This is a genomic window from Sphaerisporangium sp. NPDC004334, from assembly GCF_053602655.1.
The window spans coordinates 1-230,686 of sequence record NZ_JBSGDZ010000003.1 but is presented as its reverse complement, the minus strand read 5'-3'; the positions used below and the strand labels follow the sequence as shown (position 1 = coordinate 230,686).

General features: G+C 72.2%; 198 protein-coding genes and 1 pseudogene (1 of these 199 cut by a window edge). 70 read left to right on the top strand and 129 right to left on the bottom strand.

Going from position 1 to position 230,686, the window contains the following annotated elements; all coding sequences use genetic code 11:
- The 4 genes from ACWEN6_RS04645 to ACWEN6_RS04630 all read right to left on the bottom strand — a co-directional run.
- Window positions 1-610 carry the 5' portion of a response regulator gene (locus ACWEN6_RS04645; protein WP_452568958.1) on the bottom strand. It extends 110 nt beyond the left edge of the window, so 610 of the gene's 720 nt are visible here — the first part of the coding sequence; the start codon lies at window positions 608-610; its stop codon lies off the left edge, out of view.
- Window positions 607-1,854 (bottom strand): sensor histidine kinase, encoded by a 1,248-nt coding sequence (locus ACWEN6_RS04640; protein ID WP_452568957.1) that lies wholly within the window; start codon window positions 1,852-1,854, stop codon window positions 607-609. The genes ACWEN6_RS04645 and ACWEN6_RS04640 overlap by 4 nt, the downstream gene beginning before the upstream one ends.
- A 149-nt stretch (window positions 1,855-2,003) precedes the next feature.
- Window positions 2,004-2,216, bottom strand: coding sequence for a hypothetical protein (locus ACWEN6_RS04635; protein ID WP_452568956.1), 213 nt, complete (start codon window positions 2,214-2,216; stop codon window positions 2,004-2,006).
- A gap of 101 nt (window positions 2,217-2,317) precedes the next feature.
- Window positions 2,318-3,127: an alpha/beta hydrolase gene (locus ACWEN6_RS04630; RefSeq protein WP_452568955.1), complete on the bottom strand. Its 810-nt coding sequence runs from the start codon at window positions 3,125-3,127 to the stop codon at window positions 2,318-2,320.
- A gap of 96 nt (window positions 3,128-3,223) precedes the next feature.
- Here ACWEN6_RS04630 and ACWEN6_RS04625 point away from each other — a divergent pair, with 96 nt between their 5' ends.
- The gene (locus ACWEN6_RS04625; protein ID WP_354837015.1) at window positions 3,224-3,823 is read left to right on the top strand and encodes a TetR/AcrR family transcriptional regulator; all 600 of its coding nucleotides are present in this window, start codon (window positions 3,224-3,226) and stop codon (window positions 3,821-3,823) included.
- Window positions 3,824-3,887: 64 nt separating this feature from the next.
- Here ACWEN6_RS04625 and ACWEN6_RS04620 read toward each other — a convergent pair whose 3' ends face one another.
- The 5 genes from ACWEN6_RS04620 to ACWEN6_RS04600 form a co-directional block, all read right to left on the bottom strand.
- The gene (locus ACWEN6_RS04620; RefSeq protein ID WP_452568954.1) at window positions 3,888-4,871 is read right to left on the bottom strand and encodes a cation diffusion facilitator family transporter; all 984 of its coding nucleotides are present in this window, start codon (window positions 4,869-4,871) and stop codon (window positions 3,888-3,890) included.
- Window positions 4,872-4,938: 67 nt separating this feature from the next.
- The gene (locus ACWEN6_RS04615) at window positions 4,939-6,060 is read right to left on the bottom strand and encodes an SIS domain-containing protein (RefSeq protein WP_452568953.1); all 1,122 of its coding nucleotides are present in this window, start codon (window positions 6,058-6,060) and stop codon (window positions 4,939-4,941) included.
- Window positions 6,057-6,230, bottom strand: a complete 174-nt coding sequence (locus tag ACWEN6_RS04610) for a Trm112 family protein (RefSeq protein ID WP_452568952.1) — start codon at window positions 6,228-6,230, stop codon at window positions 6,057-6,059. The genes ACWEN6_RS04615 and ACWEN6_RS04610 overlap by 4 nt, the downstream gene beginning before the upstream one ends.
- The gene (locus ACWEN6_RS04605; protein ID WP_452568951.1) at window positions 6,227-7,600 is read right to left on the bottom strand and encodes a phosphomannomutase/phosphoglucomutase; all 1,374 of its coding nucleotides are present in this window, start codon (window positions 7,598-7,600) and stop codon (window positions 6,227-6,229) included. The genes ACWEN6_RS04610 and ACWEN6_RS04605 overlap by 4 nt, the downstream gene beginning before the upstream one ends.
- A gap of 181 nt (window positions 7,601-7,781) precedes the next feature.
- On the bottom strand, window positions 7,782-8,150 hold the full coding sequence (locus tag ACWEN6_RS04600; RefSeq protein ID WP_354837025.1) for a DUF3499 domain-containing protein: 369 nt from the start codon (window positions 8,148-8,150) through the stop codon (window positions 7,782-7,784).
- Window positions 8,151-8,440: 290 nt separating this feature from the next.
- On the opposite strand from ACWEN6_RS04600, the gene ACWEN6_RS04595 reads away from it, so the two are divergent.
- Window positions 8,441-8,836, top strand: coding sequence for a metallopeptidase family protein (locus tag ACWEN6_RS04595; protein WP_354837601.1), 396 nt, complete (start codon window positions 8,441-8,443; stop codon window positions 8,834-8,836).
- A 196-nt stretch (window positions 8,837-9,032) separates the two neighbouring features.
- Here the strand turns inward: ACWEN6_RS04595 and ACWEN6_RS04590 are convergent, their stop codons facing one another.
- The 4 genes from ACWEN6_RS04590 to ACWEN6_RS04575 all read right to left on the bottom strand — a co-directional run bounded on the left by ACWEN6_RS04590 (window position 9,033) and on the right by ACWEN6_RS04575 (window position 17,124).
- Window positions 9,033-10,502: a DUF5719 family protein gene (locus tag ACWEN6_RS04590; protein ID WP_452568950.1), complete on the bottom strand. Its 1,470-nt coding sequence runs from the start codon at window positions 10,500-10,502 to the stop codon at window positions 9,033-9,035.
- On the bottom strand, window positions 10,499-13,573 hold the full coding sequence (locus tag ACWEN6_RS04585) for a glycosyltransferase family 2 protein (RefSeq protein ID WP_452568949.1): 3,075 nt from the start codon (window positions 13,571-13,573) through the stop codon (window positions 10,499-10,501). Before ACWEN6_RS04585 ends, ACWEN6_RS04590 begins: the two co-directional genes overlap by 4 nt.
- Before the next feature lie 282 nt (window positions 13,574-13,855).
- Entirely contained in the window at window positions 13,856-14,098 is a 243-nt protein-coding gene (locus ACWEN6_RS04580) for a WhiB family transcriptional regulator (protein WP_184889896.1), read from the bottom strand.
- A gap of 278 nt (window positions 14,099-14,376) precedes the next feature.
- Window positions 14,377-17,124, bottom strand: a complete 2,748-nt coding sequence (locus tag ACWEN6_RS04575) for a hypothetical protein (protein ID WP_452568948.1) — start codon at window positions 17,122-17,124, stop codon at window positions 14,377-14,379.
- 266 nt (window positions 17,125-17,390) lie between these two features.
- Here ACWEN6_RS04575 and cofD point away from each other — a divergent pair, with 266 nt between their 5' ends.
- Window positions 17,391-18,317 carry a 2-phospho-L-lactate transferase gene (gene cofD, locus ACWEN6_RS04570; protein ID WP_452568947.1) on the top strand — a complete coding sequence of 309 codons (927 nt, stop codon included), beginning with the start codon at window positions 17,391-17,393 and terminating at the stop codon, window positions 18,315-18,317.
- On the top strand, window positions 18,314-19,579 hold the full coding sequence (locus tag ACWEN6_RS04565) for a coenzyme F420-0:L-glutamate ligase (RefSeq protein WP_452568946.1): 1,266 nt from the start codon (window positions 18,314-18,316) through the stop codon (window positions 19,577-19,579). The genes cofD and ACWEN6_RS04565 overlap by 4 nt, the downstream gene beginning before the upstream one ends.
- A 31-nt stretch (window positions 19,580-19,610) precedes the next feature.
- On the opposite strand, the gene ACWEN6_RS04560 is transcribed toward ACWEN6_RS04565, so the two are convergent.
- Together ACWEN6_RS04560 and ACWEN6_RS04555 are read right to left on the bottom strand one after the other, a co-directional pair.
- Window positions 19,611-21,299, bottom strand: a complete 1,689-nt coding sequence (locus ACWEN6_RS04560; protein ID WP_452568945.1) for a substrate-binding and VWA domain-containing protein — start codon at window positions 21,297-21,299, stop codon at window positions 19,611-19,613.
- 223 nt (window positions 21,300-21,522) lie between these two features.
- Window positions 21,523-22,296 carry a helix-turn-helix domain-containing protein gene (locus ACWEN6_RS04555; protein WP_452568944.1) on the bottom strand — a complete coding sequence of 258 codons (774 nt, stop codon included), beginning with the start codon at window positions 22,294-22,296 and terminating at the stop codon, window positions 21,523-21,525.
- Between the two features lie 87 nt (window positions 22,297-22,383).
- Here ACWEN6_RS04555 and ACWEN6_RS04550 point away from each other — a divergent pair, with 87 nt between their 5' ends.
- Window positions 22,384-22,800, top strand: a complete 417-nt coding sequence (locus ACWEN6_RS04550) for a nuclear transport factor 2 family protein (RefSeq protein WP_452568943.1) — start codon at window positions 22,384-22,386, stop codon at window positions 22,798-22,800.
- 125 nt (window positions 22,801-22,925) lie between these two features.
- Here ACWEN6_RS04550 and ACWEN6_RS04545 read toward each other — a convergent pair whose 3' ends face one another.
- Window positions 22,926-25,610, bottom strand: coding sequence for a bifunctional FO biosynthesis protein CofGH (locus ACWEN6_RS04545; protein WP_452568942.1), 2,685 nt, complete (start codon window positions 25,608-25,610; stop codon window positions 22,926-22,928).
- 205 nt (window positions 25,611-25,815) lie between these two features.
- On the opposite strand from ACWEN6_RS04545, the gene ACWEN6_RS04540 reads away from it, so the two are divergent.
- Window positions 25,816-25,956, top strand: a complete 141-nt coding sequence (locus ACWEN6_RS04540) for a hypothetical protein (protein ID WP_452568941.1) — start codon at window positions 25,816-25,818, stop codon at window positions 25,954-25,956.
- A gap of 197 nt (window positions 25,957-26,153) precedes the next feature.
- Here ACWEN6_RS04540 and ACWEN6_RS04535 read toward each other — a convergent pair whose 3' ends face one another.
- The 5 genes from ACWEN6_RS04535 to ACWEN6_RS04515 all read right to left on the bottom strand — a co-directional run bounded on the left by ACWEN6_RS04535 (window position 26,154) and on the right by ACWEN6_RS04515 (window position 31,554).
- Window positions 26,154-27,077, bottom strand: coding sequence for a DNA-3-methyladenine glycosylase family protein (locus ACWEN6_RS04535; protein ID WP_452568940.1), 924 nt, complete (start codon window positions 27,075-27,077; stop codon window positions 26,154-26,156).
- 148 nt (window positions 27,078-27,225) lie between these two features.
- Window positions 27,226-28,329, bottom strand: coding sequence for a sugar phosphate nucleotidyltransferase (locus tag ACWEN6_RS04530; RefSeq protein WP_452568939.1), 1,104 nt, complete (start codon window positions 28,327-28,329; stop codon window positions 27,226-27,228).
- Between the two features lie 15 nt (window positions 28,330-28,344).
- Window positions 28,345-29,472, bottom strand: coding sequence for a glycosyltransferase family 4 protein (locus tag ACWEN6_RS04525; protein WP_452568938.1), 1,128 nt, complete (start codon window positions 29,470-29,472; stop codon window positions 28,345-28,347).
- Between the two features lie 226 nt (window positions 29,473-29,698).
- The gene (locus tag ACWEN6_RS04520; protein WP_452568937.1) at window positions 29,699-30,643 is read right to left on the bottom strand and encodes a lysylphosphatidylglycerol synthase domain-containing protein; all 945 of its coding nucleotides are present in this window, start codon (window positions 30,641-30,643) and stop codon (window positions 29,699-29,701) included.
- A 50-nt stretch (window positions 30,644-30,693) separates the two neighbouring features.
- Entirely contained in the window at window positions 30,694-31,554 is an 861-nt protein-coding gene (locus ACWEN6_RS04515) for a methyltransferase domain-containing protein (RefSeq protein WP_452568936.1), read from the bottom strand.
- A gap of 120 nt (window positions 31,555-31,674) precedes the next feature.
- Here ACWEN6_RS04515 and ACWEN6_RS04510 point away from each other — a divergent pair, with 120 nt between their 5' ends.
- Window positions 31,675-32,619, top strand: a complete 945-nt coding sequence (locus ACWEN6_RS04510; protein WP_452568935.1) for a lysylphosphatidylglycerol synthase transmembrane domain-containing protein — start codon at window positions 31,675-31,677, stop codon at window positions 32,617-32,619.
- Here ACWEN6_RS04510 and ACWEN6_RS04505 read toward each other — a convergent pair.
- The 5 genes from ACWEN6_RS04505 to ACWEN6_RS04485 all read right to left on the bottom strand — a co-directional run bounded on the left by ACWEN6_RS04505 (window position 32,574) and on the right by ACWEN6_RS04485 (window position 38,989).
- Window positions 32,574-33,704, bottom strand: a complete 1,131-nt coding sequence (locus ACWEN6_RS04505; protein WP_452568934.1) for a glycosyltransferase family 4 protein — start codon at window positions 33,702-33,704, stop codon at window positions 32,574-32,576. The genes ACWEN6_RS04510 and ACWEN6_RS04505 overlap by 46 nt on opposite strands.
- Window position 33,705: 1 nt before the next feature.
- Window positions 33,706-34,635, bottom strand: coding sequence for a glycosyltransferase family 2 protein (locus ACWEN6_RS04500; RefSeq protein ID WP_354925663.1), 930 nt, complete (start codon window positions 34,633-34,635; stop codon window positions 33,706-33,708).
- Window positions 34,636-34,833: 198 nt separating this feature from the next.
- Entirely contained in the window at window positions 34,834-35,754 is a 921-nt protein-coding gene (locus ACWEN6_RS04495; protein ID WP_452568933.1) for a permease-like cell division protein FtsX, read from the bottom strand.
- A gap of 54 nt (window positions 35,755-35,808) precedes the next feature.
- Window positions 35,809-36,711, bottom strand: coding sequence for a permease-like cell division protein FtsX (locus ACWEN6_RS04490; protein ID WP_452568932.1), 903 nt, complete (start codon window positions 36,709-36,711; stop codon window positions 35,809-35,811).
- A gap of 67 nt (window positions 36,712-36,778) precedes the next feature.
- Window positions 36,779-38,989, bottom strand: coding sequence for a hypothetical protein (locus ACWEN6_RS04485; RefSeq protein ID WP_452568931.1), 2,211 nt, complete (start codon window positions 38,987-38,989; stop codon window positions 36,779-36,781).
- Between the two features lie 212 nt (window positions 38,990-39,201).
- Here ACWEN6_RS04485 and ACWEN6_RS04480 point away from each other — a divergent pair, with 212 nt between their 5' ends.
- The 5 genes from ACWEN6_RS04480 (at window position 39,202) to ACWEN6_RS04460 (ending at window position 47,387) form a co-directional block, all read left to right on the top strand.
- On the top strand, window positions 39,202-40,932 hold the full coding sequence (locus tag ACWEN6_RS04480) for an ArnT family glycosyltransferase (protein ID WP_452568930.1): 1,731 nt from the start codon (window positions 39,202-39,204) through the stop codon (window positions 40,930-40,932).
- Between the two features lie 284 nt (window positions 40,933-41,216).
- Window positions 41,217-42,971: an LCP family protein gene (locus ACWEN6_RS04475; RefSeq protein WP_452568929.1), complete on the top strand. Its 1,755-nt coding sequence runs from the start codon at window positions 41,217-41,219 to the stop codon at window positions 42,969-42,971.
- A gap of 371 nt (window positions 42,972-43,342) precedes the next feature.
- Window positions 43,343-45,280 (top strand): acyltransferase family protein, encoded by a 1,938-nt coding sequence (locus ACWEN6_RS04470; protein WP_452568928.1) that lies wholly within the window; start codon window positions 43,343-43,345, stop codon window positions 45,278-45,280.
- Window positions 45,281-45,360: 80 nt separating this feature from the next.
- Window positions 45,361-46,479 carry a glycosyltransferase gene (locus ACWEN6_RS04465; RefSeq protein ID WP_452568927.1) on the top strand — a complete coding sequence of 373 codons (1,119 nt, stop codon included), beginning with the start codon at window positions 45,361-45,363 and terminating at the stop codon, window positions 46,477-46,479.
- A 116-nt stretch (window positions 46,480-46,595) separates the two neighbouring features.
- Window positions 46,596-47,387, top strand: a complete 792-nt coding sequence (locus ACWEN6_RS04460) for an acetoacetate decarboxylase family protein (protein ID WP_452568926.1) — start codon at window positions 46,596-46,598, stop codon at window positions 47,385-47,387.
- 123 nt (window positions 47,388-47,510) lie between these two features.
- Here the strand turns inward: ACWEN6_RS04460 and ACWEN6_RS04455 are convergent, their stop codons facing one another.
- Genes ACWEN6_RS04455 through ACWEN6_RS04445 form a run of 3 tightly spaced genes read right to left on the bottom strand, consistent with a single transcriptional unit; the run spans window position 47,511 to window position 49,547 of the window.
- The gene (locus ACWEN6_RS04455; RefSeq protein ID WP_452568925.1) at window positions 47,511-48,080 is read right to left on the bottom strand and encodes a TetR/AcrR family transcriptional regulator; all 570 of its coding nucleotides are present in this window, start codon (window positions 48,078-48,080) and stop codon (window positions 47,511-47,513) included.
- Window positions 48,073-48,909 (bottom strand): alpha/beta fold hydrolase, encoded by an 837-nt coding sequence (locus ACWEN6_RS04450; RefSeq protein WP_452568924.1) that lies wholly within the window; start codon window positions 48,907-48,909, stop codon window positions 48,073-48,075. The genes ACWEN6_RS04455 and ACWEN6_RS04450 overlap by 8 nt, the downstream gene beginning before the upstream one ends.
- A gap of 11 nt (window positions 48,910-48,920) precedes the next feature.
- Entirely contained in the window at window positions 48,921-49,547 is a 627-nt protein-coding gene (locus ACWEN6_RS04445) for a TetR/AcrR family transcriptional regulator (protein WP_452568923.1), read from the bottom strand.
- A gap of 407 nt (window positions 49,548-49,954) precedes the next feature.
- On the opposite strand from ACWEN6_RS04445, the gene ACWEN6_RS04440 reads away from it, so the two are divergent.
- Together ACWEN6_RS04440 and ACWEN6_RS04435 are read left to right on the top strand one after the other, a co-directional pair.
- Window positions 49,955-50,197, top strand: coding sequence for a hypothetical protein (locus tag ACWEN6_RS04440; RefSeq protein WP_452568922.1), 243 nt, complete (start codon window positions 49,955-49,957; stop codon window positions 50,195-50,197).
- A gap of 286 nt (window positions 50,198-50,483) precedes the next feature.
- Window positions 50,484-51,068, top strand: coding sequence for a DUF1707 SHOCT-like domain-containing protein (locus tag ACWEN6_RS04435; protein ID WP_452568921.1), 585 nt, complete (start codon window positions 50,484-50,486; stop codon window positions 51,066-51,068).
- A gap of 106 nt (window positions 51,069-51,174) precedes the next feature.
- Here the strand turns inward: ACWEN6_RS04435 and ACWEN6_RS04430 are convergent, their stop codons facing one another.
- Window positions 51,175-51,792: an alpha/beta hydrolase gene (locus tag ACWEN6_RS04430; protein WP_452568920.1), complete on the bottom strand. Its 618-nt coding sequence runs from the start codon at window positions 51,790-51,792 to the stop codon at window positions 51,175-51,177.
- Window positions 51,793-52,928: 1,136 nt separating this feature from the next.
- Between ACWEN6_RS04430 and ACWEN6_RS04425 the strand changes: the two genes are divergently transcribed.
- The 3 genes from ACWEN6_RS04425 to ACWEN6_RS04415 are packed head-to-tail and all read left to right on the top strand — an operon-like array spanning window position 52,929 to window position 56,256.
- Window positions 52,929-53,120, top strand: coding sequence for a DUF6229 family protein (locus tag ACWEN6_RS04425; RefSeq protein WP_380825631.1), 192 nt, complete (start codon window positions 52,929-52,931; stop codon window positions 53,118-53,120).
- A gap of 54 nt (window positions 53,121-53,174) precedes the next feature.
- The gene (locus tag ACWEN6_RS04420; protein WP_380825633.1) at window positions 53,175-53,360 is read left to right on the top strand and encodes a DUF6229 family protein; all 186 of its coding nucleotides are present in this window, start codon (window positions 53,175-53,177) and stop codon (window positions 53,358-53,360) included.
- A gap of 19 nt (window positions 53,361-53,379) precedes the next feature.
- Window positions 53,380-56,256: a type 2 lanthipeptide synthetase LanM family protein gene (locus tag ACWEN6_RS04415; RefSeq protein WP_452568919.1), complete on the top strand. Its 2,877-nt coding sequence runs from the start codon at window positions 53,380-53,382 to the stop codon at window positions 56,254-56,256.
- Window positions 56,257-56,271: 15 nt separating this feature from the next.
- Here the strand turns inward: ACWEN6_RS04415 and ACWEN6_RS04410 are convergent, their stop codons facing one another.
- Window positions 56,272-56,829, bottom strand: coding sequence for an alpha/beta hydrolase (locus ACWEN6_RS04410; protein ID WP_452568918.1), 558 nt, complete (start codon window positions 56,827-56,829; stop codon window positions 56,272-56,274).
- On the opposite strand from ACWEN6_RS04410, the gene ACWEN6_RS04405 reads away from it, so the two are divergent.
- Together ACWEN6_RS04405 and ACWEN6_RS04400 are read left to right on the top strand one after the other, a co-directional pair.
- The gene (locus ACWEN6_RS04405) at window positions 56,753-58,723 is read left to right on the top strand and encodes a DUF998 domain-containing protein (protein ID WP_452568917.1); all 1,971 of its coding nucleotides are present in this window, start codon (window positions 56,753-56,755) and stop codon (window positions 58,721-58,723) included. The genes ACWEN6_RS04410 and ACWEN6_RS04405 overlap by 77 nt on opposite strands.
- A gap of 63 nt (window positions 58,724-58,786) precedes the next feature.
- Window positions 58,787-59,578 carry a hypothetical protein gene (locus ACWEN6_RS04400; protein WP_452568916.1) on the top strand — a complete coding sequence of 264 codons (792 nt, stop codon included), beginning with the start codon at window positions 58,787-58,789 and terminating at the stop codon, window positions 59,576-59,578.
- A gap of 98 nt (window positions 59,579-59,676) precedes the next feature.
- Here the strand turns inward: ACWEN6_RS04400 and ACWEN6_RS04395 are convergent, their stop codons facing one another.
- From ACWEN6_RS04395 to ACWEN6_RS04360, 8 genes are all read right to left on the bottom strand, one after another.
- Window positions 59,677-59,952, bottom strand: a complete 276-nt coding sequence (locus tag ACWEN6_RS04395; protein ID WP_452568915.1) for a type II toxin-antitoxin system RelE family toxin — start codon at window positions 59,950-59,952, stop codon at window positions 59,677-59,679.
- On the bottom strand, window positions 59,953-60,240 hold the full coding sequence (locus ACWEN6_RS04390) for a type II toxin-antitoxin system Phd/YefM family antitoxin (protein WP_452568914.1): 288 nt from the start codon (window positions 60,238-60,240) through the stop codon (window positions 59,953-59,955).
- A 75-nt stretch (window positions 60,241-60,315) separates the two neighbouring features.
- Window positions 60,316-61,212 (bottom strand): glycosyltransferase family 2 protein, encoded by an 897-nt coding sequence (locus ACWEN6_RS04385; protein WP_452568913.1) that lies wholly within the window; start codon window positions 61,210-61,212, stop codon window positions 60,316-60,318.
- A 213-nt stretch (window positions 61,213-61,425) separates the two neighbouring features.
- Window positions 61,426-62,205 (bottom strand): CDP-alcohol phosphatidyltransferase family protein, encoded by a 780-nt coding sequence (locus ACWEN6_RS04380; RefSeq protein ID WP_452568912.1) that lies wholly within the window; start codon window positions 62,203-62,205, stop codon window positions 61,426-61,428.
- Window positions 62,183-63,241, bottom strand: coding sequence for an iron-containing alcohol dehydrogenase family protein (locus tag ACWEN6_RS04375; RefSeq protein ID WP_452568911.1), 1,059 nt, complete (start codon window positions 63,239-63,241; stop codon window positions 62,183-62,185). The genes ACWEN6_RS04380 and ACWEN6_RS04375 overlap by 23 nt, the downstream gene beginning before the upstream one ends.
- Window positions 63,242-63,392: 151 nt before the next feature.
- Window positions 63,393-64,127, bottom strand: a complete 735-nt coding sequence (locus tag ACWEN6_RS04370; protein WP_354925734.1) for a phosphocholine cytidylyltransferase family protein — start codon at window positions 64,125-64,127, stop codon at window positions 63,393-63,395.
- 280 nt (window positions 64,128-64,407) lie between these two features.
- The gene (locus ACWEN6_RS04365) at window positions 64,408-65,016 is read right to left on the bottom strand and encodes a DUF5941 domain-containing protein (protein WP_452568910.1); all 609 of its coding nucleotides are present in this window, start codon (window positions 65,014-65,016) and stop codon (window positions 64,408-64,410) included.
- A gap of 17 nt (window positions 65,017-65,033) precedes the next feature.
- A complete protein-coding gene (locus tag ACWEN6_RS04360; RefSeq protein WP_452568909.1) occupies window positions 65,034-66,983 on the bottom strand; it encodes a CDP-alcohol phosphatidyltransferase family protein in 1,950 nt (649 codons plus the stop codon).
- Between the two features lie 310 nt (window positions 66,984-67,293).
- On the opposite strand from ACWEN6_RS04360, the gene ACWEN6_RS04355 reads away from it, so the two are divergent.
- Window positions 67,294-68,679 (top strand): SDR family oxidoreductase, encoded by a 1,386-nt coding sequence (locus tag ACWEN6_RS04355; protein WP_452568908.1) that lies wholly within the window; start codon window positions 67,294-67,296, stop codon window positions 68,677-68,679.
- Window positions 68,680-68,727: 48 nt separating this feature from the next.
- On the opposite strand, the gene ACWEN6_RS04350 is transcribed toward ACWEN6_RS04355, so the two are convergent.
- Complete coding sequence (locus tag ACWEN6_RS04350) at window positions 68,728-69,759, bottom strand: glycosyltransferase family 2 protein (protein ID WP_452569084.1); 1,032 nt, start codon at window positions 69,757-69,759, stop codon at window positions 68,728-68,730.
- Window positions 69,760-69,859: 100 nt separating this feature from the next.
- Between ACWEN6_RS04350 and ACWEN6_RS04345 the strand changes: the two genes are divergently transcribed.
- The 3 genes from ACWEN6_RS04345 to ACWEN6_RS04335 all read left to right on the top strand — a co-directional run bounded on the left by ACWEN6_RS04345 (window position 69,860) and on the right by ACWEN6_RS04335 (window position 75,605).
- Window positions 69,860-71,353, top strand: a complete 1,494-nt coding sequence (locus ACWEN6_RS04345; protein WP_452568907.1) for an LCP family protein — start codon at window positions 69,860-69,862, stop codon at window positions 71,351-71,353.
- Window positions 71,354-71,824: 471 nt separating this feature from the next.
- Entirely contained in the window at window positions 71,825-73,282 is a 1,458-nt protein-coding gene (locus ACWEN6_RS04340; protein ID WP_452568906.1) for a hypothetical protein, read from the top strand.
- A gap of 142 nt (window positions 73,283-73,424) precedes the next feature.
- Complete coding sequence (locus tag ACWEN6_RS04335; RefSeq protein ID WP_452568905.1) at window positions 73,425-75,605, top strand: DEAD/DEAH box helicase; 2,181 nt, start codon at window positions 73,425-73,427, stop codon at window positions 75,603-75,605.
- Here the strand turns inward: ACWEN6_RS04335 and ACWEN6_RS04330 are convergent.
- From ACWEN6_RS04330 to ACWEN6_RS04320, 3 genes are all read right to left on the bottom strand, one after another.
- Window positions 75,586-76,416, bottom strand: a complete 831-nt coding sequence (locus ACWEN6_RS04330) for a phosphoribosylaminoimidazolesuccinocarboxamide synthase (protein ID WP_452568904.1) — start codon at window positions 76,414-76,416, stop codon at window positions 75,586-75,588. The genes ACWEN6_RS04335 and ACWEN6_RS04330 overlap by 20 nt on opposite strands.
- A gap of 40 nt (window positions 76,417-76,456) precedes the next feature.
- Window positions 76,457-77,113 carry a hypothetical protein gene (locus ACWEN6_RS04325; RefSeq protein WP_452568903.1) on the bottom strand — a complete coding sequence of 219 codons (657 nt, stop codon included), beginning with the start codon at window positions 77,111-77,113 and terminating at the stop codon, window positions 76,457-76,459.
- Window positions 77,114-77,307: 194 nt separating this feature from the next.
- Window positions 77,308-77,463: a hypothetical protein gene (locus tag ACWEN6_RS04320; protein WP_452568902.1), complete on the bottom strand. Its 156-nt coding sequence runs from the start codon at window positions 77,461-77,463 to the stop codon at window positions 77,308-77,310.
- 404 nt (window positions 77,464-77,867) lie between these two features.
- On the opposite strand from ACWEN6_RS04320, the gene ACWEN6_RS04315 reads away from it, so the two are divergent.
- Window positions 77,868-78,380, top strand: a complete 513-nt coding sequence (locus tag ACWEN6_RS04315) for a hypothetical protein (protein ID WP_452568901.1) — start codon at window positions 77,868-77,870, stop codon at window positions 78,378-78,380.
- Between the two features lie 27 nt (window positions 78,381-78,407).
- On the opposite strand, the gene ACWEN6_RS04310 is transcribed toward ACWEN6_RS04315, so the two are convergent.
- Window positions 78,408-78,863, bottom strand: a complete 456-nt coding sequence (locus ACWEN6_RS04310; protein WP_452568900.1) for an MFS transporter — start codon at window positions 78,861-78,863, stop codon at window positions 78,408-78,410.
- A 370-nt stretch (window positions 78,864-79,233) separates the two neighbouring features.
- On the opposite strand from ACWEN6_RS04310, the gene ACWEN6_RS04305 reads away from it, so the two are divergent.
- The 8 genes from ACWEN6_RS04305 (at window position 79,234) to ACWEN6_RS04270 (ending at window position 96,536) form a co-directional block, all read left to right on the top strand.
- Window positions 79,234-85,818, top strand: coding sequence for an amino acid adenylation domain-containing protein (locus ACWEN6_RS04305; RefSeq protein ID WP_452568899.1), 6,585 nt, complete (start codon window positions 79,234-79,236; stop codon window positions 85,816-85,818).
- A complete protein-coding gene (locus ACWEN6_RS04300; protein ID WP_452568898.1) occupies window positions 85,815-91,655 on the top strand; it encodes an MFS transporter in 5,841 nt (1,946 codons plus the stop codon). Before ACWEN6_RS04305 ends, ACWEN6_RS04300 begins: the two co-directional genes overlap by 4 nt.
- Window position 91,656: 1 nt before the next feature.
- Entirely contained in the window at window positions 91,657-91,842 is a 186-nt protein-coding gene (locus ACWEN6_RS04295) for an MbtH family protein (protein WP_452568897.1), read from the top strand.
- Between the two features lie 91 nt (window positions 91,843-91,933).
- Window positions 91,934-93,322: a condensation domain-containing protein gene (locus ACWEN6_RS04290; RefSeq protein ID WP_452568896.1), complete on the top strand. Its 1,389-nt coding sequence runs from the start codon at window positions 91,934-91,936 to the stop codon at window positions 93,320-93,322.
- Window positions 93,323-93,516: 194 nt separating this feature from the next.
- A complete protein-coding gene (locus tag ACWEN6_RS04285) occupies window positions 93,517-94,128 on the top strand; it encodes a hypothetical protein (RefSeq protein ID WP_452568895.1) in 612 nt (203 codons plus the stop codon).
- Window positions 94,129-94,320: 192 nt separating this feature from the next.
- Complete coding sequence (locus ACWEN6_RS04280; RefSeq protein ID WP_452568894.1) at window positions 94,321-94,674, top strand: nitroreductase/quinone reductase family protein; 354 nt, start codon at window positions 94,321-94,323, stop codon at window positions 94,672-94,674.
- A gap of 642 nt (window positions 94,675-95,316) precedes the next feature.
- Window positions 95,317-95,976, top strand: a complete 660-nt coding sequence (locus ACWEN6_RS04275; RefSeq protein ID WP_452568893.1) for a TRADD-N-associated membrane domain-containing protein — start codon at window positions 95,317-95,319, stop codon at window positions 95,974-95,976.
- 251 nt (window positions 95,977-96,227) lie between these two features.
- Complete coding sequence (locus tag ACWEN6_RS04270) at window positions 96,228-96,536, top strand: MiAMP1 family antimicrobial peptide (protein WP_452568892.1); 309 nt, start codon at window positions 96,228-96,230, stop codon at window positions 96,534-96,536.
- Between the two features lie 62 nt (window positions 96,537-96,598).
- On the opposite strand, the gene ACWEN6_RS04265 is transcribed toward ACWEN6_RS04270, so the two are convergent.
- The 5 genes from ACWEN6_RS04265 to ACWEN6_RS04245 all read right to left on the bottom strand — a co-directional run bounded on the left by ACWEN6_RS04265 (window position 96,599) and on the right by ACWEN6_RS04245 (window position 102,150).
- Window positions 96,599-98,731 (bottom strand): trypsin-like peptidase domain-containing protein, encoded by a 2,133-nt coding sequence (locus ACWEN6_RS04265; protein ID WP_452568891.1) that lies wholly within the window; start codon window positions 98,729-98,731, stop codon window positions 96,599-96,601.
- Between the two features lie 58 nt (window positions 98,732-98,789).
- On the bottom strand, window positions 98,790-99,107 hold the full coding sequence (locus ACWEN6_RS04260) for a hypothetical protein (protein ID WP_452568890.1): 318 nt from the start codon (window positions 99,105-99,107) through the stop codon (window positions 98,790-98,792).
- Between the two features lie 31 nt (window positions 99,108-99,138).
- A complete protein-coding gene (locus ACWEN6_RS04255; protein WP_452568889.1) occupies window positions 99,139-100,242 on the bottom strand; it encodes a zinc metalloprotease in 1,104 nt (367 codons plus the stop codon).
- A gap of 186 nt (window positions 100,243-100,428) precedes the next feature.
- Window positions 100,429-101,739: a YcaO-like family protein gene (locus ACWEN6_RS04250; protein ID WP_452568888.1), complete on the bottom strand. Its 1,311-nt coding sequence runs from the start codon at window positions 101,737-101,739 to the stop codon at window positions 100,429-100,431.
- Window positions 101,740-101,793: 54 nt separating this feature from the next.
- On the bottom strand, window positions 101,794-102,150 hold the full coding sequence (locus ACWEN6_RS04245) for a hypothetical protein (protein ID WP_452568887.1): 357 nt from the start codon (window positions 102,148-102,150) through the stop codon (window positions 101,794-101,796).
- Between the two features lie 57 nt (window positions 102,151-102,207).
- Between ACWEN6_RS04245 and ACWEN6_RS04240 the strand changes: the two genes are divergently transcribed.
- On the top strand, window positions 102,208-103,602 hold the full coding sequence (locus ACWEN6_RS04240) for an oxidoreductase (RefSeq protein WP_452568886.1): 1,395 nt from the start codon (window positions 102,208-102,210) through the stop codon (window positions 103,600-103,602).
- A gap of 118 nt (window positions 103,603-103,720) precedes the next feature.
- Window positions 103,721-106,606, top strand: a complete 2,886-nt coding sequence (locus tag ACWEN6_RS04235) for a peroxidase family protein (RefSeq protein ID WP_452568885.1) — start codon at window positions 103,721-103,723, stop codon at window positions 106,604-106,606.
- Between the two features lie 117 nt (window positions 106,607-106,723).
- Here the strand turns inward: ACWEN6_RS04235 and ACWEN6_RS04230 are convergent, their stop codons facing one another.
- Window positions 106,724-107,698: a hypothetical protein gene (locus ACWEN6_RS04230; protein WP_452568884.1), complete on the bottom strand. Its 975-nt coding sequence runs from the start codon at window positions 107,696-107,698 to the stop codon at window positions 106,724-106,726.
- Window positions 107,699-107,810: 112 nt separating this feature from the next.
- On the opposite strand from ACWEN6_RS04230, the gene ACWEN6_RS04225 reads away from it, so the two are divergent.
- Window positions 107,811-108,362 carry an AAA family ATPase gene (locus ACWEN6_RS04225; RefSeq protein ID WP_452568883.1) on the top strand — a complete coding sequence of 184 codons (552 nt, stop codon included), beginning with the start codon at window positions 107,811-107,813 and terminating at the stop codon, window positions 108,360-108,362.
- A 162-nt stretch (window positions 108,363-108,524) separates the two neighbouring features.
- On the opposite strand, the gene cphA is transcribed toward ACWEN6_RS04225, so the two are convergent.
- The 3 genes from cphA to ACWEN6_RS04210 are packed head-to-tail and all read right to left on the bottom strand — an operon-like array spanning window position 108,525 to window position 112,511.
- Window positions 108,525-111,251 carry a cyanophycin synthetase gene (gene cphA, locus ACWEN6_RS04220; RefSeq protein WP_452568882.1) on the bottom strand — a complete coding sequence of 909 codons (2,727 nt, stop codon included), beginning with the start codon at window positions 111,249-111,251 and terminating at the stop codon, window positions 108,525-108,527.
- Between the two features lie 44 nt (window positions 111,252-111,295).
- Complete coding sequence (locus tag ACWEN6_RS04215) at window positions 111,296-112,123, bottom strand: cyanophycinase (protein ID WP_452568881.1); 828 nt, start codon at window positions 112,121-112,123, stop codon at window positions 111,296-111,298.
- 40 nt (window positions 112,124-112,163) lie between these two features.
- On the bottom strand, window positions 112,164-112,511 hold the full coding sequence (locus ACWEN6_RS04210) for a hypothetical protein (protein WP_452569089.1): 348 nt from the start codon (window positions 112,509-112,511) through the stop codon (window positions 112,164-112,166).
- 103 nt (window positions 112,512-112,614) lie between these two features.
- Between ACWEN6_RS04210 and ACWEN6_RS04205 the strand changes: the two genes are divergently transcribed.
- Window positions 112,615-113,115, top strand: a complete 501-nt coding sequence (locus ACWEN6_RS04205; RefSeq protein WP_452568880.1) for a hypothetical protein — start codon at window positions 112,615-112,617, stop codon at window positions 113,113-113,115.
- 94 nt (window positions 113,116-113,209) lie between these two features.
- Here the strand turns inward: ACWEN6_RS04205 and ACWEN6_RS04200 are convergent, their stop codons facing one another.
- The 5 genes from ACWEN6_RS04200 to ACWEN6_RS04180 all read right to left on the bottom strand — a co-directional run bounded on the left by ACWEN6_RS04200 (window position 113,210) and on the right by ACWEN6_RS04180 (window position 117,758).
- Window positions 113,210-113,737 carry a hypothetical protein gene (locus ACWEN6_RS04200; protein WP_452568879.1) on the bottom strand — a complete coding sequence of 176 codons (528 nt, stop codon included), beginning with the start codon at window positions 113,735-113,737 and terminating at the stop codon, window positions 113,210-113,212.
- 150 nt (window positions 113,738-113,887) lie between these two features.
- Window positions 113,888-114,241, bottom strand: coding sequence for a hypothetical protein (locus ACWEN6_RS04195; protein WP_452568878.1), 354 nt, complete (start codon window positions 114,239-114,241; stop codon window positions 113,888-113,890).
- Window positions 114,242-114,566: 325 nt separating this feature from the next.
- Window positions 114,567-116,159 carry a glycoside hydrolase family 44 protein gene (locus ACWEN6_RS04190; RefSeq protein WP_452568877.1) on the bottom strand — a complete coding sequence of 531 codons (1,593 nt, stop codon included), beginning with the start codon at window positions 116,157-116,159 and terminating at the stop codon, window positions 114,567-114,569.
- Window positions 116,160-116,543: 384 nt separating this feature from the next.
- Window positions 116,544-117,113 carry a TetR/AcrR family transcriptional regulator gene (locus tag ACWEN6_RS04185; protein ID WP_452568876.1) on the bottom strand — a complete coding sequence of 190 codons (570 nt, stop codon included), beginning with the start codon at window positions 117,111-117,113 and terminating at the stop codon, window positions 116,544-116,546.
- A gap of 429 nt (window positions 117,114-117,542) precedes the next feature.
- Window positions 117,543-117,758, bottom strand: a complete 216-nt coding sequence (locus ACWEN6_RS04180; RefSeq protein WP_452568875.1) for a hypothetical protein — start codon at window positions 117,756-117,758, stop codon at window positions 117,543-117,545.
- A 14-nt stretch (window positions 117,759-117,772) separates the two neighbouring features.
- Here ACWEN6_RS04180 and ACWEN6_RS04175 point away from each other — a divergent pair, with 14 nt between their 5' ends.
- Window positions 117,773-118,603 (top strand): alpha/beta fold hydrolase, encoded by an 831-nt coding sequence (locus ACWEN6_RS04175; RefSeq protein WP_452568874.1) that lies wholly within the window; start codon window positions 117,773-117,775, stop codon window positions 118,601-118,603.
- On the opposite strand, the gene ACWEN6_RS04170 is transcribed toward ACWEN6_RS04175, so the two are convergent.
- Complete coding sequence (locus ACWEN6_RS04170; protein ID WP_452568873.1) at window positions 118,596-119,759, bottom strand: acyl-CoA dehydrogenase family protein; 1,164 nt, start codon at window positions 119,757-119,759, stop codon at window positions 118,596-118,598. The two genes, ACWEN6_RS04175 and ACWEN6_RS04170, sit on opposite strands and share 8 nt — an antisense overlap.
- A gap of 175 nt (window positions 119,760-119,934) precedes the next feature.
- Between ACWEN6_RS04170 and ACWEN6_RS04165 the strand changes: the two genes are divergently transcribed.
- Entirely contained in the window at window positions 119,935-121,254 is a 1,320-nt protein-coding gene (locus tag ACWEN6_RS04165) for a UDP-glucose dehydrogenase family protein (protein WP_452568872.1), read from the top strand.
- Between the two features lie 246 nt (window positions 121,255-121,500).
- Here ACWEN6_RS04165 and purE read toward each other — a convergent pair whose 3' ends face one another.
- The 3 genes from purE to ACWEN6_RS04150 all read right to left on the bottom strand — a co-directional run bounded on the left by purE (window position 121,501) and on the right by ACWEN6_RS04150 (window position 124,225).
- Complete coding sequence (purE, locus tag ACWEN6_RS04160) at window positions 121,501-122,028, bottom strand: 5-(carboxyamino)imidazole ribonucleotide mutase (RefSeq protein ID WP_452568871.1); 528 nt, start codon at window positions 122,026-122,028, stop codon at window positions 121,501-121,503.
- Window positions 122,028-123,197 carry a 5-(carboxyamino)imidazole ribonucleotide synthase gene (locus tag ACWEN6_RS04155; RefSeq protein WP_452568870.1) on the bottom strand — a complete coding sequence of 390 codons (1,170 nt, stop codon included), beginning with the start codon at window positions 123,195-123,197 and terminating at the stop codon, window positions 122,028-122,030. Before ACWEN6_RS04155 ends, purE begins: the two co-directional genes overlap by 1 nt.
- An 80-nt stretch (window positions 123,198-123,277) precedes the next feature.
- Window positions 123,278-124,225 carry a hypothetical protein gene (locus tag ACWEN6_RS04150; RefSeq protein ID WP_452568869.1) on the bottom strand — a complete coding sequence of 316 codons (948 nt, stop codon included), beginning with the start codon at window positions 124,223-124,225 and terminating at the stop codon, window positions 123,278-123,280.
- Window positions 124,226-124,415: 190 nt separating this feature from the next.
- On the opposite strand from ACWEN6_RS04150, the gene ACWEN6_RS04145 reads away from it, so the two are divergent.
- Window positions 124,416-125,012, top strand: coding sequence for a GtrA family protein (locus ACWEN6_RS04145; protein ID WP_452568868.1), 597 nt, complete (start codon window positions 124,416-124,418; stop codon window positions 125,010-125,012).
- On the opposite strand, the gene ACWEN6_RS04140 is transcribed toward ACWEN6_RS04145, so the two are convergent.
- The 9 genes from ACWEN6_RS04140 to ACWEN6_RS04100 all read right to left on the bottom strand — a co-directional run bounded on the left by ACWEN6_RS04140 (window position 124,996) and on the right by ACWEN6_RS04100 (window position 133,053).
- Window positions 124,996-126,267: an ATP-binding protein gene (locus tag ACWEN6_RS04140; RefSeq protein WP_354837195.1), complete on the bottom strand. Its 1,272-nt coding sequence runs from the start codon at window positions 126,265-126,267 to the stop codon at window positions 124,996-124,998. The two genes, ACWEN6_RS04145 and ACWEN6_RS04140, sit on opposite strands and share 17 nt — an antisense overlap.
- A gap of 11 nt (window positions 126,268-126,278) precedes the next feature.
- On the bottom strand, window positions 126,279-126,947 hold the full coding sequence (locus ACWEN6_RS04135; protein WP_030451323.1) for a response regulator transcription factor: 669 nt from the start codon (window positions 126,945-126,947) through the stop codon (window positions 126,279-126,281).
- A gap of 281 nt (window positions 126,948-127,228) precedes the next feature.
- Entirely contained in the window at window positions 127,229-127,726 is a 498-nt protein-coding gene (gene bfr, locus ACWEN6_RS04130) for a bacterioferritin (RefSeq protein ID WP_452568867.1), read from the bottom strand.
- 15 nt (window positions 127,727-127,741) lie between these two features.
- On the bottom strand, window positions 127,742-127,921 hold the full coding sequence (locus tag ACWEN6_RS04125; protein WP_452568866.1) for a (2Fe-2S)-binding protein: 180 nt from the start codon (window positions 127,919-127,921) through the stop codon (window positions 127,742-127,744).
- A 150-nt stretch (window positions 127,922-128,071) separates the two neighbouring features.
- Window positions 128,072-128,695: an MBL fold metallo-hydrolase gene (locus ACWEN6_RS04120; protein ID WP_354837203.1), complete on the bottom strand. Its 624-nt coding sequence runs from the start codon at window positions 128,693-128,695 to the stop codon at window positions 128,072-128,074.
- A gap of 40 nt (window positions 128,696-128,735) precedes the next feature.
- Complete coding sequence (locus ACWEN6_RS04115) at window positions 128,736-129,821, bottom strand: S-(hydroxymethyl)mycothiol dehydrogenase (protein WP_452568865.1); 1,086 nt, start codon at window positions 129,819-129,821, stop codon at window positions 128,736-128,738.
- An 86-nt stretch (window positions 129,822-129,907) separates the two neighbouring features.
- Window positions 129,908-130,915 carry an adenylate/guanylate cyclase domain-containing protein gene (locus ACWEN6_RS04110; RefSeq protein WP_452568864.1) on the bottom strand — a complete coding sequence of 336 codons (1,008 nt, stop codon included), beginning with the start codon at window positions 130,913-130,915 and terminating at the stop codon, window positions 129,908-129,910.
- A gap of 33 nt (window positions 130,916-130,948) precedes the next feature.
- Window positions 130,949-131,461: a PH domain-containing protein gene (locus ACWEN6_RS04105; RefSeq protein WP_452568863.1), complete on the bottom strand. Its 513-nt coding sequence runs from the start codon at window positions 131,459-131,461 to the stop codon at window positions 130,949-130,951.
- Between the two features lie 77 nt (window positions 131,462-131,538).
- A complete protein-coding gene (locus ACWEN6_RS04100; protein ID WP_452568862.1) occupies window positions 131,539-133,053 on the bottom strand; it encodes a serine hydrolase domain-containing protein in 1,515 nt (504 codons plus the stop codon).
- A 108-nt stretch (window positions 133,054-133,161) separates the two neighbouring features.
- On the opposite strand from ACWEN6_RS04100, the gene ACWEN6_RS04095 reads away from it, so the two are divergent.
- Both ACWEN6_RS04095 and ACWEN6_RS04090 read left to right on the top strand, forming a co-directional pair.
- Complete coding sequence (locus ACWEN6_RS04095; protein ID WP_452568861.1) at window positions 133,162-134,310, top strand: sensor histidine kinase; 1,149 nt, start codon at window positions 133,162-133,164, stop codon at window positions 134,308-134,310.
- Window positions 134,301-134,957 carry a response regulator transcription factor gene (locus ACWEN6_RS04090; RefSeq protein ID WP_354837215.1) on the top strand — a complete coding sequence of 219 codons (657 nt, stop codon included), beginning with the start codon at window positions 134,301-134,303 and terminating at the stop codon, window positions 134,955-134,957. Before ACWEN6_RS04095 ends, ACWEN6_RS04090 begins: the two co-directional genes overlap by 10 nt.
- A 74-nt stretch (window positions 134,958-135,031) precedes the next feature.
- On the opposite strand, the gene ACWEN6_RS04085 is transcribed toward ACWEN6_RS04090, so the two are convergent.
- The gene (locus tag ACWEN6_RS04085) at window positions 135,032-135,856 is read right to left on the bottom strand and encodes a biotin--[acetyl-CoA-carboxylase] ligase (RefSeq protein WP_452568860.1); all 825 of its coding nucleotides are present in this window, start codon (window positions 135,854-135,856) and stop codon (window positions 135,032-135,034) included.
- 213 nt (window positions 135,857-136,069) lie between these two features.
- Here ACWEN6_RS04085 and ACWEN6_RS04080 point away from each other — a divergent pair, with 213 nt between their 5' ends.
- The 3 genes from ACWEN6_RS04080 to ACWEN6_RS04070 all read left to right on the top strand — a co-directional run bounded on the left by ACWEN6_RS04080 (window position 136,070) and on the right by ACWEN6_RS04070 (window position 140,059).
- Entirely contained in the window at window positions 136,070-138,286 is a 2,217-nt protein-coding gene (locus ACWEN6_RS04080) for an FdhF/YdeP family oxidoreductase (protein ID WP_452568859.1), read from the top strand.
- 50 nt (window positions 138,287-138,336) lie between these two features.
- Window positions 138,337-139,266, top strand: a complete 930-nt coding sequence (gene fdhD, locus ACWEN6_RS04075) for a formate dehydrogenase accessory sulfurtransferase FdhD (protein ID WP_452569083.1) — start codon at window positions 138,337-138,339, stop codon at window positions 139,264-139,266.
- A gap of 208 nt (window positions 139,267-139,474) precedes the next feature.
- Entirely contained in the window at window positions 139,475-140,059 is a 585-nt protein-coding gene (locus tag ACWEN6_RS04070; RefSeq protein ID WP_452568858.1) for an NYN domain-containing protein, read from the top strand.
- Window positions 140,060-140,228: 169 nt separating this feature from the next.
- Here the strand turns inward: ACWEN6_RS04070 and ACWEN6_RS04065 are convergent, their stop codons facing one another.
- The 3 genes from ACWEN6_RS04065 to ACWEN6_RS04055 all read right to left on the bottom strand — a co-directional run bounded on the left by ACWEN6_RS04065 (window position 140,229) and on the right by ACWEN6_RS04055 (window position 145,421).
- Window positions 140,229-142,922: a phosphoenolpyruvate carboxylase gene (locus tag ACWEN6_RS04065; protein WP_452568857.1), complete on the bottom strand. Its 2,694-nt coding sequence runs from the start codon at window positions 142,920-142,922 to the stop codon at window positions 140,229-140,231.
- Window positions 142,923-143,046: 124 nt separating this feature from the next.
- Window positions 143,047-144,603 carry a hypothetical protein gene (locus ACWEN6_RS04060; protein WP_452568856.1) on the bottom strand — a complete coding sequence of 519 codons (1,557 nt, stop codon included), beginning with the start codon at window positions 144,601-144,603 and terminating at the stop codon, window positions 143,047-143,049.
- Window positions 144,579-145,421 carry an ABC transporter ATP-binding protein gene (locus ACWEN6_RS04055; protein ID WP_452568855.1) on the bottom strand — a complete coding sequence of 281 codons (843 nt, stop codon included), beginning with the start codon at window positions 145,419-145,421 and terminating at the stop codon, window positions 144,579-144,581. The genes ACWEN6_RS04060 and ACWEN6_RS04055 overlap by 25 nt, the downstream gene beginning before the upstream one ends.
- 94 nt (window positions 145,422-145,515) lie before the next feature.
- Between ACWEN6_RS04055 and ACWEN6_RS04050 the strand changes: the two genes are divergently transcribed.
- The 5 genes from ACWEN6_RS04050 to ACWEN6_RS04030 all read left to right on the top strand — a co-directional run bounded on the left by ACWEN6_RS04050 (window position 145,516) and on the right by ACWEN6_RS04030 (window position 151,059).
- Window positions 145,516-147,114, top strand: a complete 1,599-nt coding sequence (locus ACWEN6_RS04050) for an acyl-CoA carboxylase subunit beta (RefSeq protein ID WP_452568854.1) — start codon at window positions 145,516-145,518, stop codon at window positions 147,112-147,114.
- Between the two features lie 9 nt (window positions 147,115-147,123).
- On the top strand, window positions 147,124-147,327 hold the full coding sequence (locus tag ACWEN6_RS04045) for an acyl-CoA carboxylase subunit epsilon (RefSeq protein WP_354837231.1): 204 nt from the start codon (window positions 147,124-147,126) through the stop codon (window positions 147,325-147,327).
- A gap of 103 nt (window positions 147,328-147,430) precedes the next feature.
- Window positions 147,431-148,372, top strand: a complete 942-nt coding sequence (locus ACWEN6_RS04040) for an NYN domain-containing protein (RefSeq protein WP_354837233.1) — start codon at window positions 147,431-147,433, stop codon at window positions 148,370-148,372.
- Window positions 148,373-148,676: 304 nt separating this feature from the next.
- Window positions 148,677-150,467 carry a DNA-3-methyladenine glycosylase 2 family protein gene (locus ACWEN6_RS04035; protein ID WP_452568853.1) on the top strand — a complete coding sequence of 597 codons (1,791 nt, stop codon included), beginning with the start codon at window positions 148,677-148,679 and terminating at the stop codon, window positions 150,465-150,467.
- An 85-nt stretch (window positions 150,468-150,552) separates the two neighbouring features.
- Window positions 150,553-151,059, top strand: coding sequence for a methylated-DNA--[protein]-cysteine S-methyltransferase (locus tag ACWEN6_RS04030; RefSeq protein WP_452568852.1), 507 nt, complete (start codon window positions 150,553-150,555; stop codon window positions 151,057-151,059).
- 20 nt (window positions 151,060-151,079) lie between these two features.
- Here the strand turns inward: ACWEN6_RS04030 and ACWEN6_RS04025 are convergent, their stop codons facing one another.
- From ACWEN6_RS04025 to cutA, 14 genes are all read right to left on the bottom strand, one after another.
- On the bottom strand, window positions 151,080-151,730 hold the full coding sequence (locus ACWEN6_RS04025; RefSeq protein ID WP_452568851.1) for an MOSC domain-containing protein: 651 nt from the start codon (window positions 151,728-151,730) through the stop codon (window positions 151,080-151,082).
- Between the two features lie 264 nt (window positions 151,731-151,994).
- Window positions 151,995-153,143: a serine hydrolase domain-containing protein gene (locus tag ACWEN6_RS04020; protein ID WP_452568850.1), complete on the bottom strand. Its 1,149-nt coding sequence runs from the start codon at window positions 153,141-153,143 to the stop codon at window positions 151,995-151,997.
- Window positions 153,144-153,322: 179 nt separating this feature from the next.
- Entirely contained in the window at window positions 153,323-154,267 is a 945-nt protein-coding gene (locus ACWEN6_RS04015; protein ID WP_452568849.1) for a hypothetical protein, read from the bottom strand.
- The gene (locus ACWEN6_RS04010; protein WP_452568848.1) at window positions 154,264-155,019 is read right to left on the bottom strand and encodes a hypothetical protein; all 756 of its coding nucleotides are present in this window, start codon (window positions 155,017-155,019) and stop codon (window positions 154,264-154,266) included. The genes ACWEN6_RS04015 and ACWEN6_RS04010 overlap by 4 nt, the downstream gene beginning before the upstream one ends.
- Window positions 155,020-155,287: 268 nt before the next feature.
- Window positions 155,288-158,659, bottom strand: a complete 3,372-nt coding sequence (locus ACWEN6_RS04005; protein WP_452568847.1) for a BTAD domain-containing putative transcriptional regulator — start codon at window positions 158,657-158,659, stop codon at window positions 155,288-155,290.
- Between the two features lies 1 nt (window position 158,660).
- On the bottom strand, window positions 158,661-159,104 hold the full coding sequence (locus ACWEN6_RS04000; protein WP_452568846.1) for a pilus assembly protein TadG-related protein: 444 nt from the start codon (window positions 159,102-159,104) through the stop codon (window positions 158,661-158,663).
- Window positions 159,101-159,565, bottom strand: coding sequence for a TadE/TadG family type IV pilus assembly protein (locus tag ACWEN6_RS03995; protein WP_452568845.1), 465 nt, complete (start codon window positions 159,563-159,565; stop codon window positions 159,101-159,103). Before ACWEN6_RS03995 ends, ACWEN6_RS04000 begins: the two co-directional genes overlap by 4 nt.
- Entirely contained in the window at window positions 159,562-159,798 is a 237-nt protein-coding gene (locus ACWEN6_RS03990) for a hypothetical protein (RefSeq protein WP_452568844.1), read from the bottom strand. Before ACWEN6_RS03990 ends, ACWEN6_RS03995 begins: the two co-directional genes overlap by 4 nt.
- On the bottom strand, window positions 159,799-160,725 hold the full coding sequence (locus ACWEN6_RS03985; RefSeq protein WP_452568843.1) for a type II secretion system F family protein: 927 nt from the start codon (window positions 160,723-160,725) through the stop codon (window positions 159,799-159,801). It lies immediately after the preceding gene.
- A complete protein-coding gene (locus tag ACWEN6_RS03980; protein WP_452569082.1) occupies window positions 160,718-161,632 on the bottom strand; it encodes a type II secretion system F family protein in 915 nt (304 codons plus the stop codon). The genes ACWEN6_RS03985 and ACWEN6_RS03980 overlap by 8 nt, the downstream gene beginning before the upstream one ends.
- Complete coding sequence (locus tag ACWEN6_RS03975; protein WP_452568842.1) at window positions 161,632-162,939, bottom strand: CpaF family protein; 1,308 nt, start codon at window positions 162,937-162,939, stop codon at window positions 161,632-161,634. The genes ACWEN6_RS03980 and ACWEN6_RS03975 overlap by 1 nt, the downstream gene beginning before the upstream one ends.
- Before the next feature lie 94 nt (window positions 162,940-163,033).
- Complete coding sequence (locus ACWEN6_RS03970) at window positions 163,034-163,825, bottom strand: hypothetical protein (RefSeq protein ID WP_354837259.1); 792 nt, start codon at window positions 163,823-163,825, stop codon at window positions 163,034-163,036.
- A 1-nt stretch (window position 163,826) separates the two neighbouring features.
- On the bottom strand, window positions 163,827-164,528 hold the full coding sequence (locus ACWEN6_RS03965) for a hypothetical protein (RefSeq protein ID WP_354837261.1): 702 nt from the start codon (window positions 164,526-164,528) through the stop codon (window positions 163,827-163,829).
- 371 nt (window positions 164,529-164,899) lie between these two features.
- Complete coding sequence (cutA, locus tag ACWEN6_RS03960; RefSeq protein WP_452568841.1) at window positions 164,900-165,253, bottom strand: divalent-cation tolerance protein CutA; 354 nt, start codon at window positions 165,251-165,253, stop codon at window positions 164,900-164,902.
- Window positions 165,254-165,782: 529 nt separating this feature from the next.
- On the opposite strand from cutA, the gene ACWEN6_RS03955 reads away from it, so the two are divergent.
- Window positions 165,783-170,465 (top strand): FtsK/SpoIIIE domain-containing protein, encoded by a 4,683-nt coding sequence (locus tag ACWEN6_RS03955; protein ID WP_452568840.1) that lies wholly within the window; start codon window positions 165,783-165,785, stop codon window positions 170,463-170,465.
- Between the two features lie 60 nt (window positions 170,466-170,525).
- Here ACWEN6_RS03955 and ACWEN6_RS03950 read toward each other — a convergent pair whose 3' ends face one another.
- Window positions 170,526-170,990: a TadE family protein gene (locus ACWEN6_RS03950; protein ID WP_452568839.1), complete on the bottom strand. Its 465-nt coding sequence runs from the start codon at window positions 170,988-170,990 to the stop codon at window positions 170,526-170,528.
- A gap of 61 nt (window positions 170,991-171,051) precedes the next feature.
- The gene (locus ACWEN6_RS03945) at window positions 171,052-171,324 is read right to left on the bottom strand and encodes a WXG100 family type VII secretion target (RefSeq protein WP_354837269.1); all 273 of its coding nucleotides are present in this window, start codon (window positions 171,322-171,324) and stop codon (window positions 171,052-171,054) included.
- Between the two features lie 229 nt (window positions 171,325-171,553).
- Between ACWEN6_RS03945 and ACWEN6_RS03940 the strand changes: the two genes are divergently transcribed.
- From ACWEN6_RS03940 to ACWEN6_RS03930, 3 genes are all read left to right on the top strand, one after another.
- A complete protein-coding gene (locus ACWEN6_RS03940) occupies window positions 171,554-173,299 on the top strand; it encodes an acetyl/propionyl/methylcrotonyl-CoA carboxylase subunit alpha (protein ID WP_354923501.1) in 1,746 nt (581 codons plus the stop codon).
- Between the two features lie 282 nt (window positions 173,300-173,581).
- Window positions 173,582-174,979 carry a hypothetical protein gene (locus ACWEN6_RS03935; protein ID WP_452568838.1) on the top strand — a complete coding sequence of 466 codons (1,398 nt, stop codon included), beginning with the start codon at window positions 173,582-173,584 and terminating at the stop codon, window positions 174,977-174,979.
- Window positions 174,980-175,338: 359 nt separating this feature from the next.
- The gene (locus ACWEN6_RS03930) at window positions 175,339-176,571 is read left to right on the top strand and encodes a pentapeptide repeat-containing protein (RefSeq protein ID WP_452568837.1); all 1,233 of its coding nucleotides are present in this window, start codon (window positions 175,339-175,341) and stop codon (window positions 176,569-176,571) included.
- A gap of 179 nt (window positions 176,572-176,750) precedes the next feature.
- Here ACWEN6_RS03930 and ACWEN6_RS03925 read toward each other — a convergent pair whose 3' ends face one another.
- Complete coding sequence (locus ACWEN6_RS03925) at window positions 176,751-178,142, bottom strand: NAD(P)H-quinone dehydrogenase (RefSeq protein WP_354837277.1); 1,392 nt, start codon at window positions 178,140-178,142, stop codon at window positions 176,751-176,753.
- A gap of 219 nt (window positions 178,143-178,361) precedes the next feature.
- Here ACWEN6_RS03925 and ACWEN6_RS03920 point away from each other — a divergent pair, with 219 nt between their 5' ends.
- Window positions 178,362-178,814 (top strand): gamma-glutamylcyclotransferase, encoded by a 453-nt coding sequence (locus tag ACWEN6_RS03920; RefSeq protein WP_354837279.1) that lies wholly within the window; start codon window positions 178,362-178,364, stop codon window positions 178,812-178,814.
- An 8-nt stretch (window positions 178,815-178,822) separates the two neighbouring features.
- Here ACWEN6_RS03920 and kynU read toward each other — a convergent pair whose 3' ends face one another.
- The gene (kynU, locus tag ACWEN6_RS03915) at window positions 178,823-180,007 is read right to left on the bottom strand and encodes a kynureninase (protein ID WP_452568836.1); all 1,185 of its coding nucleotides are present in this window, start codon (window positions 180,005-180,007) and stop codon (window positions 178,823-178,825) included.
- A 111-nt stretch (window positions 180,008-180,118) separates the two neighbouring features.
- Complete coding sequence (locus tag ACWEN6_RS03910) at window positions 180,119-180,736, bottom strand: RDD family protein (protein ID WP_452568835.1); 618 nt, start codon at window positions 180,734-180,736, stop codon at window positions 180,119-180,121.
- Window positions 180,737-180,861: 125 nt separating this feature from the next.
- Between ACWEN6_RS03910 and ACWEN6_RS03905 the strand changes: the two genes are divergently transcribed.
- Window positions 180,862-181,563, top strand: a complete 702-nt coding sequence (locus ACWEN6_RS03905) for a sigma-70 family RNA polymerase sigma factor (RefSeq protein ID WP_452568834.1) — start codon at window positions 180,862-180,864, stop codon at window positions 181,561-181,563.
- A gap of 78 nt (window positions 181,564-181,641) precedes the next feature.
- Here the strand turns inward: ACWEN6_RS03905 and ACWEN6_RS03900 are convergent, their stop codons facing one another.
- Window positions 181,642-183,144 (bottom strand): PucR family transcriptional regulator, encoded by a 1,503-nt coding sequence (locus ACWEN6_RS03900; RefSeq protein ID WP_452568833.1) that lies wholly within the window; start codon window positions 183,142-183,144, stop codon window positions 181,642-181,644.
- A 93-nt stretch (window positions 183,145-183,237) separates the two neighbouring features.
- Between ACWEN6_RS03900 and ACWEN6_RS03895 the strand changes: the two genes are divergently transcribed.
- Genes ACWEN6_RS03895 through ACWEN6_RS03885 form a run of 3 tightly spaced genes read left to right on the top strand, consistent with a single transcriptional unit; the run spans window position 183,238 to window position 186,032 of the window.
- The gene (locus tag ACWEN6_RS03895; protein WP_452568832.1) at window positions 183,238-183,699 is read left to right on the top strand and encodes a nucleoside deaminase; all 462 of its coding nucleotides are present in this window, start codon (window positions 183,238-183,240) and stop codon (window positions 183,697-183,699) included.
- A gap of 3 nt (window positions 183,700-183,702) precedes the next feature.
- Complete coding sequence (locus ACWEN6_RS03890) at window positions 183,703-184,659, top strand: isopenicillin N synthase family dioxygenase (RefSeq protein ID WP_452568831.1); 957 nt, start codon at window positions 183,703-183,705, stop codon at window positions 184,657-184,659.
- The gene (locus ACWEN6_RS03885) at window positions 184,656-186,032 is read left to right on the top strand and encodes a purine-cytosine permease family protein (RefSeq protein ID WP_452568830.1); all 1,377 of its coding nucleotides are present in this window, start codon (window positions 184,656-184,658) and stop codon (window positions 186,030-186,032) included. Before ACWEN6_RS03890 ends, ACWEN6_RS03885 begins: the two co-directional genes overlap by 4 nt.
- 94 nt (window positions 186,033-186,126) lie before the next feature.
- Here ACWEN6_RS03885 and ACWEN6_RS03880 read toward each other — a convergent pair whose 3' ends face one another.
- Entirely contained in the window at window positions 186,127-187,422 is a 1,296-nt protein-coding gene (locus tag ACWEN6_RS03880) for a helix-turn-helix domain-containing protein (RefSeq protein ID WP_452568829.1), read from the bottom strand.
- A gap of 199 nt (window positions 187,423-187,621) precedes the next feature.
- Here ACWEN6_RS03880 and ACWEN6_RS03875 point away from each other — a divergent pair, with 199 nt between their 5' ends.
- The 5 genes from ACWEN6_RS03875 (at window position 187,622) to ACWEN6_RS03855 (ending at window position 191,736) form a co-directional block, all read left to right on the top strand.
- Complete coding sequence (locus ACWEN6_RS03875; protein ID WP_452568828.1) at window positions 187,622-187,834, top strand: DUF397 domain-containing protein; 213 nt, start codon at window positions 187,622-187,624, stop codon at window positions 187,832-187,834.
- A 72-nt stretch (window positions 187,835-187,906) separates the two neighbouring features.
- Entirely contained in the window at window positions 187,907-188,326 is a 420-nt protein-coding gene (locus ACWEN6_RS03870; protein ID WP_452568827.1) for a hypothetical protein, read from the top strand.
- A 140-nt stretch (window positions 188,327-188,466) separates the two neighbouring features.
- A complete protein-coding gene (gene lepB / locus ACWEN6_RS03865; RefSeq protein WP_452568826.1) occupies window positions 188,467-188,988 on the top strand; it encodes a signal peptidase I in 522 nt (173 codons plus the stop codon).
- A 107-nt stretch (window positions 188,989-189,095) separates the two neighbouring features.
- Window positions 189,096-189,899, top strand: a complete 804-nt coding sequence (locus tag ACWEN6_RS03860; RefSeq protein ID WP_354923541.1) for a purine-nucleoside phosphorylase — start codon at window positions 189,096-189,098, stop codon at window positions 189,897-189,899.
- Window positions 189,900-190,104: 205 nt separating this feature from the next.
- Complete coding sequence (locus ACWEN6_RS03855) at window positions 190,105-191,736, top strand: phospho-sugar mutase (protein WP_452568825.1); 1,632 nt, start codon at window positions 190,105-190,107, stop codon at window positions 191,734-191,736.
- Window positions 191,737-191,903: 167 nt separating this feature from the next.
- On the opposite strand, the gene ACWEN6_RS03850 is transcribed toward ACWEN6_RS03855, so the two are convergent.
- The 5 genes from ACWEN6_RS03850 to ACWEN6_RS03830 form a co-directional block, all read right to left on the bottom strand.
- On the bottom strand, window positions 191,904-192,524 hold the full coding sequence (locus ACWEN6_RS03850; protein ID WP_354837306.1) for a PH domain-containing protein: 621 nt from the start codon (window positions 192,522-192,524) through the stop codon (window positions 191,904-191,906).
- 65 nt (window positions 192,525-192,589) lie between these two features.
- Window positions 192,590-193,669 (bottom strand): adenosine deaminase, encoded by a 1,080-nt coding sequence (locus tag ACWEN6_RS03845; RefSeq protein WP_354837307.1) that lies wholly within the window; start codon window positions 193,667-193,669, stop codon window positions 192,590-192,592.
- Between the two features lie 37 nt (window positions 193,670-193,706).
- Window positions 193,707-194,060, bottom strand: a complete 354-nt coding sequence (locus ACWEN6_RS03840) for a cupin domain-containing protein (protein ID WP_452568824.1) — start codon at window positions 194,058-194,060, stop codon at window positions 193,707-193,709.
- 116 nt (window positions 194,061-194,176) lie between these two features.
- On the bottom strand, window positions 194,177-194,890 hold the full coding sequence (locus ACWEN6_RS03835) for an AMIN-like domain-containing (lipo)protein (protein WP_452568823.1): 714 nt from the start codon (window positions 194,888-194,890) through the stop codon (window positions 194,177-194,179).
- A 233-nt stretch (window positions 194,891-195,123) separates the two neighbouring features.
- Window positions 195,124-196,572: an MFS transporter gene (locus ACWEN6_RS03830; protein ID WP_452568822.1), complete on the bottom strand. Its 1,449-nt coding sequence runs from the start codon at window positions 196,570-196,572 to the stop codon at window positions 195,124-195,126.
- An 86-nt stretch (window positions 196,573-196,658) separates the two neighbouring features.
- Here ACWEN6_RS03830 and ACWEN6_RS03825 point away from each other — a divergent pair, with 86 nt between their 5' ends.
- A complete protein-coding gene (locus ACWEN6_RS03825) occupies window positions 196,659-197,042 on the top strand; it encodes a MarR family winged helix-turn-helix transcriptional regulator (protein WP_452568821.1) in 384 nt (127 codons plus the stop codon).
- A 109-nt stretch (window positions 197,043-197,151) separates the two neighbouring features.
- On the opposite strand, the gene ACWEN6_RS03820 is transcribed toward ACWEN6_RS03825, so the two are convergent.
- The 9 genes from ACWEN6_RS03820 to ACWEN6_RS03780 all read right to left on the bottom strand — a co-directional run bounded on the left by ACWEN6_RS03820 (window position 197,152) and on the right by ACWEN6_RS03780 (window position 207,478).
- Window positions 197,152-198,426, bottom strand: coding sequence for a thymidine phosphorylase (locus ACWEN6_RS03820; protein WP_452568820.1), 1,275 nt, complete (start codon window positions 198,424-198,426; stop codon window positions 197,152-197,154).
- 45 nt (window positions 198,427-198,471) lie between these two features.
- Window positions 198,472-198,891, bottom strand: a complete 420-nt coding sequence (locus tag ACWEN6_RS03815) for a cytidine deaminase (RefSeq protein ID WP_354837324.1) — start codon at window positions 198,889-198,891, stop codon at window positions 198,472-198,474.
- 118 nt (window positions 198,892-199,009) lie between these two features.
- The gene (locus tag ACWEN6_RS03810) at window positions 199,010-200,281 is read right to left on the bottom strand and encodes an ABC transporter permease (RefSeq protein WP_452568819.1); all 1,272 of its coding nucleotides are present in this window, start codon (window positions 200,279-200,281) and stop codon (window positions 199,010-199,012) included.
- Window positions 200,278-201,414: an ABC transporter permease gene (locus ACWEN6_RS03805; RefSeq protein WP_452568818.1), complete on the bottom strand. Its 1,137-nt coding sequence runs from the start codon at window positions 201,412-201,414 to the stop codon at window positions 200,278-200,280. The genes ACWEN6_RS03810 and ACWEN6_RS03805 overlap by 4 nt, the downstream gene beginning before the upstream one ends.
- Window positions 201,411-203,117: an ATP-binding cassette domain-containing protein gene (locus ACWEN6_RS03800; RefSeq protein WP_452568817.1), complete on the bottom strand. Its 1,707-nt coding sequence runs from the start codon at window positions 203,115-203,117 to the stop codon at window positions 201,411-201,413. The genes ACWEN6_RS03805 and ACWEN6_RS03800 overlap by 4 nt, the downstream gene beginning before the upstream one ends.
- Window positions 203,118-203,345: 228 nt before the next feature.
- Complete coding sequence (locus ACWEN6_RS03795) at window positions 203,346-204,419, bottom strand: BMP family lipoprotein (protein ID WP_452568816.1); 1,074 nt, start codon at window positions 204,417-204,419, stop codon at window positions 203,346-203,348.
- A gap of 224 nt (window positions 204,420-204,643) precedes the next feature.
- A complete protein-coding gene (locus ACWEN6_RS03790; RefSeq protein ID WP_354837334.1) occupies window positions 204,644-205,885 on the bottom strand; it encodes a M20 family metallopeptidase in 1,242 nt (413 codons plus the stop codon).
- Window positions 205,872-207,053, bottom strand: coding sequence for a glutamate--cysteine ligase (locus ACWEN6_RS03785; RefSeq protein ID WP_354837336.1), 1,182 nt, complete (start codon window positions 207,051-207,053; stop codon window positions 205,872-205,874). The genes ACWEN6_RS03790 and ACWEN6_RS03785 overlap by 14 nt, the downstream gene beginning before the upstream one ends.
- 215 nt (window positions 207,054-207,268) lie before the next feature.
- Window positions 207,269-207,478, bottom strand: coding sequence for an SCO4848 family membrane protein (locus ACWEN6_RS03780; protein WP_452568815.1), 210 nt, complete (start codon window positions 207,476-207,478; stop codon window positions 207,269-207,271).
- A gap of 111 nt (window positions 207,479-207,589) precedes the next feature.
- Here ACWEN6_RS03780 and ACWEN6_RS03775 point away from each other — a divergent pair, with 111 nt between their 5' ends.
- A complete protein-coding gene (locus ACWEN6_RS03775; RefSeq protein WP_452568814.1) occupies window positions 207,590-208,717 on the top strand; it encodes a D-alanyl-D-alanine carboxypeptidase family protein in 1,128 nt (375 codons plus the stop codon).
- Window positions 208,718-208,764: 47 nt separating this feature from the next.
- Here ACWEN6_RS03775 and ACWEN6_RS03770 read toward each other — a convergent pair whose 3' ends face one another.
- From ACWEN6_RS03770 to ACWEN6_RS03760, 3 genes are all read right to left on the bottom strand, one after another.
- Window positions 208,765-209,706: a YihY/virulence factor BrkB family protein gene (locus ACWEN6_RS03770; protein WP_380825807.1), complete on the bottom strand. Its 942-nt coding sequence runs from the start codon at window positions 209,704-209,706 to the stop codon at window positions 208,765-208,767.
- 73 nt (window positions 209,707-209,779) lie between these two features.
- On the bottom strand, window positions 209,780-210,784 hold the full coding sequence (gene trpS, locus ACWEN6_RS03765; protein WP_452568813.1) for a tryptophan--tRNA ligase: 1,005 nt from the start codon (window positions 210,782-210,784) through the stop codon (window positions 209,780-209,782).
- Between the two features lie 65 nt (window positions 210,785-210,849).
- Window positions 210,850-212,175 carry a hemolysin family protein gene (locus ACWEN6_RS03760; protein ID WP_452568812.1) on the bottom strand — a complete coding sequence of 442 codons (1,326 nt, stop codon included), beginning with the start codon at window positions 212,173-212,175 and terminating at the stop codon, window positions 210,850-210,852.
- Between the two features lie 147 nt (window positions 212,176-212,322).
- On the opposite strand from ACWEN6_RS03760, the gene galE reads away from it, so the two are divergent.
- Together galE and ACWEN6_RS03750 are read left to right on the top strand one after the other, a co-directional pair.
- A complete protein-coding gene (gene galE / locus ACWEN6_RS03755) occupies window positions 212,323-213,285 on the top strand; it encodes a UDP-glucose 4-epimerase GalE (RefSeq protein ID WP_354923579.1) in 963 nt (320 codons plus the stop codon).
- Window positions 213,286-213,398: 113 nt separating this feature from the next.
- On the top strand, window positions 213,399-213,530 hold the full coding sequence (locus ACWEN6_RS03750; RefSeq protein ID WP_354837350.1) for a hypothetical protein: 132 nt from the start codon (window positions 213,399-213,401) through the stop codon (window positions 213,528-213,530).
- Between the two features lie 71 nt (window positions 213,531-213,601).
- Here ACWEN6_RS03750 and ACWEN6_RS03745 read toward each other — a convergent pair whose 3' ends face one another.
- Window positions 213,602-214,456, bottom strand: a complete 855-nt coding sequence (locus tag ACWEN6_RS03745; protein WP_452568811.1) for a hypothetical protein — start codon at window positions 214,454-214,456, stop codon at window positions 213,602-213,604.
- A gap of 152 nt (window positions 214,457-214,608) precedes the next feature.
- Window positions 214,609-216,075, bottom strand: a complete 1,467-nt coding sequence (locus tag ACWEN6_RS03740) for an MDR family MFS transporter (RefSeq protein WP_452568810.1) — start codon at window positions 216,073-216,075, stop codon at window positions 214,609-214,611.
- A 122-nt stretch (window positions 216,076-216,197) separates the two neighbouring features.
- Between ACWEN6_RS03740 and ACWEN6_RS03735 the strand changes: the two genes are divergently transcribed.
- Entirely contained in the window at window positions 216,198-216,728 is a 531-nt protein-coding gene (locus ACWEN6_RS03735; RefSeq protein WP_452568809.1) for a PadR family transcriptional regulator, read from the top strand.
- Window positions 216,729-216,782: 54 nt separating this feature from the next.
- On the opposite strand, the gene ACWEN6_RS03730 is transcribed toward ACWEN6_RS03735, so the two are convergent.
- From ACWEN6_RS03730 to ACWEN6_RS03715, 4 genes are all read right to left on the bottom strand, one after another.
- Window positions 216,783-218,789, bottom strand: a complete 2,007-nt coding sequence (locus ACWEN6_RS03730) for a serine/threonine-protein kinase (RefSeq protein ID WP_452568808.1) — start codon at window positions 218,787-218,789, stop codon at window positions 216,783-216,785.
- Window positions 218,790-219,052: 263 nt separating this feature from the next.
- The gene (locus tag ACWEN6_RS03725) at window positions 219,053-220,270 is read right to left on the bottom strand and encodes an NADP-dependent isocitrate dehydrogenase (RefSeq protein WP_452568807.1); all 1,218 of its coding nucleotides are present in this window, start codon (window positions 220,268-220,270) and stop codon (window positions 219,053-219,055) included.
- Window positions 220,271-220,374: 104 nt separating this feature from the next.
- Complete coding sequence (locus ACWEN6_RS03720; RefSeq protein ID WP_452568806.1) at window positions 220,375-220,656, bottom strand: DUF3017 domain-containing protein; 282 nt, start codon at window positions 220,654-220,656, stop codon at window positions 220,375-220,377.
- Window positions 220,643-221,764, bottom strand: coding sequence for a citrate/2-methylcitrate synthase (locus ACWEN6_RS03715; RefSeq protein ID WP_452568805.1), 1,122 nt, complete (start codon window positions 221,762-221,764; stop codon window positions 220,643-220,645). Before ACWEN6_RS03715 ends, ACWEN6_RS03720 begins: the two co-directional genes overlap by 14 nt.
- A 182-nt stretch (window positions 221,765-221,946) precedes the next feature.
- Here ACWEN6_RS03715 and ACWEN6_RS03710 point away from each other — a divergent pair, with 182 nt between their 5' ends.
- The gene (locus ACWEN6_RS03710; protein ID WP_354837365.1) at window positions 221,947-222,597 is read left to right on the top strand and encodes an FHA domain-containing protein; all 651 of its coding nucleotides are present in this window, start codon (window positions 221,947-221,949) and stop codon (window positions 222,595-222,597) included.
- A gap of 39 nt (window positions 222,598-222,636) precedes the next feature.
- Here ACWEN6_RS03710 and ACWEN6_RS03705 read toward each other — a convergent pair whose 3' ends face one another.
- From ACWEN6_RS03705 to ACWEN6_RS03690, 4 genes are all read right to left on the bottom strand, one after another.
- The gene (locus tag ACWEN6_RS03705) at window positions 222,637-223,242 is read right to left on the bottom strand and encodes a response regulator transcription factor (protein WP_380825819.1); all 606 of its coding nucleotides are present in this window, start codon (window positions 223,240-223,242) and stop codon (window positions 222,637-222,639) included.
- Window positions 223,243-223,456: 214 nt separating this feature from the next.
- Window positions 223,457-224,593, bottom strand: a complete 1,137-nt coding sequence (locus tag ACWEN6_RS03700) for a sensor histidine kinase (RefSeq protein ID WP_452568804.1) — start codon at window positions 224,591-224,593, stop codon at window positions 223,457-223,459.
- A 138-nt stretch (window positions 224,594-224,731) separates the two neighbouring features.
- On the bottom strand, window positions 224,732-225,448 hold the full coding sequence (locus ACWEN6_RS03695) for an ABC transporter permease (RefSeq protein ID WP_452568803.1): 717 nt from the start codon (window positions 225,446-225,448) through the stop codon (window positions 224,732-224,734).
- Window positions 225,445-226,374 (bottom strand): ABC transporter ATP-binding protein, encoded by a 930-nt coding sequence (locus ACWEN6_RS03690; protein WP_452568802.1) that lies wholly within the window; start codon window positions 226,372-226,374, stop codon window positions 225,445-225,447. Before ACWEN6_RS03690 ends, ACWEN6_RS03695 begins: the two co-directional genes overlap by 4 nt.
- Window positions 226,375-226,555: 181 nt before the next feature.
- Here ACWEN6_RS03690 and ACWEN6_RS03685 point away from each other — a divergent pair, with 181 nt between their 5' ends.
- Window positions 226,556-227,134, top strand: a complete 579-nt coding sequence (locus tag ACWEN6_RS03685; RefSeq protein ID WP_452569081.1) for a Uma2 family endonuclease — start codon at window positions 226,556-226,558, stop codon at window positions 227,132-227,134.
- A gap of 127 nt (window positions 227,135-227,261) precedes the next feature.
- On the opposite strand, the gene ACWEN6_RS03680 is transcribed toward ACWEN6_RS03685, so the two are convergent.
- The 6 genes and pseudogenes from ACWEN6_RS03680 to ACWEN6_RS03655 all read right to left on the bottom strand — a co-directional run.
- Window positions 227,262-227,600, bottom strand: a complete 339-nt coding sequence (locus ACWEN6_RS03680; protein WP_452568801.1) for a hypothetical protein — start codon at window positions 227,598-227,600, stop codon at window positions 227,262-227,264.
- Window positions 227,601-227,804: 204 nt separating this feature from the next.
- Window positions 227,805-229,190 carry an NAD(P)/FAD-dependent oxidoreductase gene (locus ACWEN6_RS03675; RefSeq protein ID WP_452568800.1) on the bottom strand — a complete coding sequence of 462 codons (1,386 nt, stop codon included), beginning with the start codon at window positions 229,188-229,190 and terminating at the stop codon, window positions 227,805-227,807.
- 4 nt (window positions 229,191-229,194) lie between these two features.
- Complete coding sequence (locus tag ACWEN6_RS03670; protein WP_452568799.1) at window positions 229,195-229,347, bottom strand: hypothetical protein; 153 nt, start codon at window positions 229,345-229,347, stop codon at window positions 229,195-229,197.
- 231 nt (window positions 229,348-229,578) lie between these two features.
- Entirely contained in the window at window positions 229,579-229,779 is a 201-nt protein-coding gene (locus ACWEN6_RS03665) for a hypothetical protein (RefSeq protein ID WP_452568798.1), read from the bottom strand.
- Window positions 229,780-229,846: 67 nt separating this feature from the next.
- Window positions 229,847-230,191, bottom strand: a complete 345-nt coding sequence (locus tag ACWEN6_RS03660; protein ID WP_452569088.1) for a hypothetical protein — start codon at window positions 230,189-230,191, stop codon at window positions 229,847-229,849.
- A gap of 41 nt (window positions 230,192-230,232) precedes the next feature.
- Window positions 230,233-230,433, bottom strand: a pseudogene (locus ACWEN6_RS03655) (AfsR/SARP family transcriptional regulator); the annotation flags it as partial.
- Window positions 230,434-230,686: the final 253 nt, after the last annotated feature.

The window sequence follows — 230,686 nt, the reverse complement described above, 5'->3', positions numbered from 1 at the left end:
TGACCGTGCCGATGGTGAGGCACAGGTGCTCGGCGATCTCGGCGTTGGACATGCCCCTGCCGATGAGGGTGAGCACCTCGCGCTCGCGCCGGGTGACCTCGTCGAGGCCCCGCACGACCTGGGCGGGATGAGAGCCCTGCAGGAACTCGGTGATGAGCCGGCGGGTGACGGTGGGCGCGAGCAGCGCCTCACCGGAGGCGACGACCCGGATGGCGGCCAGCAGTTCGGCTGCCGTGGCGCTTTTGAGCATGAAGCCGCTCGCACCCGCCCGCAGCGACGCGTACACGTATTCGTCCAGGTCGAACGTGGTGAGGATCAGTACGAGCACGCCGGAGCAGGCGGGGTCGGCGCAGATACGCCGGGTCGCCTCGATGCCGTCCATGTCCGGCATGCGCACGTCCATCAGGACGACGTCGGGCCGGTGCCGGCGGGCCAGGCGCACGGCTTCGGCGCCCGTGCCCGCCTCGCCTACGGCGGCCAGCCCCGGTGCGGCGTCGATGAGGACCTTGAGGCTGTCGCGGATCAGGATCTGGTCCTCGGCCAGCAGGACCCGGACGGGCGGGGACGAGTCGTGCGATGCGGCGCCGATGCTCGTGTGGTGGATGCTCATGCCGCGGTGCCGTCCGGGGCGTAGGGCAGTCGAGCCGACACGCGAAAGCCTCCTTCGGGCCGGGGCCCCGCATCGAACGTGCCTCCGTACATCTTGGTCCGCTCCCGCATGCCGATCAGGCCGTGTCCGCCGTGCTGGTCGTGCTGGCCGTGTCCGCCGTGTCCGCCGTGGCCGCCGTGGCCCGCCCGCGGCGGCCGGCCGTGGCGGGGGCCGTCGTCGACGACTTCGATCACGGCCTCGCGCCCGTCGACGTCCACGGTGACCGCGCAGCGGGCCGGCCCCACGTGGGTGACGACGTTGGTCAGAGCCTGCTGCACGATCCGGTACACCGACACCGCGACGGCGGCAGGCAAGGCGGCCTCCTCCCGGACGGTCAGCTCCACCTCGACTCCGGCCGAGCGGGCGTGGGCGGCCAGCCCGGGCAGGTCCGCCATGCCGGGGGCGGGCACAGGGTCTTGCTGGGGATCGCCGTCGGAGCGCAGCAGGCCGAGCACCCGGTGGATCTCGGTGAGCGTGCTGCGACTGGTCTCCTCGATGACGGCCAGCGCGGCGCGGACCTCCTGCGGGCGGGCGTCGGCGACGTGGTTGGCGACGGTGGCCTTGACGGCGATCAGGCTCATGCTGTGGCCGATGATGTCGTGCAGTTCCCTGGCGATGCGCCTGCGCTCGTCGGTCACCGCGGCGTCGGCGAGATGGCGGACGAGGCGGGCGGTCGTGTCCCGCTTCCAGCGCACGACCGTTCCGAGGGCCCACGCGACGGTCAGGAGCACACCGATCGTACCGATCTCGATCGGCCAGGCCGCCGGCATCTCGCTGGGCGTCGCCGCGAGCGCAAGACCGGGGAACACCTGCACGTAGTAGACCAGGATCGCGGTCACCGCGGCGGACAGGCAGACCGCCAGGCCCGCAACCGACCAGACGATCGAGACGGTGGCGGCCACCAGGTACAGCACGAGCGCGGTCGGCACGAAGGTCAGCCAGATCGCGCCCGCCGCGACGGCGCCGGCCATGGTCACCCCTGTGCCCGCAGCGCACGCGACGGCGAGCATGGCCCGCGGCCGGCGCCGCCGGACGGCGATCGGAAAGCTCAGGACCGCCGCCACCGGCCAGGCCGACCACGCGGACCACGGTGACGACGGCCCCGGCGGATCGACGATGGCGTATCGGATGAGCAGCGCGACGACGACCGCCACCACCGCGTCGGTGAGGTCCCTTCCACCGCGCCGCCATCCAGCCCATTCCATGATGGGACGGTATCGCCTCATCTGATCATGTGGCATCCGCCCACGGCTGGAAATCCGCATCCGTTCGACGGGGGCCGAGCGAGTCCTCGGGAGAACGCCGGCCGGGTGGGGTCGCATCCAGCGCGCGAAGGAGAGGACCTCGGCCCGGATCAGGCGTGGTCGGCCGGAGCGGGGGCGGCCGGCTCGGAGGCGGAGGGGTCGACCGGGGAGCGGGGGGCCTCGTCCTTGGACTTCTCGGCCGCGCCAGTTCGGTCGCGATCGCGAGGGTGTACGTGCGCGGAGTACTTCTCGCGGGAGGGCGTCAGAGCGTCGACGATGTCGAACTGCTGGTCGGCGAACTCATCGCCAATGCCGTGAAGCACTCCAACTCAGGGGGCCGATCGGCGGGCATGGTGAAGCTGCGCGTGTACGACAACGGTCGAAGGGTGCCAGGGCCGCTGACAGTGGGTCCGGCTGGGCAGGGTCACATGGCCATGGCGTCGGTCAGGGTGGCGGCGAACTCGGCGGGATAGGACCAGTAGCCGAGGTGGTCCCCGGGGAAATCGATCACCTGCTGGTTCCATCGGGCCGCGAGCACGACGGCCGGCTGATAGGGGAAGTGGGCACGGGAGTCGCGGCCCCCCGCGAGGACGATGCGAGCGTGCTGCGCGTCAAGCGCGGCGAAGTCCGGGCGGTGGCTGGGAGCGTTGGGGACTTCTTGGGTCAGAACGGTGTGCGCGATTCCGGCCATGCGGCTGAGCAGCTCGGGGTCGAGATCGGCCGGCCGGCGAGCCTCGCCCATCCCGATACCGGTCATGAACTGTCGCATCGCCACGTCCGCGCCCTGGCTCTGATGGGTGGCGACGACATCCTCGAAGAAGGCCCGCCACCGCGGGGCGTCCGGCAGCACCTCCAGAAGGGGCGGTTCGTGCGCCACGAGCCTAACGACCCGCTGGGGATACCGGCTGATGAGAGCGAGTCCGATGACGGCTCCCGCGCTGGTGCCGAAAACGCGGGCCGGCCCCCCGGCGACGCCGTCGATCAGATGGCGCGCGTCTTCGACGTGCGTCTCGATCCACCCTGCCGGCTCCTCGTGGGCGGGGCTGCGGGAAAAGCCCCTGCGGTCGTAACTGATGACCATGTAGCGGTCGGCGAGCCGATCGGCCATGGCATCGAAGAGGCCGGCGTCGCCGTTGCTCCCGGGGATCAGCAAGAGCGCGGGACCTGAGCCACGGACCTCATAGTGGATGCGGGCGCCGGCTAGATCCAGGACGCCGTTCTCGTGCGTGGCCATCATGCCTCCGGTTCGGGTGCGCCAGATAAGATGCGGACTGCATCTAACGTACGCCGTTCCCGGTAAGATGCGCAACGCATCTAAAAGGAGTGTGAGATGAGCCGACGACGAGGAGAACGGCTGGAGCGGGCCATCCTCGATGCCACCTGGGAGCTGCTGACTCAGATGGGATACGCCAAACTGACGATGGAGGCCGTGGCCGCCAGAGCGGGCACCAGCCGGCCGGTGATCCACCGCCGTTGGCCCACCCGAGCGCAACTCGCGCTCGCGGCCCTCGACCACGCGGCACCCGTGGACACCGAGCCACCGGACACCGGCGGGCTGCGGACCGACCTGCTCGCCATGATGGAGCATGTCGCCCGGCTACTCGGCTCTGTGCACGGCGAGGTCCTGGCCGGCATGGCCGTCGAGACCGCCCGTGACCCGGAGGCCGCCCGCGCCCTACGCGCCCGGCTGGCCTCCAGGGCTCAAGGAGGGCAGGTCGCGACCATCGTCCGGCGTGCGATCGAGCGGAACGAGATCCCCGCCGTCCGTCTGCCTTCGCGCGTGGTCAAACTTCCGTTCGACCTCATTCGCAACGAGGTCGTGCTGTACGGTCTGCCACCGGGCGAGGACGCGATCACGGAAATCGTCGACTCCATCGTCATCCCCGCGATACTTCACGCCCCGGCGTCCGAGCGGGTCCAAGCCGGTTAGCCGGCTTCACGTTCGCGCCAAGGCGTGCGAAAGCGCGCGGTGGGACGGCGGGACAGGTCGCCGGTCAGGCGTGGTCCGCCTTGGCGGGGGAGGCCGGCTCGGAGGCGGAGGGGTCCAGGGGGGAGCGGGGGGCCTCGTCCTTGCGGTAGAGGTCGGGCTCCAGGTAGATCATCTTGGCGATCGGCACGGCCTCCCGGACGCGCCGCTCGGCCTCGTCGATGCCCTTGGCCACGTCGGCCGCCGTGTCGTCGTGCTCCACGGCGATCTTCGCGGCGACCAGCAGCTCCTCGGGACCCATGTGCAGGGTGCGCAGGTGGATGACCCGGCTGACCTCAGGGGCGCTCTCGAGCGCGTCGCAGATGCGATCTTCGATCTCGGGGGCCGCGCTCTCGCCGATGAGCAGCGACTTGGTCTCGACGGCCAGGATGACCGCGATGACCGCGAGCAGCAGGCCGATCATGAGCGTGCCCACGCCGTCCCACACGCCGTTGCCGGTGACCACGGCCATGGTCACGCCGAACAGCGCGAAGAGCAGGCCGAGCAGCGCGCCGAGGTCCTCCAGGAGCACGACGGGAAGCTCGGGGGCCTTGGCGCGGCGGATGAAGGTGAACCACGACTGCTCGCCCTTGAGCGGCAGCGACTCCTTGATCGCGGTGCGGAAGGAGAACCCCTCGGCGGCGATCGCGAAGATCAGCACGCCGAACGCCCAGATCGGCGACTCGACGTCATGCGGGTGGGCGATCTTCTCGAAGCCCTCGTACAGCGAGAACACCGCGCCGATCGTGAACAGCACCACCGCGACCACGAAGGCGTAGAAGTAGCGCTCACGCCCATAGCCGAACGGGTGCTTGCGGTTCTCGCGCTTCAGGGACCGCCGGTTGCCGAGCAGCAGCAGCGCCTGATTGCCGGAGTCGGCGACCGAGTGCACCGACTCGGCGAGCATCGACGACGACCCTGTGAACAGGAACGCCACGAACTTCGATGCCGCGATCGCCAGGTTCGCCCCCAGCGCCGCGATGATCGCCTTGGTACCGCCGCCCGCGCTCACCCGCAGTCTCCACCCATCCCGTCGAAACCGTGCACCTACCCGCCCGGTGAAGCGGTCATCGCAGATCTTATGGGGTAACTCGGGCTTTAAGTTCCGCGACGGTCGCCACCTGGGCCGGATCGACACCGTACCCCAGGGCCAGGTAAACAGTCCCGTAGTCGACCAGCCCCACCAGCGAGGCCAGCCTTTCCAGGGGATGGACGCCCTCGGCGGTGATCTCGGTGACCGGAACGCCCCTCTGCTCGGCCATGCGCACCGCCAGGGCGCGCTTCTTGCTCACCTGCGGATGCTCCTCCAGATCGCGCAGCACGACCAGCCGCAGAGCCAGGGACGCGCCGTCGCCGAAGATGTCACGCTCGGCGAGCGGGCCCTCGACCACCGCCACCTGGTCGTGGACGGCGCCGGGGATCTCCCCGTAGATCGCGGGATACTTGGCGTTCTTGGCGAGCTGCGACACCAGCCGGTGCGCGACCGCGCCGGTCACCGGCGAGGTGCCCCACACCATGGGGATGGTGCCGGCGATCTCCATCGCCAGGGTCTTGCCCGGGTTGATGAACGACTCGCTGGACGGGCGGCAGCGGTGGGCGATGTCCTCAAGGCGCGCGGCGGCGGCCTCCACCACCTCCGGACCGGCCTCGACCAGCCCGAGCTCCGCCGCGACGGCGACCAGCGGCATGGTCAGCGCCCACAGGCTCGCCCTGTCGGGCGGGAAAGTGCCGGCCACCGGGGCGAGCGGCACGTGCAGCCCGGACGCCTGCTCGGCGATCGCCGCCAGCGGCGAGCGCGAGCGGCTCACCGTCAGCAGGCGGCAGCCGCGGCGGACGGCCTCCAGCGCGAGCGTCCGGGTCTCCTCGGTGGCGCCGGAGGACGACACCGCGATGACCAGGTCGGCGGCGCCCACCCAGCCCGGCAGCCGGTAGGAGCCGACGGTCACGATGGGGATCGGCACCCCGCCCCCGCACACGGCGGCGAGCATGTCGCCCGCCAGGGCGGAGGAGCCCATGCCCGCCACGACGATCGCCCGGGGCCGGTCGCCGCGCGACAGCCGCGAGACGCCGGCCTCCAGCGCCGTGCGGTGCGAGGTGCGCACCTGCGCGCCGGAGGAGGCGATCGCCGGAAGCATGCCCGACGGGTCACCCTCGGTGAGGAACGCCGCGTCGTCCAGCCGCTCGGGCTCGAAGGAGCTCACGCCTTGCGCGCCTCGTCCACCAGGAGCACGGGGATGTCGTCGCGAACGGGATAGACCAGCCCGCAGCTCTCGGAGCTGCACGCCAGCTCGTCGCTCTCGGCGACGGCGTTCAGCGGCGATTTGCACGCGGGGCAGGCCAGGATGTCCAGCAGCCAGTCATCGATCTTCACGGTGCACTCCTCACGACGGCGAGGACCTCGTCCCGGACCGCCGCCATCAGCTTCTCGTCGGCCGCTTCGGCGTTCAACCGGAGAAGCGGCTCTGTGTTGGACGGACGAAGATTGAACCACCAGTCGGGCCCCGACACGGTCAGCCCGTCGAGCTCGTCCACCGACGCGCCGTCGCGGCCGGCGAACGCCGCGCGCACCCGGGCCGTCGCGGCGGCCTGGTCGGGGACGGTGCTGTTGATCTCGCCGGAGGCGGCGTAGCGGGAGTAGCGCTCGAGGAGCTCCGACAGCGGGCGCCGCTGCTCGCCGAGCGCGGCCAGCACGTGCAGCGCGGCCAGCATGCCGGAGTCGGCGAACCAGAAGTCGCGGAAGTAGTAGTGCGCGGAGTGCTCGCCGCCGAAGACCGCGCCGGTGCGGGCCATCTCGGCCTTGATGTAGGAGTGGCCGACGCGGGTGCGCACCGGGATGCCGCCGTGCTCGGCGATGATCTCGGGCACGGCCCTGGAGGTGATCAGGTTGTGGATCACCGTGGCGCCCGGGTGCCTGGCGAGCTCGCGGACCGCGACCAGGGCGGTGATCGCCGAGGGCGGCACCGACTCGCCGCGCTCGTCGACGACCCAGCACCGGTCGGCGTCGCCGTCGAAGGCCAGGCCGAGGTCCGCGCCCTTGTCCAGGACGGCCTTCTGCAGGTCGCGCAGGTTGTCGGGCTCGATCGGGTTGGCCTCGTGGTTGGGGAAGGTGCCGTCGAGCTCGAAGTACAGCGGGGTCAGCTCGACCGGCAGGCCGTCGAGCACCGCCGGGACGGTGTGCCCGCCCATGCCGTTGCCGGCGTCCACGACGACCTTCAGCGGCCGGACGCCCGACAGGTCGACCAACCCGCGCAGGTGGGCGGCGTACCCGGCCAGCAGGTCGCGCGAGGTGAGCTTCCCGGCGGCCGGGACGGAGGCGGCGCCGGCGCCGCGCCCGGCGGCGAGGATCTCGGCGGCGCGGTCGCGCACGGCGGTCAGGCCGGTGTCGGCGCCCACCGGGACGGCGCCCGCCCGGCAGAGCTTCATGCCGTTGTAGCGGGCGGGGTTGTGGCTGGCGGTGAACATCGCGCCGGGCAGGCCGAGGCTGCCGCTTGCGTAGTACAGCAGATCGGTGGAGCCGAGGCCGGCGTCGACCACGTCGGCGCCCCGGCCGGTGACCCCGCGGGCGAAGGCGGCCGACAGCGGGAGGGAGGAGGGGCGCATGTCGCGGGCGACGACCACGGCGGCGGCGCCGACGACCTCGGCGAAGGCCGCGCCCACGGCCTCGGCGGCCGCCTCGTCGAGCTCATCCGGCACGACGCCGCGGATGTCGTACGCCTTGAAGATCTTGGCGAGGTCGCCCACTGCCGCTCCGCACCTAGTCATGTCTTTTCGGTCGAGCCTACTGCGTCCCATGGTGGTCTTCGACGAACCTGAGAGCCCCGGAGCGACCCCGCAGGACCCGGGTGACCCGTGAGTGACGGGCGCGACACCGGTCGCGGTCCTGGCGTCCTCGTGGCGGCGCGGGAGGCCGCAGGGGGGAGCCTCAGCGCTCGAGGTTCTGCTGCTGCGCCGAGCGCAGCACCCTCAGGTGGCCACGTCGGCCCACCTCGACCCCCTGCCCGACCGGCTCGCCCGAGGACGGCGTGGGGCGCGCGGCCTCGCGCACGGCGTTGGCCAGGGCCTCCAGGTCGTCGGTGGTCGGCTGACCGGCCTCCGACGGCAGCCGGACGACCTCCCACCCGCGGGGGGCGGTCAGCCGCTCCGCGTGGTCCGCGCACAGGTCGTAGCAGTGTGGTTCGACGTACGTCGCCAGCGGGCCGAGCACGGCGGTCGAGTCGGCGTAGACGTACGTGAGTGTGAAGACGGCAGGCTGCCTGCAGGCGGTACGGGAACAGCTGCGGACGGGGCTCACGGAGGGACCGTATCCGGTCCGCGTTCACATTGCCACCACCCGGCAGCTCTTAACGAGCGTGTCGCCACATTTCGGACACTTACCCGCCGTTTACGGGCGTCATATCGCCACCTGGCATGTCCTTGAGAAACGGCACGCTCCGGTGCCCGTCCGGGGATGCGCCACCCGGACGCACAGGGAGTCGGCACGGGATCCGGGAGGCACGATCTAGGCTTGGCTATGTGAGTCCGGACCCTGGCGGCACGCCCCGCCCCAACGGCCCGCGGCGGCGCGATCGGCACGGCCGCGGCATGCGAGGTCCGCTCGCCCCGTCGCACGTGCCCATCGCGCGCTCCCGGAGCGAGCGCTTCGACGATTTCGTGCTGGACGCCGTCGACCGGCTCAAGCCGAAATGGGGCGGCCAGCTCTCGGCGGTCGAGTTCGCGGTGGAGGACGTGCCCCCCGCCGACGAGCTCGTCGACGGGCCGGGCCGGCTGTCCTCCGACCCCATCCCCTTCGGCCGGGCCGAGCCCGCCGTCGCCGGGTCCCCGGCGGTCGTGGTGGTCTACCGCCGCCCGCTGGAGGCCCGCGCCCGCGACCGCGACACGCTGGGCGCGCTCGTGCACGACGTGGTCGTCGAGCAGGTGGCCAGCCTCCTCGGCCTGTCCCCCGAGACCGTCGACCCCGGCTACGACGACCGCCACTGAGCACCGCCCCTGGGCGGCCGAGCGCCGTCCCGGCGGGTGCCCTTGTGCGCCGTCCACGAACACGCCCCAGGTCGGGCGCCGTAGAGCGGCGCCGGCATCGCCGTACCACGACCCGCCGTCCCGGCGCCGATCACACCCAATGCGAACGGGGGCAGAGCCCGACCCCCGGGATGGCTGCGGTCACCTCACCGGACGGCTAGTCGCCGGCGCCGGAGGGCGGGGCCGGGCGGTCGGGCAGGACCACGTCGGAGGACTCCTGGACCGGCGGGGCGATCACCCAGGTGCGCGCCAGGGCGAGAGGCTGGGCGGTGAGCAGCAACCCGTCGGGGGTGCGCTCGTCCAGCACCCTGCCCCCGTACACCGGCCCCGACTTCGGCTGCGGCGTCACCACGACGCTGAAGTCGCCGCCGCCCGGCGGGGCGAGCTTGATCTCCTTGGTGCGCGCGGCGGGGATCTCGACGTCCACCGGAGGGGGCGCGGCGCCGCGCTTGGGCAGCACCTGGACGCGCACCTCGGCCCGCGCGCCGGGCGCCGAGAGGATCAGGCGGGACGAGACGTCCTTGCCGCCCCGGTTGTCGGCCACCACGCTGCCGAACTCGATGGCCGGAGCCCCGGCCGTGAACGCGACGTCCGGTTTGCTCCCCGTGCCGGTGGCCATGACCCCGGCCACGATGGGGACGTCCGCGGTGAGCACCATCGCCGCCGGCTGGCCGCCGATGCCCGTGGACAGGTCGAGCGAGGCCGTGGACCCGGCGGGCACGTCCAGCGACTCGCGGTTCTTCATGGCGAAGAAGGCGTCGGCGGTCAGGGCTTTCACGTGCACGACGGTGTCGGTCTCCCCCGGGGCCGTGACGTACAGCTCGCGCCGGCCGCCGCCGCCCGGGATTCCCGGGACCACGACCGTCCTGGCCGGCGCGGCCGCGGCGGGAAGCCAGTCGGCGCCCTTGCCCTTGCCGAGCACCGCCCGCGCCGAGGCGGCCACCCGGCCGGTGATGGTGCGCACCTCGATGGCCATGACCAGCGGCGAGGGCGCGAGGTCGCGCAGGTGCACGGTGCGGTGCTCGCCCGGCTTGAGCACCAGGCTGTTGCCGCGGTCGCTCACGACCGGGCCCTCGCCGGCGTAGACCAGGACCTCGGCGATGGCGTCGGCGGCGTCGGCGTTGGCCAGGTAGAGCACCACGTCGGCGGCGGCGGGGCCGGGGCCGACGAACCACGCCCCCGCGCCGGGCTCGGCGCACCGCACCCCGGCCAGGCCGCGCGCCGTGCCCTTGAGCCGCCGGGTGGTCTGCGCGGCCTCCAGGCCGGCGGCCATCGCGCCGCTGCCGGAGACCTCCAGCGGGCCGGACTTGGCCGGCGCCTCGCGCTGCCACAGCACGCCGGGCCCTTCGAGCCGCGCGACGGAGGGGGCCTTGCCACCGGGCTCGGTGACCTCCGCGACCGTGGCCACCCCGTCGCCCTTGCCGCCCGGCGGGGTGATCGCGCTGACGCGCGCGCCGGCCGGGTCGGGGCAGACGGTGGAGACCGACTCCACGGCGACCCTGCCGGGCGGAGGGACGGGGACGGGCGCGACGCCCTGGCGGGTGACGAACGCCACGCCGAACAAGGCCCCGAGGGCTATCAGCACCAGCGCGAGGAACCCGAACCGGTTCTCGATCAGCGCCCTCACCGGACCAGCACCTCCTGGGGTTCGCGCTCGACCGCGGGCTCGGCGTACTCCTCGACGGTCTCGGCGCCGCGGGCGCCGGGCGAGGCCAGGATGAGGACCAGGACGACCAGGACGAGCTGCGCCCACAGCCACGCGTCGTGCCAGAAGGCTCCGTAGGCCACGGTGACGCGTCCACCGGCGGCGGGGGCCTCGAAGCCCTGCGCCCACCCGTCGACGGTGCGCGCCGCGAGCGAGGTGCCGCCGGCGGCGGCCGTCCACCCTCCGGCGGGCTCGGCCAGCACCAGGACGCGCTGCGCGGGCCCGGGCGGGACGGTGACCGTCATCCCGCCGCCGGGCGTGCCGGTGTACTCGACCGGGGTGCGCCGGCCGTCGGGCGCCAGCAGGTAGGCCCGCCCGAGCGGCTGGACCATCCGCCACAGCCCGCCGTCCGGCGAGAGGTTCATCCGCGCGAGCGCCGGGTCGGCGTCCAGGGAACGGCGGACCCCGGCGTCCACGGGACCGGGGACGACGACGAAGCGGACGCCGTAGGCGGCCAGCGCGACGGCGTCGTCCCCGCCGCGGCCGGAGATGACGCCCGCCAGGACGTCCGACAGCCGGCGGCGCGTGGTGGCGGGGACCGGGAGCTCGGTCTCGCCGATCAGCGGGGTGCGCCCGCGCAGGATGGTGAAGCTCAGCAGGCCGTCCGCGCCCGAGCGGAGCACGACCGTGCTCTCGCCCCGCGTCGAGGCCGCCGCGACGAAGTCGGTGATCACGCTGGGCACGCCGCGCCGCAGCGGCCCGCTCACGCCGTCCTTGACCCACAGGCCCGCCACCAGGACGGGTGAGACACAGGCCACCATGACCATGAGGACGGCGACCACGCGGCGCAGGCCGCCCGCCCGGTGCAACTCGATGACGCGGTGGCCGGTGAGCGCGGCGGCGACGATGAGACCGGTGGCGGCGAAGGCCAGCGGCACTCCCGGCCAGGCGGGGGCGCCGTCGACCGGGACGCGGGCCGCCACGGTGGCCACCAGGACGCCGAAGACGGTGACGCCCCAGCCGACGACCACCACCATCTGGTGGCGGCGGAACAGCAGGGCGGCCAGCGCGGCGGCGATCAGACCGCCGGTCACCCAGATCGGCGGCACCCCGGGGCCGCCCGGACTGAGCAGCAGCAGGGCCGCCGGCGGCAGCCGGGGGTCGACCAGGCCGGGCCGGTGCAGGCCCGCTTCGAGCAGGATGCGCCCGGGGTCGGCGGCGAGCTGCAGCAGCCACGGGAACAGCAGCACGACCGGCACGGCCATCGCGATGCCGAGCGAGAGGCCCACCCCGCGCCTCACCCCGCCGAACGAGACCGCGGCGAGGCCGCCGAGCACCGCGACCAGCACGTACACCAGCGGGGCGAACGCCGTGCCCACCGCGAGCAGCAGGCCGAGCGCCCACGCGGCCCGGCGCGCACTGCGGCGCTCGCCCGTGATGACCTTGGCGGCGAAGGCGGCGTAGGCGGGGAGCAGGACGAAGACCATCGCCGTGCCGAGCCGCCCGGCCGCGACGGCGCCGGTCGCCACCGGCAGCAGCGCGTAGGAGGCGGCCAGCCAGACCCGGGCCAGCGGATGGGAGATCATCGACCGGGTCGCGACGTACGCCGACAGGCCGGCGAGCGGAACGCAGCCGAGCAGCAGCACCGAGACCGCCAGCCACGTCTTGCCGAGGAAAAGCGTCGACAGGGCGGCCAGGACGGCGACGTACGGCGGGGCCCAGCCGTCGGAGCCGAGCCCCGCGGCGTGGTAGCCAGAGGTGTAGAACGCCCACAGGTCGGAGGCGCCGCCCACGACCGGCACGAGCGCGCCCCCGCCGAGCAGGCCGCCGTACAGCAGCGACCGCTCGGCGGCCACCGTGACGGCCACCAGGGCCAGGCACAGCAGCACGCCGGGGTTGCCGAAGAGGCGCTGCATCAGCCCGGCGTCGGTCAGCAGCTCTTCGCCGTCGTCCTCGCGGGACGACTCGGAGATCACCGCGTGGTGGCGGCCCGCGGAGTCGATCGGCCCCGACCCCGACAGGTAACCCTGCACCATGTCGGTCAGCCGGCGAAACGCCATGCCCGACGGCGTGAACAGCCGTTTGACCTTGGGGTATCCCTGTTTCCTGCCCTGCCTTCTGGCTTTGCGCGCCCTGAGCAGGCGGCGCGGGCCGCCGATGACGGAGGCGAACGCCGCCACCTCGTCCAGGGCGTTGGCCGGCTGCTTGGCCAGCAGCAGCAACAGGGTGCGGAACAGCGAGACGACGAGGTTGCGCGCCATCGACCACAGCATCGACCGGAACGGCAGGTTCGCCATGATCACGAACATGGCGTTGCGCCGGTCGAGCCTGCGCGGGTGGACGTCACTCACCGACATGCGCCGCCTGCGCCGCGTCGCCGCCTCGGCGTGCCAGGCGACCGCGTCGGTGACGCACAGCACGCGGTGGCCGGCGGCGGTGGCGCGCCAGCACAGGTCGAGGTCGTCGCGGAACATGGGCAGCGCGGCGTCGAGCCCGCCGAGCTGATCCCACACGTCGCGGCGGATGAGCATGCCTGCCGTGGACACCGCCAGCACCTCGTGCACACCGTCGTGCTGCCCCTGGTCGTACTCGCGCGGCTCCAGCCCGGTGTCGCGGCGGCCGGACCGGTCGACGGTCACGCCTATCTCGAGCAGGATGCGGCGGTCGAGCCAGTCGCGCAGCTTGGGGCCGAGGATGGTGGCCTTCTTGTCGGCCGCGGCGGCCCAGAGCAGGGCCTCCAGTGCCCGCCTGTCGGGCACGCAGTCGTCGTGCAGCAGCCAGATCCACTCTTCGCCGCCGGTGCGCGGCAGGCGTTCGAGGACCGCCGCGACCGCCTCGCCGAACCCGGTGGAGCGGGGCATGGTGAGGACGGCGTTCGGGCCGAACGCCTCGGTGAGCATCTTGGCGCCGCCGTCGCGGCTGCCGTTGTCCACGCCGACGACCCGGTCGAGGGGGCGCGTCTGGTGCAGAACCCCCTGCAGCGTCTCTTTCAACCAGCGTGCGCCGTCATGGGAGACGACGATCGCTGTGACCGATGGACGCGGCGGTTGCACGGAGAGGGTGTCCTTGGGGGCTCGTGTGGCTTTGCGCCGATCACGATACGGCACCTCGGGTACGCGGAGTCCGCCAGTCCGTCAATCCGGTCGGCGCCCGTCGCTTTCAGGCACACCAGCGCCGGCGCCACGGCGTCCGCCCCGCCGACCACGTCCCCTCGCCCGGTCGGCGGCTGTGGGCTCCCCTGCCCACGGCCGGCGGCCGTGACCGTGATCTCGCGGCGTCGCTCGTGACGTCGTCACCACCGGCGGCGCCGAAGGATCGGCGCCCGCCGGGCCGGCTCAGCCGGCCTCTCGCTTGATCCTGCGCCGTTCCCGCTCGGACAATCCCCCCCAGATGCCGAACCTCTCGTCATGCTGCAAGGCGTACTCGAGGCACTCGGCCCGCACTTCGCAGGACCGGCACACCTTCTTCGCCTCGCGCGTGGAACCGCCCTTCTCTGGAAAAAACGCCTCCGGATCCGTCTGCGCGCACAGGGCGCGCTCTTGCCATCCCAGCTCTTCCGCGCCGAGCATCTGTGCCATGACCAGATCGGTCACTGCACACCTCCTGCTGATAGCCCGCCCGCCCCGCAACGGAGCCCCCCTTTTGAACACCTTCCTCAATACCCAGCATGTGAAAGGCGTAACTACACAGTTGTAATTACACGCGTGTGCCGCGTGTGGCGTCAAGCGGCATGCCAGTATCCGGGGAAAGACCAGCTCACCCCGGTATGCGAGCATCGGTGGCATCCGCGAGCCGCGTCCGTGACGCCGATCCGGCGTGTGCGGCGGCCTTCCGCGATTCCCGATCTTCTATGCCCTCAGCGGTCGGGACCGTACCAGCGCGACCCCTGATCGGACCCTTGCCCTGTCTGATCTCTACCCTCGCTTTCCTCCGGCCTTGCCTGGGAGGACCTGTCGGGGGCGTAGATGGCGGTGGGGTCGATCGGCTCGTCGCGCCGGGCCGCCGCGGGGGACGGCGGCATCGGCGCGTTCAGCGGGTCGTTCTGAAAGGCCTTCGGGTCGAAGCGCACGGTCTTCTCCGCGGGCTCCTCCCAGGCGGCCTGGCTCGGCCGGCCGCCCTGGTAGGACGCCTGCTCGTGCTGCGGCCGGTCCTGGCCGGGCGAGTAGGGCTGGTCCTGGACCGGCCGGTACCCCTGCGCGTCGGCCGGCGGCTGCGTACCGTAACCCCCGGAGTCCGCCGGAGACGGCGCGCCATAGCCTCCGGAGTCCGCCGGAGACCGCGTGCCGTAGCTACCGGAGTCCGCAGGGGACTGCGAACCATAGCCTCCCGGGTCCGCAGGGGACTGCGGGTGACCGAAAGGACCGCCGTAGGTGGGGGTGTAGTCGGGTGAGCGCACCGGCTGCGTGCCGGTGTACTCCGAACCACTGCCCTGGCCGCCGCCGAGGTCGGACGACGACGTCCCCCCGGCGCCGCCCTGCGTCTGCTGGTAGCTCTGGGCCTGCTGGTAGGCCTGGGCGATCTGCTGCTGGCGCGGGTCGCCCGCCGCCTCGGCGTACAGCGGGGACGGCTCGGCCGCACGCCCGAAGTCGCCGGAGGAGTAGCCCCCGTAGGACTCCCCGCCCGCCCCGGCCTGCCCGTAGGAGTTCGGCTGCGTCGTCGCCTGCCCGTAGGAAGAGGAGGAGGACGACGAGGACGAGGACGACGCGTCGAGCGGAGCGGCCTGCGAGCCGGTCTGACCGTACGAGGGCGACTGGTCGAGCGGGCTCGACTGCGGACCCGTTTGACCGTACGACGACGGCTGGTCCAGCGGGCTCGGCTGACCGTACGAGGGCGACTGGTCGAGCGGACTGGACTGCGGACCCGTTTGACCATACGACGACGGCTGGTCCAGCGGGCTCGGCTGCGGGCTGGTCTGACCATACGACGGCTGGTCCAGCGGGCTCGGCTGCGGGCTGGTCTGACCGTACGACGGCTGGTCCAGCGGGCTCGACTGCGCACCGGTCTGACCATACGACGACGGCTGGTCCAGCGGGCTCGGCTGCGCACCGGTCTGACCGTACGACGGCTGGTCCAGCGGACTGGGCTGCGGACCCGTCTGACCATACGACGACGGCTGGTCCAGCGGGCTCGACTGCGCACCGGTCTGACCGTACGACGGCTGGTCCAGCGGACTGGGCTGCGGACCCGTCTGACCATACGACGACGGCTGGTCCGGCGAGCCGTTCTGGCCGTAGCCGCCCCCCGCGCTCTGCGACTGCTGGCCGTAGGTCGGAGACAGGTCGAAGGCGGGCGGGGTGTCGTTGGCGGGCAGGGCCTGGCGGGCGCCGGTGGTGAAGGCGTCCGGGGTGGTGAAGCTCCCGCTCGCCGCCGGCGGAGCGTAGGGAGAAGGCGTCTGCGCGTAGGGGTCGGCGGCCGGCGGGTTCTGCCCGGACGGCTGCTGCGGGTACGGGGAGGAGGGCGGCTGCCCGAAGGCCCCGCCGCCAGGCTGCTGCCCGAAGGCCCCGCCGCCAGGCTGCTCGTACGACGACCCCGGCGACTGCGGCTCGTAGGCTCCGGCGCCCGGCTTGTCGTAGGACCCGGAGGACTGCGGCTCGTACCCGCCGCCGGAGGTCCGCGGCTGCTCGTACGACGCGGACGGCGGCTCGTAGGACCCGGACGGCTGCGGCTCGTAGGACCCGGGCGACTGCGGCTCGTAGGCGCCCGGCGTCTGCGCGCGCTGCGCGTCCGGCTGCCCGTAGGGGTCGGCGGACGCCTGCGCCGGCGCGTACGGGTCGACCGGCTGGGAGGGCTGCACGGAGTACAGGCCGGGCGGAGGGGGCAGCGCCGGCTGGTAGGCGGCCTGGCCGTTGTACGGGCCGCCCTGCTGCCCGGCCCGCTCGGGATGACCCGGCTGGGAGCCCTGCTGCTGAGGACCGGCCTGCTGAGGCGCGGGCTGCTGCTGGGGATGGCCGGGCTGCTCGGCGCCCTGCCCCTGGGGCGGGCCCGCCTGCTCGCGGAACCCGTGCCCCGGCTGTCCCGGGTACCCGTGCTCGGGCTGCCCCTGGAACGCGGGCTGCGGCTGCTCGTGGAACCCGTGCAGGCCCTGCTCCTGGAACCCGTGCTGCGGCTGTCCCTGGAAGCCGTGCTGAGGCTGCTCCTGGAAGCCGTGCTGGGGGCCCGGCTGCCCGGGGTGTCCCTGGGGCACGAAGCCGGGGGCGCCGAACGCCTCCTGACGGGGCTTGGACGCCGCGGGGGCGGCCGATGGGAGCACCGACATCGCGTACACCAGCCCGACCACGGTCAGAGCGAGGGAGGGCAGGCCGGTCAACAGGTATTCGATCACTCCGAGACCGCCGCCCGCGCCGCCGATGAGCACGCCGATCAGGGCGATCGCCCCGAACACGGCGGACACCGCGAGCGCGATGACGGCGACGAGGTTGACCAGGCGGGCGCGGGGGGTGGGCGGCCCGAAGCGGGTGACCAGGACGACCGCGCCGAGCGCGAGGGCCACGTTGACCGGCGAGTCCAGTCTGAGCAGCGAGGAGGCCGCCCTGACGCCGAAGGGCAGGCCGGAGCCGAGGAACAGGCTCTCCACCCCGACCAGGACCTGTGCGCAGGCCGTCACAACCATGATCCAGGCCGCAGGCTCGCGGAGCCGCCCGGGCTCTACTTTGACCACAACTACCCCCCAATTGGGTCCATACGGCAACCGCAGTTTTGCACATCTCCGCACTTTGGGGGCACGAGACCCAAGAACCTCATTGATCACATAAGACCATCTTGTCCGGTTTTTTCGGCTCGCATCCGCTATGGAGCAGGGGTTTCGCGGCCCTCCCCCACCGCCGTCCGGCCCGGGCCGGACCAAGGAGACGGCAATGGAACACTTGACACATGCGCATCCTCTCCCTGGCCGGCGGCATCGGGGGCGCCCGCTTCCTCCGCGGGCTCCAGGCCGCCGCCCCCGAGGCGGAGATCACCGTCATCGGCAACACCGGTGACGACATCACGCTGTTCGGGCTCCGCGTCTGTCCCGACCTCGACACCGTCATGTACACCCTCGGCGGCGGCATCGACGAGGAGCAGGGCTGGGGCCGGGCCGACGAGCACCACGTCGTCAAAACCGAGCTGGCCGCCTACGGCATGGAGCCCCAGTGGTTCGGCCTCGGCGACCGCGACATCGCCACCCACATCGTCCGCACCCAGATGCTGAACGCCGGCTACCCGCTGTCGGCGGTCACCGAGGCGCTGTGCGACCGCTGGAAGCCCGGCGTGCGGCTGATCCCGATGACCGACGACCGCGCCGAGACCCACGTGATCGTCGAGGACGAGCAGGGCCGCCGCGCGATCCACTTCCAGGAGTGGTGGGTGCGCCTGCGCGCCTCGGTGCCCGCCCGGCAGATCGTCCTGGTCGGCGCGGAGGACGCCAAGCCCGCGCCCGGCGCGCTGGAGGCGATCGAGCGGGCCGACGTGGTGATCCTGCCCCCGTCCAACCCGGTGGTGAGCATCGGGACGATTCTGCAAATTCCCGGCATCCGCGAGGCCCTTTCGGCCAAGACCGTGGTCGGCGTCTCACCCATCATCGGCGGCGCCCCGGTGCGCGGCATGGCCGACGCGTGCCTGACCGCCATCGGCGTGGAGACCAGCGCCCAGGCCGTGCTGGAGCTCTACGGCTCGCGCCTGGTCTCCGGCTGGCTGGTGGCCGAGCAGGACGCCGGCGTCGCGCTGGAGGGGGTGCGCGTGGTCGCCAGGCCACTGCTCATGACCGACGTCGAGGCCACCGCCGGCATCGCCCGCGCCGCGCTGGAGCTGGCCGGATGATCAGCGTCCACGGGGTGCCCGGACTGCCCGAGGTGCGGCCCGGCGACGATCTCGCCGAGCTGATCGCGCGCGCGGTGCCCGATCTCGCCGACGGCGACATCCTCGTCGTCACCTCCAAGATCGTGAGCAAGGCCGAGGGCCGCGTCCGCGAGGCGGACGGCCGCGCCGAGGCGATCGCCCAGGAGACCGAGCGGGTGGTCGCCCGCCGCGGCGACACCGTCATCGCCCAGACCCGCCACGGCTTCGTCATGGCGGCGGCCGGGGTGGACGCCTCCAACACCGAGCCGGGCACCGTGCTGCTCCTGCCGCTGGACCCGGACGCCTCGGCCCGCCGCATCCGGTCCGGCCTGCCGGTGCGGGCCGGGGTGATCCTGTCGGACACCTTCGGCCGCCCCTGGCGCAACGGGCTCACCGACGTGGCGATCGGGGCGGCCGGCGTCCGTCCGCTCGACGACCTCCGCGGCCGCTCCGACGCCTACGGCAACCCGCTGTCGGCGACGGTGACGGCGCTGGTCGACGAGATCGCGGCGGCGGCCGAGCTGGTCAAGGGCAAGCTCGACGGGGTGCCGGTGGCCGTCGTGCGGGGGCTGTCCCACCTGGTGACCGACGAGGACGGCCCGGGGGTGCGCCCGCTGGTCCGCCCCGCCGACGAGGACATGTTCCGGTACGGCTCGGCCGACGTGCTGTTCGCGCGGCGCACGATCAGGGAGTTCTCCGCCGAGCCGGTGGACCCGGCCGCCGTCAGGCGGGCCGTGGCCGCCGCGGTCAGCGCGCCCGCCCCGCACCACACGACGCCCTGGCGGTTCGTGCTGCTGGAGTCGGCGGGCGCGCGCGAGAAGCTGCTGGACGCCATGCTCGCGGCCTGGGTGCGCGACCTGCGCGCCACCGGGTTCACCGAGGAGTCGATCGCCCGCCGCGTGCGGCGCGGGGACGTCCTGCGTCGGGCCCCGTACCTGGTGGTCCCCTGCCTGGTGATGGAGGGGTCCCACACCTATCCCGACGAGCGCCGCAACGCCGCCGAGCGCGAGATGTTCGTCGTCGCCACCGGCGCGGGCGTGCAGAACCTCCTGGTGCACCTCGCCGTCGAGGGCCTGGGGTCGGCGTGGGTCTCCTCGACGATGTTCTGCCGCGAGGTCGTGCGCGAGGTGCTGGACCTGCCCGGCACCTGGGATCCGATGGGCGCCGTCGCGGTCGGCCACGCGGCCGCGCCGCCGCGCGACCGCCCGCCGCGCGACCCCGCCGACTTCATCGTCACCCGCTGATTCCGGCCCTCCGGCGCCCACGGGCCGGGGCTCAGCGGGGCCGGCCGCAGGTCGGGTGGCACAGGCGGCGCGCCAGGGCGCTGAGGAAGACGTCGATGATCTCCCCCGGCTCGGAGGCCACGTGCAGTGATCCGTTGGTGATCGAGACGATCTCACCGAGCGCCGCGCGGTCCACGTCCTTGCCGAAGGCGATCACGATGATCTGGACCGGGTGGTCGGGGTCCCAGGCGTCGCGCAGCCCGCGGGCCAGTTCCTGCCGCGACATCCCGGCGCCGTCGTCCCTGCCCGCCGTGATGACCAGCAGCGAGTTGTTCATCGCCGGGTCGTACTTGGCGGTGACCTCCCGGAAGCCGGCGAGGATCGTGTCGTAGAGGGAGCTGTCGCGGTCGTCGTAGGGCTTGAGCGTCTGGGTGAGCCCGTCCAGCCGGGAGCGCCGGGTGAACTGGTCGTCATCGCCGTCGGGCTGGGTGATCGGACCGAGGCCCACCAGCGGGCGGTAGCCCTTGCGGCCGCCGAGCCCCTTGGCGAACTCCCACAGCCCCATGCGGGTGGACCCGGGGAAGAGCTGAAGGCCGAGGTGGGCGGCCTTGAGCGCCACGGAGTGCCGGGTGGCGCCCTTCTCCCCGGCGATCGGCTCGGCCATGTGCCGCCCGGCGTCGGCCAGCACCAGGATGTTGCTGGGCGGGGCCAGGCGGCTCCACGCGTCGAGGGCCTCGTCGATCACCGCCTGGGTGATGGACGGGCGCGGGCGCGGCCGCTCCGAGGGGATCTCCGGTCCCGCGCCGAGCGGCGGGTCCTGCCCGTCGGGGAGCCGGAAGCCGCCGCGCCGCGCCGCCGCCCCGACCTGCGGCGAGCGCAGCCAGTCGCCGAAGAGCCGCGCCCCGGCGGCGTCGGCCGGGTCGGGGCTGGTGACGACGTAGGGGTAGTCGAGCATGATCGTGCCCTCTTTGGGGTGCAGCGCGACGAGCGGGTCGCCGGAGGGCGCCCGGTCGTACAGCCACACCGACTGCTCGGGCACGACGACGACGGGCCGCTGCCAGAAGGAGCGGTCGTCGACGGCGGCGAGCATCGAGCGGTAGTCGGGCGCGGAGCCGGCCTGGGCCATGCGCACGAAGGCGGTCAGCTCCCTGGCCCCCTTGTCGCCGGTGCCGGCGATGTCCGTGGCCGCGGCGACGGTCGCGATGCCGGCGCCCGCGACCGACGGATCGGGGATGCGGACGACGTCCGGCTCGTCCTTGGTCGGTTCCAGCCGGCCGCGCGCCGTCGCCGGGAAGATCATCTCCCAGCTCATCTCGGTCTTCCCCGTCGCGAACCGCCGGGCGAGCGAGCGCCGGGTGGCGAAGACCAGCGGCGAGGTGGCGACGACGGTCTCGTCCGGCGCGATGCCCGGCGCGCCCTGCTTGCGCGCCAGCCGCACCCACGCCGAGGAGTCGGCGATCCACGCGTCCGGGCGCCCGGCGAGCACGCCCGCCTGGTCGCCGATCAGCGTGCGCAGGACGGGCGCGGGCGACTGCTCGGTGACCTGGACCAGGACGCAGCGCCCGTCCACCGCCGCCTTGCGCGCGTTGAAGCTCTCGGCCGCCTCCATGGCGACGGGGGCGATGTCCACCGCGGCGTCCACGCCGACCAGCACCGGATCGCGGCCGGAGCACGGGCCGCCGCTCCTGGTGAGGACCACCGCGACCGCGCCCGCGACCAGCGCGAGGACGAGCAGCGTCACGGGCAGGGCGCGACGCCGGCCGCGCGGGCGCGCGGGCTCGAGGATCGGGTCCGCGCGGTGCCGACCTGGCCGACCAGACGCCACGGTTCGCCTTTCTGGGTCGCGTGCGAGAGGACGAGTCGGACGATTCTCCCAACCGTCACCGTAGGGGGCGCAAGTACCCGCACAGCAGGAAAGAGAACTTGTTATAACTCTGTCTGATAACGCCCCACAGCCCAGGCGACTACCCGCCGGCGTCGGGGGCGGCGAAGTAGGCGGCGCTGTCGGCGTCCGTCGGGTAGTACGACTCGATCGCGATCTCGTCCAGGGTGATGTCCATCGGAGTGCCGAACGTGGTCGTCGTCGAGAACAGCCGCAGTTCGCGCCCGCCGAAGCGGAAGACCATCGGGACGGCGACCTCGGACTCGACCGGTCGGCTCCCGTCCCCCGGATAGGGAGCCAGGAGTTCCTCGTAGAGTGCGGTGACCTCGGGGTCGGGAGCCGTGGCGAGCTGCCGTGCGATCCGGATACGCAGCAGCGCACGCACCTGCGCCAGGTTGACGATGTGCGGAGCGAGCCCTCGCGGGTCCAGCCCGAGCCGCACCATGTTGATCGGCGGGACCAGCAGGTCGGGGGCGACGCCCGCGAGGAACGGGCCGATGGCGCGATTGCTCATCACGATGTCCCACCGGCGATCGATGGCCAGCGCCGGATACGGCTCATGTGCGCGCAGCACCCGTTCGATCGCGTCCCAGGCCGCCGACAGCGCCTCCTGCCCGATCGGCCGCTCGGCATAGCGGGGTGCGAAGCCGGCGGCCAGCAGCAGCCGGTTGCGCTCTCGCAACGGCACGTCGAGCTGCTCGGCCAGTCGCAGGATCATCTCGGCGCTCGGGCGGGACTTGCCGGTCTCCACCAGGCTGACGTGACGAGCCGACACCTCCGCGGCGAGCGCGAGATCCAGCTGGCTGAGCCGCCGGCGATGCCGCCACTGCCGCAGCAGTTCCCCCACCGTGTACATGGGCCACGATGCTACTCATCGACGAATAGAACACCATGAAATGCCATTTCATCGACAAATATCCCGAACGCGGAAAAACTGCTGGTCGTGACCACGCAGAACACGACCCACGACAACAAGAACATCGTCCAGCGAGCGCTGACCGCACTGGTCGCCACCGGCGACGTCGACGCGCTCGCGCCATTGCTGAGCGACGACTTCCTCCACCACCGTCCGGACGCGACCTCCAGGACGAAGCCGGAATGGCTGGCCGCCGTGGACGCCGCGCTCGTCCCGCTCGCCGGCATGCAGGTCGAGATCCTGCACCTGCTGGCCGACGGCGATCACGTCGTGATGCATTCGCGGCGCCGGCCGCCCGGTGCCGGGCCGGAGATCACGGTCGTCGACATCTGGCGGCTCGACGACGGTCTGATCACCGAGGCATGGGAGATCATCGAGCCGGCGTCCCAGGCGGCCGCCAACCTGACGTGGTGGGAGGGGCCTCAGCACCCCGGCCACCGGTGACGCGCGCTCTCACCCGGGCGTCCGGGCATCCGGGCATCCGGGCCGGGAGAGTGACGGCTCCCGCTCGGAGGCCCGGCTGCGTTTCGGACTCTCGGGGCTGACGTGACGGACGTTCGCGGGCGCCTCTACGGGGCAAGGAGGGGGATCGTGCGGCGGATGCTCTGGCAGACCCCGTCGCTGGCCTGGGCCGCGGCCACGCGTTCGGCCGAGGGGACGCCGTAGCCGGTGGTTCGCTGGCGCAGCGGGCGTCCGGTCGGCTCCACCATCGCGGCGATGTCACTGATCGTCTTGTAGGAGCCGTTCTCCGAGCCGGCCATCCTGCTGATCGTCTCCTCCATGAGCGTCCCGCCCAGGTCGTTCACGCCGCCCGACAGCACGGCCCGGCACAGGTCGTCCTGGAGCTTGACCCACGAGCACTGGATGTTGGCGATCGCGCCGTGCAGCAGGACGCGCGCCAGCGCGTGGACGGCGCGGTTCTCCCGGGCCGTCGGCCCCGGGCGTGCGATGCCGGCCAGGTAGATCGGGGCGCTGTGATGCACGAACGGCAGCAGCACGAACTCCGAGAAGCCGCCGGTCTCCTCCTGGATGCGGCGGATCAGCCGGATGTGCGCCACCCAGTGGGCCGGGGTGTCCACATGGCCGTACATCATCGTCGAGGTCGTCGGAATGCCCACGCGGTGCGCGGTGGTGATCACCTCGACCCACTCGCGGGTCGGGAGCTTGCCCTTGGTGAGCACCCAGCGCACGTCGTCGTCCAGGATCTCCGCCGCCGTGCCGGGCAGCGAGTCGACCCCGGCCTCCTTGGCGGCCACCAGCCAGTCGTGGATCGACAGATTGGTCCGGCTGGCGCCGTTGATGACCTCCATCGGGGAGAAGGCGTGGACGTGCAGGTCCGGGCACCGCTCCTTCACCGCCCTGGCGATGTCGAAGTAGGCCGTTCCGGGCAGGTCGGGGTGGATGCCGCCCTGCATGCACACCTCGGTCGCCCCCGCCTCCCACGCCTCGGCGGCCCGGTCGGCGACCTGGTCCAGGGACAGGGTGAAGGCGTCGGCGTCGGTGCGCCGCTGCGCGAACGCGCAGAAGCGGCAGCCGGTGTAGCAGACGTTGGTGAAGTTGATGTTGCGGTTGACGACGTAGGTCACCTCGTCGCCGGCGGCCTCTCTCCGCAGGCCGTCGGCCACCCGGCACAGCTCCGCGAGGTCGGCGCCGTCCGCGCCGAGCAGCGTGAGGGCCTCGGCGTCGGTGAGTCCCGCCGGGTCGGTCTCCGCGCGGCGCAGGGCCGCGCGCATCTCCCCGTCGACGGCCCCCGCGCGCGCCGGGGCCGCCCCGGCCTGGGCCACCCCGGACTCAGCCGTCGCGGCCTGGGCCGCTCCGTCCGCGACCGCTTCTGTCACGGCCATCCCGGCCGAGGCGGCAGGCACGTCGCCCGGCGCGGCGCCGGCCGGGAGCCGGTCGCGCAGGGCGTCCCAGTCGCCGTAGACGCGGGCGAAGTCGTCGCGCCGGTCCTGCGCCCGCCCGGAGGCGTCCACCTCCACGTGCAGGTCGGTGCGCCCGGAGGCGGCGAACCCGCCGTCGGGCTCCTGCCACGGCCTGCCCTCGGGGTTCACCGGCCGGGCCAGGCCGGTCTCGAGGTCGGCCAGGGCCGCGACGTGGCCGCGCAGGCGCGGGTCCAGCCAGGGCTCGCCGGCCAGCACGTACTCGGGGTAGATCGTCAGGCGCTCCTTGAGCGTGAACCCGGCGGCGGCGGTGCGGGCCGCGAGCTCCTCGATGTGCGGCCAGGGCCGCTCGGGGTTCACATGATCGGGGGTCAGCGGCGAGACCCCGCCCCAGTCGTCGATGCCGGCCCTGATCATCAGGTCGTACTCGTCGCCGATGAGGTTGGGCGGCGCCTGGACGCGCGTCCGCCCGCCGAGCACGAGCCGGGTGACCGCGATGGTCGCGGCCAGTTCGCTGAGGTCGGCGTCCGGCATGCCGCGCATCGCGGTGTCGGGCTTGGCGCGGAAGTTCTGGACGATGACCTCCTGGACGCCGCCGTACTCCCGGGCGACCCGCCGGATCGCGAAGATCGACTCCGCGCGGTCGGCGACGGTCTCGCCGATGCCGATCAGGATGCCGGTCGTGAACGGCACATTGGAGCGGCCGGCGTCCTCCAGCACGCGCATGCGGACCGCGGGGTCCTTGTCCGGGGAGCCGTAGTGGGCCTGGCCCTTCTCCTCGAACAGCCGGCGGGAGGTCGTCTCCAGCATCATGCCCATGGACGGGGCGACCGGCTTGAGCCGTTGCAGGTCGCGCCAGGTCAGGACGCCGGGGTTGAGGTGCGGCAGCAGCCCGGTCTCCTCCAGGACGCCGATCGCCATGGCGCGCACGTAGGACAGGGTGTCGTCGTAGCCGTGGGCGTCCAGCCACTCGCGGGCCTGGTGCCAGCGGTCCTCGGGCCGGTCGCCGAGGGTGAACAGCGCCTCCTTGCATCCCATGGCGGCGCCCTGCCGGGCGATCTCCAGCACCTCGTCCGGGGTGAGGAACGGGGCGGGCAGCTTGCCGGGGGCGGTGGCGAACGTGCAGTAGCCGCAGCGGTCCCTGCACAACCGCGTGAGCGGGATGAACACCTTGCGGCTGTAGGTGACGACCTGCTCCCTGCCCACGGAGGCCAGCCCGGCGTCCCGGACGCGGCCGGCGTGGTCGAGGAGGCGGTCGAGGTCGGCGCCCCTCGCATGCAGGAGGACCGTCGCCTCCGCCGGGTCGAGCGCCTTGCCGTCCCTGGCCCGGGCCAGCGCCCGCCGCATGGCTGCGTCTGTGGGATTCGCGTTCATGCATCGCACAGTACGAAACCCTCGCGTCCCGGCCCTTGGGCGGGGGTGCGCCACGCGCTGTCACCGATCAACCTCCGGAGTCGGCGCGTACGCTCATGCGTTAAGAGGCTCTTAACGGTACTGCCCAGAGAATCTCGATGGACGTGAAACTATGCACGCGCACATAATAGAAGGGCACCCAAGGGAACCTTCTCAAGGAGTCACGATGTCCTGGCTGATCCTCGTCCTCATCGCCGCCGCCGCCGTGCTCGCGCCGCTGTTCGGCACCGACACCCGTGACGGGCGCGACTGGGCCTCCAACTCCCCGACCATGACCGGCGACCGTTCCTCGTTACCCGCCCGCTGACCGGCCCGCCCCGGCCTCCTGACCAGCCCGCCCCGGCCTCCTGACAGACCCTCTCGGCTCGCTGACAGACCCTCTCGGCTCGCTGACCGGTCCGCCCGGCCACCGACCGGCCCGCCCGACGGCCGACCGACCTGTACGGCCCGCTGACCTGCCCGCTCGGCCCGCCCGCTCGGCCCGCTGACGGGCCCGCTCGGAGATCAGAAGGAGCGGTAGTCGCGGGCGGCCATCCGCGGTCCGCGCGCCGGCGGCCGGCGGCCGCCGAGTTCCAGCAGCCGCACGATGCGGTGGCGGTGCCCCCGGTAGGGCGACAGCAGTTCCAGCATCCCCGCGTCGTCGGTCTTGCGGCCGGTCAGCGACCAGCCGACCAGCGACGGAAGGTGGTAGTCGCCGACCGAGACGGCGTCGGGGTCCCCGTACGCCCGCTGACGGACCTCCGCCGAGGTCCACACCCCGACGCCCGGCAGCGCCCGCAGCAGCCGGTCGGCCTCGGCCTCCCCCGCCGCCTCCAGCTTGGCGGCGTGCAGGGCGGCGTTGACGATCGTCCTGGCCCGCACGGCCTCCGCCCCCGCCCGGTGCCAGTCCCAGGACGGGATCGTCCGCCACACCTCGGGCTCGGGGAACACCCGCATCATCGCCGGCGCCGGGCCCGGCGCGGGCTCGCCGTAGCGGGACAGCAGCCACCGCCACGCCCGCCACGCCTCGCGGCCGACGACCTTCTGCTCCAGCACGGCCGGCACGAGCGCCTCGAACACGCGCAGCGTGCGGCCCACCCGCAGGCCCGCGTGCCGCGAGGCCAGCTCGCGCACCAGCGCGTGCCCTTCGGGGCCGAGCGCCCCCATCAGGCGCGCGAAGTCGCCGACCCGGTCGTGCGCGCCGAGCAGATCCGGCAGGGTCTCCAGCATCCAGCCGGCGCCTGGCCCCCAGACGTGGGCGACCACCGTCCGCTCACGCGGCTCCACGGTGACGCGCAGCGTGCCGGGCCCCTCGGGGGTGCGGGAGGTGCGCCAGATGGCCCGGTCGGCGGTGAGCTGCCAGGCGGGGTCGCCGGAACCGCGCCGGTGCGGCGCCATGGCCGACTCGACGTCCACCGGAGCGTCCGGCCGCCACCTGCGTTCTCGCACAACGCCAGACTAGTTCTCGCCCGACGCCGCACTATTGGCGCGGCCGGAGCCCAGCCGCGCCCTCCCCGGGAGAGATCCCCCCACGCCAGACCTCGCAGGCGCCAGACCTCGTAAACGTCGAACCTCGTCGGCGTTGATCTCGCAGGGGTCAGACGTCGCTGGAGAAGCGGACGGCGCCCGGCGGCAGCCGCACGTCCGGCCACACGCGGGCCCCGGCCAGCAGTTCGTTGCCCGGCCCGACGACCGCGCCCTCGCCGATGACCGCGTTGCGCAGCACCGCCCCCGACGCCACCCGGGCCCGCGCGCCGACCACCGAGTCGACCACGACGGCCCCGGACTCGATCACCGAGTCGGCGTCCAGCACACTGCCGTGCACCGACGCGTCGGACTCCACGACGGCCCGCGGCCCGACGACCGTGCCGCCCTCGATCTTGGCGCTGGGCGAGACCTCGGCGCCGGGCAGCGCCATGAACTCCCCGCAGGGCGCGGGCAGCGCCGGAGAGGGCAGGCGGCCCAGCACCAGGTCGCAGGAGCCCTGGACGAACGCGGCGGGGGTGCCCACGTCCAGCCAGTAGGAGCGGTCGGCGTACCCGAGCACCAGCTCGCCGGCCGAGATCATGCCGGGGAACGTCTCGCGTTCGACGGAGACCACCTGCCCCGCCGGGATCCGGTCGATGACCGAGCGCTGGAAGACGTAGCACCCGGCGTTGATGCGGTTGGTCACCGGGTTCGGGGTCTTCTCCAGGAAGGCGGTCACCCGGCCCTGGTCGTCGGTCGGCACGCACCCGAACCGCGAGGGGTCGTCCACCTCGGTGAGGTGCAGCGTCACCGCCGCCCCGCGCGAGACGTGCAGCCCGACCTGCTCGGCGATGTCGTGCCCGGACAGGATGTCGCCGTTGAGCACGAGCACCGGCGCGTCCGGGCCGCAGGTGAGCGCCTCGGCGGCGTTGCGGATCGCCCCGCCGGTGCCGAGCGGGGTCTGTTCCGTCATGTACGAAAGCGACAGGCCGAAGGAGGAGCCGTCCCCGAACGCCTCGGCGAACATCGAGGCGCGGTAGGAGGTGGCGAACACGATGCGCCGGACGCCGAAGGACCGGGCACGCGCGAGTTGGTGGGCGAGGAAGGGCACGCCCGCGGTGGGAAGAAGCGGCTTGGGGGTGCTCAAGGTGAGAGGGCGAAGACGGGTGCCCTGCCCGCCTACGAGGAGAATGGCCTCCAGGTGCGCCGACTCCGGCGAGTAGCTGCTCGTCACACCGGTGAGGCTAGCTCACTGATCGACCGCTCGTTGAAAGCTCATCATATGCGCCTCGGCGGAGGCCTCCCACGTGAACTCCCGCGACCTGGCAAGACCCGCCTCGGCGAGCGAACGCCGGCGTTCCCCGGACGAAAGGAGCGCCCGCAGCGCGTCGCTGATGCTCCCGGCGTCCGGCTCGGTATAGGCGACGGCGTCCCCGCCGACCTCGGGCAGCGAGGTGCGGTGGGTGGTCAGCACCGGCGCCCCGCAGGCCATGGCCTCCAGCACCGGCAGCCCGAAGCCCTCTCCGCGGGAGGGGAAGGCCACCACGACCGCGCCGCCGAGGAAGCCCGGCAGGTCGGCGAAGGAAAGGTATCCCGGGCGAACGACCCGCACGGCCACCGGGAGCGCGCTGATCGCCTCGTCCACCTCGTCGCTCCACCCCGCCCCGCTCGCCAGGACCAGCGCGGGAGAGCCCGGCAGGTCGCTGACGGCCTGCCCGAAGCCCTTCACCAGGTTCGGGACGTTCTTGCGCGGCTCGAAGGCGCCGAGGAAGGCGACGTACGGGCGGCCGCGCAGGCCGAGCCGCCCCGACACCCGCTTGACCTCCTCCTCCGACGGCTGGTGGAACAGCGCCCGGTCGACCCCGTGGTAGGCGACGTCGATGCGCGTCGGATCGGCCGCGAGCACGCGCACCAGCTCGTCGCGGGTGGCCTTGGAGGGCACGATGACCCGCTGGGCGCTGCGGACGGCCGTGCGCGTCGCCGCGCGGAAGAAGGACGCCCTGACGTTGTCGTGCCGTCCGGGCTCGGTGAACCAGGTGACGTCATGCACGGTCGCGACGGTGGGCAGCCCGGAGTGCAGCGGGATGGAGTAGTACGGGGCGTGGATGACCTGCGCGCCGACCTGGCGGGCCAGCACGGGGATGCCCGTCTGCTCCCACACCAGCCGCGCGGCGCGGTTGGTGATCGCCGGAGGCCCGGCGAGGATGCGGGCGGAGGGGGCGATCTTGCCGTAACGCTCGGCGTCGGCCCGCTGGCAGACCACCGACAGGTCGGCGCCGGCCCGGTCGAGCGCGGCGACCAGCCCGTCGACGTAGCGGATCAGGGCGCCGCGGTCGGCCGGAACCGCCGCGGCGTCGACGAGCACTCGGGGCGTCAAGAGCGATCGCTCCCTTCCGATCTCGGTGCCGGTCATCGGCGGAGATCGCGTGCGGGCGAAGGTCCCCAGATCGGTGCGAACCGGCAGGGCCACCCGTGTGTCCCGCCGGTCACCGCCGGCCCCTCGCCCCCGATCCCCATCGGCATCACTCTATTGCGAGGGTCCCCGAATCCGTGAGAGATATGACAGGCATTTAGGGCGTCCGGCGGGCAACGAATGCGGAAAATCAGTCGTGTTCGGCGGTGACGGGAACGGATTCCGCGCGCCGGGCGGCCAAGCCCGCGAGGCCCGCCCACATCAGGTCGCCGAGCGAGACCAGCAGCCGCGAGCACAGGGCGGCGGCCAGCGCCGTCCCGCCGGGAAGGACGGGGGCGAGCGCCGCCACCATCGCCACCTCGCGCACCCCGGCCCCGGCGGGCGCGATGACCACGATGAACCCCAGGCACCAGGCCAGCGAGAACGCCCCGAGGGACAGCGCCAGAGCGCGCGGCCCGGCGGTGCCGAGCCCGGCCACGACCAGCCAGAGGTGGACGCCGTAGGCCGCCCAGCCCGCGAACGCCCAGCCGGCCGAGGCCAGCACGCCGCGGCGGCTGAGGGGGCGCTCCAGCGGGGGCCGACGCAGCAGCCGCAGGCCGAGGCCGAGCACGCCGTTGACGACGCGCGGGTGCAGCCCGGCGACCAGCACGGGCAGCAGCAGGAGCAGCCAGGCGTAGCGGGCGACCGAGTCTCCGGCGAAGGCGGGCAGGGTGAGCAGGGCCACGCCCAGGCCGCTGGCCAGGTAGATGGGGTAGGTCAGGAAGAAGGCGGTGGCGCTGCGCGAGCGCGGGACGCCGAGGTCCTTGCCCATCTCCATCTGCGCGAGCACCGGCCACAGCGAGCCGGGAATGTACTTGCCGAGCTGGCCGACGAAGAACACTTTGGCGGCGTCGGTGAGTGCGAGAGGCGACCCGAGGTCGGCCAGCAGGGCGCGCCACATGAGCATCCCCGCCGACAGGGCCGCGAGGACGGCCACCAGCGATGCGGCGAGCAGCGGCCACGACAGCCGGGAGAAGCCGTCGGCCACCTGTGACCAGCGCCCGGCGATGGCCCACGCCCCGAAGCCGAGGGCCACCAGCAGGAACAGCAGCCGGACCAGCTTCTTGCGCGCCGAGCGGGCGGGCGGAGCGGTCACGGCGTCCGGACCTGGCACGGAGTCCGGACCGGACATGGGGTCCGGAGCGGTCATGGGGTGCGGACCGGCTCGGGGGGCTGCGGGAGGGCGGGCCCCAGCGGCCGGCGCGGCGTCTTGGTGGCCACCCACAGATACGTGGGCACGACCGGCAGCAGCGCCCGCAGCGCCGGGCGCGGCGTCCGCGCCAGCGTGCCCTGGGCGGCCCGTCCCACAGAGCCGGGGAACAGCTCGGCGCCGGCGAACCGCTCGGGCGAGGCCAGCACCGGGAAGGAGTAGTCCCAGACGTGGAAGCCGGAGAGCATGCGGCGCAGCCCCGGCCGGGTGCGGAAGCGCTCGTAGTAGTGGTCGGCACGGCCGAAGGCGCGCACGTAGCGGTCGGCCAGCGACGGCGGCAGGTAGGACAGGAACGGCAGCTTGTAGTGCGGCTCCATCACGCCGAGCCGGTTGCCCAGCCCGAGGTAGAGCACGCCGTCGTCGGACAGCACGCGGTGCAGCTCGCGCACCACCGCGTCGGGGTCGACCACGTGCTCGTAGATGTGGTTGAGCACCAGCACGTCCATCGACCCGTCGGGGAACGGCAGCGCCGTGCCGTCGGCGCAGACGAACTCGACCCGCTCGCCGAACCGCCCGGCCGCCTTGCGCAGGCCCGGCACGTCGATGTCGATGCCGAACGCGTGCCGCGCGCCGGCCGAGGCGAGCTCGTCGGCGATGAACCCGGCCGAGCAGCCGATGTCGGCCACCGTCAGCCCGTCGAGCACGCCGGGGGCGCCGTCCCCGGAGGCGGGATCGCGGCCCAGGAAGTGCGCCAGCACGGCGATGATCTTGGCGGCCTTGCGGCGCCGCTTCGCCTCGTCCAGCATCGCCGCCTGGATCTGCGAATACTCCAGCTGCGCCACGCGTTCACTGCCCACGGCCACCAACCCTAGTGGCTGGCGACGGCGGGTTTCATATGGTCACGGGGCGGCCATGATCGCGCAAGACGGCGAAAGAGACGGCCACCGGCCGGTAACGAGGCGTCGTACGCTGGGCGAATGATGAGCCGACTGCGATCAAGTCCTCTGCTCCGGGCGGGGCTCGCGCTCGTCGCCCTCGGGTTCCTGGCCTACGGCCTGTCGCGCAACTGGAACGACACGGTGGCCGCGATGGCCCGGCTGTCGTGGTGGACGGTCGCGGGGTCCTTCGCCGCGGTCCTGGTGGGTCTGGGGTTCATGCTCGTCGCCTGGCAGGTCGTGCTCGCCGGGTTCGGCTCGCCCCTGCCGATGCGCGTCGCCGCCAAGGTGCTGTTCGTCGGGCAGCTCGGCAAGTACGTCCCCGGCTCGGTGTGGGCGTTCGCCGCGATGATGGAACTGGCCCGCGACCAGGGCTCGCCGCCGCGCCGCACCTTCGGCGCGACCGTGATCGGGCTGGTCGTCTCGCTCGGGTGCGCGCTCGGCCTCGCCGCGGTCACCCTGCCGCTGACCTCGCAGGACGTGGCCAGGCAGACGTGGTACCTGCTGCTGCTCATCCCGTTCATCGTGGCGGGGCTGCACCCCCGCGTGCTGACGTTCGCGCTGAACCTCGCCCTGCGCGTCGCCCGCAGGGAGCCCCTGGAACAGGTGCTCCCCGGCCGGGCGATGCTCGTGGCGGCCGCCTGGACGATGGCCGGATGGCTGTTCTACGGCCTGCACATCTGGCTGCTGCTGCGCGACATGGCCCCCGGCGGCCCGTCGCTGCTGGCCGTCGCCGCCGGGGCCTACGCGCTGGCCTGGGTGACCGGGCTGCTCACCGTGATCATCCCGGCGGGCATCGGCGTCCGCGAGGGGGCCATGGTGCTGGTGCTCGCGCCCGTGCTCGACGCCCCGCACGCGCTGGTCATCGCCGTGGTGTCCCGGCTGGCCTTCACCTTCGCCGACGTCGCCTGGGCCGGCATCGGATTCGTGGCGGCGCGCGGTCAGGCGCCCGCCGACAGCAAGGCGGCGGTGTACGCGGCCCAGTGAGGCTCGGGGTCGACGGCCTTGACGCCCTGGCGCAGCCGCTCGGGCTCGCCGTCCTGGTAGAAACGGTCGATCACCTCGGTCAGCGCGTCCACCGAGCCCGGCTCGGCCAGCAGGCCGTCCACCCCGTCGGTGACGTGGTCGGCGAGCGCGCCCACCCGGGTGGCGATGACCGGCAGCCCGTGCTCGTGGCCGAGCCAGGCGTTCTGGCTGGCCGTGGCCGACCGGTAGGGCAGCACCAGGGCGTCGGCCCCGGCGAACAACCCCGGCACGTCATCGGCCGCGACGTACCCCGGCCGCAGCTCGACCCGATCGCCCACGCCCAGCTCGGCGACCAGGGCGCGCGTCTCTTCCAGGCCGCCCCAGAACTCCCCCGCCACCGTCAGCGACACGCCCGGGACTCGGGCGAGGGCGCGCAGCAGCAGGTCCAGGCCCTTGTACGGGCGCACCATGCCGAAGAACAGCAGCCTGCGGCGCACCCCGCCGGACGCCGCCGCGAGGCTCTCGTCCCCGGACGCCGCGAGCATCTCGCCCCTGGGCGCCGCGAGGCTCTCGCCCTTGGAGGGCAGGTGCGGCGGCAGGCCGGCCACGCGCACCGGCGCGGGCGCCAGCCCGCGAGCCAGCCCCGCCTGCTCCTCGGAGTGCGCGAGCACGCGGTCGACCCGGCGCAGCAGCGCCTTGACCAGCGGCGCGTCGTACGGCTTGCGCTCGTGCGGCAGCACGTTGTGGCACAGCGCGACCACCTCGGTCGCGCGGCGCAGCCCTGCCAGGATGCCCAGATAAGGGGGCACCTGCACGGGGCTGAGCAGGGTCAGGACGGCCAGGTCGGCGCCGCGCAGCCGGCGCCCGCAGCGCAGCCACCCGTCGGGACGGCGCCAGTCGAGCTCGCGGCGGACGCCGGGGAACGGCTCCCCCTCCGGCGCGGAGATCGTCTGCTGCCCCGGGTATAGGAAGGACGGGTACTGGGCGCGCCAGGACTCGATCACGACCTCGTGCCCCAGCGCCGTCAGCCGGTGGGCGAGCTCGGTCGTGTGCTGCGCTCCGCCGCCCTTGTACGGGTAGGTGGGCCCGACGATCGCGACGCGCACGTCATTCGCCCCGAGATCGCACGATCAGGTCGGCGAGCAGCGCCAGCGACCCGATGATCAACCCCGAGAGGAACGTCATCACCGTGCTCGCCGGGAAGTAGAACGGGTGGCGGATCATGTCGACGACGCCCTTGCCCAGCGCGATGACCACCAGCCAGATCGCCGGCGGCATGAGCACCTTGAGCGGGTTGAAGTACATCACCATCCGCAGCACCTGCAGGATGTAGCGGTAGGCGTCGGAGATGAAGCTGAACTTCGACGTGCCCGCCCGCTTGCTGTACTCGATCGGCATGTAGTGCACGTCGTGCTGGTTGGACAGGAACGCCAGCGTGATCGTCGTCACGCAGGAGAACCCGGGGGGCAGCAGCCGCAGGTACGGCAGCGAGACCGACCGGCGGAAGGCCCGCAGGCCGGAGTTCAGGTCGGGGATCTCCTGCCCGGCCAGCCGCTCGGCGACCTTGCGGATGAACCACTTGGCCGGCACCCGCAGGATCTTGTGCGACCCCTGCTCGCTGGTGCGCGCTCCGACGACCTGGTCGATCGTCGGGTCCTTCTCGAGGATCTGCACCAGCTCGGGGATGCGCTCGTTCGGGTAGGTCATGTCGGCGTCGGTCCACACGACGATCTCGCCGCGCGCGTCCTGGGTGCCGATGCGCCGCACGGTGCCCGAGCCGCCGTTGCGGTGGAAGGCGACGATGTTCATGTGCGGGAACCGGGGCGCGGCCTCGCGCAGCCGGTCGAGCGTCCCGTCGGTGGAGTGGTCGTCCACCGCGACCAGCTCGTAGGTGTAACCGCTGGCGTCCATGGCGCCGGTGATGCGCTCGACCTCGGCGATGACGTGGTCCTGCTCGTTGTAACAGGGCAGAACGATCGTCACATACGGCTTGGCGTCCACGGCGGATCCAGTCTCAGGCGTCTCGGTCACACTCACGTCGGGCGAGGATACAGTGCCCGGCCGGCATCCGAGTGTCCCTCGACCCCATCTAGGACTCTTCCGTCCCCTTTTGTCGTTCTGCCCGCCGGGTCGGCTCGTACTCCCCGCCCCTGCCGTCACCGCAGGCCGCACGCGAGACCACAGCCTCACCCGCACGCCCGGCATGTCCTTCGGCGGCCTCGCGCACGCTGTGAGTCAGAGGACGGACTGGACGCCGGGCACGTTCTTCAGCGCCTGCCGTATGAGCTCGGCCGCGTCCGGCCGGGCGAGCTTCACGTGATAGGACTCCGGCATGTTCACCAGGAGCTTCGGAGGACCGGCCTTGTCCTCGGGGTCGTAGTGCTTCTGCAGCTCGAGCGCGTGCTCGCGATCCTCGAAGTAGATCTTCTCCACCCCGTCCACCTCCCGGATCCGGTCCAGGATGACCTCTCTCTGCCGTTCGGTGGGCGACGCGTACCTGAAGGGCGCGCACGCCTTGGGGGCGCCGGTGCCGCACAGGGTCACGGTCACGTTCGCCTTGCCCGTCCAGAAGTCCGTCGGCGCGCGATAGATCCTCCACACGCCCGCGATCCGGCCGCCCCGTTCCGCCACCTGGCCGAAGACATCGGGGCTGGTGAGCACCCCCTCGAAGGCGTCGCGGAACATCTCACGGGTCATCGTCGTCACCAGACCGTCGGTCCGGTAGACGACGCCGTGCTTCTTGCCCGCCTCCTGGAACTCGGCCTCGCCGCTGACGAACCGCACCGAGGCCACCCCCGGGACGGCTCGCAGCTCCGCCTCGATACGGCGGAGGTCTCTGGTGGCCTCCGCGCCGCCGGCCTGGCACTCCGCGATCTCGGGCTCGCACAGGAAGACAGAGAACCTGTCCTGCGCGGGCAGGGCGACATCGGGCGGCGGCAGCGGCTCGCGGGACTTCAGGTACAGGTATCGGCCGCCGCCCCCGACCAGCCCGAGCAGGACGACGACGGCCGCCACCACCGCCAGCGGTCTCCGGTGAGCCGACGCCCACCGCCTGCCCGCCGCCTCCCACACGCGTAATCGGGACTCGCGTTCGGAGTCTCCGTCCCCGAACGACAACTCCTCGCCGGTCTCGGACGGCTCGGCTCGCCACTCCATGTCGTCAACTCTTCCGATCGTGACGACCCGCCGTCAACCGCGGGCCGCGCGGGATCACCGCACGTCTTCGACGCCGGGCACGTTCTTCAGCGCCTGCCGCAGGCGCTGGGACGCGTCAGGCCCGGCGATCCTCACGCGGAAGGACTCCTGCATGTTCACCAGCAGCAAAGGAGGGTCGAAGGACCGGTCCTCGGGGTAGTAGTGCTTCTGCAGCCGCAGCGCGTGTCGCCTGTCCTCGAAGTAGACCTTCTCCACCCCGTCCACCTCGCGGATCCTGTCCACGATGGCCTGCCTCTGCCGCTCCGTCGGCGACTCGTAGTCGAGCGGCGCGCACTCCTTGGCCGCGCCGGTGCCGCACAGGATCACGGTCACGTTCGCCTTGCCCGTCCAGTATTCCGTCGGCGTCCGCCAGACGTCCGCCACGCCCGCCACCAGACGGCTCCGCGCCGCCACCTGGGCGAAGAGCTCGGGGCTGCGGAGCACGCCCTCGAAACCGTCGGCGAACATGTCACGAGTGATCGGCATCATCGAACCGTCCGGCTGGTAACCGCCCTCCTTCTTGACCCGCTCGAACTCGGCCTCGCCGCTGCGGAACCGCACCGAGGACACCCCTGGCACGGCCCGCAGATCGGCCTCGATACGGCCGACGTCCTTGGCGGCCTCCGCGCCGCCGTCCTGGCACTGTGTGATTCCGGCCCCGCACAGGACGACGACGAACCTGTCCTGCACGGGCAGGGCGACGTCCGGCGGCGGGAGCGGCTTGCGCGACTCCTGGTAGAGGTGCCGGCCGCCGGCGCCCAGCGCCCCGAGCAGGACGACGACCGCCGCGCCGGCCGCCAGCGGCACGCGATGCGCGGAGATCCATTTCCGCGCCGCCGACTCCCATGCCGATGATCGCGACTCCCGCCTGGGGTCGCCCCCGAACGACAGCTCCTCGCCGGCCTCGAGGGGCTCCACTCGCCAATCCATGGCGTCCACTTTCCCGATCGCGCCTCTCGGGCGTCAAACGACGAGCCGGAAACGGTCAGACCGCGCCGGCGATGACCATCCACACGTCGATCGAGAGGGACCAGGTGCCGTTCGGGGCGTCGATGAGGGAGCGCTCGTCCTGGCGGGTGCGCAGCCGCACCACCTGCGCGGGCGTCCCGTACCGGATCAGCTGCACCTTCTCGGCGGCCAGCAGCACCGGGACGCGCCCGGCCGCGCGCACGCGCCGGATCAGCCGGGTCACATCGGAGGCCGCCGCCACGTCGCCCGCCTTGTCCGCCCGGCCGTCGTCGGGGGCGGTCGCCGCCGGGGCCCCGGGAACCGGAGGCGTGGCGCCCCCGCCCTGCCTCTGGACCTGCGCGGCCGGCCGGTCGCACATGGCCCGGACGACCTGGGTGAACCGGTCACCGGTGACCCGCTCGATCATCAGGACCGACGCGTCGGGCGGCAGCGCCGCGCACAGCCCCCGCACCGCCGCCGCCTCGCCGCGCTCGACCGGGGTGAAGGCCGTGCCGATCGACGTGACCGTCCCCGGCGCCACCAGCAGCACGGCGCCCGCCGCGGTGAGCCACCGCATCGCCGTCGTCCCGTACCCGGCGCCGCGGATTTTCCCCCACGCCCAGCGCAGGCCCCACGCCGCGAGGACGACCAGGCCCGGGATCACCACCGGCACCAGCCGCCGTGACGCGAACGGATGGTCGGGAGTGATGGCGGGCCGCCACAACGTCGTCACGGTCGTCCAGCCGATGATCGCCAGCGGCAGCAGCCACGGCGACTCCCTGCCCCGCGCCATCCGCCGCACCAGCACGGCGGCGGCGAGGGTGGCCAGCATGACCACGGGCACGCCGACGTACCAGATCACCCAGTACAGCGACTGCTCCGAGTAGAGCCGGGCCGGATCGGGCCGCATCCCGTTCGCCTGCTGCGTCCACTTGATGAAGATGGAGTTCAGCGTGTCCTCGACCGTGGCGGGCACGCGCCGCACGGTCTGCACCCATGGGCGCACGGCGAACCCCGCCATCACCAGGACGACCAGCGCCGCCAGCGCCTCGGGCAGGCGGCGCGCCGGACGCCACGCGCGCACGGCCCTGCCCGCCGCCGGGATGACCCGCGGCCCGGCGACCGCGCCCGCCACGGTCAGCAGCAGCACGACCCCGCAGATCACCAGCAGCGGCCTGACCGAGTCCGACAGGTAGTTCAAATACGGCCGCGACAGGAAGAAGGCCGCCACCAGGCCCAGGCCCGCGCCCGCCAGCAGGCCGCCGAGCAGCGGCACGCCCATCCGCGCGTACGCCTCGCCCCGCCCGCGCCGCCCGCGCAGCCCGCGCAGCGCGATCAGCAGCCCCGCGTACACAAGGACGGGGAGCACGTCCCGCAGCCCGTCCACCCGCACCAGGACGGCGAGACCGAAGGACAGGCCGGCCGGCACGGCCGTCCCCCGCGACCGGCCGAGCGCGTCGGCGGCCAGCGCCATGCCACCGAAGATCAGGATCAGGGACGGGATCTCGCTGAACGTGGTGCGCGAGGTGTAGAGGATCGGCAGCGCGACGGCGAACGCCAGCGCCGCCACGGGCGCCCACCGCGCGCCCGCCAGCCGGGCGGCGACCCCGGCCACGGTCAGCACGGCCAGCGCGCCGAGCACCGGCGGCACCATCAGCAGCCCGGACAGCCCACCCAGCCACGCGCCGATGGAGTCGATCAGCGGCGCTCCCGGCATGAACTGCGGCACCACCGCGCCGCCATGGTCGTAGAAACCGATGCTTTCGAACCGCAGCGCCGGGTCGGGTCCGCCGAACGCCGCCGTGGGATAGGGCATGGGCAGCAAGCCGTGCCCGGCCAGCCAGGCGGTGTACTGGGCGTAGGTCGCCGGGTCCCTGCGGACGATCAGCTGCTCGGTGTGGAAGATCGCGTTGAACACCCCGGAGGCGACCGCGATCGCGACGACCGCCCACACATGCCCCGCCGAGGCGTCCCCCACCTCTCCCCCGCCTCGCGCGTTGCGGGTGTCGTGCGGCCGTCCGGCGAGGCCACCGGGCGGCTTCCCGGACCGGGTGCCGTACACGCACAGGGCCGCGGCGAGGGCGCCGCCGAGCAGCAGCGCGGGCAGGGGACGGAACCGGCCGGCCAGCAGCAGCGGCAGTCCGGCGAGCAGCCAGCCGGTCAGGGCGAGCGCGGGCATGGCCGTCACCGCCGCGAGCACCCGGCCCGCCGGCGGCCACCGTGAGCGATCGCGCCAGACCCCGTCCATGATCCCGGCGAGCCTAGCGGCCGCGCTGTCCCCCCGTGTCGCCACGCACCCCTCCCACCGGTACCTTCCCACCCCTGAGAACCCGCGACGCTCTCGGGCCGCACGCGGGGGCGCGGGCGGGTGGCCGGCCGGTAACGTAGCGGCGCGTACGCGGGCCTCGCGTGCGCGTTCGTGTCTTCCCGGGACGCCGGGACCCGTGGGCTGGGGGTGGAGTGGTCGCTTCGGAGCGGGGCTCCAGCGTGCGGAGCGGCGCGGGCGAACCCTCCGGGCCGTCCTCCGGCGGGCGGGTCCGTTCCTGGTGGCCGCCGTCGGGCGGGGGGTTCTCCTCGTGGTGGTCCTCGGAGCGGGCGGGCGGACGGCTGTGGGGCGGGCTGCGGGCGCACCGGTGGTTCCTCGGGGTGCTCGGGCTCGGCGTGGCGCTGCGCGTGGTGGCCATGCTCGGCTACCGGCCGGTGCTGTGGTTCCCCGACTCCTACACCTACGTGGTGACGGCGCTGCGTCCCCGTCCCGATCTGGTGCGGCCCGCCGGTTACTCGATGTTCCTGCGCCTGCTGGAGCCGTTCCACTCCTTCGGGTTCGTGGCGTTCGTCCAGCACCTGCTCGGGGCGGCCATCGGCGTGCTGGTCTACGCCGCGGTCCGTCGGGCCGGCGGGCGGGTCTGGGCGGCGACGCTCGCGGCGGCGCCGGTGCTGCTGGACGCCTACCAGGTCCAGCTCGAACACCTCCTGGTCTCCGACACGCTGTTCGCGTTCCTGCTGGTGGCGGCCATGTACGTGCTGCTGGGCAGGCCCACGTGGCGCGCCGTGTGCCTGGCGGGGGCGCTGCTGGGCGCGGCGACGCTGACGCGCACGGTGGGACTGCCGCTGCTCGCCGTCGTGGCGGTGTGGCTGCTGGTCCGCCGTCCCAGCCGGGAACCGCTGGTCCGCCGTCGCAGCCGGGAACCGCTGGTCCGCCTTCCCCGGAAGGAGACCTGCGGTGCCGACGCCGCCGGAGCGGTGTGGCCGCCGGTCGGGCGTCCCGGTGAGGAAGCGCCGGGTGCCGGACGCGCCGTCGGTGCCCGCGGGGTCCTGACGCGGGCATGGCGGCGGGCATGGCGGCGGGCGCGGCCGGCGGCGGTGCTGGTGCTCGTCGCGCTGGTGCCGATCGCGGGGTACGCGGCCTGGTTCTGGGCGACCTACCACCGGGTGGGCATCGTGGGCTCCAACGGCGTCTTCCTGTACGGGCGGACGATGTCGTTCGCCGACTGCTCGGTCATGCGCCCGCCCCGGGACCTCGCGGTGCTGTGCGACGACAGGCCGCCCTCGCGCCGCCCGCCATCGCAGGAGTACGTGTGGGCGCCGGACGCGCCGTTGGTGGCGTTGCCGGGCATCACCTTCACCGCCGAGACCGACCGGCTCGCCGGGCGGTTCGCGCTGCTCGCGTTGCGCAGCCAGCCGCTGGACTACGCCGCCTCGGTGCTCTCGGAGCTGGCCCGCTCGTTCACTCCGAACCGCCCGGTGTACCCCGATCAGGAGATCTACGACTACTACGAGTTTCCGGCGCGGACGCCTCCGCCGCCCGGGCGCTACCCGGCGACCTACGGGGCGAGCCTCGCCGTGCGCTATGAGCGGGGTCCGATCGGCACTCGCGTCGTCGAGCCCCTCGCTGGATGGACCCGTGCCTACCAGGACGTGGTGTGGCTGCCGGGCACGGCCTTGCTGGCCGTCCTGCTCCTGCCTCCGGGCGTGGCCGCGGGACGCGCGTGGCGGTCGCGGGCGCGCCGCCGCGCGGAGGGGCCTGGGCCGAGCCGGACGGCGTGGGCGCCGCCGTGGGTGATGGCGGTGTCGTTGCTGGTCGTTCCGGCGGCCACGGCGGAGTTCGACTACCGCTATGTGCTGCCCGCCGTGCCGCTGGCGTTCCTGTCCGCGGGGGTTCTGACGGCGAGACAGAGGGATCGGTCATGACGGTCGTGACCTGGTGATCCTGTGAACTTCCAGTAAACCCACCGTTTGCGTTATTCCAGGAAATATCCTCGTGTCGGTATGCTTGGCCGCCCGATCGACCCCCTCTGGAGTAACCGTGATCATGCGCCTGTTCCTCCGATCATGTCGCCCAGAGTCGGGCCGGTGACTAACCTCGTGACGAAATGAGCGAGCACCGACACGGCGCCACGGTCACCAACCATCGGAACGCGCCTCCCGCCTCCGGTCGCCGGTCCAGCCGCGGCCGAGCGATGGAGCAGCCTCCCGTGGACGTCCCTCCCCGCGAAGGGGGCCGCCGCCGCAGAGGCGTCCCTCCCGACGCCCCCGCCCCGGTACGGCCCGCGGGCCCCCACGGCCCGTACGAGAACCATCCCTCGGGCCCGCAGGACTTCCCCATGGTGGACGAGCAGCGCGGCCGCCGCCAGCGCGGCGTTCCCGGCGAGGGGCCTCCTCCGCCGCCGGACGAGCCCGGCCGCGGCCGGCGGCGCGGAGGCGGCGACGGCGGTCCCGGAGGCGGCGGCCCGCCTCCGCACGGCAGCGGCGGCAACGGGCGCATGCGCGTCCTGGCCTACGTCAGCATCGCGCTCACCAGCGTCATGGTGCTGCTGGCGCTCACCGGCTACACGCTGTACCGCAACGTGCTCGGCGAGGTCCGCACCGAGGACGTCAGCGGCGACCTCAACGCCAACCGCCCCGTGAACGCCACCGGGGCGCTCAACGTCCTGCTGGTCGGCTCCGACTCGCGGGCCGGCGACAACAAGAAGTACGGCCAGCACATGAGCGACCTGGGCGAGCGCACCGACACGATCATCCTCATGCACGTGTCGCCGAACCGCGACAAGGCGACGCTCATCAGCTTCCCGCGCGACTCCATGGTGCAGATCCCCGAGTGCAAGAACGCCCGCACCAAGGTGGCCATGCCGCCGCGTCTCGACATGATCAACTCCGCCTTCAACGAGGGCGGCATGGCCTGCACGATCAACACCATCGAGGCCAACACCAACATCCGCGTCGACCACTACCTGAAGGTCGACTTCACCGGCTTCAAGGCCATCGTCGACGCGCTCCAGGGCATCCAGATCTGCGTGCCGACGGCGGTGGACGACAAGCAGGCCAAGCTCCACCTGCAGGCCGGCAAGCAGATCGTCAAGGGCGAGACCGCGCTCGCCTACGTCCGCGCCCGCCACTCGCTCGGCGACGGGAGCGACATCAGCCGCATCAAGCGGCAGCAGATCTTCCTGTCCCAGGTCGTGAAGAAGGCCACCAGCGGCGACACCCTGACCAACCCCGGCAAGCTGCTGGCCCTGGTCAAGGCGGCCGCCCACTCGGTCGTCATGGACCCGCAGCTCGACGTCGACACGCTCATCCAGATCGCTCAGAGCGCGCGCAGCCTCACCGCCAAGGGTGTCAAGTTCGTCACGGTTCCCTGGCAGCCGTACACGGAGGACAAGAACCGCGTCCAGTGGAAGCAGCCGGACGCCGGGAAGATGTTCGAGTCCCTGCGCACCGACACCGAGGTCACCCCGTCGCCGGCGCCGAGTGCGTCGTCCACCGGACCCGCCAAGCCGGCGATCAAGCCGGGCCAGGTGCGCATCCAGGTCGTCAACGGCACCAACACCGCCGGCAAGGCCAAGGAGGTCGCCGAGGCGCTGGCGGCGCAGGGCTTCAAGGTCACGCAGGTCGGCGACGCGCGTAACGCCGACGGCACCGACCGGCCGAAGACCATGCTGCTCTACGCCAAGAACGCCGCCGACGGCGCCGACTACGCCGCCCCGGTGGCCGCGAAGCTGGTGCCCAAGGTCACCCCGGCCTCCGGCAAGGTGAAGGCCGGCCTGGTGCAGCCGTTCACCCCGTCGGTGACGCCCACCACCCCGCCGGCCGGCGCGACCGCGACGCCGGCGCCCGGCGCCCCGATCATCCAGCTCGTCATCGGGACCGACTTCAAGAACGTCAAGGTGCCGGTCACCATCCCCGACAGCGCCCGGGTCGTGGACTCCAAGACCGACGTCTGCAGCACCTGACCCGAAAGGCCGTCAGAGGCCGAACAGTCCTGGACAAGGCCCGGTTCCCCGGAGGAACCGGGCCTTGTCCATGCCGTGCCCATCTCATGCGGGTATGTCGTGCTTTCCCGCTGGACGCCGGTCAAGGTGCCGGGGCACCGGGAGGGCGTCGACGGGCGCTGGAACGGGCTGGGCATGACATGGCCGGACCTGAGTTGTCAGAGGTCACAGCAAGACCAAGTTCCGAGTCCGTCGCGACAATTGAAGATCGGCGCGTTAGGGTGGATCATCTGGCAGGCGTGCTCCCGCGATCGTTCCGCCACATCGGCCGAGGGCACCGGCCACAGTCAGAAGCTTCCTGGTCTCCCGACAGATAGCTGAGCGTTTCCCCCGTGAGTGACACCCGATCCTCCTTCCAGGTTCCGGCATCGCGCACCGACGGCGTCTCCACCGACGCCGGCGACGGCGCCCCGTCCCCCGAACGAGGGCAGGCGCCGGCAGATCCCGGTCTGAGCACCGGCGCGGGCATCGGTGCGGGCACCGGCGAGGAAGAGGCGCCCACCGCGCGTTGGCCCGTCCCCGACTACGCCGAGCCGCCGACGGGCGCCTGGGACCGGCACCGGCCCCCGACGGGCGATCGACGCCGCGAGCCCCGCTGGCCCGTCCCCGACAGCGCCATGACCGCCGGCGACGGCGCCGGCCGTGGCCGTCGCGGCGCCCACTCCGGCGGAACGCCCGCCGACGACGATCCCGAGACCTTCACCTTCGACCGCCCCTCCTGGGAGGACGACCCGGGCACTCACGGCGGCCCGGCGGACCCAGGGGCGAACGGCGGCTCGATGTTCTCCGGATCGCACGACGCGGTCACCTCTTCGGGGGCGCACGGCATCGGCATGGCCGCCTCTCCCGGGCCAGGAGCGCACAGCGGGGCCACCTCCTCGGGCGGCCACGCCCTCGGCTCGGTTCCCGGCGCGTACGGCCCAAACCCCGGCGTCCAAGGCTCGCTTCCCGGCGCGCACGGGGGTCCCGGCGCGCACGGGTCCATTGCAGGCGCGCACGGGTCGGTTACGGGTGCGCGAGACGCGCTCGGCGTGCCGGTGGAGGCGCCGGAGTCGGCACCGTCCCCGGACGGGTTCTCCTACTGGCAGCGTCCCGCGGCCCCGCAGCCGGACGGCGGTGCCACGCCGCCGGGCCGTCCCGGCCCGGGCTCGGCCATGCCCGCCTGGGAGCGGCGCCCCTCCGGCGAGGGCCCCGGCCAGGCGGTCGACGGCTGGGACGACCCCGAGGCGGAGGAGGCCCCGCCGCCCCGGCCCGCGAAGCGCCCCCGCGAGCCGTACCTGGACAACGTCAAGTTCCTGCTCATCGCGCTGGTACCGGCCGGGCACGCGCTGGTGCCGACGCTGTCGGCGCACTCCTCCCGGTCGGCCTACCTGTTCATCTACGTGTTCCACATGCCGCTGTTCGTGGTCATCAGCGGCTACCTGAGCCGGAACTTCTGGAACTCCAACGCCAAGACCAACAAGCTCGTCGACACCTTCCTCGTGCCGTACGTGATCGTGGAGGTCGGTTACGCCGTGCTCCGCTTCACGCTCGGGCACAAGTGGAGTCTGACGATCATCGACCCGGCCTGGCTCAACTGGTACCTGCTGGCCCTGCTGCTGTGGCGGCTGTCCACGCCGGTGTGGAAGCGCATGCGCTACCCGCTGCCGATCGCGGTCGCGGTCTACCTGCTCGCCGGCCTGTCCGACCTGCCGGGCGACTTCAGCATGGACCGCTTCTTCGGGCTGATGCCGTTCTTCGTGCTCGGCCTGTGGTTGCAGCCGCACCACTTCGACATGCTCAACCGCCTCTGGGTGAAGATCGTGTCGGTCGGGGTGCTCGTCGGCGCGGTCGGCGTGGCGATCGTCATCGCGCCGCACGTGCCGCTCGACCCGGTGTACTTCAAGGACAGCTACGCCGAACTGCACCTGTCGTGGTGGATGGGCATGGGCATGCGCGCGGGCCTGCTGGTCGCGGCGCTGGCCGTCTCGTTCGCGATCCTGGCGCTGGTGCCGCGCAAGAACACCTGGTTCTCCGACCTCGGCACCCGCACGCTCTACTGCTACCTGCTCCACGGCATTCCTGTCATGATCGCCAAGGAGATGGGCTGGCTGAGCTTCCCGTGGCTGCACGGCCCGCTCGGCGTCATGGCGATTCTGAGCAGCGCGTTCGCCCTGGCCATCGTCCTATGCCTGCCCGAGACGCGCACGGTGTTCAAGTGGCTGCTCGAACCGCGCCTCACCTGGCTCTACCGCAGGCCGTCCAACCGCCCCAAGGAAGCCACCACCTAGAGGCGGATGTTCAGCGGCATTTCCATTGTGATTCACGGTGCGCACCCGGACAGGAAGGGAACGGCGCTCAGCATCGACACATGAAGGTTTGTGTCGGCACGATCGTCCACCACCCGGAGGACGCGCGGATCATGCATCGGCAGATCCGGGCGCTGCTCGACGCCGGGCACGAGGTCACCTACGTCGCGCCGTTCACCCACTGCAACGTCACCCCGCCGCAGGAGATCCGGGCGATCGACGTGCCGCGCGCCGTCGGCCTGCACCGCGGACACGCGATGAACATGGCCCGCGGCGCGCTCCGCCGGGGCGTCAAGGACGCCGACCTGCTGCTCGTGCACGACCTGGAGCTGCTGTTCGCCCTGCCGCGGCGGCGCCCCACCACGGTCTGGGACGTGCACGAGGACATCGTGGGCGCGCTGGACACCAAGACCTACCTTCCCGCGTCCGCGCGCCGGATGCTGCCCGGCCTGCTGCGCCGCGTCGAGACCCGCGCCGAGCGCCGCCTGCACCTCATCCTGGCCGAGGCCGCCTACCGCGACCGGTTCGCCGGGGACCACCCGGTGGTCCCGAACACCACCTACGTCCCCGAGACCGCGCCGCCGCCGCCCGGCGCCAACCGGGTCGTGTACATCGGCCAGTTGTCGGAGGCCCGGGGCGCGCTGGAGATGATCGAGCTGGCGCGCAGGCTCCGGCCGCACGGCATCCGGCTCGACCTGATCGGCGCCGCCGACGCCGCGGTGCGCCCGTTCCTGCGCGACGCGCAGCGCGAGGGACTGCTCGACTGGTTCGGATACGTGCCGAACAACCACGCGCTGCGCATGGCACAGGGCGCCCTCGCCGGGCTGTCGCTGCTGCACGACGTGCCGAACTACCGGCAGTCACTGCCGACCAAGGTCATCGAGTACATGGCCCGCGGCCTGCCGGTGATCACCACACCGCTGCCGCTGGCCGCCTCGATCGTCGGCCGCGCCGACTGCGGCATGATCGTCCCCTACGGCGACGTCGACGCGGTCGCCCAGGCCGTCCTGCGGCTGCGCGACGACCCCGAGCGGCGGGTCGTGATGGGCGCCCACGGGTACGCCGAGGCCCGCGGCCACTACCACTGGCCCGACCAGGCCCGCGAGTTCGTCGCCCGCCTCGAGGAATGGGCCGCCACCCCCCTCCCCACCCGAACCCTCCCCCAAGCCGCCCTGGCCTGACCGACCGCCCAAGCAGCCCTGTCGCAACCGCCCAGCCCAACCGGCCTCGCCCACGGCCGCCCTCGCCTGACCGGTACGGCTGGCGTCCCGCGATCCTGATTGGTGTACTGGACGCTGTGACTAGCCATCTCATCAAGGGACGCCGGGTCACCATGCCGGTCGAGGTCCGGGACGCCACCGTCTGCGCCGCCGTCTACCTCGTGCGAGCCGACGCCGCCCGCGCGGTGCTCGCCTACGCCGATCAGGACGTCATCGAGGTGCTCCCCGGCAAGGCGCTGTGCGCGCTCGGCTTCATCCGCTACGCCGACGGCGACCTCGGGTCCTACAACGAGTTCGGCATGGGCTTCCTCGTCCGTCCCCCCGGCGCGGTCCGCCCGCCCGCGCGAGGCAGGATGTCCGGGATCAAGGACCTGCGCCGGAACGGCAGCGGGGCCTTCGTCCACTGGCTGCCGGTCGACCAGAGCTTCACCCTGGAGGCGGGCCGCTCCATCTGGGGCTTCCCCAAGGAACTGGCCGAGGTGGACCTGCGGCTGTCCTCCCCCTACAAACGGTGCGTCCTGCGCAAGGACGGCCGCCTGGTGCTCGACCTGCTGATCAAACCCGGCATGCCCGTCCCCGGCCCGCCCCCGCCAGGCGTCCCCATCCCAGGCTTGCCCCTGCCCGGCAGCGGTTCGGTCGACCTGGACGCCTACACCCGCCTGGACGGCGTGACCCGGCGCATCCCTTGGACGACCCGTCCCCGCGGCCTGCGCACCCGTCCCGGCGGAGCGCTGATCAGGCTCGGCAACCACCCCATCGCCAAGGAACTCAGCGAACTGGGCCTCCCCAAACGCGCCCTCCTGACCGCCACCGCCACCCACGTGAAGATGACCTTCCACCCCGCCCACCCCACGGCGCGTTCGTGCTGACCCGGTGCCGGATCCAACGATCAAGGCTGATGGCACCCCAATCGCCGAGTCGATCGACCTGAATCGTCTGGCGGCCTCAGCGACACGCCCAACCCATCATGATCTTTCGAGACACGGCCTGGCCTAGTTCGGCGCCGGCTTGGGCAGGCCGGCGGTGATCATGTTCAGGAGCAGGTCGTAGGTGTCGTCCAGGTCGACGGGGAGGCCGAAGCCGCCGGCGGTTTCCAGGACGGCGAAGCCGTGGGCGGCGGCGCGCAGGCATCGCGTCGCGTGGATGGCGTCGGCCCCCTCCAGCCCGTACGCGCGGAGCGCGCCGACCACGATGCCGACCAGCGCCCCGGCCGCCTTGGCCTGGTCGCCACCCTCAGGGGGCGCGGCCTGGCTCATCGCGGCGTACCGGCCGGGGTTGGCGACGGCGTAGTCCCGGTAGATGTGCATGAAGGCGCGCAACGCCTGGTCTCCGGACCGGCCGAGCAGCGCCTCGCGCAGGCGGTCCGCCAGCTCGTCCATGACGCGGGCGGACACCAGGTCGTTGAGCTCCGCCAGGTTGCGCACGTGCTTGTACAGGGACGGCGTGGCGACGCCCGCACGCCCGGCCACCGCCGCCAGGGTGACCGCGGCCGGGCCCTCCTCGTCGATGATCCGCAGTGCGATGTCGACGACCGCTTCCGGAGAAAGCCCTGCCCTAGCCACGGACGTCGTCCTTCAGGAAGCGCAGGATGGCCTCGGCGACCTCGGCGGGGAACTGCGCGTGCGGGTAGTGGCCGGCGCCGTCGATCATCGTGACGACGCCGCGTCCGGCCGGCATCCCGGCGACAATGCCGTCCGCCTCGGCCCGCGGGTCGGTCCAGTCGGGGTCGAGGGTGCCCATGACGACCAGCGCGGGTACGGCGAGCTTGGGCAGTTCGGCGCCGGCGTCGGTGGGCTTCGACATGCCCATCTTGCTCACCACGGCCATCCGTCCCGGCCGGCGCAGCGCGGTCGCCAGGTCGGACATGTACGCCTCGTAGTCGGCGGGCCGGGTGCCGGGGTAGGCGTGGTCGAGGTAGCGCCGCCAGAACTTCACGCTGCGCAGCGTTGCGGTGGCCATCAGCAGTGCCATGCCCTTGCGGTGCCGCCGGTCGCGCAGCAGGCCGCCGAAGTCCATCTTCTGCGCCCGGGTGAACGGGCCGATCTCGACGACCGCGCGGACCAGCTCGGGGTGCTGAGCTGCGGCGATGGTGGCCGCTCCGCCGGAGAAGGAGTGCCCGACGAGCACCGCCGGCCCGCCCAGGTGGCGGATCAGCGCGACCAGGTCGGCGGCGACGTCGGTGCGGGTGTAGGAGGGCCAGCCTGTGCTCGACTCCCCATGACCGCGCAGGTCCACCGCGGCGACCCGGTATCCGGCGGCGACCAGTCGGGGCGCCAGCAGCCGGTACGCCCGCCGGCCGTCCCCCATGCCGTGCGCCAGCACCACCAGCGCCCCCTCCCCCGACACCTCGTAGGCCAGCCGCCCGCCCTCGGTCTCCAGAAATTCCGTCATGGTCCCTCACTTCAAGCTTGGCTAATGTTGTTAGCCATAAAGCTAATCCTATTAGCCGAGGTCGTCAACTCCTCATTCGCTCCGTTGAAGATGCGGTCGAGGTGGTAGTCGATGACCCGCCACACCTCCGCGACGCCATAGCGGCCGTGAAGAACCTCCATGCCGAGCCCGGTCACGCCCGAGACCAGCAGGTCCGCCTCGTGACGCGGATCGAGGCCGGGCGGCGCCATCTCCGCACGCTGCGCCTTGGCGATGATCTCGGCGACGAGGCCCTCCACAGGGTGGGAGTCGCGCAGGAACACCGCGGCGAGCGCGGGATCGGTGAGGCTGCGCGCGTAGTAGGCCTCGTACACCCGCAGGACCATGCGCCGCGACTCGTCCAGCGGCAGGAACTCCGCCAGGATGGCCCGCAGCAGGTCGCGAGGCGCCGCTGCGGCGTCCGAGCCAGCCAGCCGGGCGGCGACCCGGCGCTCGTTGTCCTCATGCAGCAACTGCAGGGCGGCGACCAGCAGTTGGTGCTTGCTGCGGAAGCGATACTGGACGGCGCGCAGCGAGACACCCGCCTCCGCGGCGATCTCGCGCATACTGGCCGCGCGCAGCCCGCGCTCGGCGGCGATACGCCAGAGCGCCTCGGCCATCCTGCGGCGCACCTGCGAGTCGGCGCCCGAAGCGGCCCCCGAAGCGGCCCCCGAAACCGCGCCCGATTCGGCTCCGGAAACGGCCCCCGAATCAGCGCCGGGATCGGCTCGCGGATCGGCGGCGGCCCGGCCCTCTGGCGATCGAGGCCGGGGCGGGTTCTTCCGCCTCCGGTACGCCTTGGCCTGGCATGCCCGCGAGCAGTACGCGGGCGGACGGCCTCGCGTCGCCGTCGGCAGCGGCGCGCCGCACATCTGGCAGCCCGGCGATATTTTCATCACGCACACCTATCACGATCTTCTGGCTAATGTGTGACGAAAAGATTGATCAGCCAGCGTATTGAGCAGATCACCCCATGAAGCACTGGATACATTTGTACCGTAACTCACCGGATCATCGCGGAGGCGAAATGAATGAGGCCTGGTACCGGTTGTCAATGCTTCTCGTGCTCGCCGCGGGTGTGTGGGAGGGGCCGATCGCCATCGTCTTCCGCCTCTTCACCGACCGGGCGCCCACCCTGTTGACGGTGGCCGACTACCTGCCCACCCCGTGGTGCTATCTCGCCGCCGTCGGCGCGACGCTCACCGCTCTGACCCTGATCGCTTTCTTGGACACCAAGCACAAGAAGGTCATAGGCCGCGAATCCCGGTAGCCCCACCATGGTCCGGGGAAACCGGCGGGGCGGGCCGGCGGGACCTTCGTCCGCAGCCGAAGCCACCTCCCCCGATCCCCTTCTCGCGAGCCGCCCAGCCCGGCGCTTCCGGCGACCTCCTTGCCACCTCCTCGCCACAAGGCCGCCCGCCCTTGTCGATCGCCACGACGATCGCGGCCGCCGCGTCGTCGGCGTGGTGAAGGAGAGACCCCCCGTTTTGTCTCGTATCGACGCCGAACTCGCCTGACATCTCCGTATTTCACGGCAAGTTCCCTACAGTTGAGGCGTGAGCGGAGAGCTAGCACCGCAGTCGCCGCAAATGCGGATGTCCGACGCCGATCGCGAGCGGGTCGTCGAGAGACTGCAGGCCGCGGTGGGCGAAGGGCGGCTGACGGGCGAGGAGTTCGAGCAGCGCCTGAACGGCCTGCTCGCCGCGCGCACGTTCGGCGAGGTCGAACCGCTCCTGGCCGATCTGCCGGGGGCGCCGCTGACGATGCCGACGCGAGAGCGGGCCGAACTGCGCACCACGGCGGCATCCCTCAAACGGCACGGCCGATGGATGGTGGCCCGGCGGCTCCTGGTCACGGCCAAGGCGGGCTCGGTGAAACTCGACTTCACCGACGCCGTCATCTCCCATCCGGTCGTCGAGATCGACCTCGACGTGATCGCAGGCTCGACCACGCTGGTGCTTCCGCGCGGCGCCACGGTCGACATCGAGGACGTCGAGATGATGGCGGGCAGCGCCAAGGTGAGCAAGGTGTCCCCCTCACCGGTCCCCGGCGACGGCCTCCATTTCGTGGTCCGCGGCAAACAACGCTTCGGCGGCCTCGTCGTCCGCACCCAACGCCGCTTCGGCCCCTGGAAGTGGTGACCGCTCACCCGAGCGACCGGCTGCCGTAGGACATCGGCGCGCCACCACCCCGCGCAGGCACGAGACCGGCGCCCGGCCGATGACCGGACGCCGATCTTCGTACAGGTCACGCAGGCGAGGTGCCGGTCCGGCCGAGGTGGCGGGCGAAGAACCGGACCGCGCTGTCGGCCTCGAACCTGGGCAGCTCCGCATGCCTGCCGGGGTTGGCGTGCAGCGTCTTCTCCTTCGAGGCGAAGGCGTCGAACAGCGCCAGACCGGACTGGCGTGGGATGAGCTCGTCGTCCCACTGGAGGAGGAACTCCACGGGAATGGTGATCTGGCGCGCGGTGTCGGCCAGGGAATCGTGCCAGAAGAGACCGAAGACCGCGGCGGCGATCCTGGGCTCGACGGCCGTCAACGGCACTCCGATCGCGGTGCCCATGCTCACGCCGTAGTAGCCGACCGGCCCTTCGGCGCCGATCTCCGGCAGTTCCTGGAGGGCGTCCAGGATCGCCTGCCATTCGGGCACGGCGCGCTCCGCCAGGTGGGCGTTGTAGCGGGCGACGATCGGACCGGCCGGCTCGCCCGCCGCCGTCGCCCGCCGCATGGCGGCGATCTCACGCTCGTCGGCCGCCGTGCGCGGTCGGCCGCCGTGACCTGGGGCGTCGATGGCGACGACGGTGAAACCACCGTCGGCGACCAGGAGGCGCGCGCGGCCCACCATTCCCGGCGCCTTCTTGTGCATGCCGCCACCGTGGCCCAGCAGAACCAGAGGCGCGCGATCGGAGCCGGCAGCCGGTGACCAGAGCACGCCGGTGACCTCACCCACGGTGAAGTCGCGTTCGAGGACACCGTCCGACGATGTCTCCGCAGTGAAACGCACAGAATGCATTGGTGTTGCCTTTCGGGAGTGCCTTGTCGTTACGGCGCTCCCGGCGACACCTACGTCAGTCGCCGACCGTGACGGAGAGTGGGAGCACCCACACAGCTACAGCCTTCACGGGTCTCACCTCCTCACGCGACATCACGATCCCGCGCACCCTATCAACCATCCCGCCCATAACGCACCCCATGTCTCGTCCGGTGGATCGTCGCTCTCACCGCGCGATCGACGAGGGCCGCCTACCCGTGCCGACCGGTCGCGGCGGCCGGCCATCACTGAGCGGCGAAGCACATGGCCCTGAGCGGGGCGAAGGGCCGCCATAGACCTGGATGATCTCCGATGCGTGATCAGGCCACCTGCGAGAACAGCTCGGTCATGGGGATGAGCAGCGGTTAGGCTTACGAGCGTCTCGCGTCACTTCCCGCTGCTATGAGCGAACGGCCGCATAGCGCCCCACGTGGTGGATCATGTGCTGCGCGTGGAGGGAGGGTGCTCGGGCCGGGGCCGCGCGCCGCCGGAGGGCTGTATTCACAAATCGCGATAATTGTCGCCCGCAATATATGAAGAATCTCCGGTACATTGGTGGGAAATGTCGCCGGACGGCCCGTGGCCGCGGCTGTTCGCCGCCGTCTGCCGCGCTCCCGAACAGCGGAAACCTTCTCTCGCGGCCTCCCCTTCCGCATGAAAGCGGTTCGCTGGGTCGTCCCGCATATGATCGCCGTCGCCGAGGTGGTGGTCATGGCCCGTTGCGGGACGAAACCCCTGACCTGCGCTGTCGTCCCCTTGGTGGGCGTGGGCCGCTGGTGTGAGGGGTGGCCGGTCTGGCTCGCGCGTTACGGACATCCCGTCGGCGTCTGGGCAAGCTCCCTCACAGTTCAACGGCAGCTATCGCCAATTCTACTGAATGCCGACAAGTCTACATTTCGCCCGCTATGTATTGATTTTTTCGATCGGCTGACTAACGCTGATCGGGATGCCTGGTCATGGAGGGAGTAAGAATGCCTGTCACCCTGGAACGCTCTGAGGAAATCGTCGCCGCGTGGCGCAGCGGAGCCGACGTCGAGGGCTGGGACAACCCGGCCGGTCCGCTGTTCATCGGCGAGTACGCCGAGTCGGAGATCACGCTGACGGCCCTGGACACGCGGAGGCCGAGCTCCTGCACGGGCGCCCACACCGTTGCCTGCTGCTGATCGCACCCACCCGGTCAACGCGGATCGGGACGCACAGTCACGAAGGGAGTAGCAATGCCTCTCACACTGGATCGCTCTGAGGAGATCGTCTCCGCGTGGCGCAGCGGAGCCGACGTCGAGGGCTGGGACAACCCGGCCGGTCCGCTGTTCATCGGTGACTACGCCGAATCGGAGATCACGCTGACGGCCCTGGACACCCGGCTGGCGAGCTCGTGCACCTGCAGCCGCTTCTGCTGCTGATCAAGGAAGGATGATCCGAATGGCCGGGGACTTCGACCCATCGCTGGACTTTTTGACCGCACCGGCGCTGGCCGGGCTGTCCGCCACGCTGGGATCGATCCCCGGCCTCACGGAGGCAGAGGCCCGGCTGATAGGCCAGAGAACCGCCGAAGCGCTGGAGGAGACCGTCCGCCTCAAGGTCAACAGGGTCCTGCTGCTTGAACTCAACGCCGCCAGGATCAGCGGAAGGCTGACCGCCGAGACGCCGCAGCTGCGGTGGCAGGAGTGGAAGGCGACGGCCGCGACGCCCGAGTTCTGGCTGTCCCTGACCGGGCACTACCCCACGATGCTGTCCAGGCTCGGCACGATCATCGACAACAGGTGCGCCGCGGCCGTGGAACTGGCCCGCAGGTTCGCCACCGACCGCGCGGCGCTCACCGCACTGCCCGGCGGTCTCCGAGGCGAGCTGGCCGGAATCGACTTCGGGGCGGGAGACAGCCATCGCGGAGGGCACAGCGTCGCCGTCCTGCACGGCTCGCAGGGCAAGGTGGTCTACAAGCCCCGGTCCCTCGCCGTGGACGAGGCGCTGGCGCGGCTGATCGACCGCCTGGCACCCCAGCTGCCCGCCGGCAGCCGCATTCGGGTACCCGACGTGCTGACTCGCCAGGAGTACGGCTGGGCGGAGCACATCCAGCACCGCTACTGCGCCGACGAGACGGAGCTGCGGTCCTTCTACCGCGGCGTCGGGCACTGGCTGGCGCTGATGCGGCTGATCGGCGGCAGCGACCTGCACATGGAGAACCTCATCGCGGCCGGTCCCGCGCCCGTCGTCGTCGACTGCGAGACGCTGTTCACCCCGCACGTCCCGGCCAAACCGTCCGGATACGGCGACGCCGTCGACCAGGCGACCGACCTGCTCAGCGGATCGGTGCTGCGCACCGGACTCCTTCCCGGACGCGGCGTCTCGCTCGCCTGGCGCGGCGTCGACATGTCCGCCGTCGGAGGCCTGCCCGGCCAGCAGCCGTACACGCAGGTGCCGGTCGTCGTCGACGCGGGCACGGACATGGCGAGATTGGGGATGGAACGGGTCGAGCTGGGAGCGGTGAGCAACCACCCGAGCCCCGATCCGATCCTCGTCCACTACTGGGACCTGGTGCTGTCCGGATTCACCGAGCTGGTCGAGCACCTCGACATGCTGGATCGGCGGGACGAGCTCGCCGGACTGCTCACGGACTTCGCCGACCGTCCGATCCGGGTCGTGCTCCGCGCCACCGAGGCGTACGCCGAGCTGGCCCGCATGTTGTGGCACCCGGCCTCACTGCACGACGAGCCGACCGCGATGGGCAAGGCGGCGGGGTTGCTGGCCCAGCATGCCGAGAACCTGCCCGGCGCGCCATCGGACCCCGAGGTGATCGACGCCGAGGTGGCCGAGTTGCTGGTCGGCGACATCCCCTTCTTCGCCACGACCCCTGCTCGCGGCCGTCTGGACGGCCCTGGCGGAACCTCGTACGGAGACGAGCAGGACCTCATCGCGGACGCGCTGCGGCGCTGGCGCGACCGCGACGCGGCCCTGGACCGCGAGGTGATCCGGTCCGCTCTGGTCAGCGCCTACCTCAATGAAGGGTGGATGCCTGCCAACAAGCGCATGACCGTGCCACTCATCCGGCACCAGGACCTCGAGCGGCGCCGGCGCCGGATCGCGGCCGGGATCGCCCGCAGCATGCTCGACACGGCGGTCCGGGGCGACGACGGCACCGTCACCTGGACCGCGCCGGTGCTCACCTCCGACGGCTGGTTCGTACAGTCGCTGTCTCCCGACGTGTACGGCGGGGCGTACGGGGTCGCCATCACTCTGGCCGCCTACGTGAGTGAGACCGGGCAGGGCAGGGCCGACGAGGTGCCGGGGCTGGACGGGCTGCTCGCCGATCTCCTCCATACGATCAGGCTGGCCGAGGAGCGCGACGCGGAGGCACGCCGCACCGGGCCGCGGCGCCGCCCCGCCACCCCAGGCGGCTATGTCGGCATCGGCTCGCAAATCTGGAGCTGGCTGCTGCTGCGCAGGCTGGGCGCCGTCGGCTCGGAGGAGGCGGTCGCCCGGGCCGGCGCCCTGGCGGGGCAACTGCCCGAGGCGGTGGCCGCCGACGGGGTGTACGACCTGCTCACCGGCATGGCAGGCGCCATCGTGCCCTTGCTCCGCCTGTCGGAGCAGACCGGTGACCAGCAGTGGTCCACGCAGGCCGACCGCATCGGGGAGCGCCTGTTCTCACTGGCCCACATCGAGGACCGGGGAGCACGCTGGCCCAGCACCGCGTTCCCACAAGGGTTGGGCGGGGTCTCACACGGCGCCACCGGGATCGCCTGGGCGCTGGCCCGGCTCGGCGACAGCGCCACGGCCGGCGCTGCGGACTTCCGCGCCCTGGCGGACAGGGCCTTTCTGTACGAGGAGTCACTGTACGACCCGGCGGAGAAGGGCTGGCGTGACCTGCGCGAAGTGGACGACCTTCGCGTGACCTCCAGCGCATGGTGCCACGGAGCCGCCGGCATCGGCCTCGTCGCGGCCGACCGGCTGGCCCGCGACGATGACCCGCGCTGGGCGGACGTGCTGCGCCGGGCCGCCGCGTCGTCCTGGTCGAGGGGCATCGGCTGGAACCACACGCTCTGCCACGGAGACCTCGGCACCTGGGAAGTCGTGCGCCACGCGATCGATGTGGGTGTCGGGCCCGAAGAGCTGACTGCGGAGTACCTCGCCGCGTACATGATCGGCAGCATGGACGAGCACGGCCCGGTGAGTGGCCTTTCACGTGACGCCTTCAGCCCAGGTCTGATGCCGGGAGTGGGCGGCATGCTCTACCAACTACTACGTCTGCGCCCCGACACCTCCCTCCCCTCCGTCCTGCTCCCTGACCCGGAGAACTGACCGACCGTCGAAGCATCAGACCGGGAGTCCGAGGACGAGCTCGGCGACCTGCCTGGAGCGGGACAGGAACGGGTGGTGCCCGGCGTCGATCTCCAGTGCCCGACCGGCCCGCTCGGCCTGTGCGCGCTGCAGGGAGGGAGGGGTTCCGTTGTCCCGCGCGCACACCAGGTAAGTGGAGGGGATCTCCCGCCAGGCCGCCGCTCCAACGGGTTCCGCGGTCGCGGACACGGTCTGGCGTACGAGCCGGGCAAGCCCCTCCACGACGTCCTCTTCGGCACAGTCCTGCATGAACGTTCGCGCCGCGGGTGATGGCAGCTTGTCAACGATGGTTGACGGGCACCATCGTGTCAATGTACGTTGACAGCCAGATGAGGCGGACCGGCACCAGGGCGTCCGTCTCGATGGAGCGAATCGGAGGTGGGCCATGACAGTCCGACCGGAACCGAACGGCGCCGGGGCCGTCGATGGGGACGCGTCACCAGGTGGGGTGGTCGCGATGAGGCCGTCCGTCCTGCGGGTCCTGTTATGGGGCGGCGTGATCGCCGGGCCGCTGTTCGTCGCGGCGTTCGTCATCGAAGGAGCAACCAGGGCCGGCTACGACGCCCTGCGCCATCCCGTCAGCTCCCTGGCGCTCGGCGAGTACGGCTGGACGCAGGATCTCAACTTCATCGTGGCCGGGCTGCTGACCCTCGGATTCGCCGTCGCGCTATGGCGTGACCTCCGCGGCGGCGGGTCCGGCACCGCCGGGCAGGTGAGGCGGGGCGCCACCTGGGGGCCGATCCTGATCGGAGTCTGGGCGGTCCACCTGATCACCGTGGGGTTCTTCGTGACCGACCCGGTCAGCGGCTACCCGCGGGGAACTCCCGACCGGCTCACCCAGTACGCCACCACGCACGGCGCGATCCACGACCTGGCGGCGATTCCCGGCTTCCTCTGCCTGGGAGCGGCCTTCCTGGTGTTCGCCGTCCGGTTCGGCCGGCAACGGGCGTTCGGCCGGGCCGCCTACTCGGTGATCACCTTCGTCGTCTTCGTGACCGCCTTCATGCTCGCCAACGCGGCTTTCAGCCAGACCGAGGGCCTGGTGCGGTACGGAGGCCTGTTCCAGCGCATCGCCGTCGTCACCGGCTGGCTCTGGCTCACCCTTCTCGCCACCCACCGCATCTCCGGCAAGGTAGGGAATACCCTACGCGCACTGGGGTGGCCACGTGATCGCGGGCGCCGTACGGCCGTCCCTAGGGTCGAACGCATGAAATGGATCGGGAAGACGACGGCCGTCGGCCTGGCGGCGGCGATGGTACTGGCCGGCGCGTTGCCCGTGTTCGCCGCTCCGGACACGGAGCGGGGACAGGTGGTGTCGGTCACGCGGTTGGGGACCTTGTCCGCGCGGCAGGTGGCCGCCGCGTTGAAGGGTGACCAGGGCGGCGCCTGGGACACCCGGAAGGTCCGGTACGGAGTGGCGACCTACCGGCTGGTGTACCGGACGGTGGACGCCTCAGGGCGGCGGACCACCGCCAGCGGCCTGGTGGCGTTGCCGCGCAACGGCGAGCGCCGTCTGCGGGCGGTGTCGTTCACCCATGGCACCGAGTTGTTCAAGGGCGACGCCCCTTCGACCACGAAGGAGGTCTGGGGCCGGGCTCCGGCGCTGACGTACGCCTCCGCCGGGATGGCCGCCGTGGCCCCCGACTACCTGGGCCTCGGCAAGGGGCCGGGGCCGCACCCGTGGATGGACGTGCCCTCCGAGACGACCGCCTCCCTGGACATGCTGCGCGCGGCCCGCCGGTTCGCGTCGGAGTCGGGCAGGGAACTGCGACGCGAGGTGCTGGTCACGGGTTTCTCCCAGGGAGCCTCCGCGGCGCTCGGACTGGCCGGGGCGTTGCAGACCGGAACCGACCCCTGGTTCAGGCTGGGAGCGGTCGCGCCGGTCAGCGGCGCCTACGCGTTCAGGGACACCGAACTGCCCGCACTGCTGAAGGGCAGGACGGACGCGAAGGCGGGCGTGATCTACGCGGCGCTCACCTTCGTGGCGTTCAACCGGCTGCACCATCTGTACGACTCGCCGAGCGAGGTGTTCCGGGCGCCGTACGACCGTCGGATGGAAAAGCTGCTGGACGGCTCGCACACCGGCCTTGAGGTGGTCAAGGGCACGCCGAACACCATCGACGCGCTGCTGACGCGACGGGGCCGGGCCGCACTGGCGCACCCGACCGGCCGGCTGGCCGACGCCCTGCGGGTGGTGGACGGCGTGTGCGCGTGGAGGCCCAAGGCCCCGATCAGGCTGTACGTCGCGAAGGGCGACGAACAGGCGGTGAGCGCCAACAGCCCCCGCTGCCGGGCCATGCTGCGAGCCCACGGAGCCACTGCTCCGCTGGTCGATCTCGGAACGCCCGAGTACGGCGGCTCCCGGCACCTGGGCTCCCACCAGGCGGCCACCGCGGCGCTGGTCCGCTGGTTCGCCTCGATGTCCTGACAAGGCCCGTTTCTCCCCCGATCGGCTCGTAGGGTTGCCCCCAGGGTGATGGAGGAGCGTGTCATGCGGACGCTGGTATGGGTCGTCGCCGGAGCGGCGATCGTCGCGACCGTCGTCCGCTACGCGGTCTCCATCGCCATGGGGCAGGGGGAGGATGTGGTGAGCGAGACCGTGTTCACCGTGACCTGTCTCGCCGCGGGCGGATGGCTGGCCGGACGGCCCGCGACCCGGCGCATCGGGCTGGTCTTCGTCGCCGGCGGGGTACTGGGCTCCGCCGACCCGGCGATGTGGCTCTGGAGGCGGATCGGGCCGCCCTTTCCTGAGATCGGCAACGATGTCAGGTTCGACGCCTGGCTGACGTACTGGCTGTGGGTGCCTCAGGTCCTGATGGTCCCCCTGGTCGCCATGGCTCTCTATCCGGACGGCCGCGTGCGCCAGCGGTCCGCCATGGGGATCGCGGTCGCCGCGGTGGTCACGGCCTCGGTCGCGGGAGCGACCTACAACTGGCCGCGCAGCGACGGCGGCTCGCACGGCAATCCGCTGAGCCTGCCCCTGCGGGACGCCCGCCTGTTGCAGTGGGCCACGGTGGCACTCGTGGCCGTGGCCCTGGTGGCCGTGCTCGTCTCGCTCGCCGCTCGCCGGCCGGCCGCCGACCAGGCCACCCGCCGGCTCCTGCTGATCCCGTACGCCGTGGCCGCCGTGGCGCTGGTGCAGCTGTCGCTGCTGAGATTCCTGCCGGAGGTGGCGCACGACCTCAGGTGGACGCTCCTTCTGCTGGTCGTGGCCTCGACGGCCGGCCTCGCTCGTGCGACCGGCGCGCGACCAGAGCGGAGGGCGGCCGGCGCGCGAGGCTGAGACGCCGGTTTCCGGGACGAGTCCCAGGGGGGCCTGCCGGCGATGATGTACCACGTACGTGAGGTACGACCGCATCGAGCGGTTACCTGAGCGGGCGATCAAGGACGGTACGCGTCCCGGCGATGCTTGACGGTATAGATGGTGACCGCGCGCTTGTCCTCGTCACTGCGGTACACAACGCGATAAGTACCGCGTCGAGCGACATGCAGGCCTTCGTACGGTTCTTGAAGGGGCTTCCCCACGCGCCACGGCTCGCGTGCCATCGCACCATTGATCAGTTCCCAGGCGGCGGCCGCGACGACCTCAGGAAGACCCGATGTGAGCGCCCGTCGCGCCGGTGGGGTCAGGAGGATGGCGTACCGGTCCTGCTCCACTCACGCACTCGCCTTGCCCAGGCGAGCCGCCATGATCGCGGCCATCTCGTCTTCAGTGGTCAGATCACCACGGGCCTCGGCGGCTGAAGCCTCGACGACATCGGATCGCATCTCGGTGTCCGCGAGAATCTCCAACGTCTCCTGGAGGGATTCCCACTCGGCGACGGACAGGATCACCGCATGTGGACGGCCGTTCCGCGTGAGGGTGAAGTGGTCGTGTTCCCGCGCAGCCCGGTCCGCCAACTCGGTCAACCGGTCTTTGGCCTCGCTGATCGGTATGAGCTCCATAGAGTCATGGTATCTCGATAGCCGGAATACCGGCCAAGGACTCAGCTACCAGATCGCGCCGAGAGCCGGGAAGGGTCAGACGATGGGGGGGCGGCCGAGGCGGAGCATGCGCCAGGCGGTGCGCCAGGCCATGGGGCGGCGCTCGCCGGCCGGCTCGCGCAGGCCCTCCTTGAAACCGCGGAACCAGGACTTGATCGCCACCGAGGACCGCTCGCGCACGAGCGTCAGCAGCATCCAGTCGAGCAGGTAGAGGGCCGCGAGCGCCCACGGGAGATTGCGGCGGGCCAGCCAGACCCGGTTGCGGGCGTTCAGCCGGTAGAAGTCGGCGTGGCGGGTCGGCGGCACCTGCGGGTGGTACATGACGGCGTCGGCGTCGTACTCGATGCGGTAGCCCTCGCCCAGCAGGCGCCAGGCCAGGTCGGTCTCTTCGTGGGCGTAGAAGAACCGCCCCGGCAGGCCGCCGACCTGCAGGAAGGCCGAACGCCTGATCGCACAGGCCCCGCCGAGGAACGTGGTCACCGGCGAGGATCGCGCCGGGTCTCCGGCGCGCAGCCGGGGGACGTGGCGCCGCTGGCCGACGCCGCCGTCGGGGTCCATCACCCGGAAGGAGATGACCGCGAGGTCGGGCTCGGCGGCGAAGCGCTCGCGGACGTGCGCCGCCACCTTGTCGTCGGCGTACCAGCCGTCGTCGTCGAGGAACAGCACGACGTCGCCGGTGCACTCGCGCACGCCGTAGTTGCGTCCCTCGGGGATGCCGACGTTGTGCGGGATGCGCACGGTGCGGACCGTGGCCGAGCCGTTCGGGATCACGGCCAGCTCGGGCACGTCGGCGCCGTTGCCCACGACGATGACCTCGACGTCGCCGTCGGTCTGCGTGAGCGCGGACTCGACCGCGCGGTCGAGCTCGGCGACGCGGTTGCCCATGGTGAGAACGACACACGAGATCTTCAACGCGTCATCGCCTCGACGCATGGAGAACGCATTGGGTCATGTTCACCGAGTCTGTGTGAGCGGGCCATCTTGGGTGTCGACGGGTACTGCGAAATAAGCGTATCGGAACTGTCGGCGAACCCCCGCCAAACAGTGGCGGTGAGTCTGGTGACGGCTCTTGACAGAGATACGACGCCGATGGGCCGCCGCCGGTTCCGATGCTTTCGCATCTCGCGCGAGCGGCCCCGGCTCATCTCAGGCCAGCCGCCTCGACGCCAGGATGCTGACGAGGTGCAGGACGGTCTGCAGCACGGCGAACACGACGCAGGCCACGGTGAGCACCTGGGTGGCCGTGAGGCCGCCCACGACCGTTCCCCACACCGCGTCCAGCACCGCGGCGATCACGACGAGGATCGACAGCTCGACCGCCTGGATCACCCGGTGGAAGCGCAGCGCCGCGGCGACCTTGCGTGCCGCGCCGAGCCGCCGCGACTGGAAGTGCTCGGCCGCGGCCTCCGTGGTGGCCGAAAGCCCCGAGCGCGCCCGTGCGACGTCCACCAGGTCGGTCTCGGACTTGATCAGGATGGCGCCGAGGGCGGCGGCGAACCCGAGCACGGTGTACCAGTCGGGAAGCGTCTCGGAGGCGCGGAAGCCGAGCCCGATCAGCAGGGCCGCCTCGGCGAAGTAGTGGCCCACCCGGTCGAGGTAGACGCCGGTGATGGACGTGCGGTGCGTCCACCGGGCCAGCTCGCCGTCGGAGCAGTCGAGCAGCAGATAGACCTGGATGAGCACCGCGGCCGCGATCGCCGCCCACAGGCCCGGCAGCGCCAGGACGACCCCGGCGAGCAGCCCGGCGACGATCATGAGGCCGGTGACCTGGTTCGGCGAGATGGGCGTACGGGCCAGCGCCCAGGTCACGTAGATCGACAGCTTCCGCATGTAGAGCGCGCCGGCCCAGTGCTCGCCCGAGTTGCGGTCCATGGTGGTCTGCGGCTGCGCGACCGCGCGCAGCTCAATGACCGACGGCCCGGACATATTCCTCCACCCGGTCGCGCACCTCGGCCTCGGACAGGCGCAGGTGCTCAAGAATCGTGTACCGCCCGGGACGGGTCGACGGAGCCAGCATCACCGCGGCGGTGAACTGCTCGGCCGTCAGACCGACGTCGGAGGGGGTCACCGGCAGGCCGTGACGGCGCAGGCAGCCGGTGATCTGCGACAGCCGGTGCTCGTCCTCCCGCAGGAAGAAGCAGAAGGCCGCTCCGACCCCGGCGAGCTCGCCGTGGTTGGAGGTGCCTGGATAGAGCTGGTCCACGGCATGAAGGATCTCATGATCCCCACCGCTGCTGGGACGCGAGGACCCGGCGACGACCATCGACATGCCGGACAGGATCAGCGACTCGGCCAGGACCGTCAGGAACGCGTCGGACTCGACCGAGTCCACCCGTCCCAGCACGGCCTCGGCGCTGGTGCGCGCCATCGACACCGCCAGGCCGTCGATGGGCTCGCCGCGCTCGACGCTGCCGAGCTGCCAGTCGTCGATGGCCGACAGGTTGCTGATCACGTCGCCGACGCCCGACCGCACGAGCGCCGGAGGGGCGCCGTGGACGAAGTCGAGGTCGACGAGGATCGCCAGCGGCATCGGCACGCCGAACGACCCCTTGCCGCTCTCGTGCTCCAGCGAGGAGACCGGGGAACAGATGCCGTCATGGGAGAGGTTCGTGGCGACGGCGACCATGGGGATGCCGGCCAGCGACGCGGCGTACTTGGTCACGTCGATCGTCTTGCCGCCGCCGATGCCGACCACGGCCTCGTAGGCGCCCTTGCGCAGGTCGGCGCCCAGCGACACGGCGGAGTCCACCGACCCGTCGGGGACGCGGAAGACCTCGGCGTCGCACAGCGTCGGCGCGATCAGCCCGGAGATGTGGGCGCCCTGCCCGGCTCCGACGGCCACGGCGACCCGTCCGGAGGTGGCCACCCGGCTGTCGGCGAGCAGCGCGCCGAGCTCGGCGACCGCACCACGGCGGACCTCCACGGTCAGCGGGGCCATGAGCATGCGTGCTAGAAGCGGCATCGCGGCTCCCGCCCTCTCGCTGCCCCCGCCGACCTCGCCCCGGTCGGCCGGGCACCCGTCGGCCGGGCACCCGTCGGCCGGACACCCGGCGGCCAGGCGCCGGCCGTCGTCGTGCCGCGGACCGGCGGCCGGGTGACCGCCGGCGGCTCGGCTAGTAGGTGCACGCGATCTCCCTGGCCCGGGCGAGGTCGTCGTGGTTGTCCACTTCCACCCAGTCGACCTTGCCGATGGGCGCGACGGCGATCTTCTCGCCCCTGGCGACCATCTCGCCGTACCCGTCCTCGTAGTACAGCTGGGGGTCGCGCTCGAAGGTGGCCTTCAGCGCGTCGGCGAGGCGCTCGGCCGCCGCGGGCCGGATGAGCGTGGCGCCGATGTACTCGCCGAACGCCTCGGCGGGGTCCATCAGCTTGGTGATGCGCGCCAAGTGGCCGCCCTCGTCGAGGGTGACCTTCATCTCCTCGTCGGCCAGCCGCTTGACGTCGTCGACCGCGAGGAGGATGTCGCTGGTCGCGGGCGCGGACAGCAGCGTGCGCTCGACCGAGACGGGGTGGACGGTGTCGCCGTTCACCAGCAGCGCGCCCTCGGAGAAGTGGTCGCGCGCGCACCAGAGGGAGTAGGCGTTGTTCCACTCCTCGGCCTTGTCGTTGTGCACGAGGGTGAGCTTCACGTCATGCCGCCGCTCGAGCTCGGCCTTGCGGTCGTGGACCGCCTGGGCCGCGTAGCCGACGATCACCACGACATCGCGCAGGTCGACCGCCGCGAGATTCCGCAGGGCGATGTCGAGGATCGTGGTCTCTCCGTCGACCGGCACGAGCGCCTTGGGCAGCGTGTCGGTGTACGGCCGCAGGCGCCGCCCGGCCCCGGCGGCCAGTACCATTCCCAGCAACGTGCACTCCTCTATCAGGCCAGCATGTGTAGGCCAAAGGTTAGTTGCCTGGGGGTGGTGATCGTGTAATCCGGAGTTCACCTATTCCGTTACCCGACCAAACGTTGGCAATGCGGGTGCGATGCCCGCGGCTCCCGGCCAGCCTCCGCCCGCCGCCCTGGCCCGCCTCCGCCCACCGCCCTGGCCCACCTCCGCCCGCCGCTCCGGGTCCACCGACGCTCGCCGCCCCGGCCCACCGACGCTCGCCGCCCCGGCCCACCGCCGGCCGTCGCGCGACCGGTCAGTCCTGGCCGCCGAGGTCGGCCGCCTCGACACCCGACCGCGGCGCGGCCAGCCAGCAGGTGACGCTCTCCCAGCAGAACAGCGCCGACAGGTAGAGCGCCAGCAGCGCGAACACCGGCGTGACGACGCCGAGCAGGGCCCCGAGCGCCACCAGCAGCATGCGACCCTCCCAGCCCAGGCCCGCGGACGCCAGCCAGGGCGGCGGGTAGACGTGCTGGCGGCAGCGGTACACGACGTCGTAGTGGTGGAACAGCATCGCGCCGAGCAGCCCGAACGCCAGCACCCGCGGCACGCCCCACGCGAAGCCCACGCAGGCCACGAACCCGTACTCGGTCAGGCGCAGGATGGGCGGGACCAGCCAGTCGAGCCGCCCGTCGTGGGGGTGGGAACTGCCCGGCCCGGCGAGCATCAGCGCCACGGCGGGCGCGAAGACCGCTGGGCCGTCGGCGCCCGCGACGCCGAGGAGCAGCATCACCCCGGTCACGAACGCGCCGGCCAGCGCCGGCGGCAGCGGCGGGAGCTGGCCCGCGACGAGCAGGCCCATGCCGCGCGCGAGGACGCCGTCGTCCCGGTAGGTCACCACGGAGCTGCGCGGGACCCTGGTCATGTGCATCGTGGTCGTGCTCAAAGTGACCTCGCGATCCGGCCGGTCAGCGTGTACAGCGCCGCCACCCCGCCCCACGCGAGCAGCGCGAGGAAGGTGACGCGCGCGTTGAACAGGCCCGCGGTGACCGCGATGAGCACCATGCGCTCGCCGATCGGCAGCACGATGATCTTCTTGAGCCAGCGCGACGCGGTGTTCCGGTCGAGCCGCGCCGACAGCCGCACCACGAGCCCTCCCCCGCCACGGCGCACCGCCACCGGCCCCGTGCCGCCGGCCATGACCGCCGCGCCCGCCGCCGGCCCCCTGCGGCTCGCCGCCGGGGTGGACCGCGCCCCCGAGAGGTCGCCTCCGCCGTGGACCGGCAGGTCGGGCGAGCCCCCGAGCCCGGGACGCTCCCAGATGGGGTCGACGCCCGCGGCGTCCGCTCGCGCCCCCGCGTACGAGAAGTCGATCATGTGGCGGATGGCCTGGACCAGCATGGCCGCCACCGCCAGGGCCCAGACCCCCTGCGGCCCGGTGACGCCGCCATCGGCCCCGCCGGCGTACCCGACCGCGAGGCCGACGTACACGACGTACTCCTTGACCCGGTCGAACGTGGCGTCCAGCCAGGCGCCGAGCGGCGAGAAGGCGCGGGTGTAGCGGGCGAGCTGCCCGTCCACGCAGTCGAGGACGAACGACAGGAACAGCAGCACGGCGCCGGCGAGCTGGGCGCGCCGCTGCCCGGCCGAGAACGCCACGGCCGAGAGGCCCGCCAGGCCGACCGACAGGCCGGTCACCGCGTTCGGCGTGAGCCCCAGCCGCGCCGCCGCCCGGACGAGGTGGCCCGACCAGGAGCTCACCAGGAAGGTGGCGACGAAGCCGTCGTCGGACTTGACGGCGGCGGCCAGGCGGGCGCGGTCCTCGTCCACCTCGGCCAGCCGGACGATGGCGGCGTCGGCGTCCCTCTGCCCGCTCACTCTGGCGCAGTGCAGCCGCCCGAGGGGGACCGCCCGCACGGCCACGCCGACCCGGACGAGCCCCGCCAGCAGCAGGTCGGCGACCTCGGAGTCGTCGGCGCCGCCCAGACGGCGGTCGCGAGCCAGGTTGGCGAGCTCCTCGGCCACCTCGGCGAGGCTCGACAGGTCGGCCTCGCCCACGTGCAGCACTGCCCGGAACCGGGCGTTGGGCTCGGCCACGGTGTGGAAGGAGTTGCCCGCGGCGACCACCCGCCCCCGCTCCGCCCGGACCGGCGCGCGCGAGGACGGGGCCGCCGGGGACGGGACATCGCGCTCGGCCGCGACCAGCGCGCCGGTGCCGCGCGCCGGGTCGGCGAGCAGCAGGGCCAGCGCCTCGGTGTGCGCGACCAGGTCGCCGGGGAACACCGCGACCGGCCCGCCACCGGCCCGCGCGATGGCGGCCACCGCGCGCAGATCACCCACCAGGCCGGTGCTGCGGATCACGCGTCCCGCGTCCTCGATCACCGGGTCGCCCCCGGTGCCCATCACGGCCTCGACCACCGCCGTGTCGGCCTCGGACGCCTCCGCGCCCTTCCCCCCGTCGACCGTCCCGGAGATGCCGGAGATGCCGGCGATCCCGGTGGTCCCGGCGATCTCGGTGGTCCGCGAGGCCAGGGAGGTCCCGGAGGTGCCGGCGGTGCCGGAGGTCTCGAAGCGCTCGAACCGCTCGGACGCCCCGAACGGCCCGGCCGGCTCCGGTGTCGCCCCGGCGCCAGGGTCGTGTGCCGGCTCGCGCGCGGTCGCCGGCTCAGGCCGGAACACCGACACGACCTTGGTGACCTCAAGGGTGAGGAGCTGGTCGGCCAGGCGGTCGACCAGCGTGCCCTCGGCGCACGCCAGGCGGGCTCCGGGAGTGGTGGCCAGGACCACGGCGACGGCCGGCGGCGCCTTGACGGCGGGCGGCTCCCCCGGACGGTTCGCGGACGGACGCGCGCTCGGTGGCCGTACCGGGGGCGGGTACGCGGATTCAGGCAACCGGGGTCTCCTTCCGCGACCGGGGATCGTCCACCCCGCAACGTAACCGAGCCGTCACGGGGCTTGCAATCCCATCGGCGGGTTCCCTGGCGATCCGCAGGTCACCGGCGGCCGTCATATCCCCATGGACCCGGACGCCCGCCACGGAAGGTGACCAACCCCGACGATCAGTGAGGCACCCCGACAACCGGCCGCACGCACCACGGGGCGGCCCTTCTCCGAGGGGGCGCCCGAGGGCCGTGGCGGGGTGTGGGCGGTGGGTAGGGGTCAGTAGGGTCGGCGGAACAGGGATCGGAAGGGAAGTTCGACTTTGGCGGCACAGGAAGCTCGTCCGCGTACCGTCGGGGTGGTCCTCGCCGGCGGTGTCGGGCAGCGGGTCGGGCTCGGCATGCCCAAGCAACTCCTGCGGGTGGCCGGGCGGACGATCATCGAGCACACGCTCGCCGTCTTCGAGGCCGCGCCCGAGATCGACGAGATCGTCGTCCTGATGGCGCCCGGCCATGTCCCCGAAGTCGAGGAGATCGTCCGGCGCGGCGGCTTCGGCAAGGTGAGCAAGGTCGTGGAGGGTGGGGCGAGCCGCACCGAGTCCACCTGGCGGGCCCTGCGCGCGCTCGGCCCGCAGGAGTGCGACGTGCTCCTGCACGACGCGGTGCGCCCGCTGGTGGAGCCGCGCATCATCGCCGGCTGCGTCGAGGCGCTCAGGACCCACCGCGCGGTCACCGCCGCGATCCCGTCCTCGGACACGATGGTGGTCGCGGCCCCCGGCCCGCACGGGGAGGTCATCCAGGACGTCCCGGACCGTTCGCGGCTCCGGCGCGTCCAGACCCCGCAGGGCTTCCGGCTCTCGGTGATCAGGAGGGCGTACGAGCGCGCCCTGGCCGACCCGGAGTTCGCGAGCCGGCCCGCCACCGACGACTGCGGCGTGGTGCTCAGGTACCTCCCGGAGGTCCCCATCCGCATCGTGCCGGGCAGCGAGCACAACATGAAGGTCACCCACCGGGTGGACGTGCACATCGCCGAGAGGCTGTTCGAGCTCGCCGGGCGGGCGGCTCCGGCCGTCGCCGCGCCGCGCATCCGCCGCCGCGCCCTGGAGGGCGGCACGGTCGTGGTCTTCGACGGCGACGACGGTGACGGCGGGGTCGGGGCGCGGGTCGCGGAGCTGGCGGCCGGGTACGGCGCCGCCGTGCACCGCTTCTCGCGCGACCGGGACGGCGTCCGGGTGGAGGACCCCGCCTCGGTGTCCGACATCCTCGGCCGGGTCGCCAAGGAGAGCGGGCGCATCGACCACGTGGTCAACGTCTCGGGGGTGCCGCGCGCCGGGCGGCTGCGGGACCTCGCCGAGCCTGCGGTGGCGGAGGCCGTCCAGATCGGCCTGCTGGGTCCCGTCACCGTCGCCAGGGCGGCCTTCCCGCACCTGCGCGAGACCGGGGGGCAGGTGGTGCCGGCGGTCTTCCCGTCCGGCGTCCGGGGCGGTGCCGCCCGCGGCCTGCGCTCCACGGCCATGGCGGCCGCGGCCGAGCTGACCCGGGCGCTGGCACAGGAGTGGTCGGACTCCGGCGTGCGGGTCAACTGCGTGAGCCCCGAGCCGGCGGGGATGGGCGACGATCCGTCGCCGGACGCGGTCGCCGAGGTGACCCTCGACCTGCTCGTCTCGGGCCTGACCGGCCGGGTCGTCGACGTCCCCGGCACCCCCTGAGCGGGCCGGGTGCACGACATCCCGGCCGCTCCCTGAGGCGCCCCGGTCTTAGTGTGCCCTCGCCTCCTGTGGCGGCTTGCCGAGGCTGGGCGGGCTGGTGAGGAAGCCCCAGCCCCATGACAGGTGCATGGTGGCGTAGACCAGCGGCAGCCGGGCCAGCGCCGCGGAGGAGAGCCCCCGGCCGGTGGCCACCGAGCCGGCCACGATGGCCGCGACGTACGCGCCCGGCACCAGCAAAGTGGGCCAGTAGAAGGGCGAGACGAGCACCGCGAGCAGCATCGCCGCCACCGCGAACGGCGGGGCGAGGTAGCGCAAATTGATCGTGCCCTCGTGGGTGCGGGCCACGACCCGCCGCCAGCGCCCGTAGTGGAAGTACTGCTTGGCCAGGGCCTTCACACTGGGCCTCGGCCGGTAGGAGACGCGCATGCGGGGCTGGAACCACACCAGGCCGCCGGTCTCGCGGATGCGGTGGTTCATCTCCCAGTCTTGGGCGCGCTGGAAGTGCTCGTCGTAGCCGCCGACCCGCGCGAGCGCCTCGCGGCGGAAGACGCCGAGGTAGACGGTGTCGGCCGGACCCGCCTGCCCACCGGTGTGGAACCGCGCGTTGCCCACACCGATCTTGGACGTCATGGCGCGGGCCACGGCCTGCTCGAACGGCGTGACGCCCTCGGCGGCCATGATGCCGCCGACGTTGTCGGCGCCGGTGCTCTCGAGCGTCTCGACGGCCACCTGGAGGTAGTCGTCGGGGAGCATGGCGTGCCCGTCGACGCGGGCGATGATCCCGTTGCGGGACGCGCCGATGGCGGCGTTGAGCGCGTTCGGGGTGCGCCCGGTCGGGTTGGGCACGACCGTCACGCGGGGGTCCTCGGCCGCGAGAGCGTCGGCGACCTCCTGCGTGCGGTCATGGGACGGGCCGATGGCGAGGACGACCTCGATGGGACCGTCGTAACGTTGGGCGAGAACCTGCCGCACGGCCTCGCGCAGGTGCCGCTCTTCGTTGAGCACCGGCATGACGACCGAGATCGGCGGCCAGACTCGAGTGGTCTGGCCGGTTCGGGGCGAGTCGGGGAACTCCTTCATGGCGGCGCTCACGCTACTGTACGAGCGGGTGGGGACGGCAACCCATCGGGCGGCGCGAGCGTCCTCACCGGTGAGCGTTCGACGCGGAGGGGGCCACCAGGTGACCGACGACGACTCCGGCGTCCACGTCGGCGGCGACGCCTACGGCGGCGTCCGGCTGTCGCAGCGCCGCACGAAGCGGGCACGGGCCGGCGTGCGCGGCCTGATCGTCACCGGCGCCCTGTCGAGCATGGTGCTCCTCGGCTCGGGGGTGCTGTGGTTCCTGTCGACCTATGCCACCAGCCAGATCAAATCGGTGAACGCGGGCACGGCGGGCTCGGACGCGCGGGGCGCGATGAACATCCTGCTCGTCGGGGTCGACAAGCGCGACGACCTCACCCGCCGCCAGCAGAACCAGCTGCACCTCGGCAGGGAGGTCGGCCAGCGCACCGACACCATGATGGTGATCCACCTCTCGGAGGACCACTCGAAGGTCACCGTGGTGAGCCTCCCCCGCGACAGCTGGGTCGACATCCCCGGCAAGGGCTCCCATAAGATCAACTCGGCGTACTCGCTCGGCGGCGCGCCGCTCGCCGTCAAGACCGTCCGCCAGGCCACGGGGCTGACCATCAACCACTACGTCGAGGTCAACGTACTGGGGTTCATCAACGTCGTGGACGCCCTGGGCGGCGTCTCGGTGTGCACCCCGGTCGCCATCGACGACACCCACACGGGGTTCAAGCTGCAGCCCGGCACCTATCAGCTGGACGGGGTCAAGGCGCTGTTCTACGCGCGCACCCGCGCCACCGCCCGCTCCGACCTCGACCGCATCGACCGCCAGCAGCAGGTCATCTCCGCCCTGCTCCAGCGGGCGCTGAGCGGCGGCACGCTGGCCAACCCGGCGAGGCTCACCTCGCTGGTCTCCTCGACGCTGAAGCTCCTCACCGTCGACCAGCCCCTGGCCAAGGACCTTCTCGGGCTGGCCGACCAGCTCAAGGACGTCTCGACCGACGACGTGTCCTTCACGACGGTGCCGCTGGCGGATGTCGACTACAAGGCCCCCACGGGCGAGTCGGCGGTGCTGTGGGACAAGACGGCGGCCCGCGACCTGTTCGCCCGCATCAAGGCGGACGAACCCCTGGTCGCGCCCACCGCCTCCCCGAGCGCGAGCCCGTCGCCCTCGGCCTCTGTTTCGGCCTCCGCTTCGCCCTCTGCCGCCGCGCTCACCGTCCCGCCCGCGCGCATCGCGGTCCGGGTCGTCAACGGCACCGCCGTCACGGGTCTGGGCGCGCGCACCAAGAACGACCTGCTGAAGCAGGGGTTCCAGGTGCCCGCTCCTCCCGGGGACACCACGCCGCGCAACCACACCGGCACCCTGGTCCGCTACCCGGCCGGGCGGGAGGACTCCGCCCGCACCGTCGCCGCCGCGATCCCCGGCGCCGAGCTGCGCCAGGCGGACGTCCCGGGCATCGAGGTGGTCGTGGGCACCGAGTACTCCGGGACCAAGAAGGTCACCGTCAAGGAGCCGGTGGCGACGGTCACTCCGTCGGCCACGGCCACGGCCACGGCGACGCCGGTGGCGAAGACCGCGACCGAGAACATCTGCAAGAAGTGACGCCCGCCACCTACGGCGATGTCGCCCCTCGGATCGGTAAATCGCCTCACATCTCGCTATTTACGTTTCTTCACTAAGATTTCCCGCCATAACCGCATTTTGGGTTGACGGGGGGAGCAACGATCCATGTATGACCCGACGGGTGCGGGACCCGGCCAGCCTCCGAACACGCCCCCACCCGGGCCGCCGCCCTACGGCTCCCCGCCGGCCCGGCCCCCGCACGGCCCTCCACCTGCCCGTCCCCCGCACGACACCCCACCCGGTCAACCCCCGTACGGCTCACCGCCCGGTCAACCCCCGTACGACGCCCCGCCCGGGCACCCCCCGTACGACGCCCCGCCCGGGCACCCCCCCTACGGCTCCCCGCCCGGGCAGCCCCCGCAAGGCCGGCCTCCGTACGGCGCCCCGCCCGGCCGGCCTCCCTTCGGCTCCGCGCCCGGCCTGCCCCCGCACGGACGTCCCCCGCAGGGCATGCCTCCGTTTCCGCCTGGTCAGCCCCCGCACGGGTTCCAGCACGGGCAGCCCCCGTTCACGCCCGGACAGCCCTCGCACGGGGCCCAGCACGGGCAGCCCCCGTTCACCTCCGATCAGCCTCCGTCGCCGCCGTCCGGGGGGCAGGGGCGCAAGGTGCTGATCGGCGGCGCGATCGCGCTGGCCGTCCTGGCCGGGGCCGCCGGGGCGGGACTGGTCGCGCTGTCCGCCGCCGCCCCCGGCCGGGAACCGAAGGCCGGGCCGTCCGGCTCGGCCACGCCGTCCGCTCCGGACACCGCCGGCCGCCTCACGCAGGCGGTCGCGGCCCTGGAGCGGCTCCCGGGCATCCGCTACAAGGGCACGCTGGCCGGATCCTCCGCCACCGTGGGCCTGAACGTCATGGTGCTGCGGCACGGCACCGCGTACGGCACGCTCGACCTGGAGGACGCCAAGGTGAGCGTGCTGTCGGTGGACGGCTCCTCCTCCGGCAACACCTTCCTCAAGGGCGGGCGGGACTACTGGAGCGCCGCGCGCGGCGTCGCCGCGTCCGTGGCCGGGAGCTACGTCGGCAAGTGGGTCAAGGTCTCCCCGGGCAAGGGGCCGGTCACCGCCTTCGACGGCCTGACGCCCGCCCGGCTGGCGCGGATGATCGTCCCTCCGGGAAGCAGACCGGAGCCGGAGCCCGGCGCCGAGGACCGGGTGAACGGCGTCGCGGTGGAGAAGCTGCGCCTGCCGTTCGGCCACGTCTACCTGACGACGGCGCCGCCGTACCGCGTCGTCCGCATCGAGATGCCCGGAACGCCCGAGCGCGAGCCGGACACCGACGGAGGCACGGGCACCGACGGAGGCACCGGCACCGACGGAGGCACCGGCAGCGACGGGGGCGCGGACGGTGACGAGGGCACCGGCACCGAGACCGCCGGCCCCGACCTGACGCACGCCGTCTTCTCCCGGCCCCCCACCCCCGTCACGGCGGCTCCGGCCCGGGCGCGGCGCGCCCAGGGGCACCTGGACCTGACGGAGATGACCGCCGAGGACGTGGGCACCTCGCTCGCGGCGCTGAAAGTCCGGGTACGCGGGCTGCGCTCGTCGATCGACTCGCGGGTCAGCGTCGCGGTGAAGGGCACCGGCGGCCTGTCGCCCTGCGACTCCTCGGCCTGCACCGCGCACGCGCGGCTGACCAACCGCCTGGCCGGCCAGGACCCCGGCCACGGCGAGGACGCGAAGGTGGCCGTGGACGTCACCATCGGCTTCCGCCTGGACGGTTCGCCGGTCGGCTCGTGCACGCGCCGGCTGGTCATGCGGCCGAACAGCACCGGGCAGGTGTCGTGCCGCATCACCTACCATGCCCGCAGCGACCGGAGCCACTACATGGACGCGCGCATCACCGCGCTGCCGCGCACCGTGACCGCGGGCGGCGTCCGGGACATGCTGGAGGCCCTGAGCAAGGAAGGGTGAACCCGCGTTGACACCGGCCTGAGCGGCACGCCACGGTGATGGCCGTCGTGCGGCCACCACGGGAGGACGAGGCTTGGACAGCGTCGGGCACAGGGCAACGGAGACCAGGCCGTCCATGCCTGCGCCGGCCACACCCCAGGAGGTGAGGGACCTCCTCGCCGACGCCGAGCGCCTGCTCGCCGCCGCGCGGGCGCTGAGCGCCGACGAGGCCGCGGCGCGGGCCGAGGTCCAGCGGGCGCTGTCGTCGCTGCGCGCCCGCTCGGCGCGGTCCGACCTGGCCGCGATCCCGGTGGCGCGGCTCAAGGACGTCACGCAGGGCCGGCTGCGGCTCGGCACGCTCGAACAGGCCGGGTACACGACGGTGCTGGACGTCCTGGACGCCACCCCGTACGCGTTGCAGCTGCTCCCCGGAATCGGCGCGCGCACCGCGGCGCAGGTGCACGCCGCCGCCGCGCAGATCGCCAGGGCGGCCGAGGAGACGGTGGCCGTGCGCGTCGACGTGGACCGGCGCGACGACGCCGAGACCACGGCGCTGCTGGTCGCTCTGCACCGGCTGGTCGCCGCCGGTCCCGACCTGCCTCGGGCGGTCCGCGCGGCCAGGGCGGTCCAGGACGGGCTGGCCGCGCCCCTGCCGGCGGCGCGGCCCGCGCGCGGCCGGCTGCGGATGCTGGTCGCGGGCCGGGACGGCCGCCGGCAGGCGCGGGAGGCGGTCGCCGAGGTGGCCCGCCTGCTCTCCGAGGCCGACGCGTCCGGGGCGCGGTTGCTGCTCGCCCAGGCCTCGGTGGACCTGCTGCGCCCCCAGGCGTCCGACATCGAGGCGTGGGCCGACTTCGAGCTGCGCCCGCCGGAGTACTACAACCTGCTGGCCGAGATCGCCGCCCTGGAGCCCGACCGCGTGGCCGCCGAGGGCTTCCTGCCCGACGCCGTCTCGGCGCGCGTGCGGGCCCAGGAGCTGGACGACGCCCACCGCAGGGTGTCCCTGCGCGGCTACCAGGCGTTCGGCGCGCGCTTCGCCCTCGCCCAGCGCAGGGTGATCCTGGGGGACGAGATGGGACTGGGCAAGACGGTCCAGGCCATCGCGGCCATCGCCCACCTCAGTGCGCGCGGGGACCGGCACTTCCTGGTCGCCTGCCCTGCCAGCGTCCTGATCAACTGGACGCGCGAGGTCGAGTCGCGCAGCACGCTGAAGGCCTACCGCCTGCACGGCCCCGACCGGGGCGCGGCCGTCGCCGAGTGGGCCCGCACCGGCGGCGTCGCCGTGACCACCATCGACTCACTGCACCGGTTGCCGGTCCCCGCGGAGGTCGGCGTGGGCATGCTGGTGGTGGACGAGGCGCACTACGTCAAGAACCCGGCGGCGCGCCGCTCGCAGGCGGTGGCCGAGTGGTGCGCCCGCACCGACCGCGTGCTGTTCTTGACCGGGACGCCGATGGAGAACCGCCTGGAGGAGTTCCGCAGTCTGGTCGGCCACCTGCGGCCCGACATGGTGCCCGCCGTGCGGGGCGGTGACGCGGCGGCGGGCCCGCAGTCCTTCCGCAGGGCGGTGGCGCCCATCTACCTGCGCCGCAACCAGGAAGACGTCCTCACCGAGCTGCCCGACCTGGTCATGGTGGACGAGTGGGAGGAGTTCAGCCCGGCCGACCTGGCCGCCTACCGGGCCGCCGTGGCCGAGGGGAACTTCATGGCGATGCGCCGCGCGGCCTACGCCGTTCCGGAGTCCTCGGCCAAGCTCCAGCGGCTGCTGGAGCTGGTGGAGGAGGCCGCGGGCAACGGGCTGAAGGTGGTGGTGTTCTCCTACTTCCGCGACGTCGTGGCCGCCGTCCACCGGGCGCTGGACGGCCGCGCGCACGGGCCGATCACCGGCGACCTGCCGGCCGCCGCCCGGCAGCGGGCCGTCGACGCGTTCAGCGCCGCGCGCGGGCACGCCGTGCTGCTCGGTCAGATCCAGGCCGGCGGCCTCGGGCTGAACCTGCAGGCGGCCTCCGTCGTCATCATCTGCGAGCCGCAGGTCAAGCCCACGATGGAGAGCCAGGCGGTCGGCCGGGCGCACCGCATGGGCCAGACCCGCAAGGTGCAGGCGCACCGCCTGCTGACCGCCGACAGCGTCGACCAGCGGATGCTGGACATCCTCCGCGACAAGACGAAGATCTTCGACGCCTACGCCCGGCGCAGCGACCTGGCCGAGTCCACGCCCGACGCGGTCGACATCTCGGAGCAGACGCTGGCGCGGCGGATCGTGGAGGAGGAACAGCAGCGGCTCGCCCTGCCCTCCGAGGCTTCTCCCCCGGAGGAGCCGGGCCGGGTCACCAGGTCGTGCCGGTGATGCGCTCGTAGGCCTCGATGTAGCGGGCGCGGGTGAGCTCGACGATCTCGCCGGGCAGCTCGGGGGCGGGCTCCTTCTTGTCCCACCCGGTGCCGGTGGCCCAGTCGCGGACGAGCTGCTTGTCGAAGGCGTACTGCGGGCGGCCGGGCTCCCACCGGTCGGCCGGCCAGAAGCGCGAGGAGTCGGAGGTGAGCACCTCGTCGGCCAGCACGAGCGTGCCGTCGGCGGCCCTGCCGAACTCCAGCTTGGTGTCGGCGATGACGACGCCCCGCGCGGAGGCGAGCTCGGCGCCGCGCCGGTAGATGGCAAGGGTGAGTCGGCGCAGCTCCTCCGCGGCCTCGGCGCCTTCCTGGGCGACCACGTCGTCGAAGGTGATGAACTCGTCGTGCGCGCCGAGCTGCGCCTTGGTGGTGGGAGTGAAGACCGGCTCGGGCAGCTTGGACCCCTCAAGGAGCCCCGGCGGCAGCGCCACGCCGGACACCGAGCCCCGCGCGCGGTACTCCTGCAGGCCCAGCCCGGCCAGGTAGCCGCGCGCGATGCACTCGACCTGCACCATGTCGAGCCTGCGGCAGCGCACCGCGCGGCCGGCGAACTTCTCGGGCACGTCGGTCGCCGAGATGACGTGGTTGGGCACGATGTCGGCGAGCTGCTCGAACCACCACAGCGAGAGCCGCGTGAGGATCTTGCCCTTGTCGGGGATGAGAGTCGGCAGGATCGCGTCGTACACCGAGACCCGGTCGGAGGCGACGAGGATGATGTCCCCGCGGTCCTCGTAGACGTCGCGGACCTTCCCTGAGTGGAGAAGCTTCACCCTGCCCCCTGCTGCGGTCTCACCTGCGGACGGCTCAAGGCTACCGCCGGGCCGTCCGCTCCCTGCGCCGCAGGGTCGCGCGCCGCAGCAGGACGCCCATCAGTGCCGCCAGCGCGGCCGCGGCGCCCCCGGCGCCGTACCACAGGGCCGTCGAGGACCCCGGACGGCCGCCGGCCGCCGGTGCGGGCAGCCGGTCGGAGTCGGCGGCGCAGACGATCGGCCGCCTGCTCCCCTTGGTGGTGGCGCAGGCGACCGCGGCGAGCCGCTGGGTGCCCGAGGGCAGCGCGCCGACCTGGACGGTGGCGCTGTACCGGCCGGTCCCGCCGGCCGGCACCTTCCCGCTCCAGGTGACGCGGCCGCCGGTCACCTTGCCCTTGGGAGCCGAGGAGACGAGCCGGACGCCGGGAATCAGGGTCTGGGTGAGCAGCAGGGGCGGAGTGTCGGCGTTCCCGGTGTTGGTCACCTTGATCGTGTACGTCACGCGGTCGCCCGGCGCCACGCCGGCGAGCCCGTTGTCGATGCCGATGCGCAGCGCGTAGTCCTTCTTCGGCTTGGCGGGGTGCGGGGTCGCGGCGTGAGCCGCCGCGGTCCCCGGCGGCAGCAGGGCGAGCGCGACGGCCACGCCGATGCGGGCGGCCGTCCGGCCTCGGACGGCGGAGGCGGCGGTTTCCCGTCCGTGGACGGCCGGAGGTTCCATCGACCACTACCCTTCGATCGCGAAAGCCGCTTCGGCGCCGGTTTCCCGGATGCGGGCGGCGACTCGCACGATAACGGCGCCCGGCCCGAATTCGGCGTCCGCGCCGCGCGGGCGGCAAGCAGTCTTTAACGAAGTGCGCCCCGGGTCGCCGTCGCGCGGGCGGCGCCCGGCGGGCGGGCGGCGCCCGGCGGGCGTCACAAAGTGGTCGCGACGTAATCCAGGATTCCGCTGTAGGTGTCGGGCCGGACGAACGGCACGATGATGCGGTGGTTGGTGGTGATGGCATCCTCCGCCGGGCGGACGCGCCGTTCTTGACGGCGACCACTACCTCCGGCGACGAACTCGGTCATCCATTACGACTCAAATCGAATATATGCCGTTTACCGGATGCGGCGCCATCGACATAGTCACGTGATATCCCGGGAAAATCGGGAAAAGCAAGATAGGGCGTACATGGTGCATCTGTAGCCAATGAACGAATTTATGGTGATAATCGGGGGAAATCATGGGTGGTCGGCTCGCGTCAACCGCGATCGGGTTCGAGATGGCGGTCATGTTCGTCCTGTCCGCGCCCATGGCGGCGTCCGCGACGGCTCCATCCCCGTCTCCGGCCGCACCTCCGGCTCTACCTCTGGCCGCACCTCCGGCCCCGTCTCCGGCTGCGTCTCCGGCCGCGTCGGACGGTGACGGCCGGAGCGGGCCGGACCAGGAGAGCCCCGGCAGGGCGGAGTACGACCTGGGCTCGGTCGAGGTGATGGTGCGCGTGCTGCCGCCCAGCGGCGCGCCGACTCTCCGGCCCACCGCGCCCGAGCCCGGCGGGGGCGGGGCGCCCACCGGCGAACCCGAGAACACCGGCGCCGGGACACCGACGGCCGGTGAGTCCGACGACCGCGAGACGTACGGGTACGACCCGGCCTGGGACACCTGGGGCATGGACGTCGCGACGATCGACGGGTCCGATCCGACCTCGATCGAGATCGGCGAGAACGGCGGCGCCGGGCATCGGTCGAGGCGCGCCGAAGAATCGGCGGCGACACACGGGCGAGCTCGAGGCGGCGTTCCTGCCCCCGCTCCTGCTCCGGCACCCGCCCCCGCGCCCGCCCCGCTGCCCGCGCCCGCACGATCCGGCGGCCTGCCCTTCACCGGTGCCGACACCCGGGTCCTGGGCATCGCGGCGGCGGGCGGCGTGGCTGCCGTGATCGCCGGAGCCGCCGTCCTCCGGCTCTCCTCCCGGCGGAGAAGGACGGCGCGCCCGGGCCGCGACTGAGCCTCCCGCCGGCGGGTCGTCAGGCCGTCATCGAGCGGAGGCCTCGCTGAGCGCCTCCCGCCGCTCCGGCCCGTGCGCGGTAACGAGGCGGCGGGCGGAGGGCACGATCAGGGCCACCGCGATCTGCCAGGGCCGGTCGTGGAAGGCGGCCAGCGCCGCGCTGGCGACCAGGCAGAAGACCGAGCCCCACACGAGCTGGGCCTTGACCCCGAGGAACGGCGCGATGGGGCCGCTGAGGTAGCCGGCGATGAGGACGGCGATGTTGGGGGCCAGCGCGGCGACCGCGTCTCCGGCCGCGATGGCGCCGAGCGCGACGAGCAGCGTGCGCTCCTTGCCGATCATGTCGCCGATGCGGCCGAGGAGCGGGGTGGCGATCGAGGCCGACAGCAGCCAGGCGATCAGCCCCCAGGTGACGGTGCTCTGCGTGGTGCGCAGGTCGTGCTGGATGGTGGGGAGCACCGGGCTGACCGGGGACTGCAGCACCGGTCTCGCCTGACGGCGGACGTCCTATAGCGGCGGCCTACCGACCGGACCCTGCAGAGCCTTACCGTTACCCCCGGGCGGGTCAGCGGTCGCACCGAAGGTGGCCGTCCGACAGCGTGAAGTAGTCCGAAAAGTTTCGGTTCACAACTTTCGATTTTTCTCTGTTTCTTCCCCGCCTGTGTGCCTATTCTGCCGATACCAGGAGTTCTGGCGATCCCTAAAACCGGATGAACTGGTACTTCTATGCCCATCTGCGGGGTGCGGTGGGCCGAAATAGCGGTGCTGGGGGAAAAATGTTTCGGAGCGACGCGGCGGGTGGTGGCCTGCGGGCACCCCGGCGACTCACGCGTATGGACCGGAGAGAACGCACATGACCCACCGAGAGCAGAGAAGTCCGGCTTCGCCCGCCCAGCAGGGCATCTGGATCGGCGCGCGGCGGGGCGCCGGTACGGCGTACCACATGCCGCTCGCCCTGTGGTTCGACGGCGACCTCGACGTGTCCGCGCTGCTGTCGGCGTGCGCCGGCGTGGTGGCCCGCCATCCTGTGCTCGCCACCACCGTCGTGCAGGACGGTGACGGGCTCCACCTGGCCGAGGCCGCGGAGCCGCCGGTCACCGTGGTCGAACTGCCCGATCCCTCCCCTGCGGCCCTCGACCGGCTCATCGCCGAGGAGACCGCCCGCGCCTTCGACCTGGAGAAGGGCCCGCCGGCCAGGTTCGTCCTGGCCCCTGCGGGCCCACGACGGCACCTGCTGCTGTTCGTCGCCCACCACCTGGTCTTCGACGGCATGTCCAAGGACATCCTGGTCCGCGACCTGGCCCGGTACTACGCCGAGGCGACCGCGCCCCGGCAGCCGTTGTCCTTCGCCGACGCGGCCCGCGACGAGCAGGACCGGATCTCGGCCGCGCTGCCCGCGGCCCGCGCGTTCTGGTCGGAACGCTGGAGCGAGCCCGCCGACCTCGCGCTGCCCGGGCAGCGGCGCACGGCGAGCCGCTACGGCCCCGGTGAGCAGATCGGCGGGGGCGCCGACGACGAGTTACGCCGCCGCGCCGCCGAGGTGGCGCGGACGGCCGGCGCGACGGTCTTCGAGACGCTCGTCGCCGCTGTGCAGGCGCTGCTGTTCAGGTACGGCGCCGACAACCCGGCCGTCATGATCGACGTCACGACGCGCGGGCCCGCGGCCCGCGACCTCATCGGGCCGTTCGTCAACGAACTGCCCGTCACCGCACGCCCGGAGCCCGGGCAGAGCTTCGACGCGTTCGTCCGGGAGGTCCGTGCCGGGCTGCGCGAGCTGTACGCGCACCGGGAGGTGCCGCTCACCCGGGCGCTCGGCCAGGCGTCGCGCGCCGCCGTGGCGCCGGTGTCGATCAGCTACCGCAGGCGGGAAGCCGAGCCGGAGTTCCCCGGTCTCGCGGTGTCGGCCGACTGGACGATGTTCGGCGGGGGCGTGCGCAACGCCCTGCACCTGCAGTTCGTGGACGGCCCCGACGGTCTCGCCACCTGCCTGAGGTTCGACCCCACAGCGCTGGACCGCGGTGCCGTCGAACGGTTCCGCGACGGCCTGCGCGCGCTGCTCGGCCACGCCGCCGCCGACCCCGAGGTCCGCCTCGCCGATCTTGAGGTCGTCTCCCCGGCCGAGCGGTCGCGGCTGGTCACCGAGTGGAACGCCACTGCGGCGGACTACGGCGCGGATACGCTGCACGACCTGTTCGCCGAGCAGGTACGGGCTCGCCCCGGCGCGGTGGCGGTGACCTTCGGCGACCGCTCGCTGACCTTCGCCGGGCTGGAGGCGGCGGCCGGCCGGATCGCGCGGCGCCTGCGGCGGGCCGGAGTGCGCCGCGGCGACCTCGTCGCGGTGTGCCTGCCGCGCTCGGACACGCTGCCGGCCGCACTGCTCGCCGTGCACAAGGCGGGCGCCGCGTACCTGCCGCTGGACCCCGACCATCCGGCGGAACGGCTCGCCATGATCGTGGAGGACGCCCGGCCGCGGCTGGTGCTGTCGGACACCGCCGTGCCCTGCGCCCTGCCGGGGCCGGTCCTTCTCGTCGACGACGAGGAACAGGACGCGGACCCGGCCGGAGAGGACGAGCTGACTCCGCCCTCACCGGGAGAACTCGCCTACGTCATCTACACCTCGGGATCGACCGGCCGCCCGAAGGGCGTCGAGGTCGAGCACGGCAACCTGGCGAACCTGCTGCTCTCGATGCGCGACCGGCTCGGCTCGGGGCCCGGCGACCGCTGGCTCGCGCTCACCTCGCCCGCGTTCGACATCAGCGCCCTGGAGCTCTACCTGCCGCTGGTCACCGGAGGCACGGTCGTCGTCGCCGCCCCCGGCGCCGTGCGCCGCCCGGAGGCGCTGGCCCGCCTGGTCGCCGAGCAGGGCGTCACGTACGTGCAGGCCACCCCGTCGGTGTGGCGGCTGCTGCTGCCCGGTGGCATCTCGGGGGCGACCGCGCTCACCGGCGGGGAGGCGCTGCCACCCCGGCTCGCGGGAGAACTGCGGGCCCGGTTCGGTCGCGTCTTCAACGTGTACGGCCCGACCGAGACCACCATCTGGAGCACCCTCGGCGAGCCGGGCGGGCCGGATGAGGTCGTCACGATCGGAGGGCCGATCGCCAACACCCAGGTGTACCTGCTGGACGAGACGCTGCGCCCGGTGCCCACGGGCGTGGCCGGTGAACTGTGCATCGGCGGCGCCGGAGTGGCGCGCGGCTACCGGGGCCGACCGGGCCGCACGGCGGAGCGGTTCGTCCCCGACCCCTTCGGACCACCGGGGTCGCGGCTGTACCGGACCGGCGACCTCGCCCGCCACCGGCCGGACGGCGAGATCGAGTTCCTCGGCCGCCAGGACGGCCAGGTCAAGCTGCTCGGCCACCGCATAGAGCTCGGCGAGATCGAGGCCCGCCTGCTCGACCACCCGCAGGTCGCCGAGGCCGCCGTTCTGCTCACGGGCACGGACGCGCGCGCGGACATAGGCACGGACGTAGGCACGAGTGCGGGCACGGACGTAGGCACGGGCTTGGGCTCGGGTGCCGGCACGCACGCCGGCGAGGCACGGCTGGTCGCGTACGTCGTGCCGGCGGCGGGCACGTCCCCCGAACCCGGGGCGCTGACCACCCACCTGGGCCGGACGCTGCCCCGGCCGATGCTGCCCACCGCGTACGTCATGCTGGACGCCCTGCCGCTGAACCCGGTCGGCAAGCTCGACCGCGCGGCCCTGCCCGAACCGGCGGCGGCCTCCGACGGCGGCCACCGTGGCACCCCGAGCGAGGACGGGGTCGCAGGGCTGGGCGAGGACGGGGACGCCGGGCTGGTCGAGGAGATCCGGCAGATCTGGCGGGAGGTGCTGGAGCTCGACGACATCGGCGACGAGGACGACCTGTTCGACCTCGGCGGGCACTCCATCACCATCACCCAGATCACCGCGCGGATCAGGGAACGCCTCGGGGTCGAGATGTCGCTCGACGCCTTCTTCGACGACCCCACCGTCATCGGGGTCGCCGAGGAGATCGCGAGCCTGCGCGAGGAGGCCGGGGGCCCGCAAGAGGAGGCGCCCGAGCCCGCAGGAGTGCGGCCCCGCCCGGCCGGAGTCCAGCCGCCGATGTCGCCGGCGCAACAGCGGCTGTGGTTCCTGCAGCGCTTCGATCCCGAGGATGCCTCGTACAACATGTATCTGGTGCTGCGGCTGCGTGGCGCGCTCGACGCCGGCGCGCTCGACGCCGCCCTGGACGCGGTGGTGGCACGGCACGAGAGCCTGCGGACCTCCTTCTCCGACGGCGGCGCCGACGGCGAGCCGGTGACGGTCGTCCACCCGCCCGGCCCGGTCCCGGTCGAACGGCTCGACCTCACCTCGTTCGCCGACGCCGAGGACCGCGCCCGGAGCCTGGTCGCCGCGCGCACCAACGCGCCCTTCGACCTGGCCGGGTCGCCGCCGCTGCGGGTCAGCCTGCTGGCCCTGGGCCCGGACGACCACGTGCTCTGCTTCGTGCTGCACCACATCATCACCGACGGGTGGTCCCTCGGGATCATGCTCGACGACCTGTTCGCGCTCTACCAGGCCGGGGCGGAGGGGCGCGAGCCGAGGCTGGCCGCGCTCCCGGTCCAGTACGGCGACATCGCCCTGTGGCAGCGGGAACAGGAGTCGGGACCGGCCGCCGACGAGGCGCTGGAGTACTGGCGGCGCAAGCTCGCCGCGCCGCCGGCGCTCGAACTGCCCACCGATCTGCCCCGGGGACGGCGGCCCGAGGGGGCCTTCCACCCGTTCCCGATCCCCGAGCAGGTCGTCGCCCGGCTGGAACGGCTGGCGCAGGAGCACGGCGCGTCCCTGTTCATGGTGCTGGCCGCCGCCTACCAGGTGCTGCTGGCCCGGCACAGTGGACAGGACGACATCCTGGTCGGCACGCCCTGGGCGGTTCGCGACCGGGTGGAGTTCGAACCGGTCGTCGGCTACCTCACCGACACCCTGGTGCTGCGCGGCGATCTCGCCGAGGACCCGGCCTTCGCCGATCTGCTCGACGCCACCCGCCGCACGGTGCTGGAGGCGCACGCGCACCGCACGGTGCCGTTCGAGCGGCTGGTCGGAGAGCTCGGCGTGCCGCGGGACGTCCACCACAACCCGCTCCTGTCCACCATGATCATCCTGCACAGCCAGGCCGGTGACGGCGCCCCGCCCGAGCGCGTCGGCGACCTGCGGGTGGAGCTGTTCGACGGCGGGTACCGGCAGGCCAAGTTCGACCTGGCCCTGGAGACCTGGCGCCAGGGCGAGGGCCTGCTGGCCGTGCTCGGCTACGACGCCACCCTGTTCCAGGCGGCGACCGTCGAAGCTCTCGCCGAGCGGTTCGCCACCCTCCTGCGCGGCATCGCCGACGCCCCCGCCACCCCGATCTCCCGCCTGCCGATGCTGACCCCCACCGACGAGACCCTCCTCGCCGCGAGCCGCACGGGCGGAGACGATCTACCCGACGCCCCCACGGCCCAGGACTCCCCGGAGGCCGCCGTGGAGACGGTCCCGGCGCTGTTCGCGCGGATGGCCGCCGCGACGCCCGACGCCACGGCGCTGCTCTGCGGAGACCAGCAGGTGGGCTACGGCGAACTCGACGCGCGGACGGCGCGGCTGGCCGCGGCCCTGCGGCGGCGCGGGGTGGTCCCGGGCGCGGTCGTCGGCGTCTGCCTCGGCCGCTCGGTCGAGGCGCTGGTCGCGCTGCTCGCCGTCTGGCGGGCCGGGGCCGCCTACCTGCCGCTCGATCCGGAGTACCCGGACGAGCGCCTGGCGTTCCTGGTCGGCGACAGCGGCGCCCGCCTGGTCGTCACCGCCGAAGCGCTCGCCCACCGCCTGCCACCGGGCACTCCCCTGCTCACCGCCCCGTCCGAGCCGGACACCGGCGGGGACACGCGGCGGACGACCCGGCTCGGCGACGACACACGACCGGCCGCCGAACCGGGCGACCTCACGCGGCCGACGGCCGAGCCCGGTGACCCCACGCGGTCGGTCGCCGAGCCTGGTGACGACACGTGGCGGGCCGTCGAGCCGGTTGACCCCACGCGGTCGGTCGCCGAATCTGGTGACGACACGTGGCGGGCCGTCGAGCCGGGGGACCCGGCGTACGTGATCTACACTTCGGGATCGACCGGCCGTCCCAAGGGCGTGCTGGTCGAGCACGGCGCCCTGGCCGGACGCGTGCGCTGGATGCGGGAGGCCTACGGCCTCGCTCCCGGCGACCGGGTCGTCCAGTTCGCCTCGCTCAGCTTCGACGCCCACGCCGAGGAGCTGTACCCGGCGCTGACGGCGGGGGCGTCGGTACTACTGCTGCCCGACGGCGCCGCCACCCTGCCGGACGTGCTGCGCACCCCCGCCGGCCAGGACGTCACCGTGCTGGACCTGCCGACGGCCTACTGGCACCGGCTCACCGAGGCGCTCGACGACCTGACCTGGCCGGAACGGCTGCGCCTGGTGATCATCGGTGGTGAGCAGGCGCACGCCGCCGCCGTCGCCCGCTGGCGGGACCGCTTCGGCGACCGGGTCCGCCTGGTCAACACCTATGGGCCGACGGAGGCGACCGTCATCGCCACGGCCGCCGCGCTCGGCGCCGCCGACGCCGGCCGGCGTCCGTCCATCGGGCGGCCCATCGCCGGCGCGACCGCGCACGTCCTCGGCCCGCACGGCGAGCCGGTGCCGCCGGGCGTCCCCGGCGAGCTGTACCTGGGCGGGGCCGGGCTGGCGCGCGGGTACCTCGGCCGTCCGGCGCTGACCGCGGACCGGTTCGTCCCCGATCCGTACGGCCCGCCGGGTTCCCGGCTGTACCGGACCGGCGACCGGGCGCGGTGGCGGCCCGACGGGACCCTTGAGTTCCTGGGCCGCTTCGACGGCCAGGCCAAGGTGCGCGGCTTCCGGGTGGAGCCGGGAGAGGTCGAGGCGGCCCTGCTGGCCGACCCGCTGGTGCGCCAGGCCGCGGTGGTCGCCGACGGCGACCGGCTGGTGGCGTACGTGACCGGTACCGCCGACCCGGACGATCTGCGACGACTGCTGTCGGCCACCCTGCCGCCGCACCTGGTGCCCACGGCGTGGGTGGCGATGGACGCGCTGCCGCTCACTGTCACCGGCAAGGTGGACCTGGCGGCGCTGCCGGCGCCCGCGCCGGCGCCCGCCATCGCGTTCGTGGCCCCCCGTACCGACGCGGAGGTCCTGGTCGCCGGAGTGTGGGCGGAGGTGCTCGGCCTGGAGGTCGTCGGCGCGTTCGACGACTTCTTCGCCCTGGGCGGCCACTCGCTGCTGGTGATCAGGGTGGCGGCCCTGCTGCGCGACGCCGTCGACCTCGAGGTGCCGATCCGCACGGTGTTCGACCGGCCGACCGTCGCCGGGCTGGCGGAGGCGGTGGAGAACCTGCTGGTCGAGCAGCTCTCCGGCCTGTCGGAAGCCGAAGCCGCCCGCCTGCTGGACACGGAGGTCCTCCATTGAGCGGCACGCGCACCGGCGCCGGCGAACGGCCGGCCACCGAGGACGAGCCCACAGGCCACGACGGCCTGCCGACGGGCGGCGAACCGCCCGGCGACCGAGGCGGGCCATCGGCGAACGAGGACGAATCGCCCGCCGGCGGGAACGCGCCGACAGTCGGCCAAGAAGTGCCGACCGGTGGCCGGGACGGGCTGTCGGCGACCAAGCGGGAGTTGCTGGCGCGGCGGTTGCGCAAAGGGGCGGCGGCGGCGCCGCGGCGGACCATCCCGGCGCGTCCCGCCGGGGAGCCGCCCGTGCTGTCGCACGCCCAGGAGCGGCTGTGGTTCCTGGAGCAGTTCGCGCCCGGCACCACCCAGCTCACCATCCCGCTCAGGCTCCGGCTGCGCGGCCCGCTGGACCCGGATCGGCTGGCCGCCGCGCTCGCCGGCGTCGCGGCCGGGCACGACGTGCTGCGCACGCGCTACCCGGCGACCTGGGACGGCCGCCCGGAGGCGGTGACCGACGACGCCGCCACCCTGCCGCTGACCGTGCGCGACGCTCCCGGCGAGGCCGCCGCAAAGGCGCTGGCCGAGGAGTTCCTCGCGGTGCCGTTCGACCTGGCCACCGGTCCGGTGGCGCGGGCGCTGCTGGTCAGGCTGGCCGAGGACGACCACGTGCTGGTGATCGGCGTGCACCACATCGCCGCCGACGGCTGGTCGGCCGAACTGCTGGTGGGCGAGGTCTTCGCCCGGTACGAAGGCACGGTCCCCGCGGCGCCCGAGGTGGGGTACGGCGACTACGCGACCTGGCAGCGGAGCCTGGAACCGCCGCGGCGCGAGCTCGCGTTCTGGCGGGAGCGGCTGGCCGGGCTGGAACCGCTCGACCTGCCGACCGACCTTCCCCGTCCGCCCGAGCGCACCTACGCCGGCGCCGCGCACGCCTTCCCGCTCGGCGCCGAGCTGACCGGGGCGCTGGCCCGGCTGGGCCGCGAGCACCGGGCCACGCCGTACATGACCGTGCTCGCCGCGCTCGGCGCGCTGCTCGGCCGGTACGCGGGCGCCACCGACGTGGCCGTCGGCTCCCCGGTCGCCGGACGCCGGCTGCCGGAGCTGGACGGGGTGATCGGCTGCTTCGTCAACATGCTGACGATGCGGGTGGACCTGTCGGGCGACCCGAGCTTCGGCGAGCTGCTCGACCGGGTGCGGGACATGTCCGTGGACGCCTTCGCCCACCAGGACCTGCCGTTCGAGCAGCTCGTCGCCGAACTCGACCTGCCCCGCGACGTGTCTCGTTCGCCGCTGTTCGGGGTCATCTTCGCCATGCAGAACTACCGCACCGGGGCGGTGCGGCCGCCCGGCGGGCTGAGCGTGGCCGACTTCCCGGTGGACGCCTGGGCGACCCGCTACGACCTGGAGCTCTACCTCGCCGACGACTCCGAGGGGGGCCTGTCGGGGCTGCTGGTCTACAACACCGACCTGTTCGAGGCGGCCACGGTCGAGCGCCTGGCCGAACACCTGCGGACCCTGCTGGAGCGGGTGGCCGCCCGGCCCGAGCTCCCCCTGTCGCGCGTCGACCTGCTCACCGAGGACGAGCGGCGCCTGGTCGTCGACGGCTGGAACGACACCGCCACGGAGTACCCCGGCGAGGCGACCCTGCACGGGCCGATCGCGGCACGGGCGGCGAGCACGCCGGACGCGGTCGCGGTCCGGTTCGAGGGGCGTTCGCTGTCGTACCGAGAACTGGACGCGGCCGCCACCCGCGTCGCGCACACGCTGCGCGGCCTCGGGGTGGGCGTGGGCTCGGTGGTCGCCGTCTGCGCCGAGCGGTCGCTGGAACTGCTTCCCGCTCTGCTCGGCGTGCTCAAGGCGGGCGCGGCCTACCTGCCGGTCGATCCCGACTACCCGGCGGACCGGGTGTCGTTCATGCTGACGGACGCCGCTCCCGCCGTACTGCTCACCCAGCGGCGGATCCGGCCCACGCTCCCGGCCACGACGGCGCGCGTCCTCGACCTGGACGACGTCCTGGACCCGGACGCCTGGACCGGCGCCTCCGGGCCGCTGCCGGAGGCGCGTCCCGGCGACGTCGCCTACGTCATCTACACCTCCGGCTCCACGGGACGGCCCAAGGGCGTGCCCAACACCCATGGCGGCATCGCCAACCGCCTCGACTGGATGCAGGAACGCTTCGGTCTCGACGCCGGCGACGTCGTCGCCCAGAAGACCCCACTGAGCTTCGACGTGTCGGTGTGGGAGCTGTTCTGGCCGCTGCGCCAGGGCGCGCGCATGGTGCTCGCCACCCCCGGCGGCCACAAGGACCCGGCGTACCTGCGCAAGCTGATCGTCACCGAGGGGGTGACCACCGCCCACTTCGTGCCCTCGATGCTGGCGGTGTTCCTCGGCGAGGCGGGCGACGCAGGCGCGGCCGGCGCGGCCGACATGGCCGACATGGCGCGCGCGGCGAGCATGGCCGGCGCGAAGAGCATGGCGGGCGCGACGGGCATGGCCGGCATGGCGGGCATGAGCGGCGCGGCGGGCTGCGGGTCGCTGCGCCGGGTGATCTGCTCGGGCGAGGAGCTCCCGGCCGACCTGGCCCGCCGCTGCGTCGCCGCGCTGCCCTCGGCCGAGCTGCACAACCTGTACGGGCCGACCGAGGCGGCCGTCGACGTGTCCGCCTGGCACTGCCGGCCCGCGGCCCTGGCCGGGCAGGCCAGAGTGCCGATCGGCACTCCCATCGCCAACACCGCCCTGTACGTCCTCGGCGAGTCCATGGACCCGGCGCCGATCGGGGTGCCCGGCGAGCTCTACATCGGCGGCGCCGGTCTCGCCCGGGGCTACCTGAACCGGCCCGCGCTCACCGCCGACCGCTTCGTCCCCGACCCGTTCGGGCCCCCGGGGTCGCGGCTCTACCGCACCGGCGACCTGGTCCGGCGCCGGCCCGACGGGGCGCTTGAGTTCCTCGGCCGCCTGGACACCCAGGTCAAGCTGCGCGGCCTGCGCATCGAGCTCGGCGAGATCGAGGCGGCGTTGCGGGCGCTGCCCGACGTGCGGGACGCCGCCGTGATCGTCCGCGAGGACCGCCTGGTGGCCTACCTGGTGCCGGACGGCGCCGACGTCTCCGCCGTCCGGGCGGAGCTGAAGAAGACGCTGCCCGACTACATGGTGCCCAGCGGCTACGTCGGCCTCGCGGCCCTTCCGCTCAGCCCCAACGGCAAGCTGGACCGCGGAGCACTGCCCGCGCCGGTCGCCGGGCGCGACGCCGCGGTCGAGTTCGCCCCGCCCGTCACGCCCACCGAGCTGGCGATCGCCGAGGTCTGGTCCGAGCTGCTCGGCGTGGAGACCGTCGGGCTCGACGACGACTTCTTCGACCTCGGCGGGCACTCCCTGCTCGCCATCCAGGTCGTGGCCCGGCTGCGCGGCCGCGTCGACGGCCAGGTCGGCGTGATGGACGTCTTCAAGCACCCCACCGTCCGCGAGCTGGCGGCGCTCGCCGACGTCCCCGCCGACCGGCGCGGGCCCCGCGAGCTCCTGCACCGGCTGAGCGCCGCCGGCAGCACCACGCCGGTGGTCAGCTACGTGTGCGTGCCGTACGGGGGCGGCAGCGCGGTGGTGTACCAGCCCCTCGCCGACGCCCTGCCCGACGGGCACGCGCTGTGGTCGGTGGCGATCCCCGGCCACGACGTGGGGGTGGATGAGGGCACGCTGCCGTTCGACGACCTCGCCGAGGCGTGCGTCCGCGAGATCCTGGACAAGGTCGAGGGCCCGGTCATCCTGTACGGGCACTGCGGTGTCGGCTCGGCCCTCACCGTCGAGCTCGCCCGGCGGCTGGAGGCGGCGGGACGCGACCTCGTCGCGGTCTACATCGGCGGCATCTTCCCCTTCGCCCGGCCGCGCGGGGCGCTGCTGTCGCGCATCTCACGGCTGGCCGAGGCGGAGCGGCTGCGCGGCGACCAGCGGTACGTCAACTGGCTGATCTCGATGGGCCTGGAGATGGGCGACATCGACCCGGCGCAGGCCCGGCGGATCGTCCGCAACATGCGCCGGGACTCGCGCGAGGCCGAGGACTACTACTCCCGCCTGCTGGAGGGCGGCGCCGACCGGCTGCGCGCCCCGGTGATCAGCGTCGTGGGGACCGAGGACCCGGCGACGGACTACTACCAGGAACGCTTCCGGGAGTGGCACTTCCTGACCCCGGCCACGGCCGTCGTCGTCCTCGCCGAGGCCGGCCACTTCTTCCTCAAGTACCGCGCCGAGGAACTGGCCGAGATCGTCACCACCACCCATCAGACCCTCACCACCCCCGGACCGGACGTCACCGCCCCGGATCCGGCCGAACCCGGCGTCACCGCACCCCACCACCGCGCCCCCGCCGAACCCGGACCGGGAGACGGCACCACCTCCCACCAGGCCCTGGCCGAACCCCAACCTGGGGACAGGCGCGCGCGGGAGCCCGAGGCCACCTGGTGGCTGCACGACACCTCCCGCTCGGACACGCCGGTGACCTCCGGCGGCGTGCGGCCCAGCATCCCGCGTTTCCTGGCCGTCGCGCTCAGCCAGCTGACCTCCGTCGTCGGGTCGGCGCTGACCGAGTTCGCGGTCCCCCTGTGGGTCTACACCACGACCGGGTCGGTGGCGATGTTCGCCCTGATGGCCGTCGTCGGCCTGGTGCCGGGGCTGCTCACCGCGCCCATCGCGGGGGCGATCGTCGACCGGGCCAGCCGGCGCCGGGTGATGCTGGCCGGCGACGTGGCCGCCTTCTCCATCCAGCTCGCGTTCGGCGTCCTGCTGTGGACCGGCCACCTGTCCGTGGGACTGATCTATCCGCTGCTGGGCTGCCTGTCGGTCGCCCTCACCTTCCAGCGCATCGCCTACATGTCGGCGGTGCCGCAGCTCGTGCCCAAGCACTACCTCGGGCACGCCGTCGGGATCATGCAACTGGGCAACGGCACGGCGCAGCTCCTGGTGCCGATCTTCGCGGTGGGCCTGCTCGCCGGGATCGGGCTCGGCGGCATCCTGGTCCTGGACGTCGCCAGTTACGCGGTCGCGATCGTCACGCTGCTGGCCGTCCGCTTCCCCGCCACGATGCCCTGGCGGCGCCGCGAGTCGATCAAGGCGGAGATCCTGGGCGGGCTGCGCTACTCCCTCGGGCACCGCGGGTTCGTGGCGATGCTGCTGTTCTTCGTGGTGCTGAACGTGTTCCTCTCTCCGCTCCTGCTGATGTTCTCGCCGCTCGTGCTGTCCTTCGCCGGCCTCGCCGACGTCGGGCGCATCGCGTTCCTGGCCGGGGTGGGGACGTTCGCCGGGGCGCTCATCATGATCGTCTGGGGCGGCCCGCGCCGCATGCGGCTGCGCGGGGTGCTGCTGTGCACGCTGGTCCTCGGCTGCTTCTGCCTGGTCACCGGCCTGCGCGCCGATCTGACCGTGATCGCGGTCGGGGTGTGCGGCATGACGCTCTGGATCACTCTGCTCAACGGCATCTACACGACCATCGTGCAGGTCAAGGTGCCGCAGCGGTTCCACGGCCGGGTGTTCGCCATGAACACGCTCATCGCGTGGTCCACCCTGCCCATCGGCTTCGGGCTGGTCGCCCCGTACGCCGCGGCGGTGCTCGACCCGCTGCTCGCCCGCGGCGGCGCGCTGGCCCCCACCGTCGGGGCGCTCCTCGGCACCGGCCCCGGCCGCGGCATCGGGCTCATGTACGTCCTGTTCGGTGCCGTCATCGTGCTGATCGTGCTGGTCGCGACCCGCGTCCCCGCACTGGCGCGCTTCGACCAGGAGGTCCCCGACGCCGTGGCCGACGACCTGGTCGGCGTCCAGGCGCTGCGAGGCTCCACCCCTACCCGTACCGAAACGACGGAGGCGTGACATGCACCAGGTGGTCGTCAACGACGAGGACCAGTACTCGCTGTGGCCCCTCGACCGGGAGCTTGCCGCCGGGTGGCGGGCCGAGGGGTTCACCGGCGGCAAGGAGGAGTGCCTGAGCCACATCGAAGAGATCTGGACCGACATGCGCCCGCGCAGCGCGCGGCTCCGCGAGGACGGCGCGGCGTGACGGCCACAGCGACCGGCCCCTTCGCCCGCCGAAACCGTCCGGCCGGACGGCCACGGTGACCGGGCCCGCGACCGGGGGCGTGAGCGGGGCGGTGACCGGGTCCGTGACGGTGCCGTTCCACGGTGAGCGCGGCGGCGAGGCGGCGCTGACCTGGGGGCAGCGGCTGATGTGGCGGGCCGTCCACCTGATGGGCGACAGCCAGTCCTACCTCAACTGCCCCTGGGTGCTCCCCGTCTACGGCAGACGCGACCTGGACGCCGTGCTGGCCGCGCTGCGCGTGCTGCTCGGACGCCACGAGAGCCTGCGCACCACCTTCGCCGCCACGCCGGACGGCCCGGTGCAGCGGGTGGCGCGCGAAGGCGAGCTGACCGTCGACCTGGTCGAGGCGGGCGCGGAGCGCGGGCTGCGGGTGGCCGAGCGCCTCGGCGCGGAGATGAGCGCCACCGCGTTCGCGCACGACGAGGAACTGCCGCTGCGCTGCGCGGCCGTGCTCAAAGGCGGCCGGCCGTTCGCGCTGGCGTTCAGCTTCTCGCACCTGGCGGTGGACTACCAGGCTCTGAGCCTGCTGACCGAGGAGTGGAAGGCGCTGCTCAAGGGCGAGGACCTGCCGCCGGCCGGCTGGCAGCCGATGGACCAGGCCGGTCTGGAGAGCGAGGAGTCCTGGCAGGCCCACTCCCGCAGGTCGATCGAGTACTGGCGCTCGATCCTCGAAGAGGTGCCCCTGGAGGTGTTCGACCACGACCCCGGCGAGCCGGAGGACCCGAGGTTCATCGAGGTCGGCATGGAGTCGGTCGCGCTCGCCGCCGCGGCCACGAGACTGGCCGCCCGCTGGACGGTCAGCACGACCAGCGTCCTGCTCGCGGCCTGCGCGACCGTCCTGGCGGTGGTCAGCGGGCGCCCGAGGGCGGTCATGCAGCTCGTCCACAGCAACCGCCGCGACGCCCGCACCCGCACCATGGTCGGCACCGTCGGCCAGGACGCGCTGTTCGTGCTCGACCTGCCGCCGACCGACTTCACCGCCGCCTGCCGGGCCGCGCACGCCACCGCGCAGGGCGCCTACCGGAACGCGCGGTACGACCCGTTCGCGATGCAGGCGATGCGCGAGGAGATCGGCCGGCGCCGGGGCAGGGAACCGGACCTGGACGCGTTCTTCAACGACCGCCGGGGCATCGGCACCTGGCCCTCGCTGCCGAGGTCCGCCTCCGAGGAGGAGGATCTGTCAGTCCTGGCCGGTAAGACCCGCACGTACGTCACCAACGCCTGGCCGGGTGTCCGGTTCAAGGTCTTCTTCACCGTGGGGACGGCGGCGGACACCGGCCAGCTCAGCCTCATCATCGACACCGCCTACCTGCCGCGGGAGACCGCGAGGACGATGCTGCTCGGCATCGAGGCCCTGCTGCTCCGCAGCCTCACCGAGGACGTCCCCATGACCGCCGTCCCGCGCCTGTGCTCACGAGACGCGACCGCCGACAGCCGGTGACCGCTCACGTGCGTGACCGCTCGTCGTGCGTGGCTGTTGCCGTGCGCGACCGTTCACCCTAGGTGACGAACGCGAGCCGCGGTTCGGGGTCAGAACCGGCGATCAAGCCCGGGAGCCCGCTCCCGGTGAACTCCCAGCCGGTCACGGGCGTCTCATGGCATGTGACCAGACGGGTGATGATGACGGTGCCGTTGGTGTTGTCGTTGCTGGCGGGGTGCGGCCTGGACGGGGCGGAGGCGGCGGCGATCCCCAAGGGGTTCCTGCTGACCGAGTCCCGGGCGGGCGCGACGCGCCCGTCCGGGACGACGCGGGAGGACTGGTGGAAGGTCAGCGACAGCACCTCCTGGCGGTTGGAGCTCAACCCCTGCGAGGCCAGGCGGACCTCCTACGACGGCCGCGTCGCCATGCGCACCATCACCCACCTGAACAGCGGGCCTGGCTACGAGAGCGAACAGCTCGTGCTGTACCGGACCGCCGTGTCCGCGCACGACGCGTTCCGCGAGCTGCGGAGCGAGGTGAGAACGTGCCCCCGGAAGGGCTCCCCGGCGAGCTCCAAGGTGGACTACGCGGGCAGGCTGTTACGCCTCGGAGATGAGGCCATGGTGGTCGGACGGTACTTGGTACGTAACGGCACGCGCCGGCGCGAACCCGGCCGCCTGTGGATCGTCGCCCGCCGGGGCGCCGCCCTGTTCCTCTACACCTCCGACGAGGTCCCAGAGGACCCGGCCTCCTTACAGAACCAGCTCACCGGCCAGGCGAGGGAGATGACCACGAAGGTCTGCGCCCTCCCCGGCGTGTGCGGCTGAGCGGAGGCCGGCCCGTATAGAGCTCACCGGTGACGGGCGCAGGACATCGCGCAAGCTGAGCGGGGCGGGCGGTGGCAAGGGCCGGGCCAGGTCGGCGCGCGGTCGGCACGCAGCCCGTCCAGTGCTAGCGTCACCGGCAACCGGAGATACCTGTCCATGCACCGTTATGGGCGCCGCTGTCACGGAGGTCTCGTGGAGTACAAAGGGCCGCTTCCGAAGCGCATGATCGGCCGCGCCAACGCCTGCGTGAGCGCGCTGCACTCCTCCCCTCGATGGGGCCGGCTGGTGAGCAGCCGCCTCACGATCGTCACCTACACGGGACGACGCTCGGGGCGCACCTTCAGCACCCCCGTCGGCTACCGGCGCACGGACGATGTCGTCACGATCGGCGTCCAAATCCCCGAACGCAAGACGTGGTGGCGCAACTTCCTGGACGAGGGCGGCCCCGTCTCCCTCCACCTTGACGAGACCGACCGCCCGGGGCACGCGGTGGCCCGATGCGACGAGAAGGGCCGCGTCACCGTCACCGTGCGCCTCGACGGTTGAAGTCGCGTCTTGGTCGACCGGTGAACGGCGGCCGTCAACTCGTACTATTTATTTTCCTGCGTTTTGGGACACCGCGCCGCGAAGCAGTTCTTCCAGCCGCTCACGTTCGGCATCCGTCAGCTCCTGGCTGCTCCTGTCCAGCGATTCCGATGTAAAAAAGTCTAGATTTTTTCCCATGGTGTTCACCTCCAGGTGCGTTCGTGATGCCCGTCAAGGACTCCGGCAAAACCTGATCCCCACCCGGCGGGCCGACCGTTCCGGCGCACGCCTCTGAGCGGTGGGGGTCGGCCGGGCATGGAGGTGAAGTGGCGGTTCTACGTGCGGCCTCTTCGGCACGAGCTCGATTGGTTGTCGTCGAAGCGCCTTAAGGCGAGCGTGGCCATCGGCAAAGTCGCATGAAATAAAACTCTACCGGATCGTTCAGGACCTTCTACTGTACGTACCCCCGATCACGTTGGTTACCTTGATGGTATGGATGATATAAGAACGCACGATGCTTCGCGTAGCGACCCTTTTAGTGGGCAGGTCACTCTGCCGCTGCTACCGATCGTCGCAGGCCTATCGATCTTCGTTTTTTCGATGACCGTCACAGACCTAGTCATATCGGCGACTACGTCCCTTAACGTAAGGATCTGCCTATGGGTGTCTCTGCTCGCACTTTCCGGCATAGCTGCAAGAATCTTGTCGTGGCATAGGCAAGAAAAGATCCAGCAGACAGAGCAGGCGCTGCAGGAGCTCCGGGCCGCGGAGGCGCCCTTAGGAAAAGGGCATCTCGAACTTTCGCCGCTGTGGACGGCGACCCAGTCGCGGATGAACTTCTACCACAAACTCGCCACCGACCATGCGCGGCAAAGCTTCCGAGCTGCCCAGGTCGCCGCTGGGGCAGGGTTCTTGGTACTGCTGATCGCCGTGGGGTTTGCAGCGAAGAACCCACATGAGGCAGGCGTCGTCGCCGCACTCGGGGGGGTCTCGGCAGCGCTCGCGGCCTACATCGGGCGCACCTTCCTGCGCTCGCAGGAGAATGCAGCCGGCCAACTGCATACCTACTTTGACCAGCCCGTGAAGTTCTCTCGTTACCTCGCGGTCGAACGGCTCATCAACGAGATGAAGGATCTCGAACCCGACCAGCGTGCCGCGATCAGCGGCGAACTCCTGCGCACCATCATCGCTCCCGAGGTCGTGCCATCGGGTGAACCAGGCGGTGCCACTGTTCCGCCGGACCATGACAACGGAAATCGCATTCTGACGGCCGTATCGGGCCAGGTTCGTCACGCCCATGGGGCTGTCCGGACAAGGCCGTAACCGTATTGCCGCCGTCGTACTGCGGCCCCTGTCCGGGCTATGGCGTTGTGGGCGGATCTCGGCCAAGGAAGGGAGCACGAGGGCGGAGGAGCAGCGTCCGCACCGGCCACGGGAAGCCGCGAGGACGACCGATCCCGGGCCCTGGCACATCCTTCGGCCCCTTCCTTTCTCCCTGCGCGGCATGTTTCGGCCACCTAACGTTACGGTATGCATACTCCTGGTAAAGAACTGAGATCACCGGGAGGAACATCGTGAAGCGAATCGCCCTTGTCCCCGTCATGTCCGCCGCCATGGTCGCGGTCATGGGCGGCGCCGCCTACGCCTCGCAGTACGTGGCCTACGAGGGACCCGGCTTCACCGGCCGGTCGGTGGTCATCGACCGGTGCGGCCCGTCCAACATCCCCTTCCACGGGTCCTACAAGTGGTACGGCGACGGCCAGAGCGGCCGGATGTACAACCAGCCCGACACGCAGGGTGTGATGCACTTCGAGCTGGCGTCCAACCGCAACGCCGAGCAGCGGACGCCCGTCGGCTGGCAGAGCATCTTCATCGTGTGCTGACCCATGGAAGGCGACAGGCGGTCACCTGACCCTCGGTAGGCGACCGCCTGGCGAAGGTGCGCTCAACCGGCCGCGACCTGGGTGCGGCCGGTGAGCACGCCGCCGATCTCGTGGGCGACCTCGGGATGAGTCAGATACTCCTCGACGTCGTGCACCCGCTCGGCCGGATTGGTGACGGAGATCTCGACCGGCTCTCCGTGCCAGTCGTCACCGAGCGGGCAGCCGATGGTGACGGGGTCGGTCGGGCACCAGGCGTTGAACCAGCGGGCCACCCGGTCGAGGCGTTCGGGCCCGCCGATGAGCAGGCGGCGGTGGACGCCGTCCATGCCGAGCGGGCTGCCGAGCGTGACCAGCAGCTCGACGTCCGCCTTCGCGTCCAGGCGGGTGAGCAGGTCCACCGCGACGACCGTGCCCAGGCTGTGGCTGACCAGGAGCACCCGGCCGCTCTGTGGCATCGTCTGCGACACGCAGTCCAGGACCGCCTCGCGGACCCGCTGGTCGTCGAGGTAGGCGGCGACGTCTCCGAAGATCGCGGCAATGGCCAGCCGGTCCAGATCGGTGACGGCGGCCAGCCAGCTCAGCCCTTGATGGACGGCGTCGGTCACCCCCTCCTCGGGGATCGGCCGTGCCACGGGCATGCCGGCGCGGGACGCGGCATCGGTGATCAACTGTTCGTACAGCGCCCGTGCGGTTCCGGAGTTCGGAGCGGTCGCCGTGACCGGATCGGCGACGAGCTCCTCCAGTGAACACGGCGCGGTTTTGATCGGCCGCATGGCCTCGGCGAGCCGATCCCCGTAGAAGGGGAAGCAGACGTCCGCCGGTTCGATGGTGGGCAGTCCGGCGCGGGTGAGCCCGCAGTTCAAGCCGGCGGTCCAATATCGGCGCAGGCGCTCGGGGTCGCGTCCTTGCTGGCCGCGGCCGTGGACGAAGACCAGGTGGAGGTCGCCTCCGAACGCGGTGGCACGGGCGGGCAGACCGGTGCGGGCCGCGGCCGCGGGGGACCGTCCGGGACGAGGGGCGGTCTCGCCGGCCGGACCGTCAACCGAGCGCACGGGGGCAGGCTCCTGCTCCGCGACGGCCGGTCGCCGGGCGACGTCGTCCCTCAGTCCCGGCCCCGGAGCGACGCCGTCCCCCGACCTCGACCCCGAGGTGACGCCGTCCCCCAACCCGGACTCCGGGCCCATCTCCGCCAGGAAGCTTCTGCGAGTGTCATCGAGTGGCAGCGAGGCCAGATGCTTGAGGATGGCGCTGATGCGGACGCCTTCGTTGGAGATCCAGTCGACGGCGTCGTCACCGTCACCGGATTGCCAGACCTGGCCGTCTCGCCGCAATATGCGGCCCTGCTCGTCGGTCCTGGGCACGCCGCCATGATGCAACGCCGCGACCTCCCACTGGTCGTTGTAGACGGGCGAGCCGGAGCTGCCGGGCTCGGTGTCGGTCCTGTACTGCAGGAAGGCGTCGAGCCGGACCTCCAGGCTGTTCTCGCGGATGGAGATCTCCTTCAGCCGGCCGCTGGGGTGACCCACGATGTTGACCGGTTCGCCGAGGACCAGCTTTCCCAGCTGGGCACTGAGCCTGTTCCAGCCGAACGTCTCCCCCACCGGCCGGCCGGGCGTGTCGGCGTTCACCATGACCAGGGCGTAGTCGAGGTCCTGGTCGGCGACGAAGAGGGTGTCGGGGTCCAGAGTGAACCGCTTGGCCGATTCAGGGGTGTTGTCGACGCTGACCTGGGCGTCGAACTCCACGAAGGCCTGCCGTGCGGCCTCGATCCGAGGGAACACGTGGTGGTTGGTCAGCAGGAGTCGCGGCGAGACCAGGAAGCCGGTGCCGATCGGCAGCTCTCGGCCGTTCTCGCTGACCGAGATCCTGCCGACGGTCCGCGCCGCACGGGCTCCGCGCGGCAGGAAGCTCCATGCCTGCAGGTCCTTGGCCACTCCCAGGATGCGTTCGTGCATGGAGGGCCGGTCCAGGGACGCGGCCCGCGTGGCCTCCATGACCGCCTCCACCGGCACCCCTTGCCGCTGGATGAGGCGGGCGGCGCGGGCCGCGAGCGACTCCGGAGAGTCGGGGAAGGCGTCACCCTGCTCCTGCCGGCGGTGGACCTCGTCTCGTACGGCGCCGCTCCGGCGATACCGTTCGGCGGCGGCGCGGGCGTGCTCCAAGCCCTTCGTCCGCACCTCGTGAGGTATGTCCATGTCAACGCACGCTCCGATCCGGATCCCTGACGCTCGCGGGCCGACCGGTCGTCCCGCTTCATCTCTCGATGGTCAGCACGCCTCCCGCGCAGGAGAGCACGGTGACCTCGAACGGCGTGCGGTCGCTCTCGGGGAACGAGATGCGCACCCGGCCACCCTCCTGGCGCTCCCAGCGGCCCTTCACCTCTCGTGGGCGGTCGGCCGAGCCGGGAAGAAGCGCGACGAACGTCCCGTCCGCCCGGAACTCCAGGCCCCGTCGTGGCCGCCGGGAAGGAGGGAACGGGTAGCCCTGTGTGCGGTAGACCGAGGTGGTCTCGGTGTCCTCCTCGTAGGAATGGAGCCAGGCGCCGACGATGTCCGGCGGCGTCCCGCTCACCGCCGCCCCTTGAATGATCGCGATGCCTCCTTCACTCGCCCGGCCGGTCGCTGACCATGCCGAGGGCGACGCGGATGTCGTCGAGGACCTCCGCGGTCAGCCGCTCGCTGTCGTGCAGCAGCCGCTCCACCTCACCGTTGTGGCCCGGCCGCCGCATCTCGGGCACCGCCCTACTGGCGGCTGCGGCGGGCGCGCGCCGCACCGGCGCGACGAGGAAGGATGCCCGCTCGCCGTCCAGGCAGGCGTTCATCCGGGTGGCCTGGCCGCGGGTGAACATGAACATGGCCGCGTCGTCGGTGTAGTCCATGTAGTTCACGAACATGTCGCCGTTGGGCCCGTTGTCGCAGGTGATGCGCGGGAAACGCGGCGTTCCCTGGTTCGAGTCGGCCTGGTTGGGCGTGTCGTCGACCTTGTCGTCGCTGGTGCACGCGCCGTCGTCATCGCCCCAGATGTGGTAGAGGTTCAGCCAGTGGCCGATCTCGTGTGTGGCGGTACGGCCACGGTCGAAGGGCGGCGCCGCGGTACCGGTCGTCCCAAAGGCGGAGTGCAGGATGACGACCCCGTCGGTCTGCGGCGGGCCGCCGGGAAACTGGGCGTAGCCAAGCAGACCTCCTCGAAGCTGACAGACCCACACGTTCAGGTACCGGTCGCTCGGCCAGGGGTCCGAACCGCCGGTGGCGTTCGCTTTCACGGCGTCGTCCCAGCTGAAGTCGCTCTCGCCGGTGGCGGTCCGGACGATGCCGTTCGTCGGATCGCCGTTCGGGTCCTGGGTGGCGAGGCGGAACTCGATCTTGGCATCCGCGACCAGCGGCTTCCAGGGGTCCGGCACCTCGGCCACGTCGGGGTTGGCCGCCCGGAAGTCCTGGTTGAGGACGGCGATCTGGCCGTGGATCTGCTCGTCCCCGATGTTCTGCGCAGGAACGCTCCGATTGTGCACCACGTGAACGACGACCGGGATGGTCACCACATCGGTCCGCGCGGGGGCGAGCCGTCCTCGCTCGTACTGTAAAGCGCGGTTCTCGATCAACGCGCGCCGGGCGCGGTACGTCATGCTCTCGTTGAGCAGCCTGCGGTGCACGAGCATGGTCCCGCACAGATCGCGGGCCGGAAGCCGTGGGATACCGGGTTCGGTCATGACGATTCCTCCCTCGTCCCGAGGGTCGTTCGGCTGTGACGGCCGGGCGGTCGTGTGCCCTTAATGCCATGATGCGAAGTGTCCGGTGCCGGGAGTAACCGCGAACTTCGCCCCAGAAGGTTGATCAAGCGGAAAGACTCGCGTGTCACACCATGCGCACGGCAAACCTCTGGTATCGAGGCGGCCTCAGCCCGCGTGGTCCCGCCGCACGAAGGCCTGCCCACGTGGACCGGGCAGGACCAGGTTGCCATCGATGATCAGCATGAAGCGTTCCAGGCCCGGCACGATGACGTGCACTGCGACGATCTGCCCCGGCAGGACCGCTACGACGCGCCGGTACGGGACATGGCCGTGCGCGAGCAGGGTGGAGATCAGCTTGCGAAGCTGGTCACGGGGGTGACCGGGCACGCCACCGGCACGGCCGTAGGCGATCGTCCGGGCGCCGCGCAGGTGGTCGGTGAGGTCGAAGCGCCCGCAGGCGCGCAGCTCCGGATAGTCCGCGTGCCACGCCGGCCCCTCTCGCAGTGGCGCGCCGGACCGCGAGAGCGTCTCACCCAAGGTCGTCTGGACCAGCTCGCTCAGGGCCCGCCAGGCGGCGTAGGCGGCGCTGAGGGAGGTGCCGCACCCGCGTCGATGCGGGTGGCGAGTGGTCGGGGCGGTGTAGGCCAGCATGGTGGGGACGCCGAGATCACTGGTGATGTCCAGCAGGTGCACCGATGAGCCGGTGAGCCGTTCGGCCGCCGCGTACGCGCGCGCCAGGTCGCACGGCAGAGTGGCCGGGTCGATCACGTCCGGGCGATGACCGGCTTCGCCGAGAAAGGCCCGTATCAGGAGCAGCGAGAGGGCGTCACGCTCGATGGTCTCGTTGAGGGCGTGCAGCAGCGCCTCGGCGGCGGTGACGCCGACGGCCGAACCGCTGTTGCAGCTGTAGCGCATCAGGTGGCCGTAGTCGCAGGTGTCTCCGGCCCGCTCACGCAGCGGGCCGGCGTGGGTCTCGACGAACCAGGGCGCCCGCAGGAACAGCGGCACCGCGATGTCCGGTCCTGTTCCCAGCGGACGGTAGCGGTGGCAGGCCAGGCGGCTGCCGGGTGTGCGCGCCAGCAGTAGGCCGCAGGCCTCACGCCGCAGCGGCCCGGCGACGATGTGATCGGACTCGACCGGCTCCAGGGACGCGGGATCGAAGAGGGCCGGGCCGGTCAGATAGTGTTCCAGCGCCTCGAACAGCGCGCCGGTGCGCGCCGCCTCGGGCCGCCCCTTGCCCATCCCTTGGGCCATCGGCGGGGCGGCGCCCTCGCCGTCGAGCAGCCGGCAGGACCAGACGGCGGGATCGCCGTCCCAGCCCATGTCACTGACCTCCGGTGTGAGGCCCAGCTTCGCGAGCGCCACTTTCACCCGCTTCGTGGCGTCCCGCAACGGCACCACGCGCTCTACTTCGGTCGGTTCCCGAGGGTCCGCGTCCAGCGAGCCCGCTTGCACGAAGTCCGCACGGTGCCCCATGTGGCTCGACCTCCCGCGCCTATATGCGCTCACAGAATGCCCGGAAATGCACCACTAGAACACCACAAATAAGATATATACCTGCAAGAGTCCGCAAAAGGACGGACGCTCATCATCGGGATTCACGCCGGCACCGGCATTGGCCCGCACAAGGCCGCATCGGCCCATATCACCCCGCACATCCACGACCGTGACACACGGAGGTTTCCTGCACTGAACGGCGGGCATGTCTGCCGACATCGCCACTGTTCGGCAGCCGGGCACAGCCCTTTTTCGCCACGTGGAGTGACGCAGGTCGCCGGCTTCGGGACCGGTGAATTCGAAGGCCCCTACCTCTGGCAGCAGATCTTGACGCGTCGGCGCCGCGATCGTGCGGTTCTCCGTTATCTCCGGAGTGACGGTCAGCCGCACGCACCGTGACGCTGAACGTCGTCGCGGCAGGGAAGCCGCACGACGGAGGGAGAAATCATGATCTTCGAACCGTTCACGATCGGCGACGTCACCTTCGACAACCGCGTGATCCGCTCGTCGATCGGGGGGAGGACGGCGTACTACGACGGAACGGTCAGCAACGCGTGGAAGAACTTCGAACTGCGCTTCGCGCGGAACGGCGTGGCCGCGATCATCTCGGCCACGCTGAACGTCAACCCCGTGCGGTGGTCACCGCTTGAATATCCCCAGATCAGCCACGACAAGTTCATCGCACATCTGCGAGAGGCGATCAGCGCCATCCACGCCACGGGCTGCAAGTACGTGATCCAGATCGGCGACGGGGGCTCGCACGTCCAGACCAGCCTGTTCAGCCAGCCCCAGGACGGCTACGGCCCGTCGCCGGGCTTCGACCTGCTGTTCGGTTACCGCACCCGGCGGACCGAGATGACGCTCGCGGACATCGAGCAGACGGTGCACGAATTCGGGCAGGCGGCGCGGCGCGTGCGGGAGGCCGGCGCCGATGGCGTGGAGATCACCGCGTCGAAAGGCTATCTGATCCATCAGTTCCTGAACCCGGCCATCAACCGCCGCCAGGACCGATACGGCGGCTCGGTCGAGAAGCGCTTCCAGCTCCTGCGCGAGGTCATCGGCGCGGTGCGCCTGCAGGTCGGCGACGATTTCCTGGTCGGGGTGCGGATATCCGCCCGCGACCGCAACTACCTGCCGGTCGACATCCGATGGCCGGTCACAAGGCCGCTGCGCGCGTTCTTCCTGGGCAACGACCTCGGCACCTACCTGCGCTATGGCAGGTGGCTGCGGGACCTGGGCGTCGGCTACCTGCACGTGAGCAACGGCTACGGCTTCATCAACCCGGGCGAGACCCCTGGCCGGTTCCCGGTCGACGAGGTGCGGCAGTTCGCCAACTCCACCCGTCACCTGTCGGCCAAGGCGGCGGTACGGGCGGCGGTTCTGAACATGGTGCCCAAGATGGTGCTCGACCGGATTCTGGGCATCGGATGGACCACCGGCGAAGCGGCCAACCTCCCTGACGCACAGCGGTTCCGGCAGGAGGTCGGGTTGCCGGTGATCGCCAACGGCGGGTTCCAGAGACGGTCGCTGGTCGAGGAGGCACTCGGCTCCGGTGCGTGCGACCTGGTGTCGATGGCCCGGCCGCTGCTGGCCAACCCCGACCTCGTCGAGCTGTTCCGTCAGGGCAGAGACGCTCCCGCCCGGCCGTGCACGTTCTGCAATCGCTGCGCCATCCGAACGACGCTGTTCCCGCTCGGGTGTTATGAGCCCCTGCGCTTCGACTCGGAGGCGGAGATGGAGGCGCAGATCTTGGACTGGTCGGCCCGGCCCGACATCACCGAGCCGCTTCCGTGGGACCCGTCCGTCCCAGAGGTCCCTTCACCGGTCGGCTCGGCCGACTAAGGGGAAATCCGTCTTCTCGGTAATAGTAGGAATTTGCACAAGAAGCGGAAAAATGCTGTCGGCCAGGCGTTTTTCGGCTGAGGTGTCCGGCGAGGAAGCTCCGAGGAAGGGGGCCGGTATGAGCAAGGTCGAGAAACGAGAACACCGCGCCGGCGTGGCCCCGAAAGCCATGTGGAAAGAGCGCTATGTCGGCGGCACTCCGGAGGCGGAACGGCTGATATTCGACAAGCTCGCCCGGGACCTCATGCTGGTGCAGCTGAGATCAAGGAAGGCCACCGGCGCCGCCGATATCGCGCGGGCCTTCCAGGCCAAGACGATCCTCGGCGTCGAGAACGCCAGGCTCGTCTTCCGCGACGACCTTCCCGGCGACCTGCGAGCCGGCTTCGTCCAGCCTGGCGCCGAGTATCCGGTCATCGTCCGGCTGTCCAATGCCGGCGGCGCCCGCCGGCCGGACTTCGAGCCCGATCTGCGCAGTGCGGCGCTACGGATCCTGGCAGGTCCCGGCGAGGCTCACGACCTGCTCATGACCAACTTCCCGGTCTCCCATGCCAGGAACGCACGGGAGCTTGTCACGTTCGCGCGGGCCATGGCCGGCGCGAACTCGGCGCCTCGCAAAGCGTTCGCGTGGTACGTCAGGCTGCCCATGGCGCTCGGCTGGTCCTGCGCCGCGCGCATGCGGCGGAACCTGAAGGCGGGGACCCGGCGCGCGGTCCACAGCCTGGCGCTCGAGACGTTCTGGAGCCGCAGCGCGATCCTGTGGGGAGAGTCGGGGCCGGTGCGCTACCAGCTCCGCCCCGCCACGGACGCGCCACCGGCTCCCGCGGCGTCGCGCACCGACCCCGACTACCTGCGCCACGAGCTGTCCAGGCGGCTGGCCACCACCGACGTCGTCTTCCATCTGTGCGTGCAGCGCTACGTGGACGCAAGGCGCACGCCCATCGAGGACGGCGCGGCCGACTGGCGGGAGGAGGACACGCCCGTCATCCCGGTGGCCACGCTGACGATCCCCCGTCAGGACACCGCGACCGCCGAGGCGCGTGCCGCGGAACGGCGGGTCGACGATCTGGCGTTCAATCCGTGGAACACCACAGAGGAGTTCCGGCCCCTCGGCAACCTCAACCGCGCGCGCAAGGCCGCCTATGAGGCCAGCAGCGCCCATCGCCTGGGTGACCGCTTCGTCACGCCGGTGCCGCGGCGCAACACCGTGGTCGCCGTGCCCGTACGAGCCGCGTTCGACCTGCTGAACCGAGTCGTACCCTGGCACCGGCTCCCTTTGGGGCTCGGCCTGGCCAACCTCGATGCCCTGCGCCAGAGACTGCGCCGGGACAACCTCATCGACACCGACATCAGGCAGGCCCTGCCGCGAGCGCGGCCGGTGCCCGCGCCCATCGATGAGCGGCTGCGGATCCGGCGCAGCTACGACGGCAGCCACAACGATCTGTCGGCGCCGGCGATGGGCAGCGTCGGCTCCGCCTTCGGCCGCAACCTCGCACCCGTCCATCGCCCCGATCTCTTCGACACGCCCAACCCGGTCGTCGTCAGCCGTGAGCTGCTCCACCGTGACACCTTCGTACCGGCACGGTCGCTGAACATCCTCGCCGCCGCGTGGATCCAGTTCCAGGTGCACGACTGGGTCGACCACAAGCGCTATCCGCTCGGGACCAAGACCGTGGAGGTGCCGCTCCCGCCGGGCATGAGATGGCGCAACACCCCCGAAGGACCGCTCGAAGAAGTGATGCGCTTCGCCGAGAACGAGGGGATCGCCTCCATCGAGGGCACGCGTCCGCCGATCCTGTTCGCCAACAGCGCGTCGCACTGGTGGGACGGTTCGGAGGTCTACGGCGGGGACGAGACCGTCGCCATGTCACTGCGTGAACCGGGCGGCGGCGCGGAACTTCGCCTGGACGGCGGCCATTTGCCGTCCGACGCCGACGGCACCCCCATCACCGGCTTCAGGGACAACTGGTGGCTCGGTCTGAGCATGATGCACACCCTGTTCGCCCGCGAGCACAACGCCGTGTGCCAGGCCCTGCGCGCCGAGTACCCCAACATGAGCGACGACGGCGTCTACCACACCGCCCGGCTGGTCATCTCCGCCCTCATCGCCAAGATTCATACCGTGGAGTGGACCCCGTCGATCCTGGCCACCGACCTGATCGACACCGCGTTGCGCGCCAACTGGTACGGCCCTCCGAAGAACTGGCTCACCCAGTTGGGCCTGTGGCTGTACGACGCGCACGCCCTCACCGGCATCCCCGAGACCCTGCCCGACCATCACAACGTGCCCTACTCCCTCACCGAGGAGTTCGTCACCATCTACCGCATGCACCCGCTGATCCCGGACGACTTCGATATCGCCGACCATGCCTCCGGCCGGCGGCTGGAGACCCTGACGCTGAACGACCTCCAGGGCGGCGCGACCGAGGCGGTCATCCGCAGGACCGGACTGGCCAACTCGCTCTACTCGTTCGGCATCGCCCACCCGGGCGCGGTCACCCTGCACAACTTCCCGCGCGCGCTCCAGGCTTTCGAGCGGGGCGGTGAGGTGATCGACCTGTCCGTCGTCGACCTCGTACGCGACCGGCGACGCGGCATCCCCCGCTACAACGACTTCCGGGCGGGGCTGCACAAGCCCCGCCTGCGGTGGTTCGAGGACCTCACGTCCCAGCCGGAGACGCTGGCGCGGCTCAAGGACGTGTACCGGACGGTCGACGAGATCGACACGATGGTCGGGCTCTTCGCCGAGAACCCGCCCAAGGGATTCGGCTTCAGCGACACCGCCTTCCGCCTGTTCATCCTCATGGCCAGCCGGCGACTCCAGAGTGATCGCTTCCTCACGGTCGACTTCAGACCGGAGATCTATACACCGCTGGGGATGGACTGGGTCGAACGCAACGGCATGACCAGTGTCATCCTCCGCCACTGCCCCGAACTGGCGAGCTGCCTGCCGAGAACGGCCGGCGCCTTCCAACCATGGCGCCCGACGCCCGCCCCGCACTCCTGAGGCGGCTCGACGCCCATCACCGTACGCGTGGCGGCACACCAGCGAACACAAACCCTGGGCGCCCCTCTTTGGCGACGCGGCCGGGGCCGAGGCCGCGACGCGGCCTCCCGCCGAGGCTCAGGGAGCGGTCAGGACGTAGCCTCCCACCGAGGAGGGGATGACGAAGGAGTCCAGCCGCCGCAGCCGATGTGTCGTGCGGTCCAGCCGGTACCAGGTGTGCGTCCTTCGGTACTGGCTGCCCGACCCGCGGTCGACGCGGGTCAGGACATCGACGTGGCCGGCCTTGTCCCAGCGGGTCGCCAGAAGCCGCTCGCCCTTGCCGAGCAGGAAGGGGATGGTGCTCTTCTTGCCGGTGGCCAGGTTGCGAAGGAGCACCGCGTTCTTCCGCGAAGCGCTGTCACTGGGCCGGATGCCCGCCACGGTGACGCCGCCGGGGCCGAGGGCACCCCGGGTATAGACCGATCGCCGCAGCTTCACCTTCCACGTGCCGGTCGCGTAGAGCACCGCCGTGCGGTTGTTCCCGGCGAGCATGCGCCCTCCGTCCGGGCTGAACCCCCACGACTGGTACCCCTTGGGCAGCGTGAAGGCCTTGCCCTTGCTCGTGTCCACCAGCCGCTCCACCTCGCGCCCGGACGGCAGGAGGCCACGCAGGCCGACGAACCGGCCGCCCGGCGAAAGGGTCAGCCAGCTCATCTGCATATCGTCCGGCCAGGTCACCTTGGGGATCGGACGTGCCTTGCCGGTGGCGGCCTTCCAGATCATCAGCACGCCGTCGCGCTCACGGAAGTACGCGACCAGTGCGCCGTCCTGCGACACGTCGACGACCGCCTGCGCCACGTACTCGCCGGGCGCCACGGTCCTGCGCGCCTCAGGCAGCGCGACGACCCGGCCGTTGCTCAGCCACACCTTCCACGGCCCGCACGGATGCCGCCCGCCATCATCCTGCAGGCACGCACCAAGGCCGACATAACGAACCACAGGCGCGGCCGCCACAGCCTCGGCCACAGGCGCGGCCGCCACGGCCTCCGCCGGACCACCGGCCACGATCGCGACCGCTGCCATGAGCGCGGCGATGGCCGCCCGTAACACCATCCCGACATCCTCCGAGCACCTCCCGCATCCCGTCAACCCACCGACGCGTACGACAGAACCGGCGCCTCCACCGACCATCGGCCACCGACCATCGGCCCGATAGCGTGGCCGGATGGCGAAGGTCTTGGTCACCGGCATGTCGGGTACCGGCAAGTCGACCGTGCTGCGGCGGCTCGGGCTGCGGGGCCATCGCGTCGTGGACACCGACACCGAAGAGTGGAGCCACTGGGTGACGATGCCGGACGGGTCGCCCGACTGGGTGTGGCGGGATGACGCCATCGGCGCGCTGCTGGCCGAGCCGGACGACGGCGGGCTCTTCGTCGCCGGCTGCAAGTCCAACCAGTGCCGGTTTTATCCGCTGTTCGACCACATCGTCCTGCTCAGCGCGCCCGCCGACGTCCTGATGGCCAGGATCGCCGCACGCACCGACAACCCCTACGGCAAACGGAGCGAGGAGCGGAACCTCATCCTGCACCACCTCGCCGTCATCGAGCCCCTCCTACGAGCCACGGCCACCACCGAGATCGACACCCGCACCCCCCTCGACGAGGTCGTCACCCACCTCGAACACCTCGCCAACACCCTGGCACCATCGCCCTCCGGAACTGCACTCCTTCGTCAACCGCTTACGCCGCGACTTTCGACGCCGCCAAAGCCGGCCTGACCTTGCCTCACAGCTCAGGAAAGGTCGAAGGCCACACGAGGCCAGAAGGCTGTGGACGGCTGCCGCGGTGTGCTCGTGGCCGGCGTTGTCGTCACCGTTGTCGTCAGCCCCATGTCCTGTAGTCGGCGGCACAGGCTCGAAGCGTTCCGAGAATCCTCGGTGTCAACACCAACCCGGCGTCTCGATAGAAGGAGCAGGCGGGGCCGCGTCGGCGGGTGCGGGCGGGACTGCGCCGACGGGCCAGGGGCAGGCGCTCAGGGCCTCGAGGGCCTGGCGGGCCATGGCCAGCTTCTCGTAGAGGAACAGGACCGGGTGGCCGGCGGCCATCGTGACCGCGATGCGCAGGGCAGCCTGCGGTCCTTCGGCGGTGGCGAGGCCGATGCCGGGCCGGGCCCGGCGCAGAGCGGCGGTGATCAGGCCGGTCATCTCACCGGGCCGGCGGCCGCGCTTGTCGGCGTCCTCGTAGACGACGACCCGGCCGAACCACGCGGCGACGGCATCGGCCGAGCGGGCCACCAGGTCGTCGTGGCGGTCGCTGGGCAGCGTGATCGCGGCCACGGGCTCGCCGCCCCAGACATCGCTGATCATGCGGCCTGTCGCGTCGAGCGCGGAGGCGTTGTGGCCGTAGTCCACGATCACCGGGCCGCCGCCGACCAGGTAGACGTGGCCGCGCCCGGGGTTCGACTCGCCCGGCGTGAACGTGCTCAGCGCGCGCCGGATGTCCTTGGCGCTGACCCCGAGCCCGCGGCAGGCCGCCACCGCGGCCAGCGCGTTCGCGATCACGTGCGGGGCGAGCCCGCCGAACGCGCCGGGCAGCTCGACCACGCCGAGCAGCGCCCGCTCCCGATCCGCATCGAACTCGACCAGCTCGCCGTTGCGAAGCTCGTAGGCCAGGCCGCCCGCCTGCCGGTGCCGTTCGATGACCGGGTTGCCGTTCACCAGGCTGAAATACCTGATCACGGACGCGTGCCTGCGCACCCGCGGCCGGTCGGCGAGCGCGGCGACCACCGGGTCGTCGGCGTTCAGCACCAGGGTCCCGCCCTCGCGAACCTCCTCGGCGACCAGCGCCTTCACCTCGACCAGGTCGTCGAGATCTTCTACGCCGTCCGCGCCCAGGTGGTCGGCGGTGATGTTGGTGACCACGGCCACGTCGGCCTGGTCGTAGCCGAGCCCACCGCGGATGATCCCGCCGCGCGCCGTCTCCAGCACCGCGGCCTCGATGCCGGTGTCGTCGAGCACCATGTCCGCGCACCGCGGACCCGAGGCGTCGGCGTCGTAGACCAGCCGGCCGCCGGAGTAGACCCCGTCCGTGGTGGACATCCCCACCCGCATCCCGGCCTTGCTCAGGATGTGGCCGATCATGCGGACCGTCGTGGTCTTCCCGTTGGTCCCGGTGACCGCGACGACCGGGACCCGAGATGGGGCGCCGGGCGGGTACAGGCTGTCGATCACCGCGCCGGCCACGTCCCGCGGCGCGCCCTCGGCCGGGGACAGGTGCATCCGCAGCCCCGGGCACGCGTTGATCTCGATCACGGCCCCGGGCTCAACCCCTCCCTGACCGGCCCCGCCGCACCGCATCGGTGCCGCGATGTCGGCCAGCCGCACGTCGATGCCGCAGACGTCCAGGCCGACCACTGCCGCGGCCCGGCGGCACACGTGGGCCACATCCTCGTGCACCAGGTCGGTCACGTCGCGGCTGGTTCCGCCGGTGGACAGGTTCGCGTTCCGGCGCAGGGTCACGAGCCGGCCGCGGGCCGGGACCGACGCCGGGCCCAGACCCTGGGCCTCCAGGTGCGCGAGCGCGGGCTCGTCCAGTTTGATCTTGGTCAGCTCTCGGGAGTGGCCCTCGCCCCGGCGCGGGTCGGCATTCACCACGTCGACGAGTTGGGCGATGTCGGAGGCGCCATCGCCGGTCACCGAAGCCGGCCGCAGCTCGGCCGCGGCCACCACCTGGCCGTCGACCACCAGCACCCGGTAGTCGGTGCCGGGCACGAACTTCTCCACGATCGCGCCCTCGCCGCCGGCCGCCGCTTGGGCGTAGGCCGCGGCCGCGGCCGCGGCGGTGGTCACGCCGACGGTCACGTTGGCACCGTGGTTGCCGCGGAGCGGCTTGATCACGACCGGCCCCCCGAGCCGGCCCAGCGCCCCGGCGGCGTCGGCCGCGCTCCAGGCCACCACCCCATCGGGCACCGGGATGCCCGCGCCGGTCAGCAGCTGCTTGGCCAGCATCTTGTCGGCCGCGATGTCCACACCGATCACCGACGTCTGCTCGGTCAGCGCGGCGCACACCAGCCGGCGATAGCGCCCGTAGCCGAGCCGTAGCATGCTCAGCTTGCCGACCCGGCGGACCGGTATCCCCCGGCGGCGGGCGGCGCCCGCGAGCGCGGCCGTGCTCACGCCGAGGCGTTCCCGCTCCACGACCCGAGCGATTCTGGCCAGTTCGAGCGGCAGGTCCGGGATGCGTTCAAGAAGAATGTGCTTGACCGTGGTGATGGCCAGTTCCAGCAGCTCGGCCGGCACCGAGGACTGCGCGGGCTCGTCCTGCGGGCACTCGGTCATCACGTCGTAGCGGCCGTCGGCGCCGGCCCACATGGTCCGGCCCAGGTGCACGTCGCGGCCCACCAGGCTGGACAGCTCCAGCGCCACGTGCTCGGTGACGTGGCCGAAGTAGGTGCCCCGGGCCATCGCCTCCAGGAACCCGCCCGGACGCCCGGCCGCGCAGTGGTGCTCGGCCAGCCCGGGCAGGGCCGCGGTCAGCCGGCCGGCGAAGCCCGGGTACTCGGTGGTCTTCCGGCCGGTCAGCTCCTCGAGCTCGAGCCGCGCGACGGTGACCGGCCGGGTGCTGAATGAGTTAGGTCCGCTCAGGTGACGCAGGCCGTCGAGACGCACGTGACACTCCCCAAGGGTTGGGCGGATGGGCGGGCCGGCGGTGATCAGTACCGGTCGTGCGCAGGCCCGATGGTGGCCTCGCGGGTCGCGATGTCGAAGACGCACCCGGCGGGCAGCAGGTGCAGCCGGACGCCGAACAGGGTGATCGGGTCTTCGTCCCCGGCGGCGTGGATGACCGTGGCGTTCCGCCCGTCAGCCACCGTGGCCACGCCGGTGCCGAGCACCTCGAAGCGGGTGCCGTCGACCAGGATCCCGGTGTTCTCGCCGATGCCGACGCCCAGGTACTCCAGGTCGAGCGCCATGGCGCTGAGCAGCCGGGGGAGCCGGCCGCGCTCGCTGAAGTGCATGTCGATGATGAGGGCCTTCGGGAGCAGGCCGAGCCCGGGCCCGGTACGGACCGTGGCGGCGGACACGCCGGGGCCCTCGCCGCCGAGGATCATCGTGCGGCCCATGGCGGTGGCGCCGGCGCTGGTCCCGGCGATGACCGCGCCGCCTGCGCGCAGCCGGTCGCGCAGGATCTCGTTGGCCCGCGAGCCGACCAGGGCGCGCAGCCGCGACTGGTCGCCGCCGGAGAAGAACACGCCCGTGGCGTCGTCGAGGAGCTTGGCCGCGTTGTCGCCATCGGCGTCGGAGCGCCCGCGCAGCCGCAGTTCCCTGGTGTGGTCCACGCCGAGCTTGCGGAACACCCGCTCGTAGTCGGCGTGCACCTCCTCGGGCACCTCGGTGGCCGTAGTGACCAGCACGATGCGGGCCGCCTCGCCGCCAGACAGCTCCACGAACCGCTCGAGCAGGCCGGAACCGCGGCACTCGGCGCCCCCGATGATAAGCAGGCGGCCCGGATCGCCGGGCTCATCCCCCTCGTCCGCGTGCATGCTCCCTCCTCGACCCTTTGTTACCCTTAGCTGCCGCATATCAACCGACAGCAACCAAGTCGTCCCATATGGGACGGTTGAGGAGCGCGGGTGAATCATTGTTCCGCGCCGCCGTCGCCGCCCTGGCTCTGACCGGTGACGGCCACCAAGGCCGCACGTAGCGACGCCCGCAGGCGTTATGACCAGGCACGAACCCCCGTGGCTCAAGGTCCCCTGTTGAGTTGACCCCTTCGGGTCGTTCGACGAGCCTGCCGTTGACGAACGTCGCTCCGGCGCGGACCAGGGCGACGAGATGGGGGACGTCGACCGCGGGCTCGATCATGAGGTGGGGGACGTCGACCGCGCGCTCGATCATGAGGTGGGGGACGTTGACCGCGCGCTCGATCATGAGGTGAGCGCGGTTAGGCTTGCGGGCGTCTCGCGTCACTTCCCGCTGCTTTCGGTACTCCCACGGAACAGCGACGGAACAGAGCAGAAGCTTGGAGGCGCCCGTGGCGATGCCCAGGAAGGGCTCACGGCTCATCAGCGTCGACGGCACCGCCTTCCGCTGGCGGATCCGGCACAAGCCCACCTACTGCCAGGGCAACGACTGGAGTCCCCTCACCGTCACCGTTCAGCGGGCCGAGAAGCCGGGACGTGTTCTCGTGGTTTCCCTTCCCTGCGCCCGGCCGGACAACTGGCTCGGACAACGGACGATCGCCGTCCGCCCCGCCCTCGTCGCCGGATGCATCCGCCGAGCCCTCCAACAGGGCTGGAACCCCGGACGACCGGGCGCGGCATTCACCCTCACCATCACCGAGGACGAACTGACCGCACTTCTGGGCGAGCCACCTCAGTACCTGATCCCCTTCCTCTGGGGCCTGATCCCCGAAGGCGGAGGCATCAAGGACCTCCCTCGATGCACCGAAATCTGGAGCCGGGAGAAGCAGAACACCGACCAGGCGCCTTCTGCTCCACAGGTAAGGGCAACCGGGTCACCGCCCTCCGATTGAGCTATCCGCCCGACCGCTGCATCCACGTGATCGAGGTCTCAGCCCTTGAGGGCGTCGCGGACTCGGCGAGGAGAGCACACGCGCCGGCGAGTCGCTACTCGCCCTCTACGACCGAGGCGACTTCTCCTCCCTCCCCGACCTGTCGACCTCCTTCAGGGAACGGCGGCCGCGCGGCCAGGCGCGCTACCGGCTCAGGGCGATCAGCGAACTGACGTCGCGCGAGATTGATGAAGACCAGACGCGCGTCTTCGATGGTGCTGCGAGCCGCAGCCCACTCCCTCTCTGAGGTGATCTCGCGCATGCTGATCTTCCGGTTCGTCTCCCAGAAGACCTGATCGATCCGATGTGCGACGGATACCAGATCTGGGCGGCTGACCAGCGTGAGGACGGTCAGCGCCTCGTTCCACGCGACCCAGTCCGTTCTGGTCCCGTCCCTCCAGGCGGACAGGAAACCGAACTGCACCCGATTGGACTCCCGCATGATGCCCAAGCAGGCATCCACCTGGCGATCACGCAGCCAATGCTCCTTCTGAGCACGTCTGGTGAGCATCCCACCGATCACCACCCCGAGCAGAGTTCCAAGGATCCCCCCGAGTACCGGAACGATCGAACCGAACTGCACGAGTCCTCCCGACGCCAGGTTCACGAGTTCAACGCGAGGATCTCAGGGTCGCTCTCCCGAGACCATCGACTCAATCTCGACGCCCTCCAGGGCCACGATCCGCCCCATTGCCAGAGGAGTTCTGAGCACGGGTGAGCGCAGCCATCAGAGCTATGCCCGAAGGCGGCTCGTCTGGGGGTCGTAGCAGACGAGGCCATGTTTGTGCGCGAGTCGGGCGGCGAAGCTCGATGCATCGTCCACTCTGGGCCATTGGATGGAGAGGCAGATGCTTCCCCCTCGCGCCTCGTCGATCAGTGGCCCGGCCGCCCATGGGCTGTCTTCGCCTTGGTCGGTCGTGATGTCAGGCCATCTCTGGAGTAGCGCTTCGACGTAGGCACGGATTGGCGGTGTCGGCACCGGCGTCTCGTCCGCCTCCATGAGTTCCATGACGGCTTCGTATTCGACCTCGGCAGCCTTGTCGTCCGCCGGTTGCTCACCTTCCCAGACCACCAGGTCATAACTCATGCGGGGCAGCTTCCCCCACTGCCGTCTTCCCGGCAAGAGAGCAGGATGGGTCATCGGACTAGCCTGGCCGGTTTTCGTGGTGTCCCGTCGAAGGTCAGGAGGTTTTCACAGCCCCAGGTAGTCACCTCGGCCGTGGTGGGCACCCTGGTCGCCGCCTGACGAAATCCCCTCGATGCTGCCATGGGTCAGCGTGCCGAGAACCCTCCGGACAGCACGGCGCGCGCCTCTCTTAAGATCATCCGCCACACGGCGAACCCGGTCCCAGGGCTTCGCCGGGACCGGGTTCTTGCTGTTCAGGAGCCTGGCCGCTCCCTCCAGGGAACCGTCAACGCCGCTGCCCCGGCAGAACCAGCAGGGTGATCGAATTCGCCGGGTACGTCGCGGTGACCCGGCCCTGGTGCACCGTGAGATCGTCGCCGTGCACGATCGAGTTGAGGTCGGCCGTGCTGTAGGTGAACCGCTGCGCCTTGGCGTTGCCGTGCAGTCCGGCGATCGACAACGGTGAGGTCAGCTCACCGCCGGTCTTGTTGACGACCATCAGGGTCAGCGCCTTGTCGCGCGAGCGCTGCGCCCCGTACACCGCCAGCTGCCCTTGATCGCTGCTGGTCGCCGACACGCTCACGTCACCGAACCGGCTCCCCGCGCCGTCGTAGTTGCGATACATCCGGAACGCGTAGGCGCCGGGCTGCGTCGGCTGGGGTTCGCCCCAGATGGTCGCGAGGTCGAGACCCTCACGCCCGAAGATGCCGAGAACGTCGGCCTGCGCCAGAGCACCGTTGATGTCGTCCAGCGCGCCCCAGTTGTACTCGGTGATCGCGGTCTTCGTGCCGGGGTAGTACTGCGCGACCCACTCCTTCATCTTGCGGATGAACTGGAGCGGCGGCGCGTTCACGCCCGTGGGGCCGATCCAGGACTCCTCGACGTACGTCGGGTCCCACAGCGAACGCGTGGACCGCAGCCGCCACGCGTTGGACTCGGGGTCCTTCCCGCCGTTGATCTGCGGGTAGTAGTGCTGGTCGAAGTAGCTGAGCATGCGCTTGCCGCCGTGCGCGTCGCTGTAGTCCTTCATGTTCTTCAGCCACCACTGCGACAGGTTGAGCCCGCCGTGCGCGGCCGCGTCGGCGCCCGGCGCACATCCGTCCACCCCGGACGCGACCCACTCGCAGTATCCCCAGCCGGACGGGCCGAGCACCGCCGCACTCGGGTCGGCGGCCTTGATGGCCGCGGCGGTCGCGGTGCTCTTGCTTCCCAGCTCGTCGTACGAGACCGCCCCGGGGTGCACGTCGCGGTGCGTGGAGTTCCACAGCACCGGCTCGTTGTCGAGCTCGTAGATCGACACGCCGCCGCGCGCCGCCTTACCGAACTGGCTCACGAGATGCGACACCATCTCGCCGTCGAACGAGGCGTCCACCGGGATCGAGGTGTCCTCAGGCACCGCCCCGGTCAGGTTCGCGTTGTTGAGCCTGCCATTGCCGCAGCCGGCGTCCCACTGGTCGAATCCGTCCTGAGCGGGGAACCGGCTGGCAGGGAATCCGCAGGCGAACGGGTGCTGGGCGGGCGAGTCCTTGGCCACCCACCCGCTCATCGGCACGGTGACGACCTGTTTGGTGCCGCGGTCCTGGTTGGTCTTGACGAACGCCTCGACCGTGTTGTCGGGCCCGGCGACGATGTTCTCGAAGTACCAGTCGCTTCCCGTGTTGTAGGTGTGGTTCTTGAAGTTGTACCGCGTACTCGTGTTGCCGCCCCAGCGCGCCACCGGCAGGCCGATCTCGGCGGCGAACGCCGGGTCGGCACCGTTCATGCCGTAGATGTCCGGACTGATCGCGTGCCGGGCGGCGGACGGATCCACCGACAACGTGGGACCCGCTGCGGCCACAGCCGGGTCCAGGGCCGCCTGGATGGTCAATGTCCCCGCCACCAAGGACACCGCTACGCCGAGCGTCGTGGCCGGTCGCAGCTTCCGCTGCCGTCGAGCACCCATCATCGACGCTCCCGTCAATAGATCCATCGGTCAACAACCGAGGAGCCTGACCGGATGCCTCACCCCAGTCAAGGCGCTGCGGTCGCCCGGAGGACGGGCGGCCAGGCGGTACCGAGAAATGTTGGCCCGCTGACTAGGTGCCATCTCCTGGTCAAGCCTTGCCCGCCCCGTACCGACCCGGCCGCGGGTCAGGAGGACGGCCTGAAAGTTGCACGCAGCCCACGAATTCGGCCTTTCGGCTTTACGGCGACCTGCAGATCGACTTCAGAGTCCTGCGAGGACACGGCGAACCCCGCCGCCCAGAGGAGGGAGACGAACGACTTAGGGGCTGGTACCCGAGGGATGCCGGGAGTCGAGCAAGGCCGCGAAGGCCGCCGCCGCCGCGTTCGCCCGTGACGAGTCTCCGGCCACCAACCGATCGAGTGCCAGCCCGTCGAGCGTGCCGAGGATGAGGTCGGCGACCGCGCGCGTCTCCGCTTCCGGGACGCCGAACGCGGCCAGGCCAAGGCGCAGCGGCTCGCGCCAGGGCCCCCGGAGCTGCTCGACGGCGGTTCTCCAGCGCTCGGGATCCTGGGTGGTCAGCACCGACAGGTCGAGGTAGAGCCGCGTGGCCTGCCTGCTGGAGGCGTTGTCGAGCGCGGTCCACAGGTATCGGACGAGGTCCCCGATCGTGCGCACCTCGGCGCCCGGGGGGTCGATCGAGGCGGCCAGTCGCTGCTGCGCCAGCGCGAGGGCGTCGCCGACGAGGCGTTCCTTGCTGCCGAAGTGATAGATCAGCATGCGGTCGCTGGTGCCCAGAGCGGCGGCCAGAGGACGCAGGGACAACCCGATGAGCCCGTGCTCGAGCACGTAGTCCAGCACCCTCTCGGCGAGCTCGGCACGGCGGTCCACTGCTGCACCGTAGCACCCTTCCCTCACCACTGTAGCCTCCGCTACATTCGCATGCATGTAGCGGACGCTACACAGCGAAGGGGGAACGCCGGTGCCATTACGACTCCTGCTCGCCTGTCTCGTGCCGGTGATGTGGGGAGCAGTCGCGGGCTTGACCATGCCGCGCGGCCCGCTCACCCCGGCCGCGGCGCTGCTCAGCATCGGGATCGGCCTGGCCGCGGGCGGCGCCACCGGATACCTCGCCAGGTCGCGGTGGGCGATGCTCGCGGCGCCGGTCGTGTTCGCGGCGGTCTTCGAACTGCTCAGGATCGGAGCGAGCGGGCCGAGCGTCGACGCTCCGCGAATCACCCTGTTGGGCATACTGGCCCTGATCGCCGGGCGCGGCGTGCACGGCCTGCTGGGACTGCTTCCCCTGATCGTCGGCGCCGCCTACGGAGCACGGGCGGCGCGCGGGCGGACCGCAGGACGCCTCCGGCGATATTCGGGCCGCGCGGTCACCGGCATGCTCGCGACGATCGTCGCCGCGCTGGCCATCGGCGTCACACTGCCCGCCACCACCGCGCCGATCGCGGGGTCTGGCAGCGTGGCGGAGCTGACGACCGTCTCGGGGCTCGGGTTGATGATCCGCGGCACCGACACGGCCAACCCGTCTGCTGTTCGTGCCCGGCGCCCCCGGCGCAGCCGAACGAGGCGCGGTGCGCGACCATCTGGCCGGGCTCGAACAGCACTTCGTCATGGCCACCCTCGATCGGCGCGGCGGCGGCAGCTCCTACCCGGCGATCGAACCGACGCCGAGCCCGGAGAGCGAGGCCGACGACATCCTGGCCGTCGCGGGCTACCTCGGCAAGCGCTTCGGCAAGGACCGGATCTACCTGCTGGCGCACTCCGGTGGCACCCTCCCCGCGGTGCTCGCCGTGCAACGCCGTCCCGCGCTCTTCCACGCCTACATCGGCGTCGGCCAGGCGGTGAACACCGGCGCCGCCGACCGCGTGCAGTACGCCGACACGCTGGCCTGGGCACGCGCCCACCGTGACGGTGAGCTCGCCGCCGCGCTCGAAGCGGTCGGGCCGCCGCCATACGACGGCCTTTATGGCTACGAACCGATGCTCCTCGCCGAGAGCAAGGTCTACGGGGAGGCTCAGGGCGGCCTCGATGAGAGTGTCATGGCGCCGGAGTACTCCCTGATGGACAAAATCCACCTGTTCTCGGGCTTTCTCGACGCCTTCGACCTCTACTACCCGCGGGCCGGCCACCTCGACCTGCGGACGAGGCTCACCCGCCTCGCGATCCCCGCCTACTTCATCGACGGCGCCGACGAGGTGCCCGCACGACTGCGACTGATGGAGGAGTGGTACGGCATGCTGAAGGCACCCCGCAAGGAGCACCTGGTCATTCCCGGCGCGGGACACCGCTCGCTGTTCGAGCAGCCGGACCACTTCACCCGGATCCTGCTGCCCCGGACGGCCGACTCTGGTCAGGGGCCTACTTGAGGAGCTGGCGGGCCATGACCATGCGCTGGATCTGGTTGGTGCCTTCGTAGATTTGGGTGATCTTGGCGTCGCGCATCATGCGTTCGACGGGGTAGTCGCGGGTGTAGCCGTAGCCGCCGAGGAGTTGGACGGCGTCGGTGGTGATGTCCATGGCGGCGTCGGAGGCGGCGCACTTGGCGGCGCTGGAGAAGAAGGTCAGGTCGGCGATCTTCTCGCCGTGCATGGCGGCCTCGGACTTGGCGGCGGCGGCGTAGGTGAGCTGCCGGGCGGCCTCCAGCTTCATGGCCATGTCGGCGATCATGAACTGGAGTCCCTGGAACTCGGCGATGGGCTTGCCGAACTGCTTGCGCTCCTTGACGTACCCGATGGCGTAGTCGAGGGCTCCCTGGGCGATGCCGAGGGCCTGCGCGGCGATGGTGACGCGGGTGTGGTCGAGCGTGGCCAGGGCCGTCTTGAAGCCGGTGCCCTCCTCGCCGATCATGCGGTCGGCGGGGATGCGCGCGTTGTCGAAGATGACCTGGCGGGTCGGCGAGCCCTTGATGCCGAGCTTCTTCTCCTTGGCGCCGAAGGAGACCCCCTCGTCGCCCTTCTCCACGACGAAGGCCGAGATGCCCCGCGCTCCGGCGCCCGGGTCGGTCACCGCCATGACCGTGTAGAACTCCGACACCCCCGCGTTGGTGATCCACATCTTGGTGCCGTTGAGCACGTAGTGGTCGCCGTCCCGCACGGCGCGGGTCTTCATCGCCGCGGCGTCGGAGCCGGCCTCGGGCTCGGACAGGGCGTAGGAGAACATGCCCTCCCCGCGCGCGACCGGGCCGAGGTAGCGCTGCTTGAGCTCCTCGGAGGCCGACAGCAGCAGGGGCACGGTGCCGAGCTTGTTGACGGCCGGGATCAGTGACGAGGAGGCGCAGGCGCGCGCCACCTCCTCGATGACGATCACCGCGGCGAGCGCGTCGGCTCCGGCCCCGCCATACTGCTCGGGGATGTGCACCGCGTGCAGGTCGGCGGCGACGAGGGCCTTGTAGGCGTCCCACGGGAACTCGCCCGTCTCGTCGACCGTGGCGGCGTGCGGGGCGATCTTGTCGTCGGCGAGGGCCCGGACGGTCTCGCGCAGCATCGCGTGCTCTTCGCCGGGCGCGTAGAGAGGGAAGCTCATGTTCAAATACTAGGACGTCCGACTATACGGTGCCTGACTCAGGGGTATATGAGACACACCTGCACGGCGAAATGTCCGGTTTGTACTGTTGCTCCGAGGTCGGGGGCCGGTAACATGCCCCGGCAACGTTACGGTAAAGATTGGGTCGACAGCGGTACATGGAGGGAGCACGCACGTGTCCTATCGCCTGACGGTCCTCGGGACCGGATATCTGGGTGCCACACACGCGGCGTGCATGGCCGCGCTCGGCTTCGACGTGCTCGGGTTGGACGTGGACCCGGACAAGGTCGCCCGCCTTCAGGCGGGGGAGCTCCCCATCCACGAGCCCGGCCTGCAGGAGTTGCTGCAGCAGGGGCTCGCGTCCGGACGACTGCGCTTCACCACCTCCTACGAGGAGGCCGCCGAGTTCGGTGACGTCCACTTCATCTGCGTGGGCACGCCCCAGAAGAAGGGCGAGTACGCCGCCGACGTCTCCTACCTGGACGCGGTGGTCGAGTCCCTCGCGCCGCACCTGACCCGCGACTGCCTGGTGGTCGGCAAGTCCACCGTGCCGGTGGGCACCGCCCAGCGTCTGGCCGACAAGCTCGTCCGGCTGTCGCCGGCCGGGGAGGCCGTCGAACTCACCTGGAACCCCGAGTTTCTGCGCGAGGGCTTCGCCGTCCGCGACACCATGCACCCTGACCGCATCGTGCTCGGCATCGTGTCCGAAAAGGCCGAAAAGATGATGCGGGAGGTCTACGAGTCGATGCTGTCGGAGGGCACACCTCTGATCATCACCGACTACCCGACCGCCGAGCTGGTCAAGGTCGCGGCCAACGCCTTCCTCGCCACCAAGATCTCCTTCATCAATGCGATGGCCGAGGTCTGCGAGGCCGCGCACGCCGACGTCAAGGACCTGTCGCTGGCGCTGTCGTTCGACGAGCGCATCGGGGGCCGGTTCCTCAACCCCGGTCTCGGATTCGGCGGCGGCTGCCTGCCCAAGGACATCCGGGCGTTCATGGCCCGCGCCGGCGAGCTGGGCGCCGACCAGGCGCTCACGTTCCTGCGCGAGGTGGACGCCATCAACATGCGGCGCCGCGCCCGCATGGTGGACCTGGCCCGCGAGCTGGCGGGCGGCTCCTTCCGCGGCTGCACGGTGGCCGTGCTGGGCGCGGCCTTCAAGCCGAACTCCGACGACATCCGCGACTCGCCCGCGCTGGACGTCGCCGTGAAGATCCGCGAGCAGGGCGGCCAGGTCACGGTGTACGACCCGGTGGCGCTGGAGAACGCCCGCCGCGCCCACCCGGCCCTCGGGTTCGGCGCCTCGGCGCTGGAGGCGGCCAAGGACGCGCACGTGGTGCTGCTGCTGACCGAATGGCAGGAGTTCATCGACCTCGACCCGGACACGCTCGGCGAGGTCGTGGCCGCCCGCAAGATCGTGGACGGCCGCAACGCGCTGGACGCCGAGACCTGGCGGGCCGCCGGCTGGCACTACCGCGCCCTGGGCCGCCCGTAGTTTCGGCGCGACGCACCGGGACCACGCGTTACGTCGATGACGAGAGCACCGAGGCCGCGCCGGGAACCATCCCGGCGCGGCCTCGCGCTTCTGATCCCAGAGCACTTCTGATCGCGGAGCACGTCCGATCGCGGGCGCACCGATCGCGGGCGCACCGATCGCGGGCACACCGATCGCGGGCACACCGATCGCGGGCACACCGATCGCGGGCACACCGATCGCGGGCGCGCCCGATCGCGGAGCCGGTCAGTTCGCGGGCTCTCTGGAGGCCAGGGTGGCGGCCTCGGCGCGCAGGCGTTCGCCCTTGGCGTGGGCCTGGTCCCTGAGGGACGACTGGAAGGCCAGCATCCTGGCCCGCAGGCCCTCGTCGGCGGCGGCGAGGACGCGCACGGCCAGCAGCCCGGCGTTGCGGGCGCCGCCGATCGCCACCGTGGCCACCGGCACGCCGGCGGGCATCTGGACGATCGACAGCAGGGAGTCCATGCCGTCGAGGTACTTCAGCGGCACCGGCACGCCGATCACCGGGAGCGGCGTCACCGAGGCGAGCATGCCGGGCAGGTGGGCGGCTCCGCCGGCCCCGGCGATGATGACGCGCAGGCCGCGCTCGGCCGCCCGCTCGCCGTAGGAGATCATCTCCTGCGGCATGCGGTGCGCGGAGACCACGTCCGCCTCGAACGGGACGTCGAACTCTCCGAGCGCCTCGGCGGCGAGCCGCATGACCGGCCAGTCGGAGTCGCTGCCCATCACGATGCCGACCTGGGGGTCGCGGGCCATCAGACGTACTCTCCCGTGGCCAGGTGGACGGCGGCGTGCCGGGCGCGGGCCCGTACCTCGTCCACGTCGGTGCCGAACGCGGTGACGTGCCCGATCTTGCGGCCGGGCCGCACCTCCTTGCCGTAGAAGTGGACCTTCACCCCCGGATCGTGCGCCATCACGTGCTCGTACCGGCCGAAGACGTCCGGATCGTCGCCGCCGAGCACGTTGGCCATGACCACGACGGGCGCCACCGGGGCCGGGGAGCCGAGCGGCAGGTCGAGAACCGCCCGCAGGTGCTGCTCGAACTGCGAGGTGCGGGCGCCCTCGATGGTCCAGTGGCCGCTGTTGTGCGGGCGCATGGCCAGCTCGTTCACGATGACCCCGCCGCCGGGGAGCTGGAACATCTCGACGGCGAGCAGCCCGGTCACGCCGAGCTCGTTGGCGATCTTCAGGGCGATGTGCTGGGCCTGGGCGGCGTGCTCGGGGTCCAGGCCGGGCGCCGGGGCGATGACCTCGACGCAGATGCCGTCCCGCTGGACGGTCTCGACGACCGGGTAGCTGACGCCCTGCCCGTGCGGGGAACGGGCCACCAGCACGGCCAGTTCGCGCTCGAACGGCACGAACGCCTCGGCCATCACCTCGGTGCCGCTGGCAAGGACCGCCGCGACCTCCTCGGCCGAGGAGCAGACCCACACTCCCCTGCCGTCGTAGCCGCCGCGCACGGCCTTGAGCACGACCGGCCAGCCGTGCTCCTTGCCGAAGGCGTCCAGGTCGTCGGCGGAGGAGACCCGGGCCCAGGCCGGGCAGGGGACGCCGATCGCGGTGAGGCGCTCGCGCATCACGGCCTTGTCCTGCGCGTGCACCAGCGCCTCGGCGCCGGGGCGGACGGCGAACCCGGCCGCCGCGAGGGCCTCGATGTGGCCGGTCGGCACGTGCTCGTGGTCGAAGGTGATCGCGTCGCAGCCCTCGGCGAAGGCGCGCAGCGCGGCGAGGTCGCGGTAGTCGCCGAGCCGGGTGTCGGCGATCACCCGCGCCGCGCTCTCGTCGAAGGAGTTCGCCAGGACGCGCAGTTCGACGCCGAGCGCGATGGCGGCCTGCTGGGTCATCCGGGCGAGCTGGCCCGCGCCCACCATGCCGACGACGGGCCCGATGTGAGGGGTTTCCCTCCTGGTCACAACACTGGTCACAAGCCCAAACCCTACCCATGACGTTCCGGTGGCCGTGCTGTCGCCCGGGCCCCTCGCGGCCCGGGATGGTCAGGGGACGGTCAGCGGGTGATGTCGGCGAGCCCCCGGGACATGGCGACCGTCGTCAGCTTCCCGTCCTGGGCGACCTTGGTGGCCAGCGAGACGATCTCGGTGACGTGGACGACGGCGCGGTCGCCGCCGCCGGTGAAGGCGCGCACGGCGGCGCCGCCGAACAGCGGGTGGGCGAGCTTGCGCCCGTGCGCCTTCTGCGTGTAGATGATCTTGATGGCGTGGAAGACCAGCGCGCCGCCGCCGTCCACCCCGAGCGCCCTGGTGTCCTCCGGCAGGAGCTGGACGTCGTAGCTGAGCCGGTCGGGACGCACGGTGACCGGCTTCCTGACCAGCTCGGTCAGCAGGCTCCTGATCGGGTCGCCCGAGGCGAAGCGCACGCCGCTGAGACCGACGCGGTCGGACAGGAACGCCAGGTGCTTCTGCGGCACCAGCCTGGCGCGCAGTCCGTCCTCGGGGTCGTCGGTGGGGACGACCCGGGTGATCGCGTCGGCGTCCAGGCGGGGCGCGCTCCCGACCAGCCGCACCGGGCCGTACGCCAGCCGCCAGCGGTCCTCCTCGTAGGCGAACACGAAGTAGGACGGTTGCGGCTTGCGCGCCAGCGCGGCGAACCAGGGCCGCTCCTCGGGGCTGTCGGGCAGGAAGTACTCGACGTCGCCGTAGGAGACGGGCGCGGGAACCGGGCGGCCGTTCCGGGTGGCCTCGCAGGCACGACCGCCCAGTTCGCTCGCGGCGGAGGTGGTCAGGAACAGGACTTTGTCGCAGTCGCGCTTCCCGCGCGCTTCGTCGAGCTCTTTGAGCAACCCGAACGCCGTCGCGGCCTCGTCTTCCACGACCGTGCGGGCCGTGGCGCCCTCGGAGGCGGGCTCCGGCGCAGGAGTCGCCTCGCCTCCGCTCCGCGCGCCGCATCCGGTCAGCAGGGCGACGCTGATGAGCACAGCGACCAGTCGGCGCAGCACGGCGGGAGCCACCTCTCCATGGCACACCTTTGCGATCTGCGGCGCAGCCTAGCGCACCACCTCGGTTACTCGCCGTGAAAGTACCGATATTTCAGTAAATAGCGGAAAGGACGCGCTTGGAGGACAAGACCCAGAGCGGCCGGCACACCGGTAACCTGAGGAGGCTCCCGGACACCTAGGAAGGACCGTTGTGCAGTTCATCCGTCGCCTGTATGACCAGTTCTCCTCGCTCCTCCGAGAGCTCGCCAAGTTCGGCATCGTCGGCGCGGTCGCCTTCATCGTCGACTGGGGTTCCACCAACCTGCTGAGGTACGTGGTCGAGCTCGGCCCGCTGACCTCCAAGACCTTCGCCACGGTGCTCGCCGCCACGCTGGCCTACCTGGCCAACCGCTACTGGACCTGGCGGCACCGCGAGAAGAGCGGCCTGGCCAGGGAGTACTTCCTGTTCTTCGTGCTCAACGGCATCGGCCTGCTCATCTCGCTGCTCATCATCGGCTTCGTCGAGTACTGGCTGAAGATCACCGATCCGCTGAGCTACAACATCTCCCTCATCATCGGAACCGCACTCGGCACGCTGTTCCGGTACTGGTCGTACAAGAAGTGGGTGTTCCTGCCGCCGGAGCTTCCCCCGGTCGACCCGCACACCGGGCTGCCCGAGGCCGGCCCGGCCGACGAGCAGCCCCCTCAGCGCGGCGCCCACCCGCTCGCGGGCCCGCAGCTCCCGCCGGTCACCGGCGCCGAGACCAGCGCCAACGGCAACAGCCCGGGCATCACGCCGGTCCGCTGACCACGCGGTGGCGGGCGGTCTCGCCGGCCGGCCGCAGGAACAGCGCGAACACCGCCGGGCGCATGCGCACCAGCTCCAGGCGGCCGCCGTCGGAGGCGGTGAGGGCGCGGGCCAGCGTCAGTCCGAGTCCGGTGCCACCGCCGCCGCTGACGTTGCGGTCGAACACGCGGGCGCGCAGGTGCTCGGGGATGCCCGGCCCCTGGTCGGCGACCTCGATCACGATGGACTTGTCCGAGCTGCCCGTCGTGATCGTCACCGCGCCGTCGCCGTGCTCCAGCGAGTTCTCCAGCAGCGTCGAGACGACCTGGCTCAGCCCCCCCTTGCTGACCAGGGCGCGCAGGTCGCGGTCGCCGGCCAGGCGGAGCGTCCTTCTGGCCCGGCGGAAGGCGGGCTCCCATTCGGTGAGCTGCTGGCGCAGCACCTCGTCCACCGGGATCGCCTCGGCCTGGGCGTGCCGCTGGCGCCGGGCGGCGGCGAGCAGCTCATCGATGACCGCGGTGAGCCGCTCGGCCTGGACGATCGCCGCCTCGCCCTCCTCGCGGACGATGGCGGGCTGGTCGGCGGCGTCCACGATCTCCTCCAGGCGCATGGTCAGCCCGGTGAGCGGCGTGCGGAGCTGGTGGGAGGCGTCGGTGGCGAACTCCCGCTCGCGGCTCAGCAGGTCGGCGATGCGGGTCGCGCTGCGGTCGAGCACCTCGGCCACCCGGTCGAGTTCGGGTATGCCGTAGCGGTGCCTGCTCGGCCGGGCCTCGCCTGAGCCCAGCCGCTCCGCGATCCTCGCCAGGTCCAGGAGCGGCAGGGTGAGCCGGCGTGACTGCACGACGGCGAGCGACACGGCGACCGCCAGCGCCAGCCCGGCGAGGGCCACGATGAGCATGAGCCATCCCCGAACATTGCGCTCAACCTGGGCGCGGTCGCGCGTTATCCGGACATAGACCCCGCTCTCCGAGTGGGTCTCCTCGGTCATCTGGCGGCCGGGCGGGGGCTCGGCCCCGACGATGACGGTCGGGCTGTTGCGGATGAAGATCTGGACGTACCTGCTGGGATACTGCCGCTGCAACTCGTCGGGATCGATCGGCCGATCTTCGATGCGGGCGTATTCCACCTGGCTGAGCAGCAACGTGGCCTGCGCCCGGAGCTGCTGGACCGCCTCGTCGTTGATGAGACGGGTGACCACCAGACCGAGCGGGACCCCCAGGAGCAGGACCGCTATGGCCGCGACCACCAGGGTCGAGGACAGTAACCTCCGGCGCATCTAGCTATGGGCTATTCGCGTTCGAATCGGAAGCCGACCCCACGGACCGTGGTGATGTAGCGCGGCTTGGCGGCGTCGTCCCCCAGCTTGCGCCGCAGCCACGAGATGTGCATGTCGAGGGTCTTCGTGGAACCCCACCAGTTGGTGTCCCAGACCTCCCGCATGATCTGCTCGCGCGTGACGACCTTGCCGGCGTCACGGACGAGCACACGAAGCAGGTCGAACTCCTTGGTGGTGAGATGCAACTCCTTGTCCCCCATCCAGGCACGGCGCGAGTCGGCGTCGATGCGCACGCCCTGGACCACGGGGGTCTCGGACGTGCCGCGCCGCAGGAGCGCCCGCACCCGGGCGAGCAGTTCCGCAAGCCTGAACGGCTTGGTCACATAGTCATCGGCACCGGCGTCGAGCCCGACCACGGTGTCGACCTCGTCGACGCGGGCGGTCAGGATGAGCACGGGCGTGCCGTGCCCTTCGGCGCGGATGCGGCGGGCGACCTCCAGGCCGTCCATTTCCGGTAGGCCCAAATCGAGCACGATGAGGTCGACGCCCCCGGACAGAGCCCTTTCCAGGGCCTGCGGGCCATCGGGGCTCACCTCAACCTGATAGCCCTCTCGGCGCAGCGCGCGCGCCAGGGGCTCGGAGATCGAGGTGTCATCCTCGGCGAGAAGTACGCAGGTCATAAAGCGATCGTAGGACCTTAGGCGATCGTTTCCCGGGTACAGCGCGCGGTTTGACTCGTCGTTGACCCACCAATTGACCTGGGCAAAGACTCAGAAACTCGGACGACCCCACCCGCATTGCCTTCTACCCCGATGGCCCCAGGAGTACGCTCGCGAACCGGCACGAGAAAGCGGAGCGGCGCGTCGCGGCGACCCTCCGCGCCCGGGTCCGCGGACACGTCGAAACGCCCCCCGGTCGCCGGCGGGCCGGCGGGCGGGGGGCGCGACACGCGGTCGTGCGATCAGGAGGCGGAGCCGCCGGGAAGGTCCACATAGCGCTGGAGGTAGAGCCCCTCACCCAGGGTCTCCAGCAGCTGCAGCTCGGTCTCGAGGTAGTCGATGTGGTGTTCCTCGTCCTTCAGGATGTCCTCGAAGAGGCGCGCGGAGGTGTGGTCGCCGCGCTCGCGCATGAGCTGGATGCCCGGGCGCAGGCGCCGCACCACGTCCAGTTCGAGCTCCAGGTCGGCCGTGTGCTGCTCCAGGATGGTCTGCCCGATGTGCAGCGTGCCGAGCTTCTGGTAGTTGGGAAGGCCCTCGAGGAACAGGATGCGGTCGGTGAGCACCTCGGCGTGCCGCATCTCGTCGATCGACTCGGCTCTGGTGATGGCGGCGAGCTTGGTGTAGCCCCAGTGCTCCTGCAGCTTGGCATGCAGGAAGTACTGGTTGATGGCGGTCAGCTCGGACGTCAACTGCTCATTCAACAGAGCGATGATGTCTTTGTCCCCCTGCACGGGCAGCATCCCTTTCTATGCGTTCTATGCGGTCGCGACCAGTTCTTCCGCTCTTTTCAGCATCGCACAGATCTTCCGCACGCACGTCGCGCAGTCCCCTCCGGCGCCCGTGAGATCGCGGATCTGCCGTGCGCTCCTGGCGCCCGAGGCGATGCAGTCGTGCACCTCGTTCTCGGTCACGGCTCGGCAGATGCACACATACATGGGGGTATGCCCTTCACGTCTATGTAGGTAAGGCATACCTAAGGTAACCCACACAGGTAAGGGTTGCCTATGTGAGCTGTGCAACATCGACCGAACCTTCACCCCGCCATGCCACGCCCCGGCGCGTACCCCCGCGTCCGGCCCGCCCGCTCAGTGCCCCCGGTCGATCCACTCCTGAAGATCGGGCGCCTCGGCGCCGATGCTGGTGGAGTCGCCGTGCCCGGTGTGCACGACCGTCTCCGGCGGCAGCGTCAGCAGCCGGTCGCGGATGGAGTCGATGATCGTGCCGAAGGACGAGTACGAGCGCCCGGTCGCCCCCGGCCCGCCGGAGAACAGGGTGTCCCCGGTGAACACGGCGCCGAGCTGCGGCGTGTACAGGCACACCGCCCCTGGGGCGTGGCCGGGGGTGTGCAGGACGTGCAGCGCCGCTCCGGCGACCTCGATCACGTCGCCGTCCTTGAGCGGCTCGTACTCGCGCTCGGCGTCGTAGACCATCTCCCACAGCACGGCGTCGGCCGGGTGCAGCAAGATCGGCGCTCCGGTCGCGTCGGCCAGCGCGCCGGCCGCGTTGATGTGGTCGTTGTGCGCGTGCGTGCAGACGATGGCCTTCAGCCGCCGGTCGCCGACCGCCTGGCGGATGGCCTCGGCGTCGTGCGCGGCGTCGATCACCACGACCTCGTGGTCGTCGCCGACCAGCCACACGTTGTTGTCGACGTCCCAGCTCCCGCCGTCCAGCGTGAACGTCCCCGAGGTGACGATCTTCCCGATGGTCATCGCGGGCCCTCCTCTCGTGTCACGGCCCGCCGCGCGCGGGTCACAGGACCACCACCGAGCGCAGGACCTCGCCGCGCTGCATCTTGGCGAAGGCCTCCTCGACCTGGTCCAGTTCGATGGTCTCGGACACGAACCCGTCGAGGTTGAGCCGCCCCTGCAGGTAGAGGTCGATCAGCATGGGGAAGTCGCGGCTCGGCAGGCAGTCGCCGTACCAGGAGGACTTCAGCGCCCCGCCCCGGCCGAAGACGTCCAGCAGCGGCAGGTCGAGCGTCATGTCGGGGGTCGGCACGCCGACCAGCACGACGGTGCCCGCCAGGTCGCGCGCGTAGAAGGCCTGCTTGTAGGTCTCGGGACGGCCCACCGCCTCGATGACCACATCTGCCCCGTGCCCGCCGGTCAGCTCGCGGATCGCCTCCACAGGGTCGGCGGTCGAGGAGTTCACGACGTGCGTCGCGCCGAACCCGCCCGCCAGGTCGAGCTTGCGGTCGTCCACGTCCACCGCGATGATCCTCGCGGCGCCGGCGAGCGACGAGCCGAGGATGGCCGCGTTGCCCACGCCGCCGCAGCCGATGACGGCCACCGAGTCGCCGCGCGAGACGCCGCCGGTGTTGATCGCCGCGCCGAGGCCGGCCATCACTCCGCAGCCGAGCAGGCCCGCCACCGCCGGTCGCGCGTCGGGGTCCACCTTGGTGCACTGGCCGGCGGCGACCAGGGTCTTGGCGGCGAACGCGCCGATGCCCAGGGCCGGGCTGAGCGGCGTGCCGTCGGCCAGCGTCATCCTCTGCGCGGCGTTGTGGGTGGCGAAGCAGTACCAGGGGCGGCCCCGCAGGCAGGCGCGGCAGTTGCCGCAGACCGCGCGCCAGTTGAGGATCACGTAGTCGCCGGGGGCGACGCCGGTCACGTTCGGGCCCACGGCCTCGACCACTCCGGCGGCCTCGTGCCCGAGCAGGAAGGGGAACTCGTCGTTGATGCCGCCCTCGCGGTAGTGCAGGTCGGTGTGGCACACCCCGCACGCCTGCACGTTGACGACCGCCTCGCCCGGCCCGGGGTCGGGGACGATGACGGTCTGCAGCGTCACGGCCTCGCCCTTGCCACCCGCGATCACGCCCTGGACTTCGTACGGCATGGTGCGTCTCTCCCTCTATTGGCCTGCACAACGTATAGCGGCACGCATGTGCGTTGACAACGCCGACGGGCTCCGGGGCCGCCCGGTCAGGCCGGGCCGTCCGGGGGCCGGCGCAGCACGTAGGGCTGGATCACCCCGAGCCCCCGGGCGGGCCTGCGGCGGATGCGGTGGAGCAGCAGGCCGGGGCTGCCCTCGGCCGCCTCGGCGAGGCCCGCGTCGACCAGCACCGTGCAGGGCCGGGCGATCGCGGTGAGCCGCGCCGCGAGGTTCACCGTGGTGCCGAAGACGTCGCCCATGGCCGGCAGGACGGGGCCGTACGACAGCCCGATGCGGACGTCCCTGCCCTCCTCGCGGAGCACGTCCACCAGGTCCAGGGCGACGCGCGCCGCCGTCTCGGCCGTCGGCGCGGTGAACAGCACCTCGTCCCCGAGGGTCTTGACCAGCCGGGCGCCGTGGCCGGCGACCACGTCGGAGGTCTTCGCCTCGAAGTTCTCCACCAGCTCGGCCAGGCCCTGCTCGTCCAGCTCGCGCGACACCTGCGTGAACGACACCAGGTCGGCGAACCCGACGGCCATGCTGGGGCGGCCCGGCCCCGTCTCGGCGCCGACGTCGGCCGTCGCGAGCAGGCGGGTGCCGGCGGCGGCGAGCTGCGCCCGCCACACGTGCACGAGCAGCGCCTCGAAGTCGGGCAGCAGCCGCCGTGTGGCCTCCACCGCGCCCGCGAGCTCCTGGTCGCCGGGCGGCTCGGCCGGGTCGAACAGCGCGCCTATCATGATCTCGGACTGCCACTGCGCGAGCCGGGCCGTGGTCTGGCCGAGCGCGCGGGCCATCCGCACGACGGTCTCCTCGTCGATCGTCTCGCCGCCGAGCATCCCGGCCACGCGGCGCAGCGCCTCTACGTCGGCGTCGGTGAAGGCGGGGGTGTCGTCGGCGGGCGTGGCGAACCCGAGCGCCCGCCAGATGCGCCGGGCCAGCTCCGGGGGGACGCCGGCCAGGCTCGCCACCTCGCCGCGGGTGTGGCGGGGCGCCGAGCCCACGAACAGCCGTTCGATCTCCTCGGCGGTGGGACGGCGCACGGTGTCGGTCTCAGCCACCTTCAGGAGGTTACGCCACCTTCGGGGCATGTCTCACCGGCCGTCGATGTCCCCGTCGGAGGCGTCCTCCACCAGCCGGAACAGCTCCGACCGGACGGCCTGGATCTTGGGGATGTCCCTGAGGTTGATCTCCCCCTTGTCGGAGGCCGACTCCACCACCAGCGTGCCGCAGCCGAGCATCCGCTCGATGAAGGTCTGGTCGGAGCTCACGCTGTTGACCTTGGTCAGCGGGATGTCGTCGTCGGACTTGCTGAGGATGCCGGTGCTGATGTTGAACCGGTGGGTGGTCAGCGTGTACGAGGTCGTCTTCCACCGCAGGTAGGGGATGAACGACCAGAGGGTGAGCGCGACCACCGAGACGACGGCGACCGCGATCCACGCGTACCTGGCGTACTCGTAATCGGCAGGAATCAGGAGAAAAGCCGCGCTGGACGCGGCGACGACGAGCAGCAGCGCCATGAACGGCAGGACAAGGCGCTTCCAGTGCGGGTGGAACGAGTGGACGACCCGCTCCCCCGTCGTCAGATGATGTTCAGGGAGACCCATAGGGCAAATCGTGACACGCCCAGCGGCCCGGCACCTGCGAACGCCGCCCTCGGCGCGGCGGGTCCCATGCCGGGCTTTTACCGCCGCCGTGCGCCCATGGCGCCGAGGAGACGCGCGACCACCACCGCCGTGCAGGCCACCGCGGCCACGACCAGCCAGAGCATGAACGTCGGGTAGAGGTACCACAGCTGGATCCACGCGATGTCGCGCCCCCGGGAGAGCACGCGGAACACCGGGACCATCCCCGCGCACAGCGCGAGCGGCGCCAGATAGGGCGCCAGGCGCGACCACTGCCATCCGGTGCGCCGCGCGGCCCAGCGCCGGGACCTGGCCACACCGCGAGCGGCCAGACCGGCGGTGGCCAGGGTCAGCGACAGCAGAAGGACGTCGATGAGGAGGTAGGGAAGCGCGGAGGGCACCTCGGGCTCGGCGCCTTCGATCAGGGCGACCAGACCGTCCGTGATCGCGTGGGCGTCCCCGAAGGCCGTCCCGGTGTTGGCCATGACCGCGACGCCGTACCCGGATCCCGGCATGCGCAGTTGATCCGCCGTCGAGGTGAACAGGTCGCCGCCGTGCCCGATGAAGGGGGTGCCGCGCCCGGTCGTACCGAGCTCCCAGCCGAGGGCGTACCGGGCATGCCGCTCCGATGCCGCGCGCAGCTCCCGGGCGCTCCGCTCGGACAGCACGCCGCGGTTCTGCGCGATCAGCCATCGGGCCATGTCGGCGGCCGTGGACAGGACACCGCCCGAGCCGCCGCCGAACCCGGCCGGCTCGGGCACCGCGAGGGGACGGCCCAGGACGTACAGGTGGCCGCGCGCGCTGCCGGGCAGGGCGCGCTCGGTGTCGACGGTGCTGCTGTGGCGCATGCCGAGCGGCGTGAACACGTGCGCGCGGAGGTAGTGCGCGAACGGCTCGCCGCTGACCACCTCGACCAGCCGCGCGGCGACCTGGAAGTTGGTGTTGTGGTAGCTGAACGCCGTCCCCGGCGCGGCGGCGAGCCCGGCCGTCCTGAGCCGCGCCACGGCGCCTTGGAGCGTCGCGGGCAGCGGGAGGCTCCGCTCGTGGAAGGCGGAGTCGGCCATGCCCGAGGTGTGGTCGAGCAGCTGCCGGACGGTGATCCGCGCCGCCCGGGGGTCCGCCATGGTGAACTCGGGCAGGTGGTCGCGCACCGGCCCGTCCAGGTCCACCTCGCCCTTCTCCACCAGTCGCATGACGGCGAGCGAGGTGAACGACTTGCTGACCGAGGCGACGGCCATCGGCGTGTCCGCCGTGACGCGCTCGCCGGTCGCGGTCCGGCCGTACCCGGCGACGTGCACGACCTGGCCCCCCTTGACGACCGCGACCGCGACCCCCGGCAACCCCGTCGCCTCCCGGTACCGGGCGACGAACGCGTCGACGGCGGCGGGCGTGACGCCGGGCGGGGCGCCCGCCGTGGCGGCGCCCCCCGAGGACGGGACGGCGGCGAGCGGAGCGCCCGGAGAGGACGGGACGGGGGCGAGCGGAGCGCGCGCGGATGACGGGAGGGACGCCGGCAGCGGGAGGGACATGGGCAGCAGGGCGACGCAGAGCGCCGCGAAGGCGTTTCGGACCACCCGACGACGCTAGGGAGCCGCCCCCGCCTCCGGCATCACGGAAACCCGTGGCGTCTTTTACGGGAGACCACCATGCCCTTCGCGCCGCGAGGTGCCTAGACTGCCGCCGTGTCCGGCAACCGCATCGCGCGCACCACCGTCGGCGTGCTCGCGGGCGTGGTCCTCGGCTGGGTGGAGCTGGTGTTCCTCTGCGCGGCCTGGCCGGCCCGGCTGGTCCCCGCCGCGCGTCCGGTCGCGGACCGCGGCCTGGCATGGCTGGTGGCCTTGGAGCGCGCCCGGCTGGCGGCCTGGCTCGACCACCCCGTCCCGCCGACCGGCGGCGGCTACGGCTTCGTCGCGGCCCGCGCCGCGCTGGGCGTCCTCGGCGGGTACGGCTGCGCCGCCGGGCTGTTCCTGGGCGGGCTGCTGCTGTCCGGCGGGCTGTGGGAGCTGGCCTCCGGCGGGGCCGAGGACGTTCCGTTGCGCATGCCGGGGGTGCGGGTCACCACCAACAGCGGGGTGCTCGGACTGACCTGCGCGGGGGGCGTGCTGACCCTGGTCGCCCTCGGCGTCCTCGCCGTGGGGGCGGGCGAGCGGCGGCTGGCCGACCGCTTCCTCGGGCCCGGCGGCGCGGAGTCGATGCGCAGGCGCATCGCCGAGCTGACCCATACCCGCTCGGGCATCGTCCGGGCGGTGGACGACGAGCGCCGCCGCATCGAGCGCGACCTGCACGACGGGGTGCAGCAGCGGGTGGTGGCCCTGGCGATGCTGCTCGGCCGGGCCCGGCACACCACCGACCCGGCGCGCGCCGACGACCTGGTCGCCCAGGCGTACGGGGAGTCGCGCCGGCTGCTGGACGAACTGCGCGAGGTGGCGTGGCGCATCTACCCCGCCGCGCTGGACGAGCTCGGCCTGCGGACCGCGCTGGCGAACCTCGCCGATCGCTCCGGCATCCCGGTCACCCTGCGCTACGAGCTGTCGGAGCGGCCGGCGTCGGAAATCGAGACCGCCCTGTACTTCGTGGCCCGCGAGGCGATCACCAACGCGGTCAAGCACGCGGGGGCGCGGGACATCCTGGTCGAGCTGACCGAGGACCAGCGGGCGGTGACCGTGACGATCTCGGACGACGGCGCGGGCGGCGCCGATCCCGCCGGCGGCGGGCTGGCGGGGCTGGCCAGGCGCGTCCTGGCGCTGGACGGCGCGATGCGCGTTCACAGCCCCGAGGGCGGGCCGACCCGGGTCAGCGCGACCATGCCGAAGGGCGTGCCGTGCGGCTGATCCTCGCCGACGACTCGGTGCTGCTCCGCGAGGGCCTCGCCCGCCTGCTGGAGGACGCCGGGCACGAGGTCGTCGCCGCCGTCGGGGACGCCCCGGCGCTGCTCGACGCCGTCGAGCGGCACCGCCCGGACGTCGCGGTGGTCGACGTGCGCATGCCGCCGACGCACACCGGGGAAGGGCTGCGGGCGGCGCTGGAGATCCGGCGGCGCCGGCCCGAGGTCGGGGTGCTCGTCCTGTCCCAGTATGTGGAGCGGACCTACGCCACCCGGCTCCTCGCGGGCGACACCGCAGGGCTGGGCTATCTGCTCAAGGACCGCGTGTCGGAGGTGGCCGGCTTCCTGGACGGGCTGGAACGGGTACGGGCGGGCGGGACCGTGCTCGACCCGGAGGTGGTCCGCCGTCTGCTCGCCCACACCACCCGCGCCGACACCCTGAGCAGGCTGAGCCCGCGGGAGACGGAGGTGCTGCGGCACCTGGCGCAGGGCCACGTCAACACGGCGATCGCCGGACGCCTGCACGTGTCGCTCAGCACCGTCGAGAAGCACATCAACGCGATCATGGACAAGCTCGGGCTTCCCCGCGACCCGGAGTACAACCGCAGGGTGCTGGCCATCCTGCGCTACCTCGGCGACGACCCCGGCGGCTGACCGCCCACGCCGGCGCACCCCTCACGCGCCGGGCCGGGCGGCGAGAGGACGGTCGCGACGCGCCGCGGGAGGCGTCAGCCCTTGGCGGGGCGGACGTGGACCACGTCGCCGACGCTGAGGGCGTGGTCGGCGCCGTCCGCGCGCACGAGCAGGTGCCCCGAGGCGTCCACGCCGGTGGCCAGGCCCTCCAGCACGCTCCCGCCCGGCAGATCGACCCGTACCTGCCGGCCGATCGTGGCGCTCGCCGCGGCGTACGCGGCCCGCAGCCCGCTGGCGTCGGCGTCGCCGCCGGCCGCGATCCAGTCGCGGTAGTGCGTCTCGATCTCGCGCAGCACCGCCCTGATCAGCGGGTCACGGTCGGCGCACTCGGCGTTCTCGATGGTCAGCGAGGTGGCGGTGGGAACGGGCAGCTCCTCGGGCCGCAGCGAGACGTTGAGGCCCATGCCGACGACGACGGCGTCCTCCACCCGCTCGGCCAGGATGCCCGCGAGCTTGCGCTCGCCGACGAGCAGGTCGTTCGGCCACTTCAGCCGGACGTCCACGCCGGCGAGGCGGCGCACGGCCGAGGCGGCGGCCAGCCCCACCAGCAGCGTCACCCACCCTTGCCTGGCCGGGGACACCGCGGGCCGGAGCAGCACCGAGAAGGTCAGGCCCGCGCGCGGCGGCGCCGTCCACACCCGGCCGAGGCGCCCGCGCCCGGCCTCCTGCAGTTCGGCGATCAGCACGGCGCCCTCACCGGCCCCGCGGCTCGCCTCCTGGGCCAGGTCGGCGTTGGTGGAGCCGGTGCGGTCGACGACGGCGAGCCGCGACCACAGGCTTCCGGGGCGGACGACCGCCCTGGTCAGCGCGGCCTGCGACAGCGGCGGCCGCTCGAGATCGGTGTACGGCGAGTCAAGCACCCCTCCATCCTCCTCCCTTCCTCCGCGTCGCGCCTCCCCGCCCACGGGACGACGGGCCGACAGTGGGTAGTGCGGTCATCACCGGGAGGCGGCGGAACGGGCCGCCGGCCGCCCGTGAACCGCGCCCGGTTCGTCAGATCCGGCAAATGGGTGATGCTATGAACTAGCCGCGCGAACGGCCGGCAGCAGGGACGAGAAACGGGTGAACGTCCGGTGAGCAAGCGTCTGGACCCTCGAAACTGGGCGAGTTGGAAGCCCTTCGGCATCGGCGAGCGCAAACCCAACAACTATCTGGAGCTGTGGAAGGCGTTCCGGTCCGTCAAGGGCAACCGGCGCTACGCCTGGCGCATCCTCACCCAGGGCACCTGCGACGGGTGCGCCCTGGGCACCCGGGGCATGCGCGACTGGACGATGGACGAGATCCACCTGTGCAACATCCGGCTGCGCCTGCTCCAGCTGAACACCATGCCGCCGCTGGACACCGCCCGGCTGGCCGAGGTCTCGGGGCTGTCCTCGATGCGCAGCGCGGAGCTGCGCGACCTCGGCCGCCTGCCCCACCCGATGCTGCGCCGGCGGGGCGAGCCCGGCTTCACCCGGGTGAGCTGGGACGAGGCGCTGGACCTGGCGGCCTCGCACCTGCACGCCGGCGCGCGGCTCGGGGCGTACCTGACCAGCCGGGGCGTGCCGAACGAGAACTACTTCGCCGCCCAGAAGGCCGTGCGGGCGCTCGGCACCAACTCCATCGACAACGCGGCGCGCATCTGCCACTCGCCCTCGACGGTGGCCCTCAAGCAGACCATCGGCGCCGCCGCGACCACATGCTCCTACACCGACTGGATCGGCTCGGACCTGATCGTCTTCATCGGGTCCAACCCCTCCAACAACCAGCCGGTCGCCATGAAGTACCTGTACCACGCGAAGAAGGCCGGCACCCGCGTCGCGATGGTCAACTCCTACCGCGAGCCCGGCATGGAGCGCTACTGGGTGCCCTCCAACGCCGAGTCGGCGATGTTCGGCACCAAGATCACCGACGACTTCTTCGGAGTGAACGTCGGCGGCGACATCGGCTTCCTCAACGGCGTGCTCAAGCACCTGGTGGAGAACGACTGGCTGGACAAGGCGTTCATCGACGCGCACACCGCCGGCTTCGAGGACGCCCGGCGGGCCGTCGCCGGCCAGTCGTGGGAGTCGCTGGAGGCGCTCAGCGGCGCGACCCGCGAGCAGATGTACGAGCTGGCCAGGCTGCTCGGCGAGGCGAAGTCGGCGGTGCTGGTGTGGTCGATGGGCATCACCCAGCACTCCTACGGCGAGGAGAACGTCCGCTCCATCGTCAACCTGGCGCTGGCCAGGGGCTTCGTGGGGCGGGACCACTGCGGGCTGATGCCGATCCGCGGGCACAGCGGCGTCCAGGGCGGCGCCGAGATGGGCGCCTACGCCACCGGCCTGCCCGGCGGCCTGCCGATCACCCCGGAGAACGCCGGCCTGTTCGCCGGGAAGTGGGGCTTCGAGGTGCCCGCCACGCCGGGGCTCACCGCGACCGACATGATCGACGCGGCGCACGCGCGCGAGCTGGACGTCCTGGTCTCCTCCGGCGGCAACTTCCTGGAGGTGCTGCCCGACCCGGCCTACTGCCGCGAGGCGCTGGGCCGCCTGCCGCTGCGCGTCCACATCGACATCGTGCTGTCCAGCCAGATGCTGGCCGAATCCGAGGGCGACGTGCTGCTGCTGCCGGCGCAGACGCGGTACGAGATGGCGGGCGGGGTCACCGAGACCTCGACCGAGCGCCGTGTCATCTTCTCCCCCGAGGTCCGGGGGCCGCGGGTCGGCGAGGCGTGGCCCGAGTGGAAGATCTTCACCGAGCTGGCCGCCCGCGCCCGTCCCGAGCTCGCCGGCCTGGTCCGCTACCCGGGCGGCACGCCGCAGATCCGCCGGGAGATCGAGGACGCCGTGCCGTTCTACGCCGGCATCGCGAAGCTGGCCGCGTTCGGGGACAACGTGCAGTACGGCGGGCGGCACCTGTGCCCCGGCGGCAGGTTCCCCACCGCCGACGGCCTCGGCCGCTTCTCCGCCGTCGCCCTGCCCGAGCTGGAACGCCCAGACGGGTCGTTCATGGTGGCCACGCGGCGCGGCAAGCAGTTCAACAGCATGGTCCACGAGCGTCGCGACGGCTTCAACGGCGCCACCCGCGAGGCCGTCCTGATCAGCCCGTACGACGCCGACCGGCTCGGCCTGCCCGACGGCGCCGAGGTCGAGCTGCGCGGCGCCGCCGGGCGGTTCACCGGCCGCGTGCTGCGCGCGCCGCTGACGCCGGGCAACCTGCAGATCCACTGGCCGGAGGGCAACGTCCTGCTGGACGCCGCCCGCCGCTCCCCCGACGCCCACATCCCCGACTACAACGCCGTGGTCACGCTCACGAAGACCGCGCCATGACCACCGGCGAACTGCCGGAGCGGCGGGTGGCCGGCGCCCTCGGCCACGGAATGGCCGGCGCCCCCGAAGGCGGGGTGACAGGCGCTCTCGGGCGCGTGCGCCCCGGGCCGACCAGCAGGGTGCGGGTGCGCGAGGTCTCCGGCACGGCCGTGCGCGACCGGCGCGACGACCTGGCGACCGAGGAGCCGCTGGAGATCCGCGTCGCCGCGGGCGGCGACACCCGCACGCTGGCGATCACCATGCGGACGCCGGGGGCGGACTTCGAGCTGGCGGCCGGGTTCCTGTCCGGCGAGGGCCTCGCGGGGCCGGACGACATCGCCTCGATCGCCTACTGCACCGACGAGGACCTGCCGCCGGAGGCGCGCTACAACACCGTCACCGTGCACCTGCGCGGCCGCGCCCTGCCCGAGCACCCCTCCATGCAGCGGCACTTCCTGACCTCCAGCGCCTGCGGCGTCTGCGGCACCGCCAGCCTCGACGCCCTCCACACCCGCCACGCCGCCCTGCACGCCGTCCCCTCTGCCCTGCCCACCGATCCCTCCGGCTGCGCGCACACGCTGCCCCCCGTACCCGCGCAGGTCCTGTACGAGCTGCCCGGACGCCTGCGGCAGGCGCAGGGCATCTTCGGCAAGACCGGCGGCCTGCACGCCGCGGGCCTGTTCACGGCCGACGGGTCGCTGCTCGCCGTGCGCGAGGACGTCGGCCGGCACAACGCCGTGGACAAGCTGGTGGGCTGGGCGCTGCTGTCCGGCCGCCTGCCGCTGGCGGCCAACCTCCTGCTGGTCAGCGGCAGGACCAGCTACGAGATCATGCAGAAGGCCCTGGCCGCCGGCCTGCCCATGGTGTGCGGCGTCTCGGCCCCCTCCTCCCTGGCCGTCGACCTGGCCAGAGACTTCGGCATGACCCTCGTCGGCTTCCTCAGAGACCAACGCTTCAACATCTACGCCGCCCCCGACCGCGTCGTCACCCATCCTGAGTGACACAACAGCCACCACACCTCCCGGCGACGCCGTGGCCACGCCGTTGAGCACAGGCTGCCCGCCATACACACCAGGTCACCGAACTTTTACGTTGTGCACTCGGATGACGTGCCGCAGAGCTATCTTTCTGGCGGGAGTTACTTGCTACACTGACGTCATTACTCCCCGCCGTCCTACGGGACTGGCGGGGCTTTTTCATGGAGACAACGTGACCGAGCGCGTCGCCGTGTTCCTTGACTATCAAAATGTCCATCTAAGCGGCCACGGCCTGTTCGAGGCGTATGGAACACCTCTGTACTCCTGCGTACCCGAACCCGCCAAGATCGCCGACGTGATCGCCAAACGCCGGAGCCGCCCCAGCGAAGCCGTCGCCGTCCGGGTGTACCGCGGCAGGCCGGACCCGAACCACCAGCCCACCCCTGCGGCCGCGAACGACGCGCAAGCGGCCCGATGGCAGCGCGACCCTCGCGTCCACATGGTGCGCCGCCAACTGAACTACCGCGGATGGCCGGACCGGCCTCCTCAGGAGAAGGGCATCGACGTCGCGATCGCCGTCGATCTCATCCACCTCGCGCTACGAGGGCAGTACGACGCCCTCGTGCTCTTCTCCAGCGACACCGACCTGCTGCCGGCGGTGGAGACGATCAAGAATCTGCGGCTCGGGCACGTCGAGGTCGCCTGCTGGTCCGGACACAAGCCACTCCGTATTGCCAGAACGAACCTGCCGTACTGCCACTTCCTCAATGAGGACTGTTGGCTGGAGGTCGTGGACGACTGGAGCGGCAAGATCTGACAGCGTGCACCGAGTGATCCATCATCCAGCCCTGACCCTATGCGGAGAGATGGTCGGCCGACGGGCCCGCCGCGCAGCCACTGCGGTCTGTGCCGTAGACCACATCGCAGTGAGGGCTGAGGGCGTTGCGACGAATGCTTCGGCACGGAGCACCGTGTCGGCGAAGGTGTCAGCCGGTGTTCTGGAGGCCGGCGGCCACGCCGTTGACGCTGAGGAGCAGGAGGGTCTCCAGGCGTTCGCGCTCGGCCTCTGAGAGGGGCTCCTCGGCGCGGAGGGCGGCGAGGGCGCGCAGTTGCAGGTGGGACAGCGCGTCGACGTAGGGGTCGCGGAGCTGGACGGCGCGCGACAGCACGCGCCTGCTCTCCAGCAGCCGCGCGTGGCCGGTGACGGCGAGCACGAGCGTGCGGGTGAGGTCGTACTCGGCGAGGACCTGTTCGGCGAAGTCCGGACGGCCGCCGAGGGCCAGGTAGCGGGCGGCGATCTCGCGGTCGGTCTTGGCCAGGGACATCTCGGCGTTGTCCATGAGCGAGGCGAACAGCGGCCACTCGCGGTAGGCCTGGCGCAGCTCCTCGAGCCCCGGCCCCGGGTCGCCGGGGGTGGCCGGGTCGGGGCGGGTGGCGGCGAGCAGGCCGCTGCCCAGGCCGTACCAGCCGGGCAGGTTGACGCGGGTCTGCGCCCAGGCGAACACCCACGGGATCGCGCGCAGGTCGTCCAGCGACCGGGGGGCGCCGAGGCCGCGTCGCGCCGGACGGGAGCCCAGGCGCAGCGAACCGAGCTCCTCCAGCGGGCTGACCAGCCCGAACCACTCGGGGAACCCGGGCGCCTCGGTCAGCGAGCGGTAAGCGTGCTCGGAGGCGGAGGCGACCCGCTCGGCCAGCACGCGGTAGCGGGCGGCGGCGTCGGCCGTGCGGGACTCCACCGAGGGGGTGGAGGCGAGCAGGACGGCGTTGGTCACCTGCTCGATGTGCCGCAGCGCGATGGCGGGGTGGCCGTACCGGGCGAAGATGACCTCGCCCTGCTCGGTGACCTTGAACCGGCCGGAGACCGAGCCGGGGGCCTGGCCGAGGACGGCGCGGTTGGCCGGGCCGCCGCCGCGGCCGAGGGCGCCGCCGCGGCCGTGGAACAGCGTCAGCCGCACGTCGTTGGCCTGGGCCCAGGCGGCCAGCTCGGCCTGCGCGTCGTACAGCTTGAGCGTCGCGGCGGCCGGGCCGAGCTCCTTGGCGGAGTCGGAGTAGCCCAGCATGACCTCAAGTCGGCGCCCGTTGGCCTCCACGCGCTTGCGCACCGCGGGCAGGCGCAGCATGCCGGCGAGCACGTCGGCCGAGTTGGCGAGGTCCTCCCCGGACTCGAACAGCGGCACGACGTCGAGCACGGGCGCACGGCCGCCGAGCGCGTGCTCGGCCAGCTCGTAGACGGCGGCGATGTCGTCCGCCGACCGGGTGAACGACACGACGTACCGGGAGCAGGCCGTGACCCCGAAGCGCTCCTGGATCCAGGCGATCATGCGGATGGTGGCCAGGACCTCCTCGGTGCGCTCGGAGAGGGCGCCCTCGGCGATCTCGCGCAGCGCCGCGGCGTGCACCTGGGAGTGCTGGCGGACCTCCAGCTCGGCCAGGTGGAACCCGAAGGTCTCGACCTGCCAGATGAGGTGCTGGACCTCCCCGTACGCCTGGCGCGCCGCCCCGGCCGCCACCAGGGAGGACTGGCACAGGCGCAGGTCGGTGAGCAGGTCGTCGGGCGAGCGGTAGGCGAGGTCGAGGTCGCGGCGGCGGGTGGCGGCGATCTTGGCGGCCACGAACAGCAGCCACTGGCGGTGCGGCTCACGGGGCGAGCGCTTGGCCAGCTCGGAGACCAGCTCGGGGTGGTCGTCGGCCGCCGCGGTCAGCGCCTCTACCAGCTCCTTGCTGGGCGGGCTGTCGCCGTTCCAGACGGTGAGGCTGCGGCCGATGCGGGTGGTGGCGTTCTCCAGGGCGGTGAGCACGTGCTCGGCCTGGATGAGCACGGCCTCCCTGGTCACCCGCGCGGTGACGTTGGGGTTGCCGTCACGGTCGCCGCCGATCCAGCTGCCGTAGCGGATGTAGGCCCGGGCGAGCGGGGCCCGCCTGCCGGTGCCCTCGGCGAGCGCGGCGTCCAGCGAGCGGTAGATGCGCGGCACGGTGCGGAACAGCGTCTCGTCGAAGGCCGCCATCGCCGTGCGGACCTCGTCCAGCGGGTCGAGCTTGGTGTGCCGGAGCTGGGCGGTGCGCCACAGTAGGTCGATCTCCTCCAGCAGGTGGCGGTGGGCCTCCTGCCGTTCGTGCGCGCCGCGGTCGGGGGCGTTGTACTCGGCGAGCTGGACGCTGACACGCTGGATCGCGGTGGCCACGGCGCGGCGGCGCGCCTCGGTGGGGTGCGCGGTGAGCACGGGACGGAACTCCAGCTCGGCGATCAGCCGGGCGAGCTCGTCGTCGCCGAGGTCGTGCTTCAGCTCGCCGACCGCCGCCGCGAGCGACTCGGGCAGCGGCGCCTCGCCGGTGTCGCGCGAGCGCAGAATGCGGATGCGGTAGTGCTCCTCGGCGAGGTTGACCAGGTGGAAGTAGCAGGTGAAGGCGCGGGCGATCTGCACGCTGCGGTCGACCGGCCACTCGGCGACCATGGCGGCCACCTCGTCGACCGACAGCTCGCGCCTGCGGGCGGCGATCACCGCCTTGCGCAGCCGTTCGACGTCGGCCAGGAGGTCGGGCCCGCCGTCCTCGGCGATGACACGGCCCAGCAGCTCCCCCAGCATGCGCACGTCGGCGCGCAGTTCGTCGGGCATCTCGGAGACGGCACTGTGCCGTTCGGCAAGAGAACGTTCTGCCTGCTGTGATGCGATGGCGGCCATACCACGAAGGGTATCCAGTGTCTCCGACACGCTGGATACCAGTCTCATCCATTGGACTAGACCACTTGCCACGAGCCGGTGAACCGCACGGGACCCGCAGGTGAACCCGCACGCCGGGCCGGAATCAGGACGGCCGGGAGACGGCGGCGAGCAGGTCCGGAAGGCGGGCGTAGCCGATGGTCGCGGCGAGCCTGCGGCCCCCGACGCCCACCGCCAGCCCGTAGGGGACGACCAGCACCGACGCCCAGGTCAGCCCGAACAGCACCGGCAGCACCACCGGGGCCGACAACAGGCTCGTGCCGAGCATGGCGCCGAACGACCCGGCGAAGGCCACCCCGCCCTGACCGGGGGCGGCGCTGGTGAAGGCGTTGATCCGCTCGGGGTAGGTGTAGGGCAGCACCACGCTGATCACCGCGCCCACGCCGAGCGCGATCTGCAGCAGCCCGATCGAGGCGAGCAGCGCCGGGACGGCCCAGACCGCGTGCCCGCCGACCAGCGCCCCGGCGACGGACAGGAGCGCCAGCAGGGGGGCGGCGACCAGCGAGACGGCCAGATGCCGGCCGGCGAGGTCGGTGCGCAGGTCGCGCTGGGAGGAGTACACGATCGCGTTCATCCACAGGGCCCGCCCGTCGATGCCGAAGGCGTTGGCGCCCTGCAGCCCGATCATGAGCGCTCCGGCGCACGCGGCGGAGACGGCCAGCGTCGCGCCGGCCAGGCCGTTGGGGCCGCTGCTCAAGGAGAACATCAGCACTCCGGAGATGCCCACGGCGGCGATCCAGCCCATGCGTCCTCGCGGCTCGCGGCGCAGGTACTTCAGCTCCTTGGACACGACGGCGCCGAGCGGGCCGGCGGGGAGCAGCCCGTCGAAACGGCTGCGGCGCACCGAGCCGACCTCGGTGGAGGCGTCGGAGCGCACCATCGTCCGGCGCAGCACGACGACCCACACGTCGGCGAGGATCAGCACCACCACACCCACGGCCGCCACCTCGGCCAGCCCGGCGAAAGAGCCGTCCGCGATCGCGTGCGCGGCCATGCCCGGCGGCCCCCACCGCACCGCCTCGGCGAGGCTCCTCAGCAGTTCGCGCGGCGCGCCGCCGATGCCCCGGTTGAGCAGCAGGTTCGGCACCTGGGTGAGCAGGATGACGAACACGACGCCGATGGCCAGCAGGTCGCGTCCGCGCCGGGTGCGCAGCACCCGCGACAGCGCCGTGGTGACCACGCGCGAGGCCACCAGGCAGAACGCGAGCTCGAAGAGCGCCGCCACCAGGCCGATCAGCGCTCCGGAGACGTCGCGCGACAGGCCGACGACCGCGCCGAGGAGCGTGAACAGCGAGGCCAGCGGCCAGGGCCCGGTGACCGAGGCGGCGAACATGCCGACGGCCATCTGACCGGCGGTCAGCGGGAACAGCGACAGCCGCGCCGGGTCGAGGGTCTCGTCCACCCCGAAGACCAGCAGCGGGCCGACCACCCAGATCAGCGCGAGCAGGGTGAACAGCACCATGCCGGCGTCCGCCGCGACGTCGGCGGGCGCGAGCCGGAGCAGGCTGGTCAGCACCAGGCCGCCGCAGGCCGCCGCGGCCGCCCCGACGAGCGTGAAGACGAAGCCGATCTGGCGCATGGCGTCGCCGTGCAGGTTGCCGGCGATCAGCCGCAGCTTCAGCCGGACGAAGAGCCACGCCACGGGGCCCCCTCTCCGGAGCCGAGCCACGACAGGCCCTCCTCACCGTTGTCCCTGGCGCCGACCAGGTGGAGCAGGGCCTCGTTGAGGGTCTGGCCGCCGCGGACGTCGGCGAGCGGGCCCTGGGCGACGATGCGGCCGAGGTTCATCACCGACACCCAGTCGCACAGCCGCTCGACCAGCTCCATCACGTGGCTGGAGAACACGACGGTGGACCCGGAGGCGGTGTAGCGCCGCAGGACCTCGACCAGCGTGTTCGCGCTGATCGGGTCGACCCCTTCGAACGGCTCGTCCAGGAACAGCACCCGGGGGTTGTGCAGCAGCGCGGCGGCCAGGCCGATCTTCTTGCGCATGCCGGTGGAGTAGTCGACCACCAGCTTGTCGGCCGAGCCGGCGAGGTCCATGACCGTGAGCAGCTCCTCGGCGCGCCGGGCGACCTCGTCCTTGGCGATGCCCCTGAGCTGCCCGTTGTACATGAGCAGCTCGCGACCCGACAGCCGCTCGAACAGGCGCAGCCCCTCGGGGAGCACGCCGATGTGGGCCTTGACCGCGACCGGGTCGCGCCAGACGTCCACCCCGCCGACCTCGGCCGAGCCGGCGTCGGGCACGAGCAGGCCGGTGATCATGCTGAGCGTCGTGGTCTTGCCCGCGCCGTTCGGGCCGACCAGCCCGGCGAAGCTGCCGCGCGGCACCACCAGATCGACCCCCGCCACCGCCACCTGGTGCCCGAACCGCTTGAACAGCCCTCGTGTGCGGACCGCCTCGGCGCGTCCGGCCTGGCCCGCGACGGGCGCGTCGTCCCCGGCGGCGAAGTGGGTCATGTCGTCACTCTAACCGCGAGCGCCGCCGCGACCGGCCGAACCGATGCCGTGACCGGTCGAACGACGCCGCGACAGGGAGGACTACCCTACGGGCATGAGCGCTGACCCGGTTCCGCACGTCGATGGAGTTGACCCGCACACCACCGCGGGAAAGATCGCCGACCTGGAGCGGCGCCTGCACGAGGCCGCCAACGCCGGGTCCGCCCGGGCCGTGGAGAGGCAGCACGCCAAGGGCAAGATGACGGCGCGCGAGCGGCTGATCGCCTTCCTCGACGAAGGCTCGTTCGTGGAGTTCGACGAACTTGCCCGCCATCGGGCCACGGCCTTCGGCATGGCGGGCGAGCGCCCGTACGGCGACGGGGTGGTGACCGGGTACGGCACCGTCGCAGGCCGTCCCGTGGCGGTGTTCGCCCAGGACTTCACGGTGTTCGGCGGGTCGCTCGGCGAGGTCTTCGGCGAGAAGATCGTCAAGGTCATGGACCACGCGCTGAAGACCGGCTGCCCGATCGTCGGCATCAACGACTCCGGCGGCGCCCGCATCCAGGAGGGCGTGGTCTCGCTCGGCCTGTACGCCGAGATCTTCAAGCGCAACGTGCACGCCTCCGGGGTGATCCCGCAGATCTCGCTCATCATGGGGCCCTGCGCGGGCGGCGCGGTGTACTCCCCGGCGCTGACCGACTTCGTGCTCATGGTGCGGGAGAAGTCCCACATGTTCATCACCGGGCCGGACGTCATCAAGACGGTCACCGGCGAGGAGGTCACCTTCGAGGAGCTCGGCGGGGCGCGCACCCACAACTCCAGGTCGGGTGTCGCCCACTACGAGGCGGCCGACGAGAACGACTGCCTGGAGTTCGCCCGGGCGCTCCTGTCGTACCTGCCGTCCAACAACATGGACGAGGCCCCGGTGTTCGACTCCCCCGCCGAGCTGACGGTCACCGACGCCGACCGCGAGCTCGACACGCTGATCCCCGACTCGGCGAACCAGCCGTACGACATGCACCAGGTGATCGAGCACGTCCTGGACGAGGGTGAGTTCCTGGAGATCCACGCCGCGTTCGCGCCGAACATCGTGGTCGGGTTCGGGCGGGTCGAGGGGCAGCCGGTGGGGGTGGTGGCCAACCAGCCGATGAACTTCGCCGGCACGCTGGACATCGCCGCCTCGGAAAAGGCCGCACGCTTCGTCCGTACTTGCGATGCTTTTAATATCCCTGTGCTGACTTTTGTCGATGTACCGGGCTTCCTTCCGGGTACGGACCAGGAATGGAACGGGATCATCCGACGAGGCGCCAAGCTGCTGTACGCCTACGCCGAGGCGACCGTGCCGCTCGTGACGGTGATCACCCGCAAGGCGTACGGGGGCGCGTACGACGTCATGGGCTCCAAGCACCTCGGGGCCGACATCAACCTGGCCTGGCCGACGGCGCAGATCGCGGTCATGGGGGCCCAGGGAGCGGTGAACATCCTCTACCGGCGCGAACTGGCCACGGCCGACGACCCCGAGACCGAGCGGGCGCGTCTGATCACCCAGTACGAGGACACGCTCGCCAACCCCTACCTCGCGGCCGAGCGCGGGTACGTCGACGCGGTGATCCGGCCCTCGGACACCCGGGTGCGCATCGTCAGGGCGCTGCGCGCGCTGCGCAACAAGCGCCAGGCGCTGCCGCCGAAGAAGCACGGCAACATCCCCCTGTAGGAGGCGGCCATGGATCAGCCCTATCTGAGGATCGTTCACGGCGGCGCCACTCCGGAGGAGGTGGCCGCGCTGGTCATCGCCGTCGCCACAAGGACCGCAAAACCGGCCCAACCCGTCCGAAGCCGCGAACTATGGCGTAACCCAGCACATCAGATGAGAAGAGTCTTCCCCACCGGGCCAGGAGCGTGGCGGGCGAGCTCACGGCCTCATTAGATCTTTGGAAGTGGGTGTCAAGCGCGCTGAGAGTTGGGACTATCTAGAAATGGGGGAATATAGTCAGCCGATCATCGCCTAGGACCGAGGCCTGGAGGAGAGCATGGCAATCCCGGACCTCACACCGCATCCCGTGGCGGCGAAATACGCCGTCCTCGTGGACGTCGGCTATCTCTACGCTGCGGCGGGCGAGGTCATCCTGGGGGCCAAGGAGCGCAAGGAATACCGCGTCGCCGCGGACGAGCTCATCCAGGCCCTCAAGAAGCACGCGATGGAGCGCATCCCCGGCGAGCTGCTGCGGGTCTACTGGTACGACGCCGCCCGCGACCGGGTGCCCACCGTCGACCAGCGCGTGATCGCCCAGCTGCCCTGGGTCAAGGTGCGCCTCGGGAACCTCAACGCCCGCGGCCAGCAGAAGGGCGTCGACGCCCAGATCCGCAGCGACCTCGAAGCCCTCGCCCGCCACCACGCCGTCAGCGACACCGTGCTCATCGCCGGGGACGAGGACATGGTGCCCGCCGTCGAGGCCGCCCAGACGTTCGGCGTGCGCATCCACCTGTGGGGGGTGGAGCCGCCCTACGGCACCAACCAGGCCGAGCGCCTGGTCTGGGAGTCCGACACCGTGGAGGAGCTCACCGCCGACTTCCTGCGCCCGTACTTCAGCCGCTCCGCCCAGGTCGTGCCGGCCGCGCCGTCACCGCCCTCGCCCGCCCAGGTGTTCGCCGGGCGCACCGCCATGGCCAAGCCCGTCGTCAAACAGCCCGGTCAGGTCACCAAGCTCGGCCCCAGCCGGCCGAGGGTCGAGGAGGTCGGCGAGCACGTCGCGCAGAAGTGGATCCTCACCCGGGGCCGCGACAACATCCGCGACCTGCTCCCTGGACCGCTCCTGCCGACCGTCATCGACACCGAGCTGCTCATCGAGGCCGAAAAGGAGCTGGGCCACTCACTGCGCCCCTACCCCGAGGCCCGCGTCTGGCTCCGTGACGGCTTCTGGGCCCGCGTCTACCGAGAATTCGACCTCGGCGTCGGCATCTCCACCAAATAAGCGTGCTTCACCCCATGCCCGCCCGCTCAAGCCACGGTGGCCAACATCCCCTACCGCCGGGCCGGGCCCCCCACCGGCATCGCGGCAACGCGAAGCGATACGGCCGAAGCCAGGGGTCGGCGTGCCGGCACACCCCCATCTCACCCTCAGATGACCACTCGACCGGCGCCGCGGCGGCGGGAAGTGGCGCGGCGGGGCCGGCGCCATCGCGCGGTGGGCGGCCGGGGAAGCGCGGCGCCGGGTGGTCACAGCGGTGTCCGAATTCCGCCGGTCGCCGGGGCTGAGCAGGGCATAGCCTCGATCTGTGACTCCACACCAGACCCTCGACTTCGACTCCTGTTACCGGGCGGCGAGCGCCCGGGACATGCGGTTCGACGGGCGGTTCTACACGGCCGTCACCTCGACCGGCATCTACTGCCGCCCCATCTGCCCGGCCCGCACCCCCGCCAGGCGCAACGTCCGCTTCTACCGGCACGCCGCCGCGGCCGAGGCGGCCGGGTTCCGCCCGTGCCGCCGCTGCCGGCCCGAGCTCAGCCCCGGCGACCCCGGCTGGGACGTCGCCGCTGACCTCGTGGGCCGGGCCCTGCGGCTGATCGACGACGGGGTGGCCGACGAGTACGGCGTGGCCGGGCTGGCACAGCGGTTGCACGTGACCGAGCGCCATCTGCTGCGCCTGTTCACCGCCCGGCTCGGCGCCGGCCCCCTCGCGGTGGCGCGGACGCGGAGGCTGCTGCTGGCCAAGCAGTTGCTGACGGAGACCGCGCTCCCGATCACCGACGTCGCCTTCGCCGCCGGGTTCGGCAGCGTGCGCCAGTTCAACGCGACGATGAAGGAGGCGTACGGCTTCGCCCCGAGTGAGCTGCGCACGTCGAACGGCCCCCTCGCCGCCGCCCGCCGAGCCCCGGCGCCACGGGCGGCCGGCCACGCGGTTCCCGGGACGCGGCTCAGCGCCGGCCCGGCCGCCGATCGTGATGCTCATGGCACCCGGCTGGGTGATGCTCAGGGTTCCCGGCCCGGTGATGCTCAGGGCACCCGGCCCGGTGATGCCCAGGGCACCCGGCTCACCACCGCCGCGGAGCCTCCGGCCGCGCTCACGCTGCGGCTGAACCACCGGGCTCCCTACGACGCGGCGACGCTGCTGGGCTTCCTGGCCGCGCGCGCGATCCCCGGGGTGGAGGAGGCGGGCCCGAGTGGCTACCGGCGCGCCGTCACCGGAGGGTCGATCACGCTCACCCCGGCGGACGGGCACGTCAAGCTGTCGGTGACCCTGGACGACACCCGCCACCTGGCCAAAATTGTCTCGCGCTGCCGCCGCCTGCTGGATCTGGACGCCGACCCGGTCGCGATCGCCGACGCGCTGGGCGCGACCACGCTGCGGGCGCTGGTCGCCACGCGGCCCGGGCTCCGGGTGCCGGGCGCCTTCGATGGCTTCGAGCTGGCTGTGCGCGCCGTGGTGGGCCAGCAGGTCTCGGTGGCCGGCGCCAGGACGCTGCTCGGCCGCATCGCCGCCCGCGCCGGCACCCCCGCCAGACCGACCCCGCCCGGCGGCGGTATCGCCAGACCCATCCCGCCCACCGACCCCACCGAGCGGTCCACCCCGACCCCGCCCGCCGACGCGACCGAGCGGTCCACCCCGTCCGCCCACGTGACCGAGCGCTCCACTCCGCCCACCGACGCGACCGAGCGGTCCACCCCGCCCACCGACGCGATCAGCGGGGCCGGAGCCGACGGGCCGTCCCTGCTGTTCCCCACCGCCGAGCGGCTCGCGGAGGCTGATCTGTGCGGGCTCGGGCTCACCGGCCGCCGGGTCGCGACGCTGAAGGCGCTCGCCGAGAAGGCAGCCGCCGGCGAGCTGGACCTGGACGCGGGCGCCGACCCGGCCGAGACGGCGGCGCGCCTGCTGGAGATCCCCGGCATCGGCCCGTGGACCACCGGCTACATCGTGATGCGGGCGCTGCGCGACCCGGACGCCTGGCCCGATGGCGATCTCGGCCTGCGACGGGCCATGCGCGCGCTGGAAATCGCCGAGGACGACGTCGAACGCTGGCGCCCCTGGCGCGCCTACGCCGCCATGCACCTCTGGAGCTCGGAGTGATCCCATGCCACCGACCCCGGCACCGATCGAACAAAGCGTCATCCCGGCCAATCAGTTAACGCATTCGCGCATGCAAGGAGATCTCATGACATCGACCGTTGACGCCCAGGTTCTGACCACGCCGGCAGGGCCGCTGTCGCTGCTCGTTCATGACGGCGTGCTGGTCGCGGCCGGGTTCACCACCGACCCGACGCGGATGTTCGATCGCCTGCCCGCCGCGCTCAGGGCGCTGCCGCTCCAGGCCGTCGAGGACCTGGGCAAGCCCGCCCAAGCCGTCCGGGACTACCTGGAAGGCGACCTGTTCGCCCTGGACGCCGTGGAGGTGGACCAGCCGGGCACGCCGACCAGGCAGCGCCTGCTGGTGGCGCTGCGCGCGGTCCCGGCGGGCACGACCGTGAGCTACGCCGAACTGGCCGAGCGCGCCGGGCTGCCGAGGACGGCCGCGCGGGCCGCCGGATCGGCCTGCGCCCAGAACCTCATCGCCCCCTTCGTGCCGTGCCACCGGGTGCTGCCCTCCGTGGGCGGTTTCGGCGGCTACTACTACGGCAGCCCGGTCAAGGAGTGGCTGCTCAGGCACGAGCGCGCCATCTGACCCCGTGCGACCGCCACCGCCTATGTCCCCGTACGACGGTGCGCCTGCCGCCTGATCCCCTCGGGGAGCGCCTCGGCGGTGGTCAGGCGGGGCAGCAGGCCGGGTTCCAGGGTGAGCGCGCGGAAGGTGACGGCGACGGTGACGTCGTGGGCGGGCCGGTGGACGATCTCGATCGGGTCGCCGGCCCTGATGTCACCGGGCTCGACGACCCGCAGGTACGCGCCGGGCGACGCCGCCTCGGTGAACCGATCGATCCACCTCTCGCTCTCCAGCCACCCCTGGAAGGTCGAGCAGGGGATCCGCGGGCAGGACACCTCCAGGACCACCTGGGACCCGATGCGCCACCGCTCGCCGATCAAGGCGCCGTTGACGTCCAGGCCGGCGGTGGTGAGGTTCTCCCCGAAGACGCCGTTCGCCAGCGGCCGGCCCAGCTCAGCCTCCCAGCGGTCGAGATCCTCGCGCGCGTAGGCGTAGACGGCCTGGTCGGACCCGCCGTGGTGGGCGAGGTCGTACACCCGGTCCCCGGCGAGGCCGACGGCGCCGGTGCCCTTCGGCCCGGGGTCGGACACCCTCACCGATCCTTCGACGGGCCCTTTGTCGATGCCGGTCGTCCCGGCGCTCTTCCACGGGTTGGGTCTCGGCTTGCCGACGTTCACCGACAGCAGTCTCATACCGGCGACGGTACGTGCCGCCCGCCCCCGGGACGACCCGTTTTCGCGACGAAATCGCTCCCGCGAAAGCTCGTTTCTCCGGACGTCCCGTCCCCCGGGCGGCTCCTCCGCCAAGACGACCCCTTCTCCGGAGGGCACCGTTCTCCCGGGCGACTCGTCCTCCGCACCGCCCGCTCTCCGGGGCGGCCCATCCTCCAAGACGGCACGCTCTCCGGGGGCGGCCCGTTGTCCGGGACGCTCTCTTCCGCGGGCCGCCTCGGGAGGTCAGGCGCCGGCGGCCCAGCGCCAGAAGGCGCGCATGACCGAGGGCGGGGTCGGACCGGCCAGCTCCACCTGGGTGAGCAGGATGGTGACCGCGCCGGTGGCGGGGATGATGTGCGCCGCCGTTCCGGTGCCGCCGACCCAGCCGTAGCGGCCGGGGACGTTCCACGGGTCGATGGCCTCGACGTCGACCGAGCCGCCGAACCCCCAGCCCTGCCCCTCCAGGAACAGCCTGCCGGCTTCGCGCTGCGACGCGGTCAGGTGGTCGCTGGTCATCTGCCGCACCGCCGCGCTCGACAGCACCCGGCGTCCGCCGACGGTGCCCTCGGCGAGGAGCATCCGGCCGAACGACAGCCAGTCGCCGGCGGTCGAGACCAGCCCACCCGCGCCGGACGGGAACGCGGGCATGCTGCTCCACTGCCCGTCGGGGGCGTCGACGAGGTCCAGCCCGCCCTCCGCGCCGAGCCGGTAGAAGTGGACGAACCGGTCGCGTTCGGCGGCCGGCACCTCGAAGCCGGTGTCGGTCATGCCGAGCGGCTCGAACAGCCGCTCGGCGAGGAACTCGGGCAGCGGCCGTCCCGTGACCCGGGCGATCAGCACCCCCTGGATGTCGGAACAGGTGTTGTACAGCCAGGCGTCCCCCGGCTGGCACAACAACGGGATGCGGCCCAGCGTCGCCATCCACTCGTCCTGCTCCGGGACGATCTGCGGCTGCGGCGGGCCCTGCTTGAGCTCGGCGAACAACGGCGCGAGCGCCGGCAGCGAGAAGTCGGACGGGAAGCCGTACCCGGCGCGGAAGGTGAGCAGGTCCTCCACGGTGATCGGCCGGGCGGCCGGGACCACGTCGTCCACGGGGGCGTCCATCGTCCGGACCACGGACGGCGAGGCCAGCTCGGGCAGCCATTTCGCGACCGGTTCGTCCAGCGCGATGCGGCCGTCGTCGACCAGCGTCATGACCGCAGCCGCGACGATCGGCTTGCCGATCGAGGCGATGCGGAAGATGGAGTCTCTGCTGACCGGGGAGGCGCCGTGGACGTCGGCCGAGCCGACGGCCTCGACCTCGACGTCGTCGCCGCGCGCCACCAGGGCCACCGCGCCCGGCAGCGTTCCCTCACCGGTGCAGGTCCGCAACAGGTCGTTCAGTGTCGTCATCGGTCCACCCTCTCAAGGGCACGGCCCGAGCGTAAGCCGAACGATCCACCCCGTTCCGGACGAACCCGGCCGCATGCAAAGTCCGTGTCCAAGGCCCGCGTCCAAGGCCCGCATATGAGGGCCGTGCCCAAGACAAGACCCGGGGCCGCGTTCAAGGGGCCGCGTTCAAGGGGCCGCGTTCAGGAGTCGTCGGCGCCGTCCCTGACCGTGGTCTGGACCTCGCCCACGGGAACGTCCCGGGTGGCCGTCGCCTGGACCGGCTGGAAGGCGAAGCCGACGTCGCCTCCGCCCGTGACCGGCCAGACGCTGGTCACCGACATGACGTACACCTTGCGCGGCTGGTCGACCGAGGCGCGCAGGTAGCGCACCCCGCAGCGGAAAACGCCGCCCTTCACGTAGGGATGGCCGGTCGGACCGCAGTCGTCCTTCACCTCCGCCCGCCCGGCGGGGGCGCCCGACTTGATCTCGACGCGGGCGAGGGTGGCGGTCACCGTGGCCGACATGACGCCGGGGATCTCCGCGGTCACCGAGCGCGTGGTCTGCCCGGCGCCCGCGAGCCAGACCCAGGTGGGCAGGTTCACGTAGCTCTTGACGTCCGGGCTGAGCTTGATCTGCGGTTCGGGGACGGTCAGCGCGGCCCGGGCGAGCTGGTAGAGCTCCTCCAGGGTGATCCCGCCCGGCGGGGTGCCGCCCTCGGGCACCCACACGGCCCCTTCGAGCCCCGTCCAGCAGGAGAGCCCGTCGGGGTCGGCGGCGTTGTACGCGGGCACCCACCAGCGGCCGTTCTCGCCGACCTTGTCCTTGTACTGCTTGATGAAGGCGTTGAAGTCCTGCTCGGTGCCGTCCGGGTGGGTGTGGAACCAGAACTCCCGGACACTCTGGTCCTGCTGCCGGTTCAGCATGGTGTCGGCGTTGTCGCCCGGCTCGTACCAGCAGGGCCGTTTGACGCGGTAGCCGTCGCTCTTGGCGCCGAGCCCGTCGCCGCTCAGCACGATCTTGGAGTTGCGCAGGACGACGCCGCTCGTGCGGTCGTTCTGGTACCCCTCGCCCATGGGCCCCCCGGGGTCCGCCATGGGGGCGGTGACCATCGTGGCGGCCAGGACGGACGACAGCAGTGATCTCATCGGCGGCACTCCTTCGCACGCTGATGGGGGTAGGAGGCGTGCATGTAGGTCCGGACCCGGAACGCTCCGTCGTCGCCCTTGCGCACGGCGGCGACCTGCAGGTAGACGGCGGCGGGCAGGCGGGTCCAGGCCGGCTGGCGGGCCACGGGGCGTCCGCCGGCGGCGTCGGTCACCCGGACGCCGGACTCGTCGACGCAGGCGTCCACCTCCGCGCCGCGCCCGGTGACCGAGGCCACGCGGACGGCGTACAGCTTGGCCGACCCGGTGGCGGACTCGCGGCGGTCCACGAAGCCGCGCACCCAGGTGTAGGCGTCGCGGCTCGCCTGGTCTTCGACGCCGGCGAGGTAGCCGTCGTCCTCGCCCTGGCTGACGACGGCCTTCCACGAGGCGACGTAGCCGTCGGTGAACGCCTTGACCATGGCCTGCTGTTCGGCGTCGAGGCCGGCGGGCCACTCGATGGAGACGGTCATGCCCGGGGTGACCTCGACGGTCTGCGCCCACGGGGTGGACAGCGCGCCGGGGGCGTCCGCGGCGGAGGCGGACGGATCGGCGGGGGCGCCGCTGGAGGCGAGATCGCCGCCGGGGGTGAACGGGCGCTCGGGCCCGCGCTCGGCGCAGCCGGCGCCCAGCAGGCAACCGCCGCCCAGGATGACGGCGGCCAGGACGGCGCGGATCCGCGTGCCGGCCCGCCCCAGCACGCCGGGCCGCATCGGCATGCCGGCCCGCCCCAGCACGCCGGCCCGCATCCGCATGCCGCCGACGCTAATCACGCCCCGGACGGCCGAACCACCGTTATGCACGTATCGGCATGAGTCACTCGAATCACTCCAACGACACCGGCACGAGTCGCCCGAACCCGGACCACCGCACGGGCATGGCCGACCCGGACCCGGCGTACCGCGCCGGCATGGGTCGCCCGCGTCTCTCAGGCCCCGTGTCGTCCGAGCCACCACCGTGACCTCTGCCTCCTCACCTGGACGGGTGATCATGCGCGAATCGGATCATCTGGACCGGCGGCCGTCAGGCCGACGGCATCGAGTGCACCCGCCAGCTCGGCAACAGCTCGTCGATCAGCGCCTCGGTCTCGGGGGCCATCCCGCCCCCGTAGGGATGGGAGGACGCGCGGCGGTGCAACCCGTCCACGACGGCCCGCAGCTTGAGCGGGTCGCCGGTGGCGTGGGCGGCCCGGAGCAGGTCGCGCCAGAGCCCCTCGTCATCGGCGGCCAGCAGCAGCCCGGCCCGCACCGCGGCGACGGCGGCCTCGGGGTCTCCGTGCGCCAGCCGGACCTCGCAGAGCCGGTGTGCGGCGTCGGCCACGCTGGCCATCACCTCGTACTCCAGCTCGTCGGCCGCCAGCCAGGCGTACCGCCCGCGCGGCCTGCCGTTGAGCAGCGGGCCGCGGACCAGGCCGAGCGCCTTGTCCAGCAGCACGGCACGCGCGCCGGGGTCGTTGTGGGAGCGGCGGACCAGCTCCCGGAACAGCTGCCAGTCGGAGCGCACCTCGGGGCCGAGCCGCAACCGGCCGGTGTCGTCGGTGCGGAGGTTCGGCCGGCCCTCGCTGTCGGTGCCCAGCCAGTCGGCGACCCGGGCGATCGTCGCGTCCCGGACGACGGCCTGCACGCCGCGCGGCCACAGGATGCCGCCGAGCACGACAGGATGCACGCCGGCCGGATGGGTGGCCAGGTACACGATCATCTCGCACGCCAGCTCGCCGCGGCCCTCCTCCAGCGGCGGCAACGGCCCGATCTCGATCGGGCCGAGGATGCGTACGTTGATGGAGGGCGTGGTGGTGAACTCCCGGGGCGCCTCCTCCTCGCGCACCGGCTCGCCGTCGCTGCGCCCGGCGGTGCGGAACAGGTCGATCACCGCGTCGTAGTGGCGGCGGGGCAGCAACTGGGCCGCCACGGTGACGCCGAGCGCCGCTATCTTCGCCTTGCCGTCTTCGGTGACCTGCCAGGTCCACGTGGCGTGCGGGAAGTCCCCGGCGATGACGTACCCGGCGGCCATCCGGGTGCCCGCGCGGCCGAGCATGGCCAGGCGGCGCGCCTCCTCCGGGTCGGGCGCGATCGCCGAGAGCAGGTAGTGCGGGGGCCAGGCGGGGTCGGCGGCGCGTCCCTGGACCCGGCCGGTCAGCACGTGGCCGCCGGCGGCGGCCGTCTCCTCGGCCCTGGCCTCCAGTTCGGGCAGCGCCTCGGCCAGGCTCCCGGCGACCCGGACGCGGTCGGGGGCGATCATCGCCAGGTCGGCGCCGAAGCCCACGAGCGTGATGCGCATCTGGTCGGACCAGCGGTTGGTGGCCAGCTCGACGGCGAGCGCGGACAGCGCGTCGCGCACCCGGTGCCCGCTGACGGCGATCACACCTTGCGCGGCCTCCAGGTCGATCAGCACGCGGCCGGTCTCGGTCACGCCGAGCGAGACCAGGCCCGGGTACGGCGCGGGCACGTCCGCGAGGGCGTGGTCGTCGATGGCGCGGCCCTCGTGGGCGAGCAGCCGCCAGGTGCGTCCCCCGTCGTGCGACTCCCACGGCTCGGGCGCGTCCTGCTCCGGCGGGTGGATCCACAGGTCGAGCCCTCGAGCGGACAGGTGGACGGCGTAGATGGTCGGCGGCACGCGGCCCTGCTCGGCCAGCAGCTTGCCGAGCAGGCGCAGCCCGGTGTCCAGCATGCGACTGCCGGGGGCGTCGGAGCCGAGGCGCAGCGCGACCTCCGCGCCGGCGGCGTCGCCGCGCGGCCGGGGGATGCGGTGGCCGAAGGCGCGGTGCCAGAGCTGCTCGCGCCGGCGCCGGCCGAGCGCCACGAGCAGCCCGGCCGCGGCCAGCGACCCGCCGGCGAGGTACTCCAGCAGGTCGAGGCCCCCGCCGTGGTCGCGGGTCTCGGGCGTCTCGGCCACCGGCGAGACGGTGGCCCTCGGCGCCTTGGCCGAGACGGAGGGCGCCTTGGACGGGGGCGGCAGGTGATAGGCGCGTTCGGGCAGCCCGGCCGGCGGCAGGCCCACGCCGGTGCGTCCCCGCTTCGCCACCTCGCCGGCGCCCTCGAGGTCACCGCCCTGCCCGGCCCGGTCACCCTGCGCGCCCTGCTCGCTCCGGCCGTCCTGGCCGCTCCGCTCGCCCGCCTGGCGGCTCTGGCCGCTCTGCCCTGCCCGGTCGGCCCGCCCGGCGCGGTCGTCGCCGGCGCCCTCCCGGTCCGCGTCCGGGCCGGCGTCCGTCGCCTTGGGGCCGCTGGTGGCCGCGGGATCGCCGGTCGCCTCCGGGGCCTTCGCCTCCGGGCCGCCGGTGACCGGCGTCCGGCTCGTCGCCGTGGGATCGCCGGTCGCCGACGGCCGGCCGGTCGCCACGGGCCCCGTCGTCGCGATCGGGCCGCGCGTCCCGGTGCCGGACGGATCGGCCGTGCCCTGTTCGTGGCCGGTGGCGGAGGGCACGCGGCCGTGCTCCGCCGGTCCGGTGGTGCGCCGGGAGTGCTGGGTCACGCCGGTGCTCCGGCCGCCCCGCGCGTCGTCCCCTGCGGCGTCCTCGCCAGCGGTGGACGGCAGGAACTGGGTGCGGCCGTCCAGTTCGGCGGGCGCGCCCGCGTGCCTCTTGAGCGTGGTCTCCCGCCGCTCGTCCACCGGGACGACATGGACGTTCCTGGCGTCGTCCGGCATGTCGAGCACCCAGCCCGGCCGGATCAGGTCGGCCATCTGCAGGCGGCTGCCGTCCGGCTGCTGCTTGTGCTGGTTGAGCCGGTAGATCTCGGGGTAGCGGCGCCCGTCCCCCAGGCACTTGTCGGCGATCTCCCACAGGCTCTCGTGGTGGCGGCCGTGCGGCGGCTGGACCACGTAGACCTTCTTGACCTGGCGGACCTCCTCCAGCGCGGACCCGCTCATCACCCCGGCCGTGGAGCCGCCCTCGGGGATGGGCGCGGTCAGGGCCGCGGCCACCACGGCGGGACGGGCCGGCGGCGGCGCGGAGCCGATGCCGGCGATCGGGATCGCGACCGCGGACACGGTGAACAGCATCAGCGCGGTGGAGACCAGCCGGTTGGCCAGCGCCTGCGGCCCGCCCGACAGTGGCACGCGCGCGGGCATGCCGATGCGGCGGATCCCGGAGTAGACCTCCACGATCACGCAGATGACGAGCTGGAACCAGGTGAGCCACACCAGCAGCACCAGGATGGCGACGGCCGTGGTGGTGCTGATCTGCCGGGTCAGCAGGTCGCCGTTGAGCAGGGCGGCGGGCAGCGGGGGGCCGGTCAGGCGCAGCAGGACGTAGGGGACGCCGCCCATGAGCGCGGCCAGCGCCACGAGCGCCGCGAGGCCGGCGACCACGTCGCCGGCGGTCCGCCGCGGCCGGATGCGCTGCACCGGCGGCGCCGCCCGGTACGGCGGGCGCGCGGGGGGTCTGCGCGACGCGGTCATGCTATCCCTCCTGGTCGCCGGGGTCGGGGCCCGCGGTGGCGGTGCCGGACATGTCGGAGCCCGCGAACCCGAACGCCGCGAGGAACATGGCGTCCCAGTGGGCGCTCACCGCGACGGTCACCGCGACCTGCCCGGCGGCGACGCCGCACCGGGTGAGCTTGACGTCGCCGCCGTCGTGCGCGTCGACGATCTCGCGGGCCCGGCCGCAGACGACCCGCTCGTCGCCGAGCAGGCGCACCTGCCCGGTGACGCGCAGGTTCTCCACGTCGATCTGGTCGGCGGCCGCCCGCGCGGCCTGCTCGGCGACGTCGGAGGCCCGCAGCCGTGCGTTGATCGCCGCGCCGCCGTCCACGAGCAGGCCGGCGAGCAGGAAGACCACCACCGAGAAGATCACCACGAACACCGACATGGACCCGCGGTCCTCCGAGGGCCGCCGGGCGGTCATTCGACCCTCCGGAACTGCTCCAAGGGCACCACCGAGTCGCCCTTCATCCGCCTGGCCGCGCCGAACCCGAGGAAGTCGAGCTTCAACTCGCAGGTGACGCTCGCGCGCACGGTGCCGCCCTCGCGCCAGTCGCTGCCGCTGAGGCTCACCGCCGGCGCGCACTGCGCGTCCAGCGCCGAGCGGGCGGCGTCGCGGGCGGCGCCCTCGGCCGCGCTCAGCGTGCGCTGGACGGACGCCGCGCGGGCGGCGTCCCTGGCGGCGCCGTTGACCTCGCCCTGCGCCTCGACGACGCGTCCAGCGCCGACCAGGAACAGCAGGAACAGCAGGAAGACCGGGGCCAGCATCACCGTCTCGACGGCCATCGACCCCTGGTCGCGCCCGCGCCGCCCGGCGGGCGCCGGGACGCCGCGCGATGCGGCGGCCGCGGTGGCGCCCTGGCCGGGCGCGGGGCGCGCGGTCACGGCTTTCCGCCGGTACCGCCACCCCCGCCGCCGAAGTTGCTCTGGATCTCGGCCTGTCTCTGGGTGACCAGCGTCTTGATCAGTGTGGCCAGGCCGAGGGCCACGCCGGCGATGATGGCGGTGATGATCACCCATTCGACGGCGGAGGCGCCGCGCGAGGGGGCGTTCCTGGCGCGGTCGAGCCGCACGTGGAGTACGGCGATCAGATACGCGAACCACGGTGGTGTGAACATCTACGACCCCAACATCTTCATCGCTGCCGGATAACTCAGGAAGATCACGAAGCCGGCGCAGAGCAGGAGCTGGGCGACCAGCATGGACTGTGAGCGCTCCCCCGCCTGGCCCTCGACCTCGGCCAGCTCGCGCCGGCGCATGGTCGCGGCCCGGGCGGTGAGCGAGGCCCGGACCTTGGCGCCGTCGTCGGCGACCAGGCCGAGCGCCGCCGACAGGTCGCGCAGCTCGTCGACGTTGATCTCGTCGCCGAGGCGGCCGAGCGCCTGCCAGGGGGTGATGCCGATGATCCGGGCGTTGGCCAGGGCCTCGCGGATGCGGGCCATCGCCCAGTTGCGCGAGTCGCCGCCCTCGCCGACCGACACCGCCATCAGCAGCGCCTCCGGCACGCCCCGGCCGCCCGCGAGGTTCATGGCGACCAGGTCGAGGAAGGCGCCCACGGCGTGCCGGAAGTCGCGGCGGCGGACGGCGGCGTCCCTGCGGATCTGCAGGTCGGGGAGGAAGAAGAAGACCAGGGCGACGATCAGCGCCGCCCACAGCGGCACCTGGAGCGGGATCCCCGCCTCCATCAGGGTGAGCCAGCCGGCCAGGATCGGGAACGCCAGCAGGCCGGACACCGCGAGCAGCACCTTGGTGGCCAGGTAGCCCTCGAACGACTTGCCCAGCAGCGCGAGGTCGGCGCGGGTGGAGCGCACCTCCCAGCCCCGCGCGGCGTACAGCTGCGCGAGCCGCACGCCGACCTCGCGGCGCAGGGCGCTGACCTCTTCGTCGGGGTTGATCAGCCGCAGCCGGGCCGCGTCGTCGACCTCGCGGGCCGAGTCGAGGGCGAGCAGCCGCGCGACCAGCCCTGGCCGGGGCGGGAACAGCGCCCGGACGAGCAGGAACACCCCCAGGCCGAACACCGCTCCCGCGAGCACGTTCTCAACCATGGACGCTCACCCCTCCGGTCACCGGTTCGCGTTCCAGCGGGGCCCCGGAGACCGGCCCGAGGAGCCGGGCGGGCTTGTCGAACCGGGCGAGCCGCCGCATCCACGCGAAGCCCGCGCCGAACAGGCCCGCGACGACGACCAGGACGGCCTGTCCGAGCAGGGAGTCGTACTCGACGACGTAGGACGGGTTGAAGATCACCAGGGCGGCGGCGAAGGCGACGGCCGTGCCCACGACGATCTGGACGCTGCGCCGCGTCGAGCGGCGCTCGGCCTCGACGCGGCGGCGCATGTCGAGCTCCTCGCGCGCCGAGACCGCCAGCGCGCCCAGCACCTCGCGCAGCCCGGGGCCGCGCAGCTTGGCGTTGAGGATGAGGGCGGCGATGACCAGGTCGGCGGAGGGGTCGTCCAGCTCGTCGGCGAACATGCGAAGCGCGTCGGGCAGCGGCATGCGGGTGTGCAGGCGGTCGACCATGGCCCGCAGGTGGGGCCGCAGCGTCGGCGCCGCGGCCCTGATCGACGAGGGGATCGCCTGCTCCAGCCCGGCCGCGCCCGCGATGGTGTCCCTGAGCGACTCGGTCCAGGCCGCCAGCCCTTCCAGGCGCGTCATGGCCGCGCGTTCCTCGGCGGCCCCGCCGGTCAGTCCGCGCCAGGCCAGCACGAGCAGGACCGCGCCCGCCGCCATGACCGGCCAGCCGGTGATGACCAGCACCAGGCCGCCGGTGACGGTCGCGACCGCCGAGCGAGTGGACAGCCGGCGCACCAGCTCGCGCCGCCGGGCCCCGCGGTCGGGCGTCGCCGGGCCCGGGCGCACCCCGTACAGGGCCAGGCCGAGCAGGAACAGGCCGCCGCCGGCCGCCGCTCCCGCGAGGACCGCCAGAGGGTCGAACAGCCCGGCCGGCAGCGGCATCACGACCACGCTCCCATGGTCGGGTCGTAGCCGTGCTCGGCCAGGTCCTCGACGCAGGCGATGGGCGCGTGCGGGACGGCGTGCCCGTCCGGCCCTGGGGCGAAGACCTCCGAGGACAGCACCCGCCCGTCCACGCCGGCCACCTCGCGGACGCTCGCGACGTACCGCCGCAGCCGGCCGCCCTGGTGGTAGTCGTTGCGCTTTTGGATGAAGACGACGAAGTCGATGGCGCCGGCGATCAGCATGTGCGTCGCCTCGATCGGCAGGCGCTCCTCGGCCTGCAGCGCGTAGGTGGCGATGCGGTTGAAGACCTCCATCGAGGAGTTGGCGTGGATGGTGGACAGCGACCCGTCGTTGCCCTGCGTCATGGCGTTCAGCATCGTGACGATCTCGTCGCCCAGCACCTCGCCGACGATCACCCGGCTCGGGTTCATGCGGAGCGAGCGCCGCACCAGCTCGGCCATCGTGATCTCGCCCTGACCCTCGGAGTTGGGCAGGCGGTGCTCGAAGGCCACGACGTTGGGGTGCAGCTCGGGGAACTGGTCGAGGCCGAGCTCCAGCGCGCGCTCGACGGTGATCAGGCGCTCGTGCGGCGGGATCTCGTTGGCCAGCGCCCGCAGCAGCGTGGTCTTCCCGGCGTTCGTCGAGCCGGCGATCATGATGTTCTTCCTGGCCGCGACGGCCGAGGACAGGAAGCGGCCGAGCTCGGGAGAGAGGGTGCCGTTGCCCACCAGGTCGCTGAGGAAGACCTTGCCCAGCCGGGCGCGGCGGATCGACACCGCGGGCCGCACCGTGACGTCCATGACGGCCGACAGCCGGGAGCCGTCGGGCAGGCGCAGGTCGAGCTGCGGGTTGGCGGTGTCGAACGCGCGGCTCGACAGGCCGCTGTAGGCGGCGAGGATCTGGATCAGCTCGATGAGCTCCTCGTCGGAGTCGGCCACCGGGTCGTGGACGAGCTCCTGGCCGTCGGCGTATCCGACGAACACCCGGTCGCAGCCGTTGACGTCGATGTTCTCGACCTCGGGGTCGTCCAGCAGGGGCTGGAGCCGGCCCACGCCGAACAGCGCGGCGTGGATGCCCGCCGCCAGGGCCTCCTCCTCCTCGGCCGTCGGCGGGGTGCGTCCGGAGCCGATCTCGTTGCGTGCGTGCTCCTCGAGCACCTGCGAGATCAGTGCCCGCGCGAACTGGCGCTCGTCCTCGCCCGACATGGGGGTCAGGCCGCTGGCCTGGTCCAGCCGCCGCTGGTGCGCCAGCCGGTCGCCGACCTCCTGCCGGAACCGCTTGACCAGCGTGTGGTCGATGCTCATCGGCCCGCCCCGCATCCGGGGCGGGGACGTGCCTGAGCCCGCGTCCTGCTCGTCGGCTCCCTCCGCCGGCGGGGCCGGGGCGTAGTCGGGAAGCTCATGCTCGGTCCCCCGTTCTCGGGCGGGGCAGGTCGGTGAGGGGGTCGGCGGCGCGGACGGGGGCGACGCGGGCGGCCAGGCGGCCGGCGAGCTCGCGGGCCGTGCGGATCAGCAGGGAGCGGTCCAGGCGGCCGCCCCACTGGCCCCGCAGCAGTTCGGCGCCCTTGGGGTCGTAGGCCAGGCCCGCCACGAAGGCGACGTCCCTGCTCGTGGCGGCGACGATGCGGCGCACCTCGTCGATGGAGGCGCGGTAGGAACGGGGATCGGAGATGACCACCACGCCGATCTGCCCGCCGATGAGCATGAGCCGCTCGCGCAGGTGGGCCACGTGGTCCAGGCTCGGCCGGGTGAACAGCAGCGTCACCTCGGCCTCGGCGATGAGGTCGGCCATCTGCGGGTGGGCGCCGAGCCGGCCGCAGTCGGCCAGGACGTCGGCGCCGGGCAGCGCCGCGAGGGCCCGGCCGAGCGGCCCCCACAGCCAGGTGAGGCCGGCGGCCTGCTCGCCGTGGGTGAGGCCGGTCAGGACGTCGAGCCCGCCGACGAGCTTCTGGGTGTGCTCGTGCACCTGCTCGGGGCGCAGGCCCCGGCGGGCGGTCGCGCCGAGGCTGAGCAGGCCGCGCGAGGGGTTCAGCACGCCGCCGTCCGCGCCGGGCAGGCGGTAGACCAGGTCGCCGCCGGAGGGGTCGCATTCGGCCAGCAGCACCGGCCTCGGCCAGACGGCGCCGAGCGCCGTCGCGGCGGTGGTGACGCCGGGCGCCCCCTTGTCGGCGGCGAGCGCGATGAGGGCCACCTCAGCCCGCTCCGGCGAGCTTGCCCAGGGCGATCTCGCCGCTGGAGGAGTACATGGCGATCGTCGGGGAGACCGTGGCGTCGACGATGACCGACACCAGGCCCGAGCCGCTGCGCTCGCTGTCGCCGACGCTCTCGACCAGCGCGCTCGGGGCCAGCACCTTGCTCTGCGCGGCGCCCCGGCCCGACCCCGGGACGTACACCACCTGGACGTGGTCGCCCGCCCGCAGGCCGAGCGGGACCTGCCCCGCCTTGAGGGCGAGGCCGACGACGACCTTGCCGGGGCCGACCTGCTCGCTCGTCCTGCTGGTCATCGGCTCGGTCAGCAGGGTGCCGGGCAGGAGCGTGACCCGGGCGAAGGTCGCGGCGACCTGGTCGCGGTAGACCCAGGGGACGTACGCGACGCCGGTGTCGGCGATCTGGACCTCTTCCATCGCGTCGGTGGCGATCGGCTGGCCGGGGCCGATCTGCCGGCTGATCTGGATGGCCGAGACGCGGTCGCCGCTGCGCATGACCAGCAGCGTGGTGGCCAGCGCTCCGCCGAGGACCAGGAGCAGCGCCAGGGCCGCGAGTGCGGGTTTGCGCTCGCGGGGCGGCACGGGGAGCTTGCGGGAGGCCGGCCCCGACAGCGCGCCAGGCGACCCCGGGCGCTCCGCGTTCGACGGCGCGCGGCCGTCGCGGTCGGATTTCTCGCTGATCCTCATGGGTGGGGGGCTCCCGGATCGGGGACCGGGCCGGCAGCCTCGACCATGCGCTGACACCGACCAGCGCCAGGGCCGATCGAGATGAACCGCATGACCACGGTGCGGGACGGCATGGTCACGGATATGGAGGACGGGGGGTCGCTGAGTTATGTTTCCGGAAATGTCATCTCATTGTGTGCAGCTTGCACCACGTGCAGGGACAGAAACCGGACCCATGCTTATCCACTATGGATCGACTGTCAACGGGATGGTCAAGAATCGCACTGACCCCGCGACACCGATGGCGCGGATATATCGGTGGATATTCTCCTTTGTATCGCCGGTAACGCGCGTCACACTTACCACTGCTCTTTCCCCGGCGGACCGTCGCCTTAACCGCCCGTTGCCCGTTCTTGACCTTCCGGGTCCGGCGAGGTCTCCTCGTCGATCCAGCGCAGATACGCCGGGAGGCCGCCCTCGACGGGCAGAAGGATGATCTCGGGGGTCTCGTAGGGGTGCGCCCGCCGGATGTGCTCGGACAGCTCGCCGGAGCACTCCCGGGTGGTCTTGATGAGCAGCAGGTACTCCTCGGCCGTCTCCACCTCGCCCTTCCACCGGAAGACGCTGGTGACCGGCCCCACTATCTGGACGCAGGCGGCCAGCCGGGCGCGCACCGCCGAAGCGGCCAGCTCGGCGGCCCTGGCGCGCTCGTCCACCGCGACCTGCACCTGGACGTACTCCGACATGAAGACTCCCTCACGATCGCCCGGACCGCCACATAGACGATGTACACCGCGTTATCCACAGCACCACGACGTTATCCCCCGGCTCACAGCCGCCCGAATCATTGCCAGATATCCGATTCAGGGCCAGAAATCCCACCACAAGGCCACCGAGTTATCCACAGGGCGAGCAGTTGTCCACAGCTCCACCCACAGCCCATGTGGGCAACCGTCCCGCGACATCGAACGACGGCCTCGCTGGCCGCTCGGCACAAATCGCCCTATCAACCGCATATCGCATCAAACATGCATGAAGCTCCCGGAATTCGCAGTTCGACCGGCCCCGCCGCGGACCGGGAGTGATGGAGAATCATCACTCGGCATCGGACGGAACATGTCGGGCGGCGAGTGGTACGTCATTGGGCCTGACGGCAACAAAGTGGACGAGCACGAAGACGGGCACCCGCAGGTCTGGTTGACGTAAACCTCCGGACCGGCCGAACTCCCGTCGCTACGTTGAAGCGCGGGAGCCCGGACCCGGAGGAGACGTCGCATGCGGATCATGCTTACCGTGGTCTCAGAGCACGGCCACCGTGAGGTCGTCGTCGACGGCGACGAGGAGACCACGGTCGCCGGGCTCGCCGCCGCGCTGGACGGCTCGCCCGCCGAGCGCCACGGCAACGTCGTGCGCCTGCCGCGCGCCCGCGCCCCGTACGGGCTCGGCGGGCAGCCGCGCCCGCGGACGGCGCCCGAGGCGCCGTCGCTGTGGGTTGACGGCAGGCGGCTCGCCCCGGACGCGCCGGTCACCGCCGCGCTGCGCGACGGCGACCTGGTCACGCTCGACCAGCGCGCCGCGGGGTCCACCCTCCTGGCCGAGCCGGGCGGCGTGGTCGAGGTCAGGGTGGTGGGCGGTCCCGCCGCCGGCTCGGTCCACCGGCTGGGCCTCGGCGTCCACGTCATCGGGTCCGACCCGTCCTGCGCCGTCCACGTCGAGGATCACCACCTGGCGCCAGAGGCCGCCGAGGTGCGGGTGACCCCGGAGGACGTGCTGGTCAGGTCCATGTACTCCTCCGGCGGCAAGGCCGCCAAGCCGTCGCGCCGAGCCCGCCGCGCCGCCCGCCGCCGCGCGCGGGGCCGGGCCCCCCACGGCAAGGGGCCGGTCGCCGTGGCCGCGGGCGCCGAGGTCATCGGCGACCTGACGCGCGGCGCCGCGCACACCGTCCCGAGGCTCGCGGGCGAGCCCGTGGGAGCGCCCCGCCCCTGGCCGGAGGGCACGCCGCTGGCCTGCGGGAACTCCGTGCTGGTGCTGCGGGCCACCGAGCCCGCCGACGCGCACCTCGACGCCCTGCCGGACGGCGGCCTGGCCTACAACCGGCCGCCGCGCCTGCGCCCGGCCGAGCGGCGCCGCCGCTTCGAGGTGCCGGCCGAGCCGAGCCGCGCGGAGGGGGCGCGCCTGCAACTGCTGGCCGCGCTCCTGCCGGCCGTCCTCGGCATCACCCTGGTCGCGGTCTTCCACGTCTGGTTCTACCTGCTGATCGCCTTCATGACTCCCGCGATCATGATCGGTCAGTGGATCAGCGACCGGCGGCACGGCCGCAAGAAGTACCGCCAGGCCATGAAGGCCTACCGCGAGCGGCTGACCGCTTTCGAGGCCGCGATCGACAAGGCCAAGGCCGTCAACGAGGTGGAGCGCCGCGCCGCCTCCCCCGACCCCGCCGAGCTGCTGCTCACCGCGACCGGGCCGCGCGGGCGCCTGTGGGAGCGCAGGAGCCACGACCCCGACGCCCTGCGCCTGCGCATCGGCCTGGCCGACCTGCCGGCCGAGATCGAGTTCGTCCCCGAACGCGGCGCTTCGCCCGACACGCCGATGCCCGAGCCGCCGCTGTCGGGGGCCGTGCCGGTCTCGCTGGCCATGCGGCGCCTCGGCGTGGCGGGCGTCACCGGGTCGCGCGAGGTCGCGCTCGGCCTCACCCGGTCCCTGGCCGGCGCGGCCGCCACCCTGCACAGCCCCCGCGACCTGGCGGTGGTCGTGCTGTCGGCCAACGCCGACGGAGCGGCCCAGTGGGGGTGGACGCGCTGGCTGCCGCACTGCGCGCCCAGGGACGCCGAGTGCGTCGCGCTGGTCGGCGCCGACCCCGAGGCGGCGGCACAGCGGGTCGCCGAGCTGTCGGCGCTGATCGCCGAGCGCCTCGGCGACGACGACGCGCACGGCCTCGGCGCGCTGACCTCGGCCAAGGGATGGGGCCGGTCCTTCACACCGGACGAGGAGCCGCTGTACGCCTCCTACGACGACCGGCCCTACGACGTGCTGCTGATCCTGGACGGCGCCCAGGTGCTGCGCACCCTGCCCGGCATGCCGCAGGTCCTGCGCCAAGGGCCGCGCGCCGGGGTGTACACGATCGCCATCGACGAGGATCGGCGGCTGCTGCCGGAAGAGTGCGCGACGGTCGTCGAGTGCGGGGGCGACGGCTTCGTCCGGCTGCGCGGCGGAGGGCTCGAGACCATCGGCGAGATCCTCGCCGACCAGGTCTCGCCTGCCTGGTGCGACCGCCTCGCCCGGTCGCTGGCGCCGCTGCGGGACGTCAGCAGGGACGACGCGGCGGCCGTTCTGCCCGGCTCCGTCCGCCTGCTCGACCTGCTGGAGCTGTCCCCGTCCGGCCGGGCCGTCGCGGCGCGGTGGCGGGCGGGGGGCCGCACCACCGAGGTGCCGATCGGCGTCGGGCCCGACGGGCCGTTCAGCGTCGACCTGCGCGCGGACGGCCCGCACGCGCTCGTCGCCGGCACCACGGGCGCGGGCAAGTCCGAGCTGCTCCAGACGCTGATCTGCTCGCTCGCGGTCGCCAACCGGCCCGACGAGATGACGTTCGTGCTGATCGACTACAAGGGCGGCGCGGCGTTCAAGGAGTGCGTGCGCCTGCCGCACACGGTCGGCATGGTCAGCGACCTCGACGAGCATCTGACCCAGCGGGCGCTGGCCTCCCTGGCCGCCGAGATCCGCCGGCGCGAGCGCCTGCTGCTGGCCGCCGGGGCCAAGGACATCGACGACTACCACGAGCTGCGCGACCACGGCGTCCGGGGCTCCGCCGCGACGCCCCTGCCCCGCCTGCTGCTGATCATCGACGAGTTCGCGGCCATGGTGTCCGAGCTGCCGGACTTCATGGACGGCCTGGTCGACATCGCCCGGCGCGGCCGGTCCCTCGGCATCCACCTGATCCTCGCCACACAGCGGCCGGGCGGCGTGGTCACCGCCGACATCCAGGCCAACACCTCCCTGCGCATCGCGCTGCGCGTCACCGAGCCGTCGGAGTCGGCCGACGTGATCGCGGGGCCCGAAGCCGCGCACATCTCCAAGGCGACCCCCGGACGGTGCTACGTGCGCTCCGGCGCCGGACCGGCACAAGCCGTGCAGACCGCGCGCATCGGCGGAAGGGCGCCGACGGCCGCACGCCGCGGCGGCGGCGGGCCGAAGGTCGTCGAGGTGGGCTGGCGCGACCTCGGCCATCCGCTGCGCACCGCGCCCGAGGCGGGCGCCCCGTCCGCCGCCGACGCCGGGCCCGCCGCCGACCTGGCCCTCCTGGTGGACGCCGTCGCCGACGCCGCCCGCATGCTGGGGGTGAAAGAGCAGCCCAGCCCCTGGCTGCCGCCGCTTCCCGACACGTTCCTGCTGCGACCGGACGGCCGTACGGCATCCGCCGGCGCGGCCGAGCAGGGCGAGGTGCCGCCGCTCGCGTTCGGCGTCACCGACATGCCCTGGGCGCAGGACCGCAGGCCGCTCGTGCTCGACCCCGCCCACGGCGGGCACCTGCTGATCGCCGGGACGGCCCGCACCGGGCGCTCCACGGCCCTGCGCACCCTGGCCGGCGCCATCGCCGCCCACGCCTCCCCGCACGACCTGCACCTGCACGCCGTCGACTGCGGGTCGGGCTCCCTGCTCCCCCTGGTCGCGCTGCCGCACTGCGGCGCGGTGGTCACCCGCGACCAGCTCGACCGGGTGGAGCGGCTGCTCACCCGGCTGCGCGAGGAGGTCGGCCGCAGGCAGCAGCTCCTCGCCGAGGCCGGGTACGCCTCCCTCGCCGAGGCCAGGGCCGCCCAGCGGCGCGGCCCTGACGGCGAGGCGGCGCCGCGGCTGCCGTGGCTGGTGCTGATGCTGGACCGCTGGGAGGGCTTCACCGCCGCGTTCGAGGGCTACGACTACGGACGGCTGCTCGAGGCGTTCATGCAGCTCCTGCGCGAGGGCCCGGCCGTCGGGCTGCGCGCCGTGGTCACCTCCGACCGCTCGGGGCTGCTCGGCCAGATCTCGACGCTGTTCGAGGACCGCCTGATCATGCGGCTGGCCGACCCCGCCGACTACGGCCTGGCCGGCCTGCCCCCGCGCGGCATCCCGTCCTTCCTGCCTCCCGGGCGGGCGATGTCCCTCGGCGAACAGGGCGTCGTCGAGAGCCAGATCGCCCTTCTGTGCGATGACCCTTCCGGGCCGGCGCAGGTGGCCGCACTGCAGGACCTGGCCCGCGCCGCCGCCGAGGCCTTCCCCGAGCCGGCCGCGCCGCTGCGGGTGGACGCGCTGCCCCTGCGCGTCACCGCCGCGCAGACGCTGGACCTGGCCCCCGGCTTCAAGCCGCCCTCGCCGCTGTGGGCGCTGCTCGGCGCCGGCGGCGACGCGCTGGCCCCGCTCGGCGTCGACCTGCTGGCGCAGGGTCCGGCCGCCGTGGTCGCCGGGCCGTCGCGGTCGGGGCGCTCGTCCGCGCTGGTCACGGCCGTGCGGTTCCTGCTCGGGCAGGACACCCCGGTCGCCCTTGTGGCCCCCCGCCGCAGCCCGCTGCGCGAGCTGTCCGGCGAGCCCGGGGTGCTCGGGGTGCTCACCAGTGACGTCCAGGACCTCGCCGCGCTGGTGGCCGGCCAGGAGCGGTACGTCGTCGTCGTGGACGACGCCGAGCTGGTCTCTCCGGACTCCCCGCTGGGACAGGCGCTGGAGGAGACGCTGCGCAGCGGCAGGGACGGCGAGCACGCCCTGCTGATCGCCGGCACCACGGGGGACCTGGCGACCGCCTACCGGGGGTTCGTGGCCGAGGCGCGCAAGGCGCGGACGGGGCTGCTGCTGTCGGTGCAGAGCCCGGCGGACGGCGACCTGTTCAACGTCCGCCTGCCGCGCGGCGCCGTCGGCGGCCCGCCCGGCCGCGGGCTGCTGGTGACCTCGGGCACGCCCGTGCCCGTCCAGGCCGCCCTCACCGCCCCCTGACGTCCTCCCGAGCGGCCGCCCTCACCGCTCCCTGACGCCCTTCCGAGCTCCGGGAGGGGGTCACTGGCAGCCGGTGTCGCCGTCGTCGGGGCGGAAGCACTCGATGGGCCCGCCGAACGTCGAGGTGATCTTGAAGGTCATTCCCGGGAACAGGGGGACCACGGCGACGGCGTCGCCTTCGACGACCACGCCGCGCTGGTCGCCCTTCTCCCAGGCGCGCACCTGGACTCCCTGGAGCATCTTGGGCCCGATGGCGCGCACGATGCCGCGCGCCCGGGCCTCGGCGGAGGACTGCCAGCCGCCCGCGGAGGCGCCGGCACCGCGGGCGACGCGCGCGCCCTCACGGGCCGCGGCGTCGGCCACCTGACGCCCGTGGAAGACCAGCGCGAACTGCACGATGAGCAGGATCACCGCGAGCACGACCGGCATGATCAGCGCCAGCTCGATGACCGAGGCGCCGCGGTCGCCCGCTCGCCCCCGCCCGCCGCCGTCCGCCGCCGCCGCGTCCTGCCGCGGTGTCCTCACGCTCTCTCGCGCCATGGCCGCCACCCGGGCGGCCGCGCGCGAGCACGCCCGGCGCACCGGGCTAACGGGTGGCGGACTCGATGTTGCCCCGGTAGGTCGTGATGATGCGGGACGCCTCGGCCAGCTCCTCCGACATCCGCTGGAAGGCCTGGCGGTAGTTCTGCCAGGCGCCGCCGAAACGCACCGCGCCCGGGCCGGTCCAGGCGGTGCCGACCTTGGCCGCCTCACGGTCGAGCGCGGCCATCGTCTGGCGCACCTGCTCGGCCTGCTGTGTGAACTGGGCTGCCATGTTCTGCATTTCCGCGGGGTCGCCGCCGAGCAAGCTCTGGCTCATGGCCGGTCTCCTTCGGGATCGGTCGCACACAGTGGGTAGCCAAACGCCCCTACTTTAGACGGCCAACCCCTCAGACGCACCGGTTATACCTAGTGATTATCGGCTCCGCGCCGTACAAACGATCGTAGGACGCGCATGTAAGCGGGGGGGTAGGGGCTCACGGCGGATCAAAGCCCGCTTACACTCCGTTGAAGGCGCGCAAGGCCTCTGGAGGAAAGGGACGACCTCGGTGCGGAAGGTCCTGATCGCCAATCGTGGCGAGATAGCAGTGCGGATTGCCAGGGCGTGCAAGGACGCGGGCCTCACCGGCGTCGCGGTCTACGCCGACCAAGACCTCGACGCGCTGCACGTGCGCATGACCGACGAGGCGTACGCGCTGGGCGGGCAGTCGCCCGCCGAGACCTACCTCGACATCGGCAAGCTGCTGCGCGTCGCCGCCGACTCCGGAGCCGACGCCGTCCACCCCGGTTACGGCTTCCTCGCGGAGAACGCCGAGTTCGCCCAGGCCGTGATCGACGCCGGCCTCACCTGGATCGGGCCGCCGCCGTCCGCGATCACCGCGCTCGGCGATAAGGTCGCGGCCCGGCACATCGCCCAGGCCGTCGGCGCCCCCCTGGTGGCCGGCACCCCCGACCCGGTGTCGGGCGTGGAGGAGGTCGTCGCCTTCGCCTCCGAACACGGCCTGCCCATCGCGATCAAGGCCGCCTTCGGCGGCGGCGGGCGCGGCCTGAAGGTCGCCCGCACGATGGAGGAGATCCCCGACCTGTACGAGTCGGCCGTGCGCGAGGCCGTCACGGCGTTCGGGCGCGGCGAGTGCTTCGTCGAGCGCTACCTCGACCGGCCCCGGCACGTCGAGACCCAGTGCATCGCCGACCGGCACGGCAACGTCGTGGTGGTCTCCACGCGCGACTGCTCGCTGCAGCGGCGCCACCAGAAGCTCGTCGAGGAGGCCCCGGCCCCGTTCCTGTCCGGCGAGCAGCTCGATCTGCTGTACTCCTCCTCCAAGGCGATCCTGAAAGAGGCCGGCTACGTCGGGGCGGGCACCTGCGAGTTCCTGGTCGGCCAGGACGGCACGATCTCCTTCCTGGAGGTCAACACCCGGCTGCAGGTCGAGCACCCGGTCAGCGAAGAGGTCACCGGCATCGACCTGGTGCGCGAGATGTTCCGCGTCGCCGACGGCGAGCCCCTCGGGTACGGCGACCCTGAGGTGCGCGGCCACTCCATCGAGTTCCGCATCAACGCCGAGGACGCCGGCCGCAACTTCCTCCCGGCGCCGGGCACGCTGACCACGCTGCGCGCCCCCGCCGGCCCCGGCGTGCGCCTGGACGCCGGCTACGAGGCCGGCATGACGGTGCCCCAGTCGTTCGACTCGCTGGTCGCCAAACTGATCGTCACCGGCCGCACCCGCGAGGAAGCCCTGGCCCGCTCGCGCCGCGCGCTGGAGGAGTTCGTCGTCGAGGGCATGCCCACCGTCCTGCCGTTCCACCGGGCCGTCGTGTCCGACCCTGCCTTCACCGGCGAGCCGTTCTCGGTGCACACCCGGTGGATCGAGACCGAGTTCACCGGCACGATCGAGCCGTACGCCGGGGAGAGCGCCGCCGAGGAGCCGGTCGAGCGCGAGCGGGTGGTCGTGGAGGTCGGCGGCAAGCGGCTGGAGGTCGTGCTGCCCGCCGCCTCGGCGATGACACGCCAGGCCGCGCCGAAGAAGCCGTCCCGCCGCGCCGGCGGCAAGGGCGCGGCGGCCGCCGCCACCACCGGCGACTCGCTGGTCAGCCCGATGCAGGGCACGATCGTGAAGGTGGCGGCCTCCGACGGCGACGTCGTGCAGGCCGGCGACACGGTCGTGGTGCTGGAGGCCATGAAGATGGAGCAGCCCCTCACCGCGCACAAGGCCGGCGTGGTCACCGGCCTGGTGGCGGCCGTCGGCCAGACGGTCACGGCGGGCGCGGCCATCTGCGAGATCAAGGACGCCTGACCCCGCGCCCCGGCGGTCTCGACACGCGTCTCCGGCGACGGCTCGTACGCGTCTCCAGCGACGTCGCATGCGCGAGAAGACGTGCCACCGCATGCGCGAGGAGACGCCATCGCATGCGCGAGGAGGTGTCTCACGTACGCGCCTGTCGCGATGTCGCATGCGCGAGGAGATCATTCGCGTACGCGTCTGTCGCGACTTCGCGTACGCGTGGAGATACGGTGGCGTACCGAGGAACTCAGACGACCCGCCATTCGTCCTGTAGGACGAAGGAGGCATAAAGCCGTGACCACTCATACGATGCGCCGCGCCACTGCCACGTTCGTGGCCGTGCTGGCCGGACTGCTGACGCTGTTCGCCTTGCCGCACGCGGCACAGGCCGCGGCCCCCCCGAATCCCGACACGATCATCGCCGCCTGGAAGACGGGCGACCCCCTCTACGTCGCCCCCGGCGTCTCGCTCAGCTCCAGCCAGCTCTCGGACATCCGCAAGACCCTCAAGGGCGCCGACAGCAAGATCTACGTCGCCGCGCTGGCCGACGGCACCGTCACCGACAGCGCCTCGGCGGGCCCGCTGATCACCGCGCTCGGCCGGGCCCTCGCCGCCGAGGGCCGTCCGCGCGCCACGGTCGCCGTCCTGGACGGCACCACGCTGTTCGCCGGGTCGAGCGCGATCCGCAAGACGGGCCTGGCGGGCCAGCTCGCCACCGCGGCCACCAGCAACAACAAGGACGTCGTCTCCGGCATGGAGGACTTCGTCCACCGGGTCGACAAGGCGGCGAGCGGCGACACCAAGGGCGCGCTCAAGGCCGGCAGCGCCGCGGGCGGCGGTGGCGGCGGCGGGGTGCTGATCGGCATCCTGGTCCTGGCCGTCGTGGGCGGCCTCGGCATCTTCTTCATCTCCCGCAGCAAGAAGCGCAAGCGCGAGGCCCGCGAGGCCGCCGAGCTCGCCCAGGTCAAGCAGACCGTCGAGGAGGACGTCACCAAGTTCGGCGAGGAGATCACCGCGCTGGACCTCGACGTCAAGGTGTCGGACAACCAGGCCAAGACCAGCGGCGACTGGCAGCAGGCCCTGGACGCCTACGAGCGGGCCAAGAACGAGCTGGCCGCGGTCAAGCGCGCGGACGACCTGCGCGGCGTGACCACCGCCCTCGAAGAGGGCCGCTACGCCCTCGCGTGCGTCAAGGCCCGGGTGAACAACGAGCCGCTCCCCGAGCGGCGCGCCCCCTGCTTCTTCAACCCGCAGCACGGCCCGTCCGCGCGCGACGTCCTGTGGGCCCCGCCCGGCGGCGCCCCGCGCGACGTCCCCGCCTGCGCCGCCGACGCGCAGCGCGTGGAGCAGGGCTTCGACCCGCACATGCGCGAGGTCATGGTCGACGGCCAGCGCCGTCCCTACTGGGACGCGGGTCCCGCGTACGCCCCCTACGCCTCCGGTTACTACGGCGGCTTCGGCGGCGACCTGATGACCGGCATGCTCATCGGCACCATGCTCGGCGGATCCTTCGGCGGCTGGGGCGGCGGCGGTTACGGGGCCGGGTACGACGCCGGCTTCGCCCAGGGCGCCGAGTCCGGCGGCGGCGACTGGGGCGGCGGCGGTGGCGGTGGCGACTTCGGAGGTGGCGGCGACTGGGGTGGCGGTGGCGACTTCGGCGGCGGCGACTTCGGCGGCGGCGGCGACTGGTAACCCCCTTCCAAGACAGAGCCCCGGCCACACACGGCCGGGGCTCTCCCCTTGCCCGCACCCTCGGCACCGGCTACCGACAACCCCCGCCCCACCGACACAGAGCCCCGGCTCGGGCGGCGGAGCTGTTTCCCCGCGCACCGCCCACCTCGCGCGGCGCTCAGCCACTGGCGCGAGGGCCGCTCATCTCGCCTGTGTGGTGCTGAGTGTGGTCGGCGCCGGGGCGGCGGGTCGTGGGACGGCGATGCCGGCGCCGTCGTACGGCGGGGCACCGGTGCACGCGAAAGCGATCTGCAAGGTGGGTGCAACCCCCCGTATATGATCACCTGCCACACTCGGCTCAGTTGTCGAGGAGGCTTGCGTTGCGTCGTTCCATCCCCCTGGCCCTGATGTCCGGGCTGTTCGTTCTCGCCGTCCCCGCCGTGCCGGCGTCGGCGGCATCCCCGGCCGCCGCCACGGCAGCGCACACAGCGCTGGCGGCGCCCTGCAAGCCCGGGTCCGGGGTGAAGCTCCGCGGCAAGGACTTCACCGATGGGGCCGCCCTTCCGGAGGACCTGCGCTGCGCGGACCTGACGAACGCCAAGCTGGACGAGGTGGACTTCACCCAGAAGGACCTGTCCGGGGCGATCCTGCGCAACGCCTCCATGAAGGAGGCCGACTTCACCCAGGCGCACCTGGAGTACGCCGACCTGACCGGCGCCGACCTGTCCAACGCCGACCTCGGCCAGCTCCACGCCAAGCACGCGACCCTCAGGAACGCCGTGCTCACCGACGCCGACGCCGGCCAGGCCGAACTGCCGCACGCCGACCTCACCGGCGCGGTCATGGCTCGGGCCGAGATGACCCAGGCCAACCTGACCGACGCCAAGCTCTCCGGCGCCGATCTCAACGAGGCCACCCTCGGCCAGTTGCAGGCCAGGAACGCCGACTTCACCAAGGCCAAGATGCACGAGGCGAAGCTGGGGCAGGCCAAGCTCCAGTTCGCGGTGTTCAAGGGGGCCAACCTCAGCGAGGCCGAGTTCACCCAGGCCGAGATGGACGGCGCCGACCTGCACGGGGCGACGGTCGAGCAGGCGTCCTTCACGCAGGCCGACGACCTCGACCTGACCGGGGCGCTCGGCGAGCCCAAGGACGTCCCCAGCGACGCGAAGGGCAGCACCGAGGACCTGCCCGAGGACGCCGGTGACAGCGGTGCGTCCGACTTCGGGCAGCCGGCGGCCTCCCGGGGCAAGGGCGGGCTGGGCCTGGTCCTGGTGATCCTCAGCGGCGTGGGGCTGAGTCTGACCCTGATCTTCTGGGGCCTGTCGCACCGGCGCAGGGTCGAGCGGGCTGCGCGGTTCGCCAACGCCCGGCGCGCCGCGGAGGAGAACGTGATCAGGCTGGGCGAGGAGATCGACGCGCTCGACTTCGACTACAAGATCAACCACATGAACACCGGCAGCGTGGACCAGGACTGGCGGCGCGCGCTGGACGCCTACGAGGCCGCCAAGCACTCCCTGACCAACGCCCGCTCCGAGCCCGAGCTGGCCGGGGTCGCGGCGGCCCTCCACCACGGCCACGAGGCCCTCACCCGCGTCCGCTCCCGCCTCACCTGACCTGGCCGATCTGGCCTTACGTAGCCCGATCTGGCCTGATCTGGCCTGAGCCGATTCGACCTGGCCGCAGCCGCCCCGGGCGACTCCTTGCCGGACCCGACGCGCCTCGCCGCCGAACCGGACCCGTTGCGCGCCCACCTGGACGGGCGAGGCGACGGCGTGAGGCGGGGCGGGGCGGATCAGATGATGGTCGCGCCGGGGAGCATCAGGCGGCGGGCGGCCTCGGTGATCGAGCCGGCGAGCGAGGGGTAGACCGCGAAGGTGTGGGCGATCTGGTCCACGGTGAGCCGGTGCTGGACGGCGAGCGACACCGCGAGGATCAGCTCCGAGGCGCGCGGGGCGACGACGACCCCGCCGAGCACGATGCCGGTGTTCGGCCGGCAGAAGAGCTTCACGAAACCGTCGTTGAAGCCCTGCATCTTGGCCCGGGCGTTGGTGGCCAGGGGCAGCTTGACGATGTTCGCCTCCACCTCGCCGGCCTGGATCTGCCGCTCGGCGATGCCGACGGCGGCGATCTCGGGGTCGGTGAAGATCGTCGAGGCGACGGTGGCCAGGCGCAGCGGCTGCACGGCCTCGCCGAGCGCGTGCCACACGGCGATGCGGCCCTGCATGGCCGCCACCGAGGCCAGCATCAGCACGCCGGTGCAGTCGCCGGCGGCGTAGACGCCGGGGGCGGAAGTGCGCGAGACCTTGTCGACCTGCACGAAGCCGTTGCGGTCCAGCGTGACGCCGGCTCCCTCAAGGCCGATGCCTGAGGTGTTCGGGACCATGCCGACGGTCATCAGGCAGTGGCTGCCCTCCGCCGTCCGGCCGTCCTCCAGGGTGACGACCACGCCGTCCTCGGTGCGCTTGACCGACGAGGCGCGGGACTTGCCCATGACGTTCATGCCGCGGCGCCGGTAGACCTCCTCCAGCACCTCGGCCGCGTCGGCGTCCTCGTTCGGCATCATCCGGTCGCGGGAGGAGACGAGCGTGACCTCCGACCCGAGCGAGCGGTAGGCGCCGGCGAACTCGGCGCCGGTGACGCCCGACCCGACGACGATGAGGTGCTCGGGCAGCTCGGGAAGGTCGTAGAGCTGTCGCCAGTTGAGCACCCGCTCCCCGTCCGGTTCGGCTCCCGGCAGGACGCGCGGGGTGGCGCCGGTGGCGACGATGACGACGTCCGCCCTGATGGTCTGGTCGCCGACCCGGACGACCTGCGGGTCGACCAGCCGTCCGGCGCCCTGGACGACCTGGACGCCCTCGGCGGCGAGGCGGGCCGCGATGTCGGCCGACTGGTGGGCGGCCAGCTCCTTGACACGCTTGTTGACCAGCGGCATGTCGGCCCGCACGCCGCCGACGTCGCCGTCGGGGCCGCCGGTGAAGTTCACGCCGAGGGAGGAGGCGTCCAGCAGGGCCTGCTTGCGAACGGATGTGGCGATCATGGTCTTGGACGGCACGCAGTCGGTGAGCACGCAGGCGCCGCCGGGGCCGTCGCGTTCGACCACGGTGACCTCGGCTCCGAGCTGGGCGCCGACCAGCGCCGCCTCGTAACCGCCGGGCCCGCCACCAATGATCACAATCCTCGTCACGTACCCCATTGTCCCGCATGACGAGCAGTGCGAGGCATGCAATACCCGGCCTAAACCCTCGAAGACCAGTAAAAAAGGTTGATTAGCCCCGGAAACCCCTATGAATCCGCGGTCCTGGTGTCGATCACCGGAAGAACGGCGCTGGTCGGCCACGATCTCGCGCGTGTTGAAACCGCGAGGCCGGTTCCGCGCGCCGATCTTGGATTAGTCTTGTGTGCCGTGCCGGTTTACGCCGCCTATGGCAGCAACATGGACCCGAAGCAGATGGCTCAGCGGGCTCCTCATTCGCCCATGCGCGGGACGGGCTGGCTGCAAGGCTGGCGCCTGACCTTCGGTGGAGAGGACGTCGGCTGGGAGGGCGCGCTCGCCACGATCGCCGAGGACCCCGACGAGCACGTCTTCGTCGTCCTCTACGACGTGCCCGAGTGGGACGAGACCTCCCTGGACCAGTGGGAGGGCGCCGTGCTCGGCCTCTACCACAAGGTCCGCCTGCGCGTCGCCACCCTGGACGGCGAGGTCGTCGCCTGGTTCTACGTGCTCAACGACTACGAGGGCGGCCTGCCCTCGGCCCGCTACCTCGGCATCCTGGCGGACGCCGCCGAGAAGGCGGGCGCCCCGGACGACTACGTCGCCGACCTCCGCACCCGCCCCTGCACCTCCATCGGCGGCTGACCCGTCGCTCAGCCTGACCTGGCGAGGAGGGCCGCGAGGGTTGTCGCGGCCTCCAGGGCGTCCTCATAGCGGACGTACAGGGGGGCGAAGCCGAGGCGCAGGATGTCGGGGGTGCGGTAGTCGCCGATGACGTCCCGGGCGGTCAGCTCGGCGACCAGCGTCTCGGCGTCCGGGTGGCGCAGGGACACCTGGTGGCCGCGCCGGTCGTCGCGCGGGGTCACCACCTCGACGGCGCCACCGAGCAGCTCGTCCGCGCAGTCCATGAAGAACTCGGTCAGCGCGAGCCCCTTGGCGCGCACGTCCGCCAGGTCGACCTCCCGCCAGACGTCCAGCGCGGCGTCCAGGGCCAGCAGCGAGAGGATGTCGGGAGTGCCGGCGCGGGCGCGGGCGATGCCGGGCGCGGGCTCGTACCGGGCGTCCATCGCGAAGGGGTCGCGGTGCCCGCCCCAGCCGGAAAGCGGCTGGCGGAACTGCGCCTGCAGGCGGTTCGGCACGTAGATGAAGGCGGGCGACCCGGGGCCGCCGTTGAGGAACTTGTAGGTGCAGCCGACGGCGAGGTCCACCCGCAGCGCGTCCAGCGCGATGGGCAGCACGCCGACGCTGTGGCACAGGTCCCACACGATCCTCGCCCCGGCCGCGTGGACCTTCGCCGTGGCGGCCGCCATGTCGTACAGCCGCCCGGTCCGGTAGTCCACGTGGTTGAGCAGGACCACCGCGGTCTGGTCGCCGAGCGCCTCGTCGAGGGCGTCGGGCAGGACGGGACGCAGCACCGTGCCGGTCAGCTCGGCCACCGACTCGGCGATGTACCCGTCGGTCGGGAAGGTCGCGGCGTCCACGACGATCTCGCGCCGTCCCGGGGCCATCCGCACGGCGGCGACCAGCGCCTTGAAGAGGTTCACGCTGGTCGAGTCGGCCACGACCACCTGGCCCGGCGCGGCGCCGACCAGCGGGGCGATCTTCTCCCCCACCCGTTCCGGCGCCGTCCACCAGCCCTCGGGCCACGACCTGATCAGCCTGCGGCCCCACTGCTCGCGGACGACCTGCTCGACCCGCTCGGCCACTCGGCGCAGCGGCGCTCCAAGCGAGTTCCCGTCCAGGTAGACGACCTCGGGGTCCAGGTCGAACTCGTCCCGGACCCGCCGCAAGGGGTCCTCGGCGTCCAGCTTCGCCGCCCGCTCGACCAGCTCACCCATGCCCGCGCCCTCCGACCGCCTGCCTCGCCACCGAAATCCCATTTCCTGACGAACGTTACGCAATACGCGTTTCGCCCGGTACCACGGGGCCCTGACCTCCCGCCCCGGCCGTCAGCTCCAGGCGATCCAGAGGAACCACGCGAACGGCAAGGCGATCACCAGCAACCCGATGGTGAGGACGAGGGGGCGACCCGAGCGACCGCCGGTCTCCCCCGCCACGGCCTTCAGATCGACCACGACGGTGCCCGCCACGACGTCATGCAGGCACCTCTTACTCGGACCGAAGATCCACAGGCCGTCCACCAGCGAGAAGAGCAGCCCAACGTAGGGCGCCAAGGTCCCCGCCGCGGAGAGGGCAGAGCGCACTCCGGCTTGGGACAGCGTCAGAGGGTTGCCGTCAGCACGGACGACCCGCAGCCGGCACAGCCGCTTTCCGATGGTCTGTCCCCAGTAGGCGTGACAGATCCAGAAGTACAGGAAATAGATGATGGCCACCGCGACGTCGAGGTACCACAACGGGTTTCCGGCGTAGGGGTTGGCGAACCAGAAGTCGAGCCAACCGGACCCGGCGGCCTGCTCGCCGCCGTCCGGCGCGGAACCGCTCAACGCCACGGCGCGGACGGCGACCCCGGACACGGTCAGGATCAGCCCATCGATGAGGCTCGCGCCGAACCGGTGACGCCGCGCGGCGATCACCGCTCTCGGCGGAGCGAGGGGGAGTGAAGTCACCGGGGAAGTGTGGCAGCGCTCTTCACCTCCCGCCACAGGTGGGGGATGCGCCGGCGGCGGGGCGAGAACCGCCGCCCGGGGTTCGGGTGAAAGAGGGTGACCACACCGAGGAACGGAGCACAGGCTTGACAGCCGAAGCGATTCTGGAGGATGCGGAGCTGATCCAGCGGTCCAGACGCGATCCAGCGGCCTTCGGGGCCCTGTTCGACCGGCACGCGCCCGCTTTGCACCGTTATGTAACCCGGCGGCTGGGCGATTCACTGGCCGACGACGTCGTGGCGGACACCTTCCTGGCCGCCTTCAGGCGCCGCGACCGTTACGACGCCCGCCATCCCAATGCCCGCCCCTGGCTGTACGGGATCGCGGCCAACCTGATCGGCGAGCACCGCCGCACGGAGGTGCGGTTCTATCTCGCCTTGGCCAGGACCGGCGTCGATGAGGTGGCGGAGAGCTACGCCGACCGGGTCGAGGCCCGCGTCTCCGCATCGGCGGCGCAGCGCGATCTCGCGGGGGCGCTCGCGCTGCTGTCGCCGCAGGACCGGGAGGTCCTGCTCTTGATCGCCTGGGCCGATCTGAGCTACGAGGAGGTGGCCCTCTCTCTCGGCATACCCATCGGAACCGTGCGCTCGCGGCTGCATCGCGCCAGGAAGAAGACCCGCGCGGCGTTGGGCGGCCTCAGCTTCGGCCCCGTCACGGTGCCACCAGGGCGCATCTGGACCATGGGCGACAACCGAGGCATGTCCGTCGGCTCCCGGTTCTTCCAACGATCACTGGGCGACGGCACCATCCCGGTGGAGAACGTCGTTGGGATCATCGGTTCTCAGTGACGGGCTCGCCGGGCCTGCGTTCCCTGCGCGTGCCGCTCACACGGGCGGCCGACGCGCCCTGCGGGGTCTGTTGGATGGTCAGCGAAGGAGGCGGTGGGCGGTGGTGGCCAGTAGAAGGGCGGTGTGGACGGTGGGGTCGGTGATCGGGTGTCCCAGGAGGGTTTCTATGCGGTGGAGGCGTTGGTAGAAGGATTGGCGGCCCAGGTGGAGGGCGGCGGCGGTGCGGGTGGGGCTGCAGCCGTGGAGAAGGAAGGTTTCCAGGGTTGTCACCAGGTCGGTGCGGTGGGTGCGGTCCCAGTCGACCAGGGGTCTGATGGCGCGGCGGACCAGGTCCGCCGCGTGGGAGGGGTCGAAGTGGCGGGTGAGTTCCAGGTCCAGGGCCAGGGCGCGGGTAGTGACGACGGGAGTGACGCGGCGCAGGCCCAGGGCGGCCCGGGCGTCGCGGAGTGAGGGGCCGAGGTCGGTCAGGTCCGCGGCGGGGTGCCCCACGGCGACGTGGAGCTGGGTGGCGCTGAGCCGGCGCAAGGCCTCCTCCAAAGCCTGGGCGGCGGCGCCCACCGTGTCCGTCAGGGAAGGGGGGACGGCCAAGGCGCCGAGTACCAGGCGTGACACCCGGCCGCGGATCGCGGAGGTGTGCAGGATGTGCGCGGCCCGGTCGACGACGGCCAGCGCCGCCGCGGTCTCCACCGCTTCGGCGGCCACCCCGACCAGCACGTGGCCGGGCGGCAGCTGGAACCCCGCCATCATGGCCCGCACCGCCGCGTCCGCCTCGGCGGTGCCCTCGATCAGGTCGCGCAGCAGCGCGGACACCTGCCGGTCCCGCTCGCTCGGCGGGCTGCCGGTGCGTAGCATCGCCAGGGCCAGCGCGACAGCCGTCCGCTCCAGCGCGATCATCAGGTCCTCGCCGGGCAGCGCTGACCCGGGCCCCGCCACCAGCCGTCCCCAGGGCCCCCCGTGGAGGGTGACCGGCGTCTCGCACGCGGCGTGCTCCACGGCCCGCCACGCCTCCCGGTCGCCCGCCACACCGTGCGCGGCGACCAGCGCCCCGCTCGCCGCCACCAGCACCAGCGGCGCCCCGATCACCTCGGCCCCGGTGGCGAGCACCCCGGCCACCCCGGCCCCCGCGATGAGCGTCTCGTTGAGCGCCCGGGTGGCCCGGTCCCCGAGGCGCAGCCGCCGGCTGGCGTAGTCGACGATCAGCGTGTTGGCGTGCTCGGTGATCCGGATGAACGGCACCACCGCGTGCAGCGCGATGAACGGCAGCTCCTGCCGCCGCGCCTCTTCCACCAGCTCACGCGGCGTCTCGGGGAAGGTACGGCCGAGTTCCAGCGCGACCCCCGCAACCCCTCGCTGCGCGATCTCGCGCAGGTAGTGCCGCCGGGCGCCCGCGTCGGTGCCCGCGAGCCCGAGCCCGGTGGTGAGCAGCAGCTCACCCCCGGTGAGCAACGGCCCGATCTCGTAGATCTCGCTGGAGTGCACCCAGCGCACCACGCGGTCCAGCGATGCATCGCCCGCGAGTATGCGCGGCCGGGCCTCGCGCAGTACGTCGAAGGCCAGCAGTTCGCGAAGCGTGAGCGGCATACCTACCCGCTTTACGGATTGTCCGGTGAAGGTGGCCATAATACGGACGATCTGCCCGTTCTCGCCGGGCGCCTCCCGGGAGATAGTTGCCCCATGACCAGCGAAGCCGCCGACCCGGCCACGATGCTCGCCATCGCGCTGGAGGAGGCCAGAAAGGGGCTCGCCGAGGGCGGCATTCCCATCGGCGCGGCCCTGTTCGGCCCGGACGGGCGCCTGCTCGGCCGGGGACGCAACCGCCGCGTCCAGGACAGCGACCCCTCGGTGCACGGGGAGACCGCGGCGTTCCGGAACGCGGGACGCCAGCGGACGTACCGGGGCACCACCATGGTGACCACCCTGTCCCCGTGCTGGTACTGCAGCGGGCTTATCCGCCAGTTCGGCATCACCGGCCTCGTCGTCGGCGAGAGCCGCACCTTCACCGGGCAGCACGAGTGGCTCGCGGAGAACGGCGTGTCCGTCACGGTGCTGGACTCCCCCGAATGCGTCGAGCTGATGACCGCGTTCATCGCCGCCGACCCGGCGCTGTGGAACGAGGACATCGGAGAGGATTCATGACCCATGAAGACGGTCCCGATCATCGATCTGACCCCATGGTTCCAGGGCGGCGCCGCCGATCGCGCCCAGGTGGCGGGGCAGGTCGACCAGGCGCTGCGCGAAATCGGCTTCCTGCTCGTCACCGGCCACGGGGTGCCGCCGGAGCTGCGCGCCGGGGTGCGGGCCGCGGCCAAACGGTTCTTCGCGCTGCCCGAGGAGGTGAAGCGGCGCTACGCCGTCACCGTCGGCGGCCGGGGCTGGCTGCCGCCCGGCGTGGAGGCCAACGGGTACGCCGAGGGCACTCCCACCCCGCCGGACCTGAAGGAAACGTTCGCGGTGGGCGCCGACGACCCGATCGGCGACCCGGTGATCGACGCCGAGTGGTTCCTGCGGAACGTGTGGCCGCCGGAGGTGCCCGAGCTTCGGAGCCTGGTCACCGAGTATCTGGCCCGCATGCGCGCCCTGGCCGATGAGCTGCTGGTCGTCTGCGCGGCGGCGCTCGGCCTGCCGGACGGCTTCTTCACCTCGCGGGCCGGCCACCCGTCGTACACGATGAACATCAACAGATACCCGCCGCTGTCGCAGGTCGGCCCGCCCGAGCCCGGCCAGTTCCGCATCGGCCCGCACACTGACTTCGGCACGGTGACCGTCCTCGACCGGCAGCAGGGCGTCGGCGGCTTGCAGGTGTTCACCCTGGACGGCGAGTGGATCGACGCGCCGTACGCCGAGGACTCCTTCACCATCAACATCGGCGACCTGCTGGCCCTCTGGACCGGCGACCGCTGGCGCTCCACGCGGCACCGGGTGCTGCCGCCCGACCCGAGCGCCCCGGACGAGGAACTGGTGTCCCTCATCTACTTCTACGAGTGCGACCCCCTTGCGGAGGTGGAGTCCCTGGGGCCGCCGATCGGCACGGTCGCGCATCCTCCGGTCATCGCGCACGAATACCTCATGGAGAAACTGAAGGCGATCACGGTATGACGGTTCTGGAACCCCCCGGCGTCGCAGTACGCGAAGGCGACTATGGCGCGAAGGTCACCGCGGTGGAACCCGGCGGTGTCGAGTTCATCCCCCTGGCCGACCGGCACGGCGCGCCACGGCAACTGCTGTGGACGTGGATGTCCCCCAACCTCGAATTCGCGACCATCTTCCTCGGCGTGCTGGCGGTCGCCGCGTTCGGGCTGAGCTTCTGGCAGGCCGTGCTGGCGGTCACCGTGGGCACCGGGCTCGGCGCGCTGTCGCACGGCGTGCTGTCGGCGCGCGGCCCGGCGGCCGGAGTGCCGCAGATGGTGCTCGGGCGGCTGCCGTTCGGGTACTGGGGCAATCTGCTGCCCTCGGCGTTCAACACGGTGGCGGCCGGCATCGGCTGGTTCGCGGTGAACAGCGTCAGCGGGGCGCTGGCGCTCAACACGCTGACCGGGCTGCCGGCGTGGCTGTGCCTGGTGGTCGTGGTCGCGGTGATGGTGGTGCTCGGCTTCTTCGGGCACAACCTGGTGCAGGCGTTCGAGCGGTACGCCTTCCCGGTGCTCGCCGTGATCTTCCTGGTCGCGTCGGCGATCATCCTGACCAAGGCGGACCCAGGGTTCGCGGGCAGCGGCGGCGGAGTCGGCGGGTTCCTGCTCACCGTCGGCGCCACCTTCGGGTACGCCGCCGGCTGGAACCCCTACGCCGCCGACTACACCCGCTACCTGCCGCCGGACGCCGGCAAGCGGGCCGTGGGGCTCGCGGCCGGGCTCGGCGTGTTCGTCTCGTGCGTGCTGCTGGAGGTGGTGGGCGCGGCGTCGGTCACCATCGGCGGCGACGCCCTCGGGCAGCCCACCACCGCCTTCACTTCGCACTTGCCCGGCCTGATCGCCGGCCTGGCCCTGCTGGCCATCGCGCTCGGCGCCGTCTCGGCGAACGCGCTGAACGTCTACTCTGGCGCGATGTCCCTGCTCACCATGGGCGTGCGCCTCCCGCTCACGATGCGCCGCGCGCTCACCGCCGTCGCGTGCGGCGTCGTGGGCTTCGTCGTGGCCCTCACCGGACTTGAGGACGCGGGCCACAAGTACGAGTCGTTCCTGCTCGTCATCTCGTACTGGATCGGCCCGTGGCTGGCCGTCGTGCTGGCCGACCAGTACCTGAGCCGCGGGGAGGTGCCCCTGGCCCGCCTGTACGACCGGTCGCACCGCAGCCCCGCGGGGCCGATCGCCATGCTCGCCGGCGTGGTGCTGTCGGTGTGGCTCTTCTGCAACCAGGAGTTGTACGTGGGCCTGGTCCCGAGCCGGTTCCCCGCAGTGGGCGACATCACGTTCGAGGCGGGCTTCCTCATCGCGGGCGTCGTCTACGTCGCGCTCAAACCCCTGCGCCGCTGACCCCGGCCCCGTGGCGCCCGGCGTCACGGGGCCTCTTCCTGCACGTCGCGCCGCCCGGGCCGAACCCGTCGGCGAAGCGTCATCGTGGTCGAGTTCAGGCGTGCTTCGTGGCCCCGGTGGTGGCGAGGACCTCACGGAACTCCATGACCGCCGGGCGGGCTTGCTGGGCGATGGGCACGGCGCGGAGCACCATGCGTCCTGTCTCCAGGATGTGGGTGCTGCGGTACGCCGGAGACATGCCGCCGATCGTCCCCGCCGCCTGCCGCACCCCTTCGTCCGTACCGCCCTGAACGACCGTGCAGAGTGCTCCATGCAGGGCGATGTTCGCTTTGTACTGGTAGTCCCGGGTGATTCTGAGCACGTCATCGCGGGCTCTGGCCGCTGCGGCCTCCTCACCGGCGCCAGCGTGGACCCAGTTCTCCGCGAAGTGAACCTGACTCGCACTCCAGAAGCCCCACGGGTCGGAGGGGCTGTCGGTTTCGGCGAGCCGGAGAAGTGCGTGCAGGGTGTGCTTCGCCTCGTCATGCCGGCCGAGCATGGACAGCGCCTTCGCCCGCGTGGTCATGAAGTCGACGCTCGGCTTCCCGGCGAGCTGCTCGGCGGACTCGACCAGGCGGAGGACGGTCTCGGGGGCGCGCTGGCCGTACAGTCCGTGCCCTGCCTCCTCGCCACGTACGAGCAGGCGGAGCCCGAAGTCCCCGGAGAGGTCGGCCGACTGGCGGGCGGTGCGCCACCAACGGATCGCGGCGCCGTGATCACCCCGGCGGGTCAGCGCGTTCGCGAGGATGGCCGAGAGCGTGGCCGTGACGCGGTGCAACCCGGTCAGCTCGGCGGGAGCGCAGGCATCCAACTGCCTGCGCACCGCCATCAGGTCGATCGCCAGGTCCGCGGCCACCTGCGCGGGCGGCCGGGTGCGCAGCGCGTGCAGATGATCGGCGCAGCTCACCTCCCACTCTGCCACGCTGCGGAAATCGTGGTTCAGAGACAGGCTGAGAAGCCGGCGAACGGGTTCGCCTGGCATGCCGAACGCTCCGAAGGCAGCGCTCGTAGCGGCGAATCGCAGAAGCTGTCGGCGTTCCGTGGCGACCTCCTCGTCGGAATTCTCCTTTGTTGCGAGTGTACGTAGCCGGTCGATTTCCACAACCAACCCATGAAGCGTTACAAGTCGCCCCTCAGCCCCCAGAGCATCATCAATCCCTTTGATGTGATCGGCGTGCGGACGCGCGAGCCCACGTTCCCACCTGGACAGCTCGCCCTGATCGACGAAGGCGGCCCTGGCCAGCTCACGCTGCGAAATATTGCGCACTTCCTCCCGCCAATGGCGCATATAAGCACCCAGTAGATGCCATGGCGACTCGTCGAGGACGACCGGCTCGCACGCGCGCGGCATGAACAACTCCCCGTGATGAATCGATGGGAATGCGCACCCCATCAACGTTCTCGTTGGACCGCTCCCAAAGCTCCTCCACTATGACATCAGCCACGCGGAAACACCTGCGTAAAAGCGCCTCGGGTGACCGGGGCACCGGCCCCGGTCATCCGGCGGACCCGCCGGACGGACCCCCTCGACCAGAAAGGAAGACCAGCACATGGACGATCTGTACGACCGCGACCTCACCGGCGCCGCGTTCACCCGGATGTGCGGCGGAAACACCGGCGAGGAGGGCGAGGCGTGCGTCGAGTTGGCCCCCATTCCGGGCGTGGACGACGCGTTCGCCCTGCGTGACAGCAAGAACCCGGATGCCGGGACGCTCCGCTTCAGCGGTTCCGAGCTGCGCACCGCCGGCATGACCACCATCTAGCGAGACCATCACCCCGGGTGGCTCCCGCCCGCCGCAGACAGGCGGGAGCCACCCTCACCGTACGGGGCGTTCATGCACTTTCACTGCTACTCGTGGACGGGAATCGGCGACGACCAGCGCCGGGAAGGCGAACGCCGCCCGCCACTCCCTCCCGGCGACCTCGCGGCGTTCCGCGCCTCGCCGCTGCCTCCCATGCGAACCTGCGACTGGCTCCTCAAACCCGCCAGCATGATCGACGCCTCCCCCGAGACCGTCGCCGAGGCACTGACCTGGCTCGCCGAACGCTACAGGGCCGCCGAGCCGTCCTTCCTCCACCCGGCCGGCGAAGCCCACATCGGCCTGGACACCCGCCTGGCCAACGCCGAAGAATCACTCACCGGCGGCGTGGACGTCCAATGGGGCATCTGGCTCACAGCCGGCAGATTCCTCACCCTCAACATCACCTGCTGCACCCCCAACCGCCATGCCTCGTACGCCTGTCCTGAAGCCTGATGTTCACCCGGCATCGAACGATGAGCAATGCCACCAACGACCACACCACTCGGAACACAGCCGACAACGGAATCGGCCGACGATATCTTCACCGTCCCCACCGGGTGCAAGAGGAACGCACGGCTGCTGGGTGATCCGTCATGATGAGCGGCATGACGCGCCTTCATCCGGTCTGGCCGGCTTTGCTGTTGGTCGCCGGCCTCTCCACCGCCTGTGGTCTGGTGCCAGGTCTCACAGGACACCATGTCTACGACGTCACCAGTGAGGCGATGCTGCCGACGCTCAAGGTGGGGACGACGGTCACGGCGAAGACGGTCGACGGCTACACCCCGAGAATGGGCGATGTCGTGGCGGTCCGGGCGCCGGACAGCTGGTCCTTCAATAAGCCGTTCCTCACACGGGTCATCGGCGTCCCGGGAAGCACGCTGAGGTGCTGCGATGACGACGGCCGGGTACAGCTGAACGGGAAGTCCCTGGACGAGCCTTACATCGCTCGCTCGTCCGGCTACCGGAGCTTCGGTCCCGTCACGGTGCCGCCGGGACGCATCTGGACCATGGGTGACAACCGCGAGGTGGCCATCGACTCCCGCTCCTTCCAGAGGTCTCTGGGCGACGGCACCATCCCCGCGGAGAACGTCATCGGGGTCATTTCCTCGAACTGACGTCCCTCGGCTTCCGCCGATTCGCCTCGGCGGCCCGGGTCACGTGCGCGGGTGCACGGGTACCGGCGTGTGTCGGTGGGAGGAATCCGGTTGTAGCCTCGGTGAGCGTGAGCAAAGACGCTTATTCACTGGCCGCGGAGGCGGCGGGGGTGCTGAAGGCCCTCACCGGGGTTGAGTCCTTCGATGTCGCGCTGGTCATGGGGTCGGGGTGGGTCCCGGCCGCCGACGCCATCGGGACGACGATCGCCGAGCACGACGTGACCGAGGTGCCGGGGTTCGCCGCGCCGTCGGTGGCCGGCCACGCCGGGAAGGTAAGGGCGGTCGAGACCGAGTCGGGCAGGAAGGCGCTCATCTTCCTGGGCCGCACCCACCTGTACGAGGGCCGGGGCGTGGAGCCGGTGGTCCACGGCGTGCGGACGGCCGTCGCGGCCGGGGCGGGCACGGTCGTGCTGACCAACGCGGCCGGCGGGCTGCGGCCCGAGACGCAGGACGTCGGCGACCCGGTGCTGATCAGCGACCACATCAACCTGACCGGCGCCAACCCGATCACGGGCGCGACCTTCATCGACCTGACCGAGGTCTACTCGCGGCGGCTGCGCGAGCTCGCGCGCGAGGCCGACCCGTCGCTGGCCGAGGGCGTGTACGTCGCCTTCCGCGGGCCGACCTACGAGACCCCGGCGGAGATCCGCATGCTGCGGACGCTGGGCGGGGACCTGGTCGGCATGTCCACCGTCCTTGAGGCCGTCGCCGCGCGCGAGGCCGGGGCCGAGGTGCTGGGCATCTCGCTGGTGACCAACCCGGGCGCCGGGCTGGCCGGCGAGCCGCTGAACCACGAGGAGGTCCTGGAGGTCGGCAGGGCCACGGCGGCCCGCATGGGCGTTCTGCTGGCCAAGGTCGTCAACAAGCTGTAGGGCACCTTGGGCGGGGCGGCCGGGCCGCCCAGGGGCGGGCGCGGAGGACGCGCTAGACACGCCCGGGGGCCCCTGGTCACCGAGGCACCTTGTCACGGGGCGGCGGCACGGTCGCCCGGTGACACCGGATCCAGCGGTGTCGCGGAGGCGGCGAGGCCACGCCTGACCCCGGATAGTTTCTGAGAAATACGAGCGAAGGGGTTCGATGTCCGATCTCGTGCGGCGGGCGGAGGAGTGGCTGGCGCAGGATCCCGACCAAGAGACCCGGGAGGAGCTCAGGCGGATCCTCGACGGCGGCGACCTCGCGGCGCTCCAGGACCGGTTCGGGGCCAAGCTGGAGTTCGGCACGGCCGGGCTGCGCGGCGAGCTGGGCGCGGGGCCGAACCGGATGAACCGCGTGACCGTCATGCGGGCGGCCGCCGGGCTGGCCGCGCGGCTGGGGCCGGGCGGGCACGTCGTGATCGGGTACGACGCCCGGCACAACTCCGACATGTTCGCCCGCGACTCGGCGGCGGTGCTGAACGGGGCGGGGTTGCGCGTCTCGCTGATGGGCCACCACTGGCCCACCCCTGTGCTCGCCTTCGCCGTACGGCACCTTGGGGCCGACGCCGGCGTCATGGTCACCGCCTCGCACAACCCGCCGCGCGACAACGGCTACAAGGTCTACTGGGGGGACGGCGCCCAGATCGTCCCGCCGCTCGACGTGGAGATCTCGGCGGCGATCGACGCCGTCGGCCCGGTGGACCGGCTGCCGCTGGGCCGGGAGTGGCGGACGCTGAGCGAGGCGGACATCGTCGAGCCGTACCTGGCCGCGATCACCGCGCTGCCGATCGGGGACGATCGCGACCTGCGCACCGTCTACACCCCGATGCACGGGGTGGGCGGGGAGCTTCTGCTGCAAGCCTTCGCCGTCGCCGGGTTCGAGCCGCCCGCGGTGGTCGAGGCCCAGTTCGCCCCTGACCCCGACTTCCCGACGGTGGCCTTCCCGAACCCGGAGGAGCCGGGTGCGATGGACCTGGCGCTGCGGCTGGCCGAGAAGGCCGGCGCCGACGTGGTCATCGCCAACGACCCGGACGCCGACCGCTGCTCCGTGGGCGTGCCCACGCGGGACGGCGGCTTTCGCATGCTGACCGGCGACGAGGTCGGCGGGCTGCTCGGCGAGTACGTCATCGAGCACACCACCGCGCCGGACCGCCTGGTCGCCGAGTCGATCGTGTCCTCGTCCCTGCTCGGCAAGATCGCCGAAGCGCACGGGGTGCGCCACGCCGAGACGCTCACCGGCTTCAAGTGGATCGTCAAGGCCGGCGACGGGCTGGTCTACGGGTACGAGGAGGCGCTCGGCCACAGCGTCGGGTCCGACCAGGGGCTGCCCGTGCGCGACAAGGACGGCATCGGCGCGGCCCTCACCGTCGCCGGGATGGCGGCGCGGACCAAGCGGGACGGCAAGACGCTTCTGGACCTGCTGGACGAGCAGGCGGAGCGGTACGGCCTGCACGCGACCGCGCAGCTCTCGTTCAGGGTCGCCGACCTGTCGCTCATCGCCGCCGCGATGGAACGGCTGCGCTCCCGGCCGCCTCAGGCGCTCGGCGGGCGGGCGGTCGGTTCGGCGGAAGACCTGAGCGCGGGCGTGGACGGCCTGCCGCCGACGGACGGGCTGCGCTACCGGCTGGACGGCGACGCCCGCGTGGTGGTCCGCCCGTCGGGCACCGAGCCGAAGCTGAAGTGCTACCTGGAGGTCGTCGTCCCGGTCACGACCACGGTGCCCGACGCCAGAACGCAGGCCGCCCGAGACCTGGACGCCCTGAAGTCCGACCTCACAACCGCCCTCGGCCTCTGAACCGGGGACGGGCACGCCACACCTTCGGAGACCGGTGGACCACCGTAGTGGGGGCGCCGGAGCCGCCGTACCACGACCCACCGCCTCGGCGCCCTTGGGAACCGGGTGGCGGCGGGGAGAGAAGGCGGGCGAGCGGCGGGCAAGGCCCCGCACCAGGGGCGCGGTGGTCAGGAGGTGATGAGGGCGGCTATGACCAGGATGAGGGCGGCGGCCAGGGCGCCGAGGGCCGAGGGGGACCAGGTGGCGGTGAGGGGCGCCCGCTCGCCGGCGGTGCGGGACTTCTTCTCGACCAGTTCGGTGAGCTGCTGGGCGACCCAGTCGGCATGCGTGCGGCCGGCCATGGCCTGCGCCGCCGCGTGCTCGGCCTTGGAGAGCTGGGGCTGGGTGCTGGGGTAGCGCCCGGCCTTGGCGGGGACGCCGGCGGTGCCGCGCCGTACGGCCTTGGCCCGCTCGCGGGCGCTCGCCTGCGGCGTCCAGCAGCGCACGCTGTCGTCGCCCGACTCGATGATGATCGCGTGCGAGACGTGGATGCCGTCGATGGCCTTCCACGGCACGAAGTAGTTGCGCAGCGGGTTGCGCACGAAGATGCCGTCCTCGCGGGCGAGGACGGCCGGGCGCAGGCAGCCGACGAAGACGGCGGCGGTGAGCACCGCGAGCACCGCGCCCGCGACCAGCGCCGACGGGATGCTGCCGTGGGCGATCAGGTCGGCCGTGTTCAGCGCGGCGAACACCATCCACACCCAGCCGAGCACCCATGCGATCTTGGACCGGAAGACCTGTGGCTTCACCGCTCGCTCACCGCTACCTTTCCGTTCAGCAGGCGGTCACCACGCTAACGCCTCCCGCGTACTGCTCACGCCTGCCATTTGAGCTGCGCGAAGCCCGGCTTGATGACACCGTTGATCAGCGCCAGCCGCTCGTCGAACGGGATGAACGCCGACTTCATGGCGTTGACCGTGAACCACTGCAGATCGTCCCACCCGTAGTCGAAGGTTTCGACGAGGTTGGCGAATTCCTGGGACACACTGGTGTCACTCATCAACCTGTTGTCGGTGTTGACGGTGACCCGGAAGTACAGGCGGCGCAGCAGGCCGATCGGGTGCTCGGCGAGCGACGAGGCCGCGCCGGTCTGCAGGTTCGACGTGGGGGCCATCTCCAGCGGAATGCGCTTGTCGCGCACGTAGGCCGCGAGCCGGCCGAGCTTGGCGGTGCCGTCCTCGGCGACCTGGATGTCGTCGATGATGCGCACGCCGTGCCCGAGCCGGTCGGCGCCGCACCACTGGATGGCCTGCCAGATGGACGGCAGCCCGAACGCCTCGCCCGCGTGGATGGTGAAGTGGGCGTTCTCGCGCTGGAGGTACTCGAAGGCGTCCAGGTGGCGGGTGGGCGGGTACCCGGCCTCGGCGCCGGCGATGTCGAACCCGGCGACCCCCACGTCGCGGTAGCGCACGGCCAGTTCGGCGATCTCCATGGACCGCGCCTGGTGGCGCATCGCGGTCAGCAGCGTGCCGACCCGGATGCCGCGCCCCTCCGATCCGACCCGGAAGCCCTCCAGAACGGCCTCGACCACCTGGTCGAGGCTGAGCCCGCCGGAGGTGTGCTGTTCCGGGGCGTAACGGACCTCGGCGTAGACGACTCCGTCGTCGGCGAGGTCCTCGGCGCACTCGGCGGCGACGCGGATCAGCGACTCGCGCGTCTGCATGACCCCGACGGTGTGGTCGAAGGTCTCCAGGTAGCGTTCGAGGGACCCGGAGTCGGACGCCTCGCGGAACCATTCGCGCAGGTTGTCGGCGTCCTTGCTCGGCAGCCTGTCGTATCCGGTCTCGCGGGCCAGGTCGATGATCGTCTGCGGCCGCAGGCCGCCGTCGAGATGGTCGTGCAGGAGGACCTTCGGGGCCTTGCGGATGCCGTCACGTGTGGGCTGCTGAGTCATCGCAACATCCTAGAGAGTGGTCTGCCGGAGCCCCGGCTCATTCGTCGCGGTTCACGGTGTCGGGCGAGAACGCGGGCAGGCAGACCGCGACGTACTCGGCGCCCTCGGGGCCGGCGGTGTAGCGGATCTTCTCGCCCGGCAGGGTCGTGATCGCCTCACCGGCGTGCACCTCTGCCGTGCCCCCTTCGTGCTCGACCACGACGGTGCCGCGCAGCACGAGGGTGTACTCGGTGAACTCGGGCGTCTGGGCGGGCTCCTCCCATCCCGCCGGAGCCACCATGTGGGCGATGGACACCTGGTCGTCGCCGGTGTTGACCCGTCCGACGTACTCGTCGATGACCTTTCCACCCGGGACCGGGATGCGGGTCGCGCCCGCGATTCTGCGTACCACGCGGCCAGTCTAGGAGGCGCACATGAGAACTATGTCCAATTCCGTCCAAGGGGGTGCGCGACCGGCTCCGCCGTCCGCGCCGGCCGGCCCGCGGATCGGCGGGCAGACGCCGGGCGTCAGTGGGCGATGTCGATGACCAGGCGGGCGGGGTCGGACTGCTCGAAGACGCGGAACCCGGCGCGCTCGCGCAGCACGAGCGCCACGGTGACGACGCCCTCGTAGTCGCCGGTGCGCACGACGCCGAGGAGGTTCGGCAGTCCGGGCCGCAGGACGGGCGTCCGGGGGAAGGTCGGCCTGCCGTTCTCGGTGTGGGCGTTGGCGGGCTTGAGCATCACCTGCAGGTACGCCCCGCCCTTGATGTCCACGAGCTTGCCCGACCCGTCCTCGTACAGTTTGCGCACCCAGTCGACGCTGTAGCCGGTCTTGGCGCCCCGCAGGTCGATGACGACCCGGTCGAACCCGGGATGCGCGGCGAACCGCGCCCCCGTGACCACGGGCGGCCGCTCGGGGGAGCGCGTGACGGCGACCCGCCTGGTGCTCGCGGGCGCGGGCGGTTCGCTCGCGCCGGCGGTCGGCATCCGGCTGACCGGTGGGACGCCGCCCGTCTCGCCCGGCGTCGGGACGGTCCGCCCGGACGGCGTCACGACGGGCGTCACCGCTGGTGTCACGGCCGGTGAGGAGACGGACGGGTCCGGGGACGCCGGAGCGGGGCCCGGCGAAGACGCGGCGGGCGTGCTGCTCGCGGAGGTGTCGGACCCGGGCGCCGCACCGCAGGCGGCGGTGACCAGGGCCAAAGGCAGGAGGGCGGCTGCGACGGCGATCCTGTTCATGGCCTCGGCTCCTCCACTGAATGCGCCTACTCCTTTGACCCCGAGAATGCCTCACAGGTTCGCGGAGAAACTCCGTAACCCGAAAATGTGTCCGATGTGCCCCTTGACCTCCGGAAGGACGCCACCGCGTGCGCCAGGCCCCCGGCGCGTGCGCACCGAGGGCCTGGACGAGGGGACGTCATGAGGGCGGAGGGAGGCGGTCCGGACCGGCCTGGATCGGAGCCGGCCGTGGATCAGGCGTTCTCCAGGACGGGCAGGTCGCCGCCCTCCTGCTCGGCCTTCGCGGCCGGGGAGGTCGCGCGGCGGGCGAACAGGCCGGTCAGGGCGATGCCGAGCCCGATGAGGGCGATCACCGCGCAGACGGCGAACGAAGACCTGATCGCCGGCATGGTGACCGCGCCCCCGTGAGCGGTCACCACGGCGGTCACGACCGCGAGCATCAGCGCCCCGCCGACCTGGCCGGAGGTGTTGAGCAGCCCGGAGGCCAGGCCCTGCTCGTCGTCGGCCACCCCCGCGGTGGCCTGGATGTTCAGCGAGGGGAACATGAGGGCGAAGGAGATGCCGAGCAGCAGCATGCCGGGGATGACCATCGTGACGAGGCTCGGGTGCTCCCCCGCGCCGAGGAACACGGCGTACCCGGCGACCAGGGACACCGAGCCGATGGCGATCAGCCGGGCGGTGCCGAACCGGTCGGCGAAGTCGCCCATCTTGGTGGAGGTCAGGGCGACGAGCAGGCCCGCGGGGAGGAACGCCAGCGCGGTGTGCAGCGCGGTCCAGCCCAGGAGGTTCTGGAAGTACTGCATGGCGACGAACTGGAAGCTGACGTAGGAGCCGAACAGGACCACGAGGCCGAGGTTGGCCCGCACGAGCGGGCCCGAGCGCAGGATGGCCAGGCGGACGAGCGGGTGCTTGACCCGCAGTTCGGTCACGACGAACAGGGCGAGCAGGGCCACGGCGCCCGCGAGGCTCGCCAGCGTGCGCACCGAGCCCCAGCCGGCCTCGGGGGCCTGCACGACGGCGAACACGAACAGCAGCATCGAGAAGGTGATGGTGGCGGCGCCGACCAGGTCGTGGCCTCCGTGGGTGCGCTCCTCGCCGGAGTGGCGCGGCAGGAGCCTGAAGCCCGCCACGAGCGCGATGATCGCGACCGGCACCGGGCTCAGGAAGGTCCAGCGCCAGCCCAGCTCCGTGAGGAAACCGGACAGGACGAGGCCGAGGGAGAAGCCGCTGGCGCCGCAGGCGGTGAAGATGCTCAGCGCCCGGTTGCGGGCCGGGCCTTCGGCGAAGGTCGTGGTGATGATCGACAGTGCGGCGGGCGCGGTGAAGGCCGCGCTGATGCCCTTGATGAACCGGGCGACGATGAGCAGGCTGCCGTTGTCGACCAGGCCGCCCAGCAGCGAGGCCACGGCGAAGACCGCGAGGGCCGTCAGGAAGACCCTGCGGCGGCCGAGCAGGTCGGCGGTGCGCCCGCCGAGCAGGAGCAGCCCGCCGTAGCCCAGGACGTACCCGCTGACGACCCACTGCAGGGTGGAGGTGGACAGGCCGAGGTCGGCCTGAATGGACGGTAGGGCCACTCCCACCATCGAGACATCGAGCGCATCGAGGAAGATCACGGCGCTGAGCACGGTCAGCGCCCCCCAGAGGCGCGCATCCCAACGCTGGTCATGTGAGGTGAGGGACATGGGAGAGGACACTACATGCGCATGCATTCAATGCACAAGCATTTAATTCACGTGCATTTATTGACGACGCATGCTACAGTCAGGCCATGGACGACGATGTCGACGTCGTGAGCTCATGGCGGGAGATCCTCGCCTGTCATGCCACGACCTGGTGCGCGCTCGAGCGCGAGCTCGGCGACAAGCATGGGCTCGGGGTCAGCGACTTCGAGGTCCTCGACCGCATGGTCGAGTCCGACCACGGCAAGTACCGCGTCCAGGAGCTCGCCGACGCCGTCCACCTCAGTCAGAGCGCCCTGTCGCGCCTGATCTCCCGCCTGGAGAAGGCCGGACTGGTGTGCCGCAACATGTGCGAGGTCGACCGGCGCGGGGTGTTCGTTCAGATCACCGAGGCCGGCATCGAACGCCACCGCGAGGCCCTGCCCACCCACCGCGCCGTCCTCAACACCTCCCTCACCGACCTCCCCCGCTGACCGGGCGAAGGAGTCCGCGCGAGTGGACCCCTCGCCACGACGGCCCGCTTGGCGCTGAGGCTCGCAGGCTCACCCCCGCGCCGTCGCAGGACCGCCGGCGCCGAGCGGGTCAGGCGGTGACGCGGTCGATGACCAGTGGAAGCAGCGGGGCGGGGGCGTCGGTGATGGCGTAGGCGCCGGCGAGGGCTTCCAGAGCCCGGTCGAAGCGGGCCGGGTCGTCGGCGTGGAGGGTCAGCAGCGGCTGACCTTCGCGGACGGTGTCGCCGGGCTTGGCGTGCAGGGTGATGCCCGCGCCGAAGGACACCGCGTCCTCCTTGCGGGCCCTGCCCGCGCCGAGGCGCCAGGCCGCCAGCCCCACCTGATAGGCGTCCAGGGTGGCGAGGACGCCCGAGGACGGCGCCGTCACCTGCGTGGTCTCGGCGGCGGTGGGCAGTCCGGCGTCCGGGTCGCCGCCCTGCGCGCTGATCATGCGACGCCAGGCGTCCATGGCCGAGCCGTCCTTCAGCGCGTCCGCGGGGTCCTTGCCGCTCACCCCTGCCGCGGCCAGCATCTCTCGGGCGAGGAGCACGGTGAGCTCCACGACGTCGGACGGACCGCCGCCGGCGAGCACCTCGACGGCCTCGGCCACCTCCAGAGCGTTGCCGACCGCGAGGCCCAGCGGGCGGTCCATGGCGGTCAGCAGGGCCACCGTGGTGACCTCGTGGTCGGTGCCGAGGTCGACCATGGTGCGGGCGAGCTCGCGGGCCGTCTCGACGTTCTTCATGAACGCGCCCGAGCCGACCTTGACGTCGAGCACGAGCGCGCCCGTGCCTTCGGCGATCTTCTTCGACATGATCGACGAGGCGATCAGCGGGATCGACTCGACGGTGCCGGTGACGTCGCGCAGCGCGTAGAGCTTCTTATCGGCGGGGGCGAGCCCGTCGCCGGCGGCGCACACCACCGCGCCGGCCTGCCGCAGCACCGCGAGCATCTCGTCGTTGGACAAGGAGGCACGCCAGCCGGGGATCGACTCCAGCTTGTCCAGGGTGCCGCCGGTGTGGCCGAGGCCGCGCCCGGACAGCTGCGGGACGTAGGCGCCGCAGGCGGCCACGAGCGGCGCGAGCGGTAGCGTGATCTTGTCGCCCACGCCGCCGGTCGAGTGCTTGTCCGTGGTGGGCCGGTCGAGCCCGGACCAGTCCATGCGCGCCCCGGACCGGATCATGGCCTCGGTCCACCGGCCGATCTCGCGCCGGCCCATGCCGTTGAGCAGGATCGCCATGGCCAGGGCCGACATCTGCTCGTCGGCGACCTCGCCGCGGGTGTAGGCGTCCACCACCCAGGCGATCTGCTCGGAGGAGAGCTCGCGGCCCTCCCGCTTGGTGACGATGACGTCGATCGCGTCCATGAACTTGAAATCCCCCGGAAACGGTGTCGGTCGTGCTGGCCGGCGTCAGGCGCCGCGGGAGAGGTCGTCGGGGCCGAAGGCGTGGGGCAGGACCTCGGCCATCCGCCACGCGCCGTCGGGGGTCTCCACGAGCAGCTCGGGACCGCCGTGCTCGAACAGGAGCTGGCGGCACCGGCCGCACGGCATGAGCAGCTCGCCGTGGCCGTCCACGCACGTGAAGGCCACCAGGCGCCCGCCGCCGGAGGCGTGCAGCGCCGACACCAGCCCGCACTCGGCGCACAGCCCGAGCCCGTAGGAGGCGTTCTCGACGTTGCACCCGGTGACGACGCGGCCGTCGTCCACGAGCGCGGCGGCGCCCACCGGGAACTTGGAGTAGGGCGCGTAGGCGTTGGCCATCGCGTCGGTCGCCGCCTCGCGCAGCGCGTCCCAGTCGATGGGGACGTCGGTGGTGCCGGTGTCGCTCACGTGCTGGTTCCCCCGTGGTTCCGATGGCGTCGGTCGTGGCACGGCCGGCTGGCGCCGGCCCGCCTCCTGTCGTGGCGCGGCCGTCCCGTGGCCTGGCCCATGTGGCGGTACGGCCGTCTCACGTGGCCTGGCCCTTGCGGTACGGCAGGCCGTCGGTCGCCGGCATGCGCAGCCGCTGGGAGGCCAGCGACAGCACCAGCAACGTCGTGAGGTGCGGCGTGAAGGAGGTGAACTGCTCGGGCACGGTGTCGGTGGTGGCGAACACCGCGAAGACCAGGACCGCGAAGATCCCGGTGAACAGCGCCGCCCGGCCGCGCTGCTGCCGTACGAGCTGGTAGACGGCGAACGCGGCGAGCAGCATCGCGACGACCAGCAGCAGCGCGTGGACCGAGGTGCCGCCCTGGCGCAGTTGCAGGGCGTCGGTGTACCCGAACAGCAGCGCGCCGCCGGCCAGGCCGCCCGGCCGCCAGTTGCCGAAGATCATGGCGGCGAGGCCGATGAAGCCGCGCCCGCCGGTCTGGCCCTCCCGGTAGATGCCGGCGGCCACGATCGACAGGAACGCGCCGCCGAGCCCGGCCAGGGCGCCGGAGATCACGACGGCGAGGTACTTGTACAGGTACACGTTGACGCCGAGCGACTCGGCGGCCACCGGGCTCTCGCCGCACGAGCGCAGGCGCAGCCCGAAGGCCGTGCGCCACAACAGGTAGAAGCTGAGCGGGACGAGCAGGATGGCGAGGATGACGAACAGCGAGACGTTCTGCGTCACGCCGTAGAGCACGCCGGCGAGGTCCGAGAGCAGGAACACGTGCGTGCCGGCCAGGTCGCGCAGCGGCGTGCCGATGCCGGGAATGCTGACGGTCTCGATGGGCGGGATGCGCGGCGACTGGGTCTCGCCGCCGCCCTTCATGCCGACGAACACCAGCTTGGACAGGTACTGGGTGACGCCCTGGCCGAGCAGGGTGATCGCGACGCCGGAGATGATGTGGTCGACGCCGAAGGTGACGGTCGCGACGGCGTGCAGCAGGCCGCCCAGCGCCCCGCCGATGGTTCCGGCGATGACGCCGGCCCACGGGGTGCCGAAGGTCAGCGCGCCCCAGGCGCCGCACCAGGTGCCGAGGATCATCATGCCTTCGAGGCCGATGTTGACCACACCGGACCGCTCGGACCACAGTCCGCCCAGGGCGGCCAGGCCGATGGGGACGGCGAGCCCGATGGCCGCGCCGATGGTGCCGCCGGAGGTGATGTCGTTGGCGCCGGTGACGACCCGGGCGAGCGACATCATGACCAGCAGCGCCAGGACGCCCAGCAGGGCCACCTGCCAGTTCAGCGTGAAACGCCGGGCGGGCGGGGGCGCGGCCGGCGCCTTGGCGGACAGGCCGGTGACCGTCATACGGCCGCTCCCTGGGGCTCGGTGGGGGCCGCGGTGGACAGCTGGCGGCTGACCCGGCGCTGCTCGGCCACCGCGCGGTACCGGTGGACCAGCTCGTAGGCGATGATGACCGAGAGCACGATGGTGCCCTGCATGATGATCACGATCTCCTTGGGGATGCCGTTGAAGTCCAGGATGTCGTTGGAGTTGTCCAGGAAGCTCCACAGCAGGGCGCCCACGGCGATGCCGATCGGGTTGTTGCGTCCCATCAGGGCGATCGCGATGCCGGTGAAGCCCAGGCCCGCCGGGAAGTCCAGGCTGTAGGAGTACGACGCGCCGAGCAGCTGCGGCAGGCCGACGAGCCCGGCGACCGCGCCGGACAGGATCATCGTGTACAGCACCATCTTCTTGACGTTGATGCCGCTGGCGACGGCCGCCGTCTCCGACCGGCCGGTGGCCCGCAGATCGAAGCCGAAGCGGGTGCGGTTCAGCACGACGTGGTAGGCCACGCCGAGCACGGCCGCCACGATGATCATCCCGAACACCTTGGCCTGGGTGCCGGAGACCAGCGCGATGCCGGGGAAGTGCCCGGACGGGCCGATGGGCTTGGTGCCGACGTTGTTGCCGTTCAGGACGGCCAGCCGGCCGGGAGTGAGCAGCCAGGCGCCGAAGCCGGTGGCGATGGCGTTCAGCATGATCGTGGAGATGACCTCGCTGACCCCGCGCGCGGTCTTCAGCACCGCGGCGATCGACGCCCACAGGCCGCCGACCAGCACGGCGACCAGCATGATGACGCCGACGTGCACCGGGCCGGGCAGGGTGACCGCGCCGCCGACCGCGGCGGCGACCAGCACGGCCAGGCGGTACTGGCCGTCCACGCCGATGTTGAACAGGTTCATCCGGAACCCGATCGCCACGGCGAGGGCGGAGATGTAGTAGGTGGTGGCGGTGTTGAGGATCAGAACCTGGATGGACGGGGTGGCGCTGAAGTCCAGCAGCAGCCCGAGCGTCTGGAACGGCTGGTTGCCGTTGAGCAGCAGGATGATCGAGGTGACGACGCCGGCGAAGACGACGGCCAGGACGGGCGCGGCCAGCGCCAGAAGGCCGCCGAGCCTGACCCTGCCGAGCAGCCGGTCGGTGAAGGACGAACTCATGCTTCCTCCCCGGCCTCGGGCGCTGCCGAGCCGAGTCGCTCAGGGGGAGTCGCGGCGGGACGGGCGGACGCCGGCGGACCGTCAGGAGAGGTGCCGGCGGAACCGGCGGAGACCGGCGGACCGCCGGAGGCCGGTGCCTGGTCCGCGGGCTCGGCCGTGGCGCCGGTCATGGCGGAGCCGAGCTGTTCGGGGGTCACGGTCGCCGGGTTTACGTCGGCGACCATGCGGCCGCGCAGGATGACCTTCAGGGAGTCCGACAGGCCGATCAGCTCGTCCAGGTCGGCCGAGATCAGCAGGACGGCCAGCCCTCTGGCGCGCGCGGCCCGCAGGTGGTCCCAGATGGCGGCCTGCGCGCCCACGTCCACGCCGCGCGTGGGGTGGGAGGCGATCAGGACGACCGGCTCGCTGCTCATCTCGCGGCCGACGATGAGCTTCTGCTGGTTGCCGCCGGACAGCGCCAGGGCGTCCACGTCGATGCCGGGGGTGCGCACGTCGTACTCGCGGACGATGCGCTCGGTGTCGGCGCGGGCGCCGGCCCGGTCGATCCACGGTCCCTTGACGTTGGGCCTGCGGGTCTGGTGGCCGAGGATGCGGTTCTCCCAGAGGGGGGCGCCGAGCAGCAGGCCGTGCCGGTGGCGGTCCTCGGGGATGTAGCCGATGCCGCCCTCGCGCCTGCGCAACGTCGCCCAGGCGGAGATGTCGGCGCCGTCCAGGGTGATCGTCCCCTCGGCGGGGCGCATGCCCATGATGGCCTCGACCAGTTCGGCCTGCCCGTTGCCCTCGACGCCGGCGATGCCGAGCACCTCGCCCTTGCGGATGTCGAACGAGACGTCCTCCACGACCGCCCGTCCGTCGCCGGCGCGCACGGTCAGGCCGCGCACGGCGAGGGCCACCTGGTCGGTGACCGTCGACTCGCGCGTCTCGGGGCTGGGCAGCTCGCTGCCCACCATCAGCTCGGCGAGCCGCCGGGCCGTGACGTCCCCCGGGTCCACGCTCGCCACGGTGGTGCCGCGCCGGATGACCGTGATGGCGTCGGCGACGCGCAGCACCTCGTCCAGCTTGTGGGAGATGAAGATGATGGTGAGGCCCTCGCGGACCAGTCCGCGCAGGTTGTCGAACAGCTCGTCGACCTCCTGGGGCACCAGCACGGCGGTCGGCTCGTCCAGGATCAGGATGCGCGCGCCGCGGTAGAGGACCTTGAGGATCTCGACGCGCTGCCGGGCGCCCACGCCGAGGTCCTCGACCAGGACATCCGGGGAGACGCCGAGGCCGTAGGCGTCGGAGATCTCCTTGATCTTCCGGCGGGCGGCGGCGAAGTCGATGCCGATGCCGCCCTTGCGCGGCTCGCTCCCCAGGATGATGTTCTCGAGGACGGTGAGGTTGTCGGCGAGCATGAAGTGCTGGTGCACCATGCCGATGCCGGCGGCGATGGCGTCCCCCGGCGTGCGGAAGGAGACGGGCGACCCGTTGACGCGGATCACGCCTTCGTCCGGCCGCTGCATGCCGTATAGGATCTTCATGAGCGTGGACTTGCCCGCGCCGTTCTCGCCGACGATGGCGTGCACGTGCCCGCGCAGCACGGTGAGACGGATGTCACGGTTGGCGACGACGCCGGGGAATCGTTTGGTGATCCCCTCGAGCTCGACGGCGGGCTCCGTGGCGGGAGCCGAAGAAGTCGAAGTGCTGATGGCGGCCTCCTCCATGCGGACGGCCTCGGTGGCGCGGCCGGCGCCCGGTGGGGCACGGCGGCCGGCCGTGTCGGCGGATCTGACGGGGCTCTGGAATCGCGGCCCGCGCCCGCGGGCGGAGCCGTAACCGGCACGCGAGACGGCCGCGGGCGGGTGCCGCGGCCTTGCGTGGCTGAGCGGTGAACCGACAGTAGCCCAAGGGGCCCGGTGATGCGGACCCGGGCCCCTTGGGCTGTCAGCGGATCACTCGGAGGGAACCTTGATCTCGCCGCTGATGATCTTCTGCTTGTACTCGTCGAGCTTGTTCTTGATGTCGTCGACCTGGCCGCCGGTGGTGGAGAAGTCGACGCCGCCGGCCTTGAGGTCGTAGGTCGTCGGGCCGGCCTTGACGGTGCCGTCCACGTAGCTCTTGAGGAAGTCGAACACCGCGACGTCGACCTTCTTGAGCATGGAGGTCATGATGACGTCGCGCACGCTCGCGTCGGCCGTGAGGGCCTGGTCGGAGTCCACGCCGATGGCCAGCGCCTTGGACTCCTTGGCCGCCTCGAAGACGCCGCCGCCCGAGCCGCCCGCGGCCTGGTAGACGATGTCGGCGCCGGCATCGTACATGCCCTGCGCGGCGGTCTTGCCCTTGGCCGGGTCGTTGAACCCGGCGAAGTCCGGCGGCTGGGTCAGGTACTTGACGTCGACCTTGATGTCCGGCTTGACGGACTGGGCGCCCTTGGTGAAGCCGACCTCGAACTTCTTGATCAGCGGCACCTGCACGCCACCGACGAAGCCGATGTGGTCCTTCTTGGTCTTCAGCGCCGCGGCGGCGCCGACCAGGAAGGAGCCCTCGTTCTCGGCGAACACCAGGTTGGAGATGTTCGGCCCCTGGGCGGCGTCGTCGATGATCGCGAACTTGGTGTCGGGGAACTCGCCCGCGACCTTCTTGATCGCCTCGGAGTAGGCGAAGCCGACCGCGATGACCGGGTTGTAGCCGCTCTGGGCGAGCAGGCGGAGCCGCTGCTCCTTCTGGGCGCCGGTCTCGCCGGCCCCGGCCTCGAGCTCCTTGGCGTCGGTGATCTTCAGCTCGGTCTTGGCCTTCTCCAGGCCCGCGGCGGCGGCGTCGTTGAACGACTGGTCACCGCGCCCGCCGATGTCGTACGCCAGGCCGACCTTGGGCCCTGCGGCCGCCGGCGCGGAGGCCGCGCTCGACGCGCCCGGGGACGCCGCGTCGGTACCTTCCGATCCGCTGCCACCACATGCCGCTACGGCCATGAGCATGGCGCTCACCGCGGTCGTGGCGGCCAACTTGCCTGCGTGAATGCGGAGCAAGGTGACTCCTTCCGTGTTCTTCGCCGTCCAACTCGTGTGCACGCGCGAAGCAGACCGCACGGCAACCCTGCACGGAAGATAGTTGTTTGACCGGTGTTGGCCAAACCGCCGCCCGGCTCCGAAATAGGTCCGTTATGCAGCTCACGCCACCCTGTGACCTGCGGAACCGCGAGATGGGGGGACGGGGAGCCGCCTTTCGGACGTCCCCGCCGGGCCTCGCGCCGTCAGGCGGTGACGGGCTGCGCGTCGGACCTCTCGGCGGAGACGGTGCATCCGTCCCACAGGGAGGTCAGGGCCGTGGCGGCCATCACACGCACGCCGACGCCGATGCAGCTCTCGTCCACGTCGAAGGTTCCCTGGTGGATGTCCATCTGCCGGGTCTCCCCCGGGGCGCGCACCCCGAGACGGGCGTAGGCGCCGGGCACCGACTCCAGGTACCACCCGAAGTCCTCGCCGCCGAGGGACTGCGGCGTGGGGACGGTGGACTCCAGGCCGAGCACCTGGTGGGCCGCCTCGCGGAGCATGTGCACGCTGGTGGCCTCGTTGATGGTCGGCGGGACGCCGCGCAGGTAGTTCATCTCGGCCTCGACGCCGTAGGCGATGGCGACCGAGTCCAGCAGCGACTTGAACAGGTCGGGGGCCTCGTGCCAGGCCTGCTCGTCCAGGCAGCGGATGGTGCCCTCGGCGACGCCGTCGTCGGGGATGGCGTTGGCGACCGAGCCCGCCTGGACCCGGCCCCACACCAGCGACAGCGACGAGCGGGGGTCGACGCGGCGGCTCAGGGCGGCCGGCAGCTCGGTGACGATCTTGGCGAGGGCGAAGACGAGGTCGGCGGTCAGGTGGGGGCGGGCGGTGTGCCCGCCGGGGCCGGCGACGCGGACGCTGACCTTGTCGCAGGCTCCGGTGATCGGGCCGACGCGCAGGCCGAGCTTGCCGACCTCCACGCGGGGGTCGCAGTGCAGGCCGAAGATGCGGTCGACGCCGCTGATGCCGCCGGCCTCCAGCACCTTCAGCGCGCCACCGGGCATGACCTCCTCGGCGGGCTGGAAGATCAGGCGCACCCGCCCGGGCAGCAGGCCGGCCGCCGCCTGCTCGGCCAGGAACAGCCCGGTGCCGAGGACGATCGCGGTGTGCACGTCGTGGCCGCAGGCGTGGCAGACGCCCGGGACGGTCGAGCGGTAGGACACGTCCTTCTCGTCGGGCAGCGGAAGGGCGTCGATGTCGGCGCGCAGGGCGACGGTGTGGCCGCCTCCGCTGCCGATGTCGCAGATCAGGCCGGTGCCGCGGGGCAGGGGGGTCGGGACGAGCCCGGCGGCGGCGAGCCGCTCGGCGATTCGCTCGGTGGTCCTGTGCTCGACGAACCCGAGTTCGGGGTGGGCGTGCAGGTCACGCCGGAACCCGATCAGGGAGTCGTTGTGAGCGCCCAGGAACGCGTCGAGCTCGCCCCTTAGATCACTTGCCGGCATGGCCCATCGCCCCGTTCGACGTTCGCAGGTTGGTGGTGACGAAGCGGTCCTCCGCGAGTTCGACGATCGTCGCGTCGACGATGTCGTCCAGGGTGCCGCCTCCGGTGAGAATCGCGCGCTGGCGCTCGCAGGAGTTGCCCTGCTCCACCACGTCGGTGATGGTGGCGAGCTCTTCGGGGCAGCCGAGGCGTTCGGCCACCGGGGCGAGCTCGCGCGTCAGCTCATAGAGCATGTCGCGCATCGGCGCGGTCGATCCGTGGTCGTCGGTGATGACGAAGGCGTCCAGCCCGTAGCGGGTGGCCCGCCACTTGTTGTCGCGCACGACCCAGGGCGCGGGGTGCGGAAGGCGATACCCGCGATCGAGCTGCTGGTCGAACTGCTGCACGAGGCACTGCGACAACGCCGTCACCATCCCGACCTCCCGAAGGGTCGGTATACCGTCGAACATTCGAATCTCAATCGTGCCGAAGTCGGGGTGTGGCCGGATGTCCCACCACACTTCCTTGATGCTCTTGATGGTCCCCGCGCGCTTCAGGGTGTCCATGTACTCTTCGAACTCGGCCCAGTCGGCCAGCATCTGCGGCGGTCCCGCTGTCGGCAGAGAACCGAAGACGATGGCCCTGCTGGAGGCGAGCCCGGTGTCTTGGCCGCCCCAGTAAGGGCTGGAGGCCGTCAGCGCGAGGAAATGCGGCAGGTAGGCCGCAAGTGCGTTGACGATGGGGATGACTTTATCCCTTTCCCGCACCCCCACGTGGACATGTACGCCAAATGTTTGGATCCTCCATGCCAGCCACTGCATCTCCTCGACCAGCTCGGTGTACCGCTGGACGGGGGCGTAGACGGCCTCGCGCCAGTCGCTGATGGCGTGGGTGCCGGTGCAGGCCAAGGCCATCCCCTGCGGGTCGACCACCTGCCGCAGGCGGTCGATGGTGGTGCGCAGGTCGCGCACGGCCTCCGACACCGTGTGGCACACGTCGGTGATCACCTCGAGCTGGGACTGCATCAGCTCGTGCATGACCTTCGGACGCGGGGTCTCGCTCAACTCGGGGACCGCGTCCAGCACCAGGCGCGCGTCCTGGCGCAGACGGCGGGTGCGCTTGTCGACAAGCTGGAGTTCCCATTCGACGCCCAGTGTCGGGCCGCGCGAAGGATTGAACTCGATTGGCACAGCACGCCTCCATGCGAAAGGTCCCAAGGCCGAGTCTCCGCCTTCGCGACGGCATCGGCCAACCCTACGGTCACCCCAGTACGTCCCGACTTACGGCTTTCCGCACTTTGGCCACCAGACCGGAGGAGGTACCCACTCATGCATGGTCAACCGCAAAACGGTCGTTAACCGTCTCTGCCCGCGCAGGAGGGCTTATATGCGGACGGAGGCCAGGCTCAGCGATCGACGGGGCGCCGCGGACGCCAGGCGCGCCAGCCGATGACCCCGACCACGACGGCGAGCACCACGTTGACGACGATCAGGATGCCGTGCACCACGTAGAAGGCCGTGGGATGCCCGTCGGCGAGGTTGAACCCGAGCATGACCCACTCGACGACCATGAAAGCGGCCAGGACCAGCAGAAAGCCGGCCATACGTCGTGTCATCTTCACCGCCTCCATGGTACCTCCACGGTTACTGACCAGGCACACTCGCGATCTTTGTCGTGTCTTGCCCCACGTGAAAAGCGACAAAGCTACTCTGAATTCCCTATGGGGATGAAGCACGTATCAGCAGTCAGCGCGCTCGCGCTCGCCGGGGGGCTCACGCTCGTCACCCCCGCCCAGGCGCGTTCGGCGACCGACGACACCGCGCCCGTCGGCGGCGGGATGCTCGGCCGCCACGGCGTGGTGGTCGACCCGGCGGCCGCGGCCCTGCCGAAGACCGGGGCGTCGGCCTTCGTGGTGGCCGACGGCGACACCGGCGAGGTGCTGGCCGCCAAGGACCCGCACGGGCGCTACCTGCCGGCCAGCACCCTGAAGATGCTCACGGCCGTCACGCTCATCCCCCGGCTGGACAAGACCAAGCTGATCAAGCCCAGCGCCGAGGCGTGCAACGTCGAGGGCAGCGCCGTCGGGCTCACCCAGCACAAGATCTACCGGGTGCGCGACCTGCTCCGCGCGCTGATGATGGTCTCCGGCAACGACGCGGCCGTCGCGCTCGCCGAGGCCAACGGCGGCCTGCCCCGCACCCTGGCCGACATGAACGCCGAGGCCAAGCGGCTGCAGGCGCTGGACACCGTCGCCAAGACGCCGAACGGCCTGGACAAGCCCGGCCAGAGCAGCTCGGCCTACGACCTGGCCCTCATCGCCCGCGCCGGGCTGGCCAACGCCGACTTCCGGGAGTACGTCGGCACCAAGGTGGCGAACTTCCCCGCCCCCGGCGGCAAGCACTACGAGATGGCCAACCACAACCGGCTGCTCGGCCGCTACCCCGGCATGATGGGCGTCAAGAACGGCTGGACGACCAAGGCGCTCGGCAGCTTCGCCGGCGCCGCCCGGCGCGACGGGCACACCATCATCGTCTCGATCATGCATCACGAGGGCGGGTTCTGGGAGGAGGTCAAGGAGCTGCTCGACTGGGGGTTCGCCTCCCGGGGCCACGTGGCCGCGGTCGGCACCCTGGTCTCCCCCGTCCCCGACGTCAAGCCGACCAAGCCGGTCGGCGGCCCGCCCGGCGCCGTCCCCGCCGCCTCGCCCCGGCCCGTCGTCGCGGCGCAGGACTCCCCCCTGGTCGGCATCGGCGCCGGCGTCGTGGCCGCGGGCCTGCTCGGCGGCGTGGTGTGGGTCGTCTACGGCGTGCGCCGCCGCTCCCGCACCCGGCGCGAGGAGCCGTCCGAGGTGTGACCGCTCGGCGGGCCGTCACTCCGTATCGAGGTGTGCTCGGCGGGCCCTCACTCGTACCCGCCGGCGGGCGCGGGGGTCGGCTCGGGAGGCGGGGCGCCGTTGGCGGTGGAGGTCCAGGCGGCGACGTACAACACCCAGCGGCTGGACAGGTTGAGCCACACCAGCAGGCCGACGATCACCGCGAACGTGCCGTAGATCGGGTTGCTGAGGGTGTGCGAGAGGAGCAGCGTGGCCGCCTGCTTGAGCGCGCCGAAGCCGACGGCGCCGAGCAGCGCGCCCTTCAGCGTGGTGAACAGAGGTTCGCCCACCTTGCCCATCCAGCCGAGGATGACCAGGAAGACGAGCATGTCGGCGGCGACGCTGATCAGCACACCGGCCGTCCGCACGAGCGCCGCGGCCACGACCGAGTCGGCCAGCCCGAGCCAGCCGACGATCGTGCCGGTGGCCTGGACGGCGAACCCGCCGACCAGGACCGACACCACGAGCGTCAGGCCCATCAGCAGCAGGGCGACCAGGTCGCGCAGCTTGCCGACGAACCAGTTCATCGGCGGCTCGCAGCTCACGCAGATCTCGTGGACGGCGTCGCGCAGCGCGTCCACGACGCCGAGGCCCGCGTACAGCAGGCCGAGCAGGCCGATGACGCCCGCGCTGCCCCGGGCCGTGGCGAGGTCCTGGACGCGCAACTGGTCGGCCAGGCCGGGGAGCTGCTGGTCGATGGCCTTCACCAGCGTGGTCAACGCGTCCGGCCGCAGCGTGAGCACGTACCCGAACAGGGCGAACGCCAGCGCCAGCAGGGGGAAGAACGACAGGAAGGCGAAGTAGGTCACCGCGCCCGCCAGCCGGTCGCCCCGCTGGCTCTGGTAGCGGTGGAAGGTGCGGATCAGGTGGTCCAGCCACGGCCAGCGCACGCGGGAGCGTTCGGTCCTGACCCTGCCCCACCGCTTGACGGCCTCGATCGTGCGCAGGATCGAGGCCCACGTGCTTCCCATGCAGGCCATCTACCCCACAGGCGTACGGTATGCGAGCCCGCCCGCGGGGCCTTCGGGCAGCGGGCCGGTGTGGTCAGAGCTTGGGCAGGAAGCCGACCCGGTCGCGGACGACCTCCATGGTCTCGCGGGCCACGGCCGAGGCGCGGGCGGCGCCGACGGCGAGCAGGCGGTCGAGCTCGGCCTCGTCGGCCAGGAGCTTCTCGGTGCGCTCGCGGATCGGCGCGAAGGCCTCGACGACCACCTCGGCGACGTCCTTCTTGAAGGCGCCGTAACCGAGGCCGGCGTAGCGGGCCTCCAACTCGGGGATCGGCGTGCCGCTGAGCACCGACTGGATGCGCAGCAGATTGGTGACGCCGGGCTTGTTCTCGGGGTCGGCGACGACCTCGGAGCCGGTGTCGGTCACCGCGCGCATGACCTTCTTGCGCAGCGGCCCCGGCTCCTCCAGGACCTCCAGGAGGCCCTGCGGGCTGGAGGAGGACTTGGACATCTTCGCCAGCGGATCCTGAAGGTCGGTGATCTTCTCGACCTCCTTGGGGATGAACGGCGCGGGGAGGTTGAAGGTCTGGCCGTACCTGCTGTTGAAGCGCTGGGCCAGGTCGCGGGTGAGCTCCAGGTGCTGCTTCTGGTCGGCGCCGACCGGCACGAAGTCGGCCTGGTACATCAGGATGTCGGCGGCCTGGAGGATCGGATAGGTGAACAGGCCCACCCCGGCCGAGCTCTCGCCGTATTTGGCCGACTTGTCCTTGAACTGGGTCATGCGGGCGGCCTCGCCCATGCCGGTGTTGCACATGAGGATCCAGGCCAGCTCGCTGTGCTCGCGGACCTGGCTCTGCACGAACAGCGTGCTGCGCTCGGGGTCCAGACCGGCGCCGAAGAGCTGGGCGGCGGACACGCGCGTGCGGCGGCGCAGGTCGGCGGCCGACGGGTTCACGGTGATCGCGTGCAGGTCGGCGATGAAGTAGAACGCGTCGTGGGTCTCCTGCATGTCGACCCACTGGCGCACGGCGCCGAGGAAGTTGCCGAGGTGGAAGGACTCGGCGGTGGGCTGGATGCCGGAGAGGACGCGTGGTCTGGCCATAGCACTCAATTGTGTCAGGAGTCGGGGACCGTCCGCGACTCGCGCACGGGGTATGTCCCGGTAAATCAGGAGGGGTCCCGGGCCTCCTCAGGCTCCTCGGCAGGGGGCGCGACTACCTTCTTGATAACGCGGACGCGGGCGACGCGGCGGCCGTCCATCTCGGTGACGATCAGGGTGCAGGCGGGCCGCTCGACCTGCTCCCCCATCTCGGGCAGGTGGCCGAGCGCGGCCATGACGTAGCCGCCGAGCGTCTCGTACGGGCCCGCCTCGAGCTCGATGCCGGTCTCGGCGGCGAAGTCGGGAAGGTTGACCAGGCCGTCGATCTCCATCTCGCCGGCGACCAGGCGCACCGACTCGCCGTCGGCGTCGTACTCGTCGCGGATGTCGCCGGTGAGCTGCTCGACCAGGTCCTCCATGGTGACGATGCCGGCCGTGCCGCCGTACTCGTCGACGACGATCGCCAGGTGCTGGCCGTCGTCGCGCATCTCGCTCAGCGTGGGCAGCACCCGCTTGGTGGCCGGCAGCAGCTTGACCGGCCTGATGGGCACCAGCTCGCCGATCGGCTCGATGCGCCCGGTGAGCACCGGGTCGAGCAGGTCGCGGACGTGGACGAACCCGACGATGTCATCGTAGGAGTCGCGGTAGACCGGGAACCGGGAGTGCGGCATCGCCGCCGCCAGGATAGCCGCCTCGGCCAGGGGCGTGTCCAGCGCCATGAACTCCACCTCGGTGCGCGGCAGCATCACCTCGCGCAGGTGGCGCTTCCCGGCGGTGAAGACCTCGTCGATCAGGTCGCGCTCGTCCTTGGTGAGCTCCTGGTGGCCGACGACCATGTCCCGCAGTTCCTCGGTGGTCATCTCGGCGCGGTCGGCCTGGGGGTTGCCGCCGAGCAGCTTGACCACCCCGTCGGTGGACTTCGACAGCAGCCAGATCACCGGGCGCGACAGCGCGGCCAGCCGGTCAAGGAACGGGGCGACCACCAGGGACAGCCCTTCGGCCCGCTGCAGGGCCAGGCGTTTGGGCGCCAGCTCGCCGAGGACCAGCGTCACGTAGGAGATCGCGAGGGTGACCACCACCAGCGCCAGCGGCCGGGCGGAGGCCGCGGGCAGCCCGGAGCGGGTGATGACGGGCTGGAGCTGGCCGGCCAGCGTGTCGGCGCCGACGGCCGCCGACAGCACGGTGGCGACGGTCACCCCGATCTGCACGGCCGACAGGAAGCGGTTGGGGTCGCGGGCCAGCCGTGCCACGCGCGCGCCACGCCGGCCCTCCTCGGCCAGCCGCCGGATCTGGCTCTCACGCAGGGAGACCAGGGCCATCTCGGCCGCGGCGAAGAACCCGCCGATCAGGACGAAGACGAGGACCAGGACGATGTTGGCCGCGACGTTGTGCACGTCGATGTCCGTTCGGGTGAGGCGCTCAGGATGATCTGGTCAGCGTACCCGCTGCCCCTTGTCCGCTTGCGGCCGGAGGCGCGTAAGCTAGACGATAGACCTACAAAATCAAACACGATCACACACGATCGAACGGAGGCCGGGCAAGTGAAGCTGCTGGTAACCGGGGGCGCGGGCTACATCGGGAGCGCCGTGGCCGCACAGCTCGTCGAGGCGGGCCACGAGGTCACCGTCCTGGACGACCTGTCCACGGGGCACGCCGACGCGGTGCCCGCCGGCGCTTCGTTCGCCGAGGCCCCGATCGCCGAGGCGGCCGGCGTCCTTGACCCGTCGTTCGACGGCGTGCTGCACTTCGCGGCCCGCTCGCTCGTCGGCGAGTCGGTGGAGAAGCCCTCGCTGTACTGGTCCAACAACCTCGGCGGCACCCTCGCGCTCCTGGAGGCCATGCGCGGCCACGGCGTACGGCGCATCGTGTTCTCCTCGACCGCGGCGACCTACGGCGAGCCCGAGGGGACCCCGATCACCGAGACCGCCCCGACCCGCCCGACCAACCCCTACGGCGCCTCCAAGCTGGCGGTGGACACGGCGCTGACCGCCTTCGCCGGACTGCACGGCCTCGGCGCCGTCAGCCTGCGCTACTTCAACGTGGCCGGCGCCTACACCGCGGCGGACGGGCGCGTGTACGCCGAGCGGCACGCCGTGGAGACCCACCTCATCCCGAACGTGCTGGCCGTCGCGCTCGGCCGGCGTGAGGCGGTGAGCGTCTTCGGCACCGACTACCCCACCCCCGACGGCACCTGCGTGCGCGACTACATCCACATCGCCGACCTCGCGCGGGCCCACCTGCTCGCCCTGGACGCCTGCCGGCCCGGGGAGCACACGGTCTACAACCTGGGCAGCGGCACGGGCTTCTCCGTGCAGGAGGTCATCTCGGTGTGCCGGGAGGTCACCGGCCACCCCATCCCCACGGTGACCGGCGAGCGGCGCCCCGGCGACCCGGCGGTGCTGGTGGCCTCCTCCGAGCGCATCCAGCGTGAGCTGGGCTGGAAGCCCGAGCGCGCCGACCTGCGCTCCATCGTCGCCGACGCCTGGGCGGCGATCGCACGCTGACCCCGGCCGGTCCGCGCGGCCCCGACTGGAATCACGTTCCGCGAAAACCGAGTCTCATTCCGTCATCGTGTGGTGAGATCTCCTTCGTGAGGAAAGCTGGAAGCTTTTCACCTTTGACGCTGAGGATGGCGTTCGCCGGTCTCATCATGCTCTGCGCGAGCATGGCCGCGGCCGGCGCCGTCTTCGCGACGACCTACCCCCGCGGAGGCCCGGCCGGCGCCACCTGTCCCACCCATGCCGGGTGAGACGGGCGCCGGCCCGCGCGGGCGGGCGCGGCGGCGCGCGGGCGCAGGACGGGCGCGCACGGCGCCGGAGGTCAGCCGTGGCGCAGCGAGACGTGCATGCGGGCCTGGTTGTTGGCCGGCCGCCGGTCGCCCACGCGCGCGGAGTACACCGTGGCCCTGGCGCCGACGTCGCGCGCCCGGCCCCGTGGCACCCGGAAGACCAGGTCGAACGTCCCCCGCGCCCCTGACCTGATCGGCCCGAGCGCGCAGCCGAGCCGCCCGTGCCGTTCCGCGCAGCGGGCGCCCTTGGCCGAAAGGAACCGCGCCCCGTTCTCGGTGAAGTGGACCCGCGCGTCGCGCACCACCCTCGGCCCGCTGTTGCGCACCGTCGCCCTGACCGGGAACCGCTCCCCCGGCTTTGCGCTGGTGGCGGCGGGCGACAGCCGGACCGCGAGGTCCGCCCCCTCGTCGACCCGGGTCAGCACCTCGGCGCGGTTGTCGGCCTCGTTGTCGTCGACGACCTCCGACGACAGGCCGGCCGTGGCGCGCAGCGGGCCGCGGGCGCCCGCCCGCACCAGCCCGAGCACCGTCACGGCCCCGGAGCCGCCGGCCGCGATGTCGTCCGGCGACGGGCACACCACCTCGTTCTTCGCGGCCCCGGGGCGGCAGGTGGCCACGTTCACCGCGGCGATGTCCACCTGGTCGGGCAGGTGGATCTTCAGCACGGGGAGCACCGCGTCGCCCGGTCCGGCGTTGCGCACCTTGACCTGGTACGACAGCCATTGACCCGGCTGCGCGACCCGCGGCGACGCGGCGACGCGCACCGACAGGTCGGCCCCGCCCCACCGCCCGGGGGCGGACCCGGACGAGGCGTTCACCACCAGCGGCGCGGCGGAGACGACGAAGAAGACCAGACCGGCGGCGATTCCCGCCGTGAACAGACCCATTGATGTGCGACCCCCAAGCGTTCGGCTCAATTGAACGCCGCCGGGGTCGCGCGCCGCCCGCCCGACACGCGACCCCTGGTGCAGGCGAACCCCACGCGACCGCAAAACCTCGTCACGACGTCCCGCCGGCACCCGACCTGGGCTGATGTGTCCTATTCCGCGAGGGCGGGGGCGCCCGGCGCCGCGCCCCGCTCGATCACGTGCCGGGGCAGGAACACCAGCGCGGCGAGCGCGATGACCGCGCCGGTCACGGCCAGCCAGGGGATGACCGCGGCGGCGGCCGCCGCGTGCGCCTCCGCGGGCACGCGGGTGGCCGCATGGTCGCGGACGACCGAGGCGTAGGCCGTGCCGGCGACGGCCAGGGCCACCGACCCGCCGATCTGGCGGAAAAAGGTGAGCTTGGCGGTGGCCGTGCCGATGTAGCCGGCCGGGACGGCGTACTGGACGGCCACCGTCAGCCCCGACAGCATCGGCCCGACGCCGAGGCCCATGAGCGCCATCCACGCCACCAGCGCCCACGCCGGGGTGTCGACGGCCAGGCCCGAGCACAGCAGCCCTCCGGCGGCGATGAGGAAGGGCGCGGCCACCAGCCAGGGCTTGTACCGGCGCGTCCTGCCGATCAGGCCGCCGGTCAGCACACTTCCGGCCAGCATGCCCAGCATGAACGGGTAGATGCGCAGGCCGGACTCGGTGGCGCTCATGCCCTGCGCCTGCTGGAAGTAGCGCGGCAGGAACACCGCTCCGGCGTACAGGCAGGCCGCGGTGAAGAAGGAGGCCAGGTTGGCGATGGTGTAGGAGCGGTTGCGGAACAGGTGCATCGGCACGATCGGCTGCTCGGCGCGCAGTTCCACCGGCACGAAGACCGCCAGCAGCACGACGGCGGCGGCCAGCGGGCCCGCGACCGCCGGGCTGGTCCAGGAGTGGCCGTCCAGGCCCTTCTCGGTGAGGCCGACGAGCAGCGCGCTGATGCCGACGGTGAAGACGGCGATGCCGAGATGGTCGGGCCTGGCCCGGCCGGTGCCGCCGGCTCGGGGCAGCCGCAGCGCGATTATGCCCAGCAGCACCGCGCCGACCGGGAGGTTCACGAAGAAGGCCCACCGCCAGCTCGCGTGGTCGGTGAAGAACCCGCCGAGGAACGGCCCGGCGATGTAACTGGCGGCCATGACGCCGCCCAGCGCCCCCTGCACCCTGCCGCTCCTGTCCGGCGGGAACAGGTCGGCCACCAGCGCGAGCGACAGCGGGATGAGCGCGCCCGCGCCGAGCCCCTGCAGGCCGCGGAAGGCGATGAGCTGCCCCATGTCCTGCGCCAGGCCGCACAGCGCCGACCCGAGCAGGAACAGCGTGACGCCGACCAGCAGCAGCGGCCTGCGCCCGTAGGCGTCCGACAGCCGGCCGTACAGCGGGACCGTCACCGTGGAGGTCAGCAGGTAGGCCGTCACGACCCAGGTGTACAGGCCCGCGCCGCCGAACTCGGCGGTGATGCGGGGCAGGGCGGTGCCGACGATCGTCTGGTCGAGCATCGCGAGGAACATCCCGCCGAGCACGCCGAGCAGCAGGAGCCCGTTCCCCTTGGTGGACGGCTCCGTACCCGCCGGAGCCGTGGTGGTGGTGGCCGCCATCTGTCGTCCCTTCGCCCTTCGTGGCATGGCCGGACCGCGGCGAGCGCCGCGTCCTGTCCGGCCGAACATGTAGAAGGTGACATGTCTGGAATGACATGTCAATCCTTGGATATCATGACGCCATGTCCCTGCGCATCGCCCTGCTGGGCCTGCTGTCCTCCTCCGGCCCGGCGAGCGGGTACGACCTCACCAAGAAGTTCGAGGTGTCGATCAACCACGTGTGGCAGGCGGGGCACAGCCAGATCTATCCGGAGCTGGCCAAACTGGCCGCCGACGGCCTGGTCACCGTGGAGGCCGAGGGCGCGCGCGGACGCAAGACCTACGCGGTCACGCCCGAGGGCAGGGCCGAGGTCCACCGCTGGATGATGGAACACGTACCGGCCGAGCCCGCACGCAGCGAGAACGCCCTGCAGGCGTTCCTGCTGCCGCTCCTGGACGCCCCCGAGGCCGTCGCCGTGCTCGAGAGGATGTCGGCCGTCAGCCGGGCCAGGCTCGGCCACCTCTACGAGTTGAAGGTCGCCAACCCGCCGGCGTCCGGCCGCCTCGGCGTCCACGCCCTCGAACTCGGCATCATGCAGACCGAAAGCTTCCTCACCTGGGCCGCCACCACCATCGACGCCCTCCGCCACGACGCCCTCCGCCGCGACGCCTAGCGACGGCGGCGCGGGTGTGCGGCGCTCGACCGGCGAAGGCTCGCGAGGCCCGCGCTAGTCGCAGGGGGCCGGGGCGGGTCTGGTGGTCTCGGGGGTGAAGTCCACCTTGGCGAAGTACTTCCTCAGCAGCGCCTGCGCCGTGCGGTCGGCGTACATCTGGGAGATCGCGGCGCGCACCGCCTGGCACGCCCGCACATCGCCCTTCTTCACCGCCACGGCGTAGCGCTCGTCGGTCAGCCGCGCTCCCAGCACCTTGTAGCGGATGCTCTCGCGGTCGGCGAACCCGGCGAGGAGCAGGTCGTCACCGGGAACGGCGTCCACCTTGCCCTGGCGCAGCAGGTCCATGCACGCGGCGTAGGTCGGGGCCGACTCCAACTGGACGCGCACGGCATCCTGGACGAGCCCGGTGGTCACGCTGGCCCCCGGAGCGCACATCTTGTGCCCTTCGAGATCGGACAGCTTCGCGAACGGATCTCCGTCTCGCACCAGCACGTCCACGTGGCCGGTGTAGTAGGGCCCGGCGAACGTCACCGCGTCCCTGCGGCCGGCGGACATCGAGTAACTGGCGATGACCAGGTCGGCCTCGCCGGAGGCCAGCACCGACGCCCGCTCGCTCAGAGGCACGGCACGGAAGGAGACTCCGCTCGCCGGAACCCCGAGCTGCCTGGCGATGTAGGAGCCGACCTCCACCTCGAACCCGTGCCACCCGCCCTGGCCGTGCAGGGCGATGCCCGGCACCAGGTCGCGTACGGCGATGGTCAGCCGGCCGGTCGTGGCGGCCTTGTCGACGATCGAGCTGAAGGTCGCCAGCGTGGCGGACGGGCTCGGTGACGGCGCGGTCGCGGTCCTCGGCGGCGCGGTGCCCATGTGGGACGACGGCCCCGGCCCGGGGCCGCCGAGGCCGAGGCTCGGCCCCCACTGCCGTACGGCCAGCGCGCCGCCCCCGGCCAGCACCAGGACCGCCGCCGCGGCCGCCGCCCAGCGTCCCCTGCGCGGGCGCCGGGAGGGGGCCATGCCGCTCGTGGGCGCCGCCTCCGGCGACCCGGGCGGGCCGCCCGCGGCGTCCGGGCCCACCATCGCGAACCGGGCGTTCTGACCGGCCGTAACGCCGCCTTGGGCGCCCGGCCAGGCCGTGGGCGTGCCGCCGGGGCCGGCCGCCCAGGCGGTGTCACGGGTGCCGCCGGTGCCGCCCGTCTCGCGGCCCGCCAGCTCGGCGCCCTCGCTCAGGACCGCGGTGGAGGCGCCGTCGGCGTCGGCGTGGCCGAGCAGCCGCAGCAGCACCCGGTCGGCCGTCGGGCGGGACCGCGGATCCTTGGCCAGGCAGGCGCGCACCACGGCGCGCAGCGGGTCGGGCATCGCGCTCAGATCGGGCTCGTGGTTGAGCACGCGGTTGAGCACCACGGCGATGGAGGTGCCGCCGAACGGCGCCGACCCGGTGGCGGCGAAGGCCATGGTCGAGCCCCACGCGAACACGTCCGCGGCCGGCCCCACCTCTCCCCCGGAGATCTGCTCGGGCGCCATGTACGCGGGCGTGCCGACGGCCCTGCTGGTGATCGTGCCCGTCGAGTCCAGGATGCGCGCGATGCCGAAGTCGACCACGCGCGGCCCGTCGACGGCCATGAGCACGTTGTCGGGCTTGAAGTCGCGGTGCACGATGCCCGCGCGGTGGATGGCGGTGAGCGCGGTGGCCGTGCCGACCGCCAGCCGCTCCAGCGCGCCCGCCTTGAGCGCACCCCCGGTCTCGACGGCCTCGCGCAGCGGCCTGCCCTCGATGTACTCGCTGGCGATGTACGGCGTGTCCCCGTCGAGGTCGGCGGCGATCACCCGCGCGGTGCAGAACGAGGCGACGCGCTGGGCGGCCTTGAGCTCACGCGCGAAGCGCGACCTGGCCGTGTGGTCGCCGCTGAACTTCACGTGCAGCAGCTTGACCGCCGCGCGTTCGCCGGTGTCGTCCTGGCCGAGGTACACGACCCCCTGGCCGCCCTCTCCGAGGCGGCCGGTCAGTCTGAAGGGGCCTATCTGCTCGGGATCTCCTCGTCCGAGCGGCCCGAGCTCCGGCATTCCCGTCCTCTGGTCGTGTCAGGTTCCGACCATGAGAACTTTACGGCCCCTTGGGAGTGTTGCCGGTGCCCGAGACCACGACGTGACCTCCTCCGGCGGGCGTCATGAACCCGGGCGGGTCCCAGGATCCGGGCGGCACGGGACCCCGCCGGGCGCGGACTCTCCCCGGGCGCGGGCTCCCGCTGGGCGCGGGCTTTCGCCGGAACGGCGAAGGGCCCGTCCGCCGGACTCCCGGTGGAGGGCCCCACGTCCGATCGCGGGCGTCAGCCGGCCATCTTCTTCTTGAGGTTCTCGTCCAGCGCCGCCAGGAAGTCCTGGGTGGTCAGCCACTTGGCGTCGGCGCCGACGATGAGGGCCAGGTCCTTGGTCATCTGGCCGCCCTCGACGGTCTCGATGCAGACCTGCTCCAGCGCCTCGGCGAACGCGGTCACCTCGGGGGTGTTGTCGAGCTTGCCGCGGTGGGCGAGCCCACGGGTCCAGGCGAAGATCGAGGCGATCGGGTTGGTCGAGGTCGGGTTGCCCTTCTGGTGCTCGCGGTAGTGGCGCGTGACCGTGCCGTGCGCGGCCTCGGCCTCGACCGTGCGGCCGTCGGGGGTCATCAGGACCGAGGTCATCAGGCCGAGGGAGCCGAACCCCTGGGCGACGGTGTCGGACTGCACGTCGCCGTCGTAGTTCTTGGCCGCCCAGACGTAGCCGCCCTCCCACTTCATCGCGGCGGCGACCATGTCGTCGATCAGCCGGTGCTCGTAGGTGATGCCGGCGGCCTCGAAGTCGGCCTTGAACTCGGTCTCGTAGATCTCGGCGAACAGGTCCTTGAACCGGCCGTCGTAGGCCTTGAGGATGGTGTTCTTCGTCGACAGGTAGACCGGGTAGTTGCGGGCCAGGCCGTAGCGCATCGAGGCGCGGGCGAAGTCGCGGATCGACTCGTCCAGGTTGTACATGGCCAGCGCGACGCCGGAACCCGGGAAGTCGTAGACGTCGAGCTCGATCGGCTCCGAGCCGTCCTTGGGGGTGAAGGTCAGGGTGAGCGTGCCCTCGCCCGGGATCCTCAGGTCGGTGGCGCGGTACTGGTCACCGAACGCGTGACGGCCGACGACGATCGGCTTGGTCCAGCCCGGGACGAGCCTCGGCACGTTGGACATGATGATCGGCTCGCGGAAGATGACGCCGCCGAGGATGTTGCGGATCGTGCCGTTCGGCGACTTCCACATCTTCTTCAGGCCGAACTCCTCGACCCTCGCCTCGTCGGGGGTGATGGTGGCGCACTTGACGCCGACGCCGTACTGCTTGATGGCGTTGGCGGCGTCGATCGTCACCTGGTCGTCGGTCGCGTCGCGGTGCTCGATCCCCAGGTCGTAGTACTTGAGGTCGACGTCGAGGTAGGGCAGGATCAGCTGGTCCTTGATGAACTTCCAGATGATCCGGGTCATCTCGTCGCCGTCGAGTTCGACGACGGGACCCGCTACCTTGATCTTGGGCATGCTTGGGGTTCCCCTTCTTACAACTTCTTACGACTAGGCTGACCAAACCGGTCTTTCTACGCACGCAATCGTCGTGAGGCTACCCGACCGGGTATGCCGGGCCGCTATCTGCCCGTCATCCACTGCACGGCGACGCTGGCGGCGACCACGGCGAGCACGCAGCCGAGGACGCCATAGGTGACGGCGTCGGTGCGCCGCTTGCGCACCGCGAGAAGGCTCTCGCCGCCGTCCGGGACGATCAGTCGCAGCACGGCGCCCAGCAGCAGCGAGCCCGCCACGACCAATGAGCCCGCCCATGCGGGCAGGCCCACCGCGATCGCCCCAAGGCCGGTGGCCGCACCCGCCAGGACCAGCAGGTACGACCCCCAGCCCTTACCGCTCGTCAATCGGTACCCACTTCTGGTCGCGCTGCCCGATGTACTCGCTGTCGGGACGGATCAACCGGTTGTCGGCGTGCTGCTCGATCACGTGAGCGGTCCAGCCGGACATCCGGCTCACCGAGAAGACGGGGGTGAACAGGTCCGTCGGGATACCGAGATAGTGGTAGACCGTCGCGGCGTAGAAGTCGACGTTCGGATAGAGGCCCTTCTCTGCGAAGACGACCTCCTCCATCTCCTTCGACATCCGATAGTAGGTGTCATCTCCGCCGGCCTCGCCCAACTCGCGCGACATCTTGCGAAGGTGGGTCGCGCGCGGGTCCTCGGTCTTGTAGACGCGGTGCCCGAAGCCCATGATCTTCTCGCCGCGGGCCAGCTTGTCGCGCACGGCCTGCGCCACGCCGTCCGCGGGGATGCTCTCCAGCGTGCGCATGACCTGCTCGTTCGCGCCGCCGTGCAGCGGGCCCTTCAGCGTGCCGATGGCGGCCACGATCGCCGAGTGCATGTCCGACAACGTCGCCGCGCACACGCGGGCGGCGAAGGTGGAGGCGTTCATGGTGTGGTCGGCGTGCAGCACCAGGCAGGCGTCGAAGACGTCGACGGCGTGCTGGTCGGGGACGCGGCCGGTGATCTGCAGCAGGAAGTTCGCCGCGACGCTCAGCTCGGGGTCGGGCTCGCGCAGCGGGGCGCCGGTGCGGGCCGCGTGGTAACGGGCGACGAGGATGGGCTGCTGCGCGGTCAGGCGCGCGGCCTTGCGGCAGTTGGCCTCGGCCTCGTTGGAGTCCTTGTCGGGGTCTTCGGCGCCGGCGAGGGAGACCAGCGTCCGTAGCGCCTCCATGGGGCCCTGTTTCTCGGCGATCTCGGCGACGTTGGCTTCGACGAGGGCGCCGAGGGTGCGGCCCCTGACCAGCTCGGCTCCGTACTCGGCCAGCTGCTGTCGCGTGGGGAGCGTGCCATGCTGCAACAGGTGCGCGGTCTCTTCGAAGCTCGTGCGGCCGGCCAGGTCGTGAATGTCGTAGCCGCGGTAGAAGAGGCGACCGGCTTTGCCGTCGATGTCGCTCAGCGCTGTGGACGCGGCGACGACATCGGCGAGGCCTTTGGTGGGGTTGTCCGCCATGTGTTGTTTCCTCCGCTTATCTTCGTCCGCAGTCTACCTGTGAGCTGGTAAAACCGGCCGAGGAGGTCCAGACCAATTTCTGCAGTGATTCTCGTTATGGCAAAGGAGATTCCCCAACCCCTCGTTTGGGTAAGCCGGAGCTGTAGCGGAAGTAACGGCGGGCTACCTGGGGAGGAACTGCCGTGGAGGGGCCGTTCATACGCGTCGAGGACACCGGTGAGGTGGTCCCGTTGCGCCCCGAGATCACGACGATCGGCCGAGGCCGAGGCGTCGACGTGAGGCTGGCCGATCCGAGCGTGTCACGGCTGCACGCCGAGTTCGTCCGCCGTGGACCCTACCTGTATGTCGTTGACCTGGGCCTGTCCCGCAACGGCACCCGGGTGAACGGCAGGCCGATCGCCCGGAGGGTCCTGGACGACGGCGACGTCGTCTCCTTCGGCGCGGCGCGCTGCCGCGTGGGCGGCATCCCGAGGGAGGACTTCGCGCCGGAGGTCGAGCTGCGCCGCGCGGCCGCGCCCGAGCTGACCAGGCGGGAGGTCGACGTGCTGACCTCCCTGTGCAGGCCCGCGCTGTCGGACGAGGCGTTCGTCGCGCCGGCGACCGCCCGCGAGATCGCCGACGACCTGGTGGTGACGGAGGCCGCGGTCAAGCAGCACCTGCTGCGCCTGTACCAGAAGTTCCGCATCCCCGAGGGCATCAACCGGCGCACGAGGCTGGCGAACGAGGTCGTCGCCCTCGGCCTGGTGCGTCCCACGCCCGTGGTGCCGCCACAGCGCACCTCCGGGCCGGGCGAGTCGCCACCCCCGCAGACGGCCGGCCGCAGGGCCTCATGACGCCCCCGCCACCGGGCTCCCCCGGGGCCTGAACGTCTGTCAGAGCCAGCCCTGCTGGTCGGCGATCAGGGCCGCCTCGGCGCGGGTGGCGGCGCCGGTCTTGCCGATGGCCGCCGACAGATGGTTGCGCACGGTGCCGTTCGACAGGCGCAGCGCCCTGGCGATCTCGGCGACGGTGCCGCCGTGCCGGGCCTCGCGCAGCACGTCGCGCTCGCGCGCCGTCAGCGGGCTCGTCCCGCTGGCCAGCGACTCGGCCGCCAGGGCCGGGTCCACGACGCGCAGCCCGGCGTGCACCCTGCGGACGGTCTCGACCAGATGCTCCGGCGAGGAGTCCTTCACGACGAACCCCGCGGCGCCGTTCTCCATCGCCCGCGCGAAGTAGCCGGGCCGCCCGAACGTCGTGCAGATCACCACCCGGCAGGAGGGGACGGCCGCGCGCAGCTCCGCAGCGGCGGCCAGCCCGTCGCCGCCCGGCATCTGCACATCGAGCAGCGCCACGTCGGGGCGGGTGCGCCGCGCCGCCTCCACCGCCTCGGCGCCCGACCCGGCCTGGGCCACCACCTCGATGTCGGCCTCCAGGGCGAGCATCGCGGCCAAGGCCCCCCGGACCAGCGCCTGATCGTCCGCCAGCAGCACCCTGATCACGATGCTCCTCCCGGCCCGGCGGCCGATGGCTTCCCCTCGGACGGCTTCCCGGCGGACGGCTTGCCATCGGACGGCTTCCCCCTAAATGGCCTTCCCTCAGACGACCTCCCGGCGTACGGCCTCCCGGCGTACGGCTTCACCCGCCCCGCAGCGGGGAGTGGCGTCGTGAGCGCCGCCGACCTGTCCGGCTCACCGTCACGCATGCCGTGCGCCTTCACGTCCGGCTCGCCCGGAGGCGGTAGCCGCCCTGGGGCAGCGGGCCGGCCTCCAGGCGGCCCGCGACGGCGCCCAGCCGTTCGGCCAGGCCGGTGAGGCCGTTGCCGGCCGGGCGGACGCGGGCCGGCGAGCGGCCGTTGTCGCGGACCTCCAGCGTGGCCTCGCCGAGCCGCACCTCGCACCGCGTCGCGCCGCTGTGCCTGATCACGTTCGTGACGCCCTCGCGCAGCACGTACGCGAACGGCTCGACCAGTTCGGCGGGCACGTGGTCCACCGAGGCCGGCAGGGTGGCGGCGATGCCCGCCGCCCGCAACGCCTCGCGAGCCCCGAGCAGCTCCACCGTCAGCGACGGCCGGCGCTGGCCGGACACGGTGGCGCGGATCTCCCCGTGTGCCTGCCGCGACAGCCGTTCGACGTCCCGCAGCTCGGCCAGCGCCCGCTCTGGGTCCGCCCCGCTTTCCAGCAGGCGCCGCGCCAGGCCCGTCTTGGCGGTGATCGTCGTGAGGCTGTGGCCGAGCACGTCGTGCAGATCCCTGGCCAGGCGGGCGCGCTCGGCGGCGGCGGCCAGCGTCTCGATCTCCTGCCTGGCCCGGCTGAGCTGGATGACCAGCCGGACCAGCAGGCCGATGGCCACCGGGGTCACCGTCTGCGAGATGAGCTCCTGCGCGTCGCTCCAGCCGACCCCGCCGTTCAGCGCCCAGGTGGCGGCCAGTTCCGCCGTGCCGACGGCCAAAGCCAGCAGCAGGCCCCAGCGCGCGGGCAGCAGCCACACCGCCGCCGTCAGCGCGTAGGCCAGATGGCCGAGGTCGGCCGGGTGCCCGCGCAGCAGCGCCACCCCCGTCCCCAGGGCGAACAGCAGGCCGATGATCACCAACCGGTCGCGGGGCGGCCGGGTGACGCCGTACATCATCGCGAAGACCCACACCGCTCCGTAGAGGAGAACCAGGGCGGCGACGAGGACCTGCGCCGGCCCGGCGCCCGGCCGGACGACGGCGGTGATGGCGTCCCGCAGCGGCCAGACCAGGAACAGCGCGAGCACGACGACGCCCCGCGCCCTCCGCCACCGGCCGTCGCTCACCGGGGTGAGGTTCCACACCGGCCACGCCGTGGCACCGAAAAGGCCCTGCTCGTGCATGAATTCACCCTAATCCCGGCCTGTGACTCCGACCCGTCGCCCGAACACCGGATCCCCATCGACCCGCCTGATCGCGGTTATCGGCCATCACGTTCGCATCCGCCGTATCGGTCATCGCGTTCTCGCCGCTGTTTCGGGTCAGGCGCGGGCGCCGTCGTGGCGGTAGCGGACGATGACCGCCGCGCCGAGCGCGAGCGTGTACAGCCCCAGCACCAGGGCCGCCTGACCGACTCGGCCGCCCCCCGCGGCGGCGGCGTGCGCGATGTCGGCCAGCCAGTAGGTCGGCAGCGCCTGGGCGACGGAGGCCAGCGCCCGCGGGAAGACGCTCACGGGGATGAGCAGGCCACCGGCGAAGCCGAGGAGCAGTAGGAGCGCGCCCTGGTAGGTCTGCACGTTCTGCGGCGTGGCCACCTGGCCGACGAGCAGGCCGAGCAGGGCGAACGGCACGGTGCCCGCCCACACGCCGAGCACCGCCCCGGCCCAGCCGCCCGCGGACAGGTGCACGCCCGACAGCAGCGCCGCGGCCAGCGCCACCCCCGCGATCGGCAGGACGGCCACCAGCATCGCCACCGTGGCCTTCGCCGCCAGGTATCCGGCTCCCGTGAGCGGGGTCAGCCGGAGCTGGCGCTGCCACCCGGCGCCCCGTTCGACGGCCGCTCGCGCCCCGGTGTCGAGCGCCGCCCTGAACGCGCCGAAGGCGGCGAGGCCGCCCATGATCGAGGCGGCCCCGTTCGCGCCGCCGAACATGCCGGCCTGCAGTAGGAACAGGCCCACCGGCAGCGCGACGGCGAACGCCAGGAACCTGGAGTCGCGGACCACCCGTCTGACCTCGAACAGCACATACGCGATCCTCATCGCCGCTCCTCCTCAGGGTCCTCGGTCAGCCGGAGGAACGCCTCTTCCAGGCCCTGCGCGACCACCTCGATGTCGCGGGCGGCCGGGAAGCGGGCCAGCAGCTCCCGCACCACCGCGTCCGCGTCCGCGCAGCGCAACTCGGCGCGGTCGCCGCGCACCCGTGCCTCGACCACCCCGGGCAGCCGCCGCAGTTCCTCGGCGTCCACGCCGGGGACGCAGGCCCGGACGGTACGGCCGGACACCCCGGCCATGACCGCGGCGACCGGGCCGTCGGCCGCGATCCTCCCGTCGCGCATGAGCACCACCCGGTCGGCGTAGTCCTCCGCCTCCTCCAGGTAGTGCGTGGCGAAGATCACCGTCCGGCCGGAATCGGCGAAGGCGTGCATCGACCGCCAGAAGTCCCGGCGCCCGCCCACGTCCATCGCCGCCGTCGGCTCGTCCAGCACCAGCAGGGCGGGGTCGCAGACCAGCGCCATGGCGAAGCGCACCCGCTGCTTCTGGCCGCCGGACAGCCGCGCGGCCCGGCGCGGGCCGAGATCCTCGACGCCGGCCCTGCGCAGCGCCTCCTCCACCGGGAGCGGAGCGCGGTGCAGCGCGGCGGCCAGCGCCACGGTCTCCCTGACGGTGACGTCGTCGAGCAGACCGGCCTCCTGGAGCATCGCGCCCACCGCGCCGCCGGCGACGGCCCGGCTCGGCGGGTCGCCGAACAGCCGCACCTCGCCCGCGTCCGGCCGGGTCAGCCCCAGCAGCATGTCGACCGTGGTGGACTTGCCGGCGCCGTTGGGGCCGAGCAGGGCCACGACCTCGCCGCGCCCGATCGCCAGATCAACCTCCTGCACGGCGCGGACCTCGCCGTAATGCTTGCGGAGTCCGCGGAGCTCCACCGCATACCCCTGGGCCGTCCGTGCGGCCTGTGTCGTCGTCATACGGCCAGCATCCGGCTCCCCACGCCACCGCTCCCCCGCCGTTTGTCACGACCACCCCACGACAGATGTCACGGCCTCCGCCGCGTGGCGGATTCGACACCGTGAGTGCGGGAAACACCGTAGAGACGACGGGCGCGATTGCTAGCGTGAAACCATGACAGTCCAGGTCCGGAGCGAAATCATGACAGACCGCCAACTTCCCGACTGGTTGGTCCCCCCGCCTGGGGGGTTCTTCGCGGAGGACCTCGATCACTTCACGGATTTGCCTGCACACACTGAGTTGATCGATGGAAGCTTGGTCTTCGTGAGCCCCCAGAGATCCTTCCACTCGCTGGTCGTCGACCTCATGGTCATTGCTCTGCGACGGTTGACGCCCTCGGAATATCGGGTGCGCAGGGAGATGAGCGTCATCCTCGGACCACGACAACGTCCGGAACCGGATTTCACCATCATCCGCGCCAGCGCCGATCTCGCGCTCGACGTCACCGCGTACCGGGCGGCCGATGTGCTGCTCGCCGCCGAGGTCGTCAGCCCTGACTCGCAGGTGCGCGATCGGGAGCGCAAGCCGCAGTTGTACGCGGCGGCGGGGATCCGGCACTTCTGGCGGGTGGAGGAGAACGACGGCCGGGCCACGGTGTACGTGTACGAACTCGACCCGGCCTCCAAGGCGTACGCGCTGATGGGCATCCACCACGACAAGCTGCAGCTCACCGTGCCTTTCGAGATCGACATCGACCTGACCGAGGCCGAGCGCCTCTGACGATGGCCGCGCATCAGACTCGCGAGGTCCGCCCTGCACTCCCCACGGGCCATCGGGTAGGGCGTTCGGGGCGGGAACGGGGCCGGAGGGTGACGACCTCCGGCCCCGATGGTGTGCGGGTAGGTGGTCAGCTCGTGCAGGTGGCCTTGCCGGAGACGTAGACGCGGGCGGCGCCCCCGTTGGTGGCCGTCACCGTCAGCCTGTCCCGGCTGAACGCGTCGGAGTCGGTGTCCAGGCTGGTCGCCACCGACACCGCCGGGCTCGCGGTGATGACGATGCTGCCGGTCAGCATGGTGGGCGCGTACGACGGGCACATGACCAGGAACGATTTGGTGGCGCCGGGTTCGACCCAGACGGCGTTGCCCGCGCCGGCCGTCGCCGCCGAGGCCGGGGCGGCGACGGCGGCGAGCCCGCCGGCCGCGGCGGCGGTGGCCAGGACGATGCTCGCGGTGAAGCGCTTGATCATGATGGTGTCCTTTCTCTCCGGTCCCCGTTGGGACCGCGTGTGGATTTCCTGGGCCCCGCCACGAATCGGGCGGGGTGGTCGTGCGTCCGGCCGGGCACCGGCCCGGCCGGAGCCTGCCGAGCGGAGACTCGCGGGGGTCGAGGGCGGGCTGCGGCGCGGCGGAGGGCGGGGGCGCCGGATCTCGCCGAACAGGGCTCGTGAGGGTCAGGGGCGGGCTGGGATCGAGGGCTCGGGGGTGAGGCGGGGGCTCGCTGGGGCGGCGGGGCGAGGGCGCAGCACCCGGGCCAGGACGCCCGGCGACATGAGCCGCTGGGGCGGGGCCTGCAGGTTGGCGACGCTCAGGAAGGCGTTGCCGACCACAGGGTCGGTCTCGGCGGCCGCGTGGATCCGCGCGAGGTAGCCGTTGAGCAGTCGTACGCGTGGAGGCCGCGGTCCTTCGACGGCGGGGAACCGCAGGTCGCCGACGACGGACATGTCCCACGCGACGTCGATGGCCTTCGCGGAGCGCCGGTAGAAGCGGCCGGCCAGGCCGTCCCTCCCGGCGGCCAGGCAGTCGCGCAGGGCGAGGGCCTCGCACGCGGCCACGGTCATGCCCTGCCCGTAGCTCGGGTTGAACTGGCACAGGGCGTCGCCGAACACCAGGTAGCCCTCGGGGTGCCGCCGCAGGCGCTCGTACCGGGACCTGATGCTCACCGGGATGCGCATCAGCCGCGGCGCGCCCAAAGGCTCCAGGCGCGTGAGGAGGCGGTGCAGGTCCGGGACCGGGAGCCGGGCCGCGAACCGGTGGTACCCCTCGGGATCGACGGGCGGGATGTCCTCACCCATGCCGAACAGGGTGACGAGCCACCGGTCCCCCTCCGCGCTGAGCGCGACCCCGCCCCGGGGCACGGCCACGCTGTGCCCGACGATCAGGGCGACCAGGTCGGCGTCGCCCGGCCGGCGCCGGTAGGCGCGCGAGACGTACACCAGGCCGGAGTCGACGCGCTCCTCCCTCGCGGGCTCGTGGCCGAGCCGGCGCAGCCACTCGGCGCCCCGGTTGCCGCGGCCGGTGGCGTTCACCACCAGGTCGGACGGCAGCTCCTCGGCGTCCTGCGCGGGCCGGCCGTGGCTCAGCAGACGTACCCCGGTCACCGCGCCGTCCCGGCCGGCGACCGGCTCGACGACCTCGCGGCCGTCGTGGATCTCCACACCCGGCAACGCCGCGACGCGGTCCCGCAGGTAGCGTTCGAGCAGCGGCCGGCTAACGCTCAGGCCGCGCATCCGGGACGGCGCGGGGTGCAGCCGCCGGCCGTCGTTGTACCAGTGGACGTCCTGCTGGATGTCGCAGGGGACGGCGCCCGCCGCGACCAGGTCCTCGCGCAGCCCGGGGAACAGGTCGCCGAGGATCTCGCATCCCCGCGACAGCATGCCGTGCGCGTGGTGGCCCTGCGGGACGCCGCGCCGGGGCACGCCCTCCTCGGGCAGGGCGTCCCGGTCGAGCACCGTGACGCGGTCGAAGGTCTCGCTGAGCGCGCGGGCCGCGAGCAGCCCGCCGATGCCCGCTCCGGCGACGACGGCGTGCCCGCCGGGCCGGGGTCCGATGCCGGTCATCGCGTCAGCCCCACTGGGAGGGGTCGCCGGTGAGCGACCACTGGGACGGTTCGCCGTCGGCGGCCTGCGCCGATGCCGCGCCCAGGCCGAGGACGGCTCCCAGGGCGAGCAGGGCGATCGCAACCCGTACTGCCGTGCGCATGGTTCGTTCGATCATGGTTCACCTCGTTGTCCGCCGCCCGCGCGGGGCGGTGTCGCGCTCACGTGAACGAGGATGCGAGGGACCGCTTGGGACCCGATGGGAACCGGCTTTCCCAGCGGATTCCCAGCCGGTTAAGGGGCGGAGAGGAGGGCGGTGAGGCGGTGTCCCCGTAGCGGTCCATCGCGACGAGGATGTCCGCCGCGACGGCCAGGGCGCGCGTGCCGTCGCCACGGTCGCAGGCGGTCTTCATCTCGCGCCAGGCCGCTCCGTCCGCGGCCCGGTCGTGGCGGCGCCGGCGATGGACCGGTCGTCGATGCCGACCCCGGCGAGCGCGCCCAGGTAGGCGAAATAGGCGGTGGCGCCCGCCTCGGTCACCGGGTCCCAGGCTTCGCGGGCCTCCTGCGCCTCCGTGCGGCCACCTCGTGCGCCTCTCCCGGCCTTGATCACCGCCCCGCCGCGACGATATCCGGCCGACCGTTCTCCGCAAGGCCGCCGATGCCCCGCGAATCGGGATTCAGTCTGCGGCCGACTTCCGGGAGATGTGCCGGTAGCAGATGTTCAGAACTTCCAGACTCAGGTAATCGTCGTTGTCGCGGCGCAGCCTGATGGTTCTGGTGAGGCCGGCCACTTCGGGGAAGGCGGCCAGCGGGTCGGGATCGAGCGCCGTCGCGGCGGCCAGCATCGCCTTGCGCCTGCGGTGCAGGTTATCGGCGTGTGCCTCGGAGACACCGGCCGCGGAGGCCTGGGCCAGGTGATCATCGGCGAGACTCCGCAGCCGCCGGACCAGCGGCTCGACGAAGCGTTCGGCGTCGACGGCGGCGGGGGCCACCCGCAGGGCGTACCCGGTGCCCTCGCGCACCAGCAGCCGGGGCGGCGGCCGGGAGGACGCTCCGGCTCCAGGGCCCTGTGCAGGTCGGCGACGTAGCCGTGCAGGGTCGTCGGCGAGGGCTGCCGCGAGCCCTCCCACACCTCGGACAGGATGCGGTCGGCCGAGACGATGCGGCCCCGGGCGATGAGCAGCAACGCCAGCACGGCCCGCTGACGCGGCCCGCCGAGCCCGGCCGACCGTCCCCCCGCCTCGGCCTGAATCGTTCCCAGCACCCCCGATCGCACGTCCTCGGCAACGCTCACCGCAGCCCTCCCGGCCTTGATCACCGCCCCCGCCGCGACGATATCCGACCGTTCCCGCACCGCAAGCCCGCAAGGTACGGGTAAACCACGGGGAAGTCCGGCGCGACCTTATGTGGCCCGGCAGGATGTGATGTTGCCCCGGTCTTGTGGACAGCCGAGTGCTTGGGACGATGTGTCCTGGGAGGAGTTCACAAGTGCCGATGTCACGTCCGCCGTACCCGCC

What these genes read in the sequence shown, in the direction of transcription:
- ACWEN6_RS04230 (WP_452568884.1), bottom strand. Translation starts at nt 107,698, where the DNA reads ATGGTGTTACGGGCGGCCATCGCCGCGCTCATGGCAGCGGTCGCGATC.
- ACWEN6_RS03830 (WP_452568822.1), bottom strand. Translation starts at nt 196,572, where the DNA reads ATGTCCCTCACCTCACATGACCAGCGTTGGGATGCGCGCCTCTGGGGG.
- ACWEN6_RS04385 (WP_452568913.1), bottom strand. Translation starts at nt 61,212, where the DNA reads ATGCGTCGAGGCGATGACGCGTTGAAGATCTCGTGTGTCGTTCTCACC.
- ACWEN6_RS04350 (WP_452569084.1), bottom strand. Translation starts at nt 69,759, where the DNA reads ATGAAGGAGTTCCCCGACTCGCCCCGAACCGGCCAGACCACTCGAGTC.
- ACWEN6_RS04425 (WP_380825631.1), top strand. Translation starts at nt 52,929, where the DNA reads ATGCCTGTCACCCTGGAACGCTCTGAGGAAATCGTCGCCGCGTGGCGC.
- ACWEN6_RS03825 (WP_452568821.1), top strand. Translation starts at nt 196,659, where the DNA reads ATGGACGACGATGTCGACGTCGTGAGCTCATGGCGGGAGATCCTCGCC.
- ACWEN6_RS03775 (WP_452568814.1), top strand. Translation starts at nt 207,590, where the DNA reads ATGAAGCACGTATCAGCAGTCAGCGCGCTCGCGCTCGCCGGGGGGCTC.
- ACWEN6_RS04415 (WP_452568919.1), top strand. Translation starts at nt 53,380, where the DNA reads ATGGCCGGGGACTTCGACCCATCGCTGGACTTTTTGACCGCACCGGCG.
- ACWEN6_RS03695 (WP_452568803.1), bottom strand. Translation starts at nt 225,448, where the DNA reads ATGAGGATCGCGTATGTGCTGTTCGAGGTCAGACGGGTGGTCCGCGAC.
- ACWEN6_RS03955 (WP_452568840.1), top strand. Translation starts at nt 165,783, where the DNA reads ATGCGGATCATGCTTACCGTGGTCTCAGAGCACGGCCACCGTGAGGTC.
- ACWEN6_RS04420 (WP_380825633.1), top strand. Translation starts at nt 53,175, where the DNA reads ATGCCTCTCACACTGGATCGCTCTGAGGAGATCGTCTCCGCGTGGCGC.
- ACWEN6_RS04565 (WP_452568946.1), top strand. Translation starts at nt 18,314, where the DNA reads ATGATCAGCGTCCACGGGGTGCCCGGACTGCCCGAGGTGCGGCCCGGC.
- ACWEN6_RS04025 (WP_452568851.1), bottom strand. Translation starts at nt 151,730, where the DNA reads ATGAGACTGCTGTCGGTGAACGTCGGCAAGCCGAGACCCAACCCGTGG.
- ACWEN6_RS04555 (WP_452568944.1), bottom strand. Translation starts at nt 22,296, where the DNA reads ATGTACACGGTGGGGGAACTGCTGCGGCAGTGGCGGCATCGCCGGCGG.
- ACWEN6_RS03855 (WP_452568825.1), top strand. Translation starts at nt 190,105, where the DNA reads ATGTCCGATCTCGTGCGGCGGGCGGAGGAGTGGCTGGCGCAGGATCCC.
- trpS (WP_452568813.1), bottom strand. Translation starts at nt 210,784, where the DNA reads ATGGCCAGACCACGCGTCCTCTCCGGCATCCAGCCCACCGCCGAGTCC.
- ACWEN6_RS04400 (WP_452568916.1), top strand. Translation starts at nt 58,787, where the DNA reads ATGCGGACGCTGGTATGGGTCGTCGCCGGAGCGGCGATCGTCGCGACC.
- ACWEN6_RS03845 (WP_354837307.1), bottom strand. Translation starts at nt 193,669, where the DNA reads ATGACTCAGCAGCCCACACGTGACGGCATCCGCAAGGCCCCGAAGGTC.
- ACWEN6_RS04005 (WP_452568847.1), bottom strand. Translation starts at nt 158,659, where the DNA reads ATGACCGCGTCGCGCAGACCCCCCGCGCGCCCGCCGTACCGGGCGGCG.
- ACWEN6_RS03985 (WP_452568843.1), bottom strand. Translation starts at nt 160,725, where the DNA reads ATGGTTGAGAACGTGCTCGCGGGAGCGGTGTTCGGCCTGGGGGTGTTC.
- ACWEN6_RS04020 (WP_452568850.1), bottom strand. Translation starts at nt 153,143, where the DNA reads ATGACGACACTGAACGACCTGTTGCGGACCTGCACCGGTGAGGGAACG.
- ACWEN6_RS04625 (WP_354837015.1), top strand. Translation starts at nt 3,224, where the DNA reads ATGAGCCGACGACGAGGAGAACGGCTGGAGCGGGCCATCCTCGATGCC.
- ACWEN6_RS03975 (WP_452568842.1), bottom strand. Translation starts at nt 162,939, where the DNA reads ATGAGCATCGACCACACGCTGGTCAAGCGGTTCCGGCAGGAGGTCGGC.
- ACWEN6_RS04640 (WP_452568957.1), bottom strand. Translation starts at nt 1,854, where the DNA reads ATGGAATGGGCTGGATGGCGGCGCGGTGGAAGGGACCTCACCGACGCG.
- ACWEN6_RS04380 (WP_452568912.1), bottom strand. Translation starts at nt 62,205, where the DNA reads ATGTCCGGGCCGTCGGTCATTGAGCTGCGCGCGGTCGCGCAGCCGCAG.
- ACWEN6_RS04065 (WP_452568857.1), bottom strand. Translation starts at nt 142,922, where the DNA reads ATGGCCGCCATCGCATCACAGCAGGCAGAACGTTCTCTTGCCGAACGG.
- ACWEN6_RS04125 (WP_452568866.1), bottom strand. Translation starts at nt 127,921, where the DNA reads ATGTATGTGTGCATCTGCCGAGCCGTGACCGAGAACGAGGTGCACGAC.
- ACWEN6_RS04630 (WP_452568955.1), bottom strand. Translation starts at nt 3,127, where the DNA reads ATGGCCACGCACGAGAACGGCGTCCTGGATCTAGCCGGCGCCCGCATC.
- ACWEN6_RS03835 (WP_452568823.1), bottom strand. Translation starts at nt 194,890, where the DNA reads ATGAACAGGATCGCCGTCGCAGCCGCCCTCCTGCCTTTGGCCCTGGTC.
- ACWEN6_RS04215 (WP_452568881.1), bottom strand. Translation starts at nt 112,123, where the DNA reads ATGCACGCGGACGAGGGGGATGAGCCCGGCGATCCGGGCCGCCTGCTT.
- ACWEN6_RS03820 (WP_452568820.1), bottom strand. Translation starts at nt 198,426, where the DNA reads ATGGACGCGATCGACGTCATCGTCACCAAGCGGGAGGGCCGCGAGCTC.
- ACWEN6_RS03790 (WP_354837334.1), bottom strand. Translation starts at nt 205,885, where the DNA reads ATGCCGGCAAGTGATCTAAGGGGCGAGCTCGACGCGTTCCTGGGCGCT.
- ACWEN6_RS04465 (WP_452568927.1), top strand. Translation starts at nt 45,361, where the DNA reads ATGAAGGTTTGTGTCGGCACGATCGTCCACCACCCGGAGGACGCGCGG.
- ACWEN6_RS04115 (WP_452568865.1), bottom strand. Translation starts at nt 129,821, where the DNA reads ATGCCGTACGAAGTCCAGGGCGTGATCGCGGGTGGCAAGGGCGAGGCC.
- ACWEN6_RS04445 (WP_452568923.1), bottom strand. Translation starts at nt 49,547, where the DNA reads ATGGCCGAGGCGCTCTGGCGTATCGCCGCCGAGCGCGGGCTGCGCGCG.
- purE (WP_452568871.1), bottom strand. Translation starts at nt 122,028, where the DNA reads ATGGCCCGCGACCCCCAGGTCGGCATCGTGATGGGCAGCGACTCCGAC.
- ACWEN6_RS03895 (WP_452568832.1), top strand. Translation starts at nt 183,238, where the DNA reads ATGACCAGCGAAGCCGCCGACCCGGCCACGATGCTCGCCATCGCGCTG.
- ACWEN6_RS04510 (WP_452568935.1), top strand. Translation starts at nt 31,675, where the DNA reads ATGATGAGCCGACTGCGATCAAGTCCTCTGCTCCGGGCGGGGCTCGCG.
- ACWEN6_RS04540 (WP_452568941.1), top strand. Translation starts at nt 25,816, where the DNA reads ATGTCCTGGCTGATCCTCGTCCTCATCGCCGCCGCCGCCGTGCTCGCG.
- ACWEN6_RS03680 (WP_452568801.1), bottom strand. Translation starts at nt 227,600, where the DNA reads ATGATCAAGCGCTTCACCGCGAGCATCGTCCTGGCCACCGCCGCCGCG.
- ACWEN6_RS03685 (WP_452569081.1), top strand. Translation starts at nt 226,556, where the DNA reads ATGACAGACCGCCAACTTCCCGACTGGTTGGTCCCCCCGCCTGGGGGG.
- ACWEN6_RS04195 (WP_452568878.1), bottom strand. Translation starts at nt 114,241, where the DNA reads ATGAGTTATGACCTGGTGGTCTGGGAAGGTGAGCAACCGGCGGACGAC.
- ACWEN6_RS04295 (WP_452568897.1), top strand. Translation starts at nt 91,657, where the DNA reads ATGCACCAGGTGGTCGTCAACGACGAGGACCAGTACTCGCTGTGGCCC.
- lepB (WP_452568826.1), top strand. Translation starts at nt 188,467, where the DNA reads ATGATGAGCGGCATGACGCGCCTTCATCCGGTCTGGCCGGCTTTGCTG.
- ACWEN6_RS04000 (WP_452568846.1), bottom strand. Translation starts at nt 159,104, where the DNA reads ATGACCGCCCGGCGGCCCTCGGAGGACCGCGGGTCCATGTCGGTGTTC.
- ACWEN6_RS03770 (WP_380825807.1), bottom strand. Translation starts at nt 209,706, where the DNA reads ATGGGAAGCACGTGGGCCTCGATCCTGCGCACGATCGAGGCCGTCAAG.
- ACWEN6_RS04580 (WP_184889896.1), bottom strand. Translation starts at nt 14,098, where the DNA reads ATGGCACAGATGCTCGGCGCGGAAGAGCTGGGATGGCAAGAGCGCGCC.
- ACWEN6_RS03715 (WP_452568805.1), bottom strand. Translation starts at nt 221,764, where the DNA reads ATGGCGGACAACCCCACCAAAGGCCTCGCCGATGTCGTCGCCGCGTCC.
- ACWEN6_RS04315 (WP_452568901.1), top strand. Translation starts at nt 77,868, where the DNA reads ATGGTGCGCGTGCTGCCGCCCAGCGGCGCGCCGACTCTCCGGCCCACC.
- ACWEN6_RS03885 (WP_452568830.1), top strand. Translation starts at nt 184,656, where the DNA reads ATGACGGTTCTGGAACCCCCCGGCGTCGCAGTACGCGAAGGCGACTAT.
- ACWEN6_RS04135 (WP_030451323.1), bottom strand. Translation starts at nt 126,947, where the DNA reads ATGACCTGCGTACTTCTCGCCGAGGATGACACCTCGATCTCCGAGCCC.
- ACWEN6_RS04325 (WP_452568903.1), bottom strand. Translation starts at nt 77,113, where the DNA reads ATGGAACCTCCGGCCGTCCACGGACGGGAAACCGCCGCCTCCGCCGTC.
- ACWEN6_RS04105 (WP_452568863.1), bottom strand. Translation starts at nt 131,461, where the DNA reads ATGGGTCTCCCTGAACATCATCTGACGACGGGGGAGCGGGTCGTCCAC.
- ACWEN6_RS03745 (WP_452568811.1), bottom strand. Translation starts at nt 214,456, where the DNA reads ATGGGTCTGTTCACGGCGGGAATCGCCGCCGGTCTGGTCTTCTTCGTC.
- ACWEN6_RS04140 (WP_354837195.1), bottom strand. Translation starts at nt 126,267, where the DNA reads ATGCGCCGGAGGTTACTGTCCTCGACCCTGGTGGTCGCGGCCATAGCG.
- ACWEN6_RS04030 (WP_452568852.1), top strand. Translation starts at nt 150,553, where the DNA reads ATGACATCGACCGTTGACGCCCAGGTTCTGACCACGCCGGCAGGGCCG.
- ACWEN6_RS04495 (WP_452568933.1), bottom strand. Translation starts at nt 35,754, where the DNA reads ATGGAGTGGCGAGCCGAGCCGTCCGAGACCGGCGAGGAGTTGTCGTTC.
- ACWEN6_RS03780 (WP_452568815.1), bottom strand. Translation starts at nt 207,478, where the DNA reads ATGACACGACGTATGGCCGGCTTTCTGCTGGTCCTGGCCGCTTTCATG.
- ACWEN6_RS04305 (WP_452568899.1), top strand. Translation starts at nt 79,234, where the DNA reads ATGACCCACCGAGAGCAGAGAAGTCCGGCTTCGCCCGCCCAGCAGGGC.
- ACWEN6_RS04010 (WP_452568848.1), bottom strand. Translation starts at nt 155,019, where the DNA reads ATGCGGATGCGGGCCGGCGTGCTGGGGCGGGCCGGCATGCCGATGCGG.
- ACWEN6_RS04440 (WP_452568922.1), top strand. Translation starts at nt 49,955, where the DNA reads ATGAATGAGGCCTGGTACCGGTTGTCAATGCTTCTCGTGCTCGCCGCG.
- ACWEN6_RS04235 (WP_452568885.1), top strand. Translation starts at nt 103,721, where the DNA reads ATGAGCAAGGTCGAGAAACGAGAACACCGCGCCGGCGTGGCCCCGAAA.
- ACWEN6_RS04375 (WP_452568911.1), bottom strand. Translation starts at nt 63,241, where the DNA reads ATGCCGCTTCTAGCACGCATGCTCATGGCCCCGCTGACCGTGGAGGTC.
- ACWEN6_RS03980 (WP_452569082.1), bottom strand. Translation starts at nt 161,632, where the DNA reads ATGCCGCTGCCGGCCGGGCTGTTCGACCCTCTGGCGGTCCTCGCGGGA.
- ACWEN6_RS04255 (WP_452568889.1), bottom strand. Translation starts at nt 100,242, where the DNA reads ATGACCGAACCCGGTATCCCACGGCTTCCGGCCCGCGATCTGTGCGGG.
- ACWEN6_RS03990 (WP_452568844.1), bottom strand. Translation starts at nt 159,798, where the DNA reads ATGTTCACACCACCGTGGTTCGCGTATCTGATCGCCGTACTCCACGTG.
- ACWEN6_RS04320 (WP_452568902.1), bottom strand. Translation starts at nt 77,463, where the DNA reads ATGACCGAGTTCGTCGCCGGAGGTAGTGGTCGCCGTCAAGAACGGCGC.
- cutA (WP_452568841.1), bottom strand. Translation starts at nt 165,253, where the DNA reads ATGTCGGAGTACGTCCAGGTGCAGGTCGCGGTGGACGAGCGCGCCAGG.
- ACWEN6_RS03730 (WP_452568808.1), bottom strand. Translation starts at nt 218,789, where the DNA reads ATGCCGGAGCTCGGGCCGCTCGGACGAGGAGATCCCGAGCAGATAGGC.
- ACWEN6_RS04365 (WP_452568910.1), bottom strand. Translation starts at nt 65,016, where the DNA reads ATGACCAGGGTCCCGCGCAGCTCCGTGGTGACCTACCGGGACGACGGC.
- ACWEN6_RS03690 (WP_452568802.1), bottom strand. Translation starts at nt 226,374, where the DNA reads ATGACGACGACACAGGCCGCACGGACGGCCCAGGGGTATGCGGTGGAG.
- kynU (WP_452568836.1), bottom strand. Translation starts at nt 180,007, where the DNA reads ATGGGTGAGCTGGTCGAGCGGGCGGCGAAGCTGGACGCCGAGGACCCC.
- ACWEN6_RS03735 (WP_452568809.1), top strand. Translation starts at nt 216,198, where the DNA reads ATGTCCCTGCGCATCGCCCTGCTGGGCCTGCTGTCCTCCTCCGGCCCG.
- ACWEN6_RS04485 (WP_452568931.1), bottom strand. Translation starts at nt 38,989, where the DNA reads ATGGACGGGGTCTGGCGCGATCGCTCACGGTGGCCGCCGGCGGGCCGG.
- ACWEN6_RS03670 (WP_452568799.1), bottom strand. Translation starts at nt 229,347, where the DNA reads ATGATCGAACGAACCATGCGCACGGCAGTACGGGTTGCGATCGCCCTG.
- ACWEN6_RS04240 (WP_452568886.1), top strand. Translation starts at nt 102,208, where the DNA reads ATGATCTTCGAACCGTTCACGATCGGCGACGTCACCTTCGACAACCGC.
- ACWEN6_RS04210 (WP_452569089.1), bottom strand. Translation starts at nt 112,511, where the DNA reads ATGATCGAGCGCGCGGTCAACGTCCCCCACCTCATGATCGAGCGCGCG.
- ACWEN6_RS03725 (WP_452568807.1), bottom strand. Translation starts at nt 220,270, where the DNA reads ATGCCCAAGATCAAGGTAGCGGGTCCCGTCGTCGAACTCGACGGCGAC.
- ACWEN6_RS03900 (WP_452568833.1), bottom strand. Translation starts at nt 183,144, where the DNA reads ATGCCGCTCACGCTTCGCGAACTGCTGGCCTTCGACGTACTGCGCGAG.
- ACWEN6_RS04015 (WP_452568849.1), bottom strand. Translation starts at nt 154,267, where the DNA reads ATGAGATCACTGCTGTCGTCCGTCCTGGCCGCCACGATGGTCACCGCC.
- ACWEN6_RS03880 (WP_452568829.1), bottom strand. Translation starts at nt 187,422, where the DNA reads ATGCCGCGCGCGTGCGAGCCGGTCGTCCTCGACGAGTCGCCATGGCAT.
- ACWEN6_RS04250 (WP_452568888.1), bottom strand. Translation starts at nt 101,739, where the DNA reads ATGGGGCACCGTGCGGACTTCGTGCAAGCGGGCTCGCTGGACGCGGAC.
- ACWEN6_RS04430 (WP_452568920.1), bottom strand. Translation starts at nt 51,792, where the DNA reads ATGCACAAGAAGGCGCCGGGAATGGTGGGCCGCGCGCGCCTCCTGGTC.
- ACWEN6_RS04265 (WP_452568891.1), bottom strand. Translation starts at nt 98,731, where the DNA reads ATGGACATACCTCACGAGGTGCGGACGAAGGGCTTGGAGCACGCCCGC.
- ACWEN6_RS04405 (WP_452568917.1), top strand. Translation starts at nt 56,753, where the DNA reads ATGAGGCCGTCCGTCCTGCGGGTCCTGTTATGGGGCGGCGTGATCGCC.
- ACWEN6_RS03870 (WP_452568827.1), top strand. Translation starts at nt 187,907, where the DNA reads ATGCACTTTCACTGCTACTCGTGGACGGGAATCGGCGACGACCAGCGC.
- ACWEN6_RS04040 (WP_354837233.1), top strand. Translation starts at nt 147,431, where the DNA reads ATGGCAATCCCGGACCTCACACCGCATCCCGTGGCGGCGAAATACGCC.
- ACWEN6_RS03805 (WP_452568818.1), bottom strand. Translation starts at nt 201,414, where the DNA reads ATGAGTTCGTCCTTCACCGACCGGCTGCTCGGCAGGGTCAGGCTCGGC.
- ACWEN6_RS04545 (WP_452568942.1), bottom strand. Translation starts at nt 25,610, where the DNA reads ATGAACGCGAATCCCACAGACGCAGCCATGCGGCGGGCGCTGGCCCGG.
- ACWEN6_RS04390 (WP_452568914.1), bottom strand. Translation starts at nt 60,240, where the DNA reads ATGGAGCTCATACCGATCAGCGAGGCCAAAGACCGGTTGACCGAGTTG.
- ACWEN6_RS04595 (WP_354837601.1), top strand. Translation starts at nt 8,441, where the DNA reads ATGCGAGGTCCGCTCGCCCCGTCGCACGTGCCCATCGCGCGCTCCCGG.
- ACWEN6_RS03965 (WP_354837261.1), bottom strand. Translation starts at nt 164,528, where the DNA reads ATGAGGATCAGCGAGAAATCCGACCGCGACGGCCGCGCGCCGTCGAAC.
- ACWEN6_RS03700 (WP_452568804.1), bottom strand. Translation starts at nt 224,593, where the DNA reads ATGCACGAGCAGGGCCTTTTCGGTGCCACGGCGTGGCCGGTGTGGAAC.
- bfr (WP_452568867.1), bottom strand. Translation starts at nt 127,726, where the DNA reads ATGCTGCCCGTGCAGGGGGACAAAGACATCATCGCTCTGTTGAATGAG.
- ACWEN6_RS04120 (WP_354837203.1), bottom strand. Translation starts at nt 128,695, where the DNA reads ATGACCATCGGGAAGATCGTCACCTCGGGGACGTTCACGCTGGACGGC.
- ACWEN6_RS04170 (WP_452568873.1), bottom strand. Translation starts at nt 119,759, where the DNA reads ATGAGCTTCCCTCTCTACGCGCCCGGCGAAGAGCACGCGATGCTGCGC.
- ACWEN6_RS04450 (WP_452568924.1), bottom strand. Translation starts at nt 48,909, where the DNA reads ATGACGGAATTTCTGGAGACCGAGGGCGGGCGGCTGGCCTACGAGGTG.
- ACWEN6_RS03890 (WP_452568831.1), top strand. Translation starts at nt 183,703, where the DNA reads ATGAAGACGGTCCCGATCATCGATCTGACCCCATGGTTCCAGGGCGGC.
- ACWEN6_RS04340 (WP_452568906.1), top strand. Translation starts at nt 71,825, where the DNA reads ATGCCTCCGTTTCCGCCTGGTCAGCCCCCGCACGGGTTCCAGCACGGG.
- ACWEN6_RS04410 (WP_452568918.1), bottom strand. Translation starts at nt 56,829, where the DNA reads ATGACGAACGCCGCGACGAACAGCGGCCCGGCGATCACGCCGCCCCAT.
- ACWEN6_RS04055 (WP_452568855.1), bottom strand. Translation starts at nt 145,421, where the DNA reads ATGACCCACTTCGCCGCCGGGGACGACGCGCCCGTCGCGGGCCAGGCC.
- ACWEN6_RS03810 (WP_452568819.1), bottom strand. Translation starts at nt 200,281, where the DNA reads ATGACGGTCACCGGCCTGTCCGCCAAGGCGCCGGCCGCGCCCCCGCCC.
- ACWEN6_RS04050 (WP_452568854.1), top strand. Translation starts at nt 145,516, where the DNA reads ATGAGCGCTGACCCGGTTCCGCACGTCGATGGAGTTGACCCGCACACC.
- ACWEN6_RS03800 (WP_452568817.1), bottom strand. Translation starts at nt 203,117, where the DNA reads ATGGAGGAGGCCGCCATCAGCACTTCGACTTCTTCGGCTCCCGCCACG.
- ACWEN6_RS03675 (WP_452568800.1), bottom strand. Translation starts at nt 229,190, where the DNA reads ATGACCGGCATCGGACCCCGGCCCGGCGGGCACGCCGTCGTCGCCGGA.
- cofD (WP_452568947.1), top strand. Translation starts at nt 17,391, where the DNA reads ATGCGCATCCTCTCCCTGGCCGGCGGCATCGGGGGCGCCCGCTTCCTC.
- ACWEN6_RS04045 (WP_354837231.1), top strand. Translation starts at nt 147,124, where the DNA reads ATGGATCAGCCCTATCTGAGGATCGTTCACGGCGGCGCCACTCCGGAG.
- ACWEN6_RS03740 (WP_452568810.1), bottom strand. Translation starts at nt 216,075, where the DNA reads ATGGCGGCCACCACCACCACGGCTCCGGCGGGTACGGAGCCGTCCACC.
- ACWEN6_RS03875 (WP_452568828.1), top strand. Translation starts at nt 187,622, where the DNA reads ATGGACGATCTGTACGACCGCGACCTCACCGGCGCCGCGTTCACCCGG.
- ACWEN6_RS04225 (WP_452568883.1), top strand. Translation starts at nt 107,811, where the DNA reads ATGGCGAAGGTCTTGGTCACCGGCATGTCGGGTACCGGCAAGTCGACC.
- fdhD (WP_452569083.1), top strand. Translation starts at nt 138,337, where the DNA reads ATGGCCGGCGCCCCCGAAGGCGGGGTGACAGGCGCTCTCGGGCGCGTG.
- ACWEN6_RS03945 (WP_354837269.1), bottom strand. Translation starts at nt 171,324, where the DNA reads ATGAGCCAGAGCTTGCTCGGCGGCGACCCCGCGGAAATGCAGAACATG.